This window comes from Sphingomonas phyllosphaerae, assembly GCA_036946405.1.
GTDB lineage: Bacteria > Pseudomonadota > Alphaproteobacteria > Sphingomonadales > Sphingomonadaceae > Sphingomonas > Sphingomonas phyllosphaerae_D.
The window spans coordinates 114,565-345,250 of sequence record JAQIJC010000001.1 but is presented as its reverse complement, the minus strand read 5'-3'; the positions used below and the strand labels follow the sequence as shown (position 1 = coordinate 345,250).

Annotated in this window: 197 protein-coding genes, 1 tRNA gene and 1 riboswitch (2 of these 199 running past the window's edge); of the genes, 120 read left to right on the top strand and 78 right to left on the bottom strand. The window is 68.1% G+C overall.

Annotated features, from left to right (window positions below; genetic code table 11):
• Positions 1 to 2,828 carry the 3' portion of a TonB-dependent receptor gene (locus PGN12_01540; GenBank protein MEH3102576.1) on the top strand. 424 nt of this gene lie to the left of the window's left edge, so the window shows 2,828 of its 3,252 coding nt (coding positions 425-3,252); its start codon lies off the left edge, out of view; the stop codon is at positions 2,826 to 2,828.
• Between the two features lie 75 nt (positions 2,829 to 2,903).
• Here the strand turns inward: PGN12_01540 and PGN12_01535 are convergent, their stop codons facing one another.
• Positions 2,904 to 4,106 carry an ROK family transcriptional regulator gene (locus tag PGN12_01535; GenBank protein MEH3102575.1) on the bottom strand — a complete coding sequence of 401 codons (1,203 nt, stop codon included), beginning with the start codon at positions 4,104 to 4,106 and terminating at the stop codon, positions 2,904 to 2,906.
• 332 nt (positions 4,107 to 4,438) lie between these two features.
• Here PGN12_01535 and PGN12_01530 point away from each other — a divergent pair, with 332 nt between their 5' ends.
• The 5 genes from PGN12_01530 (at position 4,439) to PGN12_01510 (ending at position 9,940) form a co-directional block, all read left to right on the top strand.
• Positions 4,439 to 4,564, top strand: a complete 126-nt coding sequence (locus PGN12_01530) for a hypothetical protein (GenBank protein MEH3102574.1) — start codon at positions 4,439 to 4,441, stop codon at positions 4,562 to 4,564.
• The gene (locus PGN12_01525) at positions 4,561 to 5,583 is read left to right on the top strand and encodes a glycosyl hydrolase (protein ID MEH3102573.1); all 1,023 of its coding nucleotides are present in this window, start codon (positions 4,561 to 4,563) and stop codon (positions 5,581 to 5,583) included. Before PGN12_01530 ends, PGN12_01525 begins: the two co-directional genes overlap by 4 nt.
• Positions 5,580 to 6,911, top strand: a complete 1,332-nt coding sequence (locus tag PGN12_01520; protein ID MEH3102572.1) for a cellulase family glycosylhydrolase — start codon at positions 5,580 to 5,582, stop codon at positions 6,909 to 6,911. The genes PGN12_01525 and PGN12_01520 overlap by 4 nt, the downstream gene beginning before the upstream one ends.
• 88 nt (positions 6,912 to 6,999) lie before the next feature.
• Positions 7,000 to 7,257, top strand: a complete 258-nt coding sequence (locus PGN12_01515; protein ID MEH3102571.1) for a hypothetical protein — start codon at positions 7,000 to 7,002, stop codon at positions 7,255 to 7,257.
• Between the two features lie 253 nt (positions 7,258 to 7,510).
• Positions 7,511 to 9,940: a GH92 family glycosyl hydrolase gene (locus PGN12_01510; protein MEH3102570.1), complete on the top strand. Its 2,430-nt coding sequence runs from the start codon at positions 7,511 to 7,513 to the stop codon at positions 9,938 to 9,940.
• 668 nt (positions 9,941 to 10,608) lie between these two features.
• On the opposite strand, the gene PGN12_01505 is transcribed toward PGN12_01510, so the two are convergent.
• Positions 10,609 to 10,683, bottom strand: a tRNA-Thr gene (locus PGN12_01505).
• Positions 10,684 to 10,771: 88 nt separating this feature from the next.
• Between PGN12_01505 and PGN12_01500 the strand changes: the two genes are divergently transcribed.
• The gene (locus PGN12_01500) at positions 10,772 to 10,906 is read left to right on the top strand and encodes a hypothetical protein (protein ID MEH3102569.1); all 135 of its coding nucleotides are present in this window, start codon (positions 10,772 to 10,774) and stop codon (positions 10,904 to 10,906) included.
• A gap of 10 nt (positions 10,907 to 10,916) precedes the next feature.
• On the opposite strand, the gene PGN12_01495 is transcribed toward PGN12_01500, so the two are convergent.
• Positions 10,917 to 12,716: an aminopeptidase P family protein gene (locus PGN12_01495; protein MEH3102568.1), complete on the bottom strand. Its 1,800-nt coding sequence runs from the start codon at positions 12,714 to 12,716 to the stop codon at positions 10,917 to 10,919.
• Positions 12,717 to 13,265: 549 nt separating this feature from the next.
• On the opposite strand from PGN12_01495, the gene PGN12_01490 reads away from it, so the two are divergent.
• From PGN12_01490 to PGN12_01455, 8 genes are all read left to right on the top strand, one after another.
• The gene (locus PGN12_01490) at positions 13,266 to 13,835 is read left to right on the top strand and encodes an HNH endonuclease (GenBank protein ID MEH3102567.1); all 570 of its coding nucleotides are present in this window, start codon (positions 13,266 to 13,268) and stop codon (positions 13,833 to 13,835) included.
• 16 nt (positions 13,836 to 13,851) lie between these two features.
• Positions 13,852 to 14,280 carry a hypothetical protein gene (locus PGN12_01485; GenBank protein ID MEH3102566.1) on the top strand — a complete coding sequence of 143 codons (429 nt, stop codon included), beginning with the start codon at positions 13,852 to 13,854 and terminating at the stop codon, positions 14,278 to 14,280.
• Between the two features lie 72 nt (positions 14,281 to 14,352).
• Positions 14,353 to 17,025: a phosphoenolpyruvate carboxylase gene (gene ppc, locus PGN12_01480; GenBank protein ID MEH3102565.1), complete on the top strand. Its 2,673-nt coding sequence runs from the start codon at positions 14,353 to 14,355 to the stop codon at positions 17,023 to 17,025.
• Between the two features lie 3 nt (positions 17,026 to 17,028).
• Positions 17,029 to 17,655, top strand: coding sequence for a LysE family translocator (locus PGN12_01475; GenBank protein MEH3102564.1), 627 nt, complete (start codon positions 17,029 to 17,031; stop codon positions 17,653 to 17,655).
• A gap of 65 nt (positions 17,656 to 17,720) precedes the next feature.
• The gene (locus PGN12_01470) at positions 17,721 to 18,683 is read left to right on the top strand and encodes a glycoside hydrolase family 43 protein (GenBank protein ID MEH3102563.1); all 963 of its coding nucleotides are present in this window, start codon (positions 17,721 to 17,723) and stop codon (positions 18,681 to 18,683) included.
• 117 nt (positions 18,684 to 18,800) lie between these two features.
• Complete coding sequence (locus tag PGN12_01465) at positions 18,801 to 18,971, top strand: hypothetical protein (protein ID MEH3102562.1); 171 nt, start codon at positions 18,801 to 18,803, stop codon at positions 18,969 to 18,971.
• On the top strand, positions 18,968 to 19,228 hold the full coding sequence (locus tag PGN12_01460) for a hypothetical protein (GenBank protein MEH3102561.1): 261 nt from the start codon (positions 18,968 to 18,970) through the stop codon (positions 19,226 to 19,228). Before PGN12_01465 ends, PGN12_01460 begins: the two co-directional genes overlap by 4 nt.
• Positions 19,221 to 19,823 (top strand): hypothetical protein, encoded by a 603-nt coding sequence (locus PGN12_01455; protein MEH3102560.1) that lies wholly within the window; start codon positions 19,221 to 19,223, stop codon positions 19,821 to 19,823. Before PGN12_01460 ends, PGN12_01455 begins: the two co-directional genes overlap by 8 nt.
• Positions 19,824 to 20,125: 302 nt before the next feature.
• Here the strand turns inward: PGN12_01455 and pepN are convergent, their stop codons facing one another.
• Entirely contained in the window at positions 20,126 to 22,723 is a 2,598-nt protein-coding gene (pepN, locus tag PGN12_01450; GenBank protein ID MEH3102559.1) for an aminopeptidase N, read from the bottom strand.
• A gap of 118 nt (positions 22,724 to 22,841) precedes the next feature.
• On the opposite strand from pepN, the gene PGN12_01445 reads away from it, so the two are divergent.
• Both PGN12_01445 and PGN12_01440 read left to right on the top strand, forming a co-directional pair.
• Positions 22,842 to 24,482, top strand: a complete 1,641-nt coding sequence (locus PGN12_01445; protein ID MEH3102558.1) for a M28 family peptidase — start codon at positions 22,842 to 22,844, stop codon at positions 24,480 to 24,482.
• Positions 24,479 to 25,111: a hypothetical protein gene (locus PGN12_01440; protein MEH3102557.1), complete on the top strand. Its 633-nt coding sequence runs from the start codon at positions 24,479 to 24,481 to the stop codon at positions 25,109 to 25,111. The genes PGN12_01445 and PGN12_01440 overlap by 4 nt, the downstream gene beginning before the upstream one ends.
• A gap of 208 nt (positions 25,112 to 25,319) precedes the next feature.
• Here the strand turns inward: PGN12_01440 and PGN12_01435 are convergent, their stop codons facing one another.
• Together PGN12_01435 and PGN12_01430 are read right to left on the bottom strand one after the other, a co-directional pair.
• Entirely contained in the window at positions 25,320 to 26,621 is a 1,302-nt protein-coding gene (locus PGN12_01435) for a UDP-glucose/GDP-mannose dehydrogenase family protein (protein MEH3102556.1), read from the bottom strand.
• 83 nt (positions 26,622 to 26,704) lie between these two features.
• A complete protein-coding gene (locus PGN12_01430; GenBank protein ID MEH3102555.1) occupies positions 26,705 to 27,091 on the bottom strand; it encodes a hypothetical protein in 387 nt (128 codons plus the stop codon).
• Positions 27,092 to 27,187: 96 nt separating this feature from the next.
• On the opposite strand from PGN12_01430, the gene PGN12_01425 reads away from it, so the two are divergent.
• Both PGN12_01425 and PGN12_01420 read left to right on the top strand, forming a co-directional pair.
• Positions 27,188 to 28,258, top strand: a complete 1,071-nt coding sequence (locus tag PGN12_01425) for a polysaccharide pyruvyl transferase family protein (GenBank protein MEH3102554.1) — start codon at positions 27,188 to 27,190, stop codon at positions 28,256 to 28,258.
• Positions 28,251 to 29,612 carry a Coenzyme F420 hydrogenase/dehydrogenase, beta subunit C-terminal domain gene (locus tag PGN12_01420; protein ID MEH3102553.1) on the top strand — a complete coding sequence of 454 codons (1,362 nt, stop codon included), beginning with the start codon at positions 28,251 to 28,253 and terminating at the stop codon, positions 29,610 to 29,612. Before PGN12_01425 ends, PGN12_01420 begins: the two co-directional genes overlap by 8 nt.
• A 111-nt stretch (positions 29,613 to 29,723) precedes the next feature.
• Here PGN12_01420 and PGN12_01415 read toward each other — a convergent pair whose 3' ends face one another.
• The 8 genes from PGN12_01415 to PGN12_01380 form a co-directional block, all read right to left on the bottom strand.
• Positions 29,724 to 31,199: an esterase-like activity of phytase family protein gene (locus tag PGN12_01415; GenBank protein ID MEH3102552.1), complete on the bottom strand. Its 1,476-nt coding sequence runs from the start codon at positions 31,197 to 31,199 to the stop codon at positions 29,724 to 29,726.
• A 112-nt stretch (positions 31,200 to 31,311) separates the two neighbouring features.
• On the bottom strand, positions 31,312 to 32,985 hold the full coding sequence (locus PGN12_01410; protein MEH3102551.1) for an FAD-dependent oxidoreductase: 1,674 nt from the start codon (positions 32,983 to 32,985) through the stop codon (positions 31,312 to 31,314).
• Positions 32,982 to 33,794, bottom strand: coding sequence for an aldo/keto reductase (locus tag PGN12_01405; protein MEH3102550.1), 813 nt, complete (start codon positions 33,792 to 33,794; stop codon positions 32,982 to 32,984). The genes PGN12_01410 and PGN12_01405 overlap by 4 nt, the downstream gene beginning before the upstream one ends.
• 61 nt (positions 33,795 to 33,855) lie before the next feature.
• Entirely contained in the window at positions 33,856 to 34,749 is an 894-nt protein-coding gene (locus tag PGN12_01400) for a glycosyltransferase (protein ID MEH3102549.1), read from the bottom strand.
• Positions 34,746 to 36,062 (bottom strand): hypothetical protein, encoded by a 1,317-nt coding sequence (locus tag PGN12_01395; protein ID MEH3102548.1) that lies wholly within the window; start codon positions 36,060 to 36,062, stop codon positions 34,746 to 34,748. The genes PGN12_01400 and PGN12_01395 overlap by 4 nt, the downstream gene beginning before the upstream one ends.
• Positions 36,059 to 38,176 carry a polysaccharide biosynthesis tyrosine autokinase gene (locus PGN12_01390; protein ID MEH3102547.1) on the bottom strand — a complete coding sequence of 706 codons (2,118 nt, stop codon included), beginning with the start codon at positions 38,174 to 38,176 and terminating at the stop codon, positions 36,059 to 36,061. The genes PGN12_01395 and PGN12_01390 overlap by 4 nt, the downstream gene beginning before the upstream one ends.
• A 32-nt stretch (positions 38,177 to 38,208) precedes the next feature.
• Positions 38,209 to 39,489, bottom strand: coding sequence for an outer membrane beta-barrel protein (locus tag PGN12_01385; GenBank protein ID MEH3102546.1), 1,281 nt, complete (start codon positions 39,487 to 39,489; stop codon positions 38,209 to 38,211).
• Positions 39,490 to 39,551: 62 nt separating this feature from the next.
• Positions 39,552 to 40,133 (bottom strand): polysaccharide export protein, encoded by a 582-nt coding sequence (locus tag PGN12_01380; protein ID MEH3102545.1) that lies wholly within the window; start codon positions 40,131 to 40,133, stop codon positions 39,552 to 39,554.
• 248 nt (positions 40,134 to 40,381) lie between these two features.
• Between PGN12_01380 and PGN12_01375 the strand changes: the two genes are divergently transcribed.
• Together PGN12_01375 and PGN12_01370 are read left to right on the top strand one after the other, a co-directional pair.
• Positions 40,382 to 41,494, top strand: a complete 1,113-nt coding sequence (locus PGN12_01375) for a glycosyltransferase (protein MEH3102544.1) — start codon at positions 40,382 to 40,384, stop codon at positions 41,492 to 41,494.
• A gap of 90 nt (positions 41,495 to 41,584) precedes the next feature.
• Positions 41,585 to 42,577 carry an NAD-dependent epimerase/dehydratase family protein gene (locus tag PGN12_01370; GenBank protein MEH3102543.1) on the top strand — a complete coding sequence of 331 codons (993 nt, stop codon included), beginning with the start codon at positions 41,585 to 41,587 and terminating at the stop codon, positions 42,575 to 42,577.
• A gap of 48 nt (positions 42,578 to 42,625) precedes the next feature.
• Here PGN12_01370 and PGN12_01365 read toward each other — a convergent pair whose 3' ends face one another.
• The 4 genes from PGN12_01365 to PGN12_01350 all read right to left on the bottom strand — a co-directional run bounded on the left by PGN12_01365 (position 42,626) and on the right by PGN12_01350 (position 48,493).
• Entirely contained in the window at positions 42,626 to 44,017 is a 1,392-nt protein-coding gene (locus PGN12_01365; protein ID MEH3102542.1) for an oligosaccharide flippase family protein, read from the bottom strand.
• A 98-nt stretch (positions 44,018 to 44,115) separates the two neighbouring features.
• Positions 44,116 to 45,357, bottom strand: a complete 1,242-nt coding sequence (locus PGN12_01360; GenBank protein ID MEH3102541.1) for a DUF1996 domain-containing protein — start codon at positions 45,355 to 45,357, stop codon at positions 44,116 to 44,118.
• Between the two features lie 71 nt (positions 45,358 to 45,428).
• Positions 45,429 to 46,793 (bottom strand): DUF1501 domain-containing protein, encoded by a 1,365-nt coding sequence (locus tag PGN12_01355; GenBank protein MEH3102540.1) that lies wholly within the window; start codon positions 46,791 to 46,793, stop codon positions 45,429 to 45,431.
• An 11-nt stretch (positions 46,794 to 46,804) separates the two neighbouring features.
• Complete coding sequence (locus PGN12_01350; GenBank protein ID MEH3102539.1) at positions 46,805 to 48,493, bottom strand: DUF1800 family protein; 1,689 nt, start codon at positions 48,491 to 48,493, stop codon at positions 46,805 to 46,807.
• 100 nt (positions 48,494 to 48,593) lie between these two features.
• Between PGN12_01350 and PGN12_01345 the strand changes: the two genes are divergently transcribed.
• Positions 48,594 to 48,965: a hypothetical protein gene (locus PGN12_01345; protein MEH3102538.1), complete on the top strand. Its 372-nt coding sequence runs from the start codon at positions 48,594 to 48,596 to the stop codon at positions 48,963 to 48,965.
• 154 nt (positions 48,966 to 49,119) lie between these two features.
• On the top strand, positions 49,120 to 49,770 hold the full coding sequence (locus PGN12_01340; GenBank protein MEH3102537.1) for a hypothetical protein: 651 nt from the start codon (positions 49,120 to 49,122) through the stop codon (positions 49,768 to 49,770).
• 36 nt (positions 49,771 to 49,806) lie between these two features.
• Here PGN12_01340 and PGN12_01335 read toward each other — a convergent pair whose 3' ends face one another.
• Positions 49,807 to 50,499 (bottom strand): sugar transferase, encoded by a 693-nt coding sequence (locus PGN12_01335; protein ID MEH3102536.1) that lies wholly within the window; start codon positions 50,497 to 50,499, stop codon positions 49,807 to 49,809.
• A 540-nt stretch (positions 50,500 to 51,039) separates the two neighbouring features.
• Positions 51,040 to 51,510, bottom strand: coding sequence for a PilZ domain-containing protein (locus PGN12_01330; GenBank protein ID MEH3102535.1), 471 nt, complete (start codon positions 51,508 to 51,510; stop codon positions 51,040 to 51,042).
• Between the two features lie 174 nt (positions 51,511 to 51,684).
• Between PGN12_01330 and PGN12_01325 the strand changes: the two genes are divergently transcribed.
• A complete protein-coding gene (locus tag PGN12_01325; GenBank protein ID MEH3102534.1) occupies positions 51,685 to 51,867 on the top strand; it encodes a hypothetical protein in 183 nt (60 codons plus the stop codon).
• 25 nt (positions 51,868 to 51,892) lie between these two features.
• Here PGN12_01325 and PGN12_01320 read toward each other — a convergent pair whose 3' ends face one another.
• The 4 genes from PGN12_01320 to PGN12_01305 form a co-directional block, all read right to left on the bottom strand.
• Positions 51,893 to 53,179 carry a DUF1996 domain-containing protein gene (locus PGN12_01320; GenBank protein MEH3102533.1) on the bottom strand — a complete coding sequence of 429 codons (1,287 nt, stop codon included), beginning with the start codon at positions 53,177 to 53,179 and terminating at the stop codon, positions 51,893 to 51,895.
• Between the two features lie 140 nt (positions 53,180 to 53,319).
• Positions 53,320 to 53,985: a hypothetical protein gene (locus PGN12_01315; protein MEH3102532.1), complete on the bottom strand. Its 666-nt coding sequence runs from the start codon at positions 53,983 to 53,985 to the stop codon at positions 53,320 to 53,322.
• Positions 53,986 to 53,989: 4 nt separating this feature from the next.
• Entirely contained in the window at positions 53,990 to 55,183 is a 1,194-nt protein-coding gene (locus PGN12_01310) for a glycosyltransferase family 4 protein (GenBank protein MEH3102531.1), read from the bottom strand.
• On the bottom strand, positions 55,180 to 56,160 hold the full coding sequence (locus PGN12_01305; GenBank protein ID MEH3102530.1) for a glycosyltransferase: 981 nt from the start codon (positions 56,158 to 56,160) through the stop codon (positions 55,180 to 55,182). Before PGN12_01305 ends, PGN12_01310 begins: the two co-directional genes overlap by 4 nt.
• Positions 56,161 to 56,289: 129 nt before the next feature.
• Here PGN12_01305 and PGN12_01300 point away from each other — a divergent pair, with 129 nt between their 5' ends.
• Entirely contained in the window at positions 56,290 to 57,396 is a 1,107-nt protein-coding gene (locus PGN12_01300) for a glycosyltransferase (protein ID MEH3102529.1), read from the top strand.
• A 66-nt stretch (positions 57,397 to 57,462) separates the two neighbouring features.
• On the opposite strand, the gene PGN12_01295 is transcribed toward PGN12_01300, so the two are convergent.
• The gene (locus tag PGN12_01295; protein ID MEH3102528.1) at positions 57,463 to 58,419 is read right to left on the bottom strand and encodes an SDR family oxidoreductase; all 957 of its coding nucleotides are present in this window, start codon (positions 58,417 to 58,419) and stop codon (positions 57,463 to 57,465) included.
• 123 nt (positions 58,420 to 58,542) lie between these two features.
• Between PGN12_01295 and PGN12_01290 the strand changes: the two genes are divergently transcribed.
• A complete protein-coding gene (locus tag PGN12_01290) occupies positions 58,543 to 59,517 on the top strand; it encodes an acyltransferase (GenBank protein MEH3102527.1) in 975 nt (324 codons plus the stop codon).
• Here the strand turns inward: PGN12_01290 and PGN12_01285 are convergent.
• On the bottom strand, positions 59,514 to 60,686 hold the full coding sequence (locus PGN12_01285) for a glycosyltransferase family 2 protein (protein MEH3102526.1): 1,173 nt from the start codon (positions 60,684 to 60,686) through the stop codon (positions 59,514 to 59,516). The genes PGN12_01290 and PGN12_01285 overlap by 4 nt on opposite strands.
• 258 nt (positions 60,687 to 60,944) lie before the next feature.
• On the opposite strand from PGN12_01285, the gene xrtV reads away from it, so the two are divergent.
• Complete coding sequence (gene xrtV / locus PGN12_01280; GenBank protein MEH3102525.1) at positions 60,945 to 61,871, top strand: exosortase V; 927 nt, start codon at positions 60,945 to 60,947, stop codon at positions 61,869 to 61,871.
• Entirely contained in the window at positions 61,858 to 62,559 is a 702-nt protein-coding gene (locus PGN12_01275) for an EpsI family protein (protein MEH3102524.1), read from the top strand. The genes xrtV and PGN12_01275 overlap by 14 nt, the downstream gene beginning before the upstream one ends.
• Before the next feature lie 18 nt (positions 62,560 to 62,577).
• Here PGN12_01275 and PGN12_01270 read toward each other — a convergent pair whose 3' ends face one another.
• Positions 62,578 to 62,826, bottom strand: coding sequence for a hypothetical protein (locus tag PGN12_01270; GenBank protein MEH3102523.1), 249 nt, complete (start codon positions 62,824 to 62,826; stop codon positions 62,578 to 62,580).
• Positions 62,827 to 62,919: 93 nt separating this feature from the next.
• On the opposite strand from PGN12_01270, the gene PGN12_01265 reads away from it, so the two are divergent.
• Both PGN12_01265 and PGN12_01260 read left to right on the top strand, forming a co-directional pair.
• On the top strand, positions 62,920 to 63,771 hold the full coding sequence (locus tag PGN12_01265) for a SurA N-terminal domain-containing protein (GenBank protein ID MEH3102522.1): 852 nt from the start codon (positions 62,920 to 62,922) through the stop codon (positions 63,769 to 63,771).
• A gap of 102 nt (positions 63,772 to 63,873) precedes the next feature.
• A complete protein-coding gene (locus tag PGN12_01260) occupies positions 63,874 to 64,959 on the top strand; it encodes a DUF5694 domain-containing protein (protein MEH3102521.1) in 1,086 nt (361 codons plus the stop codon).
• A gap of 36 nt (positions 64,960 to 64,995) precedes the next feature.
• Here PGN12_01260 and PGN12_01255 read toward each other — a convergent pair whose 3' ends face one another.
• From PGN12_01255 to PGN12_01240, 4 genes are read right to left on the bottom strand one after another with little or no spacing between them, the layout of a single operon-like run.
• Entirely contained in the window at positions 64,996 to 65,796 is an 801-nt protein-coding gene (locus PGN12_01255; protein MEH3102520.1) for a CpsD/CapB family tyrosine-protein kinase, read from the bottom strand.
• A complete protein-coding gene (locus PGN12_01250) occupies positions 65,796 to 67,271 on the bottom strand; it encodes a Wzz/FepE/Etk N-terminal domain-containing protein (protein MEH3102519.1) in 1,476 nt (491 codons plus the stop codon). The genes PGN12_01255 and PGN12_01250 overlap by 1 nt, the downstream gene beginning before the upstream one ends.
• Positions 67,268 to 68,494 carry a hypothetical protein gene (locus PGN12_01245; GenBank protein MEH3102518.1) on the bottom strand — a complete coding sequence of 409 codons (1,227 nt, stop codon included), beginning with the start codon at positions 68,492 to 68,494 and terminating at the stop codon, positions 67,268 to 67,270. The genes PGN12_01250 and PGN12_01245 overlap by 4 nt, the downstream gene beginning before the upstream one ends.
• The gene (locus PGN12_01240; protein ID MEH3102517.1) at positions 68,494 to 69,108 is read right to left on the bottom strand and encodes a polysaccharide biosynthesis/export family protein; all 615 of its coding nucleotides are present in this window, start codon (positions 69,106 to 69,108) and stop codon (positions 68,494 to 68,496) included. The genes PGN12_01245 and PGN12_01240 overlap by 1 nt, the downstream gene beginning before the upstream one ends.
• A gap of 240 nt (positions 69,109 to 69,348) precedes the next feature.
• Here PGN12_01240 and PGN12_01235 point away from each other — a divergent pair, with 240 nt between their 5' ends.
• From PGN12_01235 to PGN12_01180, 12 genes are all read left to right on the top strand, one after another.
• Positions 69,349 to 70,731 (top strand): BTAD domain-containing putative transcriptional regulator, encoded by a 1,383-nt coding sequence (locus PGN12_01235; GenBank protein MEH3102516.1) that lies wholly within the window; start codon positions 69,349 to 69,351, stop codon positions 70,729 to 70,731.
• Between the two features lie 41 nt (positions 70,732 to 70,772).
• Positions 70,773 to 72,212 (top strand): undecaprenyl-phosphate glucose phosphotransferase, encoded by a 1,440-nt coding sequence (locus PGN12_01230; protein MEH3102515.1) that lies wholly within the window; start codon positions 70,773 to 70,775, stop codon positions 72,210 to 72,212.
• Entirely contained in the window at positions 72,202 to 72,987 is a 786-nt protein-coding gene (locus PGN12_01225; GenBank protein MEH3102514.1) for a WecB/TagA/CpsF family glycosyltransferase, read from the top strand. Before PGN12_01230 ends, PGN12_01225 begins: the two co-directional genes overlap by 11 nt.
• Positions 72,988 to 73,034: 47 nt before the next feature.
• A complete protein-coding gene (locus PGN12_01220; GenBank protein MEH3102513.1) occupies positions 73,035 to 73,532 on the top strand; it encodes a hypothetical protein in 498 nt (165 codons plus the stop codon).
• A 349-nt stretch (positions 73,533 to 73,881) separates the two neighbouring features.
• The gene (locus PGN12_01215; GenBank protein ID MEH3102512.1) at positions 73,882 to 74,418 is read left to right on the top strand and encodes an FxDxF family PEP-CTERM protein; all 537 of its coding nucleotides are present in this window, start codon (positions 73,882 to 73,884) and stop codon (positions 74,416 to 74,418) included.
• A gap of 278 nt (positions 74,419 to 74,696) precedes the next feature.
• A complete protein-coding gene (locus PGN12_01210) occupies positions 74,697 to 75,623 on the top strand; it encodes a hypothetical protein (protein ID MEH3102511.1) in 927 nt (308 codons plus the stop codon).
• Between the two features lie 33 nt (positions 75,624 to 75,656).
• Complete coding sequence (locus tag PGN12_01205) at positions 75,657 to 76,409, top strand: metallophosphoesterase (protein ID MEH3102510.1); 753 nt, start codon at positions 75,657 to 75,659, stop codon at positions 76,407 to 76,409.
• A 43-nt stretch (positions 76,410 to 76,452) separates the two neighbouring features.
• Complete coding sequence (locus PGN12_01200; GenBank protein MEH3102509.1) at positions 76,453 to 76,920, top strand: dihydrofolate reductase; 468 nt, start codon at positions 76,453 to 76,455, stop codon at positions 76,918 to 76,920.
• 24 nt (positions 76,921 to 76,944) lie between these two features.
• Complete coding sequence (locus PGN12_01195; protein ID MEH3102508.1) at positions 76,945 to 77,871, top strand: bifunctional riboflavin kinase/FAD synthetase; 927 nt, start codon at positions 76,945 to 76,947, stop codon at positions 77,869 to 77,871.
• A 24-nt stretch (positions 77,872 to 77,895) separates the two neighbouring features.
• Positions 77,896 to 80,775, top strand: a complete 2,880-nt coding sequence (ileS, locus tag PGN12_01190) for an isoleucine--tRNA ligase (protein ID MEH3102507.1) — start codon at positions 77,896 to 77,898, stop codon at positions 80,773 to 80,775.
• Between the two features lie 29 nt (positions 80,776 to 80,804).
• Positions 80,805 to 81,275, top strand: coding sequence for a signal peptidase II (gene lspA, locus PGN12_01185; GenBank protein ID MEH3102506.1), 471 nt, complete (start codon positions 80,805 to 80,807; stop codon positions 81,273 to 81,275).
• On the top strand, positions 81,268 to 81,732 hold the full coding sequence (locus PGN12_01180) for a DUF3035 domain-containing protein (protein MEH3102505.1): 465 nt from the start codon (positions 81,268 to 81,270) through the stop codon (positions 81,730 to 81,732). Before lspA ends, PGN12_01180 begins: the two co-directional genes overlap by 8 nt.
• A 168-nt stretch (positions 81,733 to 81,900) precedes the next feature.
• Here PGN12_01180 and PGN12_01175 read toward each other — a convergent pair whose 3' ends face one another.
• The 3 genes from PGN12_01175 to PGN12_01165 are packed head-to-tail and all read right to left on the bottom strand — an operon-like array spanning position 81,901 to position 85,216.
• Entirely contained in the window at positions 81,901 to 83,199 is a 1,299-nt protein-coding gene (locus PGN12_01175; protein ID MEH3102504.1) for a mechanosensitive ion channel, read from the bottom strand.
• Positions 83,178 to 84,371 (bottom strand): cystathionine beta-lyase, encoded by a 1,194-nt coding sequence (gene metC, locus PGN12_01170; protein ID MEH3102503.1) that lies wholly within the window; start codon positions 84,369 to 84,371, stop codon positions 83,178 to 83,180. The genes PGN12_01175 and metC overlap by 22 nt, the downstream gene beginning before the upstream one ends.
• Complete coding sequence (locus PGN12_01165) at positions 84,368 to 85,216, bottom strand: sulfurtransferase (GenBank protein ID MEH3102502.1); 849 nt, start codon at positions 85,214 to 85,216, stop codon at positions 84,368 to 84,370. Before PGN12_01165 ends, metC begins: the two co-directional genes overlap by 4 nt.
• 75 nt (positions 85,217 to 85,291) lie before the next feature.
• Between PGN12_01165 and queF the strand changes: the two genes are divergently transcribed.
• The 3 genes from queF to PGN12_01150 all read left to right on the top strand — a co-directional run bounded on the left by queF (position 85,292) and on the right by PGN12_01150 (position 89,463).
• Positions 85,292 to 85,738 (top strand): preQ(1) synthase, encoded by a 447-nt coding sequence (gene queF / locus PGN12_01160; protein ID MEH3102501.1) that lies wholly within the window; start codon positions 85,292 to 85,294, stop codon positions 85,736 to 85,738.
• 124 nt (positions 85,739 to 85,862) lie between these two features.
• Positions 85,863 to 88,136, top strand: coding sequence for a glycosyltransferase family 4 protein (locus tag PGN12_01155; protein MEH3102500.1), 2,274 nt, complete (start codon positions 85,863 to 85,865; stop codon positions 88,134 to 88,136).
• Positions 88,137 to 88,182: 46 nt separating this feature from the next.
• Positions 88,183 to 89,463 carry a glycoside hydrolase family 130 protein gene (locus tag PGN12_01150; protein MEH3102499.1) on the top strand — a complete coding sequence of 427 codons (1,281 nt, stop codon included), beginning with the start codon at positions 88,183 to 88,185 and terminating at the stop codon, positions 89,461 to 89,463.
• Between the two features lie 253 nt (positions 89,464 to 89,716).
• On the opposite strand, the gene topA is transcribed toward PGN12_01150, so the two are convergent.
• From topA to plsY, 3 genes are all read right to left on the bottom strand, one after another.
• Positions 89,717 to 92,284 carry a type I DNA topoisomerase gene (gene topA, locus PGN12_01145; GenBank protein ID MEH3102498.1) on the bottom strand — a complete coding sequence of 856 codons (2,568 nt, stop codon included), beginning with the start codon at positions 92,282 to 92,284 and terminating at the stop codon, positions 89,717 to 89,719.
• Positions 92,285 to 92,567: 283 nt separating this feature from the next.
• Positions 92,568 to 93,644, bottom strand: coding sequence for a DNA-processing protein DprA (gene dprA / locus PGN12_01140; protein MEH3102497.1), 1,077 nt, complete (start codon positions 93,642 to 93,644; stop codon positions 92,568 to 92,570).
• The gene (plsY, locus tag PGN12_01135) at positions 93,637 to 94,320 is read right to left on the bottom strand and encodes a glycerol-3-phosphate 1-O-acyltransferase PlsY (protein ID MEH3102496.1); all 684 of its coding nucleotides are present in this window, start codon (positions 94,318 to 94,320) and stop codon (positions 93,637 to 93,639) included. Before plsY ends, dprA begins: the two co-directional genes overlap by 8 nt.
• A gap of 57 nt (positions 94,321 to 94,377) precedes the next feature.
• Between plsY and murI the strand changes: the two genes are divergently transcribed.
• Positions 94,378 to 95,163 carry a glutamate racemase gene (gene murI, locus PGN12_01130; protein ID MEH3102495.1) on the top strand — a complete coding sequence of 262 codons (786 nt, stop codon included), beginning with the start codon at positions 94,378 to 94,380 and terminating at the stop codon, positions 95,161 to 95,163.
• 103 nt (positions 95,164 to 95,266) lie between these two features.
• On the top strand, positions 95,267 to 96,511 hold the full coding sequence (gene hemA / locus PGN12_01125) for a 5-aminolevulinate synthase (GenBank protein MEH3102494.1): 1,245 nt from the start codon (positions 95,267 to 95,269) through the stop codon (positions 96,509 to 96,511).
• Between the two features lie 377 nt (positions 96,512 to 96,888).
• Here hemA and PGN12_01120 read toward each other — a convergent pair whose 3' ends face one another.
• The 3 genes from PGN12_01120 to PGN12_01110 are packed head-to-tail and all read right to left on the bottom strand — an operon-like array spanning position 96,889 to position 100,897.
• The gene (locus PGN12_01120) at positions 96,889 to 97,830 is read right to left on the bottom strand and encodes a M48 family metallopeptidase (GenBank protein MEH3102493.1); all 942 of its coding nucleotides are present in this window, start codon (positions 97,828 to 97,830) and stop codon (positions 96,889 to 96,891) included.
• A gap of 8 nt (positions 97,831 to 97,838) precedes the next feature.
• The gene (locus tag PGN12_01115; protein ID MEH3102492.1) at positions 97,839 to 99,170 is read right to left on the bottom strand and encodes a sigma-54 dependent transcriptional regulator; all 1,332 of its coding nucleotides are present in this window, start codon (positions 99,168 to 99,170) and stop codon (positions 97,839 to 97,841) included.
• Positions 99,167 to 100,897: a cache domain-containing protein gene (locus PGN12_01110; GenBank protein MEH3102491.1), complete on the bottom strand. Its 1,731-nt coding sequence runs from the start codon at positions 100,895 to 100,897 to the stop codon at positions 99,167 to 99,169. The genes PGN12_01115 and PGN12_01110 overlap by 4 nt, the downstream gene beginning before the upstream one ends.
• Before the next feature lie 192 nt (positions 100,898 to 101,089).
• Between PGN12_01110 and PGN12_01105 the strand changes: the two genes are divergently transcribed.
• From PGN12_01105 to pal, 11 genes are all read left to right on the top strand, one after another.
• A complete protein-coding gene (locus PGN12_01105) occupies positions 101,090 to 102,622 on the top strand; it encodes an alginate export family protein (GenBank protein MEH3102490.1) in 1,533 nt (510 codons plus the stop codon).
• Between the two features lie 19 nt (positions 102,623 to 102,641).
• On the top strand, positions 102,642 to 103,928 hold the full coding sequence (locus tag PGN12_01100; GenBank protein ID MEH3102489.1) for an MFS transporter: 1,287 nt from the start codon (positions 102,642 to 102,644) through the stop codon (positions 103,926 to 103,928).
• A 336-nt stretch (positions 103,929 to 104,264) separates the two neighbouring features.
• Complete coding sequence (locus PGN12_01095; GenBank protein ID MEH3102488.1) at positions 104,265 to 106,301, top strand: M3 family metallopeptidase; 2,037 nt, start codon at positions 104,265 to 104,267, stop codon at positions 106,299 to 106,301.
• On the top strand, positions 106,298 to 106,783 hold the full coding sequence (locus tag PGN12_01090; protein ID MEH3102487.1) for an asparaginase domain-containing protein: 486 nt from the start codon (positions 106,298 to 106,300) through the stop codon (positions 106,781 to 106,783). Before PGN12_01095 ends, PGN12_01090 begins: the two co-directional genes overlap by 4 nt.
• A complete protein-coding gene (locus tag PGN12_01085) occupies positions 106,780 to 107,829 on the top strand; it encodes a PLP-dependent cysteine synthase family protein (GenBank protein MEH3102486.1) in 1,050 nt (349 codons plus the stop codon). The genes PGN12_01090 and PGN12_01085 overlap by 4 nt, the downstream gene beginning before the upstream one ends.
• A gap of 170 nt (positions 107,830 to 107,999) precedes the next feature.
• Positions 108,000 to 108,461, top strand: a complete 462-nt coding sequence (locus PGN12_01080; protein ID MEH3102485.1) for a YbgC/FadM family acyl-CoA thioesterase — start codon at positions 108,000 to 108,002, stop codon at positions 108,459 to 108,461.
• Positions 108,458 to 109,150: a protein TolQ gene (gene tolQ / locus PGN12_01075; GenBank protein ID MEH3102484.1), complete on the top strand. Its 693-nt coding sequence runs from the start codon at positions 108,458 to 108,460 to the stop codon at positions 109,148 to 109,150. The genes PGN12_01080 and tolQ overlap by 4 nt, the downstream gene beginning before the upstream one ends.
• The gene (tolR, locus tag PGN12_01070; GenBank protein ID MEH3102483.1) at positions 109,150 to 109,581 is read left to right on the top strand and encodes a protein TolR; all 432 of its coding nucleotides are present in this window, start codon (positions 109,150 to 109,152) and stop codon (positions 109,579 to 109,581) included. The genes tolQ and tolR overlap by 1 nt, the downstream gene beginning before the upstream one ends.
• Before the next feature lies 1 nt (position 109,582).
• Positions 109,583 to 110,554, top strand: a complete 972-nt coding sequence (locus tag PGN12_01065; GenBank protein MEH3102482.1) for a cell envelope biogenesis protein TolA — start codon at positions 109,583 to 109,585, stop codon at positions 110,552 to 110,554.
• Positions 110,554 to 111,933 (top strand): Tol-Pal system beta propeller repeat protein TolB, encoded by a 1,380-nt coding sequence (gene tolB / locus PGN12_01060; protein MEH3102481.1) that lies wholly within the window; start codon positions 110,554 to 110,556, stop codon positions 111,931 to 111,933. Before PGN12_01065 ends, tolB begins: the two co-directional genes overlap by 1 nt.
• Positions 111,934 to 111,964: 31 nt before the next feature.
• A complete protein-coding gene (pal, locus tag PGN12_01055; GenBank protein ID MEH3102480.1) occupies positions 111,965 to 112,486 on the top strand; it encodes a peptidoglycan-associated lipoprotein Pal in 522 nt (173 codons plus the stop codon).
• 178 nt (positions 112,487 to 112,664) lie between these two features.
• On the opposite strand, the gene PGN12_01050 is transcribed toward pal, so the two are convergent.
• The 5 genes from PGN12_01050 to PGN12_01030 all read right to left on the bottom strand — a co-directional run bounded on the left by PGN12_01050 (position 112,665) and on the right by PGN12_01030 (position 119,239).
• Entirely contained in the window at positions 112,665 to 114,374 is a 1,710-nt protein-coding gene (locus tag PGN12_01050; GenBank protein ID MEH3102479.1) for an AMP-binding protein, read from the bottom strand.
• A 39-nt stretch (positions 114,375 to 114,413) separates the two neighbouring features.
• Complete coding sequence (locus tag PGN12_01045; GenBank protein ID MEH3102478.1) at positions 114,414 to 114,641, bottom strand: hypothetical protein; 228 nt, start codon at positions 114,639 to 114,641, stop codon at positions 114,414 to 114,416.
• Positions 114,642 to 114,706: 65 nt separating this feature from the next.
• Positions 114,707 to 116,368 carry a GGDEF domain-containing protein gene (locus tag PGN12_01040; protein ID MEH3102477.1) on the bottom strand — a complete coding sequence of 554 codons (1,662 nt, stop codon included), beginning with the start codon at positions 116,366 to 116,368 and terminating at the stop codon, positions 114,707 to 114,709.
• Between the two features lie 208 nt (positions 116,369 to 116,576).
• Positions 116,577 to 118,898: an ATP-dependent Clp protease ATP-binding subunit ClpA gene (clpA, locus tag PGN12_01035; protein ID MEH3102476.1), complete on the bottom strand. Its 2,322-nt coding sequence runs from the start codon at positions 118,896 to 118,898 to the stop codon at positions 116,577 to 116,579.
• A 143-nt stretch (positions 118,899 to 119,041) separates the two neighbouring features.
• Positions 119,042 to 119,239: a DUF1192 domain-containing protein gene (locus PGN12_01030; protein ID MEH3102475.1), complete on the bottom strand. Its 198-nt coding sequence runs from the start codon at positions 119,237 to 119,239 to the stop codon at positions 119,042 to 119,044.
• Positions 119,240 to 119,312: 73 nt separating this feature from the next.
• Here PGN12_01030 and PGN12_01025 point away from each other — a divergent pair, with 73 nt between their 5' ends.
• Positions 119,313 to 120,314 carry an NAD(P)H-quinone oxidoreductase gene (locus PGN12_01025; protein MEH3102474.1) on the top strand — a complete coding sequence of 334 codons (1,002 nt, stop codon included), beginning with the start codon at positions 119,313 to 119,315 and terminating at the stop codon, positions 120,312 to 120,314.
• Between the two features lie 326 nt (positions 120,315 to 120,640).
• Here PGN12_01025 and PGN12_01020 read toward each other — a convergent pair whose 3' ends face one another.
• Together PGN12_01020 and PGN12_01015 are read right to left on the bottom strand one after the other, a co-directional pair.
• Positions 120,641 to 121,936: an amidohydrolase family protein gene (locus PGN12_01020; protein MEH3102473.1), complete on the bottom strand. Its 1,296-nt coding sequence runs from the start codon at positions 121,934 to 121,936 to the stop codon at positions 120,641 to 120,643.
• Positions 121,933 to 123,354 carry an amidohydrolase gene (locus PGN12_01015; protein ID MEH3102472.1) on the bottom strand — a complete coding sequence of 474 codons (1,422 nt, stop codon included), beginning with the start codon at positions 123,352 to 123,354 and terminating at the stop codon, positions 121,933 to 121,935. The genes PGN12_01020 and PGN12_01015 overlap by 4 nt, the downstream gene beginning before the upstream one ends.
• Before the next feature lie 224 nt (positions 123,355 to 123,578).
• Between PGN12_01015 and PGN12_01010 the strand changes: the two genes are divergently transcribed.
• The 4 genes from PGN12_01010 to PGN12_00995 all read left to right on the top strand — a co-directional run bounded on the left by PGN12_01010 (position 123,579) and on the right by PGN12_00995 (position 127,067).
• The gene (locus tag PGN12_01010) at positions 123,579 to 124,085 is read left to right on the top strand and encodes a MucR family transcriptional regulator (protein ID MEH3102471.1); all 507 of its coding nucleotides are present in this window, start codon (positions 123,579 to 123,581) and stop codon (positions 124,083 to 124,085) included.
• 29 nt (positions 124,086 to 124,114) lie between these two features.
• Entirely contained in the window at positions 124,115 to 124,972 is an 858-nt protein-coding gene (locus PGN12_01005; GenBank protein MEH3102470.1) for an oxygenase MpaB family protein, read from the top strand.
• 46 nt (positions 124,973 to 125,018) lie between these two features.
• Positions 125,019 to 125,450, top strand: a complete 432-nt coding sequence (locus PGN12_01000) for a CoA-binding protein (protein MEH3102469.1) — start codon at positions 125,019 to 125,021, stop codon at positions 125,448 to 125,450.
• A gap of 225 nt (positions 125,451 to 125,675) precedes the next feature.
• Entirely contained in the window at positions 125,676 to 127,067 is a 1,392-nt protein-coding gene (locus tag PGN12_00995; GenBank protein ID MEH3102468.1) for an amino acid permease, read from the top strand.
• A 121-nt stretch (positions 127,068 to 127,188) separates the two neighbouring features.
• Here PGN12_00995 and PGN12_00990 read toward each other — a convergent pair whose 3' ends face one another.
• Together PGN12_00990 and acnA are read right to left on the bottom strand one after the other, a co-directional pair.
• Positions 127,189 to 127,485 (bottom strand): zinc ribbon domain-containing protein YjdM, encoded by a 297-nt coding sequence (locus PGN12_00990; GenBank protein ID MEH3102467.1) that lies wholly within the window; start codon positions 127,483 to 127,485, stop codon positions 127,189 to 127,191.
• A gap of 73 nt (positions 127,486 to 127,558) precedes the next feature.
• Positions 127,559 to 130,246, bottom strand: coding sequence for an aconitate hydratase AcnA (gene acnA, locus PGN12_00985; GenBank protein ID MEH3102466.1), 2,688 nt, complete (start codon positions 130,244 to 130,246; stop codon positions 127,559 to 127,561).
• 504 nt (positions 130,247 to 130,750) lie between these two features.
• On the opposite strand from acnA, the gene PGN12_00980 reads away from it, so the two are divergent.
• Positions 130,751 to 131,266, top strand: coding sequence for a hypothetical protein (locus tag PGN12_00980; GenBank protein ID MEH3102465.1), 516 nt, complete (start codon positions 130,751 to 130,753; stop codon positions 131,264 to 131,266).
• Positions 131,267 to 131,416: 150 nt separating this feature from the next.
• Here PGN12_00980 and PGN12_00975 read toward each other — a convergent pair whose 3' ends face one another.
• Together PGN12_00975 and PGN12_00970 are read right to left on the bottom strand one after the other, a co-directional pair.
• Positions 131,417 to 132,538 (bottom strand): M14-type cytosolic carboxypeptidase, encoded by a 1,122-nt coding sequence (locus PGN12_00975; GenBank protein ID MEH3102464.1) that lies wholly within the window; start codon positions 132,536 to 132,538, stop codon positions 131,417 to 131,419.
• Entirely contained in the window at positions 132,535 to 133,137 is a 603-nt protein-coding gene (locus PGN12_00970; GenBank protein MEH3102463.1) for a hypothetical protein, read from the bottom strand. The genes PGN12_00975 and PGN12_00970 overlap by 4 nt, the downstream gene beginning before the upstream one ends.
• A 126-nt stretch (positions 133,138 to 133,263) precedes the next feature.
• On the opposite strand from PGN12_00970, the gene ykgO reads away from it, so the two are divergent.
• From ykgO to PGN12_00955, 3 genes are all read left to right on the top strand, one after another.
• Positions 133,264 to 133,389: a type B 50S ribosomal protein L36 gene (gene ykgO, locus PGN12_00965; GenBank protein ID MEH3102462.1), complete on the top strand. Its 126-nt coding sequence runs from the start codon at positions 133,264 to 133,266 to the stop codon at positions 133,387 to 133,389.
• A 10-nt stretch (positions 133,390 to 133,399) separates the two neighbouring features.
• Complete coding sequence (locus PGN12_00960; protein ID MEH3102461.1) at positions 133,400 to 134,008, top strand: HAD family phosphatase; 609 nt, start codon at positions 133,400 to 133,402, stop codon at positions 134,006 to 134,008.
• A 62-nt stretch (positions 134,009 to 134,070) separates the two neighbouring features.
• Positions 134,071 to 134,445 (top strand): DUF4440 domain-containing protein, encoded by a 375-nt coding sequence (locus PGN12_00955; GenBank protein ID MEH3102460.1) that lies wholly within the window; start codon positions 134,071 to 134,073, stop codon positions 134,443 to 134,445.
• A gap of 39 nt (positions 134,446 to 134,484) precedes the next feature.
• Here the strand turns inward: PGN12_00955 and PGN12_00950 are convergent, their stop codons facing one another.
• Positions 134,485 to 134,685, bottom strand: coding sequence for a hypothetical protein (locus PGN12_00950; GenBank protein MEH3102459.1), 201 nt, complete (start codon positions 134,683 to 134,685; stop codon positions 134,485 to 134,487).
• A 239-nt stretch (positions 134,686 to 134,924) separates the two neighbouring features.
• Entirely contained in the window at positions 134,925 to 136,403 is a 1,479-nt protein-coding gene (gene pyk / locus PGN12_00945; GenBank protein ID MEH3102458.1) for a pyruvate kinase, read from the bottom strand.
• A gap of 66 nt (positions 136,404 to 136,469) precedes the next feature.
• Between pyk and PGN12_00940 the strand changes: the two genes are divergently transcribed.
• From PGN12_00940 to PGN12_00930, 3 genes are all read left to right on the top strand, one after another.
• Positions 136,470 to 136,760: a DUF1244 domain-containing protein gene (locus PGN12_00940; protein MEH3102457.1), complete on the top strand. Its 291-nt coding sequence runs from the start codon at positions 136,470 to 136,472 to the stop codon at positions 136,758 to 136,760.
• Between the two features lie 158 nt (positions 136,761 to 136,918).
• Positions 136,919 to 137,185: a DUF2312 domain-containing protein gene (locus PGN12_00935; GenBank protein MEH3102456.1), complete on the top strand. Its 267-nt coding sequence runs from the start codon at positions 136,919 to 136,921 to the stop codon at positions 137,183 to 137,185.
• Between the two features lie 171 nt (positions 137,186 to 137,356).
• Entirely contained in the window at positions 137,357 to 137,812 is a 456-nt protein-coding gene (locus PGN12_00930) for a PilZ domain-containing protein (protein ID MEH3102455.1), read from the top strand.
• 213 nt (positions 137,813 to 138,025) lie between these two features.
• Here PGN12_00930 and PGN12_00925 read toward each other — a convergent pair whose 3' ends face one another.
• Entirely contained in the window at positions 138,026 to 139,486 is a 1,461-nt protein-coding gene (locus tag PGN12_00925; protein ID MEH3102454.1) for an ATP-binding protein, read from the bottom strand.
• 98 nt (positions 139,487 to 139,584) lie between these two features.
• Here PGN12_00925 and PGN12_00920 point away from each other — a divergent pair, with 98 nt between their 5' ends.
• Genes PGN12_00920 through ruvC form a run of 4 tightly spaced genes read left to right on the top strand, consistent with a single transcriptional unit; the run spans position 139,585 to position 141,908 of the window.
• Positions 139,585 to 140,127, top strand: coding sequence for a DUF1003 domain-containing protein (locus PGN12_00920; GenBank protein ID MEH3102453.1), 543 nt, complete (start codon positions 139,585 to 139,587; stop codon positions 140,125 to 140,127).
• A 29-nt stretch (positions 140,128 to 140,156) separates the two neighbouring features.
• The gene (locus PGN12_00915; protein ID MEH3102452.1) at positions 140,157 to 140,900 is read left to right on the top strand and encodes a YebC/PmpR family DNA-binding transcriptional regulator; all 744 of its coding nucleotides are present in this window, start codon (positions 140,157 to 140,159) and stop codon (positions 140,898 to 140,900) included.
• A gap of 43 nt (positions 140,901 to 140,943) precedes the next feature.
• On the top strand, positions 140,944 to 141,405 hold the full coding sequence (locus tag PGN12_00910; GenBank protein ID MEH3102451.1) for an endonuclease domain-containing protein: 462 nt from the start codon (positions 140,944 to 140,946) through the stop codon (positions 141,403 to 141,405).
• Positions 141,402 to 141,908 (top strand): crossover junction endodeoxyribonuclease RuvC, encoded by a 507-nt coding sequence (ruvC, locus tag PGN12_00905; GenBank protein MEH3102450.1) that lies wholly within the window; start codon positions 141,402 to 141,404, stop codon positions 141,906 to 141,908. Before PGN12_00910 ends, ruvC begins: the two co-directional genes overlap by 4 nt.
• A 142-nt stretch (positions 141,909 to 142,050) precedes the next feature.
• Here ruvC and PGN12_00900 read toward each other — a convergent pair whose 3' ends face one another.
• From PGN12_00900 to PGN12_00890, 3 genes are all read right to left on the bottom strand, one after another.
• Positions 142,051 to 142,278 carry a hypothetical protein gene (locus tag PGN12_00900; protein MEH3102449.1) on the bottom strand — a complete coding sequence of 76 codons (228 nt, stop codon included), beginning with the start codon at positions 142,276 to 142,278 and terminating at the stop codon, positions 142,051 to 142,053.
• 81 nt (positions 142,279 to 142,359) lie between these two features.
• Entirely contained in the window at positions 142,360 to 144,633 is a 2,274-nt protein-coding gene (locus PGN12_00895; GenBank protein ID MEH3102448.1) for an NADP-dependent malic enzyme, read from the bottom strand.
• 43 nt (positions 144,634 to 144,676) lie between these two features.
• Positions 144,677 to 145,153, bottom strand: coding sequence for a methylated-DNA--[protein]-cysteine S-methyltransferase (locus tag PGN12_00890; protein MEH3102447.1), 477 nt, complete (start codon positions 145,151 to 145,153; stop codon positions 144,677 to 144,679).
• On the opposite strand from PGN12_00890, the gene PGN12_00885 reads away from it, so the two are divergent.
• Genes PGN12_00885 through mutS form a run of 3 tightly spaced genes read left to right on the top strand, consistent with a single transcriptional unit; the run spans position 145,145 to position 148,315 of the window.
• Entirely contained in the window at positions 145,145 to 145,447 is a 303-nt protein-coding gene (locus tag PGN12_00885; GenBank protein ID MEH3102446.1) for a hypothetical protein, read from the top strand. The two genes, PGN12_00890 and PGN12_00885, sit on opposite strands and share 9 nt — an antisense overlap.
• Positions 145,434 to 145,706, top strand: a complete 273-nt coding sequence (locus tag PGN12_00880; GenBank protein ID MEH3102445.1) for a type II toxin-antitoxin system RelE/ParE family toxin — start codon at positions 145,434 to 145,436, stop codon at positions 145,704 to 145,706. Before PGN12_00885 ends, PGN12_00880 begins: the two co-directional genes overlap by 14 nt.
• A 35-nt stretch (positions 145,707 to 145,741) precedes the next feature.
• Entirely contained in the window at positions 145,742 to 148,315 is a 2,574-nt protein-coding gene (gene mutS, locus PGN12_00875) for a DNA mismatch repair protein MutS (GenBank protein MEH3102444.1), read from the top strand.
• Between the two features lie 80 nt (positions 148,316 to 148,395).
• On the opposite strand, the gene PGN12_00870 is transcribed toward mutS, so the two are convergent.
• Positions 148,396 to 149,028, bottom strand: a complete 633-nt coding sequence (locus tag PGN12_00870) for a TetR/AcrR family transcriptional regulator (GenBank protein ID MEH3102443.1) — start codon at positions 149,026 to 149,028, stop codon at positions 148,396 to 148,398.
• A gap of 128 nt (positions 149,029 to 149,156) precedes the next feature.
• Between PGN12_00870 and PGN12_00865 the strand changes: the two genes are divergently transcribed.
• Positions 149,157 to 149,867: a GDSL-type esterase/lipase family protein gene (locus tag PGN12_00865; GenBank protein ID MEH3102442.1), complete on the top strand. Its 711-nt coding sequence runs from the start codon at positions 149,157 to 149,159 to the stop codon at positions 149,865 to 149,867.
• Positions 149,868 to 149,916: 49 nt separating this feature from the next.
• On the opposite strand, the gene PGN12_00860 is transcribed toward PGN12_00865, so the two are convergent.
• Positions 149,917 to 150,438 (bottom strand): DUF2867 domain-containing protein, encoded by a 522-nt coding sequence (locus tag PGN12_00860; GenBank protein MEH3102441.1) that lies wholly within the window; start codon positions 150,436 to 150,438, stop codon positions 149,917 to 149,919.
• A gap of 287 nt (positions 150,439 to 150,725) precedes the next feature.
• On the opposite strand from PGN12_00860, the gene PGN12_00855 reads away from it, so the two are divergent.
• Positions 150,726 to 153,467: a [protein-PII] uridylyltransferase gene (locus PGN12_00855; GenBank protein MEH3102440.1), complete on the top strand. Its 2,742-nt coding sequence runs from the start codon at positions 150,726 to 150,728 to the stop codon at positions 153,465 to 153,467.
• Positions 153,468 to 153,743: 276 nt separating this feature from the next.
• The gene (locus PGN12_00850) at positions 153,744 to 156,659 is read left to right on the top strand and encodes a TonB-dependent receptor (GenBank protein MEH3102439.1); all 2,916 of its coding nucleotides are present in this window, start codon (positions 153,744 to 153,746) and stop codon (positions 156,657 to 156,659) included.
• Between the two features lie 99 nt (positions 156,660 to 156,758).
• On the opposite strand, the gene PGN12_00845 is transcribed toward PGN12_00850, so the two are convergent.
• Positions 156,759 to 157,775: a LacI family DNA-binding transcriptional regulator gene (locus tag PGN12_00845; GenBank protein MEH3102438.1), complete on the bottom strand. Its 1,017-nt coding sequence runs from the start codon at positions 157,773 to 157,775 to the stop codon at positions 156,759 to 156,761.
• Between the two features lie 127 nt (positions 157,776 to 157,902).
• On the opposite strand from PGN12_00845, the gene PGN12_00840 reads away from it, so the two are divergent.
• The 3 genes from PGN12_00840 to PGN12_00830 all read left to right on the top strand — a co-directional run bounded on the left by PGN12_00840 (position 157,903) and on the right by PGN12_00830 (position 162,903).
• Entirely contained in the window at positions 157,903 to 159,702 is a 1,800-nt protein-coding gene (locus tag PGN12_00840) for an alpha-amylase family glycosyl hydrolase (GenBank protein ID MEH3102437.1), read from the top strand.
• Complete coding sequence (locus PGN12_00835; GenBank protein ID MEH3102436.1) at positions 159,699 to 161,273, top strand: alpha-glucosidase family protein; 1,575 nt, start codon at positions 159,699 to 159,701, stop codon at positions 161,271 to 161,273. The genes PGN12_00840 and PGN12_00835 overlap by 4 nt, the downstream gene beginning before the upstream one ends.
• Before the next feature lie 139 nt (positions 161,274 to 161,412).
• A complete protein-coding gene (locus PGN12_00830) occupies positions 161,413 to 162,903 on the top strand; it encodes an MFS transporter (protein ID MEH3102435.1) in 1,491 nt (496 codons plus the stop codon).
• Between the two features lie 159 nt (positions 162,904 to 163,062).
• Here PGN12_00830 and PGN12_00825 read toward each other — a convergent pair whose 3' ends face one another.
• Genes PGN12_00825 through PGN12_00810 form a run of 4 tightly spaced genes read right to left on the bottom strand, consistent with a single transcriptional unit; the run spans position 163,063 to position 166,506 of the window.
• Entirely contained in the window at positions 163,063 to 164,004 is a 942-nt protein-coding gene (locus PGN12_00825; protein MEH3102434.1) for a Gfo/Idh/MocA family oxidoreductase, read from the bottom strand.
• Entirely contained in the window at positions 164,001 to 164,996 is a 996-nt protein-coding gene (gguC, locus tag PGN12_00820; GenBank protein MEH3102433.1) for a GguC family protein, read from the bottom strand. The genes PGN12_00825 and gguC overlap by 4 nt, the downstream gene beginning before the upstream one ends.
• The gene (locus tag PGN12_00815; protein MEH3102432.1) at positions 164,993 to 165,631 is read right to left on the bottom strand and encodes a 2-dehydro-3-deoxy-6-phosphogalactonate aldolase; all 639 of its coding nucleotides are present in this window, start codon (positions 165,629 to 165,631) and stop codon (positions 164,993 to 164,995) included. Before PGN12_00815 ends, gguC begins: the two co-directional genes overlap by 4 nt.
• Complete coding sequence (locus PGN12_00810; GenBank protein MEH3102431.1) at positions 165,628 to 166,506, bottom strand: 2-dehydro-3-deoxygalactonokinase; 879 nt, start codon at positions 166,504 to 166,506, stop codon at positions 165,628 to 165,630. The genes PGN12_00815 and PGN12_00810 overlap by 4 nt, the downstream gene beginning before the upstream one ends.
• 109 nt (positions 166,507 to 166,615) lie before the next feature.
• Between PGN12_00810 and PGN12_00805 the strand changes: the two genes are divergently transcribed.
• Positions 166,616 to 167,488, top strand: coding sequence for an SMP-30/gluconolactonase/LRE family protein (locus PGN12_00805; GenBank protein ID MEH3102430.1), 873 nt, complete (start codon positions 166,616 to 166,618; stop codon positions 167,486 to 167,488).
• Between the two features lie 143 nt (positions 167,489 to 167,631).
• On the opposite strand, the gene PGN12_00800 is transcribed toward PGN12_00805, so the two are convergent.
• On the bottom strand, positions 167,632 to 168,897 hold the full coding sequence (locus PGN12_00800; protein ID MEH3102429.1) for a sugar MFS transporter: 1,266 nt from the start codon (positions 168,895 to 168,897) through the stop codon (positions 167,632 to 167,634).
• A gap of 226 nt (positions 168,898 to 169,123) precedes the next feature.
• Here PGN12_00800 and PGN12_00795 point away from each other — a divergent pair, with 226 nt between their 5' ends.
• Together PGN12_00795 and PGN12_00790 are read left to right on the top strand one after the other, a co-directional pair.
• A complete protein-coding gene (locus PGN12_00795; GenBank protein ID MEH3102428.1) occupies positions 169,124 to 170,236 on the top strand; it encodes a galactose mutarotase in 1,113 nt (370 codons plus the stop codon).
• Between the two features lie 18 nt (positions 170,237 to 170,254).
• A complete protein-coding gene (locus PGN12_00790) occupies positions 170,255 to 172,054 on the top strand; it encodes a dihydroxy-acid dehydratase family protein (protein MEH3102427.1) in 1,800 nt (599 codons plus the stop codon).
• A gap of 340 nt (positions 172,055 to 172,394) precedes the next feature.
• Here the strand turns inward: PGN12_00790 and PGN12_00785 are convergent, their stop codons facing one another.
• Both PGN12_00785 and PGN12_00780 read right to left on the bottom strand, forming a co-directional pair.
• Entirely contained in the window at positions 172,395 to 173,102 is a 708-nt protein-coding gene (locus PGN12_00785) for a FadR/GntR family transcriptional regulator (protein MEH3102426.1), read from the bottom strand.
• 60 nt (positions 173,103 to 173,162) lie between these two features.
• The gene (locus PGN12_00780) at positions 173,163 to 173,975 is read right to left on the bottom strand and encodes a DUF4336 domain-containing protein (GenBank protein MEH3102425.1); all 813 of its coding nucleotides are present in this window, start codon (positions 173,973 to 173,975) and stop codon (positions 173,163 to 173,165) included.
• Positions 173,976 to 174,083: 108 nt separating this feature from the next.
• Between PGN12_00780 and PGN12_00775 the strand changes: the two genes are divergently transcribed.
• Genes PGN12_00775 through maiA form a run of 5 tightly spaced genes read left to right on the top strand, consistent with a single transcriptional unit; the run spans position 174,084 to position 177,999 of the window.
• Positions 174,084 to 175,202, top strand: a complete 1,119-nt coding sequence (locus PGN12_00775; protein MEH3102424.1) for an 8-amino-7-oxononanoate synthase — start codon at positions 174,084 to 174,086, stop codon at positions 175,200 to 175,202.
• Positions 175,199 to 175,822, top strand: a complete 624-nt coding sequence (gene bioD, locus PGN12_00770) for a dethiobiotin synthase (protein MEH3102423.1) — start codon at positions 175,199 to 175,201, stop codon at positions 175,820 to 175,822. The genes PGN12_00775 and bioD overlap by 4 nt, the downstream gene beginning before the upstream one ends.
• Positions 175,819 to 177,054: an adenosylmethionine--8-amino-7-oxononanoate transaminase gene (locus PGN12_00765; protein MEH3102422.1), complete on the top strand. Its 1,236-nt coding sequence runs from the start codon at positions 175,819 to 175,821 to the stop codon at positions 177,052 to 177,054. Before bioD ends, PGN12_00765 begins: the two co-directional genes overlap by 4 nt.
• Before the next feature lie 22 nt (positions 177,055 to 177,076).
• Positions 177,077 to 177,313: a hypothetical protein gene (locus tag PGN12_00760; protein MEH3102421.1), complete on the top strand. Its 237-nt coding sequence runs from the start codon at positions 177,077 to 177,079 to the stop codon at positions 177,311 to 177,313.
• Positions 177,314 to 177,351: 38 nt separating this feature from the next.
• The gene (gene maiA, locus PGN12_00755) at positions 177,352 to 177,999 is read left to right on the top strand and encodes a maleylacetoacetate isomerase (protein MEH3102420.1); all 648 of its coding nucleotides are present in this window, start codon (positions 177,352 to 177,354) and stop codon (positions 177,997 to 177,999) included.
• Positions 178,000 to 178,075: 76 nt separating this feature from the next.
• Here maiA and PGN12_00750 read toward each other — a convergent pair whose 3' ends face one another.
• The 4 genes from PGN12_00750 to PGN12_00735 all read right to left on the bottom strand — a co-directional run bounded on the left by PGN12_00750 (position 178,076) and on the right by PGN12_00735 (position 183,110).
• A complete protein-coding gene (locus PGN12_00750) occupies positions 178,076 to 179,398 on the bottom strand; it encodes an MFS transporter (protein ID MEH3102419.1) in 1,323 nt (440 codons plus the stop codon).
• A 132-nt stretch (positions 179,399 to 179,530) separates the two neighbouring features.
• Positions 179,531 to 181,297, bottom strand: a complete 1,767-nt coding sequence (locus PGN12_00745; GenBank protein ID MEH3102418.1) for an alpha-amylase family glycosyl hydrolase — start codon at positions 181,295 to 181,297, stop codon at positions 179,531 to 179,533.
• Between the two features lie 92 nt (positions 181,298 to 181,389).
• On the bottom strand, positions 181,390 to 182,367 hold the full coding sequence (locus PGN12_00740) for a substrate-binding domain-containing protein (GenBank protein MEH3102417.1): 978 nt from the start codon (positions 182,365 to 182,367) through the stop codon (positions 181,390 to 181,392).
• A 95-nt stretch (positions 182,368 to 182,462) separates the two neighbouring features.
• Positions 182,463 to 183,110 carry a TetR/AcrR family transcriptional regulator gene (locus PGN12_00735; protein MEH3102416.1) on the bottom strand — a complete coding sequence of 216 codons (648 nt, stop codon included), beginning with the start codon at positions 183,108 to 183,110 and terminating at the stop codon, positions 182,463 to 182,465.
• A 103-nt stretch (positions 183,111 to 183,213) separates the two neighbouring features.
• On the opposite strand from PGN12_00735, the gene PGN12_00730 reads away from it, so the two are divergent.
• The 9 genes from PGN12_00730 (at position 183,214) to PGN12_00690 (ending at position 193,880) form a co-directional block, all read left to right on the top strand.
• A complete protein-coding gene (locus PGN12_00730) occupies positions 183,214 to 184,449 on the top strand; it encodes an efflux RND transporter periplasmic adaptor subunit (protein ID MEH3102415.1) in 1,236 nt (411 codons plus the stop codon).
• 6 nt (positions 184,450 to 184,455) lie between these two features.
• A complete protein-coding gene (locus tag PGN12_00725) occupies positions 184,456 to 187,659 on the top strand; it encodes an efflux RND transporter permease subunit (protein ID MEH3102414.1) in 3,204 nt (1,067 codons plus the stop codon).
• A gap of 61 nt (positions 187,660 to 187,720) precedes the next feature.
• Positions 187,721 to 189,211: an efflux transporter outer membrane subunit gene (locus PGN12_00720; GenBank protein MEH3102413.1), complete on the top strand. Its 1,491-nt coding sequence runs from the start codon at positions 187,721 to 187,723 to the stop codon at positions 189,209 to 189,211.
• A 66-nt stretch (positions 189,212 to 189,277) separates the two neighbouring features.
• Complete coding sequence (locus PGN12_00715; protein MEH3102412.1) at positions 189,278 to 189,535, top strand: hypothetical protein; 258 nt, start codon at positions 189,278 to 189,280, stop codon at positions 189,533 to 189,535.
• A 205-nt stretch (positions 189,536 to 189,740) separates the two neighbouring features.
• Complete coding sequence (locus PGN12_00710; protein MEH3102411.1) at positions 189,741 to 191,666, top strand: heme lyase CcmF/NrfE family subunit; 1,926 nt, start codon at positions 189,741 to 189,743, stop codon at positions 191,664 to 191,666.
• Positions 191,663 to 192,190, top strand: coding sequence for a DsbE family thiol:disulfide interchange protein (locus tag PGN12_00705; protein ID MEH3102410.1), 528 nt, complete (start codon positions 191,663 to 191,665; stop codon positions 192,188 to 192,190). The genes PGN12_00710 and PGN12_00705 overlap by 4 nt, the downstream gene beginning before the upstream one ends.
• Positions 192,187 to 192,579 carry a cytochrome c-type biogenesis protein CcmH gene (locus PGN12_00700; protein ID MEH3102409.1) on the top strand — a complete coding sequence of 131 codons (393 nt, stop codon included), beginning with the start codon at positions 192,187 to 192,189 and terminating at the stop codon, positions 192,577 to 192,579. Before PGN12_00705 ends, PGN12_00700 begins: the two co-directional genes overlap by 4 nt.
• A 197-nt stretch (positions 192,580 to 192,776) precedes the next feature.
• Positions 192,777 to 193,250 (top strand): DUF1440 domain-containing protein, encoded by a 474-nt coding sequence (locus tag PGN12_00695; GenBank protein ID MEH3102408.1) that lies wholly within the window; start codon positions 192,777 to 192,779, stop codon positions 193,248 to 193,250.
• A 45-nt stretch (positions 193,251 to 193,295) separates the two neighbouring features.
• Positions 193,296 to 193,880, top strand: a complete 585-nt coding sequence (locus tag PGN12_00690) for an STN domain-containing protein (GenBank protein ID MEH3102407.1) — start codon at positions 193,296 to 193,298, stop codon at positions 193,878 to 193,880.
• A gap of 96 nt (positions 193,881 to 193,976) precedes the next feature.
• Here the strand turns inward: PGN12_00690 and PGN12_00685 are convergent, their stop codons facing one another.
• Complete coding sequence (locus PGN12_00685; protein ID MEH3102406.1) at positions 193,977 to 194,150, bottom strand: hypothetical protein; 174 nt, start codon at positions 194,148 to 194,150, stop codon at positions 193,977 to 193,979.
• A gap of 133 nt (positions 194,151 to 194,283) precedes the next feature.
• On the opposite strand from PGN12_00685, the gene PGN12_00680 reads away from it, so the two are divergent.
• From PGN12_00680 to PGN12_00665, 4 genes are all read left to right on the top strand, one after another.
• Positions 194,284 to 196,248: a BamA/TamA family outer membrane protein gene (locus PGN12_00680; protein ID MEH3102405.1), complete on the top strand. Its 1,965-nt coding sequence runs from the start codon at positions 194,284 to 194,286 to the stop codon at positions 196,246 to 196,248.
• A complete protein-coding gene (locus PGN12_00675) occupies positions 196,248 to 200,363 on the top strand; it encodes a translocation/assembly module TamB (protein MEH3102404.1) in 4,116 nt (1,371 codons plus the stop codon). The genes PGN12_00680 and PGN12_00675 overlap by 1 nt, the downstream gene beginning before the upstream one ends.
• Before the next feature lie 285 nt (positions 200,364 to 200,648).
• The gene (locus PGN12_00670) at positions 200,649 to 202,424 is read left to right on the top strand and encodes an SLC13 family permease (protein ID MEH3102403.1); all 1,776 of its coding nucleotides are present in this window, start codon (positions 200,649 to 200,651) and stop codon (positions 202,422 to 202,424) included.
• Between the two features lie 97 nt (positions 202,425 to 202,521).
• Entirely contained in the window at positions 202,522 to 203,004 is a 483-nt protein-coding gene (locus tag PGN12_00665; protein ID MEH3102402.1) for a DUF4142 domain-containing protein, read from the top strand.
• 117 nt (positions 203,005 to 203,121) lie between these two features.
• Here PGN12_00665 and PGN12_00660 read toward each other — a convergent pair whose 3' ends face one another.
• Positions 203,122 to 204,777 carry an alkaline phosphatase family protein gene (locus PGN12_00660; GenBank protein ID MEH3102401.1) on the bottom strand — a complete coding sequence of 552 codons (1,656 nt, stop codon included), beginning with the start codon at positions 204,775 to 204,777 and terminating at the stop codon, positions 203,122 to 203,124.
• Between the two features lie 89 nt (positions 204,778 to 204,866).
• Between PGN12_00660 and PGN12_00655 the strand changes: the two genes are divergently transcribed.
• The 5 genes from PGN12_00655 (at position 204,867) to PGN12_00635 (ending at position 211,415) form a co-directional block, all read left to right on the top strand.
• Positions 204,867 to 206,849: a protein-disulfide reductase DsbD family protein gene (locus PGN12_00655; protein MEH3102400.1), complete on the top strand. Its 1,983-nt coding sequence runs from the start codon at positions 204,867 to 204,869 to the stop codon at positions 206,847 to 206,849.
• A gap of 90 nt (positions 206,850 to 206,939) precedes the next feature.
• Positions 206,940 to 208,442: a circularly permuted type 2 ATP-grasp protein gene (locus PGN12_00650; protein ID MEH3102399.1), complete on the top strand. Its 1,503-nt coding sequence runs from the start codon at positions 206,940 to 206,942 to the stop codon at positions 208,440 to 208,442.
• Positions 208,442 to 209,377: an alpha-E domain-containing protein gene (locus PGN12_00645; protein MEH3102398.1), complete on the top strand. Its 936-nt coding sequence runs from the start codon at positions 208,442 to 208,444 to the stop codon at positions 209,375 to 209,377. The genes PGN12_00650 and PGN12_00645 overlap by 1 nt, the downstream gene beginning before the upstream one ends.
• Positions 209,377 to 210,177 carry a transglutaminase family protein gene (locus PGN12_00640; GenBank protein MEH3102397.1) on the top strand — a complete coding sequence of 267 codons (801 nt, stop codon included), beginning with the start codon at positions 209,377 to 209,379 and terminating at the stop codon, positions 210,175 to 210,177. Before PGN12_00645 ends, PGN12_00640 begins: the two co-directional genes overlap by 1 nt.
• A 28-nt stretch (positions 210,178 to 210,205) precedes the next feature.
• Positions 210,206 to 210,311: riboswitch (SAM-I-IV-variant riboswitch) on the top strand.
• Positions 210,312 to 210,365: 54 nt separating this feature from the next.
• Positions 210,366 to 211,415: a low specificity L-threonine aldolase gene (locus PGN12_00635; protein MEH3102396.1), complete on the top strand. Its 1,050-nt coding sequence runs from the start codon at positions 210,366 to 210,368 to the stop codon at positions 211,413 to 211,415.
• 94 nt (positions 211,416 to 211,509) lie between these two features.
• On the opposite strand, the gene PGN12_00630 is transcribed toward PGN12_00635, so the two are convergent.
• The 3 genes from PGN12_00630 to PGN12_00620 form a co-directional block, all read right to left on the bottom strand.
• Positions 211,510 to 212,268, bottom strand: a complete 759-nt coding sequence (locus PGN12_00630) for an arginyltransferase (protein ID MEH3102395.1) — start codon at positions 212,266 to 212,268, stop codon at positions 211,510 to 211,512.
• A gap of 133 nt (positions 212,269 to 212,401) precedes the next feature.
• Positions 212,402 to 213,643: a threonine ammonia-lyase gene (locus tag PGN12_00625; GenBank protein MEH3102394.1), complete on the bottom strand. Its 1,242-nt coding sequence runs from the start codon at positions 213,641 to 213,643 to the stop codon at positions 212,402 to 212,404.
• 191 nt (positions 213,644 to 213,834) lie between these two features.
• Positions 213,835 to 214,545, bottom strand: coding sequence for a DUF4163 domain-containing protein (locus PGN12_00620; protein ID MEH3102393.1), 711 nt, complete (start codon positions 214,543 to 214,545; stop codon positions 213,835 to 213,837).
• A 44-nt stretch (positions 214,546 to 214,589) separates the two neighbouring features.
• On the opposite strand from PGN12_00620, the gene PGN12_00615 reads away from it, so the two are divergent.
• Positions 214,590 to 216,260 (top strand): amidohydrolase family protein, encoded by a 1,671-nt coding sequence (locus PGN12_00615; GenBank protein MEH3102392.1) that lies wholly within the window; start codon positions 214,590 to 214,592, stop codon positions 216,258 to 216,260.
• 134 nt (positions 216,261 to 216,394) lie between these two features.
• On the opposite strand, the gene PGN12_00610 is transcribed toward PGN12_00615, so the two are convergent.
• Both PGN12_00610 and PGN12_00605 read right to left on the bottom strand, forming a co-directional pair.
• Complete coding sequence (locus PGN12_00610) at positions 216,395 to 218,263, bottom strand: methyl-accepting chemotaxis protein (protein ID MEH3102391.1); 1,869 nt, start codon at positions 218,261 to 218,263, stop codon at positions 216,395 to 216,397.
• 67 nt (positions 218,264 to 218,330) lie between these two features.
• Positions 218,331 to 219,695: a short-chain fatty acyl-CoA regulator family protein gene (locus PGN12_00605; GenBank protein MEH3102390.1), complete on the bottom strand. Its 1,365-nt coding sequence runs from the start codon at positions 219,693 to 219,695 to the stop codon at positions 218,331 to 218,333.
• Between the two features lie 228 nt (positions 219,696 to 219,923).
• On the opposite strand from PGN12_00605, the gene PGN12_00600 reads away from it, so the two are divergent.
• The 10 genes from PGN12_00600 to PGN12_00555 all read left to right on the top strand — a co-directional run.
• A complete protein-coding gene (locus PGN12_00600; protein MEH3102389.1) occupies positions 219,924 to 221,450 on the top strand; it encodes an acyl-CoA carboxylase subunit beta in 1,527 nt (508 codons plus the stop codon).
• On the top strand, positions 221,431 to 221,724 hold the full coding sequence (locus tag PGN12_00595; GenBank protein ID MEH3102388.1) for a TfoX/Sxy family DNA transformation protein: 294 nt from the start codon (positions 221,431 to 221,433) through the stop codon (positions 221,722 to 221,724). The genes PGN12_00600 and PGN12_00595 overlap by 20 nt, the downstream gene beginning before the upstream one ends.
• Positions 221,721 to 222,143 (top strand): methylmalonyl-CoA epimerase, encoded by a 423-nt coding sequence (gene mce, locus PGN12_00590; GenBank protein MEH3102387.1) that lies wholly within the window; start codon positions 221,721 to 221,723, stop codon positions 222,141 to 222,143. The genes PGN12_00595 and mce overlap by 4 nt, the downstream gene beginning before the upstream one ends.
• The gene (locus PGN12_00585) at positions 222,140 to 222,922 is read left to right on the top strand and encodes an enoyl-CoA hydratase-related protein (GenBank protein ID MEH3102386.1); all 783 of its coding nucleotides are present in this window, start codon (positions 222,140 to 222,142) and stop codon (positions 222,920 to 222,922) included. The genes mce and PGN12_00585 overlap by 4 nt, the downstream gene beginning before the upstream one ends.
• A gap of 2 nt (positions 222,923 to 222,924) precedes the next feature.
• A complete protein-coding gene (scpA, locus tag PGN12_00580; protein MEH3102385.1) occupies positions 222,925 to 225,117 on the top strand; it encodes a methylmalonyl-CoA mutase in 2,193 nt (730 codons plus the stop codon).
• A 143-nt stretch (positions 225,118 to 225,260) separates the two neighbouring features.
• The gene (locus PGN12_00575) at positions 225,261 to 225,614 is read left to right on the top strand and encodes a lysozyme inhibitor LprI family protein (protein ID MEH3102384.1); all 354 of its coding nucleotides are present in this window, start codon (positions 225,261 to 225,263) and stop codon (positions 225,612 to 225,614) included.
• Positions 225,602 to 226,618, top strand: coding sequence for a biotin synthase BioB (gene bioB / locus PGN12_00570; GenBank protein MEH3102383.1), 1,017 nt, complete (start codon positions 225,602 to 225,604; stop codon positions 226,616 to 226,618). Before PGN12_00575 ends, bioB begins: the two co-directional genes overlap by 13 nt.
• A gap of 159 nt (positions 226,619 to 226,777) precedes the next feature.
• Entirely contained in the window at positions 226,778 to 228,859 is a 2,082-nt protein-coding gene (locus PGN12_00565) for an acetyl/propionyl/methylcrotonyl-CoA carboxylase subunit alpha (GenBank protein ID MEH3102382.1), read from the top strand.
• Positions 228,860 to 228,928: 69 nt separating this feature from the next.
• The gene (locus PGN12_00560; protein ID MEH3102381.1) at positions 228,929 to 230,440 is read left to right on the top strand and encodes an efflux transporter outer membrane subunit; all 1,512 of its coding nucleotides are present in this window, start codon (positions 228,929 to 228,931) and stop codon (positions 230,438 to 230,440) included.
• Positions 230,440 to 230,686, top strand: partial view of an efflux RND transporter periplasmic adaptor subunit gene (locus PGN12_00555; protein MEH3102380.1) — the 5' end (the start) only. 1,124 nt of this gene lie beyond the right edge of the window; the window shows 247 of its 1,371 coding nt (coding positions 1-247); it begins with the start codon at positions 230,440 to 230,442; the stop codon falls past the right edge of the window. Before PGN12_00560 ends, PGN12_00555 begins: the two co-directional genes overlap by 1 nt.

Sequence of the window (230,686 nt, the reverse complement as noted above, 5' to 3'; positions counted from 1 at the left end):
CCTCCGCCAGCGACACGCAGCATTTCTCGGTCGAGGGTTCGGGCGTCACGATCCGCGGGCTCAGCTACGTGCGCGGCGAGTTCAATGGCCGCGACAGCTTCGGCGTGTCGGGCGGGCGCGAGATCGGGTTCAACGACGTGCCGACCGAGCTGGTCGGATCGGTCGAGGTGTTCAAGAACCTGACCGCCGACCTGATCGAGGGCGGCATTTCGGGCACCGTCAACATCAACACCCGCAAGCCGTTCGATACTAAAGATACGCTGCTCTACGTCTCGGGCAGCGTGAACTACGGCGACTTCGCGCGGCGCAGCGCGCCCGCGGTGGTCGGCCTGTTCTCGAAGCAATGGGATCTGGGCGGTGCCGGGCGGATCGGCGTGCTCGCCAGCGCCACCTACAACCAGCAGTTCAGCCGGTCGGACTCGGTCTTCGTCTCGTCGATGCTGCCGCGCTACAACGACGACACCAACGGCAACGGCCGCTTCGATGCGGGCGAGGGGCGGACGCTCAACGCCGGTACGCCCTATTCGTCGACGCTGTGGGACAATTTCCCGGTGCCGGCCGGCAAGCCGTTCGTCTGGTCGCCGCTCGGCGCCGGTTCGCGGCTGCAGACGTTCGAGCGGGAGCGCGTCGGCTATGCCGGCGGCCTGCAGTACGAGAACGCCAAGGGCAACCTGCTCGTCACCGGGCAGTTCCTGCGCGCCGAATCGCGCCAGCAGTGGATCGATCGCACCAACGAGCCGAACGTCTATTACGGTGATATCAACGCGATCTTCCCGCAGGGCTACAATCCGTTCGCGCCGGCCGCGGGGCAGACGTTCACCAACAACAGCTACGACGGCAACAACATCTTCACGAACGGCACGATCGTGAAGCCGGCGGGGGGGCAGTATAATTATTTTACCAACCGTTTCTTCAAGACGAACGGCGCGACGCAGGACCAGTCGATCAACGTCAAGTGGGACGTCACCAGCCGTCTGCACCTGAACTTCGATACGCAATACGTCTTCTCGAAATCGCGCGACATCGACGACATCGTCGATTCGACGACGTTCGCGGGCGTGGCGCTCGATCTGCGCGACGGCCCGGCGCGGATCACGCCGATCACCCCGGCCGGTCAGGACGTGGCGAGCTATTTCGCGAACCCCGCCAACATTTTCATCCGCGACGCCTTCAACAACCGCGCGTACAGCGACGGCGACGAATGGGCGTTCCGCGGCGACGCGCAATATGACGTGTCGGACGATGCGTTTCTGCGCAAGGTGCGGGTCGGCGGCCGTTACGCGAAGCGCGACCAGACGGTGAAGTCCAACGACTACAACAACTGGGGCGCCGTGTCGGATACCTGGACGTCCGGTCTCGCCTCGTTCGACAAATATCCCAGCGCCGTCTCGCTGCTGAACTGGGGCGACTTCTATCGCGGGCAGGCCAACCAGCCGCCGTCGGCCCCGGTGCTGAGCGATGCGCTGATTTCCGACCATGACGCGCTGACCGCGTTTCTGCGCACCGCGACGAAGGCGGCCGGCGGCGGCTACACCCCGCTGGAGGATCGCGGCACCGACCTGATCGACGGCTACTTCCGCCCCGGCGAGGTGTACCGGACGAAGGAGGACACCTACAGCGCCTATATCCGTGCCGATTTCGGCGTGGACGATATCGGCGGCGGCGACAGCAATCTGTCGGGCAACATCGGGGTGCGCTACGTCCACACGCGCGACCAGTCGTTCGGCGGCTTCACCTTCCCGAACGTCCAGCAGCAGATCGGCAGCTTCGCGACGGTGGCGGAATTCTGCGCCTCGCCCAATCCGAACACCGACCTGCGCGCGCTCTGCCTGATCTCGCCGACGCAGCTGGCCGCCGTCACCGCCTTCTCGAACGGCGCCCAGACCGCCAATGTCGCGCAGCAGAGCTTCGACAAGTGGCTGCCCAGCCTGAACATCAAATATCAGCTGTCGTCGCAGCTGCTGTTCCGGCTGGCGGCGTCCAAGGCGATCTCGCGCCCGGCGTTCGGCGACCTGCGCAACTTCATTGGCGTCACGCCGTCGGCGGTGCAGACGGCGGGCAGCTACACCTTCGCCGCCAATGCGCGTAATCCTTATCTGAAGCCGATCGACGCCAAGCAGATCGATCTGACCGCCGAGTGGTATTTCGCCAAGGTCGGTTCGCTGACCGGCGCGGTGTTCTACAAACAGCTGTCGAACATCATCCTCGACAATTTCGGCTACGACCAGTCGTTCACGAACAACGGCCAGACGTTCGACGTGACGATCAACGGCCCGACGAACGCGCCGGGCAAGGCGAACATCAAGGGCGCGGAAATCTCGTACCAGCAGACCTACGACTTCCTGCCGGGCGCGTTGCGCGGTCTGGGGACGCAGGCGACCTTCACCTATATCGATCCGGGCAAGATCCCGAACTCGACCCCGGCGAACGCGCCCAACGACGGCAACCGCCCGCCGCTGGACATTACCGGCCTCTACGACAACCTGCCGCTGGCGCAGCTGTCCAAGTATAACTTCAACGTGTCGGCGTTCTACGACTTCGCGGGCATCTACGCGCGCATCGCGTACAGCTGGCGGTCGAAGTACCTGCTGACCAACCGCGATTGCTGCTTCCCGTTCTTGCCGGTCTACGCATCGGCGACCGGGCAGGCGGACGCATCCCTGTTCTACACCGTCAACAAGCAATTCAAGATCGGCGTGCAGGTGCAGAACCTGTTCGACACGACGACCGAGACGACCTTCGTGCTGAACAAGGACGGGCTGGAGGCACCGCGTTCGTGGTTCAAGAGCGACCGTCAGTTCCAGCTGAGCGTCCGCCTGACGCTCTGACCCCGATCGTCCGCAAGGGGGACAACGGGGGCCGCGACCAACGTCGCGGCCCCTAGTTCGTCCGGGGTGGCGGCGTCAGCGCCCCGCCTGGATCAGGATCGAATCGGACGGCAGCAACCGGTCGAGGAACGGCAGGATCGCCGCGCCGACCGCCGCGGCATCGCGTGCGATCACCGCGGGCATGATCGTCGCGCGCGCAGGCAGGTCCAGCGTCGTCAGCGCATCGGTCAACGCGCCGGCCAGCCGCTCGATCAACCGGATCGGCAGCCGCCCGCCGATCAGCACCGCGTCGGGATCGAGCAGGCAGGCGAGCGTGACGAGCGGCCCGGTCAGGGCGCGCACCGACGCCGCCAGCCACGCGTCGACGATCGCATCGGCGCCGTCGGGCAGGTCGTCCAGCGCATCGACGTCGTCGATGCGGTGCCCGGCGGCGGCCAGCCGATCGAGCAGCGCTGTGACCGACACGGTATCCTGCACGCGCGCGCCGGGCGTGCCCGCCCCAGGGTCCGGGATCAGGCCGATCTCGCCCGAGCGGTTCGATGCCCCGCGGTGATAGCTGCGGTCGATCACCAGCGCGCCGCCCAGCCCCGCGCTGACGAGCAGGTAGAAGAAGCAGGGGTTGTCGAAGGCGGTGCCATATTCGGCCTCGCCCAGCGCGGCGGCGGCGGCATCGTTGTCGCAGTGGATCGGCCACGGCAGCAGGTCGGCGAGCAGATGCGAAATGCTCGTTTCCGCCCAGATGCCGTATGCGGACGGGCGGCCGGGCATGGCGATGTTGCCGAGTTCGTCGGGCAGGGCGACGCCCACGCCGAGAATGCGGTCCCGATCGATGCCCCCGGCGGCGATCGCCTGGTCCAGTTCGGCGGCGACGAAGCGCAGCACGTCGTCCGGTAGCGCGAACGTCACCTCGCGGCACACCCGGCTGCGCACGACGCCGTTCAGGTCGAGCGTCACCAGCGTCAGGTGGTCGCGATCGATGTTGATGCCGATCCCGAACGCACCCTCCGGATCGACCGCGAGTTGCAGTGCGGGCTGGCCTCTGCCACCGATCTTACGCCCGGTCACATGCACGAGGCCCATGTCGACCAAACGTCCGCTTATATTCCCGATGGTCGCCGGTGTCAGACCCGTCTGTCTTGCGATATCGGCTCGGGTCGCTCCGGGCGAGAGGCGGATCGCCTGGAGCACGGTGCGAAGGTTGTAGTCGCCGGCCCGCGCCAGGTTGGTGCCCGACAACGACCGCGACAGGCGCGCATCGCGCCCGTCGCCGGCCACCATCGCTTCCGGACGTGTGAACAGCGTTTCCGTAAGCTTCCCCCCGGCCGCCCTCGGCCATGCGCCTGCCTTGGCCGCCGTCGTCGTACGTACGTTCGGCGACCAGCAACCATGCCATCAATCATTATCATCACTGGTATTTAGAAGTGCGGACCAAAACAATGCCTTCTCAATCGTTGATGTGTTTTCGCCGACCAGGCCAGCGACGCGCTCTTGGCCCAAGCTGAGCCCTCGCAATCCTTCGCGTGCGATATTTAAATTTGAAATATGATTGATTGACATCGTCCTGCGCTCGTCGCCAATTCCCGCAATGAAGGGGCCGGGAGGCGGAATCGATGACGACGATGGTGTTCCAGCTTGGCGTCTCCGTGCCTGCGGGTAGCTGGCAACGCTCGCTGCCGAAGCCGCGACGCCGCCGCGCCAGCCTGTCGCCGCGCGCCGCAGTGGGCGGCGCGCAATGAGCGATATGACGGGCACCGCACCTACCCTCTCGCGAAGGGCCGCGCTGGGCGTCACCGCGGCATGTGCGCTCGTGCCGCAAGGCTTAGCCGCCGCGCGCGCTGGGCGCCGTCTTTCAAACCCGGCGGCCAGCGCGACCGCGCAGGCGCTCTATGCGTGGCTATGGTCACTCTACGGGCGGCGGACGCTGACCGGGCAGCAGGAGAATCCGGGGACGCCGCGTGACGAGCTCGACTATATCGAGCGGACCACCGGGCAGCTGCCGGCGCTGCTCGGGCTGGACTACATACACCCCGCCGACTGGAGTGGCGTGCGTGAGCGCGCGCTGGCCTGGCACCTGCGTGGCGGGCTCGTCACTTTGTGTTGGCATTGGGGGGCCCCCGATGTCGGCACCGGCTACGATAATTCGAAACACAATTTCGACGTTGAGCGCGCGCTTCGTAGCGGCACGGCGCAACACCGGTTGCTGATCGAGCAGATGGATGCCGTCGCCAGCGAGCTTAGCTGGTTGCGGGATCGCGGTGTTCCCGTCCTGTGGCGCCCATTTCACGAATTCAGCGGCGACTGGTTCTGGTGGGGAAAGCACGGACCGAACGCGTTCCGGCGGCTGTGGGCGACGATGTACGATCGCTATGCCACGCTCCACCGGCTCGACAATCTCATCTGGGTGCTGGGCTGGGCGGGTCAGAACGTCGACGCGCGTTACTATCCCGGGCGATCGATGGTCGATATCGCGGGGGCCGACCTCTACGCCGCCGATCATGGCAATCTTGCGCCGATGTTCGCGGCGGTGAAGCGGATCGTCGGGGACGACGTGCCGATCTGCCTGCACGAAAACGGCCCGATCCCCGATCCGGCCACGCTCGGGCCCGCCGCCGACTGGCTGTGGTTCATGACGTGGCACACGCGCTGGCTGACCGGGGCGGACCAGAACGGCGTCGCGGAACTCCGCGCCGCCTATGACGCCGAACGATATCTGACGCTGGACGAGGTTGTCGCGCGTCGCAGGGGAAGACCATGACCATGCCGATCGATCGCCGCGCCCTGCTGGGTTCGGCCGCACTGCTGGCCGGCTGCGCGACGGTACCGTCGACGCGCGGAGACGGCGGCACGCGGCGCGATTTCGTGCGACGCGACGGACTGCGGCTGATGACCGGGGACCGGCGCTATCGCTTCGTCGGCGCGAACATGTGGTATGCGGCCTATCTCGGCGCCGACGCCGCCTACGGCAATCGCGCGCGGCTGATCCGCGAGTTGGACGCGCTGACGGCGATGGGCGTCACCAACCTGCGCATCCTCGCCTCGGCGGAGGAGGGGCCGCTGCGCAATGCGATCAAGCCCGGCTTTCGCACTAAAACGACCGTCAACGAGACGCTGCTCGGCGGGCTGGACTTTGCTCTCGCCGAAATGGCGAAGCGCGACATGCGCGCGGTGCTGTACCTGACTAATTTCTGGGAATGGTCCGGCGGCATGATGACGTATCTGTCCTACGTCAACGGCGGCCGCTACATCGACGCGAACGACCCCGCGCATCCATGGCCGGCTTATGCCAACGCCACCGCGCAGTTCTACGGCGACGACCGCGCAGTCGCGTTGTACCACGATTGGGTGCGCCGGCTGGTGACGCGCGTCAATGCCGCGACCGGCACCGCCTATGCCGACGATCCGACGATCATGGCGTGGCAGCTGGCCAACGAACCGCGACCGGCGGGCGACATGGCGCATGCGGTGCTGCCGCAATTCTACGGCTGGGTGGGGAAGACCGCGCGGCTCATCAAGTCGATCGACCGCCATCACCTCGTCTCGACGGGATCGGAGGGGCTGAAGGGCGCGCTGGAACAGCCCGAGATCGTGTTTGCGGAGCATGCGGTCCCCGAGATTGACTATCTCACCGCGCATATTTGGCCGAACAACTGGGATTGGGTGCGACAAGCCGATCTGGCTGGCACCTACGCTCGCGGTGAGACGCTTAGTCAGGAATACATCGACCAACATATCGCGTTCGCGCGACGTTTGGACAAGCCGCTAGTAATTGAGGAATTCGGCTATCCCCGCGATGGTGGCAGCAACGATCCCGCAGTGTCGACGCGGTACAAGGATCGCTTCTACCGGCTGATCTATGCCGCGGTCGAGCGCGACATGGCGCGCGGCGGCCCGATCGCCGGCACGAATTTTTGGGCGTGGAACGGCGAGGCACGGGCGCAACACGCCGACTTCCGCTTTCAGCCCGGGGACCTCCAGTACATGGGCGATCCCCCGCACGAGCCGCAGGGCTGGTACGGCATCTTCAACGGTGACACGACCGCTCGGATAGTCGCCCGACACGCGGCGACGGTCATGCGGAGTTGAACCACTTTAAGCACGTGTTTGCCGATCCGAATTGGTAGGGGCATTCCCGACGGGGTTTCTAGATTGAGCCGGAAACCTCGGGCAGCGGGTGCGTCCGACGATCTACCGCGAGCTGACACGCAATTATCGGCTCGACGAGGAACCGATGTTTGGCGGCTACTTTCCGGTGACAGCGCATCCAATGGCCGCCGGTCGTCGGCTGAGAGGTGCCAAGATCAGCCGATATCCCGAGCTCGCCAGGCACGTCGTCGTTCGGCTGGAACGTGCATGGTCGCCCGAGCAGATCGCTGGCTACCTTCGGCACCGCACTGCAGGTCCGCTGCGGGTGAGCCATGAGACGATCTAACAGTTTGTGTACGGACCCGACGGGCAAGCGGCCAAGCTGGCACGCCTGCTGCCGAACGGCAGGCAAAAGCGCCGACGTCGCTACGATAGCGCGGCTGATAGGGGCCGCCTTGGCCTGCTGTTATGACGAACACGGCTTCATTGCCGCTTGACTAGTGCCTTCGCACCTCCGTGCTTCCCCGTGGTATGTCTCGCTTCGCAGGCCCGTCGAACGATGACGGGAGCGGAAATTACCGCTTCACCTCCGGGCCGATGTGGTTCGCCGACGTCGGCTCCGTCATACTACTGACGCTCATGGAACCGGGCATCACCGGGACGCAGCTGCTATACTGAGAGGACAATCTTTGAACAGGAAGCTGACTCGTAAAAGGATAGCGGTGCTGTGCGCGGGGACGATGATCGCCACACCAGCGATGACCGTAGCGCAGGACACGTTTGTCGCGACGATCGATCTAGTCAATCCGCTGATGGGCACCGATTCCAGCTATGATTTGTCCTTCGGCAACACCTATCCGGCGATTGCGCTACCGTGGGGCATGAACGCCTGGACCCCCGTCACCGGCAAGATGGGCGACGGCTGGGCCTATACCTACAGCGCGCACAAGCTGAACGGCATAAAGCAGACACATCAGCCCAGCCCATGGATGAACGACTACGCCGCCTTCGCGCTGCTGCCGATGACGGGCGCATTGAAGGTCAAGGAAGCCGACCGCGCATCGTGGTTCAGCCACAAGGCGGAGGTCAGCACTGCTTATGGCTACAAGGTCTATCTCGCCGACTATGACGTCACCGCCGAGGTCGCACCCACCGAGCGTGCCGCCAGCTTCCGCTTCACCTTTCCGAAGACCGATCAGGCGCACGTGCTGCTCGACGGCTATGCCGGCGGGTCGATGGTGTCGATCGATGCCGGCAAGCGGCGGATCACCGGCTACGTCCGCAACAATCACGGCGGCGTGCCCGCCAACTTCCGCAACTGGTTCGTTGCCGAGTTCGACCATGACTTCACGGTCACGCGCACCTTCGACGGTGCCGGTACGGTCACGAACGGGCGTCGCGCCGAGGGCGATCACGTCGGCGCGGTGGTGAGCTTCGCGACGCGCGCGGGCGAACAGGTGGCGGTGCGCGTCGCTTCGTCGTTCATCAGCGCCGAGCAGGCGCAGCGCAACCTCGACCGCGAAGTCGGCCGCGACGATTTCGCCGCGACCCAGGCGAAGGCGAGGGCGGCATGGACGCGCGAGCTCGACCGGATCCAGATTGACGATCCCGACCTCGACAATCGCCGCACCTTCTATTCGGCCTTCTGGCGGATGCTCCAGTTCCCGCGCCAGTTTCACGAGATCGACGCGCGCGGGCAGCAGGTTCATTACAGCCCCTATGACGGGCAGGTCCATTCCGGGCCGCTCTATACCGACAACGGCTTCTGGGACACGTGGCGCGCGGTCTTCCCGTTCTTCGCGCTGATGTATCCGGAGCGGGACGGCGAGATCATGCAGGGGCTCGTCAACACCTACAGGGAATCGGGCTGGCTCCCGGAATGGGCGAGCCCCGGACATCGCAGCGTGATGATCGGCTCGAACTCGGCCAACCTGATCGCCGACGCCTATCTGAACGGCGTGCGCGGCTTCGACGCCAACACGCTGTACGAAGCGATGGTCAAGAACGCGACGACATCGCAGGGCCGTCCGCGCGACGCCAAGGGCAAGGTTCTGACTGCCGTCGGGCGTGAGGGCGTCGAGCTGTACAACCAGCTTGGCTACGTCCCCTATGACGTCGGCATCAACGAGAATGCGGCGCGAACACTCGAATATGCCACCGCCGATTTCTCGCTGTCGCGGCTCGCCGCGGCGCTCGGCAAGAACGATGACGCACGCAAATATGCGGCGCAGGCGCAGAATTACCGCAAACTGTTCGACCCGCAGAGCGGATGGATGCGCGGGCGCAACCGCGACGGATCGTGGTCGACCCCGTTCAATCCGTACAAATGGGGCGACGCCTTCACCGAAGGGAATTCGGTCCATTACAGCTGGTCGGTGATGCAGGACGTGGCGGGACTGATCGACCTGATGGGCGGACGCGACAAGTTCGTCGCGCGGCTGGACTCGGTCTTCTCGACCCCACCGATTTTCGACGACAGCTATTACGGGCAAGTCATCCACGAGATCCGCGAGATGCAGATCGTCGACATGGGCCAATATGCGCACGGCAACCAGCCGATCCAGCATATGATCTATCTGTACGACTGGGCCGGAGCGCCGTGGAAGGCGCAGTTCCACGCGCGCGAGGTGATGCGCAAACTCTATTCCGCCGCGCCGGACGGCTATCCGGGCGACGAAGACAATGGCCAGACCTCGGCGTGGTACGTCTTTTCGGCGCTCGGCTTCTACCCGGTGACACCGACGGTCGGGCAATATGCGATCGGCAGCCCGCTGTTCCGCTCCGTCCGCGTGACGATGCCGGGCGGCAAGCTGCTGACGATCAAGGCGCAGAACAACAGCCGCGACAACGTCTACATCCAGTCGGCGACGCTAAATGGCGTGTCGCACGACCGGCCCTGGCTGTCGCGCGAGGTGCTGCAGGCCGGCGGCACGCTCCGCTTCGTCATGGGGCCGACGCCGAACAAGGCGTGGGGCGCGCGGCGCGATGCGGCACCGTTCTCGATGAATGACGCGAAGCGGGCACAATGAATGACGATGACGATCGGGAGTGGTGCCTGGTAGATCAACCGCGCTAAACCTTCCAAGCGACAGACGGCGTGGAACGCGTCAAAGCGCAAAGCCGTAGGGGAAGCGGCATTCGCAGGCTGACGCGGCCTCACTGCAGGCGACGAGCAGGCTAAGAAGGGCGAGGTCCGAGCGGTCCTTCGCATGGGACATTGTCAAGGGCGAACGCCGTTCTAGATGGACGGGCGACCGCGTTTTAGCGCCTTCAAACCATGCGTTCACCTGAGCCAGGCGCAATCGCTCGCTGCGGCGGACATGGTCTTGTCGCAGTTGAGAGGCAGCTGCTTGAAGCCGATGCGGTAGAGATGCTGAGCAGCACCCAGGACGCGCACATGTCGTTGCCAGTGAGGGCAGGCGGCGCAAACCCTGAGGTCGATCGAAGAGGCTCGTTCATCCGCTGCGCACTTCGCAAAGGCGTTACGCCAAGGCCCACGATCGCAATCTGGCAAGCGCCTAGATCGCGGGCGCGTCAGTCTCGAGTCGCGCGGCACGCGATCAACGACTTTCGATCCGTCGCATCCCACCGTCGATCCATCGCGTTCGAGCCGAGCCCGCATTTTTTGCTGACGCTTGCCAGGCGCTTGCCAAGCGACACCCATACCCCTTCGGGGTATAGCTAACTTATTGAAAAATGGTGCTGCCGGTGAGGATTGAACTCACGACCTCAGCCTTACCAAGGATGCGCTCTACCACTGAGCTACGGCAGCACTTCCCACGTCGTCCGCGGGAGCGGGCCTAAGAGCCGAGACGGGCGGCGTTGTCAAGGTCGTTCGGTGCCGTTAGCGGATATTTCCGATGAGCGATCAGGACGAACGTGCCGCGCGGCTCGCCGCGCAACTCAGGGCCAACCTGCGGCGGCGCAAGGCGCAGGCGCGGGAGCAGGCCGCGCCGCTGCCGGACGCCAATGGCGGGCAAAAGGAACGCTCCTGAGCGCGTCGGGTCACGCCGGGAGCGGTGAACAGCGCGATTCGAGCCACTTGTGATCGGCTTCGTCGAGCAGCGGGGACAAGTCGCGCGCCAAAATAGCATGGTATTCGTCGACCCAGTGCCGCTCCGACGCCGATAATAGCCCCGTGTCGATCAGATCGGGATCGAGCGGTGCCAATGTCAGCGTTTCGAACGCCAGCATCTCCGCCTCGCCACCCGCGACGTCGCGCGGGACGACCAGTAGCAGGTTCTCGATGCGGATGCCGTAGGCGCCGGCCTTGTAATAGCCGGGCTCGTTGGAGAGGATCATGCCGGGGCGCAGCGGCTCGGACGGGCCGGCGCCGGGATAGCTCGGCTTGGCGATCCGCGCCGGGCCTTCGTGGACCGACAGGAAGCTGCCGACGCCGTGGCCGGTGCCGTGCGCATAGTCGAGCCCGGCCTGCCACAGCGCACCGCGCGCGAGTGCGTCGAGTTGCGCGCCGGTGGTGCCGTGCGGGAAGACCGCGGTGGCGAGCGCGATATGCCCCTTGAGCACGCGCGTGTAGCGGTCGCGCATCTCCGGGGTCGGCGCACCGATCGGTACGACGCGGGTCAGGTCGGTGGTGCCGTCGTCATACTGGCCGCCGGAATCGATGAGATAGAGCTGGCCGGGTTCGATCGCGCGGTTCGATTCCTCGGTCACGCGATAGTGCGGGAGCGCGCCGTTCGGGCCGGTGGCGCTGATCGTATCGAACGATAGGTCGCGCAGCACGCCGGTTTGCTCGCGGAAGCGCAGCAATTGCGCGGCGGCCGACAATTCGGTCTGCCCGCCGCGCGGACCGGCGTCGGCGATCCAGCGCAGGAAGCGCGTCACCGCCGCACCGTCGCGCAGCGAGGCGGCGCGGTGGCCGGCGATCTCGACCGGGTTCTTGCACGCGCGCGGCACGACGGTCGGGTCGCGGCGCGCCAGCGTCGTGCCGCCGCCCGCCTCGACCGCGTCGAAGATCGCCGCGACCGTCAGCGCCGGATCGATCGCGACCGTCTTGCCCGCGAAGTGGGAGAGGGCACCGGCGAAGGCGTCACGATCGTGGAGCCGCACCGCGTTGCCGAGATGCTCGCGCACGTCGGCACCGATCTTGTCGGGGGCGACGAACAGATCGGCGGTCCCATCGGCATGGACGATCGCATAGGAGAGCGCGACCGGCGTGTGCTCGACGTCGCTGCCGCGGACGTTGAACAGCCAGGCGATCGAGTCGAGCGCGGCGACGACGAACGCGTCGGCGCGCTCATCGCCCAGCCAGTCGGCGACGGCGGCGCGCTTCGTCGCGGAAGAGACGCCGGCCAGTGCCTCCGGCTGGACGATCAGTGGTGCGGGCGAGGGGGCGGGGCGATCGTGCCAGATCGCGTCGACCGGATTGGTATCGACCGCGAGCAGCGTCACGTCCTTCATCGCGAGGGCGGCGCGCCACTCGTCGAGCGCGCCGCGCGGATGGAGCCACGGGTCGTAGCCGATCCGCGCGCCGGCGGGGGCATGGTCGGCGAGCCACCCGGCGACGCTGCTCTCGGGGACGCCGACATAGTTCCAGTCGGCGGCGTCGACCTGTTCGCGGACCTGGATCGTGTAGCGACCGTCGGTGAAGATCGCGGCGCGCTCCGCCAGCACCACCGCGCAGCCCGCCGAGCCGGCGAAGCCGGTCAGCCAGGCGAGGCGCTGCGCATAGCTGCCGACATATTCGCTCATATGCTCGTCGGTCAGCGGGACGATGAAGCCGTCGAGGCGGTCGGCGGAAAGCTGCGCGCGCAGCGCGGCGAGGCGGTCGGCGTGGATGGTCATGCGGGACAGGTGGCATAGCTTTGGAGTGTAGTCACGCCTGCGGCCTCTTCGTCGTTCCCCCCTTCGGTCGTTCCCGCGATCCCCTCGTCATTCCCGCGAAGGCGGGAATCCAGAACCTCTGCCGTTTCGCCTCTTGCGAAGACCTGCGCGTCTGGATTCCCGCCTCCGCGGGGATGACGGAAGGGGGGAATGACGGAAGGGGGGAATGACGGAGGGGGACGGGTGGGGCGTCGCAGCGGTCTTGCGGGAAGGGAACATCCGTCGCCCCTGCGGAGGCAGGGGCCTATTTCTGTGTCGTGCGTCGGGCATTTCGACACAGGCGCGTTGGTCTTTGTGTCAGATCTTTCGCGACACTCTACAGACATGGGCCCCTGCCTCCGCAGGGGCGATGGCTCTTTCTTCGTCCGGGGTGACGAAGGGGAAAGGGAAACGCGAAGCCCTCTATCCGCCTGACTCTTGAAGCGGCGCGCGCGTGCTGTCATCATGGCGTCACGCCGGGGCGCGAAAGCACGCGGCACGACGAAGCTGAGGTAAGGGGGACGTTCTGACGTGTTCCATCCCGACCTGATGCGGCACCCGGACTCCTGTCCGACTTTGGTGCTGAATGCCGATTACACGCCGCTTTCTTATTATCCGCTCAGCATCTGGCCGTGGCAGACCGCGGTGAAGGCGGTGTTCCTCGAGCGTGTCGACATCGTCGCACATTACGAGCGCGAGGTGCGCAGCCCCAATCTGACGATGCAATTGCCGTCGGTGATCGCGTTGCGGCAATTCGTAAAGCCGTCGCAATTTCCGGCCTTCACGCGCTTCAACCTGTTCCTGCGCGATACCTTCGCCTGCCAATATTGCGGCAGCCACGTTCGCGACCTGACGTTCGATCACGTCGTGCCGCGCGCGCAGGGCGGGCGGACGACATGGGAAAACGTCGTTACCGCCTGCGCGCCGTGCAACCTGAAGAAGGGCGGACGGACCCCGAAACAGGCGGCGATGCCGCTGCCGATCGAGCCGATCCGCCCGACGAGCTGGCAGTTGCAGGAACATGGACGTCGCTTTCCGCCGAATTATCTGCATGAGACGTGGCACGACTGGCTCTATTGGGATGTTGAGCTGGACGCTTGAGGGAGTTTCGACGGACATGCGGGTGATGGTGGTGGTCGCAGGCGCGCTGGCGCTTGCCGCATGTTCGCAATCCAAGGAGCCCAGCCCCGAGGAACAGGCGGCGCTGTCCAATTACGTGCCGCCGTTCGTGATGTCGCGGCTCGACTTCGGCGGCGTGGTCGAGCGGCGATTCCGCCGGCTGGACGTCAACAACGACGACAGGCTGACGCGGAACGAAGTGTCCAAGCGACTGCTGCCGCGCTTCGACGAGATCGACCTGAACAAGGACGGCGCGATCTCGAACGAGGAATGGAGCGCGTGGATGATGAAGCGGTTCGACGCGCAGGACATCAACCACGACGGCACCGTCACCAGCGACGAGCGCGAGCGTGCGCGCGAGATGCAGGAACTCGACCTGCCGACGCCCGCCGAAGAGCCCGCGAACGCGGTCCCACCGCGCAACTAAATATCGTGTACGAAGGTGTCCAGGCAGCAATCAGACGTTGACCCGGCTCGTGCGGCAGCGCAGCAAGGCCGCATGAGCACGCTGCCCCCGATCACGAACAATCCCGATGTCCGCTATCTCGGCCGCGTGCTGGGCGATGTGATCCGCGCCTATGGCGGGGAGAAACTGTACGAGCGGACCGAGGCGATCCGCTCCGCCTCGGTCGAGCGGCATCGCGGCAACCATCAGGCGTCGGCTGACGCGGAGCTGGGGGCGCTCGATCTCGATGAGACGCTCGATTTCGTGCGCGGCTTCATGCTGTTCTCGATGCTCGCCAATCTCGCCGAGGACCGGCAGGGGATCGCGGCGGAAGAGGGCGCCGACGTCGCGGCGGCGCTTGCGCGATTGAAGGACGCCGGGGTCGGCGTGGATCGCGTTCGTGGGTTGCTCGAACAGGCGTTGGTCGCACCGGTGCTGACCGCGCACCCCACCGAGGTGCGGCGCAAGAGCATGATCGACCACCGTAATCGCATCGCGCAACTGATGGCGCTGCGCGATCGCGGCGTGGAGACGACGCCGGACGGCGATCTGGTCGACGAGGCGATCGTGCGGCAGGTGGCGCTGTTGTGGCAGACGCGCGTGCTGCGGCGCGAGCGGCTGTATGTGGTCGATGAGGTCGAGACGGCGCTGAGCTATTTGCGCGACGTGTTCCTGCCGGTGCTGCCGGCGCTCTACCAGCGCTGGGACCGCGCGCTGGGCGGGCGGGTGCCGTCGTTCCTGCGCCCGGGCAGCTGGATCGGCGGCGACCGCGACGGCAATCCGTTCGTTACCGCCGACTCGCTGCGCACCGCGCTCGCCAAGGCGGCGCAGGCGGTGCTGGGTTTCTACCTCGAACAGCTGCACGCGATGGGTGCGGAACTGTCGATCTCGGCGCATCATGCGACGGTCGATGCGGACGTGCAGGCGCTGGCCGATGCGAGCGGCGATACCTCCGAGACGCGCAGCGACGAGCCGTATCGGCGCGCGCTGTCGGGGATCTATGCGCGCACCGCCGCCACCTACACGAAGCTGACCGGACAGCCGGCACCGCGGCCGGGGCCGCTGAAGGGCGAGCCTTATCCCGACCCCAGGGCGCTGCGGGCCGATCTGATCGCGATCGCGCGGCCGCTGTCGGCGGGCGGCGACGGGCTGCTGGGGAGCGGCGGGGCGATCGGGCGGCTGATCCGCGCGGTCGACGTGTTCGGCTTCCACCTCGCGACGCTCGACCTGCGCCAGAACAGCGCGGTGCATGAGCGGGTGGTCGCGGAAATGCTCAAGGTCGCGGGCGTGTGCGAGGATTATGCCGCGCTCGACGAGGATGCGCGCGTCATGCTGCTGCGGCAGGAGCTGGCGACGCCGCGGCCGCTGACGACGCGCTTTGCGGATTATTCGGAAGAGACCGCGGGCGAGCTGGCGATCGTGCAGGCCGCCGCCGATGCGCACGCCACCTACGGCGCGGCGGCGATCCGGCAATATATCGTGTCGATGACCAAGTCGGTGTCCGATCTGCTCGAAGTGCATCTGCTGCTCAAGGAGGTCGGGCTGTATCGGCCGGGGCCGCCGGCCAGCGCGGCGATCATGGCGGTGCCGCTGTTCGAGACGATCGAGGATCTGGAGGCGGCGCCCGCGATCATGAGCGAATGGTTCGCGATCCCCGAGGTGCGCGCGATCGCGACGGGGCGCGGGCATCAGGAAGTGATGATCGGCTATTCCGACAGCAACAAGGACGGCGGCTATCTGACCTCGACCTGGCAATTGTCGAAGGCGTCGACCGCGTTGAAGCCGGTGTTCGATGCGGTCGGCGTCGGGATGCAGCTGTTCCACGGGCGCGGCGGCGCGGTCGGGCGTGGCGGCGGGAGCAGCTTCGCGGCGATCCGCGCGCAGCCGCCGGGGACGGTGCAGGGGCGGATCCGCATCACCGAACAGGGTGAAGTGATCGCGGGCAAATATGGCACGCGCGAGAGTGCGGCGACCAATCTGGAGGCGATGGCCTCGGCGACGCTGATCGCGAGCCTCGAGCCCGAGGCGCTGTCGAATGGCGACAATGAAACGTTCGCGGCGGCGATGGACCGGCTGTCGGGCGAGGCGTTCCGTGCCTATCGCGGGCTGGTCTATGAGACCGAGGGCTTCCGCACCTTCTTCCGCCAGATGACGCCGATCGCCGAGATCGCGGGCCTCAAGATCGGCAGCCGGCCGGCGAGCCGCAAGCAATCCGACGCGATCGAGGATCTGCGCGCGATCCCGTGGGTGTTCAGCTGGGCGCAGGCGCGGGTGATGCTGCCGGGCTGGTATGGCGTCGGGCAGGCGATCGCGGCGTTCGAGGATCGCGCGTTGCTGCGCGACATGGCGCAGGGCTGGCCGCTGTTCGCCGCGACGCTGGCGAATATGGAGATGGTGCTCGCCAAGTCCGACATGGGGCTCGCCGAGCGCTATGCCGGGCTGGTCGAGGACAAGGGGCTGCGCGATCATGTCTTCGGGCGGATCCGCGACGGCTGGCAGCAGACGCATGACGGGTTGCTCGACGTGACCGGGCAGGCGCATCTGCTGGAAAAGCATCCGGCGCTCGACGCGTCGATCCGGCTGCGGCTTCCCTATATCGAGCCACTCAACCTGTTGCAGATCGAGCTGATGAAGCGGCATCGTGCCGGCGAGGAAGACGAGCGCGTGCGGCAGGGCATCCTGCTGTCGATCAACGCGATCGCGACCGCGTTGCGCAACTCGGGGTAGGATATGGACTGGCACGCGTGGTGGATGTTCGCGGGTGCGTCGGTGGTGATGGCGATCATCCCGGGACCCGGCGTCGCGAGCATCATCGGCTTTGCGTTCAGTTCCGGGCGGCGCACCGCGCTGGCGTCGGTCGCCGGGATGGCGGTCGGCAACATGATCGCGATGACCGTTTCGCTTGCGGGCGCGGGGGCGGTGCTGGCGTCGTCGGCGCTGGCGTTCGCGATCCTCAAATGGATCGGCGCGGCGTATCTGATAGCGATCGGCGTGCTGGCGATCGTGCGCAGCGGCGCGGCGGTTGGCACTGACGACGTGCCGCGGCGCGCGGTCAGCCCGCGCGCGGCGTTCGCGACCAATGTCGCGGTCGGCACCTTTCATCCGAAGACGATCCTGTTCTTCGTCGCCTTCGCATCGCAATTCATCCGCGCCGATGCACCGTTCGTGCCGCAGGCGGCGGTGCTGATCGCGACCTTCACGCTGATCGCCGGGGTGAGCGACAGCCTGTATGCGCTGGCGGGCTCACGCGCGTCGGGATGGCTGCATCCGCGCGCGCGGGTGTGGACGCAGCGCGCGGGGGGCGGCGCCGTGCTGGGCGCCGGCCTCGCGATGGCGGCGATGCGCGCGCCGCGTTGAACAGTTGCGGTCACGCGTGATCTGTCGCATGGGTCAGCGCTAATAATAAGATTATAGGTACGCTGATGCTGTTCGATCGTCGCTTGATCCTCGGAGCGCTTGGCGCCGCGCCGTTCACCGGTCCTGCGCTGGCGGGGACAAGCGACGACCCGCTGCTGTTCGCCTATTTCGGCACCGGCAAGGACGAGGCGACGGGTCTGCGCTTCGCGGTCAGCGACGATGGGCTGGCGTTCCGCAATCTCGGCGGCGGGACGAGCTATCTGCGGCCAGAGGTCGGCGAGGCGAAGCTGATGCGCGACCCGTTCCTGTTCCGCGATGCGAGGCAGGACGGGCTGTGGCATCTGGTATGGACGACCGCCTGGGAGGGGGTGACGATCGGCCACGCCACCAGCCGCGACCTGCGCCACTGGTCGCCGCAGCGCGCGCTGCCGGTGATGGCGTCGGTGCCGGGGACGCGCAATTGCTGGGCGCCCGAGGCGATCTGGGACGCGACGGCGCGGCATTATGTCGTGTTCTGGTCGAGCACGGTGAAGGGGCGCTTCCCGGAGACCGAGGGCACGTCGGAAACCGGCGCCAACCACCGGCTGTGGTATGTGACGACGCGCGATTTCGCGACGTTCAGCGAACCGCAGGTGCTTTACGATCCCGGCTTCAGCGTGATCGACGGAACGTTCGCGCAGGCACCGGACGGCGCGCTGCACCTGATCGTCAAGGACGAGACGTTGCATCCGCCACGCAAGCACCTGCGCAGCGTTGCGGCGGCGTCGCCGACCGGACCGTTCGGGACGCTCTCCGCGCCGTTCACCACATCATGGGTCGAGGGGCCGATGACCGCGACGGTGCATGGGCAGACGCTGTGTTACTGGGACGTCTATCTGGAAGGCCGCTGGGGCGCGGCGGCGACGCGCGACTTCGTGACGTGGCGGGACGTGACGGCCGAACTGTCGATGCCGAAAGGCGCGCGGCACGGATCGCTGGTGCGCGTGCCGCGGCGATTGATCGACGGGCTGGCGAAAGGACCCGCCTGAGCGTCGATTAGGTGATGATCTCGATCCGTGTTAAGCTTCTTCATCGTCGGTAATTCGCCTTCAAGCGCCGACGGCTGAGAGACATCGCGCTCCCGCTTGTCACTCGGGAGCCAGCGCATGGACCTCAACTATCTTTTCCATCGGCAACAGGTGTCGATGATGATGGCGGCCGCCGCCCACAGCGTCGAGGCGCGGCTGGCGCATGCGCAGCTCGCCAGCCGCTACGCGACCCGGATCGCCGCGACGCAGGCGCGAATGGGCGCCGACCGGCCGTTCGTCGCCGCATGAGCGAGGAGCAGCCGCGCGCGACGCGCACCTTCCGCGCCGCGCGCGTCCGCTACGATCCCGACCGCGCCGAGCGGCAGAGCCGCGTCACGCGGCTGGCGATCGAGCGAATGGGCGCGGCGGCGGCGCTGCCGTTCCTCAACGCCGATCACGAGGGGCTGGGCGCGACGCCGCTCCACCTGGCCGGCGAGAGCGTCGAGGCGTGCGCGCGCGTCGAGGCGGTGATCCTCGCGCTCGATCACGGCGCGGCGCTTGCGTGACGCCGCGCCGGCCCCTGTCGCGACGCCGCCGGGCGCGCCGCGCGTGGCGGTGAGCACCGCGGCGCGCGATCAGGCCGCGGTGACGCTGGCGCGCGCGACCGCATTCCTGCGCACGCAGATCGATCGGCCCTGGCTCGACCAATGCTGGGACGAGGACGATCGGCTGGTGCGGTCACGCGTGATCGGCAACTGGATCGGCGAGCTGGACCGGTTGCTGCACGTGCTGCTCGATGCCGCCGCGGATCATGCCGGGCGGCCGGTGCGGTCGCGTCAGCGCAACACCGGGAGCAAGCTGGTGACGTTCTGCGCCGAGGCATCGTGGGGCGTCGAGCGTCTGGACGGCATGGCGCGCGCCCGAGCGACGTTCCGCTACACGCAGGGCGCGGCGCGGCGTGCCGACGTGCGCGGCGGCAGCCATATGACGGTCGGCTGGTCGGGGCCGGGCGGGACGCTGCGCCGCTTTACGCTGGGCGAGCGGATACACCTTGGCAGTGAGGCGTTACTGGAGATCTGCGACCTGTACGACGAACTGGCGGCGCAGGTCGTGCGCGTGCCGCCCGTGCAAGCCAAGGGGGCCGGTCATCAAGGAATATGAACGCTTCGAAGCGATCGCCGCGCAACACCGCCGCGATGCGCAGGAAACCACGCTGGACAACGTTCGCGAACGTTGCCGGCGATCAGAGGACGCCTGGATGAAGATGGCCGCGCAGTCGCGGCGCACCGAGCAACGCCGCGTGGAGCGCGAGGCGAAGGTGGCGTTGGTGGCGGTCGTTTGAGGTGGTTTAGCCCCTCCCCTTCAGGGGGAGGGGTTGGGGTGGGGACTGGCCTTTGCCGTGTAGGATCAGGTGGTTTGAGTCCCCCACCCCCAGCCCCTCCCCTGAAGGGGAGGGGAGATTGTTACCCCTCAAGACTTTTCGAGGCCTGTTCGAACAGGTCCTTGCTGATCCCCGGCGTCGCGACGATCCGTTCCAGTTCGGCGCGCATCGCGGCCGAGCGGACCGGATCGAAGCGGCGCCAACGGCCGAGCGGGGGGAGGAGTCGCGCCGAGGTCTGCGGGTTGAGCTTGTCGAGCGCCAGCAATTGCTCGGTCAGCCAGCGATAGCCTGCGCCACCCTCGGCATGGAAGGCGCGTTGATTGACCGCGAACGCCCCGACCAGTGCGCGGGCGCGATTGGGATTGGCGAGCGTGAAATCGGGATGCTGCGCGAGTTCGGCGACCAGCGCGGGCGTGTCGTCGCGCGACGACAACGCCTGTGTCTGGAACCATTTGTCGAGCACCAGCGGATTGTCGGCATAACGGGTGTAGAAATGGTCGAGCGCGCGTTCGCGCTCGGGTGACTGGCCGCTGACCAGTACCGCCAGCGCGCCCTGCCGGTCGGTCATATTGTCGGCCGCCTCGAATTGCGCCCATGCCAATGCCGGTGCGTCGTCGGTGCCGGCGGCGGCGAGATAGCCGAGCGCGACGCTGCGCAGCCGGCGGATGCCCTTGTCCTCGGGCGTATAGGCATAGGGGCGACGCAGCGCGGGGTCGCAGGCGGCGCGCCAGCGCGCCTCCAGCTCGCGGCCCAGCGTGGCGCGCAAATCCTCGCGCGCGTGGAAGATCGCCTCGGGATCGACGACGCTCAGCTGGTCGCCGATGAAGTTTTCCGACGGGAGCAGCACCGCCTCGGCGACGAACGCACGGTCGAGCGTCGGGTCGTCGAGCGTGTCGGCGACCGCGGCGACCACCGCGCGCGGATCGGCCGCGCCCTCGACCGCGGCGGCGATCAGCGTGTCGAGCATCAATTGTTGCATCGCCTCGTAGCGCGCGAAGGCATCGTCGTCGTGACGCGCGAGGAAGGCGAGATCCTCGGCGCTGCGGTCGCTTTCGACGATCACCGGCGCGGAGAAGCCGCGGTTGAGCGAGACGACCGGGCGTTCGGTGACGGTCTCGAAGGTGACGCTGGCGCTGGCATCGGAAAGGATCACGAGCTGCTCGTCGCCGAGCGGCTGGCCGGTGTCGCCGCCAAAGAGCCGGATGCGCAGCGGGAGCACCTGCGGGTGTTTGACCGGCTGGCCGGGGGTTTCGGGCACCTTCTGCGCGAGGTTGAGCGTCGCGCGGCCGCTGCCGGGTTCGTGGACCAGCGAGGCGGAGACTCGCGGGGTACCGGCCTGGCTGTACCAAAGGCGGAATTGCGTAAGGTCGATATTGCCGCCCTCTTCCATGCAGGCGACGAAATCCTCGCAGGTCGCGGCGGTGCCGTCGAAACGCTCGAAGTAAAGGTCGCAGGCGGCGCGGAAGCGCTGCGGCCCCAGCATCGTCGCCATCATGCGGATCAGCTCCGCACCCTTGTTGTAGATGGTCGCGGTGTAGAAGTTGCTGATCTCGATATAGCTTTCCGGGCGGACCGGGTGCGCGAGCGGCCCGGCGTCCTCGGGGAACTGTGCGGCGCGCAGGCCGCGGACGTCCTCGATCCTTTTGACCGCCGCCGAGCCCTGATCGGCGGAGAAGCCCTGATCGCGGTAGACGGTGAAGCCTTCCTTGAGGCTCAGCTGGAACCAGTCGCGGCAGGTGATGCGGTTGCCCGACCAATTATGAAAATATTCGTGCGCGACGACCGCGGCGATCGCGTCATAATCGTAATCGGTCGCGGTGTCGGGGTCGGCGAGGATGTAGCGGCTGTTGAAGATGTTCAGCCCCTTGTTCTCCATCGCGCCGAAGTTGAAATCGTCGACCGCGACGATGTTGAACACGTCGAGATCGTATTCGCGGCCATAGACGCGCTCGTCCCATGCCATCGACAATTTGAGTGCGTCGAGCGCGTGATGCGTCTTGGGCAGATCGGCGGTGCGGACCCAGATGCCGAGCTGCACCGCACGGCCCGAGCGGGTGGTGAACGTACCGCGGTTGACCGCGAGATCGCCCGCGACCAGCGCGAACAGGTAGGACGGCTTGGGCCACGGATCGTGCCATTCCGCCCAATGCGTGCCGTCGGCATTGTCGCCCTGCGCGACTGGGTCGCCATTGGCGAGCAGCACCGGGAAGCGCGCCTTGTCGGCGGTCATCGTCACCCGATAGGTCGCGAGCACGTCGGGACGGTCGGGGAACCAGGTGATGCGGCGGAAGCCCTCCGCCTCGCATTGCGTGCACAGATTGCCGCCCGAGGCGTAGAGCCCCATCAATTGCGTGTTGCGGTCGGGGGCGATCTCGACCTCGGTCTCGACGACATGCGCGTCGCCGGGGAGCGGGACGACGAGCTGCTCGCCCTCGATCCGCCAATCGTTGATCGCCTGGCCGTCGACCGTCACCGACAGCGGCACCTGCCCGGCGCCGTCGAGCCGCAGTGGGGTGTCGTGCGCGCCGTTGCGGGTGACGTCCAGCCGCGCGCGGACGCGGGTCGCGACGGGGTCGAGCGCGAAGTCGAGCGCGACCTGCGGCACCAGCCACGCGGGCGGGGTGTAATCGCCGCGGCGCGTGGCGGCGGGCGTAACGGGGGTGGTGCGGGCATCGGCCATGCGCCAACTATGACGAACTCGCGGCGATGGTTCCATCCGAAAGCCGCGCGATCGTCTCGACGGCAACCATCTTGCCCCGTAAGGTCAGCGATCCTTCCTCTTCCACCCGGGCGTGTCCATGTTTCGTTCGTTCGCTTTCCTGCCGTTGCTCGCGCTTTCCGCCACCGCGCTCGCCCAGACGACGCCCGCCGCGCGCAACGCCGCGCTGAATGCGCCGCTGCCCGCCGATCAGGCGGCGATGAAGGCGCATGTGATGTTCCTCGCGTCCGACGCGATGAAGGGGCGCGACGTCGGCTCGCCCGAGTTCGACATCGCCGCGCAATATGTCGCCGCGCAATTCTATGCCGCCGGGCTGAAGCCGATGGGCGACGAGGGCGGCTATCTGCAGAAGGTGCCGCTGACCGGGTACGCGATCGCGGACGAGGGGCGTGCGTCGTGGACCGCGGCGGGCGGGGCGGCGGTGCCGCTGGCGTTCGGCAAGGACTTCACCCCGGCGGCCAATCCGGCGGCGAAGGCGACCGCGGTTGCCGCCCCGGTGGTGTTCGTCGGCTACGGGCTGGAAGCGCCGCAATATGGGCTGGACGATTATGCGGGCGTCGACGTGCGCGGCAAGATCGTCGCCTATGTCGGGGGTTCACCGGCCGGGCTGCCGAGCGAGGTGGCGGCGACGTTCGGTAGCGCGGCGGCGCGGCAGAGTGCGGCGGCGAAGCATGGCGCGGTCGGGGTGATCGCGATCGCCGACCTGCGCAAGCCCGGGCGCGGCGCGCCGTCGTTCGCGGCGGTGACGAAGGGCTATGCGGCCGAGCGGATCACCTGGGCGCGGCCGGACGGCACCGGCAACGCCAGTGGTGCGCCGTTGCTGGCAACGCTGTCGCCGGCGGGCGCGGCGAAGGTGTTCGGACGGCAGTGGCGGGCGCTCGCCAAGGGGGCGGCGCGCAAGACGCTGAGGGTGCGGCCCGCCACGGCCGCGGGCACGCTGTCGATCGCCAGCGCGACCAAATTCCGCGCGATCCCGAGCAGCAATGTCGTCGGGATGATTCCGGGCAGTGACCCGGTGCTGGGCAAGGAGACGGTGGTGCTGTCCGCGCACCTCGATCATGTCGGGGTCGGCAAGGCGGTGAACGGTGACACGATCTATAACGGCGCGCTCGACGACGGGATCGGGATCGCGAGCCTGATCGAGGCCGCCAAGCGCTTCAAGACCGCGACCCCGCCGAAGCGCAGCATCCTCTTCCTCGCGGTGACCGCCGAGGAGAAGGGACTGGTCGGCAGCGATTATTTCGCGAACCATCCGACCGTGCCAATCGGCGATATCGTCGCCGACGTGAACCTCGACATGCCGATCCTGACCTACACGTTCGAGGATATGGTGGCGTTCGGCGGCGATCGCTCGACGCTTGGGCCGATCATCGCGCGCGCGGTGGCCGGGATCGGCGTCGGCCTGTCGCCCGACCCGATGCCCGAGCAAGCGATCTTCGTCCGAAGCGACCATTATCGCTTCGTGCAGAAGGGCGTGCCCTCGGTGTTCCTGTGGCCGGGCGAGAAGGGGCCGGGCAAGGCGGCGATCGCGACGTTCATGGACAATTGCTATCACAAGCCCTGCGACGATCTGACGCAGCCGATCCTGTGGGATCAGGGGGTGCGGTTTGTCGACGCCAATTACCGGATCGCGCGCGAGATCGCCGATGCGCCGCAGCGGCCGGTGTGGAACAAGGGCGATTATTTCGGGCTGCTCTTCGATGGACCGATGGCGGATTGACCGTGCTTGCCAAGCGGCGCGCGGCGGCCGATGAAGGTCGCTTGGCAGGAGAGCGGCAGGTGACAGGCGGGCGCGACATCATCCGACGCACGGTGATCGAATTGGGGCCGCTGCGGATCACGCGCGAGCGCCGTTTCGCGGGACCGGGGCTGCACTATCCGTTCTACGAGCCGGCGCGGTCGCGGTCGGGCGGCGGCTGGCGCGCCGCGGGGGTGCTGGGCGTGGTGCTGGCGCTGAGCGCGGGCGGGCTGTCGATGGCGGCGACCCATGCGCCGCCGGTGCGGCCGGTGAGATACGCGGTGAGCGTACCGGTGCCACAGCAGGTGATCGCCCCGCCTTCGCCGGTGGTGGCGGCGCGTCCGGTGGTGCCGGCGATGGCGGTCAAGAAGGCGGTGGTCAACGATCTGCCGCTCGACACCGGCAGCCGCGCGACGGCGATCGCGGCGGCGCTGCGCAGCGGCGAGGTGCAGGAATGGTATGAATCGGCCGGGCAGGTGCACGGCTTCGTCGTCGCGGGCGCGGCGGAGGCGGAGGGCGGGCGGACGTGCCGTGCGCTGTCGGTGCTGACGCGCGCGCCGGGCGGGGCGGATCGGGTCGATCAGCGGCGTGAGTGTCTGCCGGCGGGGTAGGCGGTTCGGGTTAACCGCCGTTCCGTCACTTCCGTCATCCCCGCGCAGGCGAATATCCAGAACCTCGGACGGCTGCGTCTCTGTCGACGGACCTGCGCGTCTGGATCCCCGCCTGCGCGGGGATGACGAACTTTGACTAAGAGGCGGGGTCCCTGATCGGGTCCGGGCGACGGAAGGTGTCTCGCCGCCCGGAACCCCACCGCTTCGATCAGCGGCCGATGCTGGTGTAGCGGAAGCCCGCCGCCTGTACTTCGGCGGGGGTGTAGATGTTGCGGAGGTCGATCAGGATCGGCTCCTTGAGCAGCGACTTGACGCGCGGCAGGTCGAGCGCGCGGAACTCGTCCCATTCGGTGACGATCGCCAGCGCGTCGGCGCCCTCGATCGCCTGATACGGGCCGTCGCAATAATCGACGTTGTCAAGCACGAGCTTGGCCTGCTCGGTGCCCTCGGGATCGAACGCCTTCACCTTCGCACCGGCATCCTGCAACGCCTGGATCACCGCGATGGCGGGCGAGTCGCGCATATCGTCGGTGTTCGGCTTGAAGGTCAGCCCGAGCACCGCGATCGTCTTGCCGCGGACGTCGTCGCCCATCGCATGGACGATCTTGCGGCCCATCGCGCGCTTGCGGTTGTCGTTGACCGCGACCACCGCCTCGACGATCCGCTGCGGGGCGTCATAGTCCTGGCTGGTCTTGAGCAGCGCGAGCGTGTCCTTGGGGAAGCACGACCCGCCATAGCCCGGGCCGGCGTGGAGGAACTTCGAGCCGATGCGGTTGTCGAGCCCGATCCCGCGGCTGACGTCCTTCACGTCGGCGCCGACCTTTTCGCACAGGTCCGCGATTTCGTTGATGAAGGTGATCTTGGTCGCGAGGAACGCATTGCCGGCGTATTTGATCAGCTCGGCGGTGCGGCGCGCGGTGACGAGGATCGGCGCGGCATTGAGGTACAGCGGACGATAGACCTGACGCATCACCTCGGTCGCGCGGTCGTCGCCCGAGCCGATCACGATCCGGTCCGGACGCTTGAAATCGTCGATCGCCGCGCCTTCGCGGAGGAATTCCGGGTTTGACACGACGCCGAATTCGGCGTTCGGCGCGGCCTCGCGAATGATCCGCTCCACCTCGTCGCCGGTGCCGACCGGCACGGTCGACTTGGTGACGATCACCGCATAGCCGGTCAGCGCCTCGCCGATTTCCTTGGCGGCGGCGTAGACGTAGGACAGATCGGCATGGCCGTCGCCGCGGCGCGTCGGCGTGCCGACGCCGATGAACACCGCATCCGCCCCCGCGACCGCTTCCTTGATGTCGGTCGTGAACTTCAGGCGGCCCGCCGCGACGTTGCGCGCGACCAGATCCTCGAGCCCCGGCTCGTAGATCGGCATCTTGCCGGCGAGCAGCCGGTCGATCTTGCCCTTGTCCTTGTCGACGCAGATCACGTCATGGCCGAAGTCGGCAAAGCACGTGCCTGAGACCAGGCCGACATAGCCCGAACCGATCATGGTAATGCGCAAGACGGTCGCTCCCTTGAATCAACCGCCCCCGGCGGTATCGCAAGCCTTGCCGCTAGCGACTCAACCGCCCGTCTGGCAAGCGTTCAGGTGCTTGCAATTGGGACATGTCCCTTTGCACGAAGCGAAATCGCGTCAGATCGCGCCATGGTCGCGCCCGACTTTCGCCAACGCCGACGCCGCCATGCGAGCACCGCGGTGATCGCGACCGGCCATAGCAATGTCAGCGCGACATCCGACGCGGTGTCGGACCAGGTCCAGTCCGGGCTGGCGTTGAGCCAGTCCATGACTTCGTTCCCCAGTTCGGCGGCGAGCACGACCTGCAACGCAACGCTGCCGGCGCGACGCTGACGCACCATGAGCAACACCGCCAGATAGATCGCCATTCCGACATGGACGTGCAGCAAGGCCGCCGAGCCGCCCCAGGCGACGACCGTGTCGATCAGCGATTTGTACAGGTGGACGATCCGCATCCCGGGAGGGGTGGCATGGAGGTGTTAACGAACCGCTTCCGCCCGCGGGATGCCCGGTGACCGGAACCGCGGCGCTTGCCGAAGATTGTCGCGGTAATGAACGAATTGCCCGCGCAGGTCGGCGTCCTGACCTTTCACCGCTGCATCAATTACGGCTCCTATTGGCAGGCGCGGTGCCTGGTCGAAGGACTGCGCGCCATGGGGCATGACGCGCTGCTGCTCGATCATCACAGTGAGGCGGTGGTGCGCGCCGAGTGGCGGTGCGCGTTGCAGCCGACGCTGCCGGAGCGGACGGCCGCGGGCGATCTGGCGGCGTACAAGGCCAAGGCGCGGCGGTTCGTTACCGCCATCGAGCAACTTCCGCGCTCGGCCGCGTTCGCGATCGACGATCCGGGTGCACTCGGCGCGCTGGACGCGGTGGTGATCGGCAGCGACGAAGTGTGGAATTTCCGCCATCCCTGGTATGCCTCGACCCCGTTGTTCTTCGGCGACGGGCTGACCACGCCGCGGCTGGTTTCCTATGCCGCCAGTTTCGGCAACCACGATGCGGCCGACGGCATCGGTGATGAGTGGGTGGACCGGCTGCGGCGCTTCACCGCGATCTCGGTGCGGGATGCCAATGCGCAGGTGCTGATCGGCGGTGCGCTGGGCGAGACGCCACCGCTGGTGCTCGATCCGGTGCTGCAATTCGGCGATCCCGTGCCACGGGGTGTGCCGGAGGGCGAGCGCTACGCGCTGGTCTATGGTCATGGCTTTCCCGACTGGCTCGCGCAGGCGATGCGGCAGTGGGCGAAGCGGCACGACGTGCGGCTGCACAGCATCGGATACCGCAACGACTGGGCCGACACTCAGGAGATCGACGCCGGACCCGAAGCGTTCGCCGAGCGGGTGGCAGGCGCGAGCGCGCTGGTCACGAATTTCTTCCACGGCTGCGTCTTCGCGCTGGTGCACGGGACGCCGTTCGTGACCGCTCCGTCGCCCTATCGGTTCAACAAGGTACGCGATCTGGCGGCGGCGCTGGAGGCGCAGCGGCATATCGTCGCGCCAGAGACGGCGAACGCGGACTACGACACGTTGCTCACCGCGCCGCACGATCCGCGGATCGGCGAGCGGATCGCGACATTGCGCGCGCAATCGACCGCGTTCCTCGGCGCCGCGCTTGGCTGAGGCGCGGCACCCGGACGATATCGTCGGCGCGGGGCTGTGCATCGGCTGCGGCGGCTGTGCGGCGGCGATGCGGATGGACCGCGACGGGCTGTGGAAGCCCGAACCGGGCACGCCGGGCGGCGCGGACTTCGCGGCGCGCTGCCCGTTTTCGCCCATCGCGGCGAACGAGAATGTGCTGGCCGCCGAGCGCTTCCCCGCCGCACCGGCGCAGAGCGATCTGCTCGGGCGGTTCGAATCGACGTGGGTCGGGCATGTCGCGGAGGGCGGGTTTCGCGATAACGGCAGTTCGGGCGGGATGGTCAGCTGGGTCGCGGCGGAGTTGCTGCGCACCGGCGCGGTCGATGCGGTCGCGCATGTCGCGCCGGTCGCCGATCCGCAGGCGGACGGGCGGTTCTTCTCCTATCGGCTTTCGCGCGACGCTGGCGAGATCGCGGGCGGGGCAAAGTCGCGTTACTATCCGGTCGAACTGTCGACGGTGATCGCGGCGATCCGCGCGACGCCGGGGCGCTATGCCGTGGTCGCGGTGCCGTGCTTCATCAAGGCACTCAACCTGTTGCGCCGCACCGATCCGGTGATCGGCGCGCGGGTGACGCAGCTGCTCGGGCTGTTCTGCGGCCATCAGAAGAGCGCGCGGCTAGTCGATAGCTTCGCGTGGCAGCTCGGCGCGCCGATCGCGCGGGTGCGCGGCGTCGATTACCGGATCAAGGACGCCAGCCGCCCGGCCAATTGGTATCGCGCGCACCTGACGCTCGACGACGGCAGCACGCGGGCCGAGGATTGGTGGCATCTGGCGGATGGCGACTGGGGCGCGGGGTTCTTCCAGAATCCGGCGTGCGACTGGTGCGACGATGTGGTGGCCGAAACCGCCGATGTCGCGTTCGGCGATGCATGGGTCGAGCCCTATGCGTCGGACGGGCGCGGGACCAATGTGGTGATCGCGCGCTCGCCCGCGATCCATGCGATGATCGCGGGCGCGGTGGCGGACGGGCGGCTAGCGCTGCGCGCGGTCGATGCGGCGTTCGTCGAGCAGACGCAGGCGGCGGGGTTCCGGCATCGCCGCGAGGGACTGGCGTATCGGCTGACGTGGCGACGCGGAGGCCGGTTGCGCCCGGTCAAGCGTGTCGCGCCGTCGGCGGCCGGGCTGCCGCTGCGGCGGCGGCTGGTCTATCGGATGCGCCATATGATCGCGCGCGACAGCCACCGGATCGCGCGGCTTGCGTTGTTCACTGGGCGGGCGGGGCTTTACACCGGCTGGGCGCGGCGGGTGCTGGCGGTGTATCGCGCGCTGGCCTGGTCGCACGGGCGGCTGGGCAAATGGGTCGATCGCGTGCTGCCGGACCGGCGGGCGCGATAGCAGGGCTCGCGTGCCGTTCGTTCCGGGCGTGTCCAGGCGTGCGCGCTTTGGACACGCCCGTCGACAAGCTCAGGGCGAGCGGTTCTATTTGTCCGATTGACCCGACGCGCGTCAGACGAGTGCGCGCCGCATCGGCTTGCGGCGGCGGCGCAGCGTGGCGCCGATCGCGCCGAAGCCGGCGAGCATCATCGCCCAGCTCTTCGGTTCGGGCACCGCGCCGGTCAGCTTCGCATATTCGTCGGCGCTGACCTTGAAGCTGTAGACCATGCTCGGGATCAGCGTCATGCCCTTGGGGCAGGCGGCGCCAAGCTTGACCTGCGCGCTGCTGCCCTTGCCGGTGCAGACATCGAACTGTTCGCCGCTGCCCGATTGCGTCACCGAATAATCGTTGTCGGTGATGATGATGAGCGAATAGCTGCCGTCCGCCAGCCGCGGGCCGAACGAGAAGCCCTCGATCTTTTCGGGGACGGTGTAGCCAGCCGCCTTGAGCGCGGCCGCGATGTCGAGGAACGGCGTCGCGCTCTTGGCGACGGGGACGACGCCGGCAGGCAGGTCGTTGGTGCCGGCGAGGCTGATGTCCTTGACGTCGGTGGCGTGGGTCAGGTCGATCTCGTAGATGCGCTTGTCCGCGATCTGCTTCTTGCCGGTGGGATCGTCGACGCCGATGCCGCGATTGTCGCGTTCCAGCACCAGCAGCTTGTTGTCGCCGACCGCCTGAAGCGAGGAGACGCCGATCGAACGACCCTGCTTGTCGGCGTCGAACTGGTTCTTGGTCAGCCCGGCGTTCAATTCATCGACCGAGGCGAGTTGGTAGACATATTGTTTGGTCTGCTTGCCCGAGGCGATATCGAATTCGACGATGCGGGTATTGCGGCTGTAGACGCCGTTCGCCGAACCGTCCGCGGCGCGGCCTTCGTTGATGAGCGGGTCCTGCAGGATCGCATAGGCGGTCTTGCCGTCCTTGCTGACCGTCAGCCCCTCGAACCCGCGATTGTCCTGCCGGCCGGTGACGATCGACTCCGCGCCGCCGACATAGTCGACGCCGCCCTTCGCATCATGGGGCACGAGGTTCGAGGGCGTCTCGAACGCGCGGACGAACTGGCCGTCGGCGCGGAACTCGAGCACCGACGGGCCATATTCGTCGGAGACGAGGAAGTTGCCGTTGGGCAGCCGCGCCAGCCCCTCGGGATCGAGCGAGCGGCCGAGATCGCTGACGCTGCCGTTCAGCAATTGCGGGTTGAGGCCGTTATAGTTGGTCGCGCCATCGTGGTAGAGGATCGTGCTGGTCAGCGTGAAGTCGTTGATCTTGCCGCCGGTGTCGATGTCGAGCGTGAAGCCTTGCAGCCGGGGGGCGTAGGACAGCACGCCGCCGCCCGGACCGCGGTCGGTGGTGCCCCAGAAGGTCCCGGTGCTCGCGTCGTAGCTAAGGTCTGACCCGAACCCGCCGAGGCGATTGTCGCCGGTGTTGGGCAGCCCGGACAGATCGGGTCCGTTGGCGATCGAAAAGGCCGAAATCAGCGTGACCGCACCCGCCGGAAGCGGGGACGCGGCGATCGCGGTGGCGGCAAGCAGGGCGAGAGGGCGCATTGGTTGATCTCCTGTCAACCATGCGCCTGCGGCAGCGTTGTTACGTTCTCGTGACGATCGCGCGATGGTCTGGCGACAGCGGCCGGCGTCGTCCCGGATCGAGGCAATCGGGCTATTTCGTCGAACGCAGGTGTTCGGCCAGCCGCAGCGTTTGCGCGAGCAAGGTCAGCGTCGGGTTGGCGAAGCTGGACGTTGGAAAGCTCGCGGCGCCCGCGATGAACACGCCGCGCGTGCCGAACAGCTCGGCGTTGGCGTCGCAGACCCCGCTGGCCGAACCGTCGGCCATGCGCGCGGTGCCGATATGGTGACCGCCGACCGGCACCGGATGATCGCTCCACGCCTGTGCCTCCGCGTCGGTCAGCGTGATCGTCGCGTGGCCGCTGCAATTCACCGCCGCCGCGATCACGCGCACGCCCGCCACCATGCGCGCGCGATCGGCGGCGGTGCAGCGCCAGTCGATGATCGCGCGGCGCATCCCGGCGCCGTCGCGCTCCTGCCCGAGCGTGATGCGGCTGTCGCGACAGGGTTCCTGCTCGCCGTTGAGGTCGAGCGGGTAGACGCCGTGCGGCGCGTCGAGCAGCACGCTGGGCAGCTTGCGGCGCGCGAGAATGCGGCGGCGCGTCCAGTCGAGCGCGAACCCCGCCAGCCGGGGCGATCCCAGCAACACGTTGCGGACATGCGCGGCATGGAACGCCATCGAGCGACCGCCCAGCCGCCTGCGCGCATCATGTTCCAGCGCGGTCATCTTGCGCGCATATTCGGGGACAATGCTGTTCTTGGCGAGGTACATCGCCGACAGCACCGGATGGCGGTGCGCGGGGTCGACGATGCCGGCGTGCGTCGGGCGCAGCACCATGTTCGCGAGCCGCTCGCGCCGCTGCGCCGCGGGCGACAGCCACAGATAGCGGCGGCAATAGACGCCGTCGTGCGCGCGGAAATAGTCGAAGCGGTCATGCCCTGCCGGCGGGTGGAAGGCGATCGTGCCGAGCGTGCCTTCCAGATGGCATTGATAATAGCGGCCGACCAGATCGTGTTCGTTGCCGAGCCCGCAGAGGCGCGCCTCGTCGCTGGCGAGCAGCAGCCGCGCGGTTTCGATCCCGCCCGCGGCGATGACGACGCGCGGTGCGGCGACCGTGACGTTCGCGCCATCGGGCAGGCGGAGGCGGACGCCGCTGGCGATTGCGCCCTCGCTCGCGGTGAGGATCTGGTCGACCGGGGCGTTGGTAAGGACGCGCACCCGCGGCGCGGCGGCCAGCCGCCCGCGATACCAGCCGCCGAAATCGATCGGGTGGCTGAAGCGTTCGATGCGCTCGGTGATCGCGTCCGCGCCGGTGCCGGGCAGCGCGGGATCGGCCTCGCGCGGATTGGCGGCAGCGGCGGTCATGTCGGGCGCGCCTGCCCCGGCGAGCGCCAGCGCCTGTGGGTAGAAGCGCGCGATGTCGTCATACGCGATCGGCCAGCGCGCGGCGGGCATCCAGTCGCGCGGCTCGAAGTCGATCGGATCGAACGGAATGCAGCGCCCGCCCCAGATCGCGCTGGTGCCGCCGAACTGGCGGCGGCGGTACAGCTCGCCAGGCGCGTGCGTCGGCGGTGCGACCGCTTGTGCGCGGAGGAAATCCTGCGCGGCCTTGTCGAACCGGTCGCCGCCCGCCTCGACCAGCACCACGTCCCAGCCGGAATCCGCCAGCGTCAGCGCGAGCGTGATCCCGGCGGGACCGGCGCCGACGATCACCAGATCGGCCTGAAGACGCGGCGGCAGCCCGGCGCGCCGCGCATCGAGGATCATCGCGCCGTGCCGCGCGCTATCGCGGCGAGCGCGCGCAAATGCTCGGGCTTGCCGGTGCCGACGATCGTGCAGTCGACGCTCGGATGCACGAGCGCGCGCGCCACCGCCTGTGTCGGGATCAACCCGGGTTGCCGCGTCACCACCTCGCGCGCGAGCACCAGATGCCCGCGCTTGCGAATGGTTTCGGCGCGCGCGCCAAGCGTGGTCAGCACCGTCCACGGCAGTTCGAGCACGTCATAGCCGGGCTGGTCGAGCGCGGCTTCGAGCGTCGCGAGATCGTCGCACGAGACGCCGATCCGCAACGCCTTGCCGGCGGCGCGCGCCGCGACCAGCGCCAGTGCCAGCTCGGCATCGGCGGCGACATGCGCGGGCGGGCTGTGGAGCAGGAACGCCTCGACGCGATCGGTGCGCAGCCGCCTGAGCGATGCCTCGAGGCTGGCGACGACGGCGCGCGGCCGCCAGTCGGCGTGCATCGCGCTGCTGCGATGCGCCGTGACCACGCTGCCGGTGCCGCCGCGCCGCGACAGGATCGCGCGGACCAGCGGCTTGGCCGTGCGCAGCAGGCGATATCGGGCGGCGAAGGTCTGCCCGCCCTTGGTGACGACGAACGCCGCGTCGCGTCGCCCGGCGATCGCGCGGCCGATGATCCGTTCGCTATCCCCCTGGCCATAGATGCTGGCGGTATCGAGGACGGTGACGCCGAGGTCGAGCGCGATGCGGACCAGCCGCTCGCTGTCGGCAGCGGGAGCGGGGTTGGCGAACGAACCGAACCTGCTGCCGCCGAGCCCGAGGCGCGAGACGGCGGTCATCGCAGCGCGATCCGGCTGGTGCGCTCCCGGCTGCGCCCGCCGGGCAGCGCCGTCGCGACGATCACTTCCAGACCGCTCCGCCGCATGCGCGGATATAGGCGGCGGTCCGGCGCGCAATCGGCGCGCGCCGCGGCCGGTCGGCGCGGCGGTGCCACGCAAGAAACGCGCGCACCGCGCCGATGACGCTGACATGGCCGCGCTGGCGCAGCAGCAGATAGGGCGTGAAAAGCGCGGCGTTCACCAACACCTCCGGGAAAGGCATCCGAAGGTAGCTGATGATATATTTGTTCGCCAGCCGTTGCGTCTGAACCCGCTTGCGCGCGTCGCGCCCGGCGGGATGTTCGAGTTCCTCGCACGCGATCGCCGGATCGTAGCGGATCCGCCAGCCGGCATCGATGATCCGGTACGACAGTTCGATCTCCTCCAGACCGTAGAAGAAGTCCGGCAGGAAGCCGCCGACCTCGCGCAGGCAGGCGGTGCGGAACGCGACGCATCCGCCGACGAAGCGGAAGGTGAGAAACGGCCGCGTCAGGTCGATGTCCTTGCGGGTGTGCGGGATCAGGTCGACGCGCCGCCGCGTCTCGCCACGGACGTGCTTGCGCACCGTGATCGCGCCGAGCCGCTGGTCGTCGGCGAAGCGCGCGGCGAACAGATCGAGCATGTCCGGCGTCTCGACCAGCACGTCGTCGTCGAGCAGCACGATGACGTCGCCGCGTGCGGCGTCGAACCCGAGGTTGCGTGCGGAAACGCCCTTGTTGCCGCCAGCGAAGAGATATTGCCGGTGCGGAAAGCGGTCGAGCAGCGCCGCGCGTCCGCTGCGTGTCTCGTTGTTGTCGACGAGGATCACTTCGTAATCGTCGCGCGGGCCGAGGCAGTCGTGGAGCCGCGCCAGCGTGTCGGCGAGGACCGGGTCGCGCGCGTAGGTGAGCACGACGATGGAGAAGCGGATCGTCATGATCGTGGCGAGGCGGCGGGGCAGCGACGCAGCGCGTGGCGCTCGGCGAGGGCGAGCAGCCCGATAGTGGCGAGCTGGCTGATCGCGATCGCGGCCGTCATGCCGGCGATGCCGTACGGGATGACCAGCACCAGCGCGGCGAGCGTCACCAGCGCGGTCGCGGCGCGTGTCGCGAACAGCAGGCGGCTGGCGCGCAACACGATCAGCAGCGTCTCCGACGGCTGGTTGAGGCAGAACAGGAAGAAGGCCGCGCAGAGCCATCGCACGTCGGTTTCGGCCCCGGCGTAGCGCCCGTCGAAGACGAGCGCGATCAGCGGCGGTGCGACGAGCGCGATCGTCGCCAGATAGCCGCCGGTCAGCACGATCAGCGTGCGGCGCGTCGTGCCGATCGCGTGGCGCAATCCCGTGCCGCCGTGTTCGGCAAGGGCGGCGGCGGCGCGCGGCTTGTCGGTCGAGTCGATCGCCGAAACGATGCTGACCGCCGGGTTGGTGAGCGTGCGCGCCGCGGTGAACACGGCGGCCGCTTCCGGTCCGAGCAAGGCACCGATCAGGATCACGACGGTGGCGGTGCTGTAGACGGCATAGGGGAAGATGTTGAGCGCGAGCCAGCCCGCGAACCGGCGGTGCGGTACGAAGCGCTGCCACGCGCGTGTCGCGGCGGGGGCGGCGGGGCGGAGCAGCAGGAGGGCGCAGAGCGTGGCCAGTGTCGCGGCGCCGCCCCAGGCCAGCGCGCCCGCGACCGCATCGGTGCGGGTGGTGGCTGCGACGGCGGTGCTGCCGATCAGCGCGACGAAGAAGGTCGCGGAGACGAGCGCCGCCAGCCACGCACGCTCCTGCTTGTAGAACCAGCGGCGTACGAAATCGGCGGCGAGCAGGGGCGGGGTGATCGCGGCGCCGAGCAACAGCGGTTCGGCCAGCCAGCGCTGCGCGGGCAGCGCGATGTGCAAGAGCCCCGCGATCACGGCCAGCGCGGCTGCGAGCAGCAGCGCGGCGGCGAGGCTCAGCCACCACCAGTCGGAATGATAGCGATGGTCGTCGTGCGGGCGATGTTCGGTGACGTACGGAAGGGTGATGAGCGAGCGGTGGAAGCCGGCGACGACGTAATAAGCGCCGATCGCAACCCCGACCGCGCCGAACGCGTCGGCGCGCAAATGACGGCCGAGGATGGCGCTCGCGATGATGCTGGCCAGCCCCTGCAAGCCCTGATCGGTCAGCGCGAACAGGCGGGCCAGCCGCCGATCGCGAAGCCGTGCCGTCAGGCGCCGGGAGCGGGAAGGGAGCATCGCGCCGGTGCGCCGTTCCGGTGCGGTCACGCCTTTGCGTAATAATCCTTCATGTAATCGGCGTAATAGGATGGATCGCCGAACCCCGCTTGCGCCTGTACCTTGAGGTCGACCATCGTCAGCGCGACGCCGGTGACACCCACGCCGACCGAGCTGATCTGATGCAGCGCGGCGCGCGCCGCCCGCGCCGGGGTGGCGCGCCAGCGGACCAGCAGCGCGAGCGCATCGAAATGCTGCGCGAGCACGCGGGTGTCGGCGACCGCGAGCACCGGGGCGGTGTCGACGACGATATGGTCGTAGCGGCGGCGCAATTCGGCGAGCAGGGCGGCGAATTCGGGGGTTTCGAACAGGTGCGGCGAGGTGCCGACGGTCGCGGCGAGCGGCAGCACGTCGAGTCCGGTCGCTTCCTCGCGCACGAGCACGTCATCGAGCGCCGCGGTGCCGGCCAGCGCTTCGCCGAGCCCGGCGCGGGCCTGCGGGGCGAGCGTGACCGACACCGAGCGGCGGCGCAGGTCGGTATCGAGCAGCAAGGTGCGCGAACCGCCGGTGGCGAGCACGCGCGCGACAGAGGTCGAGGTCGTCGTCTTGCCTTCCTTGGGCAGCGCCGAGGTGATGCCGAGGATCTTGCCGCCGTGCGCCGACGATGCGCTGAAGCTGAGGCTGGTCGCGATGTTGCGATACGCCTCGGTATAGGCGGACAGCGGGTGGAGCAACGTCGCCGCCGCCGCGTCGCCGGTGCGCGGCTTGTCGATCGCGCTGGCCGGGGTCGGCACGCTGTTGAAATAATCGACCCCGAGCATCGTCTCGATATCGTCGACGGTGTCGAGGCCCTGCACCCAGCGTTCGCGGACATAGGCGATCGCCAGCCCGATCGCGAGCCCGAGCACCGCGCCCAGGAACAGCAACACCGGGACGTTCGGCGAGCTGGGGGTCAGCGGCAGCGACGCGGGGGCCGCGATCCGGCTGTCCGGGCGGACGATCGCCTGCTGGGCATTCTGTTGCGTGCTGGTGTTGAGCAATTGCTGATAGGCGTCGCGCGCGTTCTGCGCGGCGCGTTGCAGATCGGCGAGTTCGACCGAGGCGCGGACATTGTTCGCCAGCCGTGCCTGCGCGGCGGCGAGGCTCGCCTCGAGCGAGGCGGTGGTCGATCCCGCCGCCTGCGAGGCGTTGCCGGCCGACCGCGACAGGTCGCGCATCTCGCGGCTCAGCTGTGCGTCGATCGCGTCTAGCTCCTTGCGGGCGTCGGCCAGCGCCGGATAGCGCTCCCCGTAGCGCGACTCGAGCGCGGCGACTTTCGCCGCCGCCTGCGCGCGCTGCTGGCGCAGCGACGCCAGCGCCACCGTGCTGTACGGGCTGTTGGTGCCGCCGCCGACGATCGTCGCACCGCTGGCGAGGCTGCGCGCGCGCGCCGCGGCTTCTTCGGCGCGCGCCGCCGCCAGCGCGTTGCGGATCGAGGCGATCTCCTGCTCGGCGGTGGCCGAATCGGGCAGGCCGAGCAGGTTGTTGCGCACGCGGAAGGCGGCGACCGCGGCGTCGGCCTGCTCTACCTTGCGGCGCAACGCGTCGAGCTGTCCGGCAAGGCGCGCGTCGACGTCCCTGAACTCGGACATCTTGGCTTCGAGGTTTTCGGCCATGAACGCCTGCGCAAAGGCGTTCGCGACCTGCATCGCCTTGAGCGGGTTCCGGTCGGTATAGCCGACTTCGAACAGCGAGGTGGTGCCGATGCGCGCGGCATTGAGATTGGTGAGCAACGCGCCTGCGATCGCCTGCTTGCCCGTGGCGGCATCGGTCACCAGCGACCTGGCGGCGGCCTGCAGTTCGGGGTCGCGGTCGAGCTTGAGCTGGTCGACGACGCGGGTGGCGACCGCCAGCGACTTCATCGTCTGCACCTCGGCGTCGATCTTCGCGTCGCGGGCCAGATCCGACAGTTGCGGCTGCGGTGCACCGGCGACCGCGCCCTGTGGCGTATATTCGAGCTGGGCGACGGCGGTGTAGCGGCGGGGCAGGATCTTGCCGATCCCGGCCGCGACCACCACCATCCCGACGATGCACGCGACCAGGACCGGCAGGTGACGCTTCAGGCGCGAGAAGAGCCCCGCCAGATCCTGGCGCTCGTCGATCCGCACGTTGGTCACATCCGCCATCATCTTCCCCTTTCGTGTGCCCTTGCCGCCGCCTAGCGCCGCAACGTCATGCTCAGCCCGGCGCGGACCTCGCGGAAGCGTTGCCCGATCTGCGCACCACGGCTGGCGCGATCGGAAATGTCGAGCGAGGGCGTCAGCACCACCGAGCGGTTGAGCGTGTACAGCGCGCTCGCGCCGGCATGGAGCAGCGTGTCGCCACGGTCGATGCGCGCGAAATCGTCGTGCTCGACATCGGCGCGCGCGATCAGGATCAGGTTGCGCAGCAGTTCGTGGTCGACCTCGGCCGCCAGTCGCAGCGCGACATAGCCCGGCGACCCGGTGACCACCGCATCACGGACGTCGCGGCGCGCCGCCAGGCTGATCGTGGTCAGCGCGGTGGCGAGATAGTCGACCTGCGCGTCGATCGCGAGCCCGGTGAGGTTGGTGGTCCCGGCGGTGCGGTAATGCCGCGTGAGCCAGCCGAGGCCCAGCCGCGTCCGGACCAGCGGCGTGAGATCGAACGCCGCGCCGCCGATCACGCGCAGCTCGTCTCCGCTGCGGTCGAAATCGACCCGCGCCACCTTGTAGTCGTGAAGCGTGTAGACGCCTTGCACGAACAGCGAGGTGACCTGCGACACCCCATAATCGGCGCGCGCGGTCAGCCGGGTCGCGGTGCGATCGAGATAATCCTGATCGATCCGCGTGCCGTCGCGCGCGCGCGTATCACTATAGTTCAGTCGCGTGACGTTGACGTCGCCGACCAGCTGTACGCGGTTGACCGCATAGCTGCCGCGCAGCGACGCGACCTGGCGGTCAAGCGGGACAGAGGCGGCGGCGAAGCGCGGGAAGTCGCCCGACAATTGGCTGATGTAGAGCCGATCGGCATTCACCGCCGCGCGCACGGTCGAAGAGCCGGCGATGTCGAGCCGGCTCTCGACACCGACATCGTAGCCGTCCTCGTCCTTGATCGGATAGGCGAGATAGCGCCGCAGCGTGCCGCGCACATGGCCGAGCAGTTGATGGCGGGACCAGTCGCTGCGCGCATCGAGCCGCGGCGCGAGCGTCGCAAAACCGTCGGACAGCGCTGAGTCGGTTGCACCGAAGACGTTGCTGGTGGCGTTCGCAGCCAGATCGACGGCCGGGAAGACGATGAACCCGCCGGCACGAACGCCCGCGACGTCGCGTTCCGGATGCGGGCGTTGCAGCACCGTGACCCGGTCGGTCAGCGGCAGGTCGAACGCGATGCCGGTGTCGAGCACCGAGCGGGCGGTCTGCGCCGGGGCGGCAGGCGCGAGCGTGACGAACGTCGAGGCCACGGCCAGCAGCCGTACCACGCCGGTGTGCGACCGGCGCCGGCGACGATCGGAAGCAGGCGACACGCAGGCCACCGCCGCTGTCAGAAGAAGCGCTCGGCGAAGCGGATCGTGTCACCCGGGCGCACGGCCAACCCGGGCGTCGCTTCCACCCTGACCTCGCCATCGCCGGTTTCCGCGCGGATGAAGACGTATCTCTTCTGCGCGCGATAGGTATGGCCGCCCGCCAGCGCGACCGCACCGTCGAGCGTCAGGCCGGTCTGATAAGGATATTGCCCGGGCTTGTTGACCTCGCCGAGGATATAGAAGGGGCGATAGGTGACGATCGCGCCGGTCACGCTGGGAGTGCGGAGGAACCCGTCGGCCAGCCGGTCGCGGATCAGCGCGCTGATCGCGCCGATCGTCATCCCCTGTGCCTTGATCGTGCCCGCCAGCGGCACCTCGATCGTGCCGTCGAGATTGATCGCATAGGTACGGGTGAGATCGGGCTCGCCAAAGACCGCGATCGCGATCTGGTCACCGACGCCCAGGCGATAGGTATCATCGACCGGCGCTGCCCGCTCGCGCCCCAATGCGGACGCGGATTGCAATGGCAGATCGCCGCCACGACCGGCGCAACTTGTCGAAAGCGCCAGCGCCGACAGCAAAATCGCCAGCCTCGTCATAGTGATAGTTCCCTGCGCCTTTGCTGCACCTGCGAAATTGCCGACTTCCTAAGTGATGACACTGCAAATGCAAGTGACGTTTGAGGGTCCATCCATCGGACGTGTGTCATTTTGCGGATAGGTCATGACGCAATTTGGCGATCGTCACGCAGAAAGTAGCAGCGTCAAACGAAAGCCTGCCGTTATGTGCCGCGCGGGGCCGGCAAGATGCGACAATGATCTGGGTGTATGCCACTGCTGCTGTTCTGATGCTGCTGCTCGCGGCGCATCCATTCATTATATACCCGATAACACTCCGCTTTTTTCGCCATCGCGCGGTCGCGCGTCCGCCTGATCGTGATGCCGTCCGGCCATCACTGGCGATCTGCATGTCGGCGTATAACGAATCGCGCTCGATCCGGCGGCGACTGGAGCAATTGATCGAGGCGGCGGATGCCTATGGCAACGCCACGATCCATGTCTACGCCGACGGGCCGGACGACGGCACGATCGACATCCTGCGTGAGTTCGCGGATCGGATCGACCTGGTGATCTCCTACGATCGCAACGGCAAGACATTCGGGATGAACCAGCTCGTGCGACGCTCGACGTCCGAGCTGTTGATGTTCACCGACGCCAACGTCCTGCACGGCCGCGACGTGATCGCGCCGCTGGTCGCGCCGTTCGCCGACCCGTCGGTCGGATGCAGCAGCGCGCGGCTGGTGTACAGCAACGCCGCGGACAGCCCGGCGGCGGCGACCGGGGCGGCCTATTGGCGCGCCGAGGAAGCCATCAAGGCGATCGAGAGCAGGACGATCGGCTTGATCGGGGTCGATGGCGCGATGTTCGTGGTGCGTCGCGACCTCCATCGCCCGCCACCGCCGCACCTGATCGACGATCTCTATGTGAGCCTGGGGGTGCTGACGCAGGGCAAGCGCGTCATCAGCGTGCCCGAGGTGCTTGTGTACGAACGCAGTGCGATCGCGGCGGAGGAAGAGCTGTTGCGCAAGCGGCGGATCGCCTGTCAGGCGATCAACGTCCACCGGGCGTTGTGGCCGCAATTGCGCCGGCTGCCATGGCCGGCGCTGTACGGCTATGTCTCGCACCGGGTCCTCAAATGGATGACGCCGTTCCTGTTGGCGAGCGCCGCGCTGTTCGCCTTGCCCGTGGCGGTGGCGATTCTGGGCGGCGGAACGGTCCTGTCGCTGCTCTTTGATGGCGTGATCGTGCTGGCGGTGGGCAACCGGTTGCGGATCGCGATCGCGTCGAAGATCGTGGCGGCGTTGCTGAGCCTGCTGGGCGTCGCACTGGGCGTGATCGATTCTTCCTGGCGCGCGCGGACCTATGTGGTGTGGCAACCCGCGGAATCGGTGCGCAATTAGAGCGCGACGCGTTGCCGTTTACCGTTCGCGGCTTTAGGAGGCGGTGCAGCATGACGGCGCCGACCCCGGCGCGAACCGAGGGATGACAGCATGAGCGGCCGCACCGATCCGATCCTGGTCACCGGCACCGCCGGCTTCATCGGCCATGCCGTCGCGCACCGGCTGCTCGACCGCGGCGAACGCGTGATCGGCGTCGACATCGTCAACGATTATTACGATCCCACGCTGAAGGAAGCGCGGCTCGCGACCTTCCAAGGGCGCAACACCTTTGCATTCCACCGCGCCGACATCGCCGATGCCGAGACGATGGCGACGATTGTCCGCGAGGAAGGCGTGCGCCGGGTCGTCCATCTCGCCGCGCAGGCAGGGGTGCGCTACAGCCTCGAAAATCCGTTCGCCTATGAGCGGTCGAACCTCGCCGGGCATTTGTCGATCATGGAGGCGTGCCGCCACGCCGAGGGGTTCGAGCATCTCGTCTATGCCAGCTCCAGCTCGGTCTATGGTGACAAGCCGATGGGTGGCGAGGGCTTCACCGAGGACGAGGCGGCGGTCGATCCGGTGTCGCTCTACGCCGCGACCAAGCGCGCGTGCGAGCTGATGAGCCAGTCCTATGCGAAGCTGTATGGCTTTCCGCAGACCGGCCTGCGCTTCTTCACCGTCTATGGCCCATGGGGGCGGCCGGACATGGCCTATTTCTCGTTCACGCAGAAGATCATGCGGGGCGAGGCCATCGAGGTTTACGGTGAAGGCAAGATGGCGCGCGACTTCACCTATATCGACGATATCGTCGATGGGATCGTCGGTGCGCTCGACCATCCCCCCGAAGCGGGCGGGCACCGCGTGCTCAACATCGGTGACAGCCATCCGGTCGGGCTGATGGAAATGATCGAGGCGCTGGAAGACGCGGTGGGGCAGAAGGCCGAGAAGGTAATGCGGCCGATGCAGCCCGGTGACGTGACGGCGACCTATGCCGACGTGTCGAAGCTGCACGCACTGACCGGCTATCAGCCCAAGGTGATGCTGCGCGAGGGGCTGCAGCGATTCGCGCAATGGTATCGCGGCTATTACGGCCCGAACGCCTGACGGCGTTGGTGTCGTCCCGGGGCGAGCCCGGGACGATGCGACCGCCGCTCAGCGGTACATCGTGATCCGGAACAGCTCGCCGGGCGCGCCGGTGAGGCCGATCTCGAACGCGACCCAGCGGATCGCGAAGGCGAGCGCGATCAGGGCGGCGGTGGCGAGCACGTCCTGACGGATGAACGTGACCTTCAGGCGCGCCTGCCCGATTGACAGGCAGGCATAGCGCATCATTTCCGCCAGCACGGTTGTCACCGCCGCGGCGGCGATGCCGTAGCGCATCAGACCGATCGGCAGCAGCACCGCAAGCCCGACCAGCTTCGCCGCGCTGCCGAAGGCGCTGTAATGCGGCTTGCGCAGGCCCAGCATCAGATTCTCGTTCAGCGTGCTGAGGATCATCAGCCACGCCGCCAGCGACACCCAGGGGATCAGCTGCGCGGCGCTGTGATACCGCACGTCGTAGATGCGGATGATCAGGTCGGACAAGGCGATCACCCCGGCGATCATGACCATCGTCGCGGCCTGGAACTGCATGCGGCGGTGCGCCAGCTTGCGTTGCAGCTCGACCCCGCGGGCGGTGGCGGCGGCCACGCTGGGAAAGATGATCTCCGCGCCCAGCTTGACGCTGAATTGCGCGAAAACGTCCGACAGGGTGCGCGCGATGCCGTAGATGCCGAGCGCGGCGAAGCTGACGTATTTGGCGAGGATCAGCCGGTCGAAGTTGAGCGCCAGGAAGAAGACGATCGACGAGATGAACACCCATTTGCCGAAGCCGAGGATCTCGCGCACATAGCCCCAGTCGATCAACAACCGATGCCTGATCTCCGGCTTGACGAAGTAGGACAGGACGATCTGGGTCAGCGACGCCAGCAGGCTGCCGATCAGCAGCCCCCAGATATCGGGGCGCGCCCATGACGCCCCGATCAACAACAGGTTCGCGATGAAGCAGATGGCGACCTCGAACATCGACGTGCGGTCGATCGCCAGTTCCTTGACCGCCAGCGGCTGACCGATCGAGACGAACCCGGTCATTAACAGGAAGAGCGCCATGAACGGCAGGATCTTGTGGAGCGTCGGATCGCCGTAGAAATGGCTGATGACCGGCTGTAGCAGCAAGGCGATCAGGGCGAGCGCGACGCCGCGGATCACCTGAATCGTCCAGGCGGTGTTGTAGAAGCGCGGATCGGTGGCGTTCGGGCTGCTGATGACGTTCTGCCCGATGCCGATATCGGTGAACAGCTCCAGCCCGACCCGCAGCGATGTCAGCAGGGTCATGATCCCGAACAGCTCGGGCGCGAGCAGCCGCGTGAGGACCAGATTGGTGCCGAAGCGCATCCCCTGCACGACGATATAGCCGGACGTCGCCCAGCCGAGCCGGGCCAGCAGCGCTTCGGGCACGTGAATCCGTGCCATCATCCGGGCGCGCAGCGTTGGGGAGTCGGCCATGAAGTCGTGGATATCCATCGATAATGAGGGTCGGCGCGGCTAATCACGCCGGGATGTGCGCCGCAACCGCAAACGCGCGGCCGGCGCAACGGGCAGCTCTAGCGCGCCGCCACTGCCTGCCCCGCGTGCGTCGGCGCACCCGGTCGCGGCGGGATCGGGACCAGCCGGCGCGGCGTCGTCCAGGCGAACGGTGCCGTCGGCTTCATCATGCGGCGTCCGCCCAGCACACCGCTGTTGCAGGATTTGAGCGCGTCGAGACAATCGGCGGTCCACATCGCCATGACGTCGTCGTCCCATGCACCGAACCAGTCGGCGTGGAAGGTCGAACCCGCCGGCATCCGCGCCATGCCGGGCATCTCGTCCGACGACAGATACCAGGTGTCGGCACGCTGCGCATCGACGGTGTACCACGAGCCGAGCGTGAAAGACGGCACCACATAGGGATGCGTCGACGGGCAGCGCAGATAGCCCCAGGAACCGTAGCTGGGGTTCGCCATGTGCTCGCGGTGGTTGGGACTGTCGAGCCGTGTGCCGTCCCAGCACCCCGGCGCATTGACGATCGCGCCCAAGCGGTTCCCGGCGGGGCAATTCGCCGCCGCCTCGGTGATCGTCTTGTAGCGGCCGGGCTTCGCGGTCGGGCCGGTGCAATCGAAATAGCTGCCGCCGGTCGGGGTCGTGCCGGTCACCATATCGTAGCCGAAGATGAAGCGCAGTCCGCGGGGCAGCGCGACGCATTCCTTGCCCTGACGGCGGCACTCGGCGCTGTCCTTCGGCAAGCGCTTGTAATAGACCGAGACATAATCCGGACGCACGACATGGCCGCGGCCGTCGAGCATCGCCGGCATCCAATAGGCCGAGCGATTCAGGATGTTGACGCAGGTGCTGTCGCCGGTCGTGCGCAGGCTGCGATACGTACTGTTCGCATTCGCTCCGGTGTTGCCGAAGAACTGGTGCAAGTGGCTCTTGCCCGGCTGGTTCGGATAGACGATCGGATCGTCGTAGCTGATCTGTCCCGGTTCGCACATGAAACGGAACGCGCCGACCGTGTCCGGCGCGGCGGTCCCGGGCGGTTCGTCGATCGGCTGGATCAACGTCGCCGGCCTGACGCTCGACGGGATCGAGGGCGGTACGTCGAGCACGTCGCCGCCCAGCTCGGGACGGACCAAATCGCCGTGCGGACTGCCGACGCCATGCGCGATGTGCTGCTTTCCGCCGGCCTTCGCCTGGTCGGGTCCGCGCAACTCATAGGCCGTCTCGTCGGCGCGCAGCAGCGTGCGCTGCGCCGGAGTCGCGGCGGCGCAGCCGAGCAGCGACACGGCGATGATCAGGCGGCGGTACACGATCGGTCTCCAGCAGGCCGGGGCCTTATAGGGGACACGCGGCACCGCGACAAATGCCAGGGCTCGCGGCCTCACCCGTACAGTCCGATCGGTCCGCGGCCGTTGGTCGACCATGTGGCCCAGTTCGGGACGACATAGGGCAGATCTGCCTCCGCCACGCCATGCCATTTGAGGATCGCGCCGAGATATTCCTCCTGCGCGGTCGTCGGAAGGAAGCGACCTTCGTTGCTGATGTCGTCGGCACCGCCCAGCGTCGGGTCGGGATAGCGGCCGAACACCCCGCCGGCGGTCACCCCGCCGCCGATCACCAGATGGTTGTTGCCCCATGCATGATCGCAGCCGAGCTGCGCATTGCCGCGATAGGTGCGTCCGAAGTCGCTCATCGTGAAGGCGGTGACGTTGTCCTGCAGCCCGAGCGCTTCCATCGCCTTGTAGAAGGCCGACAGCGCCAGCGCGAGATCGCCGAGCAGATTGGCGTGGGTGCCCGCGACGACATTGCCCCAGGCGACCTGCGCATCATGCGTGTCGTACCCGCCCTGCGAGACGAAGAACGACTGGCGCGTGTGCCCGAAGGTCGACCGCGCCTCGATCATCCGCGCGACGCGCTTCAACTGCTGCGACACGTCGGAGGTCAGCGCCGCGCCGGTGGCGGGATCGACGAAGAACGCCTCGACGCTGCCGGTCGTGCCCAGCACCGCGCCGGTCGCGGCGGTCATCGCATAGGCGTCCCTGATCGTTTCGGCGGTGGAGGCGGTGACGTCGTCGAGCCCGGTGCCGCCCGCGAAGCTGTTCACCGCGGCCTCGATCGCGGTGCTGTTGCTGCCGTACCGCGACAGTACGCCCCGCGACGGCAGCACCAAAGGCTGCGCCTGCTGCCCGATCAACGCGACATTGTTGCCGCCGAACGAGATCACCGGCGGGACCCCGCTGGCGCCCATGCGATCGTGGAGCCGCCCCATGAAGCCGTCGCGGTTGACCGATTGGGCGCGCAGCCCCTGCCAATGCTCCTGCTCGTCGGAATGGCTCATCAGGTTCGACGGACGCAGGTCGGGGCGGCTGAGATAGGTCGCCTTGGTCAGCGGGGTCGCCAGCGTGCCGGTGTTGAGCACCAGCGCCATCGCGCCCTTGTCCCAGATCGGCGCGAGGCTCGCCATCGCCTTGTGCAACCCGAGCCCGCTTCCGGCGAGCGGGACGATGCCGGCGGACGGCAGCGCGACGGTCTGCCGCGAGGCGGCATAGGCGGCATAGGCGGCGGTGTCGGTGGGGACGAGCATGTTCCATCCGTCGTTGCCGCCGAACAGGAACACGCCGACCATCGCGCGGAAGCCGCTGCCCGGCGCGCCATAGGCGACGCCACGGCCGAACATGCCGAGCGCGGCCGCCGCGCCAGCGCTGAGCGCCATGCGGTGGAAGTGACGGCGGGAGAGCTGGACCATCGGGATGCTCCTCAGCGATCGACGAGGAAATTGGGGCTGGACGCGGCGATGTAGAGCAGGGCCTGCGCGCGCTTGCGTGCCTGTAGCTGCGCGTTGGTATTGGTGATCGACAGCGCGGCGCTGCGCAGCGCCTGTTTCTGTGCCGCGGTGGCGGTGTTGTCGAGCATCAGCAGATCGACCACCGCGACCAGCCGGTCGGGGTCGGCGGCGATCGCCTCCCAGCCGGCCCACAGCGGGAGGGTGTTGGCCGAGCTGCTGGCGCCGTTGAGACTGTTGGCGGCATTCCAGTCCCAGCGGTTGGCCTCGCCCTTGATCGTCCAGTCGAAGACGAGGTTCTGAAGCGCGACGGTGCCGCCCGCCGAGTAGAGCTTCGACGCCGGGCTGACCAGCCCGCTGCTGCGCGGCAGCGGGTAGTCGGGCGGGTAGAAGTTGAACACCGACGGCGCCTGGAACACCGGCTGGCCGAGCGCGGCGTCGCGCAGCGTCATCGCCGCGCCATCGGTCTGGAGACCGAGCGCGCGGACCAGCCCGGCCATCGCCAGCACCGGTTCCTTGACCTTGCCGAACCCGCCTCCGCGCGGTTCCGCGCCGCGCGCCTCGGGATCGAGCAGGATCGCGCGGACGATCGCCTTCATGTCGCCGCGCACGCCTTTGCCGTTGTCGACGAACACCGCGCCGATGCGCGCGACATAGCCGGGCGAGGGGTTCGCCTTGACGAGATGCTGGATCAGCAACCGCGCGAGCCGCGGCGGGGTGCTGGGATGGTTGAACGCGGCATCGAGCGCGATGCGGACGCCATCGGCCGGTGCTGCGCCCGCCGGAACGGTGACGCCGAGAAATGCCTTCGCCTGCGTATCATAGGCCCAATTGACCGGGCGGACGACCATCGGCTGCGAGTAATCGTTGCCGGTCCAGTCGGTGCGCCCGCCGCTTTTCGTATAGGTCCAGCCGGTCAGCGCGCGCGACAGCGCCTTGATGTCGTCCGATCCGTAGTTCGGCACCGGTGCCCCATTGGCGGCGAGCACCGGGGTGCCATCGGCGGCGAGCTGCATCGGCCCCATCGTGAACAGCTGGAGCAGTTCGCGCGCATAATTCTCGGACGGCGCGCTACGGCTGCTGTCGGCCATCGACAGGTACAGGCCCATCGATCCGTGCAGCGTCACCTTGCCGAGCAGATCGCGATAGTTGCCGAAGGCACCGTCGAGCAGCACCTGCTGATAGGAGGCGATGCCCGCGGTGCTGTTCACCCCGCTGCCCGACACGACGAGGATCTGCGACAGCGCGAACGCCACGCGCTGGCGCAACTGATCGGGGGCGAGCGCCGCGTCGGCATAGAAGCGCGCGGCGACCGGCACGCGGGTGAAGTGATTCTGCCAGCAATTCGCGATCGTCTTGTCGGAGCAATAATCGTTGGGCACCCATTTGACGAGATCGCCATAGGTGCTGCCCCGCACGCGGAACTGCTCGTCGATCCAGCCGGGAATCCCCAGCTCGCCGATTCGCGACACCAATTGCGGGGTCGGCCCGAAGGACGCCTGTCGCGCCAGACGCAACACGTCGACGGGCACTGCCGCGGCACCGTCGATGGTTGTAACCGGCTGGTCGAACGCGGTGAGGCCTGCGCTCCACGGCGTGCTGCTGCCATTGGCGGTGAACAGCGCGAGGAACCGCCAGAAGGCATCGGCGATCGACGATGCCAATTCGCCGGCACGCGCAGCGAGATAGGCGAAGCCATCGGCAGGCGCGGTCTCGTCGGGGAGCGTCGCGGTGGGGGTTGGGGTCGGTGTGGGGACCGGCTGAATGACAGGGCTGACCGGCGTGCTCGACGAGGGGGACGGGACCGGGCTGGGCGAGGGTGTCGGGCTTGGTGACGGGCTGGGCGAGGGCGCCGGGGCCGGCGTCGGCGTGACGATGACGATCCCGCCACCGGTCGGCGACGGCGATGGCGATGGCGATGGTGTTGGCGATGGCGACAGAGCAGGGACGACGGTGACGGGGGCCGTCGACGTGCCACCGCTACTCCCGCCCTCGCTGCCGCCGCATCCGGCCAGTGCCCAAGGGGCGGTCGCGAGGAGGAGAAGTGTCCGAAGCCGCGTCATCACGCCCGTCCGCCCGAGTCAGAACTGCCGCCGCCGGTGCGACGGACACATGGCAGCTAGGCCGATCGCTTGAAGACGAGGTTAATGCGACGTCGATCGCGGCGGTTCGTGGTGGCGCGACGTTGGTCCCGGCGTCGCAGACCGATCGCGGTTCCGCAGCGGGGAACGTGGCTTACCTGTTGTTAACCGACACCGCTTAACATTCTCCACCGGCGCAACGAGCGAGGATGAGCGGCATCATGGAAGCGACGAGCAGGCGGGCGACGATCGAGGACGACGTGTCGGCGGCCCTGCGCCGCGCGGTCGGCTTCGCCGGGTTGTTCGGGCTGACCGCGGTCGCGGCGATCGCCTGCACCGCACGGACGCCGCAGCCCGTCGCCGGGATCGCCACCGACCGGCTGCTGGCGCAGGAAGCGTTGTGGCAGACGGAGTTGAGCGGTGCACCCGCCATTGCCTTCCCGCCGGCCCTGCTGGCGCGGCGCGGCGATCGCGCGGTGGCGTCGGCGCTGACCGCGGCGCAGCAGCAGCTTCATACGGATCGTGCGGCGGCGGCGGCGCGGCGTAACGTCGTGCTGGACCGGATCAACGAGCTTCGCGCCGACCGCGATCTCCACGAGTCGCAGCGCGCGGTGCTGTCGCTGAAGATCGATCAAGTCTACGCGCGGGCGCAACAGCGCGGCGCCGCGGGCGACATGCCGGCGCTCCAGCGTGAACTGATGCCGCTGAAGATCCAGATGGCGAAGGTCGACGGCGATGCCGCCCGCGCGAGCCGCGCATTGCAGGTCTTGAGCGATCGGATGATGACGCTGGCGACCGCCGAACATACCCGCGCCGAACGACATTTGACGGCGGTTCGCGATCAGCTTCGCGGCGGGTGAGCCGTCACCGCGGCCACCCGGCCGCAGGACGGAAGATCAATAAGAACCGCGCTGGAACAGCACGCTGGGTACGGTGAAGGCGATGATCTTGACGTTCATCGCGCACGACCGCGCGCGGCTGTAGGTCACGTCATAGGCCACACGCCGACGGTAGGACACGTCGTTGCGGCCGCCGACCTGCCACAGCCCGGTGATGCCCGGCCGTACCGCGCAATAATGCTCGAAATAGCGGCCGTAACGGCTGATCTCACCGACGACGATCGGGCGCGGGCCGACGAGGCTCATGTCGCCGCGGACGACGTTCCAGAGCTGCGGCAGCTCGTCGAGGCTGGTCTTGCGCAGGAAGCGCCCGATGCCGATCACGCGCGGATCGTCACGCAGCTTGTGATCGCGTTCCCATTCGGCGCGCGCTTCCGGGCTGGTTTCGAGCAGGTGGCGCAGACGCGCATCGGCATCCACCACCATGCTGCGGAACTTCAGGCACGGAAACGACCGCCCACCCCGCCCGATCCGCTGATGCGCGAAGATGATGGGGCCGGGATCGAGAATGTAGATCACCGCCGCGACGATCGCCATCAGCGGTGCGAGGATGATCAACGCGGTGACGGCAAGCGTCACGTCGAGCACGCGGCTCGCCATATCGTCCAGTCGCTGCCACTGTGCGGAATCGTTGATGTCGTTGATCACGCCGGCCCGGCCCGGCGCGACCATCACGGTCGCTTCATGCACGGCTTCGCTCCCTGACGTTACGCTGCAATGCAACAAGTAGATGAAAAAGAAGGAAATGAAAACAGGAAGAAAATCACACTTCCTTCATCTCACCCCGCCGGCCTGCCGATCCGTCGTGGCGATCGTTAAATTGATGTTTACCAAGCGAGTTCCGTTCCGGCGGCGAGTCGTGGCTGTGATGAGGCAGAGCGTTCGTTAACCATGGAACGGCAACCTGACAGCAGCGTGACATGACGACGCGGCGCGGCGATTCGGGCGAATTTTGCGCGTGGACGTGCGCGTGGATGCACAGGCGGAGGGGCTGCTGCGCGTGCGTTCAGGAAGCCCGCTTTGTCCCATTCCGGGGCAATGCAGTCGGCGGGGTTCGCCATCCGGGAAGCGATGGTGATTCCGTATGAAGATGCTTGGGAGCCGGGCCGGCGTCAATTCAGGCGGCGTGCCGGGATCGCAGGATCGATCGCGATCGAGTCGCGGGGTCGAATCGGAAGGATGGCCGGCTACGGCCTTTGCCTGACCCCGGCCTTCGACGTGCCCCGGTCGTCAGAACAGGCTGGCGAGTGCCTTGGCGATCGCTGCCCACAATAGCGCCGAGCCGCCGACGATCACGCCGAGCCGGACGGCACCCGGATACCGCGTGATCTGCGGTTCGGGGAGCGGATGGCTGATCGGCGCGCTGCTGGTCAGCTGGATGACGGTGCCGCCGCGGAACGTCTGCATGACCTCGGCGCGGCCGAGCGCCTCGACGAACTCGCACCCGTAACCGCCGGGCACCTGCCGCACGACCCGCGCGCTGGCGCGGCCGCGGCCGGGCAGGCCGATCGTCACGAGGCTGCCGATTTCGAGTCGCGAGTCGGTGGCGACGCTGAAGCCGGTTTCGGACAGGTCGCGCACATAGACGTCGGTCGCCTCTTCGCGCGCATCACGCAACGTCGAGGGTTGGTTGATCGGTTGCCGCTCTGCCGAGCGGCGATCGTCCGAATCGCTGGGTAGCAATATTGCCGGTATGAGCATCGCCGCGCCTTTCACTGAGCTTCAGGGTTAGTCGTCGCAGAGCTACCAGCAGGTTAATGCGCCACCGAATTTGCGCCTGCGGAAACAACTTTGATCGAACACGTTCATCATCATGCAAGATTTCTGTGCCGTTCCGGGACGGAGGCGCAGGGAACAGGCGGAATGGAGGGGAAGGTGCGTTTCGATCGACAGGAACAATTCGCCGCGAGCGGCGTGCCGCTGGTCTTCGATCGCTTTGGAATGATCGGCCCGTTCGTTGCCGATGTGCTTGATCCGCTGGCGACCGCGCGCGGCATATCGATCGGCATGGCGCTGGCGCTCATCATCTGGTCGCTGATCGCCGCGCTGTTGATCTGATCCCGGTCGCGGTCGCGCACGCACCTCAATTGCGGATCGCGACGACGTGCGGTTTGGCGGTCCAGGAGAAGCCCGCGAACATCTTGAGCTGCTTGCCATTGCCCAGGTCGCCGCCGTTGCAGCTCAGCAGCTTGTTGATGCAATTGTCGGTCCACATCCGCATCACCGAATCGTCCCACGCGCCGAACCAGTCGGCATGGAGCGTGCTGCCCGGGCGCATCAACGGCATCCCCGGCATCTCGTCCGACGCCAGATGCCACGACGACTTGCCACCGTCCCACTTGCCCGACGTGTCGAGGTCCGAGTCGACCGTGTACCAGGCGCCCAGCGTGAAGCCCGGAATGACATAGGGGTGCGTCGACGGACACCGCAGATAGCCCCAGTCACCGTAGCCGGCGTTCGCGACGTGCGAGCGATGGTCGGCGCTGTCGAGGTTCTTGCCATCCCAGCAATTGGGCGCGTTGACGATGGCACCGAGCTGATTGCCGACCGGGCAGTTCTTCGCCGCCTCGACGATGTCGTCGTAATGGCCCGATACGGCAGTGGGTCCCTGACAGTTGAAATAGCCTGCGCCGAATTTGGTCGACATGCTCGCCATGTCGAAGCCGAACAGGAAGCGCATCCCGCGCGGCAGGTCGACGCACGCCTTGCCCATGCGCTGACACTCCGGATCGTCCTTGGGCAGCCGCTTGTAATAGATGCTGATGAAGTCCGGTCGGACGACCCCGCCCTTGCCGTTGAGCATCGCCGGGATCCAATAGGCGCTGCGGTTCAGCGGGCTGTTGCAGGTGCTCTCACCGGTGGTGCGCAGGCTCTCGTAGGTCGAGTTGGCGTTGGCCAGCGTGTTGCCGAAGAACTGGTGGAGGTGCGAGCGGCCGGCCTGACCGGGGAAGACGATCGGGTCGTCGCGCAGCTCGTGACTGGGGGAGCAGATGAAGCGGAAGGCGCCGACCGTGTCGGGCTTGCCGGTCGCCGCGATCTCGCCGGTGCCCCACGATGGCACCAGTTCCGAATTGACGTCGAAGTTGCTCGGGATCTCGGGATAGCTTTCGGCAGCCGCCAGGCTGCCCGGCGTCACCGCGACCGGCGATGCGCTCGCCGAAGGCGTGGGTGACGGCGTTGGGGTCGGCGTCGGGGTAGCGGTCGGAACCACCGTGACCGGTGCCGCGGCGCTCGGCGCGGCCGTGCTGCCGCCGCCACCGCTGCCGCCGCCGCACGACGCAAGGGCAAGCGCGCCGGCGAGTTGCGCGAGGGATCGGCCGGTGCGACGCGTCAGCGTGCCCGTTGCCGCATGACGCAGCAGCGACTTCATTGGAAAGCTCCATGCCCGGGGTGGCCGGACGACGTCCGGTCGGGATGGCTCTTTCTACGCTGCGGTGGTTAGGGCGGGGTGAAGCGGTGTGGTTACGGGTCGGTAAACATTGCGTCTTTCCGGACGCACGCGCGGCGCGATCAGTTCGCTGCGTCGCCGTGGCGCCGGGCAAGCCGCCGCTTGAGGCGGCGCGCATATTGCGCAGCCTGACGCAGCACCGGCCAGCGATCGAAGAAGCGCAGCTCGGCGATATCGGTGCGGGACGGCCGCTGGTCGGCGATCGGCGGCACCGCGAAATGCGTGACGACCGCCGGATGCGCGCGACGATACCAGACATAGGCACCGTCGATCGGCGGGTGGTCGCTCGATGCCAGCAGCCCGCGCACATAGGTGGCGAGCGCGGGAACGATGTCGGCGCGGAACCCCATGCAATGCGCGCCGATGATGTCGCTGTTGTGCAGATCATCGGGCCGCGCGGCATAATGGCCGCCGTAGAAGATCTGCCAGTCGGCGGGCAGCACGGTATCGCGCGCGGCGGCGGTGAAATCGACGTCGTCCTCGAGGATCAGCACGCTCGCCCCCTGCGCAGCGGCTTCCTCAAGGATCGCGAGATGGCTGTGATAGACGCCGCGCGCGCCGATCGAGGTGAAGGTGCCCGCCTCGTCGAAGCGGCAGGCGTCGAAGAAGGCGACGCGCGGATCGCCGGCCGCGCCGATCCGCTGCAGTTCGCCGAGCATCTGCGCGCGCCGGTCGGTACGGTGCTTGAGGTTGATGACGCGGACGTGGTCGAATGGGTCGAACAGCATCGTCTCACTCCTTGCCGAAGCGGCGCGCGAGCGGGAGCACCGCGGTGGCGATGTCGAACTCGCGCTCGACCTTCGCGCGCGCGGCGGTCGCCAGTCGGTCGCCGAGATCGGGTTCGTCGCGAAGGCGCGCGATCGCCCGGCGCAGGTCGTCCCAGTCGCCGGGGCGGAACAACAGGCCCTCGACACCGTCCTCGATAAGCTCGGGAACGCCCGCGACACGGCTGCCGATCACCGGCACGCCGATCGCCATCGCTTCCATGAGCACGATCGGCAGCCCTTCCATGAAGCTGGGCAAGACGAGCAGGTCGGCGCGCGCGATGGCGGCCAGCGTCGCGGCTTCGTCGAGGCGGCCGGCGAAGCGGACGCGGTCGGCCAGCCCTTGCGCAGCGACCGCGGCCTCGATCCCGGCAAGCATCGGGCCGTCACCGACGAGTGTCAGCGTCACGTCGAGCGGCGCGATCGCCTCGAGCAGGCCGAGGTGGCCCTTCTCGGCCGACAGCCGCGCGACGCAGACGATCTCGCGGCGCGGGCCGGTGCGCGGCGCGGCGGCGGGCAGCCTCGGCAGGTCGAGCCCGCAGCGCACCGTCGCGAACTTGTGCCACTGCGCGGGCGCGGTGACGCGCATCGCCTGCGCGCGCCCGAACCACGAGACGCAGGCGGCGAAGTCCGCCGTCTCCAGCTTCGCGCCCAGCGTCAGCCCGGCGGGATAGTCGGTTTCGGAGATGCCGTGCAGCGTCAGGCTCCACGGCAGCCCGGCGAAGCGCGCCGCGAGCATCCCGACCGTCGCGCCGGCATTGGCGAAATGATTGTGGACATGAGCGATACCATCCTCGCGCAGCATCTCCGCGAGCACCACCGCCTCGGCGAAGTGGAACAGCGACCAGAGCATCGCCTTCGCGCCCGGCGCGCGGTGTTGCAGTGCAAGCCGCAGCAGCGCGAACCACGCAGCAGGGCGCGTCGTGACCGCGCGGAGGTGCGCGCCGAGCAGCGTCGCCATCCGCATCGGCAGCACGAAGCGCGTGGTGTCGAACGACGCTCTGTCTTCGGGCGCCTTCAGCTCGGCGGGCGAGGGGCGGCGGATGCTGTAGGTGCGGATGTCGACGCCGTGGCGACAGAGGCTGTCGACCTCGCGGCGGATGAAGGTGTGTGACGAGGCCGGATATTGGCTCACGACATAGGCGATGCGCGGGTCGGTCATTTGTAGGTGATCGCCGAGGTGAGGTGCCGCGCGCGTCGATAGCGGATCACGCCCTGCAGCTCCGGGAACTTGGCGAGCATCGTGAAGAAGGCGTGCGGCCACGCCATGCCGCGCGGCTGCCCGCCGCGCAGCGCGATGCGCGCCACCTGCGCGGCGAAGGCGGCGAAAGGGAGGAGGAGGAAGGCGGGGTGGACCAGCAGCGCCAGCGCGACGCCGACGAACGGGATGATCCCGGCCCACAGCTGCGCGCGCTTCACCTCGGCGCGATACAGCGGCTGCGGCAGCGCGGCGGTGGCGTCACCGGCCTGCGCATAGCCGAAGCCGGTGCGCACCGCGCGCCACCACCATTGTTTGAAGCGCAGCATCGCGGCGTCGTGGCGGGTCATCTCGGCGTCGATTCGCCATATCCGCCAGCCGGCGGCGCGCAGGCGCGCGCACAGCTCGGGCTCCTCGCCGGCGGTCAGCGTGTCGGTAAAGCCGCCGAGCGCGCGAACGGCGGCGGCGCGCATCAGCGAATCGCCGCCACAGGCGCTCGCCTCGCCGACCGGCGTGTCCCACTCCATGTCGCAGAGCCGGTTGTAGACCGAGGCGTCGGGAAAGCGCTCGCGGCGGCGTCCGCAGACCACCGCGACATCGGGGTGGGCGTCGAGGAACGCGGTGGCGGTCGCCAGCCATGCGGCGTCCAGCTCGCAATCCCCGTCGACGAACTGCACCAGCTCGACATCCGGAAGCGCCGCCAGCCCGGCGTTGCGCGCGCGTGCGGCGGTGAAGGGCAGGGTGAGATCGAGATCGACCACCGTCGCGCCCAGATCGCGCGCGCGGCCGGCGCTGCCGTCGGTCGACGCCGAGTCGACGTAGACGACCGCCGCGCCGCTGCCGTCGAGCGCGCGGAGGCAGCGGATCAGCCGTTCGCCTTCGTTACGGCCGATCGCGACGATGCCGATGCGCGTCGGTGTGGGGGGAGAGGGGAAGGTCATGCCGTCGCAGCGGTCGTCCAGTGAGCGTTGCGAATCAAGCCGGATTGATCCACCGCCGATGCCTCTAGCATCGCACCGGTTAAATTCGAGCGACCGCGGAGCCGGTGCGTGCGGGATAAGGACATGACGATGCGGATTCTCTTTGCCCTGCCCGGTTTTCACCGTTTCGAGCGCGGGGCGGAGATCGCGTTGCTGTCGCTCGCTGCCGAGCTGGCGCGGGCGGGCGAGGACGTGACGGTGATCGGCTCGGGCGAGCCGCGTGCCGGCACACCCTATCGTTTCCTCCATGCCGGATCGGTGCGCCGCGAGCGGCTGGAGAAATTGCCGCGCGTGCCGGCGCTGCGCAGCGACACCGGCTGGGAAGAGGCGACGTTTGCGCCCGGGTTGCTGCGCGCCTATCGTCCGGCGGACCATGATGTGACCGTCACCTGTTCGTTTCCGTTCACCAATTGGGTGCTGCGGCGACCGGCGATCGGCGGGCGCCGCCCGCCGCACGTCTTCGTGACGCAGAACGGCGACTGGCCGGCAATCTCAAACGATTCGGAGTTCCGCACCTTCGGCTGCGAGGGGCTGGTGTGCACCAACCCCGATTATCTCGAACGCAACCGGGACCGCTGGCGTTGCGCGCTGATCCCCAACGGCATCGACGCGACGCGCTTTACACCGGGCGCGGCGGAACGCGCGCGGCTGGGTTTGCCGGAACAGGGACCGATCGTGCTGATGGTCAGCGCACTGATCCCGTCGAAGCGGGTCGAGGATGGCGTGCGCGCGGTCAGCCACATGCCCGGCGCGCAGCTCGTCGTCGCGGGCGACGGGCCCGAGCGCGAGGCGGTCGACCGACTGGCGGGCGAGTTGTTGCCGGGACGGTTCCGGCGACTGACCGTGGCGGCGACCGAGATGCCCGCGCTCTATCGTTCGGCCGACGTGTTCCTGCACCTGTCCAAGGAGGAATCGTTCGGCAACGTCTATATCGAGGCGCTCGGATGCGGCGCGCCGGTGGTCGGGCATGATTCGGCGCGGTTGCGCTGGATCGTCGGCGACGATGCGGTGCTGCTCGACACCTCCGACCCGGTGGCCGTCGCGCGCGCGCTGGAACAGGCGATCGCCGCGTGCGAAACGCTGGTGCCGCGCGGCGTCGCGCGCGCAGGCAACTTCGCGTGGCCGCGGGTGGCGGCGCAATATCGCGATTTTCTGGCCGAGGTGATTGCGGCGCAGACGTCATCATTGCGAGCGTAGCGAAACAATCCAGGGCCTCCTGATCCGGCCCTGGATTGCTTCGCTACGCTCGCAATGATGTGGTGGTCAGCTAACGAAGTTGCGGAAATAGTCGATCGTGCGCTCCAGCCCCTCGCGCAGCTGCACCTTGGGCTCCCAGCCGAGCGTGTCGCGCGCGACGCTGATGTTGGGCTGGCGCTGCATCGGATCGTCCTGCGGCAGCGGGCGATAGGCGAGCGTCGAGCGCGAGCCGGTCAACTCGATCACCAGCTCGGCGAGTTCGCGGATCGTGAACTCATTGGGGTTGCCGATGTTGACCGGGCCGGTGACGTCCGGGGCCGTATCCATCAGGCGCAGGAAGCCCTCGACCAGATCGTCGCGGTAGCAGAAGCTGCGCGTCTGCGATCCGTCGCCGTACATCGTGATCGGCTCGTCCCTGAGCGCCTGCATGATGAAGTTCGAAACGACGCGGCCGTCCGCCGGGTGCATCCGCGGGCCGTAGGTGTTGAAGATGCGCGCGACCTTCACCTCGACGCCGAGCTGGCGGTGATAGTCGAAGAACAACGTCTCCGCGCAGCGCTTGCCCTCGTCATAGCAGGAGCGGATGCCGATCGGATTGACGTTGCCCCAATAATCCTCGGTCTGGGGATGGACGTGCGGATCGCCATAGACCTCGCTGGTCGAGGCCTGGAAGATCTTGCACTTCAGCCGCTTCGCCAGCCCGAGCATGTTGATCGCACCGATCACGCTGGTCTTGGTCGTCTGCACCGGATCGTGCTGGTAATGGATCGGCGAGGCCGGGCAGGCGAGATTGTAGATCTCGTCGACCTCGACGTAGAGCGAGAAGCAGACGTCGTGGCGCATGAATTCGAAGCGCGGGTTGCTGTGAAGATGCTCGATGTTGCGCTTGGCACCGGTGAACAGATTGTCGACGCACACCACCTCGTCGCCGCGTTCCAGCAGCCGGTCGATCAGATGCGATCCCAGGAAGCCGGCGCCCCCGGTGACCAGAATACGCTTACGTGACTGATAATTCCGCGCCATCCGGCACCAATCCCCTGCTTGTCGCCCGCTCGCGAGCGCCGGGCGGCGTCGCGCGCAAAGCGTTAGGGCATGGCTACTAAGGAGGCGTTACGCCTTTCGCAAACACTGATATGGAACACGGTTATGCAGCGGATTCCGATCCTCGACGGCTGGCGCGCGCTCAGCATCCTGATGGTGCTGGCCGGACACCTGCTGCCGCTCGGCCCGCATCGCTGGAGCATGAATGCGGCGGTGGCGGGGGCCGGCATGGCGCTGTTCTTCACGCTGTCGGGGTTCCTGATCACGCAATTCATGCTGCATCGGCCCGATGTCCGCGCCTTCCTGATCCGACGGCTGTTCCGCATCGTGCCGTTGGCGTGGCTGGCGATGCTGATCCTGACGATCGCGACGCGCGCCGACCTGCAGACGATGCTCGCCAATCTGCTGTTCGTCGCCAATCTGCCGCCGGTACGGCTGATGCACGGCGGGGAGCATCTGTGGAGCCTGTGCGTCGAGGTGCAATTCTACCTGACGGTCGCGGTGATCGTCGCGCTGGCGGGTTCGCGGGGGCTGTGGGTGCTCCCGGCGCTGTGCGTCGCGGTGACGCTGGGGCGCGTCGCGGACGGCGCGCTGATGAGCAACTACACGTGGCAGCGTATCGACGAAATCCTCGCCGGCGCGACGCTGGCGCTGCTCCATGCGCGGCTGGCGGCGACGCCGGTGCGGCGGGCGGTGCCGGCGTGGCTGCCGCTGGCGCTGTTCGTGCTGACGGTGGCGGCGGCTAACGAGCGAAGCGGGGCGCTCAACTACCTGCGGCCCTATCTCGCGGCGGCGGCCGTCGGGACGTCGATCGTCGCAGCGCCGCGCTGGATGCGCGCGCTCTTCGCCTCACGAACGGCGCGCTATATCGCCGAGGTTTCCTATGCGGTGTACGTATTCCACGGGATGCTGACGGCGACATGGCTGGGCAGTGGCGACACGCTGGTGAAATACGCCAAGCGCCCGTTGCTGTTCGCCGCGACCTTCGCCGCAGCGCATCTGTCGACCTTCCGCTTCGAGCATCCGATGATCGCGCTCGGCAAGCGGCTCGAAAGGCGGCGTGTGCCTGCCGCCATCTAGCGGCCGGCGCGCAGCCAGTCGGTCGGGCGCTTGCGCGCGAGCCCCAGGTAGAGCGGGATCTTCCACAGGATATAGAGCGGCAGCCGCACCGCCGCCGCACCGGTCAGGAACGGCCGTCCGACCCGCGCCCACGCTGCGATCAGGGCGGCGAGCGCGAGCAGCAGCAACGCGCCGAGCAGGAACGCCGGCCACGCCGCGCCGCCGAGCAGCGTCAGGACGCCGAGCGCGACCAGCCCGACGATGTCGAGCAGCAACAAGAGCGTGAGCGGCGGCACCGCGAGGCTCAGCCCGGCCCAGATCGCGCGGGGGTTGGCGGCGCGCAGCCCGGCAGCGATCGCAGGCAAGGCATGGCGGCGCGAGGTGGCGATGAAGCCGCCCTCCCAGCGCGTCCGCTGCTTGAGCGTGCCTTCCGCGCTGCTCGCGGCGCTCCATACCGTCGCCCCCGCGGCGAAGCGCGGCGGGGTGCCGCGCCGCGCCAGGTCGAGCCCGAGCGCGAGATCCTCGACGATATCGTCGGTGGCCAGCGGCGCATCGCGAAAGACCGGCCAGGGAAAGGCCATGCCGGTGCCGGTCAGGTTGACCCGGCCCGACAGCCGCTGCAGCCCGCGCTGCCGAACGAGATTCTTGATCGCGAAGGCGAAGTTCGACACCTGCACCATCGGCGCGGCGTCGCGCTCGGGCTGCATGAGGTAGCTGGCCTGTGCCGGCGCCGCCCGCGCGGCGGCGGCCAGCGCGGTCAGCGATCCGCGATCGATCGTGCAATCGGCATCGAGGACGACCGCGACCGCGCACGGGCTGTCCGACGTGGCGAGATGATCGCGTGCATGGGCGAGCGCAAAGCCCTTGCCGCGGTGTACGGCGTCGTCGCGGCGCAAGACCTCGGCACCGGCCTGCTCGGCAAGCGCGGCGGTATCGTCGGTGCAATTGTCGGCGACCACCAGCACGCGGAAGCCATCGGGCAGTTCGGCGGCGAGCAACGTCAGCGTGCGGGTGATGACCGCGGCCTCGTCGTTGGCGGGCATGACGATCACGACCGGCGCGCCGCCGCCGGTGACCTCGCCCGCACGCATCGCACGCAGCCCGGCGAGTACCTCGATCGCGAAGGTCGCGGTCAGCACCGCCAGCGGGGTGACGAGCGCCACCGCCACGATCGTCGCGATCACCTCCATAGCCGTATCCCCGCTGCCCGTGCCAAGCCTCTGGCGTCCGCGTGTAGGCGGTCGCGCCGCCGACCGCCATGCCACGGCAACAGTTTACCGGACCTTGAGGAAGATAGCGCCATAGCCCTGCGTCCCGCGACGGGAAGCGCGACCTCGGGTCGCGACGTCGCGTGTGTTGCGGCGGAGGGGTGGAGTGTCTAGAAGGTCCAAGCCGGATGGGGCGCCGGTGCCAGCCAGGATTGTGCCCGCGCGTCGGAAGCAGACAAGGTGAATAACGAAGCCGTCGGAACATGGGAAACCGCGGACCGCAAGCCGTCGCGACGCCGCGCCGTGACGTTGCGGTGGCCGAAGCTGTCGGCGGCGGCGTGGCTGCTGATCGCCGGGATCGTCGCGCTGGGGATCCCGACGATGCTCACCGTCGCGCGCGTCAGCTGGTCGACCGAACAGGGCGGGCACGGCCCGCTGGTGCTGGCGACCGGATTGTGGCTGATGTGGCGCGAGGTGCCGGGGGCATTGCGGTTGCGCACACCGGGCAATGCGTTGCTGGGCGGCGCGTTCGTCGCCTTGTGTCTGCTCGCCTATCTGCTCGCGCACATCACCGGCATCATCGAGGTCGAGGGTTTCGCCTTCTACGGCGCGCTGCTGGGCGCGGGTTACCTGATCTTCGGCGGCCGGGTGCTGCGCGAATTGTGGTTCCCGCTCTTCTACCTCGGGTTCGTCTTTCCGCCGCCGGATCAGGCGGTTGCGGTCATTACCCAGCCGATCAAGATCGCGATCTCCGAACAGGCCGTGAACCTGCTCTATGCGCTGGGCTATCCCATCGGCAGCTCGGGCGTGTCGATCCAGATCGCGCAATACGATCTGCTGGTCGCCGCCGCCTGTGCCGGGCTCAACTCGATCATCAGCCTGACCGCGATCTGTCTGTTCTACATCTACGTCCGGCATCACGCGAACTGGCGCTATAGCGCGCTGTTGATGCTGACGATCATCCCGATCGCGGTGTTCGCCAATTTTGTTCGCGTCATCCTGTTGATCCTCATCACCTATTATTTCGGTGACGCCGCAGCGCAGGGCTTTGCGCACGACTTCGCCGGACTGGTGATGTTCCTGATCTCGGTGCTGACGATCTTCGCGATAGACGGGCTGGCGGCGCCGTTGCGCCGTGCCCTGGGGAACGGCCATGACCACGACTGAGCACGCGCCGGACCGGCCTTCGATCAGCCGCCGTCAGGCGTTGCTGGGCGGGGCGTTCCTGCTGACGGCGGGCGCCGCGGTGGCCCGCGTGCCGCGGCACCACATCGATCTGCTCGGCGACCGCAAGATCGACAAGCTGATCCCGCACCGGATCGGCGCATGGGAATTCTATTCAAAGAGCGGATTGGTGGTGCCCCCCGCCGATCAGCTCAAGGACGCGCTGTATTCGCAGCTCATGACGCGCGTCTATGTCGCGCCGAACGCGTTGCCGATCATGCTGTTGATCGCGCAGAGCGGCGGGCAGACCGGGGTGTTGCAGGTTCACCGCCCGGAATATTGCTATCCGGCCGGCGGCTTCACGCTGTCGCATCGCAGCGTGCTGCCGGTTGCGCTGCCGGGGAGCCGGCTGGAGACGACCGCGATCACCGCGAACGCCGACGACCGCACCGAACAGCTGCTCTACTGGACCCGCGTCGGCGAGGACATGCCGCTGACCTGGGCGCGGCAACGCTGGTCGGTGGCGCGCGCCAATCTGAAGGGCGATGTGCCCGATGCGGTGCTGGTGCGCGTATCGGCGCTGACGCCGGATCGCGAGGCAGGGATCGCGGCGCTGACGAGCTTCGTGCAGGCGATGTTCGCCTCGGTGCCCGCCGACGTGCGCCGCTTCCTCGACATCGACGCGCGCTGATCCGCGCGCGTCGCGCCGTCAGGAACGGCGCGGCAGTTCGATCGGCTTGAGGACCAGCAGGATAAAGGCGAGATTGGCGACGATCAGCAGGCTGGCCAACAGGTCATGTCCTTCGTTGCCAAGGTAATTGGCGAGCGCGCACATGGCCGCGCCGGCGAGATAGGCGAGCATCGAATCCTGATGATCGTCGGCCATCGACCGCTGCAGAAACAGCACGACGAGGCCGGCGAAGATGGCCAGTGTGACCCAATCGTAGACCGTTTCCATGTAAGGTTCCCAATTACCGCCACGAGGCACTACAGGATTTGTTCAGCGGGTGCTAGTAACGCCGCAATGTCGAAGTCTCTTAGGGGGAATCCTATGTTTAAGCGTGGTGCATTGCTGGCCGTGACCGCCCTTTCGCTCGTGACCACCGCCTGCGATCGCAAGGCGACCGGGCAGAGCGTCGCGGTGGTGAACGGCGAGGAGATTTCGGCCGGCGAGTTGAACGGCGAGTTGCAGTTGGCGAACGTGCCGCCCAGCGCCGACCAGAAGCTGGCCCGCCAGCAATTACTGCAGGGCCTGATCGACCGCCGCCTGCTGGCGCAGGCCGCGCGCAAGAACGGCGTCGACAAGTCGCCGGAGTTCCTGAGCCGCCAGCGTCGCCTCAACGACGAACTGCTGATTTCGATGAACGCCGAGCGGCAGGCCGGCAGCCAGAAGCTGCCCGACCAGGCCGCGGTCGACGCGTTCATCGCGCAGAACCCGTATCAGTTCGGACAGCGCCAGATCCTGGCGTTGCAGCAGATCGCGATCGACGCGCCGTCCGACCCCAAGGCGCTGGCGCCGCTGGCGGATGCGCATTCGCTCGACGCGGTCGCGGCGACGCTGACGCGGCTGAAGATCCCGTTCACGCGCACCAGCGGTCGTCTGGACACCGCCAGCGTGCCGCCGGAGGCGCTGAAGCGTATCTTCGCGCTGCCCGCTACCGAGCCGTTCGTGTTGCCGGCCAACGGCAAGCTGTATGCCAACATCATCGTCGGGCGCGAGCCGGTGCAGATGTCGCAGGACGACATGCGCAAGGCGGCGATGGCGGCGCTGCGCCAGCAGAACGCCCGCACCGGCCTGTCGGAGCAGGTGAAGCAGCTTCGCTCGACCGCCAAGATCGAATATCAGCCGGGTTATGCGCCGGTGGCGAATGCGACGCCGGCAGCCGGCGCGGCCAAGAAGTAACCTCGACCACGGGGTCGGTCGTCAAGCCGGCCCCGTCGACATCAGCGACTTGCGACGAAGGGTATTATCTGCACAACACACCTCGGTAATATCCGGGGGTGGATGATGCGGATCGTGGGGCGATGGATGCGCGGCATGGCGGCGCTGGCGGTGGGCAGCCTGCCGTTCACCGCGGTCGCACAGGAATATGGGCCGAGCTTCCGCCCCGACCGGCTCAAGGGGCCACCGCCCGGCCCGCTCAATCAAGTCCTGGTGCTCGGTTCGGCGCATCTGTCTTCGTTCAAGACGCTGCGCCGCGAGGCACTCACCCCATTGCTCGACCGGCTCGCGACATGGCGGCCGGAGGTGATCGCGACCGAGGACCTGTCGGGACTGCAGTGCGATACGCTGCGGCGCTATCCATCGCGCTACGCCGACGCCGTCGCAACCTATTGCCCCGATCCGTCCGCGGCGGGAAAGGCGCTCGGGCTCGACGTGCCCGCGGCGAACGTGGCGGTGGAGCAGATGCTCGCGACATGGCCCGCCGACCCGACCGCGGCGCAACGACGCCGGTTGGCGGCATCGTTCCTCGCGGCGGGCGAGCCCGCGTCGGCGCTGGTGCAATGGCTGCGGCTGCCGGAGGGCGAGCGTCGTGTCGGCGACGGGCTGGATGCCGCGATGATGGCCGAACTCGCGCGCCGCTGGAGCCGGCCGGGCGAAACAGAATGGGTGGGGGTCGCGCTGGCGGTGCGGCTCGGGCTGGAGCGTGTCTACGGGGTCGACGACCACAGCGCCGATCCGCCGCCCGTCCCCGGCATGGAGGAAGCGATCGGCCGCGCCTGGGACAATCCTGTCGGGAAGGAGAGGCGGGCGTTCTCCGAGCCGCTGGAGGCGGGCGTGACGCAGCCGGGCGGCGTCATGGCGCTGTATCGCGCCTATAATTCGCCGCGCGCGCAGGACCTTGCCTATCGCAGCGATTTCGGGGCGACCTTCGTCGAGCCGTCGCCGCAGCGCTTCGGGCGCAGCTATCTGGGCTATTGGGAGACGCGCAACCTGCGGATGGTCGCCAATATCCGCGACGTGCTGGGGCTACATTCAGGCAAGCGCATGCTGGCGATCGTGGGCGCCTCGCACAAAGGCTATTACGAGGCCTATCTCAACCAGATGCACGACGTGCGGTTGGTCGATGCGGAGAAGGTGCTGCGGTGAACGGGGCGGGTGCCATATCGGCACCCGCCACCCGGGTTACTTGCTGTAATAGTCGCTGTAGCCAGCGCCATAGCCGTAGCCGTAATTGTCGGTCAGCAAACCGCCGTCGAAGCGGTTGAGCACGACGCCCGCGCAGGGTGCCTGATCGAGGACGTGCAGCGCGTCCTGGATCTGCTTGCGCGTGGTCCGCCCTTCCTCGACGATCAGGATGTAGGCGTCGAGCTTGGTCGTCACGATCGTCGCGTCGTCGTTGGCGAACACCGGCGGCAGATCGCACAGGAAGATGCTGTGCGTCGGGCGCGCGCGCATCGCCGCGACCATCGCGTCCATCCGCGGCGACGACAGCAACTCGGCCGAGCGCGCCGGGGCATTGTCGGTCGGCAGGATCACCAGCCGCTCGCCTTCCGGATGCAGCGCGAGGTCGCCAAGCGACGCCACCGTGCCTTCGAAGAAGTCGCGCATCCCGCGTTCGACGGTCAGCCCGAAATTGGTCGCGACCGAGCCACGACGCAGATCGAGGTCGACCAGGGTGGTGTCGATCCCCGGTGTCCGCGACAGCGCCGCCGACAGGTTGGTGGCGACGAACGACTTGCCGACCGCCGGAGTGGCCGAAACGATCCCGAACAGCCGCCAGCCCTTGTTCCGGTGCAGCTTGAGGAGCCGCGAGCGAAGCAGGTTGAACGGACGCGAGCGGACATCGCGGCTGTCGAAGCCATAGATGCCGCGCTGCTTCGCCTCCGCGACCGACCAGGCGAACTGGCGGGCCTCCTGAAGCGTCGGGAGCGGCGCTGCGGGACGCAAGTCGCTGGCGACCTTGTTCAATGCGGAGTCGGTCATCACAGCGCCCCCTGCGGCTCGGACGCCGTCTGACGTCGCCGGCGCAACGCCGGCAGGCGGAAGAAGCGGCGGCGCGGCTTGTCGCCGTGCGGCCGGTCGGGCACGAAAGTCGGCACCAGCGCGAGCGGCTCGAGCCCGAGGCTCTGGATCTGGCCCACGCCCCGGATCGGGCGCAGCAGGAACTCGAGCGCCAGCGCCAGCACGATGCCCAGCCCGAGCCCACCGGCGATCCCGCCGCCGATCAGCAACAGGCGGTTGGGCGAGACCGGCTTGTCGGGCGCGGAGGGCGGATCGACGACCGACAGGCGTTCACCCTTCTGCTCCTGTGCCATGCGCGCCGAATTCTGCGCGCGCAACACGTTGCCGGAGACGTCGCGCAGCTGGTCGCGCAGCGTCGCGGCGCGGGCCTCGAGCTGCGACACCTGTTCCTGCAACACGGGCGCCCGCGACTGCGCCGCCATCCCGGCTGCGGCACGCGATTCGTCGGAGGCGCGATATTGCTGGAGCTGGGCGATCTGGGCGTTGTTCGCCTGGATCTGGCTCTGGATCAATGAATTGTCCGAGCCATTGCCCTGCGAGGCGGCGATGTCCTTGGCCTGTTGCAGCCGGGACTTGGCGCGCACCACGTCCGGGTGCGTCTCGGCAAAGACCGCACGCGCCGCGACCAGCGCCGCTTCGGCCTGCTGGACCAGCGGGTCCTTGCCGCCGCTGCGCTGGACCTGCGCCATCAGCTGGCGGTTCTCGCTCTGCAACTGGGCGATCTGCGCGCTGTAGGTGCCGGTGTTGGCAGGCATTACCAGCCCGCCCGTCGCCAGCGCGGTGCCGTTGCGCGCCTTGATCGCCGTGATCTGGCTTTCGATCCCATTGATCTCCGCGGTCAGCTTGCCAGCCTGATCCTGGAGGAAGTCGACGGTGTTGTTGGCCTGCGCCGCCATGGTGGTGGCGTCGATCTCCAGAAAGCGGCTGACGAAGCTCTGCATCACCGCCTGCGCCTTGGCAGGATCGGCGTAATCGTAGCTCATCGTGAAGGCGATCGTGTTGGTGCCGCCCGGCTGGGCGCCGCCGCCGATGTCGCCGCTCACCGCGTCGAGCTTGGTCGCTTCCTGCATCTGCGTCACGATCGACGACAGCGGCTTGGAACGACGCTCCTTCTCGTACAGGTTGTTCTGCTCGATCAGCTGGATCAGATCGCCACGGCTGAGCACCTGCTCACGGATCTTGGCGATCCGCTGGTCGATGATCGTGTTGATCGGCGACGTCACGAGCGCCGACGGCAGCTCCTGTGATTCGACGAGCAGGGTCGCGCTCGACCGATAGATGCGCGGCAACACGAACGCGGTCACGATCCCGGCGACCGAGAGCAGCACGAACGGCACGATCACGAGCCATTTGCGCTCCCACAGAATCCGGGGGATGTAATTGATGAAGCCACCGCCAGCGGCGGCCTGATCTTCATTGTCGACGCTGTCACTCACCGGATGTCGCCCAGTCTGGTTCGCAGGAAAAGCCGGAAGGTCACGTCGGAGGGGCTACCGAAGCCGCGACCATTGGCCTGACGATAGCCCACCGATGCACCGGCGAAGATGCGGCGCGTGAAGCCCCGCTCGTAGCTGGCGAGCGCGCTCAGGAAATCGGTGCGCGGCGCTTGCAGGGTGGTGTTCGAGGTGCTGCTGAGCCGAGAATAGTCGACCGACGCGCGTACCACGTCGAATTCGCGCAACTGGTACGAATAGTCGAACGCTGCGCCGTAGCGGAGCGAGACGTCGCCCAGCCCGGTCGGCTGTGCGTCGCTATAGGCGCGCAGGCACTGGATCGAGCGACCGGCATTGCGGCAGCCGTTGAAACTGCCCGAGAACCCGGTGGTGTTGAAGGTGCCGGACGGAGTCGTCGAAGAGACGAATACGACACCGGCGCCGCCCGAGAGGTTGATGCGCGGATTGAGCTGATAGTTCAGCGTCAGCTGCGGCGAATAGGTGTGCCCCGAATAGCTCGGATTGTCATAGTCGATCCATGACCCCGATCCTTGCGCACCCAGGCTGAGCCGTTCCGACAGGGCACGGCTGTAGCCGATCGTCCCCGCGGTGGTGCGCGACGACAGCAGCGGACCGGCGCCGTTTCCGTCGCCATAGCTGACCCGGGTGATGCTCGCGCGACCGGTGAGCGTGTCGCGTGAACTGAGCCGATAGTCGCCGCCGGCCGACGCCGAGATCGCGGTCTGTCGCTGGTTCAGACCGATCAGCGTGATATCGGGGGTGCCGAGAACCGGGCCGGGCGTGAGGGTCGGATCGACGACGCCGATGACGCCGAGCCCGCTCTGGCCGATGATCGAACTGTCGTAGGACACGTCCGCGCGCAGGTTGAGGCGCGCGCTCATCGCGCGACGCGCCAGCGCGGTGAAGCCATAGGCCTCCGCCGAGCTGTAGCGGGTCAGATAGTCGCTGCGGCGGTAGCGTGCGACCACCGACGCCTCGCTGCGCTCATCGACGAAGCTCAGCTGCGGGGTCACGGCCAGTTCGGTCGACGCCGCACCGCCACCGCCACCGCGGACGAGGAATGGATTGGTCGAATAAGCGCCGCCCGCCGACACATCGACCGCGACGCGCGTTTCCTGCGCGACGACCGGGGTGAGCGGCAGGGTGACGGCCGTGGTGACGAGCAGCAGCGCGGCCGACCCGCGCGCGACGTTCCGGCGCGGCATCACGGGACGATCACCGTGTCGCCGCCGCGCACCAGCGGCAGCGTCTCGTTGCTGACGTCGCTGACCTGACCCTTCAGGACATCGCTCAGCCGGACGCGGATCGCCTGCACGCCCGTCGGCGTCTTGCGGAGGATCACGACATTGCTCAGCTGCGCGAATTCAGCCGGGCCACCGGCAAGGCTGAGCGCTTCCAGCACGTTGACGTACCGGCCGGGATTGAACGACCCGGGACTGCGCACCTTGCCGAGCACCGAGAATTGCAGGCCTGCCGGCGTCTTCACCGACACGGTCACCTGCGGCACCGCGGTGCGATACTGCGATTCCAGCCCCTTGGTGATCCGCGCCTCGATCTCGCTCGGCAACGCATTCAGCGCGTCGACCTTGCCGACCAGCGGGAAGGAGAAGGTGCCGTCGGGCAGGACGCGCTCGGTGCGCTGCAGTCGCTCCTCGCCCCAGACGAAGATCTCGAGTTCGTCGCCAGGATTGATGCGATACGGCACGACGGTGCCCGGCGCGGTCGCGCCACGCGCCGCCGCGGCGGCCGATTGCTGCGCCGTCGCCGGCACCGCCTGAAGCAGCAACAATGCGATGCCGCAGAAAAGCTTGCTCTTCATGTCATTCCCCCATGCCGATGTGCCGGCACCCGCGACGTTGCCCAGCACATGGCCGCTTCCATCGTTTGCCAGCCCGTCCCTTATCGGGTAAAGCGCCGACCGTCAGGTGCCTTACAGCATATTCCTTACGAAGTACGTATGAGATTGTTGAGGGCAAGCGGCATTCTTGTGCGGGGGGCATTTGTGAAGCGGACCCCGACGTGGCGGGTAATAAGGCGGCGTGTCGTCGTCGCTGCGACGATGTCGTTGGTGCTGTTGGCGGGTTGCCGTTCGCGCGAGGAGCGCGCGGCCAAGTTCGCCGCCGTCTACGAGGCCGCGATGGCCAACAACGATCCCGTTATGGCACGGTTGGCGATGCAGCAGGCGGTCGGCTTCGACGACTCGAACCCCGACTATTGGCAGCAGCTCGGTCAGGTCGAACTGGCGCTCGGCGACTATTCCGGCGGGTACAACGCCTATCTGCGCGCCAACGAGCTGGATCACAGCCGGCCGGCGGTGTTGCAGGCGCTGGCCGATCTGGCGGTGATCGGCGGCCATACCGAGGATGCGCAGCGCTATGCCAAGCAGGTGCTGCTTCTGCGCCCCGACGAGCTTGCGCCGCAAACGACCCTGGGCTTCGTCGCGTTGCGCAACCGTGACTATGAAGCGGCGCTCAAGCATGCCGACGTGGTGCTGGCGTCGCGGATCGATGATTCCAATGCGACGATCCTGAAGGCGCGCGCGCTGGCCGGGTTGAACAAGCCCGATGCCGCGCTGGCGCTGCTGGGCGATTTCGTGACCGGCCATCCCAGCGACGCCACCGCGCTCGATGCGCTCGGCGACATGTCCGGGCGGTTCGGCAATCTCGCCGGGCAGAAGGAAGCGCAGAGCCGCGAACTGGCGCTCCGGCCCAACGATGTGGCGTTGCGCGTCGCCTATGCGCGGACGCTCTATCGGCTGGGCGAACGCGCGGCGGCGCACGACCTCACCTATCAGCTCGCGAGCAGCGGCGAACATCAAGGGCGGTTGATCGACATCCTCGGCCTGTGGCTGGAATTCGAACCGCGCGACGCCGCGATCGCGCAGGTGCGCCAGCTCGCGGCGCAGGCGTCGACCGCCGACAAGATGCGCTATGCGTATTTTCTGATGCTGGCCGGGCAGGCGCGCGATGCGGAGGCGCTGGTCGCGCCATTGGTGTCGCTGCCCGTCACCGCCGCCAATGCCGCCCCGCTGGCATTGCTGGCGCAGACGCAGGGAATGCAAGGTCGCGATGCCGAGGCGCTGGAACTGCTCGATGCGGTGCTGACGTTCGACGAGGGCAACATCCTCGCTCTGCGCGCGCGCACCGATCTGTATCTGCGCACCGGGCGCGGACGGCAGGCGGTGTTCGATGCGCAGCGGCTGGTCGCCAGCAAGCCGCGGTCGGCGGATGATCGTGTACGGCTCGCCCGCGCCTATGCGCTGGCCGGGCAGAAGCAACTGGCCGAAAACACCTATCGCGCGGGTATTCAGGCGATCGGAGCCGATCCGTTGTTGTTCGCCGGTCTGCGTGATTTTCTCGTCAAGGCGGGGCGTTCGGACGAACTGGCCGACCTTCAGCAGCAATTTGTTGAGCAAAAGCGTGTAGCGCGTGCGCAATGGTAGCGCGGGGCGACAACGACCCGACGGAATCGGGACGGCAACAGGTGGCAGGTTCGCGAACGATCCAGGGACGACGCTTCACGTCGAACGTCATCCCGTCGATGGTGATGATCGTCGACCTGTTGTGCCTGATCGTCAGCGCGCCGGTGGCGGTGATCCTCTACACCTCGATCTTCCAGCAAAACGTCGTGCCGGGCGTGCATACGGCCGCCGCCTTCATCGCGGGGATCGCCTTCTTCCTGATCCGCCAGTCGCGTGGGGTCTATGGCCAGTCGATCGTTCTGCTCCAGTCCGGCGACACCGCGGTGGCGGTCGATTATCTGATGTCGGCGCTGCTCAGCAGCGCGATCGTCTGGCAGTTCGGGCTGGTCGACGAATTCTCGCGCGGGCTGACGCTGACCTATGTCGGTGCGGTGACCGGGTTGTTGTTCGTCAGTCGCTTCGTGTTGCGCGCGGCGCTGCGGCGACTGGCCGATAGCGGGCGCATCCGCCAGCGCGTCGTCCTCTACGGCGCCGACAAGGAGACGCTGACGCGAACCTGTCGGATGCTCGACCTGCAGGCGCTGCCACAATTGCTGCTGGTCGGGGTCGCGGACGATTATACCCGCGCGGCAACGCCGCAGGCCGTGGACGATCTGCCGTTCATCGGCGGCTTCCCCGAATTGCTCGCGATGGCCCGCGACGGCGAGGTCGATCAGGTGCTGATCGCGCTGTCCGACATGACCCGCGAGCGTGTCGAGGTCATCATCGAGAAGCTGAGCGAAGTGGCGGTCGACGTCTCGCTGATCCCGCGCGAGGCGGTCGCGCTGGCGCCCGACTATCGCGTCAACTTCGTCGGGCAGATCCCGGTCCTGACGCTCTGGCAGCGACAGATGCGCGACGGCAACACGATCGTGAAGGACCTCGAGGATTTCGTCGTGGCGACGGTGGCGCTCGTCCTGCTGGCCCCGCTGCTGCTGGTGACCGCGGCGGCGATCAAGCTGACCAGCCGCGGCCCGGTGATCTTCAAGCAGCCGCGGTTCGGCTTCAACAACCGCGAGATTCTCGTCTGGAAATTCCGGTCGATGTATGTGGAACGGCAGGACGTGAGCGGGGCGGCGCGCACCACCAGGGGCGATCCGCGCGTCACGGCGGTCGGACGGCTGATCCGCAAGCTGAGTATCGACGAATTACCGCAGCTTTGGAATGTGTTGCGCGGCGAGATGTCGATCGTCGGCCCGCGCCCGCACGCCACGCATATGAAGGTCGGCGACCATTATTACTTCGACGCGGTGCGCGGCTATGCGGCGCGGCACCGCGTGAAGCCGGGAATTACCGGGCTGGCGCAGGTCCGCGGGCTGCGCGGGGAGATCCAGACGATCGATCGTGCCAAGCGTCGTGTCGAGCTGGACCGCTATTATATCGACAATTGGTCCCTGATGCTCGACCTGCGCATCATGGTCGAGACGGTCGTGAACCTGGCGTTCGACAAAAATGCCTATTGATCCCGCCCCGGCCCCCGCCCAACGCCGCGCGTTCGTCGGCATCGACTTCGATCCGCTGGATACCGATGCGGCGGTGGCATGGTTGCGGCGGATCGCGCCCGACACGCCGTTCCGATATGTCGTCACCCCCAATGTCGACCATATCGTCCGGCTGGAGGCGCTCGGCGAGCAGGATCCGGTCGGTGGCGAGCTATGGCGCGCCTATCGCGCGGCGTCGCTGGTGCTGTGCGACAGCCGGGTGCTGGCGCGACTCGCGCGCCTCTACGGAGTCAGCCTGCCGCTGGCGCCGGGCAGCGACCTGACGGTCCGGCTGTTCGCGGACGTGGCGCAGGCCGGTGATCGGATCGCGATCATCGGCGGGGATGCGCCGTTGCTGACGGCGTTGCGCGCGCGCTTCCCGACGCTCGACATCGTTCAGCATATCCCGCCGATGGGAATGCTCGGCAACCCCGACGCGCTCGCGGCGGCGGTGGCGTTCGGTCGCGAGTCGGCGGCGCGCTTCGTGCTGATCGCGGTCGGATCGCCGCAACAGGAGCTGCTTGCGGCACGGATCGCGGGCGCTGGCGGAGCGCATGGGTGTGCGCTGTGCATCGGCGCATCGCTCGACTTCATCGTCGGGCGGCAGCGCCGCGCGCCGCGCGCCGTGCAGCGGCTCGGGCTGGAATGGGCGCATCGGCTGGCATCGCAACCGGGACGATTGTGGCGGCGCTATCTGGTCGACGGTCCACGTATCTTCCGGCTGGCGCATCGCTGGCAGCGCGGCCGGAGGCGTTGAGCGAACGGTGGACGCCGGGGATCGGCGATCCGGGGGCGATCGGCTGGTTGACGGTCGCGCTCTACCTGATCGCGGCGGGGGGCTGTGCCGTGGCGGCACGCCGCGCAACGCACGACTCGGCCGGCGGCACGCGCTTCTGGGCAACGGTCGCGGTGATGATGCTGGCGCTGGGCATCAACAAGCAGCTTGACCTGCAATCGCTGTTTACCCAGCTACTTCGCGACGATGCGCGACGGCACGGCTGGTTCGCGGAACGCCGCGCCCTTCAGCTTGCGTTCATCATCGGGATCACCGCGCTGGCGCCAATAATGGCGGGCTTCGCCGTGCGCCGATTGCCCATGCTGCGCCGCAATATGCGGGTCGCCGCTGTGGGAGTTTGCTTGATCTATACTTACGTCCTGATCCGCGCTGCTTCTTTTCATCATGTCGACAAGTTCATCAACTCGACGTTACTTGGCATGCGGTGGAACTGGGTGCTGGAGATCGGCGGGATCCTGATCGTCCTGATTTCCGCAATCCGTTCCCGGCTCGCCTCGCATCACTGACCCGCCTAAGAGGTTGTAACAGGCGTCAATCCTTGCCGTCGTTTTTGTCGACCGCCGATCCGCCGTGCGTCCCGATATTGGACTGTTTCGAGAATGTTGCGTCGCATCCAAAGTGGGTCGTGCCGCGTATATCACCTCGTATCGCTTGGTGCGGCCTCCTGTCAGTGCAAAATGAGCACAGCGCAAGGAAAGCGGCATGTCGTTAAAAAGAAGATGGTTTTCGAGTCGTTAAGGTGCGATACATCGAATCATCGGGTGGCCGGGTGGCAACGGTTCATCACCGCCGCAAGGGGCGGGTCGCGTGAGTGGTACGGACGGACGTCAACAGGGTGTAAGGGGAGTTTCCAGCATGAAGAAGATTTTCTCGGCCGCAGTCGTAGCGGCGACGGTCGCAGTTTCGGCGCCGGCGATGGCAGCAACGAACATCCCGCTGACCAACAACAACGGGTCCTACACGGGTGCGTTCGCGTCGGACGCGAAGTCGGGCGAGTTCACCGACGTCTACAAGTTCACGGTGCCGACCGCGGGCTTCGTGGGTGCGAGCCTCATCACGCTCGTCTTCAACTTGCCGGGCACCGATCCGGTCGTGAACTTCGTGCTGACCAAGGTGACGCTGAATGGTGTCGAGCTGACGCTGACCCCGACCAGCACGAACAACTATCAGGCCGAGTCGCTGGCGCCGATCCCGACGAAGAACAACCCGCAGTCGCTGATCGTCTCGGGCAACGTCACGGGTGGCAGCGCGACCTACAGCGGCAACGTCGCGTTCCGTGCGACGCCGGCGGTTCCCGAGCCGGGCACCTGGGCGCTGATGATCCTCGGCTTCGGCGTCGTCGGCTATGCGATGCGTCGTCGTCCGGCAGTCCGTTTCGCGCAGGCGATCTGATTGCGATCTCGTGACGGCGCGATCGCGTCGTCGCGGTGACGATCCGAAAGACGGCGGCGTACCTTAAGGGGTACGCCGCCGTTTTGCGTCAGGTGTCCGCCGGTGATGGGGAGCGCTGCGGCAGAGCCGGGCGGGAGCATATCGCCAGTCGACCGCGACGGTAGGGTGCGGTTAGGATGGCGGTGCTACCATCCTCTCGTGACCGGAACCTGTCCCCTGACGCCCCACCTGATTCGCCGCGCCGCGACGGGCCGCCCGATGCGTTCGGGCGCGCCACGATGACGATCGGCTTCGTCATCCTGTCGCATCGCGATCCGGGGCAGTTGCTGCGGCTCGTCGCTACGCTCAACCGGCTCTACGACGCGCCGCCGATCGCCTGTCACCACGATCGCGCGCAATCCCCGATCGACGAACGCCAGTTTCCCGGCAACGTGCGCTTCGTCGATCCGAGCATCCGCACCGGCTGGGCGAAATGGTCGGTGGTGCAGGGGTTCTTCGCGGCGCTGCGGCTGCTCTACGAGCGTGACGCGCCGGATTGGTTCGTGCTGATGAGCGCGTCGGACTATCCGATCCGCCGCGCCGATGCCGTCCGCGCCGAATTGGCCGCGTCGGGCGCGGATGCGCTGATCGATTACCGCCAGATCGGCGATACGGCCGAGAGCGCCGCTGCACGCTTCGGGCCGCGCAATCCCGAGCTGGATCAATTCGAGGCTGACGGGAACCGCCGGCTCAAGCGCAGCCACTATGAGGGCGCGGAGCTTTGGTTGCCAATGCTGCGCTTCAACGACGGCGGACGGCGCGTGCGAGCGGGGCGCTATACAGTGCACTTGCCGTTCCCGACGCCGTTCCGTCCGTTCTCGCGCGCGTTTCCCTGCTTCTACGGCGATCATTGGTTCACCGGCAATGCGCGCGTCGCGCGGTTGCTGCTGGCGCCGACCCCGCAGCATCTGAGGCTGCAGAGGCACCTGACCATGCGGACCAGCCCCGACGAATGCTATTTTCAGACGGTGCTGTGCAACGAGCCGGGGCTGACGCTGGTGCGCGACAATCGCCGCTACGCGCAATGGAACGGCGGCGGGGCGCATCCGCAATTGCTGACCGAAGCCGATCTCGACGGCATCTACGCGTCCGACGCGCATTTCGCGCGCAAGTTCGCGCATGACGCGCCGGTGCTCGATGCCATCGACGCGATGCTGTTCGGCTGAGCTGCCCGCATCGCGATGGGAAGATTGCGCCAATTGCTCGGATGGCCGCCGCCGCGCCGCGCCGCGATCCCGGCCGGGATGCGGGTCTATGCGATCGGAGACGTACATGGCCGGGCCGACTTGCTGGAGCCATTGCTCGGGTGGATCGTCGAGGACCATCACCGTCGCGGTGGGGAGGCGACGCTGCACATCGTGACGATCGGCGACGTGATCGATCGCGGGCCGGCGTCGGCGAAGGTCATCGAGTTGCTGACCGCGGAGGATCGCAGCGGCGCACATCGCTATTTCCTGTGCGGCAATCACGAGGAAATGCTGCTTGCGATCCTGGATGGCGAGAGCGAGGGCGTCGCACGCTGGCTGGATCATGGCGGGGCGGAAACGCTGGAGAGCTATGGCGTCGACCCGACACGCTTCTGGGACGATCCCGAAGCACTGCCGCGCGTCCTGCGCGCCGCGATCCCGTCGCGTCACATCGCCTTCCTGCGTGCGATGCTCGAGCAGGTGCGAATCGGCGACTACCTCTTCGTTCATGCCGGCATCCGCCCCGGCGTGCCGATCGAGGAGCAGACCGCGCGCGACCTGCGATGGATCCGCAAGGACTTTCTGAACAGCGCGGCCGATCATGGGCCGGTGGTGGTGCATGGGCACACGATCGTGCCGAGGGTCGACTATCGCCACAATAGGATCGCGATCGACACGGGAGCCTATCGCACCGGGCGACTGACCGCCCTCGGGCTGGAAGGCGAGGCGCGCTGGACGCTGACCAGTCGGCTCGATCAGGCGTGATGCGCGCTTTTCTCCCGGGCCATTCGCGCCTAGCCCCGCGCGAATGATCATCTTCGTTCTCGCACGCGCCGACAATGGCGTCATCGGTGTGGATGGCCGGCTGCCATGGCGGCTGCCGGCGGATCTCAAGCGCTTCAAGGCGCTGACCATGGGCACGCCGATGGTGATGGGGCGCAAGACCTTCGAGAGCTTTCCCGCGCCGCTGCCCGGGCGGCGGCACATCGTCCTGACGCGCGATCGGGGCTGGTCGGCGGTCGGCGCGGAGGTGGCGCATGATATCGGGTCGGCGCTGGCGCTCGCAGGGGGGGGCGACGTCACCGTCGTGGGCGGTGCGGAGATCTACGCGCTGCTGCTCGATCGTGCCGACCGGATCGAGTTGACCGAGGTGCATTGCGCGCCCGAGGGCGACGCGGTCGTGCCGGCGTTCACCGGCTGGCGCGAAGTGGCGCGGATCGCACATCCGGCGGACGGCGAGCGGCCGGGCTATGATTTCGTGACGCTGGTACGGTGACGGCGCAGGCGCTAAGGGCGGCCGATGCAGCGGCTTGACGGCGGCGCGGCGGTGCCTGACGCCCTGGCGGGCGCGATCGTCGCGCTGGGCAATTTCGACGGTTTTCACCTGGGGCATCAGGCGGTGGTGGCGCGGGCGGTCGATCGCGCGCGCGCCGAGGGGCGGCCGGCCTTGGTCGCGACCTTCGATCCGCATCCCGTCCGCCACTTCCGCCCCGATGCCGCGCCGTTTCGGCTGACCACGCTCGACCAGCGCGCGCGGTTGTTTGCCGACGCGGGGGCGGACGGTATGGTGGTGTTCCATTTCGACGCCGCGCTCGCCGCGTTGCCGGCCGATGTATTCATTGCCGAGCGGCTGATCGGGGCATTGCGGGTCGCGGGGGTGGTCACGGGGGAAGATTTCACCTTCGGTCACGCCAAGAGCGGGAATATCGCGACGTTGCGCGCGGCGGGCGAGCGTGCCGGCTTTTCGGTCGATACCGTCGGGGCGGTGCTGCTGGATGGCGAGCCGGTGTCGTCGACGCGAATCCGCGCGGCGCTTCGCGGCGGCGATCCGCGCGGCGCGGCGCGGCTGCTGACGCGGCCGTTCGCGATCGAGGGAATCGTCCAGCACGGCGACAAGCTGGGGCGGACGATCGGCTATCCGACCGCAAACCTCGATATGGGGCCGTATCTGCGCCCGGCGTACGGGATCTATGCGGTGCGCGGGCGGCTCGCGGATGGGCGAATGCTCAAGGGGGCGGCGAATCTGGGCGTGCGTCCGACGTTCGATCCGCCGAAAGAGCTGCTGGAGCCATTTTTCTTCAACTTCGCCGGCGACCTGTACGGTCAGCTGCTGGAGGTCGAGCTGATCGAGTGGCTGCGCGCCGAGGCGAAGTTCGACAGCCTCGACGCGCTGGTCGCGCAGATGGACCTGGACTGCGCCCGCGCGCGCGAGTTGCTGGCGGACTGACCCGCCGTTAAGGCTAAGAGACACATGGCCGACGCATCCGACACCACGCGCGACTGGCGCGACACCGTATTCCTGCCGCAGACCGGCTTTCCGATGAAGGCCGGGCTGGCGCAGAAGGAGCCTGCGATCCTCGACCGCTGGAAGCGGATCGGGCTGTACCAGCAGCTGCGCGCGCAGCGGCTGGGCCGCGAGCGGTTCATCCTCCACGACGGCCCGCCCTATGCCAATGGCGACATCCACATGGGCCATGCGATGAACAAGGTGCTGAAGGACGTGATCGTCCGCAGCCGTTCGCTGATGGGCTATGACGCGCCCTACGTGCCGGGCTGGGATTGCCACGGGCTGCCGATCGAGTGGAAGGTCGAGGAAGCGTATCGCGCGAAGAAGCTCGACAAGGATCAGGTGCCGGTCGCGCAATTCCGCGCCGAATGCCGCGCCTATGCCGAGAAGTGGGTGGCGGTGCAGCGCGACGAGTTCGAGCGGCTGGGCGTGATGGGCGATTGGGACGATCCCTATTTGACCATGAAGTTCGAGGCCGAGGCGACCATCGCGGGCGAGCTGCTGAAGTTCGCCGAGAGCGGCCAGCTGTATCGCGGGGCCAAGCCGGTGATGTGGAGCCCGGTCGAGAAGACCGCGCTGGCCGAGGCCGAGGTCGAATATGAGGATATCGTCTCGACGCAGATCGACGTCGGGTTCGAGGTGATCGACTGCCCCGAATATCCGGGGCTGGCGGGCACGCTGGCGGTGATCTGGACGACCACGCCGTGGACGATCCCGGTCAACCAGGCGCTCGCCTACGGGTCGGCCATCGACTACCTGCAGTTCGAGCATGACGGGCGGCGCTATCTGGTCGCCGAGCCGCTGATGCCGGCCTTCACCAAGCGCACCGGCATCCCGATGGGTAAGATCATCGCGCTCATCAAGGGCCCGGTGCTGGAGGGCGCGACCGCGCAGCATCCCATGCACGCGCTCGGCGGCTTCTTCGCGACGCCGCGGCCGTTTCTTGAGGGCGCGTTCGTCACCACCGATGCCGGTACGGGGCTGGTCCATATGGCGCCGGATCATGGCGAGGACGACTTCCTGCTGTGCAAGGCGCACGGGATCGAGCCGGTGTTCGCGGTCGATGGGGCTGGCATGTACCGCGCCGACTGGGCGTGGCTCGGCGGTCAGGGCAGCGTCATCAACAAGAAGTTCGTCAGCGCCGAGGGGCCGATCTGTTCGGACCTGCGCGCGGCGGGCGGGTTGCTGGCGGCGAGCGACGATTTCGCGCACAGTTATCCGCATTCGTGGCGGTCGAAGGCGAAGGTGATCTTCCGCGCGACCCCGCAATGGTTCATTCCGATGGACGACAAGCCCTCTCCCCTCCGGGGAGAGGGTAGGGGTGAGGGGCGGAGCCTCGCAGAGAGTGCCGGTCTCGGTGAGACCTCGGCCCCTCACCCAACCCTCTCCCCGGAGGGGAGAGGGCTTGAAGGCAACGCCGCCACGCTCCGCGAACTCGCGCTGGACGCGATCTCCCGCACGCAATGGGTGCCGACGCGCGCCGAGAATCGTATCCGCGCGATGGTCGAGGGGCGCCCGGACTGGGTCATCAGCCGCCAGCGCGCCTGGGGCGTGCCGATCGCGCTCTACGTGCATCGCCAGAGCGGGCAATATCTCTACGATCCGGCAGTCAACGCGCGGATCATCGCCGCCTTCCGCGAGAGCGGCGCGGATGCGTGGTTCACCGCCGACCATCAGGCGCTGCTAGGCGACCGCTACGAGGTCGCCGATTACGAGCCGGTCAACGACATTCTCGACGTATGGTTCGACTCGGGCTCGACCCACGCGTTCGTCGTCGAGGCGCGTTATGGCGAGGGCACGCGCGCGAACCTGTATGTCGAGGGCTCGGATCAGCATCGCGGCTGGTTCCAGTCGTCGCTGCTGGAAAGCTGTGGGACGCGCGGGCGTGCGCCGTACGACGCGGTGCTGACGCACGGCTTCGCGCTCGACGGGCAGGGGCGCAAGATGTCCAAGTCGCTCGGCAATGTCGTCGATCCGCTCAAGGTGATCGGCGAATCGGGTGCGGACATCCTGCGGTTGTGGGCGGTGTCGACCGACTATTTCGACGACGTGCGGATCGGCAAGGAAGTTCTGGCCACATCCTCCGATGCGTATCGCAAGCTGCGTAACACGTTCCGCTATCTGCTCGGTGCGCTCGATGGCTTCAGCGACGACGAGCGGGTGCCGGTCGCCGAGATGCCGGAGCTGGAGCGCTACATGCTCCACCTGCTCCATGCGCTCGACCGCGAGCTGAAGGACGCGGCGACGTCCTATGAGTTCAACCGCTACGTCCGACGGCTGACCGATTTCTGCAACGAGGATCTGTCGGCGTTCTTCTTCGACGTGCGCAAGGACTCGCTCTATTGCGATGCGCCGACCGACGTGAAGCGCCGGGCGTATCGCACGATGCTCGACGTGCTGTTCCATGCGCTGGTGCGCTATGCCGCGCCGGTGCTGGTCTTCACCGCCGAGGAAGTGTGGCAGACGCGCTTCCCGGCCGACGACAGTTCGGTGCACTTTCTCGAATGGCCGACGCTGCCCGACGAGGCAGGCGAGGATGTCGCGCAGCGCTGGCTTGAGGTGCGTCGCCTGCGCGAGCGGGTGACCGAGGCGATCGAGCCGCTGCGCCGCGAGAAGACGATCCGCTCGAGCCTGGAGGCGGAAGTGACCGTCTCCGAATCGCCGCTGTCGGCCGAGGCGCTGGCGGAGGTGTTCATCGTCGCCAAGGTGAGCGAGGCACCGACCATCGAGGTGGCGCGCACCGATTATCACAAATGCGGGCGCTGCTGGCGGCACCTGCCCGAGGTGACGAGCGATGGCGATCTCTGCGCGCGCTGCGCCGACGTGACGGGGACGGCAGCGTGATTCCGCGCGCCGGATTGCTGCTGGCCGGAATGGTGTTCGCGGTCGACCAGCTCGTCAAATGGCTGGTCACCGGGCCGCTGCAAATCGATTTCCTTGGCGCGTATCGCACTCTGCTGCCGATCTTCGACCTGCGTTTCACAAAAAACGAAGGCGTGTCGCTGGGGATGCTGCGCGCCGAGACCGACACGACGCGCTGGCTGCTGGTCGCCTTCACCGCCGCGATCGCGATCGCGGTGGCGGTATGGATGTTCCGCGAGCGCAAGCGCGCCGACCAGCTCGCGCTCGGGCTGGTGCTGGGCGGTGCGCTCGGCAACATCGTCGACCGCGTGCGGCTCGGCTATGTGGTCGATTTCGCCGATCTGCACTTCGGCGAGTGGCGGCCGTTCCTGGTCTTCAACGTCGCCGATGCCGCGATCACGATCGGCGTGCTGATTCTGCTGGTGCGCGCGCTCCTGATCCGCGAGAAGCGCGACGATGTTTCGGAGAATGTCCATGCGTAAGTCTGTGGTGGTGGTGGCCGGGATGGCGGCGCTGGGGCTGCTCGCCGGCTGCGGCAAGCGCGGCTACGACCGCGCCCGCCCCGACGAGTTCGCGGTGGCGCGGCAGGCGCCGCTGATCATCCCGCCCGATTTCGCGCTGGTGCCGCCGCAGCCGGGTGCCGCGCGGACGCAGGGCAACAACCCGCAGGCGCAGGCGATCGAGGCGCTGTTCGGCGGCCCGGCGGCGCGCAGCGCGGGTGAGGCGGGCGTGGTCGAGCAGGCCGGCGGCGCGAGCGCGTCGACGCCGGGCATCCGCTCGGGCGTCGGCGATCCGGCGACGAACGTGATCGACAAGGGGCAGACCACCAGCGACATCGTCGCCGCGCCGCAGGGCGACGGGCAGGACGCGCGCGCGTCGGTGGGTGGGGCGGCGGCTCCGGCGCAACCGGCGCCCGCACAGCCGACGCCGCAGCAGTAAGTCCAGCCGTCGCCCCTGCGAAGGCAGGGGCCTATGTCTGCTTCGTCAAATCGAGCCATCTGACATAGGCGCGTCGCGAACTGTGTCAGATCGCTCGGTTGCATTCGACAGACATGGGTCCCTGCCTGCGCAGGGACGACGGTAGGAGATCGCTTGGGTTATCCCGGATCAAGTCCGGGGCGATGGCGTCTCCGCGCCCGGCCAGCTCCGCACATAAATGTCGCGCTGCGCGAACGGCATCCCGATTCCGGCATCGCGGAACATGATCCACAGGCGGTTGAGCACGTCCGAGCGGACGTTGCCGACGCCGCTCTCCGGATCGCTGATCCACGCGAGGATCTCATGCTCCGCGCCGTCGGTGCCGAACGCGGTCAGCCACACATTGGGTTTTGGCGAATCGAGCACGCGCGGCGACTCGCGCGCGGCGCGCAGCATCAGCGCCTGCGCCGCCTGCAGGTCGCAGTCATAGGGCACGCGCACCGGGATGCGGACGCGGACGTTGCGATCGGTGTACGACCAGTTCTCGACCTCGCGAGTCATCAGATCCTCGTTCGGGATCAAATGCTCCTTGCCGTCGCGCGTGACGACCGACACCGCACGGACGCCGATCTTGTTGACCCAGCCGAAGCTGGTGCCGACCGCGATCACGTCGCCGGGCTTGATCGAGCGGTCGAGCAGCAGGATGATCCCGGCGATCAGATTGCCGATCGTCTTCTGCATCCCGAACCCGACCGCGAGTCCGAACGCGCCCGAGAAGACCGCGAAGGCGGTGAGGTCGATCCCGAGCAGGTCGATCCCGAACAGAAAGGCGAAGACCACCACAACGATCCCGGCGATCTTCTGCGCCAGCACCTTCTGCGTCGGGTCGAGCGCGCGGGCGTGGGCGATCGTATGCGCGGTCAGGCGGTTGGCGACGCGCACCGCCGCCATCAGCGCGACGATGATGACCAGCACCTCGATCAGCGAGAGCAGCGACAGGCGGCGGCTGCCGACCCGTACCCCGATCGCGTCCAGCGTGGTGGTGATCGGCTCCAGCCCGCCGACCGCATGGCTGAACAGCGCGGTGAACACGACCAGCTCGACGACATAGGCCGCCCAGCGCGGGATGCCGACGCCGCGCATCAGCTGGTGCGCGGTCAGCGTCCCCGCGGCGGCCATCGCGAAGCCGATCGCGGCGGCGGGCAGCGGCCCCCAAGGCCAGACGGCGTAGATCAGCGCGAGCAGCAGCGCGGCGCTGCCGTGACGGATGATCGTCGCGATGCGCGGGCTCAGCCCCTCGACATGCGCGCCGACCCGCGCGCGCCACCAGGCGGCGGTGCGCGCGCCGACGATCCGCTGCGCCATCACGCCCAGCGCCAGTGCCGCGAGCACCAGCGCGCCGGCCGCCGCCAGCTCGATCAGGTCGGCCTGTGCCGGCACCATCTCGAACAGCGGCGCGAGATCGGTCACGCCTGCGCCGCGCGCCATGCCGCCAGCCCGCGTTCGAGGTCGGCGATCAGGTCGTCGGGGTCTTCGAGCCCGATCTGCAACCGCACCAGCGGCCCGGCGAAGTCGGGGGTGGTGGCGGTGCGGTGGCGCTGCGGGTCGATCGGGACCGCAAGGCTCTCGAACCCGCCCCAGCTGTAGCCGATCCCGAACAGGTCGAGCGTGTCGATCAGTGCGCAGCGCGCCGTGTCGCCGCCACCCGCCAGCACGAACGCGAACAGCCCCGCCGCGCCCTTGAAGTCGCGCTGCCACCGGTCGTGGCCGGGGCAGGAGGGAAGCGCGGGGTGGAGCACGCGCGCGACCTCCGGGCGGGCCACCAGCCATTCGGCGATGCGCAGCGCGCTCGCTTCGTGGCGGTCGAGCCGGACGCCCATCGTGCGCAGGCCGCGGCTGGCGAGATAGGCGTCGTCGGCGCTCACCACCTGCCCGAGCTGGAAGCTGGTGTCGCGCAATGCGGCGAAGCGGCCCGGCCCGGCGGTGACCGATCCCATCATCACGTCGGAATGGCCGCCGATGTACTTGGTGCAGGCAAGGATCGAATAATCGACGCCCAGCTCGATGACCGGAAACAGCAGCGGCGTCGCCCAGGTGTTGTCGATGACGGTCGCGACCCCGCGCGCCTTCGCGGCGGCGACGATCGCGGGGACGTCCTGCACCTCGAAGGTCAGGCTGCCGGGGCTTTCCATGAAGATCACGCGCGTGCGCTCGCCGATCAGTTCGGCGATGCCCGCGCCGATCAGCGGATCGTAATAGCGCGTCGTCACCCCCATCCGCGCCAGCAGCTTGTCGGCAATCGCGCGGGTCGGGTCATAGGCGCTGTCGACCAGCAGCAACTCGTCACCCGGCGACAGCAGCGTCAGCAGGCACGCCGATACCGCCGCGACGCCGGAGGGATAGAGGAACGTGCCCTCCGCGCCCGGCTCCAGTTCGGTCAGCGCGTCGGCGAGGCTCCACTGCGTCGGCGTGCCGCGGCGGCCGTAGAACAGCCGGTGGTGGGTATCGCGCGCCCCGGTCGCCCGCAAATGCGCGACATCGTCGTAAAGGATCGTCGAGGCGCGCCAGACCGGCGTGTTGACCACGCCCGCGGTCCATTCCTTGCGCCGTCCGCCGGTGACCAGCCGCGTTGCCGGTCGGATGTCGTCGCGCGCGCTCATGCGTCCCCCGTCGCCTTGGGGGTGGCGGGATCGCCGCCCCATTCGGTCCAGCTGCCGTCATAGACCGCCGCCTCGCGTCCGAGCAGATGCGCGCCGAACGCCAGCACGCTGGCCGTGATCCCCGAGCCGCAGGTCATCGCCAGCGGGCGGTCGAGATCGACCCCGGCCGCGGTGAAGGCGGCGGCGAGCGCCTCGCCCTGCTTCCAGGTCCCGTCGGCGTCGAAGAGCTGTGGATAGGGCAGGTTGCGCGCGCCCGGAATATGGCCGGGCGCGACGCCGGGGCGCGGATCGGCCTCCGCGCCGGTGAAGCGCGCCGCCGAACGGGCGTCGACGATCTGCGCGCTGCCGTCCTGCTGGAGCGCGCGCATCGCGGCGAGATCGAGCAGGCCGATACCCGAAGCCGGCACCTCGACGATGGTCGGCGCGACCGGCGGGGCACCTTGCTCCAGCGGACGCCCTTCGGCCTTCCATTTCGCAAACCCGCCGTCGAGCAGAACGACATCGGTGAAGCCGAACGCGCGCAGCATCACCCAGGCGCGTGCGGCGGTGCGGTGCGGTGCGTCGTCGTAAAGCACGATCCGGTCATCGCTGCGCAGCCCGAGCCGCCCCCCCTGCGCCGCGAAATGCGCGGCGTCGGGCATGGTGGAGGGCAGTGGCGCATCCGGCGCGTTGAAGCCGGCGAGGTCCATGAAGGTCGCGCCCGGGATATGCCCGGCGGCGAAGTCGGCGGCGGCGTCACGCGGCGCTTCGCCGGGCAAGCCGACGTGGTAGCTGGCATCGAGGATGCGCAGCCCCGGCGTGCCCGCGTGCGCGGCGAGCCATTCGGTGGAGACGAGAGCGGTCATGCCCCTCTCCATAGCGCCACCGCGACCGCTGGGAACAGGTCGCAATTGCCCCCGCCACGCCTTATGTGCGCGCGCATGAACCCGATGCATCTTGGCCAGACCAGCACCCTGCCCGCCTCTCCCGAAGAAGCGGTGCTCGATTACGTCCCCAATCCGCGCCCGGCGCAGACCTATCTGGTGCGCTTCACCCAGCCCGAATTCACCTCGCTGTGCCCGGTGACCGGTCAGCCCGATTTCGCGCATCTGGTGATCGACTATGCGCCGGCGGCGACGATCGTCGAGTCCAAGTCGCTGAAACTGTTCCTCGGCTCGTTCCGCAACCATGCCGCCTTCCACGAGGATTGCACGGTGGGGATCGGCGAGCGGCTGTTCCGCGAGATGCAGCCGCAATGGCTGCGGATCGGCGGCTATTGGTATCCGCGGGGGGGAATGCCGATCGACGTCTTCTGGCAGTCGGGGGCAGCGCCCACCGATTTGTGGCTGCCCGATCAGGGGGTCGCGCCGTATTGCGGACGGGGGTGATTGATCGCGATCAACCGGTTCGGCTATGCTGCAATGCGGAAATATGGCAACCTTTCGTCAGAAAGAGGGTTCACTTTCCGAACACGCGCGCATCGGGCGCCGTATCCATCGCAAAGGCAAGGGGATGAAGCAGTCGACCGGGGCGGTGAACGTCGGGCATATCGCGCTGATCGGTAACTTCCTGCCGCGAAAGTGCGGGATCGCGACCTTTACCACGGACACCTACCAGGCACTGCGGGCGCGCTTCCCTGACATGCAGGTCGACGTCTACGCGATGGACGATCATCCCGGCCGCTACGATTATCCCGCGGCGGTGGTCGGCACGATCCCGCAGCACGACCGCGACGCCTATGTCGCCACCGCCCGCGCGATCGAGAACAGCGGCGCGCAGGTGCTCTGGCTCCAACACGAATATGGCATCTTCGGCGGCGAGGCGGGCGGACACATCCTTGCGTTGCTCGACCGCGTGTCGCTGCCGCTGATCGTCACGCTGCACACCGTGCTCGAAAAGCCGAGCGCTGCGGAGCGGACGGTGCTGGAGGGGCTGCTGCGCCGCGCCGCCAAGGTGATCGTGATGGCCGAGCGCGGACGCGAGATTCTCGAGCGCGTGTATGGCGCCAATCCGAAGCAGATCGCGACGATCCCGCATGGCGTCCCCGACCGGCCGTTCGCCGAGCCGGACGCGTTCAAGGCGCGCTTCGGCTGGGACGGTCGCCGCGTGATCCTGACCTTCGGGCTGCTCGCGCCGGGCAAGGGGATCGAGACGATCATCGAGGCGATGCCGTCGGTGGTCGAGCGGCACCCGGAGGCGATGTACGTCGTGCTGGGCGCGACGCATCCCAATCTGGTCGCGCACGAGGGCGAAAAGTATCGCGACTCGCTGAAGGCGCGTGCCGAGGAGCTGGGGGTCGGCGCGAACGTCGCGTTCATCGACGCCTTCGTGGATCATGACGACCTGATCGACTATCTCCAGGCGGCGGACATCTACGCCACGCCGTATCTGAACCCCGCGCAGATCACGAGCGGCACGCTCAGCTATGCGGTCGGCGTCGGCAAGGCGGTGGTGTCCACCCCCTATGTCCATGCCACCGAAATCCTTGCCGACGGACACGGCGTATTGGTCGATTTCCGTGACCCGGCCGCGTTCGCACGCGAGATCAACGACCTGCTCGGCAGCGCGCGCAATCTCGCGCGGCTGTCGGCCCGGGCTTATGCGCGGGGCCGGACGATGATCTGGCCGCGCGTGGTGGAGAAGGCAATGGACGAACTGATGGCCAGCCTGTCGACGCGCACGCAGCGGCTTCCACACCCCGGCAAGGCCGACAAACAGGTGTTGGCTCCTGACATCGCGGCGGTCGAGCGGATGAGCGATGCGACGGGGATGCTCCAGCATTCGATCTTCTCGGTGCCCGATCGCCGCCACGGCTATTGCATCGACGACAACGCCCGCGCGCTGATGCTGATGAGCGCGATCGACGATCTCGACGCCGAGACGCGCGACAAATGGATGACGATCTATGCGTCGTTCGTGCAGTTCGCGTGGAACCCCGACGCGCGGCGCTTCCGCAACTTCATGAACTTCGACCGGACGTGGTGCGAGGACGTCGGCTCCGAGGATTCGAACGGCCGCGCGCTGTGGGCGCTGGGCGTCACCGCGCGCGATGCGCACGAGCCCAAGCACCGCGACTGGGCGACCGCGATGTTCGACAACACCGCCAGCCTCGCGCTCGACCTCGGCAGCCCGCGCGCGCAGGCGTTCGCGATGCTCGGCGCGGCAGCGATGCTGGAGGCATCGCCGGGGCATGAGATGGCGTTGCAGATCCTGCGCCGCTTCCCCGACGAGCACCTCGCCTTGCTCGACGAAGCACGGCGCCCCGAATGGTGCTGGTTCGAGATCGTGCTCGCCTATGACAATGCGCGGCTCCCCGAGGCGATGCTGCGCGCCGGTCTGGCGCTCAACCGCGCCGATCTGATCGCGTGCGGGCTCGATACGCTCGACTGGATCGTCGCGCGCCAGACCGCGCCGGAGGGGCATTTTCGCGCGGTCGGGTCGGAGAGCTTCGGGCGGGTGTACGAGGACCCGTTGCCGTTCGACCAGCAACCGCTGGAGGCACAGGCGACGATCGACGCCTGCGCCGCGGCGTTCGATGCGACCGGTGACGCGCGCTGGTACGCCGAGGCGAAGCGCGCCTACGACTGGTATCTCGGGGTCAACGACCTCGACCTGCCGCTGGCGACGCAGCGCGACGGCGGCTGTTTCGACGGGCTGATGCCGACCGGCCTCAACCGCAATCAGGGCGCTGAGTCGATCCTTGCGTTACAAATGGCGTCCTGTGCGATTTCGGGGCTTTCAAAGCGCGTTGGAAAAGTGGCAGGGACGGTGCGCGTCTCCGCCTGACGGCAGCGACGTTCGCGTTCGACGTCCCTAAAGACGAGGCTGGTCCTTGGAGCTGTTCAACCACCGGCTGCGCCTGCACGCCGATCCGTCGCGTGTCGTGGTGCGCCCCTTTCACATCGGCTGGATCGCCAATGCCAACGGCGTCAGCCGGTCGCAGCGGCTGATCAGCGAGGTCATGGACATGTCGCCGCAGGAGGCGCGTGACCAGCTCGACCTGGTGCTGAAGGATTTCGAGGCGCGCCACTGGCAGACGCGGCGCGTGTTCATGACCCGCTACGATGAGATCGCGGCGGCGCACGATCTGGACGGCAGCCGCATCTCGGACGAGAAAAGGCAGCTGATCGGCGCCTATTTCTGCCACGAATACAGCTATGCCGCCGCCGCGCTGATGAATCCCAGCGCCGTCCCGCATCCCGATCAGTCGGGGATGGAGGACGGGGCGCAGCGCATCGTGATGTCGCTGCGCGCGGTGGGTGAGGGGCATATCTCCTCGGTCGCGTTCCGCGAGGGGATCATCACCAGCAACAACGAATTGAAGCTGGCGCCCGAACCACCGTTCGCGACCGCCACCGATGCGACGGGCACCGACGAGGAAGCGCCGCCGAGCGGGCCGGTGACGGTCTATCGCCATCGTGACAGCACGCTGTCGGGCACGGTGATCTTCCCGATCACGGATGCGCAATCCAAGGGTCTGGAAGACCTTCGGCTCGTGCATTTCACGCACGACGACGGGACGCAGGAGTGGCTGGGGACCTACACCGCCTATAATGGCGCGACGATCCAGTCCGAGCTGCTGCGGACGCGTGATTTCCGCGCCTTCGACCTGATCCCGATGACCGGCAGCGCGGCGCGCAACAAGGGCATCGCGTTGTTCCCGCGCAAGGTGGGCGGCGAATATCTGTCGATCGGACGGCAGGACGGCGAGAACCTCTACCTGCTGCGCACCGACGACCTGACGCATTGGGACGATGGCGAGTTGATCCTCAAGCCGGTGTTTCCATGGGAGTTCGTCCAGATCGGCAATTGCGGGCCGCCGATCGAGATCGACGAGGGCTGGTTGCTGCTGACGCACGGCGTCGGCGCGATGCGCAAATATTCGATCGGCGCGGCGTTGCTCGACAAGGACAATCCGGCGCGAATCATCGGACGGACGCGCTCGCCGATATTGGCGGCGGCGGATCAGGACCGCGAGGGCTATGTGCCGAACGTCGTCTATACGTGCGGCGCGATGAAGCATGGCGACAAGCTGTTCATGCCGTACGGCATCGCCGACAGCTCGGTCGGGTTCGCGTTCGTGTCGATCAAGGAATTGCTGGAAAAGATGTGACCGGTCGCCGCCGCGTCTGGCGAAGCCGACGGCGGCAATGCGCGGCCCACGGGCCGCGCAGCGACCGGTCCGGCCGGCGGGTCGGCTTGGCCGATCCCGTCCGACGTCAGGCCGGCGGCTTTGCCGTCGGCGGTTTTGATCCGATCATCAACGCCTTCGTCACCCCGGACTTGATCCGGGGTCCCGCTTTCTCGCTGATGGGAGATAAGAAGCGGGGCCCCGGATCAAGTCCGGGGCGACGGGTGAGGGTAGGTTACGCCTTTGCCGCGGTCTTCTTGGCGGGCGCCTTCTTGGCCGCGGGCGCTTTCTTCGCGGCTGGCTTCTTCGCCGCCGCTTTCTTTGCGGGCGCCTTCTTCTTCGCCTTCGATGGGCCCGCCGCGGCGCGGTCGTCGATCAGTTGCGCGGCTTCCTCCAGCGTCAACTGGTCGGGGGCGATCGTCTTCGGCAGCGTCGCATTGGTCGTGCCGTCCGTGACATAGGGGCCATAGCGGCCCTCCATCAGCTTGATCTCCGCCTCGGTACGCGGGTGAGCCCCGAGCACCTTGAGCGGTGCACGGGCGGCACCGCGCGCTGGGCGCCCGCCGCCCGCCGCCGCCTCGGCCAGCTTGACGACCGCGGCGTTCATGCCGGTCTCGAACACCTCCGATGTTGACGAAAGTCGCGCATATTTGCCGTCATGTACGAGGTACGGACCATAGCGGCCGATGCTGGCGTTGATGGGCAGACCCGTCTCCGGATGTTGTCCGATGGTACGCGGAAGGTTCAACAAACGCAGCGCCATCTCGAGATCGAGTTCGCCGATGTCCTTCGGGATCGACGCGCGCTTCGCCTCCTTGCCCTCGCCGAGCTGGATGTACGGGCCGAAACGCCCGCTCTTGCGCTCGACCGGCAACCCGGTCTCGGGATCCTGCCCGAGCGTCTCCGGCCCGCTGTCCTCCGCCGCCGCGTCGCCGCCCTGCGCGAAGCGGCGCGTGAACTTGCAGTCGGGATAGTTGCTGCACGCGATGAACGCCCCGAACTTGCCGCCGCGCAGCGCGAGCTGCCCGGCATGGCAGGCCGGGCACAGCCGCGGGTCGCTGCCATCGGCCTTTTCGGGAAACAGGTATGGCGCGAGGAACTGGTCGAGCGCGGCGGTGACCTCGCTCGGCTTCTGCTCCATCACCTCGGCGGTGCGCGGCTTGAAGTCGCGCCAGAACGCCTCGAGCACCGCCTGCCATTGCGCGCGGCCGCCGGACACGTCGTCCAGCTCTTCCTCCAGCTCGGCGGTGAAGTCGAAGCCGACATATTTCTCGAAGAAGCGCTCGAGAAAGGCCGTCACCAGCCGGCCCGATTCCTCGGCGAAGAAGCGGTTCTTCTCGACGCGGACATAGGCGCGATCCTTGAGCGTCTTGATGATCGAGGCATAGGTCGACGGGCGACCGATCCCCAATTCTTCCATCCGCTTGACCAGCGACGCTTCGGAGAAGCGGGGGGGCGGCTGGGTGAAATGCTGCTCGGCGACGACGTCCTTCTTCGCCGGGCTGTCGCCCTCGCGCATCCGCGGCAGGCGCTTGGCGTCCTCATCCTGACTGTCGTCTTGCCCTTCCTCATAGAGCGCGAGATAGCCGGGGAAGAGCACCACCTGCCCGGTCGCGCGCAGCACGTTGCGCCCGGTGCCGTCGGCCAGCTCGATCGTGGTGCGCTCCATCCGCGCCGAGGCCATCTGCGACGCGAGCGCGCGCTTCCACACCAGATCGTACAGCCGGGCGTGATCGCCCGAGCCGACGCGGTCCTTCGAAAAGTCGGTCGGGCGGATCGCCTCGTGCGCTTCCTGCGCGTTCTTGGCCTTGGTTTGATATTGCCGCGGCTTGTCGGGGACGTAGCCGCCATCATAACGGTCGGCGATCGCAGCGCGCGCGGCGGAGATGGCGCTGCCGTCCATCTGCACGCCGTCGGTCCGCATATAGGTGATCGCGCCATCCTCGTAGAGCTGCTGCGCGATCCGCATCGTGTGATCGGCGGAGAAGCCGAGCTTGCGCGCCGCCTCCTGCTGGAGCGTCGAGGTGGTGAAGGGCGGCGGCGGGTTGCGCGTCGCGGGCTTGGTCTCGACCGACTGGACCGAGAAATTGCCGGCCTCGACGTCGGCTTTCGCCTTGAGCGCATCGCCCTCGTTACCGATCGACAGGCGATCGAGCTTCTTGCCCTGCCATTGCACCAGCCGCGCGGCGAACGGCGTGCCGTCCTGCTCCATGCTGGCGATCACCGACCAATATTCCTGCGCGCGGAACGCCTCGATCTCGCGCTCGCGGTCGACGATCAGCCGAAGCGCGACCGACTGGACGCGGCCGGCCGACTTGGCGCCGGGCAGCTTGCGCCACAGCACCGGCGATAGCGTGAAGCCGACCAGATAATCGAGCGCGCGGCGCGCGCGATAGGCGTCGATCAGGTCGGTATCGAGATCGCGCGGCGCCTGCATCGCCTGCGTCACCGCCTGTTTGGTGATCGCGTTGAAGGTGACGCGCTGGACGTCCTTGGGCAGCGCCTTGCGCTTGGCGAGCACCTCCTGGACGTGCCACGAAATCGCCTCGCCCTCGCGATCGGGGTCAGTGGCGAGGATCAGGCGGTCGGCGGTCTTGGCGAGATCGGCGATCGCCTTCAGCTGCTTGGTCTTGTCGGCGTAGTTTTCCCACTCCATCGCGAACCCCGCGTCGGGGTTCACCGAACCGTCGCGCGGCGGCAGGTCGCGGACGTGGCCGTAGCTGGCGAGGACGCGATAGTCCGAGCCGAGATACTTCTCGATGGTTTTGGCCTTGGCGGGCGATTCGACGATGACGAGCTGCATTGTTGCCTAACTAGGGAGCCTCACACGTACGTGCGAGGGTGAAGGGGAGCGGCGGGGGGCGTCAAGTCCGGAGCGGTGGGGCAGGCGACGACCGGCCGGTCAGTCTTCAGGTGACTGACGACCAGTAATTTTGACGAAATACTCTCAGACGTCGCCCCGGACTTGATCCGGGGTCCCGCTTCTTCTTCGCGGCCGAGGGAAAAAGCGGGATCCCGGATCAAGTCCGGGATGACGGTGGCCGGATAATAATACCCACCGACCGCCCCCTGGCGGCGACGGTGGCTCAGCAAAGGCTCACCCGTCCACCGGCGTGGCGTTCCAGCCGTCCGGCGAGTTCGCGTTCCAGCAACACCATCTGCACCACCGCGGGCGCGCAGCCGGATTGGCGGACCAGTTCGTCGACTGCGACCGGCACCGGGCCGAGCAGCGCGGCGATCCGCGCGCGTTCGGTGTCGGTGGCGTCTTCGGGTGGGGGGGCACCCCAGCGCGGTGCCTGCGCGCGAACCGCAGCGCGGGCGTCGATCGGTCGGATTTGTTCGAGGACATCGGCGGCGTTCTGGATCAGCGTCGCACCGTCGCGGATCAGCGCGTTGCAGCCCTGCGCGCGCGGATCGGACGGGTGGCCGGGCACCGCCATCACCTCGCGGCCCTGCTCGCCGGCCAGCCGCGCGGTGATGAGCGAGCCCGATTTCGGCGCAGCCTCGACCACGACGGTGCCGAACGCGAGCCCGGCGATGATGCGGTTGCGGTGCGGGAAGTGGCGCGCGCGCGGTTCGGTGCCCGGCGGCATTTCGGCGATCAACAGCGCTTGCGTCGCGATCCGTTCCTGAAGCGCTTCGTTTTCGGGCGGATAGACGACATCGATCCCGCCTGCGATCACCGCGATCGTCGCGGCCCCCGCCCCGTCGTGCGCGGCGGTGTCGATCCCGCGCGCAAGGCCGGAGACGACGCTCGCCCCCTCCGCCGCGAGTTCCTGCGCCAGTCCGCGCGCGAAGCGGCACGCCGCCGCCGAGGCGTTGCGGGCGCCGACCAGGGCGACCGGCGTGCGCTCCAGCAGCGACAGGTCGCCGCGCACGGTGAGCACCGCAGGGGCGCCGTCGATCCCGGCAAGCAGCGCGGGATAGTCAGGATCACCGAGGAACAGCAGTCGCGCGCCGAGCCGGTCGACCAGCTGCCGCTCGCGTTCGACGGCCGCGACGGATGGCGGTGCGGGAATGCGTCCGCCGCCACGCCGGGCGAGATCGGGCAAGGCGTCGAGCGCCGCGGCGGCGGTGCCGAACCGCGCCAGCAATTGTCGGTAACTGACCGGCCCGATCGACGGCGTGCGGATCAGCCGCAGCCGCGCAATCGTGTCATCCACCGGTGTCTCCGGCCACCTCGCCGTCGGCCGGCGTGGTCTTCGAGCCGCCGACGCGCGGCTCGGTCCCGTCGACCAGCCGCGCGATATTGGCGCGGTGCTTCCACAGCACGATCGCCGCGAGCGCCATCAGCAACGGCACGAGATCGAAGTCGCCGAGAATCGCGGCGGTCACCGGGGTGCTGATCGCCGCCGCCATCCCCGCGAGCGACGAGATGCGCGTGATCGCCAGCAGCCCCAGCCACAGGATCGCGAACACCAGCCCCAGTGGCCAGCCGAGCCCGAGCGCGACGCCCATCAGCGTCGCGACGCCCTTGCCGCCGCGGAACCGCAGCCACACCGGATAGCAATGGCCGACCAGCGCGCCCGCCGCGGCCAGCGGTTGCTCGCCGGGCCACAACCAGGCGACCAGCAGCACCGCGCCGAGCCCCTTGGCAAGATCGAGTAGCAAGGTCGCCGCCGCCAACCCCTTGCGCCCGGTACGGAGCACGTTGGTGGCGCCGATATTGCCCGAGCCGATCTGGCGCAGGTCGCCCGCGCCCGTGATCCGCGTCAACACGACACCGAACGGGATCGAGCCGAGCAGATAGCCGATCAGTAAGGCCGCGGCGGGCGCTATCCAGATGATCTCGGTCGGCAGTGTTCGATCCCCCTCGACCGCGATCTTTAGCCGAAACATTTCGGGTACGCCACCGGCAGCGTTGCCCGAACCAATCGATCGGGACTAGGGGGCGGTGTGATCGAATCCGCACCGATCCTGTTCTTCGATTCTGGCGTCGGCGGGCTGTCGGTGGTCGCGCCGACGCGCCTGCTGCTGCCGCGCGCATCGATCGTCTATGCCGCCGATTCGGCCGGCTTCCCTTACGGTACGCGGAGCGAGGCGGAGATCGCCGCGCGGGTGCCGGCGCTGCTCGGGCGGCTGGTCGAGCGTTATCGGCCGCGGCTGGTGGTGATCGCGTGCAACACCGCGTCGACGATCGCGCTGGCGACGGTGCGCGCCGCGCTCGACGTCGCGGTGGTCGGGACGGTGCCGGCGATCAAGCCGGCAGCGGCGATGAGCCGGTCGCGGGTGATCGGCGTGCTCGGCACCGCCGCGACGGTCCGCCAGCCGTATGTCGACGATCTGGCGGCGCGGTTCGCAACCGACTGCACGGTGCTGCGCTACGGGTCGGCGGCGCTGGTCGAGATTGCGGAGGCGAAACTGGCGGGGATCGACCCCGATCCGGCGGCGCTGGCGCGCGAGCTGGAAGGGCTGTTCGCGCAGCCGCGGGGCGCGGAGATCGACGTGATCGTCAATGCCTGCACGCACTTCCCGTTGCTGGAGACGGAGATGGCGGCGGTCGCGCCGGCCGGGGTGCGGTTCGTCGACGGCGGGCCGGGGATCGCGCGGCGGATCGTGCATCTCACCGAGGGACAGGCGTGGCCGGCGCATGCGGAAGACGTGCTGGTGTTCACGCGCCTTGGCGAGGTCGAGCGGCGGCTGGCGGCGGGGCTGGGATTCGCGCGGGTCGAGGCGCTATAGGCGCGGCGCCAGGGGGGTGGGGCAATTTGTCCACCCTTTTCGATTAGTGAGAATGCGGTTCTGCGCTGGCCATCGCCGGTCGGAGGGAGTAATCGCGGGCACCATGAAGACGGAGAGCATCGAAGCGCGCGGCGTCGATTATTCGCGCGTATTCACCCAGGCGATCGACCGGCTTCATGCCGAAGGCCGGTATCGCGTGTTCATCGACATCCTGCGCAACAAGGGCATGTTCCCCAATGCGCGGTGCTTCGCGGGGCATAACGGGCCGAAGCCGATCACCGTCTGGTGCTCGAACGACTATCTGGCGATGGGCCAGCATCCCAAGGTAATCGCGGCGATGGAGGAAGCGCTCCACGACGTCGGCGCGGGCTCGGGCGGAACGCGTAACATCGGCGGCAACACCCACTATCACGTCGATCTCGAAACCGAGCTGGCCGATCTGCACGGCAAGCAGGCGGCGTTGCTGTTCACCTCGGGCTATGTCTCGAACGAAGCGACGCTGTCGACGCTCGCCAAGGTGCTGCCGGGCTGCATCATCTATTCCGACGAGCTGAACCACGCCTCGATGATCGCGGGGATCCGCAATTCGGGGTGCGAGAAGCGCGTGTTCCGGCACAACGATCTCGCGCATCTCGAGGAATTGCTCGCCGCTGACGACGCGGCGGTGCCGAAGCTGATCGCGTTCGAGAGCGTCTATTCGATGGAAGGCGATGTCGCGCCGATCGCGGCGATCTGCGACCTCGCGGACAAATATAACGCGCTGACCTATCTCGACGAGGTTCATGCGGTCGGGATGTACGGCCCGCGCGGCGGCGGCATTTCGGAGCGCGACGGGGTCGCGCACCGGCTGACGATCATCGAGGGGACGTTGGGCAAGGCGTTCGGGGTGATGGGCGGCTATATCGCGGCCGATCGTACGATCGTCGACGTGATCCGCTCCTATGCGCCCGGATTCATCTTCACGACCTCGCTGTCGCCGGTACTGGTCGCGGGCGTGCTGGCGAGCGTGCGGCACCTGAAGCAATCGAGCGCGGAGCGCGACGGGCAGCAGGCGGCGGCGGCGACGCTGAAGGCGATGCTGCGCGACGCCGGGCTTCCGGTGATGGCGGGCGAGACGCATATCGTGCCGGTGATGGTCGGCGACCCGGTGAAGGCCAAGAAGATCAGCGACATCCTTCTCGCCGAATATGGCGTGTACGTGCAGCCGATCAATTATCCGACCGTGCCGCGCGGTGCCGAACGGCTGCGCTTCACGCCGGGGCCAGCGCACAGCGAGGCGATGATGCGCGAGCTGACCGACGCTTTGGTCGAGATCTGGGACCGGCTGGCGTTGCGCGCGGCGGCTTGAGCGTTGCCGTCTGGCTGGTTCGTGAGCGTGTGAAGACCAAGGGGCTTTCGCACGGAGGCGAGGAGGTGTCGCGTTTGGCGCATCCGGCTTGCGATCCTCTCATCGCCTGAAATCATCTCTTCGAGTATGATCCACCCGGCTTGAACCGTTTCCTATCGTCACCCCGGCGAAGGCCGTGGCCCAGTTGGGAAGGCTTACGAGATAGGGCGCGACCTCTATCATCAGCGTCCCCCAACTGGGCCCGGGCTTTCGCCGGGGTGACGCTTCAGCTTGGGTGGATCAAACTCTTGAGCTGCCTCGGGCGATGCATCTCTGCGTGCTCCGCGCCTCCGCATGAAACACTCTTTTCGTCGCGCTCGCCACGATGTTCGAGACGTTTAGTTGAGGCTCTCGTCTCGCCTGCCCAACATCGGCGGAAAGTACGGCACGGGCGCATTCGCCGGCATCGTCGCCAGCTCGCGTTCGATCGCTGCCGCACGGTCCTTTGCCGAGGGATGGGTGCGGCTGTGGAACATGCCGCCGTCGATCTTGCTACCGTACTCGCGCCAGAAGCGCGCCGCGAGTTGCGGGTCCCAGCCGGCGTTGCGGAGCAGATACGCGCCGAGCAGGTCGGCCTCGGTTTCGGTCTGACGGAACAGCCGCGCGTTGCGGCCGAATTCGGCGAGCAGCCCCCATTTGACCCCCGCCGCCTCGAGCCGGACGCGGTGGCGGAGGATCGCATGCGCCAGTTCGTGCGCGACGACGACCGCGATCTGATCGTCGCCGAAGCGCTCGAACAGCGCGCCGCCGACCTGCACGACATGGCCGTCCGAGGACGCGCCGAGCTTGCCGCCGGTCAGCACCTCGAACTCGACGCGGCAGCCGGGGCGCGGCTGGACCGTCACCTCGCGCACCGCACCGTCGCGCCGCACGGTCAGCGCGATCGGCGTGGCGACCGGGAGCGCCGCGATCCGCGCCTGCGCGGCGTCGCGGGTCGCGCTGGTCATCGCCGTTCCCGTCGTCGCGGGCGCGAGCGGCTGCGCGTCGATCGCGGTGACGCCATCGTTGGCGAGCACCCCGGCCTGTGCGGCGGGTGCGCCGGGCACGACCAGCTCGACCGCGACCGGCGCGGCGAAGGCGCTGCGCAATTCGGTCGGATATTGGTCGGCGGCGTGGAGCGTCGCGCCGATCACCGGCTGTTGCTCGCGACACAGCGGCGCATTGGCGGTGGTCAGCCGCCACGCGATCGCCGCGAGTCGCTGATCGACCTCGAGCAGACTGGGCGCGGCGGCGGCGGGCAGCGCGACGAGCGCCAGCAGAACGGCCAGAAAACGGAACATCATACGCATTACTCGGACGGACGGGCGGTCGGGCGGAACGCCGCAGGCTCGATGCCGTGGCGCTGCATCCGGTCGTACAGGCTGCGGCGCGGCAACTGCAACTCCGCCGCCGCCGCGCCGACATCGCCGCGCACCCGCTCCAGCGTGGCGCGGATCGCCGCCGCCTCGAAGCGGTCGACGCGTTCCGACAGCGGGAGCTGGTCGGCGGGTTCGGTCGCGCCGCCATCGACGCCGAGCACGACGCGCGCGGCGAAGTTGCGCAACTCGCGGACGTTGCCCGCCCAGTCGTCGCTGACCAGCCGCGCCTCGACCGCGGCGTCGATCATCGGCCGCTCGCGTCCGAAGCGCTCGGCGGCTTCGCCGAGAAAATAGGCGAACAGCAGCGGCACGTCGGCGCGCCGCTCGCGCAGCGGCGGGATGCGCAGCCGCACCGTCTCCAGCCGGTAGAGCAGATCGGCACGGAAGCGGCCATCCGCCGCAGCGGTCGACAGATCGGTCTTGGCGGCGGCGACGACGCGCAGGTTGACGACGCGCGGTGCCGCGCCTGCTTGCGGCAGCTCGCGCTCCTCGACGACGCGCAGCAGCTTGCCCTGCAAGGCCGGGGACATGCTGTCGATCTCGTCGAGGAACAAGGTCCCGCGATCGGCGTCGGCGATCCGCCCTGCCTGCGTGCGGTTGCCGAACAATGCCTCGTCGGCGATCGCATCGGGCAGCGCCGCGCAATCGACCGCGACGAACTGCCGCATGCGACGGTGGCTCCAGCGGTGGAGCAGCAGCGCGACCAGCTCCTTGCCGGTGCCGGTCTCGCCCTCGATCAGCACATCGACGTCGACATCGGCCAGTTGCCGGATCGTCTCGCGCAGCCGCACCATCACCGGCGTCTCGCCGATCAGCGGATAGTGCGTCTCGGCCTCGGCGGCGGCGACGCGCAGCCGGCGGTTTTCGAGCACCAGTCGCCGCACGTCGAGCGCGCGGCGGACGCTGGCGATCAGATGGTCGGCGGCGAACGGCTTGGCGATGAAGTCCCACGCGCCTTTCTTGAGCGCGGCGACCGCGGTGGCGATGTCGCCGTGCCCGGTCATCAGGATCACCGGCAGCTCGGGATCGCGCGCGGCGACCGCCTCGGCGAGCGCATGGCCGTCCATGCGCGGCATACGAAGGTCGCTGACGACGACGCCGGGAAAATCGGTGCCGAGCTGCGCCAGCGCGGCGCGCGCATCGGCGAACGGCTCGACCGCGATCCCGGCGATCGCGAAACTGTCGGCCAATGCGGTACGCAGACCGTCGTCATCGTCGATCAGCAGGACGCGCAGCGCGTCGCTCGCGGGCGAGTCACTCATGCGCGCTTCACCGAGGCCATGAACGCCGCGCCGCCGAGCGGCGAGGGCACGATCCGCAGCGCACCGTCGAACTGCGCCATGATATCGCGCGCGATGCCCAGCCCGAGCCCGAGCCCGTCGGGCTTGCCGGTGACGAACGGGCTGAACACCTCTTCCCCCAGCGTCGGGTCGATCCCGCTGCCGTTATCGGCCACGATCAGGTCCACGCATGTCTCCCGCTCCTCCACCAGCATAGCGATGCGCGGATCGTCGCGCCCCGCCACCGCATCGACCGCATTGTTGAGCAGGTTGACGAGCACCTGCTCCAGCCGCACCCGTCCGGCGATCACCGTCGGCTGGCCGCGCCCCGGCCAGTCGACCGCGACATGCGCGCCGCGCAGCCGGTCGCCAACCAGCAGCAGCGTGCCGTCGAGCACCTCGTCGAGCGCGACCGGTTCGATCCGCCCGCTGCCGCGGCGTGCGAAGCGGCGCATCTCCTGCGTGATCGACCCGATCCGCGCGGTCAGCGCCACCGCGCTTTCCAGCGTCGCGCGAACGCGATCGTTCCGTCCGGCGGCAAGGTGGTGCTGCGCATTCTCGGCGAGCGTGCGGATCGTCGCGACCGGCTGGTTGATCTCATGCGCAAGACCGGCGGTGATCGAGCCCAGAGACGCAAGGCGATTGGCCTGTGCCAGTTCCTCGCGCGCGGCGCGGAAGCGCTGGTCGGCGTCGGTGCGGCGCTCCATCTCCGCGCTCAGTTCGGCGGTGCGTTCGCTGACCGCGGCCTGCAACTGCGCGCGCACCCGCGCCGCGCGCGCCAGCCGCGTCGTCCGCCACACCAGCAACGCGGTCAACAGCAACAGCACGAGCGCGAAGGTGGCGGTGGCGAGACGCGCCAGTGCCGCCGCCTCGCGCAGCGCGCGCGCGATCGGAACGACGCGGACCAGCTGCCAGCCGGGTACGTCGAGCGTGGTCGCGACGGTCAATTGCCCGGGATCGGCACCGGGGCGCACCTGCGTCGGGGGCAGCGGCTCCGCACCGAACTGCCCGCTGGCGCGGATCGCGGCGCGGGTGGCGGGCGGAAGCGGGCGAAGCGTGTGCAGCACCTCGCGCGGGTCGGTGGTCGCGAGCACGATGCCGTTGCCATCGACCAGCAACGTCGTGCCGGGATCGTTGCGCCAGACGCGCGTCACCGCGTCGAATTCGACCTTCACCACCACCGCGCCCGCCGCACGGCCCGCTGCGTCGATGCGACGGCTGAGGAACAGTCCCGGCCGGCCGCTGACATTGCCCAGGGCGAAATATTCGGCGGCGCCGTCGCGCATCGCCAGCCGAAAATAGGGGCGGAAGCGATAATCGTGGCCGACGAAACTGTCCGGCGAGGCGGCGTTCGAGGCCGCCACCGTCATCCCGCGCGCGTCGATCGCATAGATCACCGCCGCGCCGGTGCGCTGCGCGAGCGGGGCGAGCTTGCGATCGAGCCGCCGTGCCGCGCCCGCACCGGTTCCACCGGCGAGCGCGTCGCGCAAGTCGCTGTATTCGCTGAGGACGATCGGGAGCAGCCGATATTTGGCAAGCTCGCTGTCGAGCAGCCGCGCCTGTTGCCGCGCCGTGGCCAGCGCCGCGGCGTGCGCCTCGGCGCGGGCGCGGCCGACGCTCCACGACGAAGCGACGAAATGGAACAGCGTCGTCAACGCGATCAGCGCCACCGCCACGATCAGCCGCAAGGAAAGACGCGCGGGCGACATGCGTGCAGGATATTGCAACGATGGTGGTGAAGTCACGCGGGTTCTCGCGAGCCGCGTCCTGATCTGTCGCAAGGTTTCCAAAAAGTTACGAGTGTTTTCATGATTTTAGCATACGGCCCCGCTGATTTTTGTGATCGCGCCTGTGCACGTCATGCTGTGCACAAGCCGAGGAACACGGCGAGAGAGGACCGAATGTACAGCATTTTCAATGGCGCACAGGCGAAAGTGACGCGTGGGGCAGCCATTCGCGGCCTCGTGATCGGTGCGTCGGCGCTGGTCGCTACTCCCGCGCTCGCCGATCCTGCTGCCACCGCGCAGGTCACTGGCACCAAGGAGTCGCCCGCCACGCCGTCGGTGGTCGGCTATCCGGCGATCGGCAATGGCGAGGGCACCGTCTCGGGCAAGTACAACGTCTCGCGCTGGGCCGAGGACTGGCGGTCGATGCGCGACCCGGCGAAGCGCGACGATCCGCTCGACCGGCTCAAGTTCCTGCCGCTGACGCAGGCGGGCGACGTCTATCTGACGCTGTCGGGCGAGTTCCGCTTCCGCGTACAGGAAACCACCAATCCGGATCTGCGCGAGCGCGAAGCGCAGCGGCAGGACCGGACGCGCGTGTACGTCGGCGCCGATCTGCATCTGGGCGACCATGTCCGCTTCTATGGTGAGCTGGCGCACGCGGGGGTGAGCGGGGTCAATATCGGCACGCCCGCCGCGAACATCACCAACCAGCTGACGCTGCAACAGGGCTTCGGCGAGGTGAAGGGCCGGATCGGCGGCGCCGAGGTCGGCGTGCGCGGCGGGCGGCAGGAATTCTCGGACGGTCCGAACCTGTTGACCTCGGTCCGCGACGACCCGACGCTGCACTTCGTGCTGGACGGCGTGCGCGGCTATGTGCGCGGGAAGCGCGTGCGCGCCGATGTGTTCGACCTGCGCTACGTCAATTACGGGCGTGAGGGGCTGAGCGACGACCGTACCGACGGGTCGCGGCGGTTCAGCGGGGTGACGTTCGGCTATGCGTTCCCGAACGACTTCCTCGGCACGTCGAAGCTGTTCTTCGACCCGTTCGTTTGGCGGCTGCGCACCCGCGGTGCGGTGTGGGGTCGCCAGACCGGGCGCGAGGAGCGGATGTTCTACGGTCTGCACCTGTACGGTGACGTGGATCGCGCGACGATCGACTGGACGATCAATCATCAGGGCGGCGACTTCAACGACCGCAAGATCGACGCGTGGCAGGCGTTCCTCGCGCAGACGTGGCGGGTCGGCAAATCGGCGACCGCCCCGCGCGTCGGCGTCCATGTCGATTACGGCAGCGGCGGCGGCGGGGTGAGCGGGCAGGGCGACCTGCGCACCGCCAGCGGGCTGTACGGCAACAACATCTATTACAGCTACCAGCTGTTCCTGACCCCGACCAACCTGATCGCGATCTCGCCCAACGTGACGGTGCAGCCGGTCAAGAACCTGCGCGTCACCGGCGAATATACGATGGCCTATCGCCCGAACGAGAACGAGGCGGTGTATCGCGCCTCGGGCGCGGCGTTCGCCAATACGCAGAACGTCGACGGCAAGCATATCGCCGACCTGATCCGCCTGCAGGCGGTATGGGCGCTGACCCCGCGCATCTCGCTGACCGGGCGGTACGAGCACATGATGGTCAAGGATGCGCTGGCCAATGCCGGCTACAAGAATTCGGATTTCCTGGCCGGCTGGGTCAGTTTCCGGTTCTGATATAAAGAGGAGAGACGCGATGGCGGGGACGCCGACGACCGACAATCGACTGAAATCCATTATCGGAGGATCGACCGGCAATCTGGTCGAATGGTTCGATTGGTACGTCTATTCGGCGTTCACGCTGTATTTCGCGCCGCACTTCTTCCCGTCGGGCGACCAGACCGCGCAATTGCTGAGCGCCGCCGCGGTGTTCGCGGTCGGCTTCGTGATGCGACCGATCGGCGCGTGGATCATGGGCATCTATGCCGATCGCAAGGGGCGCAAGGCCGGGCTGACCTTGTCGGTGACGCTGATGTGCGCCGGCTCGCTGATCATCGCGTGTACGCCGGGCTATGAGACGATCGGGCTCGCCGCGCCCGCGCTGCTGGTGCTCGCGCGGCTCATGCAGGGGCTGTCGGTCGGCGGCGAATATGGCGCGAGCGCGACCTATCTGTCGGAGATGGCGGGCAAGGATCGGCGCGGGTTCTTTTCGGCATTCCAGTATGTCACGCTGATTTCCGGCCAGCTGCTGGCGATCATGGTGCTGCTGATCCTGCAATCGGTGATGCCCAGGGCCGAGCTGGAGGCATGGGGCTGGCGCATTCCGTTCGTGGTCGGCGCGTTTCTGGCGGTCGTGGTCTTCTACTTGCGGCGCGGGCTGGCCGAGACGCAGAGCTTCAAGAACGCGCATGCCAATGAAGCGCCCAAGTCCGGCTTTATCGCGCTGCTGAAGAACCATCCGCGCGAAACCGCCTTGGTGATGCTGCTGACCGCCGGGGGCACGCTCGCCTTCTACGCCTATTCGATCTACATGCAGAAGTTCCTGGTCAACACCTCGGGCTTCTCCAAGGAAGTCGCGACGCAGATCAACGCCGTCACCCTGTTCGTCTTCATGCTGCTCCAGCCGGTCGCGGGCGGGCTGTCGGACCGGATCGGGCGCAAGCCGCTGATGGTGGCGTTCGGGGTCGCGGGGGTGCTGTTCACTTATCCGATCTTCTCGGCGCTGGAGGCGACGCGTGACCCGGTCACCGCCGGGCTGCTGGTGATGGCGTCGCTCATCATCGTCACCGGCTATACGTCGATCAACGCGGTGGTGAAGGCGGAGCTGTTCCCCGCGCACATCCGCGCGCTGGGTGTCGCGCTGCCCTATGCCTTGGCCAACACGCTGTTCGGCGGGACCGCCGAATATGTCGCGCTCAGCTTCAAGAGCCATGGGTGGGAGCAGGGCTTCTACTGGTATGTCACGGTGATGATCGGCATTTCGCTGCTGGTGTACCTGCGGATGCGCGATACCGGGCGCAACAGCCTGATCCGCGAGGATTGAGGGCTGCTTTGCCCCTCCCCTTCGGGGAGGGGTTGGGGTGGGGCGTATCCGCGAGGGCCGCGCTTGCGGACAGGCCCCACCCCCGGCTCCTCTTCTGAAGGGGATCGTTGCGAAAGTCGCCTTCTTGTACCCCGGCGAAGGCCGGGGCCCAGTCGGGAGGCGATTGTAACTAGCGGAAAGACCTTTCCAATCGGACCCCGGCCTCCGCCGGGGTACGGCTTGAAAAGGGGCGCTGCGCCGACCTTTTGCAACGATCCCCTGAAGGGGAGGGGACTGCGTCAGCCCGCTTCCTTGGGGTGGTTCCCCTCCCGCCAGCGGATCGCTACATCGGCGCGCATGACCGATATGCTGCTCGATCCGCTCGTCCTCCCCGATTTCGCCGCGCTGACGCCGGAGACGATCGCCCCCGCGCTCGACGCCGCGATCGCGCGCCACGCCGAGGCGGTCGAAAACGTCACGCGTGCCCGGCCGACGACGTTCGAACAGGCATGGCTGCCGCTCGAACGTGCCGAGGCGGGGGTCGATGCCTTGTGGTCGGCGGTGTCGCACCTGCGCGGGGTCGCGGACACGCCCGGGTTGCGCGCCGCGCACGCCGCGGGGCAGGAGAAACTGGTCCAGCATTTCATGGCGGTGGCGCAGAACCGCGACCTGTACGACGTGCTGACCGCGCTGGAGGCGTCGCCCGGCTTCGCCGATCTGCCGCAGGCCGATCGCGTCGCGGTCGAACATGCGATCCGCGACTTCCGGCTGGCGGGGGTCGCGCTCGACGCCGCGGAGCGTGAGCGGTTCGCGGCGGTGTCGGTCGAGCTGTCGGCGCTGTCGACCGAGTTCGGGAGCGCGGTGCTCGACGCGACGGATGCGTGGACCTGCCACATCACCGACGAGGCGCGGCTGGCGGGCATCTCCGCCCCCGACAAGGCGATGTTCGCCGCCGCGGCGCAGGCGAAGGGGCTGGACGGCTGGCTGGTCACGCTCCAGCAGCCGAGCGTCAATGCGGTGCTGACCTTCGCCGAGGATCGCGACCTCCGCGCCGACGTGTACCGCGCCTATGGCACGCGCGCCTCCGATCAGGGGCCGAACGCCGGCGCGCACGACAACGGCCCGCGGATCGCGCGCATCCTCGAGCTGCGGCGCGAGGCGGCGACGTTGCTCGGCTTCACCGATCCGGTCGCGCTGTCGCTGGAAACCAAGATGGCGCCAAATGCGGGCGAGGTGCTGGCCTTCCTGCGTGACCTCGGCCAGCGCGCGAAGCCGGCGGCGCAGCGCGATCTCGATGCCTTGCGGGCGTTCGCGGCCGACGAGCTGGGGATCACCGACCTCCAGCCGTGGGACGCGGGGTTCGCCGCCAACCGGCTGCGGCAGGCGCGCTATGCGGTCGACGAGCAGGAGGTGCGCGGTTACTTCCCGGTCGAGCGCGTCACCGCCGGCTGGCAGACGTTGCTGGGGCAGTTGTTCGGGCTGCGGCTCACCCGGCGCGACGATGTGCCGCTCTATCACCCCGACGCGCATTATTACGACGTCGCCGACGACAGCGGCGAGGTGTTCGCGGGCCTGTATCTCGACCTTCACGCACGCCCCGGCAAGCGCGGCGGGGCGTGGATGGCGCAGGCGCGCCCACGGCTGCGCGACGGCAACAACGTGCGGGTGCCGGTCGCCTATCTGGTCTGCAATTTCGCGCCGAAGGGCGAGGGACAGCCGTCGTTGCTCAGCCACAGCGATGTCGTGACCTTGCTTCACGAAACCGGCCATTGCCTCCACCATCTGTTCACGCGCGTCGACCGCCCGTCGATCGCGGGGACGAGCGGGTTCGAATGGGACGCGGTCGAGCTGCCGAGCCAGCTGATGGAGGATTTCGCCTGGGACCGCGCGGTGCTGACCGCGATGTCGGGGCATTACGAAAGCGGCGCGCCGCTGCCGCCCGACCTGTTCGACCGGATGGTCGCGGCGCGGCGCTTCCAGTCGGGGATGTTCATCGTCCGCCAGCTCGAATTCGCGCTGTTCGACCTGCTGCTCCACCTCGGCACGATGGGCAGCGACCCGATGGAGGTGATCGAGGCGGTGCGCGACGAGGTGTCGGTGCTGCGCCCGCCCGCCTGGCATCGCTTCCCGCACGCGTTCAGCCACATCTTCGCGGGCGGCTATGCCTCGGGCTATTACAGCTATTTGTGGGCCGAGGTGCTCGCCGCCGACGGCTTCGGCCGGTTCGCGGAGAACGGGCTGGTCGATCGCGCCACCGGCACCCTGCTGCGCGAGGAAGTGTTGTCGCGCGGCGCGACGCGCCCGGCGGCGGAGAGCTTCCGCGCGTTCCGCGGGCGCGACGCCGATCCGGTCGCGATGCTGGTCCGCCACGGCCTGCTGGAGGACGCGCAGTGAGCGTGCTGATCCTCACCACCGGCGGGACGATCGACAAACTTTATTTCGACGCGCTCAGCGAATATCAGATCGGCGACAGCGTGGTCGACCGGCTGCTGAAGACTGCGCGCGTCGCTTTGCCGTTTCGGGTGCACGAACTGCTCCGCAAGGACAGTTTGGAGCTCACCGATGACGACCGGGCGCTCATCTTGGGGGCTATTTTGGACGCGGATGAGTCACGGATCGTCATTACACATGGCACCGACACGATGACCGACACCGCCCGGGTTCTGGCCGGCAAGACCGACAAGACGATCGTGCTGGTCGGCGCGCTGGCCCCGGCGCGGTTCGCGGAGAGCGACGCCAGCTTCAATCTCGGCATGGCCTTCGCCACCGCGCAGGTCGCCGCGCCGGGCGTGTGGATCGCGATGAACGGCACGATCTTCGACGGGACCCGGGTGAGAAAGGATCGCTCGATCAACAGCTTCGTCGCGGCCGAATGACGCGCGACTGGCTGGCGGAGGCGGTCCGGCGGATCGAGGCGGATTACAACCGCAGCGCCGACACGCACCTGATCCAGGTCGATCTGCCGCATCATGACGGCATCCAGCTGTACCTGAAGGACGAGAGCAGCCACCCGACCGGCAGCCTCAAGCATCGGCTGGCGCGCTCGCTGTTCCTCTATGCGCTGTGCAACGAGTGGATCGGCCCCGACACCTGCGTGATCGAGGCGTCGTCGGGGTCGACCGCGGTCAGCGAAGCCTATTTCGCCAAGATGCTGGGCTTGCGCTTCATCGCGGTCGTCCCCGCGGCGACCGCCGCGCCCAAGCTCGACGCGATCCGCTTCCATGGCGGCGAGATCCATGCGGTCGATGACCCGCGCACGGTCTACGACGTCGCGCAGCGGCTCGCGCGCGAAACCGGCGGGCATTATCTCGACCAATTCACCTATGCCGAGCGCGCGACCGACTGGCGTGGCAACAACAATATCGCCGAGAGCATCTTCGCGCAGATGGCCGAAGAGGAGCATCCAATCCCGGCGTGGATCGTGTGCGGCGCGGGGACCGGCGGCACGTCGGCGACGATCGGGCGCTTCATCCGCTATCGCCGGTACGCCACGCAATTGTGCGTCGCCGATCCGGTCCATTCGATCTTCCATCGCCATTATGCGGACCGGGCGGCAGTGGCGCTGCCCGAGGGCTGCGCGTCGCGGATCGAGGGGATCGGGCGACCGCGCGTCGAGCCGAGCTTCGTGCCGGGTGTGATCGACCGGATGATCGCGGTCGCGGACGGCGACAGTATCGGCGCGATGCGCGCGCTGGGGCAGGTGCTCGGGCGGCGTGTCGGCGGATCGACGGGGACGAACCTGTGGGCGTGCGCGCGGCTGATCGGCGAGATGGCGGCGCGCGGTGAGCGCGGGAGCATCGTGACGTTGCTGTGCGACGGCGGCGATCGTTATGGGTGCACGTACCACGATTCGGCGTGGCTGGCGGAGAGTGGGCTGGCTTGGGAGCGGGCGGAGGCGGAGATGGCGGCGCTTCTCACCTGACTTCGTCATTGCGAGCGGAGCGAAGCAATCCAGGGCAGCGCGCGGAACACTGGATTGGTTCGCTCCGCTCGCAATGACGATGGTTGCAAGGTGGCTGCCCCCCCCGACCCACATCAACCGCGGGCCATTACCGCTTCCCCGCGCCCGCCCCATCGGTTAACAGCCTTGCCATGACGGCGGTGGATCAACCCGCGCAGGGACGTTTCGAGGGTAACAGCCACCTCTTCGCACTGCGCGTCTATTTCGAGGATACCGACCTGTCGGGCGTGGTCTATCACGCCAATTACCTGCGTTATCTGGAGCGCGCGCGCTCGGACATGCTGCGCGTCGGCGGGATCGACCAGCGCGCGACCTTCGAGGGTGGCGGCGGCGCCTATGCGATCACCGATCTGACGATCAAGTATCGCGCGCCCGCGCGGCTCGACGACGCGCTGCTGATTCAAAGCCGGGTGACCGCGATCCGCGCGGCGAGCGTCGTCATTCATCAGACAGTCAGGCGCGGGGCGGAAATGCTGGCGGACGCCACGGTGACCGCGGCGCTGGTCGGCCCCGACGGGCGGCCGCGTCGTCAACCCGCCGCCTGGGTCGATACGTTCCGGCGCCTCGCGTCATTGGGGGAAGAGACACCGTGAATCCGATTTTGCAGACCGATGCGGCCACGCTGTCGCCGATCGCGCTGTTCATGGAAGCCGATTGGGTGGTCAAGGCGGTGATGCTGGGGCTGCTGCTCGCCAGCATCTGGACCTGGGCGATCATCATCGGCTTCTGGCTGAAGCTGGGCCGTACGCGCCAGCGCACCGAGGCGTTCGAGCGTGATTTCTGGAAGGCCGAGGATATCGACGCCTTCTACAAGTCGCAGACGCACACCGATCTTCCTTCCGCGCGCGTGCTGAACGCGGGCGTCACCGAGTGGCGGCGCTCGACGCACGGGCAGAAGATCGACCGCGAGGGCACGCGTGAGCGGCTGGCGACCGTCATGGGCTCGGCGGTGGCGCGCGAGATCGATCAGCTGTCGGACCGGCTCAACGTGCTGGCGACGGTCGGTTCGGTCGCGCCGTTCGTTGGGCTGTTCGGCACCGTCTGGGGGATCATGCGCAGCTTCACCGCGATTGCCAGCCAGCAGAACACCAGCCTGTCGGTCGTCGCCCCCGGCATCGCCGAGGCGCTGTTCGCGACCGCGATCGGGCTGTTCGCGGCGATCCCGGCGGTGATCGCGTACAACCGTTTCAGCCATGCGATCAACCGCATCGAGGCGCGGCTGAACCGCTTCGCCGACGGCTTCCACGCCACGCTGTCGCGGCAGCTCGACGGCGAACGCTGATGGCGATGAACCTGCCTTCCGCGCGAGGCAAGGGTCGGCGCGCGCCGATGGCGGACATCAACGTCACGCCGCTGGTCGACGTGATGCTGGTGCTGCTGATCATCTTCATGGTCACCGCGCCGCTGCTGACGCAGGGCGTGCCGGTGAACCTGCCCGACAGCCGCGCCAAGCCGCTGGATCAGGAGCAGCAGCCGACCGAAATCTCGCTCGACGAACAGGGCCGGATCTTCATCGCCAAGGAGGAGGTCGCCGCCGACGCGCTGCCCGCAAGGCTCGCCACGATCGCTGAGACTGCGAAAGGCAACGAGCCGCCGCAGGTGTTCCTGCGCGCCGATCGCGGGCTGGATTACGGCCGCGTGATGCGCGTGATGGGCGAGCTGAACCGCGCGGGCCTGAACCGCGTCGCACTGGTGACGGTCGGCGAGGAATAACGTGGAGCGTGGTGAGAAGATCGGGCTGGGGCTGGCCGTTGCGGGACACGTCCTGCTGTTCGGCGTGCTCTCGGTCGGCTTTCTCGCCACGCCCAATCCGGTCAAGCTGAAGCAGAACCCGGTCGAGGTCAGCCTCGTCAAGGACGTCGCGTTGGAGGCGGCCGCGCCGCAGCAGACCGAGGCGCCGTCGCAGGCGGTCGCGCCCGATGTCGGCGAGCCCGAGGAAGCGCCGCCGCCCGCCGAAGCCCCGCCGCAGCCCGTGCCCGCGCCGGTCCCCGAACCCGCGCCGCAGCCCGAGCCCAAGCCGGTCGCGAAGCCCGCGCCGCCCAAGCCGGCTCCGCCGAAACCCGCGCCCAAGCCAGCGCCCGCGCCGAAGCCGGTCCCCAAGCCGCAGCCCAAGCCCAAGCCGGCTCCGCCCGCGGCGGAAAAGGTCGCGGCCAAGCCCGCGCCCAAGAAGCAGGAGAGCGCCGCGGCGTCGAGCAAGTCGTCGGCCGCGCCCGCCGCCTCGAAGGGCAAGGGCAAGACCGAAACCGCCAAGGGCGAGCGCCCTCGCGGCAGTCGGCTGGGGAGCGACTTCCTCAAGGGGCTGACCGCCGAGAAGAGCGACGCCAAGCCCAATGACGCGCCGCCGTCCGCCGCGCGCGTCGACGGCAAGGCGCTGGCGGCGATCCAGCAGGCGATCGCGCGGCAGATCCAGCCATGCGCCGACCGGCAGGTGGATCCCGGCCCCGGCGCGAACCAGATCGTCACCACGCTCAACCTGCGGCTCAATCGCGACGGTACGCTGTCGGCGACGCCGACCGTGGTGCGACAGAACGGCGTCGACGACGACAACCGCCGCTACGCCCGGCGCGTCGTCGATCTGGGGATTGCGGCATTCAAGGGCTGTTCGCCGTTGAGACTGCCGGCAGAATATTATTCCACCGCCAATGGGGGGTGGAGCAACATCAACTATAATTGGAAACTGCGGTGATGCGACTCCGGCTGCTCCTCCTCGCCACGCTTGTCTCCACCCCTGCGCTCGCGCAGCAGGTGCCGCCGCCCGTGACACCGCCCGGCGCAGGTGCGGCACCGGCCGGCCAGACCCCGCCGCCGCTGGAGGTCGACGTCACCGGCGGCATTTCCGCGCCGATGCCGATCGCGATCCCGCCGATGCCGACGCAGGCGGTGGTGCAGACCGCGGCCGGCTCGACCGACCAGCTCGGACGGCAACTGGCGGAGATCGTGAGCAACGACCTGCGCAACTCCGGGCTGTTCACCCCGCTCGCCCCCGGCCGGACGCGGGCGATCGGCTTCCCGGAAGTGACCGCGCCGGCGTTCGATTACTGGGCGGGCTCGGGGGCGCAGGCGCTGGTGCAGGGTTATATCCGTGCCAATGGCGACGGGACGCTGACGGTCGGCTGCTACCTGTACGACGTGTCGGCGCAGACGCAGCTGACGCGACAGGGGTTCGTGGTGCCGCCGTCCGACTGGCGGCGCGCGGGGCATAAATGCGCCGACATGGTCTACACCCGGCTGACCGGCGAGGGCGCCTATTTCGACAGCCGCGTCGTCTATGTCAGCGAAACCGGGCCGAAAGCCAACCGCATCAAGCGGCTGGCGATCATGGACCAGGACGGCGCGAACAGCCGCTTCCTGACCACCGGCTCGTCGATCGTGCTGACCCCGCGCTTCGCGCCCAACCAGCAGTCGATCGTGTACATGAGCTATGTCGGCAAGACCCCGGCGATCTACGTCTACGATCTCGGTTCGGGGCGGCAGCGGCTGGTGGTGCAGAACGTCGCGACCACCTTCGCGCCGCGCTTCTCGCCCGATGGCCGCTACATCCTGTTCTCGATGGCGCAGGCCGGGAACACCGACCTGTATCGCGTCCCGGCGTCGGGCGGCACACCGCAGCGGCTGACCACCTCGCCGGGGATCGATACCGGCGGCAGCTATTCGCCCGATGGCTCGAAGATCGTGTTCGAGAGCGATCGGTCGGGTGGGCAGCAGCTGTACGTGATGAACGCCGATGGATCGAGCCAGCAGCGGATCAGCTTTGGCGGCGGGCGCTACGCCACGCCGGTGTGGAGCCCGCGCGGCGACCTGGTCGCCTTCACCAAGATCCAGGGCGCGTTCCGGATCGGCGTCATGAGCCCGAGCGGGCAGGGCGAGAAGCTGCTCACCAACAGCTGGCAGGACGAAGGTCCCTCTTGGAGCCCGAACGGTCGTGTGCTGATGTTCTTCCGCCAGGGGCGCGGCAACGCCGGCAAGGCCGATCTGTGGTCGGTCGACCTGACCGGGGTCAACGAACGCCGCGTGCCTACCCCGCTCGACGGATCGGACCCCGCCTGGGGGCCGCTTCGTCCGTAAGTTTCACGAACGACCATAGAGGAGACACCCGATGGCCCGTCTGACCACCACCCTGTTGATGGCGACCGCGCTGGTCGCGACCGCCGCCTGTTCCAAGAAGCGCCCCGAGGTGCTGCCGCCCGCGCCGGGCGCCGCGCCGACGCAGGGCACGCCGACCGGTCCGGTCGACCCCACCGGCGGCGTCACGCCTGGGTCGGCAGCCGATTTCAAGCGCTCGACGCAGGGCGACACCGTGCTGTTCGGGCTCGATCAGTACGACATCGACGCGACGGCGCGCGGGATCCTCGATTCGCAGGCCGAGTGGTTGCAGCGCTACAACAACGTGACGATCACGATCGAAGGCCATGCCGACGAGCGCGGGACGCGTGAGTACAATCTCGCGCTGGGCGATCGTCGCGCGAATGCGGCGAAGAACTATCTTGCCGCGCGGGGGATCGCGCCGTCGCGGATCAGCGTGATCAGCTATGGCAAGGAACGCCCGGTCGCACTGGGCTCGGACGAGCAGAGCTGGGCGCAAAACCGCCGCGCGGTGACGGTGGTCGTCGGGGGGTAAATACCGGGGTTCGAGAAAGGCCATAGGCGCCTTCGCGTGTGAGGACGCGCCTCTCCCTCTCCCCCTTGGGGAGAGGGTCGGGGTGAGGGGCCGGAGCCTCGCAGAGAGGTTTGTCTCGGTGAGACACCGGCCCCTCACCCAACCCTCTCCCCAGAGGGGAGAGGGCTATCTTGCATCGCTACGCCGGTGTGATCGGCGGGTTCTCCATCTCGGCCTTGATCTCGGCGATCAGGTCCTTGCGGCTGAGCTTGCCGATCATCGTCTTGGGCATCGTCGCGCGCACCACCACGCGATCGACGCGCTCGTGCTTGCCGAGTTGCGGGTTGAGCCATGCGGCCAGCGCCGCGCCGTCCGCCTCCATCCCCTCGTTGAGCGTGACATAGGCGCGCGGCACCTCGCCGCGGTACGGATCGGGCAGGCCGATCACCAGCGCCTCGCGCACCGCCGCGTGATGGTAGAGGATCGCCTCGATCTGGCTGGGGAAGACCTTGAACCCGCCGACCGAGATCATGTCCTTCAGCCGGTCGACGATCGCGATGAAGCCGTCCTCGTCGATCGTCCCGACATCGCCGGTGCGCAGCCATTTGCGCCCCTCCGCATCGACCGCGAAGGTCGTCTCGTCGGCATCGGGGCGGTTCCAATAACCGGCCATGATCTGCGGCCCAAGCGCGACGATCTCGCCGGGTTGGCCTTCGGGCGCGGGCCGCGCCGCGTCTTCCTTGTCGACCAGCCGCAGTCGCGTCGCCGGGAGCGGCTGTCCGATCGTCCCGGCCTTCTGCCCGCCCTCATAGGGGTTGGTGGTCAGCACGCCGGTGCTTTCCGACAGGCCATAGCCCTCGATCAGCGTCGAGTGGGTCGCCGCCTCCCAGCGTGTCTTCAGCTCGGCATTGAGCGGCGCACCGCCGGAAATGCACACGCGCAGCGAGGTGAAGTCGGTCGCCGCCAGCCTGGGATGGTCGAGCAGCGCCTGGTACATGGTCGGGACGCCGGGGAGCGAGGTCGGCTTGGTGCGGGTGATCGTCGCCAGCGCCTGCCCGGCATCGAAGCGCGGCAGCAGCACCATTTCGCCGCCGGTGACGATCGTGCGGTTCATCACGCAGGTGTTGGCGAAGACGTGGAACAGCGGCAGCACGCCGAGGATGCGGTCGCACGCCTCCGGGTGCGGATCGAGCTGCGCGACCTGCCGCGCGTTGGCGCTGACGTTGGCGTGGGTGAGCATCGCGCCCTTTGGCACGCCGGTGGTGCCGCCGGTGTACTGGATCAGCGCAACGTCGCGTTTCGGGTCGATCGCGGGCGGCGGGAGTGAGCCATCGTTGGCGATCAGTTTCGAAAAGGCGATCACGCGCGGATCGTCGGGGCGCTGCGTGGTTTCGGCGCGCTTGAACAGGCGATAGGCGATCGACTTGGCGGGCGGCAGAACGCCCGCGACCGATCCGACCACCAGCCGTTCGAGTCCGCTCTTCTCCAGTACCTTCAGCGCGGTCGGCAGCAGCGCGCTGGCCGAGATGGTGAACAGCACGCGCGTCCCCGAATCCTCGACCTGATGACACAATTCCTCGACCGAATAGAGCGGCGAAAAATTGACCACCGTCGCGCCGAGCCGCAGCGCGCCGTGATAGGCGGCGAGATAATGCGGGACGTTGGGGAGGAACAGGCCGACGCGGTCCCCCTTGCCATAGCCGAGCGCCGCGAGACCGGTGGCGACGCGGCGCACGCCGTCGGCAAGCTCGGCATAGCTATAATGGCGGCCGAGAAAGTCGATCGCGGGCCGGTCGGCATGGCGCGCCGCGGCGGCGTCGAACAACGCCGGCATCGACAGCGGCGGGTAATTGGAATCCCACGACACGGGATGGCGATAGGCGGTGCGCCAGGCATGCTCTCCAGTCATTGACACGACTGTAAGCAACAAACCGTGGCGCGCAAGCGGTCAGCGCTGCAGGAGCGTCCCGATCACGGCCGCGGCCTGTCCAACCCCGGCGATCGCCAGCGCGACCGGCGGCGTCCAGTCGGCATCGACCTGCGCGATAAGCCGGTCGTCGACCGTGATCGAAAGCGTCCCGATCATCGGAGTGCGGTCGCCCGCGCAGATCAGCATTAACGCACCCAGTGCGACGACCGCGGCGCGGCGGCGACGAAAGTCAGGCGGTTGCGGCATGATGATGTCCCTCCCAAGACTGCGGCGACCATAGCACGGTCCGAGAGGGAGCGACAGCTAACGCGCTATGCCGCTTCCGCCCAGCGGAGCCGGTCGCGGCCGGCGCGTTTGGCGGCGAACAGCGCATCGTCGGCGCGGCGATAGAGCGATTTCCAGTCCCCCTCGTCGGCGATCACGCCGCATTCGCTGCCCAGCGACGCAGTGACCGCCAGATCGAACGGCATCGTCGCGGCGCGGATCTGTGTCAGGATCGTCTCCGGCATCGTCGTCGCCGAAGCGGGGGCGAGCACCGCAAATTCCTCGCCGCCGATCCGCGCGAGCAACGCGTCGGCAGGCACCGAGTGGCGCAACGCATCGGCGAAGACGCGCAGCACCTGATCGCCCCCATCATGGCCGAGCGTTTCGTTGACGCGCTTGAAATGATCGATGTCGACCAGCACCAGGACGTGCGGGTCAGGGCGTCCGATCGCCTCGCGCAGGAAGCTGCGGCGGTTCATCAGGCCGGTCAGCGGATCGCTGTCGGCGAGCAGCCGCGCCAGCACCTCCTGCTCGCGCGCCTGATCGCAATCCTCGGTCAGTTGCTTGATCCGCCAAGCGATCGCCAGCGCACTGAAGCTCGCCTCCAGTACCATCGCGATGAGCGTCGAATTGTCGATCCAGAAGCTCCACTCGATCAATCCCAATGCCTGGAGCACGCGCGCGGTGGCGGTGAGCAGCGGTACGCCCCAGGCGATGGCGAAGGCGCGGGAATAGCGATCCTCGGCGTGCCAGCCCCGCCACAACAGCGGCAGGGTGAGCAGCAATGTCGCGAGGAACGTGAAGGTCATCGCCCGGTCGAGCACACGGGCGTAGAGCGGCATCAGCACCGTATAGGCCAGCGCCGCGGCGAGCAGCGTGCCGGTGGCGATGTCGATCGCCGGGCGCAACCAGCCGCGCGTCACGTGCGGCGCGAAGAATCGACGCGCGAACATCATCGCGCTCGACAAGGTCGTGGCGAGCAGCAGCATGTTGAGCCGCAAGCGCAGATTGTTGTCGAGCCCGGTGAGTTGCCCGAGCAGCCCCGAACTGCTGGCGGCATAGCCGATCAGCGACAGAACCATCACGCAATAGGGCACGTGGAAGCGTTGCCGCAGTGCTGCACCCAGCGCGATGTTGAAGATCAGCAGCGCGACCGCCAGCCCGACGAAGCCGGCGTAGAAGGCGGTCATCTGCAAGGTATAGCGCTGCGAGACGTCGGGGGAGATCAGCTGCGGTTGCAGCACCAGTCCGCGCAGATTCGCCGCACCGCGCACGTGCCAGAGGATCTGGATCGGGCGCGCCGCGGCGGGCGGGATCGGGGTTTCGAACGACGCGCCGAGCTGCAGGTGCCGCCACGCGCTCGCGCTGTCGAACCCGATCGAGCGGATCGTGCCGTCGGCGTAGAGGATGTGGAGCGTGGCGCTGTCCTGCCACAGGCTGCCGGAGCGGATCGCGACGCCGGGCTCGAGCGGCGGCAGCGGTTGGGAACGGACCCAATAGTCGCCGGAAGGCGCGCTGCGCTGCGACCCGGTACAGTCGAACCCGCCGCCAGCGCCGAACGGCAGCGCGGCACGATCGCCGCTCGACGCCATCCGGAAGCAGGTGCGCAGCGGCATCTCGGTGCTCGCCGACGCCGCCGATGGAAGCGCAAGCGACAGGAGGAGGGCGGTCCACGCCGCCATGATCCGCAAGATGTTCCCCCCCGACATGCGGCAAGGCTAAAAAAAAGTAGGTAACAGAAGGTTAACGTGAAGGGTGAACAGGTAAAAATCTTTCGCGGATGAGCCGGGCGCGGGAAACCGGAACCGCGGAGAAAACGGCGTGGACACCGTCACATCGGGGCGACGGTCGGGTGTGAAGCAGCGAACGGAAAAGTTAACGGGCCGGTGCCATGACAGCCCCGGCCCGTCGATGGGCTCAGCCAGCAGCTGCCGGCGCCGCCTTGCCCTTCTTGCCCGACTTCTTCGGCGCGGCGGGCTCGATCGCAAAGGTCAACGCATTGTCCTTGAGGTTGACGGTGACCTCGCCGCCATGGACCAATTTGCCGAAGAGCAGCTCCTCGGCGAGCGGCTGCTTGATCTTCTCCTGGATCAGCCGGCCCATCGGGCGTGCGCCGTAGAGCTTGTCATAACCCTTCTCGGTCAGCCACGCCTTCGCCTCATCGCTCAGCTTGATATGCACGTCGCGGTCGGCGAGCTGCAATTCGAGCTGGAGGATGAATTTGTCGACGACGCGCGCCACCACCTCGGTCGGCAGATAGCCGAACGGGACGATCGCATCGAGCCGGTTGCGGAACTCCGGCGTGAACATCTTCTGCACCGCCTGCTCGTCCTCGCCCTCGCGGGTGAGATTGCCGAAGCCGACCGTCTCGCGCGCCATGTCCGACGCGCCCGCGTTGGTCGTCATGATGAGGATGACGTTGCGAAAGTCGACGGTCTTGCCGTGCTGGTCGGTCAGGCGGCCGTTGTCCATCACCTGCAACAGGATGTTGAACAGGTCCGGATGCGCCTTCTCGATCTCGTCGAGCAACAGCACGCAATGCGGGTTCTGGTCGACCGCATCGGTGAGGAGCCCGCCCTGATCGAAGCCGACATAGCCCGGGGGCGCACCGATCAGTCGGCTGACCGAATGCCGCTCCATATATTCGCTCATGTCGAACCGCTGAAGCGGGATGCCGAGGATCGTCGACAGTTGCTTGGCGACCTCGGTCTTGCCGACGCCGGTCGGGCCGGTGAACAGATAATTACCGATCGGCTTCTCGGGCTCGCGCAGACCCGCGCGCGCCAGCTTGATCGCCGACGACAGTTTCTCGATCGCGACGTTCTGCCCGAAGACGACACGCTTCAGATCGGTTTCGAGCGTCTCGAGCTGTTTCTTGTCGTCGGTCGACACGCTCTTCGGCGGAATGCGCGCCATCGTCGCGATCACCGCCTCGATCTCCTTGGCGGTGATCGTCTTCTTGCGCTTGTTCGGCGCCACCAGCATCTGCATCGCACCGACCTCGTCGATCACGTCGATCGCCTTGTCGGGCAGCTTGCGGTCGTTGATGTAGCGCGCCGACAGCTCGACCGCCGACTTGATCGCCTCGGGCGTATACTTGACCGAGTGGTGCTCCTCGAAGGCGGAGCGCAGGCCAGCGAGGATCTTGATCGTATCCTCGATCGTCGGCTCGTTGACGTCGATCTTCTGGAAGCGCCGCAGCAGCGCGCGGTCCTTCTCGAAGTGGTTGCGGAACTCCTTGTAGGTGGTCGAGCCGATGCAGCGGATCGTGCCGCCCGACAGCGCCGGCTTGAGCAGGTTCGACGCATCCATCGCGCCGCCGCTGGTCGCGCCGGCACCGATCACGGTGTGAATCTCATCGATGAACAGCACCGCGTCGGGCAGCTTCTCCAGCTCGTTGACGACCGCCTTGAGCCGCTCCTCGAAATCGCCGCGGTAACGCGTGCCGGCGAGCAAGGCGCCCATGTCGAGCGAATAGATCACCGCCGGCTTGAGCACGTCGGGCACGTCGCCCTCGACGATCTTGCGCGCCAGACCCTCCGCGATCGCGGTCTTGCCGACGCCGGGATCACCGACATAGAGCGGGTTGTTCTTCGAGCGGCGGCACAGGATCTGCACGGTGCGGTCGACCTCGGCCGAACGCCCGATCAGCGGATCGACCTTGCCGATCTTGGCCTTTTCGTTGAGGTCGACCGTGAACTGCTTGAGCGCGCTTTCGCCCTTCTTGCCCGGTGCCTCGGCCTTTTCCTTCTTCTCTTCCTCGGGCGCACCCTTGGCGCTGGTCGCCTCGGGGGTCGCCGCGCCCTTGCCGACGCCGTGGCTGATATAGCTCACCGCATCCAGCCGGCTCATGTCCTGCTGCTGGAGGAAATAGACCGCATAGCTCTCGCGCTCGGAGAACAAGGCGACCAGCACGTTGGCGCCGGTCACTTCGTCGCGGCCCGACGACTGGACGTGGAGGATCGCGCGCTGCACGACGCGCTGGAACCCGCTGGTGGGGGAGGGATCGGTCGCGGCATCGACCTTGAGCGCGCCCAGCTCGGTATCGAGATAGTGCGCGACGGTGGTCTTCAACTCGCCCAGATCGACGCCGCACGCGGACATCACCTGTCCGGCATGTTCGTCGTCGATCAGCGCGAGCAACAGATGTTCGAGCGTCGCATATTCGTGGCGGCGCGACGACGCGGCCTCGAGTGCCTTGTGCAGCGTGGTCTCGAGGGCGCTGGCAAATGACGGCATCAGGTTACTCCTTGCAGGCCGCGTGAAGCCACGCGACCCCTTGCCACGAATGTCGTGACGAACAGGCCCCGCATCAAGCGGTTCCGATCGTCATCCTCCCAACCGCGCATCCGGCACCCTGTCGTCCGCCCGATACGCCGACGTTATCTTTTGAATATCGCGTCGGCACTTGCACGATGGTTAACAGCGCCTTCGATCTTTTTGCGCGTGCGGGTGATCTCGCCCTCCAGCGCCTTGACCCGCGCCTCCAGCTCCGCGACCGACAGCCGATCGAGATCCTCGCGCAGCAGCGCGGTCAGCGGATCGTCGGGGCGTGCGCCAAGGATGTCGTCGAGGTCCACGGGCAGCATCGTTGACGCTGGGGAACGCGGAGTCAATATGATCGCCGACCGCAAAGCAGGGCTCCCCGACACGATGACCGACGTCCCCGATACGATGCTGGCGATCGACCCGACTGAGGCCGGCGGCCCCGAGGTGCTGGTGCCTGTGGTACGCACCGTCCCGGTACCGCGCGACGGCGAGGTGCTGGTGCGAGTCGCCGCCGCGGGCGTGAACCGCCCTGATGTGATGCAGCGGCAAGGATTATATCCGCCCCCGCCCGGCGCGCCCTCGACGCTGGGCCTTGAAATCGCGGGCGAAGTGGCGGCGCTCGGCGAGGGGGTCGATCCCGACATGCTGGGGCAGCGCGTCTGTGCGCTGATCGCGGGTGGCGGCTATGCCGAATATGCGGTCGCCCCTGCCGCGCAATGCCTGCCCGTCCCCGACGCGCTGACGCTGGAAGAGGCGGCGGCGCTGCCCGAGACGTTGTTCACGGTCTGGACGAACCTGTTCGAGCGCGCCTTTGCGGTCGAGGGCGACACGGTGCTGGTCCATGGCGGAACCAGCGGGATCGGAACGATGGCGATCACGCTGGGCAATCTGTTCGGGCTGGAGGTGATCGTCACCGTCGGCTCGCCGGAGAAGAAGGCCGCGGCGCTGCGGCTCGGGGCGGATCATGCGATCGACTATAAGGCGGAGGATTTCGTCGCGCGGGTCAAGGAGATCACCGGCGGGCGCGGCTGCGCGGCGGTGCTCGACATGGTCGGGGGCGATTACGTGCCGCGCAACCTGCAATGCCTGGCCGAGGATGGCCGCCACGTCTCGATCGCGGTGCAGCGCGGCGCATCGGCGACGGTGCCGCTGTTCGAGATCATGAAGCGCCGGCTGACGCTGACCGGCTCGACGCTGCGCGCGCGCGACGCGGGGTTCAAGGCGCTGGTGACCGAGGAAATCGCGCGAACGGTGTGGCCGTTCGCGGCGGCGGGCAAGCTGAAGCCGGTGATGGACCGCAGCTTTCCGTTCGCGCAGGCGGCGGCGGCGCACCGGCGGATGGAAGAAGGGAGCCATGTGGGGAAGATCGTGCTGACGATGGGGTGAGCGGGAGGTTCTTCGCGCCGGCTCCCCTCGTCATGCCCGCGAACCCCTCGTCATTCCCGCGCAGGCGGGACTTCTGCGAGTGTCATCCGTCATGCCGGACTTGTTCCGGCATCCACCGTTCCGCGAACCGTTAAGCCGTTGATTCCGAGGAACAGTGGACCCCGGAACAAGTCCGGGGTGACGCAACATTGAGGACACCTTCCGGACGTGCGCAGAGGTTTCGCGACGGCGGGGATCAAGAACCTTTGAGGATTCGCCTCCATCGACGGACCTGCGCGTCTGGATCCCCGCCTGCGCGGGGATGACGACGGGAGCAACGACGTGTGTCAGCGCCGCTCGTAGGCTTTGGGCAACGCACCCTCCGTGGGAGTCAAATACCGGTCGCGCAGCTCGGTCTGGCGCGAGCGCATCGGTTGCGCGACGCCGTCGATCCATGTCGCGACCGGCACCGACGACAATTCCAGCGGATCGCCGTCCCAGATCACCACGTCCGCGCGCCGCCCGGCACGCAGCGAGCCGATCTCGCCGCCCATGCCGATCGCCTCGGCCGGACCGCTGGTGATCGACGCGAACGCCTGCCCCCAATCGAGCCCGGTCGCGCCGGGGATGCGCGCGATCGCGACGAGGTTGCCCGCGAACTGCCGCAGCACATGGTCGCCGCCCGACGCGCCGGTCGAGGCTAGCGCGACCGGCACTCCGGCGGCGCGCAGCCGGCCGACGTTCGACTCGGTCGCGGCCAGATTCTCGAACTGCGCGGGCAGGTCGGCGAGCGCCGCCGCGATCACCGGCACCTTCGCCGCCGCGATCTCGCGTGCGACGAGCCAGCCTTCGGTCACGCCGACCAGCACCAGCTTGAGCTTCGGATAGTCGCGCGGCAACGCCAGCACGTTGCGGATGTCCGCCGCACGCTCGACATGCACCAGCAGCGGCACCTGCCCATCGAGCACGCGCAGCAGCGCCTCGGCATCGGCGCGCGTCACCAGCGCGTCGCGCGAGCGGCCATCGAACGCGGCGGGGTTGCGGCGGAAGTCCTGTGCTTGCGCAAAGGCGTCGCGCAGCAACGCGAAGGCCGCCGGGCGACTGCCCCCCGCCAGCTTGCCGCCGCCTTCGCCCAGCTCGACGAACTGGAAGGCACGCGGGCGCGTCACCGCATCCGGATCGGCGCCAAGATCGATGACCGCGCCCTGCCCGGCGAAGATCGAGCTTTCAGCGCTCGGCGTCACGATCGCGCGGGTCACCCCGAACAGCCGCTCGTTGGCAACCTTTACCGCCGCCGGATTGACACCCAGCGACACGTCGATGGCGGCCTTGAACGGCGAATTGCGCGCGCCGGCGTCGTTGCTTTCCTGCACGCCATCGGCATCGACCAGCGACAGGTCGGTCAGTGCCGAGACGACGCCCGCCGACACCCATTTGCCCGCCGCGTCGATCACCTGCGCGCCCGAGGGCACCGCGACGCCGCGCCCGGCCGCGACGATTCGCCCGCTGGCGATCACCACCGTGCCGCCCTCGATCGGTGCGGAGCCGTCGCCGATCGCGACCGTGCCGCCGGTGATCGCCACCGTCTGTGCCATCGCAGGCGTCGCCAGCATCGTGGCGAGGAGAAGGAGCGCGCGCTTCACTTGACGTCTCCCGAGCCGGGCTGGCCGAGTTCGAAGTCGCTCACCGGGCGACGTTTCGGATCATTGGCATCGTAGAGCAACGCGCCGTCGACCCAGACCTTTTCGGGGCGCGTGTAGACGCTGAACGGATTGCCGTTCCACAGCACCACGTCCGCCATCTTGCCCGGCTTCAGGCTGCCGGTCTGCGCGTCGATGCCGAGCGCCTTGGCGGGGCCAAGCGACAGCCACTTCCATGCCGCGGCGTCGCTGATCTGGATGCCCGAGTGGCGCGCCGACGACAGCACCTTGGCGACTTCCTGATTGAGCCGCTGGATGCCGTTCTCGTCGTCGGAATGGATCATCGCGCAGGCGCCGGCATTTTCGAGGATCGCGAGATTTTCACCGATCCCGTCGTAGCTTTCCATTTTGAAGCCGTACCAGTCGGCCCACACCGCTGCGCAGGTGCCGCTCGCCTTGAGCAAATCGGCGATCTTGTACGCCTCAACTGCGTGGTGGAAGGCCGTGACGTGGTAACCGAACTCCTTGGCCATATCGAGGACGATCGCCATCTCGTCGGCGCGGTAGCAATGGTTCTGGACCATGATCTCGCCCGACAGCACGCCACGCAGCGTGTCCATCCCGATGTCGCGATCGGGAGCATCCCCGCCCTCGGCCTCGTATTTGTCCCATTTGCGCTTGTAGGCGACCGCCTTCGCCCAGGTCTGGCGATCGACTGCGACATTGCCCATCCGGGTCGAGGGCTCGCGGTTCTTGCTGCCGTAGACTCGCTTCGGGTTCTCGCCGCACGCCATCTTCAGGCCGTACGGCGCGCCCGGGAACTTCATCGCCTGCATCGTGCGCGCATAGACGTTCTTGAGCACCACGCTGCGTCCGCCCATCAGATTGGCCGATCCGGGCAGGATCTGCAGCGTCGTGACCCCGCCGTTCGCCAGCGCGCGGCCGAAGCCGGGGTCCTGCGGCCAGACACTGTGTTCGGCCCAGACATCCGCAGTGATCGGCGCGGTCGCCTCGTTGCCGTCCGAGTGCGCCTGTACCGACGGCGTCGGGTAATCGCCGAGGTGGCTGTGGATGTCGACGATCCCGGGGGTGACGTACTTGCCCTGCCCGTCGATCACCGTCGCGCCGGCGGGGGCGTCGAGCGTCTGACCGACGGCGACCACTTTGCCGCCCGCGAACAATAGTGAACCGCCGTCGATGCGGTTGCCTTCACCATCGAACACCGTGACGTTGCGTAAGAGCGTCGGGGCACCGGGATAGGCGCGATAGGTCGAAGGGTAAGGATCACGCGCGTAACGTACCGGCGGGGCTTTCTTCGTGGCCGTCGCGGGCTTTTCGGACGTGGTCGTGTCACAGGCCGACAACGGCAACGCCAGCAACGCGGCCGATAGCAGAGCGCGTCGTGCGCGGTTCGAATTCATCGCGAAGCCCCTTTTTATTCATTTATGATTGTCCCGATCATGGACGCGGTCTTGCGCTGCGGTCAAGCGACACCCCTGTCATTCGCGAGCGAAGCGCAGGGGATGAAAGGTTCCCGGTCGATATTTAACGTCGCAAATAGATACATGTTGATTTCATTTGCACGGCGCGTTGACCTGCCCGGAAACGCTGTCTAGGGCGAGCTATGTAAATAAGGGAGCACCCCATGTCCGAAGATACCATGACAGCCAACGCAGTTGAGCTTGCCACCGAACTGACCATTGCGTGGCTCGCCAATCCGAACACCCGCGCCTCGGGCGAGGATGTGCCGGCATTTCTGCGCACGATGCATGATGCGGTGACGAACCTGTCGTCGTCGACTGCGCCGGCGGCACCGGAAGAGCCCGCCGCAGAATATACGCCGGCGGTATCGGTGCGGAAGTCGCTCGCGTCCAAGGATCATCTGATCTCGCTGATCGACGGCAAGCCTTACAAGACGCTGCGTCGTCACCTGGCCGGTCATGGTCTTACCCCGGACGACTATCGTCAGCGTTACGGCCTGAAGCCCGACTATCCGATGGTCGCCGAAAGCTATTCGGAGGCACGTCGCGATATGGCCAAGAAGATCGGTCTCGGCCGCAAGCCCGGTGCGCGTCGCGGCGAGGCTGCCGCTGCTGCCGAGCCGACGACCGGTGGGCGTGGCCGCCGCAAGGCGGCTCAGGCGGACGGCTGATCGCTCGCACCGCACGGGGCGGCACGCCGATGTCGATCGTCGATCCGATGATCGCCCCGGCGGTCGGCCGCGCCCGTGCGTCGCTCGCGCAATCCCTGCGTGATATGGTGGGCAGCGGCGAGCTGGACCTCGCCCGCCCGCCCGAAGACCGCGGATTGATCGCCGATCGCTCGCCCGCATGGCGGGTGCATGGCGACTTCTCCGCGATGATGATCGGCGGCATCTCCGCCTTGCTGCTCCAGATGCTGCATCCCGGTGCGCTGGCGGGGGTGTGGGATCACAGCGATTTCCGGAATGACCGGCTCGGTCGCCTGCGGCGCACCGCGCAATTCATCGCCATCACCACTTACGGGTCGACCGATCTGGCCGAGCGCACGATCGCGCAGGTCCGCGCGATCCACGACCGTATTCACGGGCACTTGCCAGACGGCACCCGCTACGACGCCAACGATCCCGCGCTGCTGACCTGGGTGCATGTCGCCGAAACGGACAGCTTCCTGAGGGGCTACCTACGCTATCGCGATGCATCCCTGTCGCCCGACGATCAGGATCGATACGTCGCCGACGTCGCCGTCGTCGCCGAGCGGCTCGGCGCAAGCGACGTGCCGCGGTCGCGTGCCGACATCGCCGCTTACTACCGCGAAGTTCGCCCGCAATTGCGTGGCGACCACCGTGTGCGCGAGGTCGCCGATGCGCTGCTCGCGCCCGGCCCAGATCCCGCGCAGGCTGCCGGGCTGGCGGTGGCGGCGGCGGCCGCGCTCGACCTGCTTCCTGACTGGGCGGCCGCGCTTCACGACCGTCGCGCGCCGCCGCTCGTGCGACCGGCGATTCGGGCCGGTGCGGACGGAATGAGCCGCGTGCTGCGCTGGGCATTGCGCGCGCCCTGAACCGTTGGGCAAGATGGCTCGTTCTTCGAGGAAAGGAGCCGGGACGATGCCGCTGACCACCGATGCCGAGATCAGGACGTTGCTCGAAGAAGTGCGCACGATCGCGCTGGTCGGCGCATCCGATCGCCCGACGCGCCCATCGAACGGGGTGATGGCGACCTTGCAGGGGCATGGCTATCGCGTCATCCCGGTCAATCCGCAGATCACGGGCACGCATGTCCATGGCGAGTTCGTGTTCCGCGATCTCGACCAGCTCGGCGATCCAATCGACATGGTCGATATCTTTCGTCGCTCGTCGGAGGCGGGCACGGTGGTCGATCAGGCGATCGCGATCGGGGCGAAAGCGGTGTGGCTGCAACTCGGCGTCATCGACGAGGCGGCGGCGGCGCGCGCCGAGGCGGCGGGGCTGAAGGTGGTCATGGATCGCTGTCCGGCGATCGAGATCCCGCGGCTGGGGGTCGGGCCGGTGGGGGCCTGAGCCCTTGCTTTCACCCCATGCAATTTCGTCATTCCCACGCGCGCGAGGCTTTTGCGAACGTCCGGAAGTCGTCCTCACTGCCCCGTCATGCCGGAACAAGTCCGGCATGACGGATGACGTTCGCAGAGGTTTCGCCTTCGCGGGAATGACGGAAGGGGCTGCTCTACCCTCCACAATACTCGTCACAGCTGTTACATTTCCCCCGAGAGATAAGAAGGGGAGTGCATGTCCAGTCTGTTCCGGCGCAAGCCGATCGCGGTCGATCATGGTGACGGGCCCGTCCTTGCCCGCACCCTTTCGTGGCCGCACCTCGTCGCGCTTGGCGTGGGTGCGATCGTCGGGACCGGCATCCTGACGCTGATCGGCGTCGGCGCAGATCGCGCGGGGCCGGCGGTGATGCTCAGCTTCGTGATCGCGGGGGCGATCTGCGCTTGTGCCGCGCTCGCCTATGCCGAAATGTCGACGATGATCCCGGCCTCAGGGAGCGCCTATACCTACAGTTATGTCGTGCTGGGGGAGGTGATCGCCTGGGTGATCGGCTGGTCGCTGATCCTCGAATATTCGCTGGTCGTCTCGACGGTGGCGGTCGGCTGGTCGGGCTATGCCTCGGCGTTGCTGACCCCGCTCGGCTTTCCGGTCGCGCTGACCAACGGGCCGGAAATGGGCGGTCTCGTCAATTTGCCCGCGGTGTTCATCATCGCGGTCGTCGCCGGACTGCTGTGCTTCGGCACCAAGGAGAGCGCGACGCTCAATGCGGTGCTGGTGGGGGTAAAGCTGGTCGCGCTGACCGTCTTCGTGTTCGTCGCGCTGCCGCATTTCGACGCCGCCAACCTCCACCCGTTCATGCCGCACGGCTTCACCGCCTCGGTCGACGCCGACGGCAAGGAGCGCGGCGTGATGGCGGCGGCGGCGATCATCTTCTTCGCTTTCTATGGCTTCGATGCGATCTCGACCGCGGCGGAGGAGACCAAGAACCCCGGCCGCGACCTGTCGATCGGGATCATCGGGTCGATGTTCGGGTGCATCGTCATCTATGTCGGCGTCGCGATCGCGGCGGTCGGCGCGCTCAGCTATACGCGCTTCGCGGGCTCGCCCGAGCCGCTGGCGCTGATCCTGCGCGATATCGAACGGCCCGGGTTCGCGACCTTCCTCGCCGCCAGCGCGGTGATCGCGCTTCCCACGGTTTTGCTGGGGTTTCTGTTCGGACAGAGCCGGATTTTCTTCGTGATGGCGCGTGACGGGCTGCTGCCCGCGGGGCTCGCCAAGGTGTCGCAGCGCGGCGCGCCGGTGCGGATCACGCTGATGACCGCGGCGCTGGTCGCGGTGATCGCGGGGGTGATGCCGATCGACGCGATCGCCGCGCTCGCCAATGCCGGGACGCTGGCGGCGTTCGTCGCGGTGTGCGTGTGCATGATGGTGATGCGTCGCCGTGCGCCAGATGCCGAGCGAACGTTCCGCGCCCCGCTCGCACCGGTGGTCGGGACGTTGGGCGTGCTGGGATGCGTGTATCTGTTCTTCAGCCTGCCGCTGAAAACGCAGGAGTATTTCCTGCTGTGGAACGTCGTGGGGCTGGTGCTGTACTTCGTCTACGGGCGCAAGCGCGCGGCGGTGGGGTGACCTCGCCAAACCCATCATTCCCGCGGAGGCGGCAATCCAGAACCTCGGACCTCGCGCTTCTACCGAGGAACCTGTGCGTCTGGATGCCCGCCTGCGCGGGGATGACGGACAGGAGCGACGCTCAGCGCTTCTTCACGAACTCCGCGCGCAGGACCAAGCCCTTGATCCCGTCGAAGCGGCAGTCGATTTCCTGCGGGTCGCCGGTCAGCCGGATCGACTTGATGGCGGTGCCGCGCTTGAGCGTCTGACTGGTGCCCTTGACCTTCAGGTCCTTGATCAGCGTCACCGCATCGCCGTCCGCCAGCAGGTTGCCGACCGCGTCGCGGACCTCGACGCCGTCCGCCGGCGCCGTGGCGCTGACCTCACCGGCCGGCACCCATTCGCCTGTTGCCTCGTCATAGACGTACTCTTCGCTCAACCTTGTGTCCCCCAAAAGCAGAAAGGGAGGACCAGCGGCCCTCCCTTCCCGAAATCACCCTGATCGTCGTCGCTTACGCGGCGAGGTTCCGCAGCACATACTGCAGGATGCCGCCGTTCAGGAAATATTCCAGCTCGTTGACCGTATCGATCCGGCAGCGGGTCTGGAACTGCTCGGTCGACCCATCCTGGCGCTTGAGCGTGACAGTGACGTCCTGACGCGGGCGCAGGTCGGCGACATGGTGGATCGTGAAGGTTTCGTCGCCGGTCAGCTTGAGCGTCTCGCGGGTCACGCCTTCGGCGAACTGGAGCGGGAGGACGCCCATGCCGACGAGGTTCGAGCGGTGGATGCGCTCGAAGCTCTCGGTGATAACCGCCCGCACGCCCAACAGGTTAGTGCCCTTCGCCGCCCAGTCGCGCGACGAGCCGGTGCCATATTCCTTGCCGGCGATGATGACGAGCGGGGTGCCGTCGGCCTTGTGACGCATCGCGGCGTCGTAGATCGGCATCACCTGACCCTCGTAGCGGCTCATTCCGCCCTCAACCCCCGGCACCATCTCGTTTTTGATACGGATGTTGGCGAAGGTGCCGCGCATCATGACCTCGTGATGGCCGCGGCGCGCACCATAGCTGTTGAAGTCGGCGCGGCTGACCTGGTGCTCCTGCAACCACGTCCCCGCCGGGCTGTCGGCCTTGATCGAACCGGCCGGCGAAATGTGGTCGGTGGTGATCGAATCGCCGAGGATCGCCAGGGGCTTGGCCTCGATGATGTCGGTCACCGGCGCCGGGGTCATCTCCATGCCCTCGAAGTACGGCGGGTTGGCGACATAGGTCGAGCCGGCGCGCCAGGCGTAGGTGTCCGAGCCGGTCACGTCGATCGCCTGCCACTTCGAGTCGCCGGCATAGACGTTGCCGTAGCGGGCGCGGAACATGCCGTCGTCGATGTTGGCGGCCATGAGGTCCGAAACCTCCTGGTTGGTGGGCCAGATGTCGCGCAGGTACACATCCGCGCCATCGGTGCCCTGACCGATCGGCGTCTCGTTCATGTCGGTCGTCACGCTGCCCTTCAGCGCATAGGCGACGACCAGCGGCGGCGAGGCGAGGAAGTTGGCGCGCACGTCGGGCGAGACGCGGCCCTCGAAGTTGCGGTTGCCCGACAGCACCGAGGCGGCGACGAGATCGTTCTCGTTGATCGCCTTCGAGATCGGCGCGGCGAGCGGCCCCGAATTGCCGATGCAGGTGGTGCAGCCATAGCCGACGAGGTTGAAGCCGATCGCGTCGAGATCCGCCGACAGCCCGGCCTTGTCGAGATAGTCGGTGACGACCTGGCTCCCCGGCGCGAGCGAGGTCTTCACCCACGGCTTCGGCTTCAGCCCGAGCGCGTTCGCCTTGCGCGCGACCAGACCGGCGGCGACCAGCACCGACGGGTTCGAGGTGTTGGTGCAGCTGGTGATCGCGGCGATCACGACGTCGCCGTCGCCGATGTCATGCCCGCGATCGTCGACGTCGACGCGCGCCGGCTTTTCCTTGTGGTACAGCTTGAACAGGTCGCCGTTGAACACTTCGTCGACGGTGTCGAGGCTGACCTTGTCCTGCGGGCGCTTCGGGCCGGCGAGCGACGGGACGACCGTGCCCATGTCGAGTTCGAGCGTGTCGGTGAAGACCGGATCGACCGCATCGGCATAGCGCCACATGCCCTGCGCCTTGGCATAGGCCTCGGTCAGCGCGACGACCTCGTCGGGGCGGCCGGTGAGGCGCATGTAATCGAGCGTCTTGTCGTCGACGGGGAAGAAGCCGCAGGTCGCGCCGTATTCGGGCGCCATGTTGGCGATCGTCGCGCGATCGGCGAGCGTCATCTGGTCGAGGCCCGGGCCGTAGAACTCCACGAAGCGGCCGACCACGCCCTTGGCGCGCAGCATCTGCGTGACGGTGAGCACCAGATCGGTGGCGGTGATGCCCTCACGCAGCGCGCCGGTCAGCTTGAAGCCGACCACCTCGGGGATCAGCATCGAGACCGGCTGGCCGAGCATCGCCGCCTCGGCCTCGATCCCGCCGACGCCCCAGCCGAGCACGCCGAGACCGTTGATCATCGTCGTGTGGCTGTCGGTGCCGACCAAGGTATCCGGATAAGCGATCGTCGCGCCGCTTTTGGCGTGGTCGCCGGTTTCCTGCGACGACCAGACCGCATGGCCGATATATTCGAGGTTCACCTGGTGGCAGATGCCGGTGCCCGGCGGCACGACCTTGAAATTGTCGAGCGCCTTGCTGCCCCACTTGAGGAACTCGTAGCGCTCGGCATTGCGGGCATATTCGAGATCGACGTTATCCTCGAACGCCTTGGGCGTGCCGAATTCGTCGACCATGACCGAGTGATCGATGACGAGATGGACGGGAACCTGCGGATTGATCTTCGCCGCGTCGCCGCCCAGCTTGGTGATCGCGTCGCGCATCGCGGCGAGGTCGACCACGCACGGCACGCCGGTGAAGTCCTGCATCAGCACGCGCGCGGGGCGATACTGGATCTCGCGGTCCGAACGACGCTCCTGCTGCCAGTCGACGATCGCCTTGACGTCGGCCTCGGTGACGGTGACGCCGTCCTCGAAGCGCAGCATGTTCTCGAGCAGCACCTTCATCGAGAAGGGCAGGCGGCTGATGTCGCCGAACTTCTGCTCGGCGGTCTTCAGCGAGAAATAGTCATAGGACTTGCCCCCGGCCTGCAGCGTCTGGCGGGCGTTGAGCGTATCCTGGCCGATGGCCGTCATGGGCAAAGTCCTTTCGTCAAGGGCCGTCGCCGGGCGGCGGGCGCGCGCGGCGACGGGAGCGAATGTCTCGGTCGCCGCGGGCGATAGCAGTGGTGCCGCATGTGCGAAAGGGGGGTGGCGGGAGCGGATGTAAGCGATTGTGGCTGGGCGGTGCGCGGGTGGTGGCGCGCGCCGTTATCCCGTGCGGGTGAGGATCCGGAGCCGCAGACCTTCCGGCGCTATCGACGGACCTGCTCGTCTGAATTCCTGTCTGTGCGAGACCTCTGAGAACTCTCATCGTCATGCCGGACTTGTTCCGGCATCCACTGTTACGCGAGCGTCGAAGTCGCCGTTTCTGCGGAGCAGTGGACCCCGGAACAAGTCCGGGGTGACGAACGATGGAGGGGAACTGGCAGATTTTTGCAGAGCTTTCGCCTGTGCGGGAATGACGGGGGAGGTTCTGAACCACGCGCGCGCCGGGCGGTTGGAACGGGCGAACCCCGGCGGAGGCGAAAGGACAGGGCGATGCCGCGCAAGCTGAAGGTCTTTCGCACTCCCGCCGGCTTTCACGACGCCTATGTGGCCGCACCGAGTCGCAGGGCAGCGTTGGCGGCATGGGGTGCGACAGCCGATCTGTTCGCGCGCGGCGCGGCGGAGGAGGTGACCGATCCCGCGCTGATGGAAGCGCCGCTCGCCACGCCGGGCGAGGTCGTGAAGAGGTCGCGTGGGAGTGCGGAGGAGCAACTGGCCGCCGCGCCCGCATCGCGGCGAGCGGGTAAGGCGGCGGTGTCGAAGAAGGTGTCGGTCAAGCCGGTGCCACGGCCGAGCCGCAAGGCGCTGGATGATGCGGAGGCGGCGCTCGACACGGCTGCTGCTGCCGAGGAAGCGGAGTGCAAGGAACTGGCGAAGCGCCGCGCGGCGCTGGAACGCGAGGAGAAGGCCGCCGACCGGCGCTGGCGCATGGAGCGGCGTAAGCTGGAGGACGCACGCGATGCGGCGCGCGAGCGGTATGATGCGGCGCTGGCCAAGTGGCGGGGTTGATGACGGCGGTGGTGACGCGGGAGCGTGTCTCATGCCATGCTCCCGCGTCACCCAGGACTTGATCCGAGGGTCCCGCTTTTCCGTGGGTTGCAAAGAAGCGGGGCCCCGGATCACGTCCGGGGCGACGAACAGGGGGCGATCCGACCGCGCTTACAGCGTCGGGATCATCTCGGTCAGCACTTCGAGGCAGGCGACGCCGAGCGACTTCGACCGTTCGGCGCTCCATCCGAACGCCGGGTCGGGGTTGGCGTCATGATCCTTGAACGGCATCTCCAGCGTCACCGACACCGCGCCGAACCGCTCGGCGAGCTGGTTGGTCGACATCGACAGATTGGCGGTGCCGGGCGCGGACTTCTCATAGCCGAGCTGCGTCTGGAAATCGGGGGTGTGCGCCGCCAGCCGCCGGCCGAACTCGGTGAAGCGGTCGCCGCGCGCGCCGTTCCACGACGGAATGCCCTCGAAACCCGCGATGAAATTGGCGGCGATCGCCTCGTCGCCGTGGACGTCGATCGCGAAGGTGACGCCTGTCTTGTCCATCTCCTGCAGCACGCACAGCACTTCGGGGCTGCGCTCGGACGTGGGGGCGTGCCATTCGCGGTTGAGGTTCACCCCCGCCGCATTGGTGCGCAGATGGCCGCGGCGCGTGCCGTCGGGGTTCATGTTGGGGACGACATGGACGGTTGCCTCCCGCAGCAGCGGCGCGGCGACGGGGCTGGTCAGCCAGTCGAGCGCGCCGTCCATCCACCATTCGGCCATCGATTCGCCGGGATGCTGGCGCGCGTAGAGCCACACCTGCTTTTCGCCGGTGCCGAGGCGGAAATAGTCGATCGCCTGTCCGTCGAGCGTCTCGCCGAGCTGGCGGTGCGTCACGCCCGCGCGGCCGGCGATACGCGCGACCAGTCGGGCGTGCATCTCCATCGTATAGGGCGCGAAATAGGCGAACCACGCCACGTCGCCTTGCCCGGTCCAGTCGAAGCCGAGCACGCCGCCGTCGTAGCGGGTGTCGATCATCCGCCATTGCTCGAGGTCGGTCGAGACGCGGGTCTTGTAGCCCGGCCAGCCGAACGGATAGGCCGACTCGCCGGCGTTGAGGATGCGGAAGGCGACGCGCTTGCCGCGCAGCCCGGCGGCGCGGAAATAGAACCACTGGAAGAAGTCGGACTGGTGATCGCGGACGATCTCCAGATCGCAGCGCCAGTCGTCGCCCGCGCCCTCCAGGCTGACGAGCTTGATGTTGCCGCCGTCGAACGCGGCGTTGATGTCCAGCGTCATTTTACCTCGACCGTCCGCCCCGAATCGCCGGGGAAATTCTTGAAGAGCGCGCCCGCGAGTCGCCCGGCGACCGAGGCGGCGTCGGCGTCGGGGGCGCTGGTGTCGGTCAGCGATTGCGCCTGACCCTCCCAGATCGCGTCGGCGCCGTGACGGATGCGGACCGCCAGTTCGGTGACGAGCCCGAGCCGCCCGCCCGAGTCGCCGCCGACCGGGAAGCTGACCCCGCCGCCCAGCCCGCTGCCGCCGCGCCAGCCGCCCGAATAACCGCCGCCGCCGATCCCGATCTGGATCGGCGAACGCTTGGGCGGCAGCCCGCGCTCGGCGCGCGTGAAGCCGACGGTGGCGATGAAGTCGGGCTTGCTGCCTGGCGCGGCGCTGGTGAAGCCGTTGCGGAGCAGCTCGGCCTCGACCGCGGCGGCATAGGTCTTGTATTCGAGGCTGGCCGAGGACGGGCCGGGCAGCGGCTCGACCGCGATCGTCCCGCGCTCCGCCACCGCATCATAATGGAAGCGGGTCGCCTGGACCGGAAAGCGCTGCGGCCCGGTGGTGCAGGCGGCCAAAGGTGCCAGCGAAAGAGCCAGAAGAATCGCGCGACGCATGACACACCCCCGATACGATCGTTGCGACATAACAACGCACGCTCGTGGTGCAAGCTCCCGCTCGGTTGACTTTCGGGCGTGCGCTCTCTAGGCGGCGCGCTTCCCAGTTTTCGAAGAAGCGCAGCCATGAAGATCCGCAACAGCCTGAAGTCGCTCAAGGACCGTCACCGCGACAATCGCGTGATCCGCCGTCGCGGCCGGACCTATGTCATCAACAAGACGAATCGCCGGTTCAAGGCCCGCCAGGGCTGATTCCGGCGTGATGCCGACGTCGGTCATTTTCGACGTCGGGCACGTCCTGTACGACTGGAACCCGCGGGTTCTGTACGAGCGCCTGTTCGATGACGAACGGGCGCTCGACGTGTTCCTGAACGAGGTCGCCACGAAGGAGTGGCATTTCCAGCACGACGCCGGTCGCCCGTTCGCGGAGACCAGCGCGGAGCTTGGCGCGCGATTCCCGGAACATGCCGAGATGATCGCCCATTGGGGACCACGCTTCGGCGAGCAGATCCCGGGGCCGATCCCCGGCATGATCGCGATCGTCGAGGAACTGGACGCGGCGGACGTGCCGCTGTTTGCGATCACCAACTTCAGCCACGAATTCTTCCCGCCGTTCCGCGCGCGGGAGGCGGCGGTGTTCGACCGCTTCCGCGACATCGTCGTTTCGGGTGAAGAGCGGCTGGTGAAGCCCGATGCCGCGATCTACCGGCTCGCGCTCGATCGGTTCGGGCTGGCGGGGGGCGAGGCGTTCTTCATTGACGACAATGCCGCGAATATCGCCGGCGCGCAGGCGCTGGGCATTCACGCGCATCTGTTCACTGACGCGGCGACGCTGCGTCCTGCACTGGTCGCGGCCGGCCTGCTGCGCTGAGGCGCGGCGGAACGATCGGGCGTACCACGGCTTTCTGGCTTCGACCTCATTAGGAGAGAGCCATGGAAGACGATCGCGTTTGGGCGTTCGAGGAAAGCCTGTGGACCGGCGACGCCGATCATTACCGCGAGTCGATCGATGAATCGGCGCTGATGGTCGTGCCGCAGCCGCCGTACGTCCTCGAAAGCGAGGCGGCGGTCGATGCGGTGTCGCAGACGCCGCGCTGGGAGCGGGTCACCTTCAAGGACGGCCGGATCGTGCGGCCGCAGGAAGGGCTGATCGTGATCGCCTATGGCGTCGAGGCGACGAAGGGCGACGAACGCTATGTCGCGCATTGTACCTCGACCTACCGTCGCCTGGAGCATGAGGTCTGGAAGGTCGTTCAGCACCAGCAGACGCCCCCGCTGACCGCCGAGGTTCATGCGACGGAGGATTGACCGGACCGCGCCGCGGTTGCGCGCGCGATCGTCAGAAGGTTACCGCCTCGACGAGCTGGTCTGTGCAAACGACGACGCCACATGAACGAAGGTAGCGTCGCCGCGGTATAGTTGTTCTTCCAGCTCGGCAATGTAGTCGACCAGCACGCGCATCGACAACGGATCGGTAATCATCGTCGATGCGCGTCGGGCGGCGGCGAGCTCGACCCGTAACCTGTTGTTGCGAATTACCCGTTCCATCGCCGTCCATCCCGCCCCGCGCGTCGGCAGTGACCACTATCCGTCGGTCCGATCGTCGGCGTATCGCCGGCGCGACCGGAAATGCTGCTGTCGGTCATTGCGGCAAAGCAACTTTCCACTTTGCCAAAGTTTAACATTAAAATCGGTTTAAGCAGACGTGGACGCTTCGCTCAAGTGGTTCAGCTGGCGTATGTAAACACTTGTCCGTCGCTCTTTGCCGAGCGACGGACGCGCGCCGGTTACTGCGCGTCGGGGGCGCGATAGTCCTTCAGCTCGTCGCCGACGATCTGCACGACATGCAGTACGTTGGTCGAACCCGGCGTGCGGAACGGTACGCCAGCCATCACGATCACGCGATCGCCGGCCTTGGCGATCCCCTGGCGCAGTGCGATGCGCTTGGCCTTGGCGACCATTTCCTCGAACGACTCGACATCGCGCGTGTTGACGTTGTGCGTCCCCCACAGCAATCCGAGCCGCCGCGCGGTGTCCGTGCTGGGCGTCAGCACGAGGATCGGCACCGACGGGCGCTCACGCGCGATGCGGCGCGCGGTCGATCCCGACATGGTGAAGCAGATGATCGCCGAGGCCGAGACGGTGTCGGCGATGTTCTTCGCCGCCTCGGCGAGCGCGTCGGCGGTGGTCGGATCGGGGCGGGTGACGGTAAAGTGGATGCGGTCGCCATGCATCGGATCGCGCTCCACCGCGTCGCCGATCGCGTTCATCATCGCGACCGATTCGACCGGCCACTGGCCCGCAGCACTTTCGGCCGAGAGCATGATCGCATCGGCGCCGTCGTAGATCGCGGTCGCGACGTCGGACACCTCGGCGCGGGTCGGCGACGGGCTTTGTATCATCGATTCGAGCATCTGCGTCGCGACGACGACCGGGCGACCCATGCGGCGCGCGGTTTCGACGATGCGCTTCTGGAGCGGCGGCACCGACTGCGGCGGCAGCTCGACGCCGAGATCGCCACGCGCGACCATCACGCCGTCGCACGCCTCGACGATCTCCTCGAGCCGCTCGATCGCGGCGGGCTTCTCGATCTTGGCGAGCAACGCGGCCTTGCCGCCGATCAGCTTGCGCGCTTCCCACAGATCCTCGGGGCGCTGGACGAACGACAGCGCGATCCAGTCGACGCCCTGGTCGATCGCGAAAGCGAGGTCGGAGCGGTCCTTCTCGGTCAGTGCCGCCATCGGGATCACGACGTCGGGAACGTTGAGCCCCTTGTTGTCGGACAGCGGGCCGCCGACCTCGACCGTGGTGACGATGCGGTCGGCGTCATGGTCGGTAACGCGCAGCACCAGCTTGCCGTCGTCGAGCAGCAGGCGTGCGCCCGGCTCGATCGCGGCGAAAATCTCCTTGTGCGGCAGCCGAACGCGCGACGCGTTGCCCGGGGTCGGATCGTGATCGAGCACGAAGGTGCTGCCATGTTCGAGCGTGACGCGCCCGCCGTCGAACTTGCCGACGCGCAGCTTGGGCCCCTGAAGATCGGCAAGGATCGTCGTCGGACGCTTGAACCGCTCCTCCAGCGAGCGAATCGCCTGGATGACCGCGATCTTCGATTGCTGATCGCCGTGGCTCATGTTGACGCGGAACGCATCTGCGCCCGCCTGGAAAAGGGTGGTGATCATTTCCAGCGTATTGCTGGCCGGGCCGAGCGTCGCGAGCACGCGAACCTTGCGCGAGCGCGGAGCGATATGATTCGGGTTCAGGGTCATGCGCCTTCCTGCTTTGCCGGCACGGCCTTAACGAGTAACGCCGCAGGATCAAATCCGGGAGATCACATGGACCGCCTCGACACGCTGGACGATGCCGTAGCGGCGGCTGCTTTCCGCCGGCTCGTCCGACACTTGCGCCATCGCACCGACGCGCAGAATATCGATCTGATGGGACTGGCCGGTTTTTGCCGCAACTGCCTGTCCGACTGGGTGGGCGAGGCCGGCGGGCTCGACAAGGACGACGCGCGCGCGGCGATTTACGGCATGCCCTATGCACAATGGAAGGCCGCGCATCAGGGCGACGCGACGCCCGAGCAGCTTGCGCGCATGGCCGAGAGCGTCGCGAAGAACGCCTGATCGCAGGGCGCGGGCGATCGTCCGCGACACACTTGAGCATCGGCGCGCGCGGGCGTAGACGCGCCGCCGCACCCCTTACCGGGTATCCACCACGCCGTCCCCGCCCGCGCGATTCGCGCCGGTGTTGCGGGCGGCGTCGTTTTTTCTGGGGAAGTATGATGGCGGAAGAGCGTGGCGAAGGCATGGGCGGCGGTTCGGTGGCAGCCGACGAGCTGCGGCTGCTGATCGAGCGGGCCGAACGGCTGGAGGAAGAGAAGAAGGGCATCGCCGACGACATCAAGGACGTGATGGCCGAGGCGAAGAGCCGCGGCTACGACGCCAAGGCGATCCGCAAGATCTTGCAGATCCGCAAGAAGAAACGTGAAGAATATCAAGAAGAACAGTCTATCCTTGAAGTCTACATGCAAGCGCTTGGCATGATCTAGATCATGAATGGCCGTCGCGACGGCGGCCGTTAATCTTGTCTTCGCTTCTTCCACTGTATACCGTTCTCGTCGGGCGAACGTGGGGGTAAGCGACAGGTGCTGGCGGGTTTGCAGTCCGGATTCCGGCCGCGGGAGGAGCGGATCACCGTGCTCGTCCCGTCAAGGATGCGGGTGGAAGCACGCTGGCTGGATATCGTGATCCATAATATTTCCTCGCGCGGTCTGATGGCCGGGTGCGACCAGCCGCCGGCGGTCGGCAGTTACGTCGAGATCCGGCGCGGGACGCTGGTGATCGTCGGGCGCGTCCAGTGGAACAAGGGCCGGTTCTTCGGGCTGCGCTCGCAGGACCGGCTGTCGGTCAAGGCGCTGGTCGACGAGCCGCGGCTGGCCGGTCGTCCCGACCGCAGCGCCGCGCAACCCGAAAGCGACCGCCGCGCCGAACGCCGGCTGGCGCATGAAGCGCAGATGGCGCGCAAGGTGGAGCGATCACGCAGCTTCGCGTCGATGTTCCAGTTCCTCGTGCTGGTGGCGGTCGCGGTGACGATGGCGGGGATCGCCGCGCATACGGTGTTCACGATGCTCTCGGCGCCGGCGGCGCAGATCGAGGATGCGCTGAAGGTGAAGTGAGGGCTGGCGGCTAAGCCGGCGGGCGTGAACGGGTTTGTGTTTCAGGGTCGGTGTTCGTTGCTCGGAGGGGGGCGTCATTCCCGCGCAGGCGGGAATCCAGAACCTCTGACGTGTCGCTTCTATCGCCGGACCTGCGCTTCTGGATTCCCGCCTGCGCGGTAATGACGACTGGGCGGGGGCACGCGGCTCGGTCAGGTTCGGGGCGACAGTAAGCTACGCCGCCTCCGCCGGTGCGGTCGTCCAGCCGAGATGCGGGATCGTGATCGAGCGTTTGCCGCCCATGTCGGTGCGCGTCACGAACAGGTCGCGCCCTTCGATATAGCCGATCAGCCGCTTGACCCGCCCGATCGAGCTGGTGCCGTAGGTGTTCGCGATCGCAATGTCGGACGGGCACGGCGCACCGTCGCGCGCCGCCTTGGCGACCAGCAGGAACGCGCCGAGCATGTCGTCGGGCAGTCCGCCGGCCAGCGCGAGGACGCTCGCCCATTCATCGGCATGCGGATCGAAGATGCCGGCGCGCGCGCACGACAGACGGCGGCTGAACGCGGCGAGGTCGAGCGCGGGCTTGGCGATACCGGCCATCCGGCAGCGGACCTGAAAGTCCTGATAGAGCACCGCCGCCGGACGTCCGCTGCTTTCGTCGTCGGTGACGATCGCGCGCAGCACCTCGGCATAGACCGCCTCGACCTCTTCCTCGTTGCGGTCGGGGAGCGACGGGGCGGGGGTGGAGGGTGCGGGCGCCTCGATATCGGACAGCAATTCGTCGGCGGGCACGCGGCGCGGGCGCGGATCGAAGGTCATCGGCAGCGTCGGCGCGGCCTCGGGCGTCACATCGAGCAAAGATTGCAGGTCGACCGAATCGGCCTGCGGCAGCGGGACCAGCTTGGGGCTGCCGCTGCGCGCCTGCGTCTCGACCGTGCCAATCCGCACCGTGATCGGCCGCCGCGACACCGCCGGCCCCAGCGCCATGAAGGTGCCGCGCGCCAGATCGCGGATCGATTCGGCCTGCCGCCGCTCCATGCCGAGCAGATCGGCGGCACGCGCCATGTCGATGTCGAGGAAGGTGCGCCCCATCAGAAAGTTGCTCGCCTCGGCCGCGACATTCTTGGCGAGCTTCGCCAGCCGCTGCGTCGCGATCACGCCCGCCAGGCCGCGCTTGCGCCCGCGGCACATCAAATTGGTCATCGCCGACAGCGAGGCGCGGCGGACCTCCTCGGCGACCTCGCCACCGGTGGTCGGCGCGAACAATTGCGCCTCGTCGACCACCACCAGCGCCGGATACCAATGTTCGCGCGGCGCGTCGAACAGCGCATTGAGGAAGCCGGCGGCGCAGCGCATCTGCCCCTCCGCCTCCAGCCCTTCGAGACTCAGCACTACGCTGGCGCGGTGCTCGCGCAGCCGGGCGGCGATTCGCGCCAGCTCGCGTTCGGCATAATCCGCGCCCTCGATCACGACATGGCCGTAGCGTTCGGACAAGGTGACGAAATCGCCCTCGGGGTCGATCACCACCTGTTGTACCTGTCCCGCGCTGCGTTCGAGCAAGCGGCGCAGCAGATGCGACTTGCCGGACCCGGAATTGCCCTGGACGAGCAACCGGGTGGCGAGCAGTTCTTCGAGGTCCATGGTCACGGGCGCGCCGCGCTCGTCGTGCCCCATGTCTACGCTGACGGTCATGATCGCGCCCCGTTTGGCCGATCAGGCCCCGGTTGGGCAAGCGCTTTGCGCGACCGCGGCGTGCGGCTACGGGGGCGCGTCACGAAGGGGAAACGTCCATGGCGCACCGTCCACCGATCGCCGATCTCGCGCTGCGCATCATCGGCAAGCCGCGCCATTCGCTGGATGCCGAGGAACGCCGCGTCCTCGACAGTATCGATGCGGGGACGCTGGTCAGCCGCGACGCCGCCGACGAGGCCGATCTGCGCGCCAGCTTCGGCGACCGGTTGGCCGATCGGGTCGCGGCGGTCGGCGGATCGTGGGGGTTCATCATCGCCTTCACGGTGGTGCTGGTCGGGTGGATGCTGCTCAACACCGACGTGCTGAAATATTTCGGGCTGCAGTTCGACCCCTATCCGTACATCTTCCTCAACCTGATGCTGTCGACGCTGGCCGCGGTGCAGGCGCCCGTCATCATGATGAGCCAGAACCGGCAGGCGGCGAAGGACCGGCTGGCCGCCAGCCTCGACTATGAAACCAATTTGCGCGCCGAGCTGGAGATCCTGCGGCTACACGAAAAGATCGACGGGCTGGTGATCGAGCGGCTGGCGGCGCTGGAGGCGAAGATAGACGGGTTGGCGAATGGGGGCCCTCGCGCGTAAAGGCACGGGATTATCCGTCAGAGGCGACCATGGCAGGCCATTCCAAGTTCAAGAACATCATGCACCGCAAGGGCGCGCAGGATAAGAAGCGCTCCGGCATGTTCTCCAAGCTCAGCCGCGAAATCACCGTCGCGGCGAAGATGGGGCTGCCCGATCCCGACATGAACCCGCGGCTGCGCGCCGCGATCAACGCCGCCAAGGCGCAGTCGATGCCCAAGGACAATATCCAGCGCGCGATCGACAAGGCGAGCAAGGGCGACACCGAGAATTACGAGGAAATCCGCTACGAGGGTTTCGGCCCGGGCGGGGTGAGCCTGATCATCGAGGCGCTGTCCGACAATCGCAACCGCACCGCAACCAACGTGCGCACCGCGGTGTCGAAGAACGGCGGCAATCTGGGCGCGAGCGGCTCGGTGAGCCACGGCTTCGACCGGATGGGGCTCATAAACTATCCGGCGAGCGCGGGCGATGCCGAGAAGGTGTTCGAGGCGGCGCTGGAGGCCGGGGCCGAGGACGTCACCTCGACCGAGGAAGGCCATGAGATCTGGACCGAGCAGGGTTCGCTCCACGAGGTCGCCAAGGCGCTGGAGCCGGTGCTGGGCGAGGCCGAGGGCGCGAAGCTGGCGTGGCGCCCACAGACGATGGTCGAGGTGACCGAGGCGGATGCGGCGACGCTGTTCAAGCTGATCGATGCGCTGGACGACGACGACGACGTGCAGACGGTGTGGGGGAATTACGAAGTGTCCGACGAGGTGATGGCGAAGCTGGGGTGACCTGAAAGCCCCTCCCCTTCAGGGGAGGGGTTGGGGTGGGGGAATGACGAGCGAAATCGAATTGCTGACCCGTGCCGCGGACATGCGGCGCAATCCCACCGAGTGGGAGAAAAGGCTCTGGCGCGAATTGTCAGGAACCAAGCTCGGCCACAAGTTCCGTCGCCAGCACGTTATCGCGCCTTACATTGCCGATTTCTTTTGCCCGGCGAAGGGGCTGATCATCGAGGTCGATGGCGACACGCATGATCCGGTCGCGGACGCTACCCGGGACCGCTTCATCGCCATCAAAGGCTTTCACACCCTGCGCTTCTCCAACTTGGACGTCCGCGAGAATATGGAAGGCGTCCTGCTCACGATCGTAGCCGCCCTGCAAGCTCGCCCCGATCGCTGGTCCGGCGTGCCCCACCCCAACCCAGTTGCAGGTGAACGATGCGCTGCATCGTTCAGGTCATGCCGGGGGCATGACCGACCTGCAACTCCCGAGGGGGAGGGGCTTGAGCGATGATCATCCTCGGCCTCGATCCCGGGCTCGGCACGACCGGCTGGGGGGTGATCCGTGCCGAGGGCAACCGGCTGAGCCATGTCGGCAACGGGCAGATCCGCACCGATCCGTCGATGCCGCTGCCGCGCCGGCTTGCGAACCTCTATTCGGCGCTGATCGATGTCCTCCGCGCCGAGCGGCCCGACGAGGCGGCGGTCGAGGAGGTGCTCGGCAACACCAATGCGCAATCGACGCTCAAGCTGGGGCAGGCGCGCGGGGTGGTGCTGCTCGCCGCGAGCGGGGCGGGGCTGACGATCGGGGAATATCATCCCTCGACGGTCAAGAAGGCGGTGGTCGGCACCGGCGGCGCGGAGAAAAGACAGATCCAGGCGATGATGGCAGTGCTGCTGCCCGGCGCGAAGCTGGCCGGGCCGGATGCCGCAGACGCGCTGGCGGTCGCGATCTGCCACGCGCATCATGTCGCGAGTGCGCAGGGGATGATGCGGCGGGCGCGGGCGGGGGCGTGATATCGCCTCCTCGTCATTCCCGCGCAGGCGGGAATCCAGACGCGCAGGTCTTCCGATAGAGGCGAGACGTCAGAGGTTCTGGATTCCCGCCTTCGCGGGAATGACGGATCTTGGTGGTGAGCAGGCGTGACACAAAGTCTGTTCAGAAGGGCGGATGCTCACCTCGCCGCCACGCCGCAGCCCGTCTCAGGCAGTAAGGCCATACCGCCAGAGGGGAGAGAGCAATGAGGCAGAAGACTATGAGCCCAATCAAATTCTTGCCCAAATCTTCAAGCCCGAAGAAGCCGATCGTAAACAAGACGATGAAGGAGACTATGAGCGTGTAGGCGAACGCAACGGCGATCAGGATTGTGGAAACGAATTTGTCCAATGCGTCCTCAGTGTCAGCCTCTCATTTCGTGACAGGCCCAGTCCGATGTTCGCAATGGGGGGCAAATGCCCCTCATTCACCTCAGCGCGCGATCCCCCCCGCCGCGAGCACCGCCAGCGTCACCAGATCGCCCGCGGTCGACGTCATCGGCGCGATCTGCACCGGCTTTTCCATGCCGACCAGCATCGGGCCGATCATGTCGTCGCCGCCCAGCTCGCGCAGCAGCTTCGCCGAGATGTTCGCCGATTGCAGCCCCGGCATCACCAGCACATTCGCCGGTCCCGACAACCGCGCGAACGGGAAGTTCTTGAGCTGGCGCGGGTTGAGCGCGACGTCGGGGGCCATCTCGCCCTCGTATTCGAAGCTCACCTTGCGGTCGTCGAGCACCTGCACCGCGCCGCGGATGTTGTCGAGCCACTGGCCGTTGGGGTTGCCGAAGGTCGAATAGCTGAGGAAAGCCACGCGCGGTTCTTGGCCCAACCGGCGCGCGACCGCGGCGGTCTGTTCGGCGATGTCGGCGAGTTCCTCGGCGGTCGGGCGTTCGTTGACCGTGGTGTCGGCGATGAAGACGGTGTGAGACTGGCCGACCAGCACATGGATGCCGAAGGCGGTGCGGCCGGGCGCGGGATCGATCACGCGCTTGATCTCGCGCATCGACTGCGCGAACGGGCGCGTCACGCCGGTGATCATCGCATCCGCTTCGCCCAGCTGGAGCAGCACCGAGCCGAAGATGTTGCGGTCCTGGTTAATCATCCGCTCAACCTCGCGGCGCAGGAAGCCGCGGCGTTGCAGGCGCTGGTAGAGGAAGTCGACCATCTTGGGCACCAGCGGCGAGACACGGCTGTTGTGCAGCTCATATTCTTCCGGATTGGCGATGCCGAGCGCGCGCAAGCGATCGTAGACGTCCTCGCGCCCGACCAGCACCGGCGTGCCATAGCCGCCTTCCTTGAAGGCGATCGCCGCGCGCAGCACGACTTCCTCCTCGCCCTCCGCGAACAGCACGCGCTTCGGATTGGCCTTGGCGCCTTCATAGGCGAGGCTGAGCACCGAGGTGGTCGGGTTGAGCCGTGCACGCAGCGCCGCCGCATAGGCGGCCATGTCGAGGATCGGCTTGGTCGCGACGCCCGAGTCCATCGCCGCCTTAGCGACCGCGGCGGGGACGATCTCCATCAGCCGCGGATCGAACGGCGACGGGATGATATATTCGGGGCCGAAGCTGTGCTGAACGCCGTAAGCGATCGCGACCTCCTCGGGCACGCGCTGCCGCGCCAGTTCGGCGATCGCATTGGCGGCGGCGATCTTCATCGCGTCGTTGATGCCGGTCGCGCGCACATCGAGCGCGCCGCGGAAGATGAACGGGAAGCAGATCACGTTGTTGACCTGGTTCGGGTAATCCGAGCGCCCGGTCGCGACGATCGCGTCCGGGCGCGCCGCCTTGGCGAGTTCGGGGCGGATCTCCGGCTCGGGATTGGCCATCGCGAAGATGATCGGGGCCGGGGCCATGTCGACCACCATCTCCGGCTTGAGCGCGCCCGCCGCCGACAGGCCAAGGAACACGTCCGCGCCGTGCAGCGCCTCGGTCAGCGTGCGGCGATCGGTGTTGGCGGCGTGCGCCGACTGCCATTGATTCACGCCATCGCGACCCTGGTAGATCACGCCGGTGCGGTCGCAGATCAGCACGTTGTCGTGCCGCACGCCCATCGCCTTGATGAGTTCGGTGCAGGCGATCGCCGCCGCGCCCGCGCCGTTGACGACGACCTTGATCTCCGAGAGCTTGCGGCCGGTCAGCAGGCAGGCGTTGATGACGCCCGCGGCGCAGATGATCGCGGTGCCGTGCTGGTCGTCATGGAAGACCGGGATGTTCATCCGCTCGCGCAGTGTCTGCTCGATGATGAAACATTCCGGGGCCTTGATGTCCTCGAGGTTGATGCCGCCGAAGGTCGGCTCCATCAACTCGACCGCGTCGATGATCCGGTCGACGTCCTCGGTCTTCAGTTCGATATCGATCGAATCGACGTCGGCGAAGCGCTTGAACAGCACCGCCTTGCCTTCCATCACCGGCTTGCCGGCGAGCGCGCCGAGATTGCCCATGCCGAGGATTGCGGTGCCGTTCGAGATCACCGCGACCAGATTGCCCTTGGCGGTATAGTCATAGGCGGTGGCGGGATCGTCGGCGATCGCCTGCACCGGGATCGCGACGCCGGGCGAATAGGCGAGCGCGAGATCGCGCTGCGACGCCATCGGCTTGGAGGGCACGATCTCGATCTTGCCGGGGCGACCCTCCGAGTGAAACAACAATGCTTCGCGCTCGAACTGGACGTTGCGCTCGTCGGCCTGGGTGCGATCGTCGGTCATGGCGACAGCCCTTACGGAATGCGGGCGGCGATGGGAATATCTCCTAGCGTTGCTCGTGCGCGAGCAGATGTTGCTTCGCCGCCAGCCCGCCGGCGAAGCCGGTCAGCGCGCCCGAGCGGCCGATCACACGGTGGCAGGGGGTGACGATCGAGATCGGGTTGCGCCCGTTCGCCGCGCCGACCGCGCGGGTCGCGGTGGGGCGGCCGATCGCCTGCGCGATGTCGGCATAGCTGCGCGTCTCGCCATAAGGGATGGCATCCAGCGCGCGCCACACGTCGCGCTGGAAGGCGGTGCCGCGTGGGCTGAGCGGCAGGTCGAAGGTGGTGCGCGTGCCGGCGAAATATTCGCGGAGCTGCGTCGCGGCGGCGGCGAGAACCGGGTGGTCGAGGGTTTCGACGGTCGCCTCCAGCCGCACGCGTCCCGGTCTGTCATCGGGCCACAGGATTGCGATAAGCGCGGTGTCGTCGGCGACCAGCGTCAGGTCGCCGAGCGGGGAGGGAAGGGTGGTGCGGTGGAGCATGGCAATGTTTTTACCGGCTTCCGCTCGCTGTCGCATCCCGTTGTTTGCGGTCAAAGTGTCGGGTGGTTTTCGGCCAAGCACGCGGGTATGATCGCGGCCATGAAGCATGAGCCGGGCATTTTCGAGCAACGCGATCGTGAAGCCGAGGCGGCAGCGATCGCGCGAGCCCGGGCCGATGTCGCGGCGGGACGGGTTCACTCGCACGAGGTCGTCAAGGAGTGGCTGATGACATGGGGAAAGCCCGGTCGCTTGCCATTCCATGAATGGCTTGCCGCACGCAATGGCGAGAGTTGACTGGACCGACGAGGCGCTGCGCGAAATCGACGAGATCGTTTTCTACATCGAACGGGTCAACCCTGCCGCAGCGACCCGGATTTCGACACGACTGTTGGCGCTCGGCGATAGCCTGAGCGAGTTTCCACGTCGCGGTCGGCCCGTCGAAGATGGGCTACGTGAACTGACTACTGTTCCGCCGTATATCATGCTTTACGAAACTGACGGCGAGATCGTGTCGATCCTTTCCGTACGCCACGGCGCCCGCCGCCCGGACTGAACCCTTCCATGACCACCACCTCCGCACCGACGCCGATGATGGCGCAATATCTCGCGCTCAAGGCCGAGTCCGAGGATTGCCTGCTCTTCTACCGGATGGGCGACTTCTTCGAACTGTTCTTCGACGATGCACGCGTTGCGGCGCAGGTGCTCGACATCGCGCTGACGTCGCGCGGCGAACATGCCGGGGAGAAGATCCCGATGTGCGGCGTGCCGGTCCATGCCGCGACCGCCTATCTGCAACGGCTCATCAAGGCCGGGCACCGCGTCGCGATCGCCGAGCAGACCGAAAGCCCCGAGGCGGCGCGCAAGGCGCGCGGGTCGAAGGCGCTGGTCAACCGCGCGATCGTCCGCGTCGTCACCGCCGGCACGCTGACCGAGGAGACGCTGCTCGACGCGCGCGCCGCCAATTGGTGCGTCGCGATCGGCGAGGCCGGCAGCGAGGTCGCGGTGGCGGCGGCGGACGTGTCGACCGGCCGGTTCGAGGTGATCGCCTGTGACCGCGCCTCGCTGGGCGCCGAGCTGGCGCGGCTCGGCGCGGCGGAGGTGGTCGCGGCCGAGGGCGGCGACGCGCCCGCGACCGTGTGGCGCCCGCGCGCCGAGTTCGACAGCGCGCGCGCCGAGGAGCGGCTGAAGCGGCTGTTCGCGGTCGCGACGCTCGACGGCTTCGGGCAGTTCGGGCGCGCCGGGCTGGCGGCGGCGGGCGGGCTGGTCGCGTATCTCGACCATACCGCCAAGGGGCAATTGCCCTTCCTGCGCCCGCCGGTGCTCGCCGCCGCGCGCGACACGATGGCGATCGACGCCGCGACCCGCGAGAGTCTCGAGATCACCTGCACCGCGCAGGGGCAGCGCAAGGGCAGCCTGCTCGACGCGGTCGACCGGACGGTGACGGGGGCGGGCGCGCGGCTGCTCGCCGCCGATCTTGGTGCGCCGCTGATGGACCGCACGGAAATCGAGGCGCGGCTCGATCTGGTGCGGCTGTTTCACGACGATGCGGGGTTGCGGGACCGCATCCGCGCGGCGCTGCGCGCGCTGCCCGATATCGGTCGCGCGCTCGGGCGGCTCGCGGCGGGACGCGGGAGCCCGCGCGATTTGGGACAGTTGCGGGACGGGCTGGACGGCGCATGGGCGATCGGCGACCGGCTCGGCAAGCTCAGCGAGACGCCGGCGCTGCTTGCTCAGCTTGCGCCGCGATTGCGCGGGCATGGCGAGCTGATCGACCTGCTCAAGCGCGCGCTCGTGCCCTCGCCGCCGATCGAGGCGAGCGACGGCGGCTATATCGCGGCGGGCTACGACCCCGCGCTCGATGCATTGCGCGATACCGGCAGCGGCGGACGGCGCGCGATCGCCGCGCTGGAGGCGACGTTCCGCGCGAAGACCGGGATCGCCGCGCTCAAGATCCGCCACAATGGCGTGCTTGGCTATCATATCGAGGTGCCGGCGCGCGCCGCCGATCCGTTGATGGCGGCGGACTCGGGGTTCACGCATCGCCAGACGCTGGCCGGCGTGGTGCGCTTCAACGCGCCCGAGCTGCACGAGGTCGCCGCGAGCGTGACGCAGGCCGGCGCGCACGCGCTCGCCGCCGAGGCCGCGCATCTGGAGGACCTGACCGCGCAGGCGCTGGCCGGGCGGCTGGCGATCGCCGCGACCGCCGATGCGCTGGCACGGCTCGACGTCGCTGCCGCGCTGGCCGAGCGCGCGATCGAGGGCGGCTGGTCGCGCCCGGCCTTTGCCGACCACGCCTGTTTCGAGGTGACGGGCGGGCGGCATCCGGTGGTCGAGGCGGCGCTGGCGAAGAGCGGCGATCGCTTCGTCGCCAACGATTGCGTGCTCGGCGAGCGGTCGCGGCTGTGGCTGGTGACGGGTCCGAACATGGGCGGCAAGTCGACCTTCCTGCGCCAGAACGCGCTGATCGCGGTGCTGGCGCAGGCGGGTGCTTACGTGCCCGCGGGATCGGCGCGGCTGGGGCTGGTCGATCGGTTGTTCAGCCGCGTCGGCGCGTCGGACAATCTCGCGCGCGGGCGCTCGACGTTCATGGTCGAGATGGTCGAAACCGCCGCGATCCTCGCGCAAGCGACCGAGCGCAGCTTCGTGATCCTCGACGAGGTCGGGCGCGGCACGTCCACCTATGACGGGCTCGCGATCGCCTGGGCGGTGGTCGAGGCGATCCACGAGGACAATCGCTGCCGCTGCCTGTTCGCGACGCATTACCATGAGCTGACGCGGCTGGCGGAGCGCTGCGACGCGCTGTCGCTCCACCACGTCCGCGCGCGCGAGTGGAAGGGCGAACTGGTGCTGCTCCACGAACTCGCCGACGGCCCGGCGGATCGCAGCTACGGCCTTGCGGTCGCGCGGCTGGCGGGGATGCCGCCCGCGACGGTGTCACGCGCCAAGTCGGTGCTCGCGAAGCTGGAGGCGGGGCGCGCCAAGACCGGCGGGCTGGCGGCGGGGCTCGATGACCTCCCGCTGTTCGCCGCCGCCGCGCAGGCGGAGGAGGAGAAATGCGACGCGATCCGCGCCGAGGTCGAGGCGCTGGATGTCGACGCGCTGACGCCGCGCGAGGCGCTGGATACGCTGTACCGGCTAAAGGCGCTGGCGCGGGAGGGGTAGGGCTTCTCAATTAGGATCGAATATCGGGAAAGCCAAAGCGTTCTCAAAACCCGGTCGGGTGACGCGATCGATAAGCTCGCTCACCGCTGTGTACGACAACTATCCAACGGCATCAGTGCGATTCGTGCAATCTGCTCAAGCTGGTAGCGGGAAGCGCCATCGCGAGCTTGGACCGACATGCCTTGCAGCGTAGCGGCATAGAATGCTGACAGCGCATCAGTATCTGTGGTGGGCATCAACTCCCCAAAATCCTTCCCGCGATTTAGGCGAGCTTTGATCGCGTCGCGCGCAGCAATGCGTCGAGCCGTCATCCTGCCGGCGATCTCGCGATGTTCGACGCCGCAGCTCAGAACGCCCAGCGAAACGAAGCACCCGTTGGCCTGATCGTCCCCCGTGTAGTTGGCGGCTGCTCCCATCAGAAGGTCGCTGACCGCCCCGAACGCTGTTTTCGCACGATCCAGGGCCATCGCGGCGAACGCGCCCTCGGTGCGCTGGTAGAGTGCGACAGCTTCTTCGAACAGCGCCTCCTTGCTTGGAAAGACGCCGTAAAGGCTGGTGGCGGACACGCCGATCGCGGCAGTGAGATGCGCGATCGACGTGCCCTCATAGCCGCGCTCCTTGAACATCGTCAGCGCCGTCGCGATGGCTTGGTCACGGTCGAACTGGCGAGGACGGCCGCGACGGCGGCAATCGGGAGTGGAAGCCCCTTCCATAGCAGTTGCTACAATATTCGATTGACATGCGAGTGGCAAACAGTCTGATATTGTAACGATCACTGCAAAAAGGACTATCGATGCTACGCAGAGCCGTCATCGCCCTGTCAGGGCTTGCATGTGCCACGATGGGCGCGAGCATCGCTCACGCCGATCCACGTCGCATCCTGATCTATGGCGACAGTAATACCTGGGGCTATGAGGCGCGAAGCGACGGCGAGCCAACGCATCGCTTCCCTGCCGACCGACGATGGACTGGCATTCTCCAGCGCCAGCTTGGCTCTGGTTATGTTGTGGTCGAAGACGGCCTTAACCTTCGCACTACCGACCTCGACGGGGAAGACTGGCCGGATAGCATCATCCGGCCCGACACCTTCAATGGTGCGAAGCACCTACCTGCCTCGATCGCTGCGAACATGCCGATCGATCTGGTGGTCATCATGCTCGGCACCAACGATCTTCAAGCCCGATACCAGCGATCCCCTCGTCAGGTCGCCGATGCGGCTGTAGCTCTCGCCCGAATGGTCCAGGCATCGTCCGGTGGCATCGGCACCACCTATCCGGCACCGAAAGTTCTGATCGTGTCTCCGGTTCGGATCGGACGGATGCCCGTCGAAGAGTGGAAACGGCGCTATGCTGGCGGCCGTGACAAGTCGGCGGGGTTCGCAGTAGCGTTCAAGGAAGCCGCCGACGCCGCACGCATTCCCGTGTTTGACGCAGCTGCGGCGATCGGGGGTGCCGTGCATGGCGCTGATGGCCTCCATCTGTCGGAAGCCGATCATCGAAAGCTGGCAGAAGCCATTCTACCGGCGGTTCAGCACGCCTTTAACGCGCCATAGGCCACACAGCGTATTCTCATTCGGATCAAGAAATGGGAATGTCGGTGCTTTAGCGGACTACGAACCCGGTTTTGGCAGCGCGCTGGAGATTGGACCGGACCACCACCCGATGAAACGGCTTGATCGCAGCAAGGTAGATGCGCCCGAGGCGGTTGTTACATCGGACCACCGTGGTTGCAGAAACCAGACCGGAGCCGCTTGCGCCCCTTTGGAGTAACAGCGAAATTCGGAAATTCAGGTGCTGGTCGTCTTCGCCCAAAATCAATTCGTCATCATCGGCTGAGAGGATTGGGAAGAAGTCGATCCGATCTCCTTCGGCATTTGCGTCGCGAAGCTGGGCAGAGGTCTGCAACCCGAACAGGCGAACAACTCGGTCCCGGGTTGACAGCAGCACCTTAAACCACGGTGTCGGCTGACCAAGGATCGCCTGCGCGATCGACCTGATATTTGTCCCTGCGTCTTGAGGAATCTGCACGGCAAATGAGTCGACCAAATCCGCATGCCCGTACCAATCGGAAAGGCGGCTTTGCATGGGCGGACTCTGCTCGGTCACGATCGTGCTGGAAGTCATGCAATGGGGTTACACCCGGTCGATGAGAGCCGCAAAGAACCGCCTTCATCTGCGCGTCCATCGTTCCCGTTTGGGAAGGAATGACGGGAATCCCGCCGCGCCGATTGCGCTGACGGTCGCCTGTGGGCTCTGCTTTCCCGAAACCTGTTCCCGAATGCACTTTCCCGAAACGCACACCCTGAAATGAGGAAACGGGAAAGCTCACCATCAACGATGGCCAGTCGGAGTCATCAATCGGTTCCTCAAAACACGCGACGCGTTAACCTCGACCCGCTATCTCGCCCCACATGATCGGCCGTTTCGACCACCTCCCCAATCGCCGCGCGATCGTTGACCGGCGCCTGCTCGCCGAGCAGGTCGCCGCCGCGACCGGCAAGGACACTTCAGCGCTGCGCCATCAGGTCAGCCTGTTGCTCAAGAGCGCGCTTGAAGCCGGGCGCGCGGAGATCGCGCGGCGGCTGACCGCCAATCCGTCGCGCGGGATCGAGGCGGCGAATGCGCAGGCGTATCTGGTCGACCAGTTGCTGCGCGTGCTCGCCGACTTCACGACGCAGCGGCTGTACCCGCTCGCCAACCCGACCACCGGCGAGCGGCTGCTGCTGCTGGCGGTCGGCGGGTACGGGCGCGGCGAGATGGCGCCCTTTTCCGACGTCGACATCGGCTTCCTCACCCCCGGCAAGCAGACGCCCTGGGCCGAGCAGGCCATCGAATCGATGCTCTATGCGCTGTGGGATCTCGGGCTGAAGATCGGCCATTCGAGCCGCTCGCTCGACGAGATGGTGCGGCAGGCGAAGGCCGATGTGACGGTGCGCACCGCCTTGCTCGAAGGGCGCTACGTCTGGGGCGACGAGGATCTGTACGACGAGGCGTCGCGGCGCTTCCACGACGACGTGCGCCGCGGGACCGAGCGGCAGTTCGCCGCCGACAAGCTTGCCGAGCGGGACGCGCGCCATGTCCGAATGGGCGACACGCGTTACGTCGTCGAACCCAATATCAAGGAGGGCAAGGGCGGGCTGCGCGATCTCCACGCCTTGTTCTGGATCGGCAAATATACCTATCAGGTGCAGCGCTCGAACGAGCTGGTCGCGGTTGGGCTGTTCACCCGCGAGGAATATCGCCTCTTCCACCGCGCCGACAATTTCCTGTGGGCGGTACGCTGCCACCTGCATCTGATCGCGGGGCGCGCCGAGGATCGGCTGACCTTCGACTACCAGCGCGAGATCGCGCAGCGGATGCATTACGCCGACCGGCCCGGCAAGCCGGCGGTCGAGCGCTTCATGCAATTCTATTTCCTGCAGGCGCGCACGGTTGGATCGCTGACCGGGCTGTTCCTCGCGCATATGGACGAGCGTTTCTCGCGCCGCCGGCGATTGGGGCTCAAGATGGCGCGGACGCCGCGCAAGCTGGAGGGGTTCGCCAATGACGGTGGGCGGATCGCGCTGCCGTCCGACGATTTCTTCCAGCAGGACCCGCGGCGGCTGGTGGAGATCTTCGCGCTCGCCGCCGAACAGGGGATGGAGATCCACCCGCTCGCCTTGCGCTGCGCGACGCGCGACGCGCGGCTGGTCACCGCAGTGCGGCGTGACGCGCACGCCAACGCGCGCTTCCTCGACCTGCTCGCGGGCGCACATGATCCCGAATTGCCGCTGCGCTGGATGAACGAGACCGGCGTGCTTGGGCGGTTCGTGCCCGACTGGGCGCGGATCGTCGCGCAGATGCAATTCGACATGTACCACCATTACACCGTCGACGAGCATACGATCCGCGCGATCGGGCTGCTTGCGCGGATGGAGGCGGGGGCACTTGCCGACGATCACCCGCTGCCCAGCGAGATCATGGCGCAGATCGTGTCGCGGCGCGTGCTGTACGTCGCGGTGCTGCTCCACGATATTGCCAAGGGTCGCGGCGGCGATCATTCGATCCTCGGCGCGGAGGTCGCGGAGCGGCTGTGCCCGCGCTTCGGGCTGACCCCGGCGGAGACCGAGACGGTCGCATGGCTGGTGCGGCACCATCTTTTGATGAGTTCGACCGCGTTCCGCCGCGACCTGACCGATTTCAAGACGATCCTCGACTTCACCGAAGTGGTGCAGAGCCCCGAGCGGCTGCGGTTGCTGCTGGTGCTGACCGTCGTCGATATCCGCGCGGTCGGGCCGGGAACGTGGAACGGCTGGAAGGGGCAGTTGCTCGGCGACCTCTACGATCGTGCCGAGGAAGTGTTGCGGCTCGGGCACAAGCAGAAGGGGCGCGGCGAGCGTGTGGTCGCCAAGCAGGAGGCGCTGCGCACCGCGCTGCAATGGAATGCCGAGACGCTGGCGGGCTACGTGCGGCGCCTGCCGGAACCTTACTGGATCGCCGAGCCGGACGACGTGCTGGCGCACAATGCCGCGTTCGTGACGCAGACCGGCGACGTGCAACTGGCGATCGACGCACAGGTTTATCCCGAGCGCGGTGCGACGCTGGTGACGGTCTATGCCGCCGACCATCCGGGGCTGTTCAGCCGCATCGCCGGCGCCATTCACGTCGCGGGCGGCAACATCATCGACGCGCGCATCCACACCACGCGCGATGGCATGGCGCTCGACAATTTCCTCGTGCAGGACCCGCTCGGGCGGCCGTTCGACGAGGCGGGGCAGTTGACCCGGCTCAAGACCGCAATCGAGGATGCGCTGGCCGGGCGCGGCAAGCTGACCGATCGGCTGAAGGCCAAGCCGCTGCCGCGCGCGCGTGCCGATGCGTTCCGGATCGAGCCCAACGTACTGGTCGACAACAAGGCATCGAACCGCTTCACCGTGGTCGAGGTTGCGGCGCGCGACCGGCCGGCGCTGCTCAACCAGCTCGCCTATGCGCTGTTCCTGTCGAAAGTGACGATCCACTCGGCGCATGTCGCCACCTATGGCGAGCGCGCGGTCGACGTTTTCTATTTGACCGATCTGACCGGGGACAAGATCGCGTCGACCACGCGCGTGCGGACGCTGGAGAAGCGCCTGCTGGCCGCGGCGTCGGGGGCGCCGCAGGAGGAGGCGGCTTAGGCGTCGTCTTCCAGTCTCCCCCGTTCGTGCTGAGGAGGCATTGAGCGAAGTCGAAATGCCGTCTCGAAGCGCCCTTCGAGACGGGACTTCGACAAGCTCAGCCCCTCCTCAGGACGAACGGAGAAGTCGCAGCTAAAGCCACACAGCTCCAGCATAACGCTGAATACGTATGTGGCTTCCTTGTGACGCGCCCGCCGCGCCGCCTACTTCGCCGCCCATGACACCCGAGGATCGTCCGCAGGAACGCGGACGCCGGGAGCAGGGGAGGATTTCCACATGAACGGCCTGTCTCTTATGCCGATCGCGCGTCGCCGCTGGGCCGGTGCCAGCGCGCTGGCATTGCTGATCGCCACCCCGGCGCTGGCGCAGGAAGCGACGCCGCAGGCGGATGCGCCGACCGGCAACCCGACCGCCAAGGTCACCGCGACGCAGCCCGCGCCCGCCGCCGACCCGACCCCCGATGCCAACGCCAATCCCGATCCGACAGCGACCGGCGCGGACGAGATCGTCGTCACCGGCATCCGCGCCAGCCTCGCCAAGTCGGCAGACATCAAGCGCCGTTCGACGCTGATCGTCGACTCGGTGTCGGCCGAGGATGTCGGCAAGCTGCCCGACGTGTCGATCGCCGACTCGCTCGCGCGGCTGCCGGGCGTCACCGCGCAGCGCGTCGAGGGGCGCGACCAGAGCCTGTCGATCCGCGGGCTCGGCCCCGATTTCTCGACCACGCTGCTCAACGGTCGCGAGCAGGTGACGGTCGGCGACAACCGCGGCGTCGAGTTCGACCAGTATCCGTCGGAATTCTTCAGCAACGTCAACGTCTATAAGTCTGCCGACGCGTCGCTGATCGCCGCGGGCGTGTCGGGCACGGTCGATCTGCGGATGCTGCGTCCGCTCGACCAGAAGGACCGGCTGTTCATCGTCTCGGCGCGCGGCCAGCTCAACGGCATCGGCAAGCGCAACCCGGATGGCGAGCGCTGGGGCTATCGCGCCACCGCCACCTATGTCGACAAGTTCGCCAACGACACGCTCGGCATCGCGCTGGGCGTCGCGGCGCAGGAATCGCCGACCAATTACGACCGCTACGAGGCATGGGGCTATCCCAACCTCAACAACCTCTCGCAGAATTGCACCGGCGACGCGGCCGGGCCGTGCGTGCTGGGCGGTGCAAAGCCCTACGTCCAGTCGAATATGCTCAAGCGCTATGGCGGCGTCGGCACGATAGAATGGGCGCCCAGCGATGCGTTCCACTCGACCTTCGACGCGCTCTACACGCATTTCACCGAGACGCAGAAGCTGCGCGGGATCGAATTCCCGCTCGCGTATAACGTCGCGCCGACCGCGGGGACGGTGACGGTCACCGATGGCTTCGTCGACAAGGCGACCTTCTCGCCGCAGTACACGGTGCAGCGCAACGACCTGAACGACCGCACGTCGGACATGTTCTCGCTGGGCTGGAATAACAATGTCCGGCTGAACGACGCGATCCAGCTCAACGTCGACGCCGCCTGGTCGCGCGCAACGCGGCAGGACGAGCTGATCGAAACCTATTCAGGCACCGGCTATGGCGGCACCGGGCAGCGCGACACGATCACGATCACGCGCCAGAACAACGGCACCTACCAGATCGTCCCGACGCTGGATTACGCCGACACCAACGTCATCCGCATCACCGATCCGGGCGGCTGGGGCTATAACGGCACCAACGCGGTGGTGCAGGCCGGCTTCCAGAACCGGCCAAAGTTCAGCGACGACCTGAAGTCGCTGCGCGCGAACCTGAGCGGCGATTTTCAGGGTGCGCTGGGCGTCGTCAAGGGCTGGGAGATCGGCGGGAACTATACGCAGCGCGAGAAGAAGGCGCGCTTCACCTCCTACTTCTACTGCCCACCGGGCGGCGGCAGCAACTGCACCGTCGCCAGCGGCACGACGCAGTCGATCGCGGTGCCGAGCGACGTGGTGCTCGACGAGCAGGTCTCGCTCGCCTTCCTCGGCGTGCCGCGGATGCTGACGCTCGATCCGCGCGGCGTGCTGGGGCTGCTGACGCCGGTGTTCGACAACCGTCCGGAGTCGCTCGCCAAGGTGTGGGGCGTGAAGGAGAAGGTCACGACCGGTTACGCCAGGCTGCTGATCGACGGCGAGGCCGGCGGCAAGGCGGTGAAGGGCTCGATCGGCGTGCAGGTGGTGCATACCGACCAGAGTTCGGACGGCCGGATCGCGGGGCTGAACGGCGGCGTGGTCACGCTGTCCGACGTGTCGGGCGGCGACAAATATACCAACGTCCTGCCGAGCGCGACCTTCTCGGTCGAGCTGATCCCGAACGGCTTCATCAAGATGGGCGCGTCGCAGACGATGGTGCGGCCGCGGCTCGATCAGGAGCGCATCTCGCAGAACGTCGCGATCAATCCCGGCAACGTCGGCGCCGGCTCCGATCCGCTGCGCAGCCCGTTCTCGTCGGACGGCGGCAATGCCGAGCTGCGCCCGTACAAGTCGACCAACATCGACCTGTCGCTGGAAAAGTATTTCCGCGCCGGCGGTTACGTGGCGCTGTCGGGATACTTCAAGCATCTGACCGACTATGTCGATCCGAACAACAACGTGCTGTACGACTTCACGCCGTTGCTGTCATCGCTGACGCCCGCGCAGCAGGCGATCGTGCTGTCGCAGAACGCGCAATTCGGGCTGTTCAAGAACCCGGCCAATTCGGGTCGTGGCGAGATCATGGGCGCGGAGGCGACCGCGTCGTTGCCGCTGCGGATGATCACCACCGCGCTCGACGGCTTCGGGCTGTTCGGCAGCGGCAGCTATACGCATTCGGCGGTCCGCTATGACAGCGCGCCCGCGACGGTGCAGACGGTGCCGGGGCTGTCGAAGTGGGTGCTCAACGGCACGGCCTATTTCGAGAAGAACGGCTTCCAGGCGCGCGCGACCTATCGCTATCGCTCGAGCTTCCTCGCCGAGGTGCGCGGGCTGTCGGCGACGCCGGAGCTGAACACCGCCAAGGGCGAGACGATCCTCGACGCGCAGATCGGCTATGAATTCCAGAGCGGTGCGTTGCAGGGGTTGACGATCCTCGCGCAGGCCAAGAACCTGACCGATCAGGAGTTCTTCCAATACACCAACGGCGATCCGCGGCAGGTGCGGCGGTATCAGCGGTACGGCACGGACTATTATCTGGGGCTGACCTACCGGTTCTGATCTCCCCCCGTGGGCCCACACCTCCGTTCGCTTTGAGCTTGTCGAAGGGCGTGTTCCGGGACACGTGCTTCGACAAGCTCAGCACGAACGGGGGAGGGCCTACGCCGAGGCGCGCACCATCAGCGTCGCGGGGAGCATGACATTTTCGGTCGGCTCCCCCGCGATCCGGCGCACCAAGGTGTCGACCAGCAACGCACCGGCGCGCGCATAATCCTGCGCCACGGTCGTCAACGGCGGACGCGTCAGCCGCGCCGCGGGAATGTCGTCGAACCCCGCGACCGCGACATCCTCCGGCACGCGCCGCCCCGCCTCGTCGAGCGCGCGCAAGGCGCCCAAAGCGATCAGGTCCGACGCGGCGAACAAGGCGTCAAAGGGAATGTCGCGCGCGAGCAGCCGCCGTGTCGCCTCATAGCCGACCTGCTCCGACGACAAGGCATCGATGTGCAGCCCCGGATCGACTGCCAGCCCGGCACGGCGCAGCGCGTCGCACAGCCCGCGATAGCGGTCGCGGAATTCGGGATAATGATCGGTGGCGGTGCCGACGAACGCCACGCGCTGTCGTCCGCGCTGGATCAGGTGCCGCGCGACATCGCGTCCGCCGCCGAGATTGTCGCAGCCCAGCACCGTGCCGAGCCCGTTCGGCTCGACCGATCCCCAGCGGACGTAGCGCGTCGACTGGCCAACCAGTTGCTCCAACCGGACGCGGTACAATTCCCAGTCGCCGTAGCCGAGCAGGATCAGCCCGTCGGCCTTGCGGCTGTCGGCATAGTCCTTGTGCCAGTCGGCCGACAATTGCTGGAACGAGGTCAGCAGGTCGTAGCCGCGCAGCGCACAGGTCTTCAGGATCGAGCCGAGCATCGACAGGAAGAACGGGTTGATCGTCGAGGCGTCGGGCAGCGGATCCTCGAAGAACAATAGCGCCAGCGTCTTGGCCTCGCCGCGGCGCAGCGACGAGGCGGCGCGATCGACCTTGTAGCCGAGCTGCTCGGCGATCGCCGCGATCCGCAGCCGCGTCGCGGCGTTGACCGTGCGGTCGCCGCGCAGCGCGCGCGAGACGGTCGGTTGCGAGACGCCCGCGGCGGCGGCGATGTCGAAGGAGGTGACGCGATCGGACAGGAGTGAGGGCCCGTGATGACGGAAAGTCCCTATCCTACTGCGCGGGGCATGGGCTGTGAATACGTATGCTGCGCGCTTGGCAAAGCAGAGGCCGGCTGCGCATCACGCCGCGATCGGGAGAGAGAGCATGAAAAGCATCATCGCGGGCGCGCTGGCGGCGCTGTCGCTGGCCACCGGTGCGTCGGCACAGGATTATCGCGCGCGCCTGCCACAGGACGAGGTGATCTATTTCGCGCTGCCCGACCGCTTCGACAACGGCGATCCCGCCAACGATCGCGGCGGGCTGACCGGCGACCGGCTGCGCACCGGCTATGATCCGACGTCGAAGGGCTTTTATCACGGCGGCGACCTCAAGGGGCTGACGCGCCGTCTCGATTATATCGCGGCGCTGGGCGCAACCGCGATCTGGGTCGGGCCGATCTTCCGCAACAAGCCGGTGCAGGGCCCGAAAGGGCAGGAGAGCGCCGGTTATCACGGTTACTGGATCACCGACTTCGAGCATGTCGACCCGCATTTCGGCACCGACGCCGATTTCGCGGCGCTGGTGTCGGCGGCGCACGGGCGGGGGATGAAGGTCTATATGGACATCATCGTCAACCACACCGCCGACGTGATCCGCTATCGCGAGTGCGGCGACTGCGCCTACCGCTCTAGAGCCGATTATCCGTATCAGCGGCGCGGCGGGGTGGACGGTGCCGCGATCAACCCCGGCTTCGCGGGCGATCAGGTGCAGACCGCGGCCAATTTCGCGAAGCTGAGCGATCCGACCTATGCCTATACGCCGTACGTGCCCAAGGGCGAGGCGCGCGCCAAGTCGCCGGCATGGCTGAACGACGTCACGCTCTATCACAATCGCGGCAACACCACCTTCCGCAACGAAAATTCGACGATGGGCGATTTCGTCGGGCTCGACGATCTGATGACCGAGAACCCGCGCGTCGTGGCGGGGATGATCGACATTTTCGGCGGCTGGATCGACCGCTTCGGCGTCGACGGCTTTCGCATCGACACCGCGCGCCACGTCAATCCCGAGTTCTGGCAGGCGTTCGTGCCCGCGATGCAGACGCGCGCGACGGCGAAGGGCATCCCCAATTTCCACATCTTCGGCGAGGTCGCGGCCGACCAGCTCGACCCCGGCCCGCTCGCAGTCCACACGCGCGTCGACAGGCTGCCCGCGGTGCTCGACTTCGCCTTCCGCCGCGCGGTGCTCGACACCGTCGCGGGGACGCGCGGCACCGATGCGTTCGAGACGCTGATCGCGGGCGACGCGCTCTACGAGGGCGGCGCGGCGGCGGCGGAGCGGCTGCCGACCTTCGTCAGCAACCACGACAACGGCCGCTTCGCGTTCTTCGTGCGACAGGCGTTCCCCAACGCCGATGATGCCGAGGTGCTGAAGCGCACGATGCTCGCCAATGCGATGCTGCTGACATTGCGCGGCGTGCCGACGATCTATTCGGGCGACGAACAGGGCTTCACCGGCGACGGCGGCGATCAGGATGCGCGCGAGGACATGTTCGCCAGCCGCGTCGCCAGCTACAACGACAATCGCCTGCTCGGCACCGACACGACCAATGCCACCGCGCATTTCGGGCAGGACAATCCGCTGTTCCGGCAGATCGCGACGATCGCGCGCGTGCGACGCGCGCAACCGGCGTTGACCCGTGGCCGCACGCTGCTGCGCGCGCGTGAAGAAACGCCGGGGCTGCTTGCGGTGTCGCGCGTCGATCCGGCGACCGGGCGCGAGATCCTGCTCGCCTTCAACACCGCCACGACCCCGCTCGACCGCCTGGTCGAGGTGACCGGCGCGGGCAGCGCGACAACGCTGGCCGGGGAGGGCTGCGCCGCGCAGACCGCCGCGCCGGGATCGTTGCGCGTCCGCCTTCCTGCGCTAGGTTATGCCGTCTGCGCGATCGGAGAGCCCCAATGACGCATCCCTGGTGGCAAGGTGCCGCCGTCTACCAGATCTATCCGCGCAGCTTCGCCGATGCGAACGGCGACGGCGTCGGCGACCTGCGCGGGATCACCGCGCATCTCGATCATGTCGCGTCGCTGGGCGTCGACACGATCTGGATCTCGCCCTTCTACACCTCGCCGATGGCCGACTTCGGCTATGACGTCGCCGATTATTGCGACGTCGATCCGGTGTTCGGGACGCTCGCCGATTTCGATGCGCTGATCGCGCGCGCGCACGATCTGGGCCTGCGCGTCATCACCGATCAGGTGTGGTCGCACACCTCCGACCGGCATCCGTGGTTCGTGCAGAGCCGCGCCGCGCGCGACGGCGACAAGAGCGACTGGTACGTCTGGGCCGATGCGAAGTCGGACGGATCGCCGCCCAATAACTGGCAGTCGGTGTTCGGCGGTCCGGCGTGGACGTGGGACGCGCGCCGCCAGCAATATTATCTCCATACCTTCCTCAAGGAACAGCCGCAGCTCAACGTCCGCAATCCGGCGGTGCAGGACGCTCTGCTCGGCGTCGGGCGCTTCTGGCTGGAGCGGGGCGTCGACGGCTTCCGGCTCGATGCGATCAACCATGCGATGGGGGCGGCCGACCTGCGCGACAATCCGCCCGCCGCGCCCTCGAACAAGCCGCGCACGCGTTCGTTCGATTTCCAGCAGAAAACGCACAGCCAGGACCAGCCCGACATGCTGCCGTTCGTCGAGCGCATCCGCGCGCTGACCGACGAATATGACACGCGCTTCTCGGTCGCCGAGATCGGCGGCGACGAAAGCGACTGGGTGCGCAAGGCCTATACGCAGCCGGGGCGGCTGGAGACCGCTTATGGCTTCGATTTCCTCTATGCCGACCACCTGACCCCGGCGGCAGTGCGCGCGGCGCTGTCGCAATGGCCGGGGGCGGAGGGCGAGGGCTGGCCGAGCTGGGCGTTCGAGAATCACGACGCCCCGCGCGCGGTGTCGCGCTGGGCGCTGCCCGAGCATCGCGACTCCTTCGCGCGCGCCAAGATGGTGCTGTTGGCGGGGCTGCGGGGGAACATCTTCCTCTATCAGGGCGAGGAACTGGGGCTGACGCAGACCGCAGTGCCGTTCGAGAAATTGCGCGATCCCGAGGCGATCGCTAACTGGCCGCTGACGCTCAGCCGCGACGGTGCGCGCACGCCGATGCCGTGGTCGGCGGAGGGAACGGGGCATGGCTTCACCAGCGGCGAGCCGTGGCTGCCGTTCGGCAGCGATCACGCCGCGATGGCGGTCGATGTGCAGGAGGCGGACGCTGACTCGCTGCTGCACTGGACCAGGGCCGTGCTGGCCGTGCGGCGCGCGGTGCCGGCATTGCAGGTCGGGACGTTGCGGTTTGTCGACGCGCCGGCCGATGTGGTCGCGTTCGAGCGCGAGCATGACGGGGAGCGATTGCTGTGCGTGGTGAATCTGTCGCCGGCGCCGATCGAGGTGGCATTGCCGTATGGCGATGTGCTGCTGGCGTGTGGCGTGGAAGGCTCGCGTTTCGCAAGCTACGGCGCGCTGATTGCGAGGGCGGCGTGATGTCCGTCCCACGCACCACCCGCCACCCCGGCGGAGGGTGGGGCCCAGTTGGGGAACGTTTCCGCATCTCGCGCGCCGCCCTCACCTGGGCCCCGGCCTCCGCCGGGGTGACCGGTGGTTGTGGAGAGGGAGTGGCCGCATGACCGCCCCGCGCCGTCGTCATCAATCGCTCGCCGGGCTCGCGAACATCTCGTTCGGCTTCTTCGGCATCCAAATCGGCTTCGCGCTCCAGAACGCGAACATGAGCCGGATTTTCCAGTCGCTCGGCACCTCGCTCGACGATCTGCCCGCCTTGTGGGTCGCCGCGCCGCTCACCGGGCTGCTCGTCCAGCCGGTGATCGGGCATTTCAGCGATCGGACGTGGCTCGGCCGCTTCGGGCGGCGGCGGCCGTATTTCCTTGCCGGGGCGGTGCTCGCCGCGCTGTCGCTGTTCGTGATGCCGCTCAGCCCGGCGCTACTCGTCGCGGCGTTGATGCTGTGGGTGCTCGATGCGTCGCTCAACATTTCGATGGAGCCGTTCCGCGCGTTTGTCGGCGACATGCTCGACCGCGACCAGCATGCCGCCGGTTACGGCGTGCAGACCGCGTTCATCGGCGCGGGAGCTGTGTTCGGGTCGATCTTTCCGTGGCTGCTCGAACAGGCCGGCGTGTCGAACGTCGCCCCGCCGGGACAGATACCCGACTCGGTCAAATACGCCTTCTGGTTCGGCGGTGCGGCGCTGCTCGCCAGCGTGCTGTGGACGGTGGTGACGACGCGCGAATATTCGCCCGCCGAGATGGCCGCGTTCGACGGCGCGGCGCAGACCGACGACGGCGTAACCGCGCAGGTGCTCGCCGCACGGGGCGCGACCGCACCGTTGCTGTGGATCGCGGCGGGCGCGGCGGTGGTCGTGCTGGTCGCGCTCACCGGGCTCGAGAAGGAAATGTACCTGCTCGGCGCGCTGCTCGCCGGCTATGGCGCGGCGAGCCTCGTCGCGATCCGCGCGGCGCGGGCGGGGCGGTCGCCGGGGCTGCTCGGGCATATCGTCGGCGACTTTGCAGGGATGCCGCCGCTGATGAAGCGGTTGGCGGTCGTCCAGTTCTTCAGCTGGTCGGCGCTGTTCATCATGTGGATCAACACCACGCCGGTGGTCACGCAGGTGTTCTTCGCCGCGCCCGACGCCGCCAGCCCGGCGTATCAGCGCGGCGCGAACTGGGTCGACGTGCTGTTCGCGACCTATAACGGCGTCGCCGCAATATCGGCGCTGGTGCTGCTGCCGTGGCTGTCGGCGCGGATCGGCAAGGCGCGGACGCATGTCGTCGGGCTGCTGTGCGGGGCGGCGGGGTTCGCGAGCATCTTCGTGATGCCCGATGCGCAGTGGCTGCTGGTTAGCGAGATCGGGATCGGCATCGCCTGGTCGACGATCCTCGCCATGCCCTATGCGATCCTCGCCTCGGCGCTGCCGCAGCGCAAGCTCGGCATCTATATGGGATTGTTCAACGTCTTCGTCGTGACGCCGCAATTGCTGGTCGCGACGGTGATGGGGTCGATCACCCGCCACTTCTTCCCGACCGAGCCGATCTGGACGATGGCCTTCGCCGCGGTGACGATGGCCGGCGCGGCGGTCGCGATGCTGCGGGTGCGGGAATGAGGCTGACCGTGGGCTGAGGCGATTACTCCCCACCGTTTGCCCTGAGCTTGTCGAAGGGCGTGCCGCTGGGCACGTGCTTCGACAGGCTCAGCACGAACGGTGGAGATGTGCACCGAACCGCCAGTATCGTCGCCCGGATCAGGCCGGGGCGACGTAAGCTTACTCCACGAACGGCTCGACGCTGATGTGCCGCCCGCGCAGGAACACGTCGGCCACCGCGCGCAGCGGCGAGACGTCGACGTCCGACACGCCCGCGCGCACGATCGCGCCGAAGCGGTGGTAGAGCCCCGGATATTCGCCGTGCAGGTCGGCGTCGTGCGCCAGCGCTTCCTTGCCGTCGATCGTCAGCACCGAGCCGCCTTTCGACAGCAGCAAGGTGCCGTCGTCGGTCTCCACCTCGATATCCCAATGCTGCGGGCCTTCCTGGCGGAAGTCGAGGTCCATCGCGATCTCGGCCCCGGCGGTGTCGCGGAACGACACGCGCGCCGCGATCGGCGCCGCGCGGTTCGACGGCACGTCCAGCTCGGCGGTCTCGACGAAGAACGGGCGCGGCAGGATGCGTGTCGCGATCGACAGCGCGTTGATGCCGGGATCGAACACGCCGAAGCCGCCCGGCTCCCAGATCCAGTCCTGCCCCGGATGCCAGACGCGCACGTCCTCGCGCCAGGTGATCCGGGCGCGCTTCACCTCGCGCTCGGCAAGCCATGCGCGCGCCGGCTCGACCCCGTCGGCGTAGCGCGAGTGCCAGCTGGCGAACAGGCTGACGCCCTTCGCCGCGGCGGCGTCGCGCAGCGCGATCACCTCGGCCAGCGTCGCCCCCGGCGGCTTTTCGAGGAAGACGTGCCAGCCCTGCTCGATGCAATATTGCGCGATCGCGCGGCGCACCTGCGGCGGGGTGCACAGCGACACCGCGTCCACCTCAAGGCCGCTGGCGGCGAGTTCGTAGACGTCGCGGAAGAACGGCAGACCATTGACGCTCTCGCCGCTGCGGCTGACGGTGGCGACGAGGTCGAAGCTCTTGCCGGCGGCGATCGCGGGCAGATGCTGGTCGTGGGCGATCTTGCCCATACCGACCAGCGCGAGGCGGATCGGCGCGGTCACAGCGCGCGCACCACGACCGGCGCGGCGGCCGCATCGGTCAGCGTGTTGCGCAAGGGCAGCGCGAACGGTGCGGCGGCGATCTCGAACACGTCACCAGCCTGCGTCTTGACGCCATCGGCGACCGACAGCGTCGCAGTGCCGAAGAAATGGACGTGCACGTCGCCCGGCCGGCGGAACCCGGCATATTTGAAGTGATGATGCTCCAGATTGGCGAGGTGGTGCGACATATTGTCCTCGCCGGTCAGGAACGGCTTTTCCCACAAGGTCTGGCCATCGCGGACGATCTTGCTGGTGCCGCGAATGTCCGACGGCGGCGTGCCGAGCAGCAGCTCCGCGCCGAGCGACGCCTGCCGCAGCTTGCTGTGCGCGAGCCACAGGTAATTGTGCTTCTCGGTCACATGGTCGCTGAACTCGTTGGCGAGCGCGACGCCCAGACGATACGGCGTACCGTCGTCGCCGATCAGGTAGATGCCGGCCAGCTCGGGCTCTTCCCCGCCATCCTGCGCGAAGGCGGGCGACGCGAACGGCGCTTCCGGCGCGACCAGCGATTGGCCGTCGCCTTTGTAGAACCATTCCGGCTGCTGCCCGATCGCGCCTTCGGCCGGCTTGCCGCCCTCGACGCCTTCGAGGAACATCCGCATCGAATCGGTCTGGTGCTCGGCGGACGACGCCGCCTTGTGCATCGCGTCGCGCCCGGAAGCCGAACCGAGGTGCGTCAGCCCGGTGCCCGCCAGCATCAGCCGCGCGCTGTCGTCATGATCGATCGCGGGGAGCAGATGCCCGGCGTCGAGCGCGGCGGCGATGTCGACCGGCTCGTCGCTGCGGCGCTGTGCCGCGGCCTCGGCGAGCGTCGTGCCGGCGGCGATCGCCGCCAGCGCCAGTTCGCGGGTCGTCGCGACATCGGTCAGGAAGACCGCGCGGTCGCCCTCGGCGAGAATGACGCGGCGACGCCCGTCGTCACCGCGATGTTGAAGCAGACGGGTATCGGTCATGCGAGGTCCTTGAGCGCGGAAAGATAGCGGCGCGCCTCGGCGGCGACCGCATCGGCAGACTTGCCGGGACGATAGAGGTTGGAGCCGAGCCCGAAGCCGTCGGCTCCGGCGGCGCGCCATTCGGCGATATTCTCGGGCACGATCCCGCCGACCGCGAGCATCCGCAGCGTCTTCGGCAGCACCGCCCGCTGCGCCTTGAGGTAGCCGGGCGTGGTGCCATCGGCGGGGAACAGCTTGAGCGCGGTCGCGCCGGCGGCGAGTGCAGCGAACGCCTCGCTCGGCGTGAAATAGCCCGGCATCGAGATCATCCCGCGCGCCGCGGTGGCGGCGATCACGTCGGTGTTGGTGTTGGGCGAGACGATCAGCGTGCCGCCGATCTCGTGGACCCGCGCGACGTCCTCGACCGTCAGCACCGTGCCCGCGCCGATCAGCGCGCGATCGCCGACGCGCTCGACCAGCAGCCTGATGCTGTCGAACGGATCGGGCGAGTTGAGCGGCACTTCGATCAGCGTGAAGCCGGCGTCGACCAGGGCATCGCCGACCGCAGGCGCCTCGGCCGGGGTCAGCCCGCGCAGGATCGCGACGAGCGGGGCGACGGCGAAGGCCGCATCGAAGCGCGTATGTGTCTCGGTCATCGTGTCAATTCCCAGAGGCGGTGGATACCGGCGGCGAAGGCGCGCTCGCTGTCGAGCGCCACCGGCGTGCCGCCGCCATGCCGGATCGCGGCGGCATACAGATCGGCGAGCGCACCGCCCGCGAGCAACTGCACGGTGCGCCCGGCGAGATCGTCGCGCGCGCCGACATCCGCGCCGATCAGCACCCCGCTCGCGAACGACGCCGCCTCGTCGGGGGCGAGCCGGCCGAGCAGCACGCGCGCACGCACCTCGAACAGCGCCACCGTCAGATCACGCGCGCCCGCGCCGCGTGCGAGCCCGTCCTGAAACGCCGCGCCGTCGGCGACCGCGCCGTCGAGCATCCCGGCAAGGATCCCGTGCCCGCGCAGCAACGCGAACAGCTCGCCGGTCAGCGCGGTGGCGATGTCGGTCACGCGTCCGGCTTCGGTCGCGATCCATTTGTTGTGCGTGCCCGGCTGGCAGAACAAGGCGTCGGCTGGGGCGAGCCCGGCGACGATCGCACCGAGCACCTGTACCTCCTCGCCGCGCATCACATCGGCGCGCGCCGCGCCGCGCAGCGCGACCCCCGGCACCAAGGTCGCCACCGCGTCGTCGATCGTCACGCAGCCCGCTGCCAGCGTGTCCAGCCCGGCGGGCGCGTCGACATAGGGCACCTCCCGCCAGCCGCGGTTCGACCCGACCATCCCGGCGGCGATCACCGGCAGCTCGCCGAGTGCCGCGCGGATCGCGCTGATTTCTCCGGGATAATCCTCAGGTTTCAGAGACAGGATGCCGCGCGGATCCTTGACCGACGCCTCCGCCACACCCGCCGCGGACATCCGCCACGCGCGCCGGTTCGTCGTTCCCCAATCGATGGCGATGTAGCCGCCCGACACGTCATCCTCCCATTTATTTGTAGGACATAAAGCCTTCCGCGACGAGGTCAAGGCTGTGCGCCGCGTGCGTGATCCTGTAGGTCGACGCGATCGGACAAGGGAGAGACAGATGACCGAAGTGCGGACGTTGTGGCGCGGTGCGGCAACCCTTGGGGAGGGGCCGGCGTGGGACCCGATCCAGAAAGTATTGTGGTTCGTCGACATCAAGCAACAGCGCGTTCACCGCTACGATCCCGTCTCCGGCGAGGTCGCCGCCTGGGCGGCGCCGGCGCAGATCGGCTGGGTGCTGCCTGGCGCGGGTGGGATGCTGCTGGCCGGATTGCAGACAGGGCTTGCGCGCTTCGACCCCGACACCGGCGAGTTCTCGCATCTCGCCGAGGTGGAGCCGGAGCTGCCGGGCAATCGCCTCAACGACGCGACGGTCGCGCAGGACGGGTCGGTCTATTTCGGGTCGATGGATGATGGCGAAAGCGCGATCACCGGGCGCGTCCATCGCTGGGACGGGCAGCAGGTGACGACCACCGCGATCGACGCTGTCGCGATCACCAACGGCCCCGGCCTCTCGCCTGACGGCGCGACGCTCTATCATGTCGATACGCTGGGCGGGGTGATCCATGCCGTCGCGCTGTCGCCGGACGGGACGACCGGCGCGGCGCGGGTCTTTGCGACGATCGACCCGGCCGACGGCCACCCTGACGGGGTGACGGTCGACTCGGGCGGCAACGTCTGGGTCGGACTGTGGGGCGGGTGGTGCGCGCGCTGCTATGCGCCCGACGGCACGCTGCGGCGGGAAGTGAAGCTGCCCGCCGCCAATATCACCAAGATCGCGCTCGGCGGCCCGGACCTCAAGACCGCCTTCGCGACGAGCGCGCGCAAGGGACTCGACGACGCCGCGCTCGCCGACCAGCCCGATGCGGGCGGATTGTTCGCGTTCGAGGTCGAGATCGCCGGCCAGCCTCTCCCGCCCGCTCGGCTCGGCTGAAACGAAGTGGCCGGCGGCTCGCGGGAGCCGCCGGCCACTTCGTCATTCCCGCGAAGGCGGGAATCCAGACACGCTGACCTTGGTTGGTGAACCGGTACGTCGGAGGTTCCGGATCCCCGCTTCGCAGGGATGACGATCAGAATTTAGTGCACCGTCTCTTCAACCGGCACGTCGGGCAGCGCGTTGGTCGCCTTGGCGCCCCACAAAGCATAGAAGAGAATGTACAGCTCGCACGCCGCGGTCAGCAGGAACGACGGTTGCAAGCCATAAGCGTCGGCCAGCTTGCCCTGCACCACCACCAGCGCACCGCCGGCGATCGCCATGATGAGCAGCCCCGAACCTTCCTCGGTGAGCGGCCCCAGCCCCTTGATGCCGAGCGTGAAGATCGTCGGGAACATGATCGAGTGGAACAGCCCGACCGAGATCAGCGCCCACATCGCGACCGGCCCGGTCGTGAAGACGGTGATGAGCATGACCACGAACGCGCCGATCGAGAAAGCGGCGAGCACCGTCTCCGCCGGGATGCGCTGCATGATCGCCGAACCCGCGAAGCGCCCGACCATCATCCCGCCCCACAGCAGCGTCAGATAACGACCGGCCTGTTCGGCGGTGACGTTGGCGATCTGCGGCTGGCTGACGAAGTTCACGAACAAATTGGCGACGCCGATTTCGGCGATCAGGTAGATGAAGATCGCCGGAATGCCGAACACCAGATTGCGGTGCTTCCACAGCGAATGGTTCTTGCGGTCCTCCTTGGCGACGCGGCTCGTCGACGAACCCATCGCCGGCAGCGGGAAGCGCGCGATAACGACGGCGAGCACGACCAGCACGATCGCGACCAGCACATAGGGCAGGACGACCGACTGCGCGTCGGCGAGCCGTTCGGCCTCGGTCAGCACCGTTCCCGTCGCCGCGGTGCCGCCCTTCGAGCGACCCAGAATGAGATAGGCACCGAACAGCGGCGCGAGCATCGTTCCGGCTGAATTGAGCGCCTGCACCAGATTGAGCCGCGACGAGGCGGTTTCCGCCGGGCCGATCACCGCGACATAGGGGTTGGCGGCGACCTGCAGCAGCGTGATGCCGCTGGCGATCACGAACAGCATCACCAGCGTCACGCCATAGCTCGGCAGGCTGGCGGCGAGCACCATGCCCAAGGCACCGGCGGCCATGATGAGCAGCCCGACGACCAGCGACTTCTGATAGCCGATCCGCTCGATCAGCTTGGCGGCGGGGATCGAGGCGAAGAAATAGGCGATGAACCAGACGCTTTCGATCAGCGTCGTCTGCGTGTAGTTCAGGTCGAACACGCTGCGCAGGTGCGGCAGCAGCGTGTTGTTGATGACGGTGATGAACCCCCACATGAAGAACAGGCTGGCGAGCAGCGTCAGCGCGCGGCCATAGCCGGGCATGGCGCCCGTGCTGCCGCCCGCGCGCGTCGCGCCCGGTGAAATGGGGGGTCCGGCCATCATCCTCTCCTCAACCTGGTCATGTTCGCGCGGCGGGGTTGCGCCGCAGAGATATGTCTGACTATATTCGCCGCGAAGAAGCGGTCAATGCGGCAAACGCTGTTGGCTGGCAAGTGCGGGAGGGGTGTCGGTGAGCATTTCGGTGGCGCGTTGGAGTGTGGGCGCAGGCATGGCGCTGGCGGGTGTTTTGGCGAGCTCTTCGGCGCTGGCCGCAACGGCGGAGCGCGCCGCGTTCGGCACCTTGCCCGACGGGACCGCGATCGAGGCGGTGACGCTGAAGGGCAGCAACGGCGTCAGCGCGCGGATCATGACGCTCGGCGCGACGCTCCAGTCGTTCAACGCGCCGGACCGCAACGGCAAGGTCGCCGATATCACGCTCGGCTATGACGATGCCGCCAGCTACGTCACCAATCCCAATTTCTGGGGCCAGACCGTCGGCCGCTACGCCAACCGGATCGCGGGCGGCAAGTTCACGATCGACGGCAAGGCCTATCAGCTGCCGCTCAACGACAAGACCAACTCGCTGCACGGCGGCACCAAGGGCTTCGACAAATATATCTGGCGGATCACCTCGGTGAAGTCGGGCCCGCAGGCGAGCGTGACGATGGTCATCACCAGTCCGGCGGGCGATCAGGGCTATCCCGGCACGCTGCAGGTGTCGGCGACCTACAGCCTCGACGACAAGGGCGCGCTGACCATCGACCTCGACGCGAAGACCGATGCCGCGACGGTCGTCAACCTGACCAACCATGCGCTCTTTGATCTGGCGGGCGAGGGCTCGTCGGCGGGCATCTACCCGCAATTGCTGACGATCCCGGCGGCGCGCTACACCCCCGTCAACGCGGCGCTGATCCCGACCGGGGAGCTGGCGCCGGTGGCCGGCACGGTATTCGACTTCACCAAGCCGCGCGCGATCGGGCAGAGCGTGCGCGACGGCAGCGACGCGCAGATCGTGATCGGGCGCGGCTACGACCATAATTTCGCGCTCGACAAGGGCGCGACCAAGGAGCCCGGGCTGGCGGCGCGCGTCGAGGACCCCGCGTCGGGGCGCGTGCTCGAGGTGCTGACCACCGAGCCGGGCGTGCAATTCTATTCCGGCAACTTCATCGACGGCACGTTTGTCGGCAAGCAGCGCCACGTGTATCGCATGGGCGACGGCTTCGCGCTGGAGCCGCAGAAATTCCCGAATACCCCGAACCAGCCGTCGTTCGGTTCGGCGCGGGTCGATCCGGGTAAGCCCTATCATCACCGCATGGTGTACCGCGTCTCGGTGGCGCGCTGATCCCCGGAGTTTGCTGACATGACCGCCCCCCACGATCCGACGACGCTGCGCAGCCGTGCGTGGTTCGACAATCCGGCGAACATCGACATGACGGCGCTGTATCTGGAGCGCTACCTGAACTTCGGGCTGACGCTGGAGGAACTGCGCTCGGGCAAGCCGATCATCGGCATCGCGCAGACCGGCTCGGACCTGTCGCCCTGCAACCGCCACCATCTGGTGCTGGCGGAGCGGGTGCGCGAGGGCGTGCGCGAGATGGGCGGGATCGTGCTGGAATTCCCGGTGCATCCGATCCAGGAAACCGGCAAGCGTCCGACCGCCGGGCTCGACCGCAACCTGGCGTATCTCGGGCTGGTCGAGGTGCTGTACGGCTATCCGCTCGACGGCGTGGTGCTGACGATCGGCTGCGACAAGACGACCCCGGCGTGCCTGATGGCGGCGGCGACGGTCAACATTCCCGCGATCGCCTTGTCGGTCGGGCCGATGCTGAATGGCTGGCACAAGGGCGAGCGCACCGGCTCGGGCACGATCGTCTGGAAGGCGCGGCAGCTGCTCGCGGCCGGCGAAATCGACGATGCCGAGTTCATCCGGCTGGTGGCGTCGTCGGCGCCGTCGACCGGCTATTGCAACACGATGGGCACCGCGACGACGATGAACTCGCTCGCCGAAGCGCTCGGCATGTCGCTGCCCGGCTCGGCGGCGATCCCGGCGCCGTATCGCGACCGGCAGGAGGTCGCGTATCTCACCGGCAAGCGGATCGTCGAGATGGTCGCCGAGGATCTCAAGCCTTCGGACATTTTGACGAAGGACGCCTTCCACAACGCGATCAAGGTCAATTCCGCGATCGGCGGATCGACCAACGCGCCGATCCACCTCGCGGCGCTCGCGCGCCACGTCGGGGTCGAGCTGCCGATCAAGGACTGGGAAACCGAGGGGCACAAGGTGCCGCTGCTGGTCAATCTGCAGCCGGCCGGCGAGTATCTGGGCGAGGATTATTATCGCGCAGGCGGCGTGCCGGCGGTGGTCAACCAGCTGATCGAACAGGGGCTGATCGCCGAGGATGCGCTGACCGTCAACGGCAAGACCATGGGCGACAATTGCCGCGGCGTGGCGATCGAGGACGAGAAGGTGATCCGCCCGTATGACGCGCCGCTGAAGGAAGAGGCCGGGTTCATCGTGCTGTCGGGCAATCTCTTCGACGCCGCGGTGATGAAGACCAGCGTGATTTCGCCGGAGTTCCGCGACCGTTACCTGTCGAACCCCGACGACCCCGAGGCGTTCGAGGGGCCGGCGGTGGTGTTCGACGGGCCGGAGGATTACCACGCGCGGATCGACGATCCCGCGACCGGGATCACGCCCGAGACGTTGCTGTTCATGCGCGGCGCCGGCCCGATCGGCTATCCGGGCGCGGCCGAGGTCGTCAACATGCGCCCGCCGGCCTATCTGATCACCGAGGGCGTCCATGCGCTGCCGTGCATTGGCGACGGACGGCAATCGGGGACGAGCGGCTCGCCGTCGATCCTCAACGCCTCGCCGGAAGCGGCGGCGATGGGTGGGCTGGCGCTGCTCAAGACCGGCGACCGGGTGCGGGTCGATCTCGGCAAGGGCACGGCGAACGTGCTGATCCCGGAGGCGGAACTGGCGGAGCGGCGCGCGGCGCTGGAGGCGGCGGGCGGCTATGCCTATCCGGCCTCGCAGACGCCGTGGCAGGAGATCCAGCGCGCGGTCGTCGGGCAGATGAGCACCGGCGCGATCCTCGAGGGTGCCGAGAAGTACCAGCGCATCGCGCAGACCATGGGACTGCCGCGCGATAATCACTGACGTCTGATCACCAATGCGCGAACGTCACCCCGGCGAAGGCCGGGGCCCGGTTGGGGGACGCTGATGATGCAGGTCGCGCTTCGTTACATCTGCCTTCCCGATTGGGCCCCGGCCTTCGCCGGGGTGGTGGGCAGCGGGCTTTCGGCCGCCCCCCCCCCCCGCGCCGTTCGTGCTGAGCTTGTCGAAGCACGGGTCCCCGGACACGCCCTTCGACAAGCTCAGGGCGAACGGTGCGGGGGGCATCACGGCCAGAACGCCTGGTAGAGCGCAATGACGGCGTGACGTCGTGCTGCGCGGACCTGCGGCGCTGTGCGCGACATCTCCGCGGCTCCGCACTCCGTCACGCCGCTAGCGCCATCTCGGTGTCGCGCTGCGCCTGTCCGATCAGCCGTTCGGTCACCGCGCGCGCACCCGCGCCGTCGCCATTGGCGATCGCCTCGAACAAGGCGCGGTGAAGCGGCATCGGGTCCTGATAGTGCGCGGGCGTCCGGTATTTGAAGAACGTCGTCCAGCGCACCGCCGCGGCGATGCTGCTCGACAGGCTGACCAGCAGCTCGTTGCGGGTCGCGTGCAGGATCGTTGCGTGGAAACGCTGGTCGGCGCTCTGCCCCTCCTGCGTGCGCAGCCCGTGCGCCGCCATGATCTCCAGCGCATGACCCATTCGCGACAGCTCGGCGGCGCTGCGCTGAAGCGCGGCCAGCTCGGCGGCAGCGGGTTCGACGATCATCCGCAACTGGAAGAGGCTGCGCACGAAATCGAGCGACGGCGCGCCCTCGAACATCCACGCCAGCATGTCGGGGTCGAGCAAATTCCAGTGCGCGCGGTCGCGGACCCGCGTTCCCGCCTTCGGCCGGCTTTCGACCAGCCCCTTGGCGCTCAGCATCCGCAGCGATTCGCGGATCACGCTGCGCGAGACGCCGAATTGCTCGGCCAGCTCCAGCTCGCCGGGCAGCGTGACGCTGGCGGGATGTCGTCCGGTGACGATCGCGACGCCCAGATCGCGCGCGATCGTCACATGCGCCGGCCCACGCCGCTCGCTTCTCTCCACGCTGCCCCCCGCTATCATGCCTAAGCTTAGGCGGATGCGCTCGGCTGGAGCAAGGCGCGGTTACTCGGCCCAGGCGAGCGCGCGGCGCAATTGCCCGGCGGCGTCTTCGGTGAAGGGCCGGCCGTGCGCGAACACCACCCGCTCGGGCGCGAGCGCGACCAATGTCGCCACCGCCGCGCGCAGGTCGCGCCCGCCGAAGCGCAGCACCGGGCGCAGATAGCGCGGCGTCGTCCCCCATGCCCCGCCGCTCAGCCGCGCGATGAGGGCGGTGATCGGCGGCAGCCGCTCCGGCTCCATATGCTGGACGACGTCGGTAAGGACCAACGTGCGTGAGGCGCGATGGTGGAACCACACTTCGTTGAACCCGGCCGCGCCCGCGATCAGCCCCTGGTCGACCGCATCGGCCCATTCGGGCGGGGGGACCGCGCCCAGTTCGCGGTCGATCCGCAACCCGCTGCGCTCCACCTGCCCGCGCGCGCCGAGCCCCGGCGCGGCCCACAACAGCGCCTTGGGATAGGCGCGCTGCCACCCCGGCAGCCGCGTCCAGTGCGCGATATTGGGCGCGATCAGGTGCCGCACCACGCCCAGCTCGGCGAGCGCCGCCGCCAGCGCCGGGGTGAAGCGGGTCGGTGAGTGCAGCATCAGCGAGCGGTCGGGCAGCCGCAGCACCGTCATGCGGATCGGCAGCGACAGGCCGGAAGCGATCATCGGACCGCTGTCGACGATCCAAACATCCTTGCCGAACGGCTTTAGCACGTCGAGCGGCGGGTAGCTGGCGGGGGCGTCGCTGCGGCGTTCGCGCGCCGCCAGCCAGGCGACCGCCCCGGCGGCGACCGCTGCGCCGCCCAGCGCGATCTTGGTGTTGCGGTCCATCGGTCAGCTCCCTCTGCGTCCGTCGATCGAGCGCAGCCAACGCCCGAGCCGCGCGATCGGTGGCACGGATACTGGCCAAGCGGCACCCGCGACGGCATAGCCGCGCCGATGCAGCTTGTCGCCCAACGCGCCCATCTCTCCGCGCTCGCCGATGCCGGACGCCTGCGCACGCTGGCGCCGCGGCGTGGCGTCGACCTGTCCTCGAACGATTATCTCGCGCTGTCGACCGCGCCGCGGCTGGTCGCGGCGGCGCAGGCGGCACTGGCGCGCGGCGTCGCGCTCGGCTCGGGCGGGTCGCGGCTGTTGCGCGGCAACGACGCCGAGCATGAGGCGCTGGAGGCGGAGGCGGCGAGCTTCTTCGGCGCGGAGGCGGCGCTGTCGTTCGGCTCGGGCTATGCCGCGAACACCGCGTTGCTGTCGTCGGTGCCGCAGCCGGGCGACCTGATCGTTTACGACGCCTTGGTCCATGCGAGTATGCACGACGGGATGCGGCTTGGCCGCGCGCCCTGCGTCGCGGCGGCGCATGGCGACCCGCGGGCCGCCGATGACGCGATCGCGGCGTGGCGCGCGGGCGGCGGCACCGGCACGCCGTGGATCGCGGTCGAAAGCCTCTACAGCATGGACGGTGACCTGACCGACGTCGCCGCCTATCTGGCGGTGGCCGACCGGTACGACGCGATGCTGGTCGTCGACGAGGCGCACGCGACCGGTGTGTGGGGCGCGCGCGGGCGCGGCGTGGCGGAGCCGTGGCACGGGCGCGCTAATCTCGTCACGCTCAATACCTTCGGCAAGGCGCTGGGCTGCGAGGGCGCGGTGCTGTGCGGGCCGGCGCTGGTGCGCGACTTTCTCGTGGCGCGCGCGCGGCCGTTCATCTTCTCGACCGCGCCGTCGCCGCTCGGCGCGGCGGTGGCGCGCGAGAGCCTGCGCGTCGTCGTCGACGAACCCGACCGGCGCGCAAGGCTCCATGCGCTGATCGAGGCGGCGCGGCGGCATCTGTCGCCGCTCGGCGCGCGCGTCGAGTCGCAGATCGTGCCGCTGGTGATCGGCGACGATCGCGAGGCGATGCGCGTCGCGTCAGCGGTGCAGGCCGCTGGGTTCGACGTGCGCGGCATCCGTCCGCCGACCGTCCCTGCGGGGACCGCGCGGCTGCGGATCGCGCTGACGCTCCATGTCACCGAAGCGGAGATCGCCGCGCTGGCGGATGTGTTAAGGGAGCTATTGCCATGAGCGGGACGATCGTCGTCACCGGGACCGACACCGACGTCGGCAAGACGGTGTTCGCCGCCGCGCTGACCGTCGCGCTCGGCGCGCGTTACTGGAAGCCGGTGCAGGCCGGGCTGGCGGACGGCAGCGACGCGGGCAGCGTCGTGCAACTCGGCGTCGACGCGACGCGGGTGGTGCCAGAGGCGTATCGGCTCGCAACACCCTGCTCGCCGCACCGCGCCGCCGAGATCGATGGCGTGACGATCGACCCCGCGCGGCTCGCGCTGCCTGCGGGGGACGGGCCGCTGGTCGTCGAGGGCGCGGGCGGGGTGCTGGTGCCGCTGACCCGCGACTGGTCGTTCGCCGATCAGGCGGCGGCGTGGGGGCAGCCGGTCGTGCTGGTCGCGCGCACCGCGCTCGGCACGATCAACCACAGCCTGTTGTCGATCGAGGCGCTGCGCGCGCGCGGCGTGCCGCTGCTGGGCATCGCGTTCATCGGCGAACCGGTCGAGGACAGCGAGACGGTGATCGCCGAGATCGGCCAGGTTCGGCGGCTCGGGCGGCTGCCGCGCCTCGCCGACCTGAACGCTGCGACGCTCGCCGGTGCCTTCGCCGACAATTTTAATGTCGAGGATTTCCGGTGAGTTCGGTCTGGCATCCCTTCACCCAGCACGGGCTTCGCGAGCTGATCCCGTGCGTCGTCCGCGGCGAGGGCGCGGTGCTGCACACCGCCGACGGGCGGCGCGTGATCGATGCGATCTCGTCATGGTGGGTGACCACGCACGGCCATGCGCACCCACGGATCGCCGCCGCGATCCGCGCGCAGGCCGAGCGGCTCGACCAGATGATCTTCGCGGGCTGGACGCACGAGCCCGCCGAGGAGGTCGCCGCCGGGCTGCGCGCAATCATGCCGCCGTCGCTGACTCGGGTGTTTTTCTCCGATTCGGGATCGACCAGCGTCGAAGTCGCCTTGAAGATGGCGCTCGGCTACTGGCTGGCACGGGGCGACGCGCGCCACCGCATCCTCGTCATGGAACATGGCTATCACGGTGACACGATCGGCGCGATGTCGGTCGGGCAGCGCGGGGTGTTTAACCGCGCCTATGCGCCGCTGCTGTTCGACGTCGAGACGATCCCGTTCCCGGCGGCGGGCGCGGAACAGGCGACGCTCGACGCGCTCGATCGTGCGTGCGCGGCGGGTGCGGCGGCGTTCATCGTCGAGCCTTTGGTGCTCGGCGCGGGCGGGATGCTGTTTTACTCGCCCGACCTGCTGCGGCAGATGCGCGAGGTCTGCGCGCGGCACGGCGTGCTGTTCATCGCCGACGAGGTGATGACCGGCTGGGGCCGCACCGGCACGTTGCTGGCGTGCGAGCGGGCGGGGATCGAGCCCGACATCCTGTGTCTGTCCAAGGGGCTGACCGGCGGCGCGCTGCCGCTGGCGGTGACGATGGCGAGCGAGCCGATCTTCGACGCGCATTGGTCGACCGATCGCGCGAAGATGTTCTTCCACTCATCGAGCTACACCGCCAACCCGATCGCCTGCGCCGCCGCCGCCGCCAATCTCGCGATCTGGCGCGAGGAGCCGGTGCTGGAGCGCGTCGCGCGGCTGGGCAACGCGCAGGCGGCGCGGCTGGCGACGCTGGGCGACATCCGCAACCCGCGCCTGCTGGGGACGATCGCGGCGTTCGAGATCGGCGCGGGCGAGGGGTATCTCTCCGATCTCGCACCGCGGCTGATGGCGGCGTTCCGCGAACGCGACGTGCTGCTGCGCCCGCTCGGCGACACGCTCTACGTCATGCCGCCCTATTGCATCACCGACGACGAACTCGACCGCATCTATTTCGCCATTTCGGACGTAGTCGCGCGCCACCGATAACGCGGCGGCGCGTTTGGCGAGGATGACCTTTTCTTCGCGCAGCCGCTTTCTCGTATCGATCCTGTGGCGCCGCTGGCGTGGTTGGTGGGCGGATCACCGCGCGATCGCCCGCGAGCGGGCGGCGGCGCTGGAGGCCAGGGCACGTGAGGCGCTGTCGCTCGACGAGGCGCAGCGTCTGGCGATGGAGGCGGCGGCCTTGCGCGCGACCGCCGATGGCGCAGGTCGGCGCAAGGGGATCATTCCGTTGCTGCGCAACTGACGCGCCGCGCCTAGTCTGCCCCGAAACAGGGGAGAAGCATGACCGAGACGCCTGACGTGCCGCTGCTCCACGGCTATTTCCGCTCGACCGCCGCCTGGCGGGTGCGGATCGCGCTCAAGCTCAAGCAGGTGGCGTGGCGCGATTGTTTCCACCACCTTCGTCACGGGGGACAGCGCGCGCCCGATTACCTTCGCGTCAACCCGCAAGGATTGGTGCCGGCGCTCGAATGGGACGGCGCGGTGCTGACGCAGAGCCTCGCGATCTGCGAATATCTCGATGAGCGCATCCCAGATTTGCCGCTGCTCCCCGCCGATCCGGTCGCGCGCGCGCAGGTGCGGGCGTTCGCTGAGGTGATCGCGTGCGACACGCACCCGGTGCAGAATTTGCGCGTGCTGCAACGTTTGCGCGCCGCCGGGCTCGACGAGGCGGCGGTCAGCGGCTGGGCGCGCGACACGATCGCCGACGGGCTCGCCGCGTGCGACGCGCTGCTCGCGGACAAGCAGGGGCCGTGTTGCTTCGGTACGCAGGTGACGCTCGCCGATCTGTGTCTGGTCCCGCAATTGTTCAATGCGCGGCGGTTCGGAGTCGAGCTGGTCTGGCCGCGCTTGCTGGCGGTCGAGGCGAAGTGTCTCGCGCTGCCCGCGTTCGCCGATGCCGCGCCGGAGCGGCAGCCGGACGCAGAGTAGTTTTCAGCCATCATCCCGGACTTGATCCGGGATCCCGCTTCTTTGTTCGGTCGCCGAGAAGAAGCGGGGTCCCGGGTCAAGCCCGGGACGACGAAGGTGCTACTCCCGCCCCGCGTCCGACCATCACCGTCGCAACCGCGCCGACCAGCATCAGCACTCCACCCAGCACGATCACGCCACGCGCATCCCCGCCGAGCAGGCTCTTGTAGAATAGCGGGATCGACAGGCTCTCGATCATCATCGGGATGACGATGAACATGTTGAAGATGCCCATGTACACGCCATTACGCTCGGGCGGGATCATGCCGGTCAGCATGATGTACGGATTGCCCATCATCCCCGCCCAGCCGACCCCGATGCCGATCATGGCGACGAACAGCCAGCCTTCGGACGGCAGCGCCGGGATCGCCAGCATCGCCGCGCCCGAGGCGGCGAGGCAGCAGGCATGGACCGCCTTCGCGCCATACCGCTTTGCCAGCGGCATCAGCGCCAGCGCCGCGACGAACGCGACCGCATTGTAGAACGCGCCCAATTGCCCGACCGTCAGCACGGTGTCGCGGAACGCGCCGCTGCCGGTCTCGACGGTGCCGTGGAGGGACCGCGCCAGCGCGAAGGTGATGAACTGCCAGTAAGCGAACATCGCATACCATTGGCACAGCATCGCCAGCGCGAGCTGTCGCATCGGCTTCGGCATCTCGATCAGCGCCGACTTCAGATCGGCAAGCGTCGCGCGCAGCGTCAGCGGCTCGGCCGCCAGCCGCGCCTGTTCCTCGGGCGGCAGCGGCAGCTCGGGCACCCGCCAAACCGACCACAGGATCGTCGACAGCGACAGCAATGCGCCGATCAGGAAGGCGATCCGCGTGATGTCGGGGATGCCGTTGGCGTCGACCGCATCCTTGTCGAACCCGATCCACACCAGCAGCGACGGCGCGAGATACGACAGGGTCTGCGCCAGCCCGGTGAACGCCGATTGAGTCAGGAACCCGGTCGCGCGCTGGTCCTCCGCCAGCCGGTCGCCGACATAGGCGCGATACGGCTCCATCGTGACATTGTTGGCGGCGTCGAGGATCCACAACAGGCTGGCGGCGATCCACAACGCGCGGCTGTACGGCATCGCGAACAGGCACAGGCTGCACAGCACCGCGCCGATCAGAAAATAGGGGGTGCGCCGCCCGAGCCGCGTGTTGGTCCGGTCGCTCATCACGCCGATCAGCGGCTGGACGAGCAACCCGGTAACGGGGCCGGCGAGCCATAACAGCGGCAGACTGGCCTCGTCGGCGCCGAGATAGCCGTAAATCGGCGCCATATTGGCCTGTTGCAGCCCGAACGAGAATTGCAGGCCGAGGAAGCCGAGGTTCATCTCGACGATCCGGGCCAGCGACAGGCGCGGCTTGCTCATCTCACGGCTCCCGTCTCACTGCTTCGTCATTCCCGCGAAGGCGGGAATCCAGAACCTCCGACCGCACCGCAGGAAGCGTGACCGTCGCGCGTTTGGATTCCCGCTTGTGCGGGAATGACGGATCGCCGGGCATCATGCGCCACCCTCCAGCCACACCAACCCCCACGCCGGCACGGCATCGACGACAGCGCCGGTCAGCCGGTCGCGGCCGGTCTCCGGCACCGCAATCTCCTGGTCGGCGAAATTGAGGAACACCCGGTCGCGCCCGCACGCGATGCCGAGCAGCGCCGCATCCCCGGTCGCGATCAAAGCCGGCGCGCCCGCCCCCGCGCCCGCAATCCGGGCGTCGCGCAACGCAACGAGATCGCCGCTGATCCGCAATGCCGCCGGGGTCTCCAGCGCCCACCAGTCCATCGCGGGGCGGTGAACCCACCGGCCCTCGTGCGCCAGCCCGAGATCGTCGGCGTAATCGTAGTCGTTCAGCAGCCCGGCCTCATCGCCCATATAGGTCGTGGCCAGCCCGCCGGTCGCAATCGACAGCGCGTTGAGCAACGTGATCCGCCGCAACGCCGCCTCGCGTGCCTCGTCGTCGCGCGCGGCTTCCAGCCCGGCGAGCGAGGCGAGCGTGCCGTTGGTGCCGTGCAGGACCGCGCCATCCGTCTGGAACGGCACGCCGCGCGCCCAGCTGTCGCCCGCGCCGTGCAGGAAGGCGGCGGCGGCGCGCAGTCGCGCTTCGGGTACCGGGTCGATCGCGCGCAGGTCACCCAGCACCGCGCCCCAGCCGATGTCGTCGTGGCAGCGCGCATAGCTCAGCCAGTTCGCCCCCGACGGCAGGCCACCGCTCGCCGCGACGATCGCGGCGGGCAGCTGCGCGGATCGCTCGGCGAGCCCGACCCAGCCCGCGACCATCAGCGAGTTGTTGTAGACCAGATGGCATTCGGGCTCGAACCCGTCGCCCTCGTCCATCCCGAAATAGGGCGGGACGAACGCGGTCGGCACGATCGCCTCCGCCTTGAGCAAGGTCGCGGGCGCGACGATGTCGAGCGCGGCGCGCAAGGCCCGGACGATGTAGTGCGCCTGCGGCAGGTTGCGACACGTCGTACCCGGTTGCTTCCACAGGAAGGCGGTGCTGTCGAGCCGGAACGCCTCGAACCCGTGATTGGCGAGCCGCAGCGCGGCGTCGAGGATTGCGACGAACACCTGCGGGTTGCGCCAGTTGAGATCCCATTGAAACGGATAGAAGGTCGTCCAGACGTTCCCGCCCATTTCCGGCACATAAGTGAAATTGCCCGGCGCGGTGGTCGGGAAGACCTGCGGCAGCTCGGCATCGCGCGCCGCCGCCTCGGCATCGTCCACCACGATGTAGAAGTCGCGGTAGAACGGATCGCCCGCCCGCGCCGCCTTCGCCCATCGATGATCGTCGGCGGTGTGATTGAGCGCGAGGTCGACGCACAGGCTGATCTTCGCCGCGCGCAGCCGTTCGGTCAGCCGCTCGACATCCGCCATCGTCCCGAGCGACGGCTCGACGCTCAGGTAATCGGCGACCGCGAATCCACCGTCGCTGTCGCCCGCGCGCGCCTTGAGCAGCGCAAGGACGTGGAGGTAGCGCACGCCCAGCGCCTCGAGATGATCGACATGCGCGGCGAGCCCGTTCACCGTGCCGCCGAAGCGATCGACATAGGTCGAGTAGCCGAGCATGTCGGCGCGCACGAACCAGTCCGGATCGGTGACCCGCGCTTCGTCGAGCGCCTGCAACGCGGCGGGGCGTTCGGCGGCGCGGGCGTGGAGCGATGCGGTGACCGTCGCCCAAAGCGCATCGAGGTCGTAATCGGAATAGAGCCGCGCGAGCTGACGCCGCAGCCGCGGCCCGATCGCCGCGAAGCGCTGCTGCATGGTCATTGCCCGCCTCTCCTCCGTGTCAGCGCTTCTTCGAGCGTGATGACGGGCATAGCAGCCTTGCAATCGTTTGCAAGGCTGGTGTTGACGGGGGGTCAGGCGGAGCTGCGGACGATCAGTTCAGGCGCGACGATGGTGCTGTCCACGGGCTCGCCTGCGATACGGCGCACCAATGCCTCGACCATCAGCCGCGTCCCCGTGACCAGATCCTGACGAATCGTCGTCAGCGGCGGCGACGTGTGCGCGGCGAGCGTCACGTCGTCATAACCAATCACCGCGACATCGCCGGGCACGTCGAGTCCGGCCTCGGTCAGCGCGCGCAACGCGCTCATCGCCGCGACGTCCGAGGCGGCGAAGATCGCGTCGGGCGGGTCACCGTTTGCCAGCCGGGCGCGCACTGCGGCATGGACCGCATCCGGGTCCATGCCGCACGACAGCACCTCGACCGGCACCGGACCGGCGGCGTCCCGGAACCCCGCCAACCGATCCGCAAACTCCGGTGGCGCGGGATCGCCGAGAAATAGCAGACGGCCACGTCCAAGCCCGAGCAGGTGCGTCGCCGCGATACGTCCGCCCAGAATATTGTCCGATCCGATCGTCAGATGCCGCTGCCCCGGGCGATTGACCCCCCAGACCACCAGCGGCGCATAGCGGGCGGCCACGCGCTCGATCGTGTCATATTGGTCGGATTGTCCGACCAGCAGCACCCCATCCACGCGCCCGCTGTCGACCAGCCGGTCGAGCCATTCGTCATTCTCGGGCAGCACGCGCGACAACAGGATATCGTAGCCACGATCCACCAACAGATCGGCAAGAAACCCCAGCAGGCTCAGGAAGAATGGGTCGGTCAAATGCTGGGTGCGCGCATGGCCCAGCGGCATGGCGAGCGCGATCGCGCCGGTGCTGCGCAGCCGCAGATTGCGCGCGAGCTGGTTGGGGCGCACGCCATGTTCGCGGGCCAGCGCGCGGATACGCTCCTGCGTGGTCTTGCTGACCGAGGGATGCCCCGAAAGCGCGCGCGAGACGGTTGCCGTGGAAACCCCCGCCATCGCTGCCAGATCGGCCAGCTTCATCGCCGTCGCCACCGCGTCATGTCCCCGCTCTTTCCGATCGCTTCATAGTCGGTCGTCGCCGTGTCGCAATGCGGGTCATGGTCGCAGGTGGGCGCTCAGCCTTGCTCGCGCTCGATCGCGGCGATCTCGCCGTCGATGAAGTCCATCAAGAGCTTGAGCACCTCCGGATCGGTGCACCGGGCGTTCATCAGCCGCCGCTGGCACATGCCGCCCGCCATGATGAGGATCGACTCGCCGAGCCGCGCGATGCGGCCCTCGTCGGTCGCGCCGGGTGCGATGATCCGCAGCGCCCGGACCAGCTGCCCGCGCAGGCGATCGTCCATCGCATCGAAGATTTCGGCGATCCGCTGGTTGCGATTCGCCTCGGCCATGATCTCGGCGATCAACCGCGTGTCGTTGAGGTCGTTGCAGGCGATGAAGCGCGCGATCCAGTCGCGCACCATCGTCCGATCGGCAGTGCAGCGCGCCGCACACAGTTCGTCACCGGCCAGAAACTCGTCGAGGTCATGTTCGACCAAGGCGGCGACGATCGCCTCCTTGTTGGCGAAGTCGCGATAGATCTGGCCGACCAGCACCCCTGACCGTTCCGACAGTTTCGCCATGCTGGTGGCGTGGAAGCCGTGCTCCGCAAAAAGTTCCCGGGCTGCCTGAACAATTTTCGCCCGACGTGCGTTTGCTTTCCCGCTCCGGTCACGGGGGAAGACAGCGTCGGTTTCCGGACATCCTTGGTTACACCGCTGCATCAATTTACGCCGACCATCTTCTTCCCAGCTTGACGATGCCAGCTCTTCGCAGTAGCAGCATTCGTGAGTGAGCGATCACTCACACACTTCATAAGAGATGTCCATGCCGAAAATGGGGCCGAAAACGGGGTTCGCGGTCGCCGCGATGATGCTGGTGCCGCTCGCGGCGTGTGGCGGCGGGAACAACGCCGAACAGCAGCAACAACAGCAGGCGCAGGCCGGGCCGCCACAAGTGAGCGTGCTGGCCGTGCAGCCGCAGTCGGTGACGCTGACCACGACCTTGCCGGGGCGGACCACCGCCTTCGAAACGTCGGAGGTGCGACCGCAGGTCAACGGCCTCGTCACCGCGCGACTCTTCACCGAGGGCGATCTCGTCCGTGCCGGGCAGCCGCTCTACCGCATCGACTCGCAGCCGTATCAGGCGCAGGTCGCCAGCGCGCGCGCCGCCGTGGCGCGCGCGCGCGCCGCGATCGCGTCGAGTGCCGCGCTCCAGCGCCGCTATGGCGAACTGGTCAAGATCAACGCGATCGCACGGCAGGATTACGAGAACGCCGTGACCACCGCCGCGCAGGCGCAGGCGGATGTCGCCGCGCAGCAGGCGGCGCTGCGTTCGGCGCAGATCGATCTCGCGCGGACCACGATCCGCGCGCCGATCTCCGGCCGGATCGGCCGCTCGGTGACGACCACCGGTGCGCTGGTCAGCGCGGCGCAGACCAACCCGCTGACCACGATCCAGCGGCTCGACCCGATCTATGTCGACGTTTCGCAGTCGAGCGCCGATCTGCTCAAGCTGCGCCAGCAGATCGCCGCGGGCGATCTGGCGCGTGGCGGCACGGCGGCGCGCGTCCGGCTACGGCTGGAGGACGGCTCGGTCTATCCGATCGAGGGCAAGCTGCAATTCGCCGACGTCAGCGTCGATCCGAACACCGGCACCCAGACGATCCGCGCCTTGTTCCCGAACCCCAAGGGGCTGCTGCTGCCGGGCATGTACGTCCGCGCCGAGCTGGTCGAGGGCACGAAGAGCAACGCGATCCTGGTGCCGCAGCGCGCGGTGACGCGTGACGAGCGTGGCAATCCCAGCGTGCTGGTCGTCGGTGCCGACGGCAAGCTCCAGCCGCGCCAGCTGACCGCGCCGCGCACCATCGGCGACAACTGGCTGGTCACCGCCGGGCTCAATCCGGGCGACAAGGTGGTCATGGAAGGCGCGATGATGCTGCGTCCGGGAATGCCGGTGAAGGCCGTGCCCTACAATCCGAACGCCAAGCCCGCCCAGCCCAGTGCGCCGGGCGGCGCGGCGCAGGGCCAGCAGGGTCAGGGCCAGCCGGCCCAGGGAAAGTAACGCCGCATGTCGCGCTTTTTCATCGACCGGCCCATTTTCGCATGGGTCATCGCCGTGGGGCTTATGCTGGCGGGGATCATCGCGATCCGCAGCCTGCCGATCGCCCAGTTCCCCGAGATCGCGCCCCCGGCGGTCGCGATCGCCGCCACCTATCCGGGCGCCGACGCCGAAACACTCGAGCGCACCACCACGCAGATCATCGAGCAGCAGCTGCGCGGCATCGACAATCTGCGTTATTTCTCCTCTTCGTCCTCGTCGGCGGGCGTGGTCACGATCACGCTGACCTTCGAACAGGGTACCGATCCCGACATCGCGCAGGTGCAGGTCCAGAACAAGCTGCAGGCGGCGACCCCGCTGCTTCCGCAGGAAGTGCAGCGGCAGGGCATCCAGGTGACCAAGTCGGCGGCCAGCTTCCTCGCGGTCGTCGGTCTCGTCTCCACGGACGGCTCGCACAGCAACAACGATCTGGCCGACATGGTCGTGTCGAAGTTCCAGGACCCGGTCAGCCGCATCAACGGCGTCGGCGAGTTGCAGGTGTTCGGCTCGCAATATGCGATGCGCATCTGGCTCGATCCGCTCAAGCTCAACAATTACGCGCTGACCGTCGCCGACGTGACGTCGGCGGTGCAGGCGCAAAACGCGCAGGTTTCCGCCGGCCAGATCGGCGCGCAGCCCGCGCCCAAGGAGCAGATGCTCAACGCGACCGTCTCGGTTCAGTCGCGACTCCAGACCCCCGAGCAGTTCGGCAACATCCGGCTGAAGACGGGCACGGACGGGTCGGTGGTCCGGCTGCGCGACGTCGCACGCGTCGAGATCGGTGCCGAGAATTACGGCTTCGACGTGCAATATAACGGCAAGCCGGCGTCGGGCTTCGGCGTCCGGCTGGCCGCGGGCGCGAACGCGCTCGACACCGTCGACCTGCTCAAGGCGCGCGTCGCCGAGATCGGTAAGACGCTGCCCGCCGACGTGAAGGTCATCTACCCTTACGACATCACGCCGTTCGTGCGGCTGTCGGTGGAGCAGGTGATCCACACGCTGATCGAGGCGGTGGTGCTCGTCTTCCTCGTCATGTTCCTGTTCCTCCAGAACTGGCGTGCGACGCTGATCCCGACGATCGCGGTGCCGGTCGTGCTGCTCGGCACCTTCGCGGTGATGGCGCTGGCCGGCTACACGATCAACACGCTGACCCTGTTCGGCATGGTGCTGGCGATCGGCCTGCTCGTCGACGACGCGATCGTCGTCGTCGAAAACGTCGAGCGCCTGATCGTCACCGAGCATCTTTCGCCGAAGGAAGCCGCGCGCAAGTCGATGGACGAGATCAGCAGCGCGCTGGTCGGCATCGGCCTCGTGCTGTCGGCGGTGTTCCTGCCGATGGCGTTCTTCGGCGGGTCGACCGGCGTGATCTATCGCCAGTTCTCGATCACGATCGTCTCGGCGATGGTCCTGTCGGTGCTGGTGGCGTTGATCCTGACGCCGGCTTTGTGCGCGACGATCCTCAAGCCGCACGATCCGAACAAGCAGGAAGGCAGGGGGCCGCTGGCGCGCTTCTTCCGCTGGTTCAACGACAAGTTCGACCGCGCGCAGCATCGCTACGAAGGCGGGGTGAAGAGCACCGCGCGTCACTGGAAGCGCTCGCTGTTCGTCTATCTGCTGATCGTCGCGGGGATGGCGCTGATCTTCATCCGGCTGCCCTCGGGCTTCCTGCCGGACGAGGACCAGGGCTTCGTGATCGCGCTGGTGCAAGGCCCGGCGGGCGCGAGCAGCGCGCGCACCGACAAGGGGCTGGCGATCACCCGCGACCACTTCCTCAAGCAGGAAGGCAAGAACGTCCAGGGCGTCTTCACGATCAACGGCTTCAGCTTCGCGGGTCAGGGCCAGAACACCGGCCTCGTCTTCGTCAACCTGAAGCCGTGGGAAGAGCGTTCGGGTGGCGACAATCGCGCACAGGCGATCGTCGGCCGCGCGATGGGATCGCTGTCGCAGTATAAGGATGGCCTGATCTTTGCGCTGATCCCACCGGCGGTGCAGGAGCTGGGCAATGCCACCGGCTTCGACGTGCAGCTGGTCGATACCGGCGGCATCGGCCACGAGAAGCTGGTGCAGGCGCGCAACATGATGCTCGGCATGGCCGCGCAGGATCCGCGGCTGGCACAGGTCCGCCCCCTCAGCCTCGAGGACGCACCGCAGCTCAAGGTCAAGATCGACGAGGACAAGGCGCGCGCGCTCGGCCTCGATCTGTCGGCGGTCAATTCGACGATCGCGACCGCATGGGGCGGCGGCTACATCAACGACTTCATCGATCGCGGCCGCGTGAAGCGCGTCTATGTCCAGAACGACGCGCCGTATCGCATGTCGCCCGAGGATGTCGGTGAACTCTATGTCCGCGGCGCGAACGGCCAGATGGCGCCGTTCACCGCCTTCTCGACGCTCGAATGGGCCAACGCCCCCGTCTCGCTGACCCGCTACAACGGGCAGCCGGCGATGCAGCTGCAGGGCTCGCCGGGACCGGGGCAGAGCACCGGCGCCGCAATGGAAGCGTTGCAGGAGATCCATGCGAAGCTGCCCCCGGGCACGACGCTGGAATGGACCGGCCTGTCCTATGAGGAACGGCTGTCGGGCGGGCAGGCGCCGGCGCTTTACGGGCTGTCGCTGCTGATCGTCTTCCTCTGCCTCGCCGCGCTGTATGAAAGCTGGTCGGTGCCGATCTCGGTGCTGCTGGTCGTCCCGCTCGGCATCATCGGTGCGGTGCTGGCGGCGTGGCTCACCGGGCTGAACAAGGACATCTATTTGCAGGTCGGGCTCATCACCACGATCGGTGTGTCGGCCAAGAACGCGATCCTGATCGTCGAATTCGCCGAAGAGCGGATCGCCGAGGGGCTCAGCGCTTTCGACGCGGCGGTGGAGGCGGCCAAGCTGCGCTTGCGCCCGATCCTGATGACCAGCCTCGCCTTCGTATTCGGTGTGATGCCCTTGGCGATCTCGACCGGCGCGGGTGCGGGTGGCCAGAATGCGATCGGCCGCGCCGTGGTCGGCGGCATGTTGTCCGCGACGGTGCTGGCGATCTTCTTCGTGCCGATGTTCTTCGTCGTCGTGCTGCGCCTGTTCGGGCATGGCAAGGACGAGGGGGGCAAGGACGAGAAGAAGTCGCACGACGATGCGCCTGCGCATGACGATCATCCCACGGGCGACACCGCCCATCAGGGGGCCTGACGTGAAGACTAGTTCATTTCTCGCCGCGCTGGCGCTGACCAGCGCGCTCGCCGGGTGCAACATGGCACCCAAATACGAACGCCCGACCGGCGCGGTGCCGCTCGCCTTGCCGGAGGGTGGCGTCTACCCGCGCGCCGCCACCGACGCGCCCGACGTGACGCAGATCGGCTGGCGCGACTTCTTCCTCGACCCCCGGCTGCGGCAGGTGATCGAGACGTCGCTGGCCAACAACCGCGACCTGCGCGTCGCGGCGGCCAACGTGCTCCAGGCGCGCGCGCAGTACCGCGTCCAGCGCTCGGCGATCGTTCCGACCACCGGCGTCACCGGCTCGGCGACCTATACCAACAACCTGTTCGGCGCGATCGGCGCGGCCGGCGGCGGCGCTGCGGCCGGCGGCACCGGCACCGGCACCGGAACCGGCGCGGGCACCGGGACCGGCGGCACCGGTGGCGGCACGGGTGCCGCAGCGGGCGGCGCGGTCGGCGAAAGCTCGTCGAACATCCAGTTCTACTCGGCCAATGTCGGCTTCTCGGCGTTCGAGCTCGACCTGTTCGGGCGCGTCCGCAACCTGAACCGCGCCGCGCTCGAACAATATTTCGCGACCGAGGAAGCGCAGCGCAGCGCGCGGATCAGCCTGATCGCCGAAGTGGCGAGCGCATGGCTGCAACTCGCCGCCGATCAGGAGCAGCTTCGGCTCAGCCGCGAAACGCTCAAGACCTTCGAGGAGACGGTGCGGCTCACCAGCGCGCAGTTCCGGATCGGGGTCGCCTCCGAGCTGGAAGCACGGCAGGCCGAAACCAATTATCAGGCCGCCCGTAACGACATCGCGACGCTGACCGCGCAGGTCGCGCGCGACCAGAATGCGCTCAACCTGCTGGCGGGCACCACCGTCACCGCGGAGCAACTGCCAGACTCGCTCGGCACCGTCGCCTTCACGCGCGACTCGCTGCCGGGCGACGTGTCCTCGGCGGTGCTGCTGCGCCGGCCCGACGTGTTGCAGGCCGAGCATCAGCTGATCGCGCAGAACGCCAATATCGGGGCGGCGCGCGCGGCGTTCTTCCCGCGCATCTCGCTGACCGCGACGATCGGGACGATCTCCTCGGCGCTGTCGGGGCTCTTCGGCGGCGGCACGTTCAACTACAATGCCGCGCCATCGGTCCAGCTGCCGCTGTTCGACGGCGGGCGCAACGCCGGCAACCTCGACTATGCCAAGGCGTCGCGTGAGGCGGCGGTCGCCACTTATGAGAAGGCGATTCAGACCGCCTTCCGCGAGGTTGCCGACGCCTTGGCGCAGCGCGGCACGATCGGTGAGCAACTGTCGGCGCAAGGCGCGCGCGCCAATGCGGCGTCGGTGGCGGCGCGGCTGTCCGACGCGCGCTATCGCGCCGGGGTCGATTCGTTCCTGACCTCGCTCGATGCGCAGCGTACCGCCTATTCGGCGCAGCAGCAGCTGGTGACGACCCGGCTGACGCAGGCCAACAACCTCATCGAGCTGTACCGCGCGCTGGGCGGCGGTTTGGCGGGAGAGGTGCCCGAGACGGCCGATCGATAAGGCCCCTTGCGTCCGGTGGTGATCGGCGTACCCTCTCCTTGAAAAAACGACGGAGAGGATTGGGCGATGGTCACCCCGGACGTGCGCGCAGGCGAGGAAAGCCTGGTGATTCTTCAGAGCTTGCTGTGCGTGCTGCGCGAAAAGAACATCCTGTCGCGCGCCGATGTCGAAACCTTGTGTGAGCGTGTCGCGATGCGCGCCTCGGCCGCGGAGCGCGACCCGATGCCGTGCTGCGCCGAGGCAACCCGCGCCGCCGCGACCGAGATGGCGCGGATCAAGGACTATATCGGCCAGCATTACGGCGGGAAGCACCGGCGGATCTGAGGAAGGGATGTTGCCGTCCCGGTTCGTCGCCCCGGACTTGATCCGGGGCCCGCTTCTTTTTGACCGGCGCTGATGAAGAAGTGGGATCCCGGATCAAGTCCGGGATGACGAAAAGAAGCAACGGTCCTGCCAGCCCCTGCCAACCCTCGACGCGCGCCCGCGAACCGGCGTAAGGCGGGCAAGTGATTCAACGGCATTTTCCCGCATGACGGCCGAAACCGGGCTCGCCGCGTTATGGCTCGCCGCCGCGCTCGCCGCCTTGCAGGTGCTGCTCGGTGTCCTCGCGCTGCGGCGGGACATGCCGCAGGCGGTCGGCGCGATCCGCGCGGTGGCGATCGTGCAGGGCGCGCTCGCCGCGATCGCGATGGCCGCGCTCATCAACGCGTTTCTCGACACCGATCTTTCGGTCGCGCTGGTCGTCGCCAACAGCCACTCGATGAAACCGTGGCTCTACAAATTCGCGGGCGCGTGGGGCAATCACGAAGGCTCGATGCTGCTGTGGGTGACGATCCTCGGCGTCGCCGGTGCGGCGGTCGCGAAGTTCGAACATCGCCTCGCGCAGCCCACCCTCGTCGCGACACTCGCCGCGCAGGCCGCGATCGCGCTCGGCTTCTACGCCTTCCTGCTGTTCGCCTCCAACCCGTTCGCGCGGCTAAATCCCGCGCCCGCCGACGGCGCGGGGCTCAACCCGCTGCTGCAGGACCTCGGGCTCGCCTTCCACCCGCCGACGCTCTACGCCGGCTATGTCGGGCTGTCGGTCGCTTTCTCCTTCGCGGTAGGCGCGCTCGTCACCCGCGATGTCGGCCCGGCGTTCGCGCGCGCGATGCGGCCATGGGTGCTGGCTGCGTGGATATTCCTGACGCTCGGCATCACCGCCGGCAGCTATTGGGCCTATTACGAACTAGGCTGGGGCGGCTGGTGGTTCTGGGACCCGGTCGAGAATGCCAGCCTGATGCCGTGGCTCGCCGCGACCGCTTTGCTCCATTCGGTGACGGTGCTCGCCACCCGCGACGGCCTGCGCGCGTGGACGGTGATGCTCGCGGTGGTCGCCTTCTCGATGAGCATGATCGGCACCTTCCTCGTCCGTTCGGGCATCCTGACCAGCGTCCACGCCTTCGCGGTCGATCCGCGGCGCGGCGCGTTCATCCTCGTGCTGCTGCTGCTTTATATCGGCGGCGCGCTGGCGCTGTTCGGCGCGCGGGTCGGGACGGTCCGGCAGGGCAAATTGTTCGAGCCGTTCAGCCGCGAAGGCTCGCTGGTCGCCAACAACCTGCTGCTGACGGTGATCCTCGGCATCGTGCTGATCGGCACCTTCTATCCGATCATCGCGGGGGCGTTCGACATCCAGCTGTCGGTCGGCCCGCCGTTTTTCGATTCGACCGCCGGGCCGATCGCGCTGTTGCTGGTCGCGGTGATGGCGGTGGGGCCGCTGCTGCGCTGGCGACGTGACGAGGCCGAGGCGCTGATCCAGCGGTCCTTCCCCGCGATCGCCGCAGCGCTGTTCGCCGGGGTCGGCGTGTTCCTCCTCGGCGGCCCGATCGGCGTGCTGCCGCTGGCGGGCGTGGCGCTGGCCGCCGGGCTGGCGGTGGCGAGCGTTGCGCCGCTGGCGAAGCGCAACCTCGCGCGCGCGCCGCTGCACCTGTGGGGCATGGTGATCGCGCATCTGGGCATCGCGGTGTCGCTGGCGGGGATGGCGATCAGCACCGCCTACACGCAGGAGACGTTGCTCGCGGTCGGGGTCGGTGATCCGGCGCGCATCGCGGGCTATACCGTCCGGCTGGAGGGCGTGCGCCCGCTGGTCAGCGACAATTGGAGCGCGCTCGAGGGGCGGCTGGCGGTCACCGACGACGGCGGCGCGCGCTTCGTGCTGCGGCCGCAGGTCCGCTATTTCACGACGCCGGTGACGACCACCAACGAAAGCGCGATCGCGACGATGTGGAACGGGCAGCTCTACACGGTGCTCGGCGCGCTGGGCGACGACGGGCGCTGGCAGCTGCGTTTGTGGTGGAAGCCGTTCGTGACATTGATCTGGCTGGGCGGGGCGATGATCGCGATCGGCGGCGCGCTGTCGCTGGTCGGGCATCAATACCGGCTATGGCGGACGAAGCAGCGCGCAGAGGCGTTCGCGTGAAGCGCTGGCTGGTGTGGCTGCCGCTCTGCGCGTTCGGCATCATCGTCGCGGTGATCGCCTGGGGGCTGTGGCAGCCCGCCGACCGCACGGTGCGCTCGGCACTGGTCGGGCGACCGCTGCCCGACTTCGTCCTGCCCGCGATCGCCCCCGGCAAGCCCGGCCTGACCAGCGCCGACTTCAGACAGGGCAGCCCGCGGCTGCTCAACGTCTTCGCGAGCTGGTGCGTGCCGTGCGTTGCCGAGGCACCGCAATTGCTGACCCTCAAGGCCGCCGGTGTCCCGATCGACGCGATCGCGATCAAGGACACGCCCGGCGACGTCTCCGCCTTCCTGCGCCGCAACGGCGATCCCTATGCCCGCGTCGGCGCGGATGCGCACAGCCGCGTCCAGCTCGCGCTCGGCTCGTCGGGGGTGCCCGAGACGTTTGTCGTCGACGGCAAGGGCGTGATCCGCGCCCAGCATGTCGGCGACATCCGCGCCGAGGACGTGCCGCAACTCCTGCAAGCGCTGGCGGACGCGAAATGAGGGCGCTGGCGGTCGTCGCGCTACTGCTCGCCGCGCCACTCGCCGCGCAGACCGCGCTGCCACGGCTCGCCTATACCCAGTTGCGCGACCCCGATCAGGAGCGACAGGCGCGCGCGCTGATGGAGACGCTGCGCTGCGTCGTCTGTCAGGGGCAGTCGATCGCCGATTCGGATGCCGATATGGCGGGCGAGATGCGCGCCTTGGTCCGCCAGCGGATCGCAAAGGGCGAGGCGCCCGAAGCGGTGCGGTCGTGGCTGATCGCGCGCTATGGCGATTATGTCAGCTACGCCCCGCCGCTGCGCGCCGCGACCCTGCCGCTGTGGCTCGCGCCTTTGGTGCTGCTCGCGTTGGGCGCGTGGCTGGCGCGCGCGACCTTCCGCCGTCGGTAGTGTGGTGCCCGTGATCGTTCGAGGCGTCTGCGAAACTCCACCCGTCATGCCGGACTTGTTCCGGCATCCACCGTTCCGCGAGCGCGCAGGCCATAAATTTGCGGCGTAGTGAAGCCCCCGGAACAAGTCCGGGGTGAGGAACGGTTTGTAGCGGTCTGCGGACTTTCGCAGATGTCTCGATGGCTCGGGAGATCGTGATGCATTCGTTGTTCACCACTGCCCTGATCGGCGTCGGCGCCGGGTTGGTCGCCTCGTTCGTCATGGATCGCTTTCAGGACCTCGCCGCGCCCGCGTTCGGGATGGACGGCGGCGATGACGACCCGTCGACGGTCAAGGCCGCCGACACGCTCAGCAACGCGATCGAGGGCCGCCCGGTCACGCAGAAGCATCGCGAAGCGGCGGGCTCGGCGATGCATTACGCTCTGGGAGCGGCGATTGGCGGCGGCTATGCGCTGGCGGTGCGGCAATGGCCGGATCTGGCCAAGGGCTGGGGCGTTCCGACCGGCCTGACCACGATGCTGCTGCTCGACGACGTGCTGGTGCCCGCGGCGGGCTGGGGGCCGTGGCCGGAGGCGGAGGTGCCGGGGAACGCTTATGGCCTCGCCTCGCATCTCGTGTTCGGAGTCGCGCTTGAGGGTGCGCGCCGCGCGGGCGAGGCGTTGCCGGGCTGAGCGCCGCGCGCTAACCCATTGTCCTTGTCTCCGGGGGTACCGTCCATGTTCTCGCCGATCGTCCGTCCGCTCGCCCTGCTGGGCACGGCCTGCGCCCTGCTCGCCGCGCTGCCGGCCGCGGCGGAATGCACGCGCGAGAAGGTGCGCATCGATCTGCCCGAACAGCGGATGGACGAGCGCGTGCAGGCGCTCGCGCATCTGTCGGGCTGCTTCATGGAGGTCGACACGACGTTGCTCGCCGACAAGCAGGCGCGACGGCTGAAGGGGCGGATGGTCCCGCGCGACGCGCTCTATCGCTCGTTGCGCGGGAGCGGGCTGGAGGCGGCGCGCTACAAGGGGCACTGGCGGATCGACCGTCGCCAGCAGGAGCGGTTCGCGCGCCGTGTCGCGACGCTGCGCGCCACCACCGCCGAACAGCGCGAGCGCGAGGCGATCGGCAGGGTCCGCGCGGCCGATGTCGGCCATACGCTGCGCCATGTCGAGAAGGCGGTTGCGCGCGAGGTGAACGAGCAGGCGCATCTGAATGTCGCCGATCGTATCCGCTATAACGAGCAGCTCGATCGCGTCGCCCGCAAGATCGGCACACCGCCCGCGCCGCTGGCATTGGGCTGGGTCGCGCCGGTCAAGTAGCGAACCGTCATCCCGGACCTGATCCGGGATCCCGCTTCTTCTCGGCGAGCAGTGCCAAAAAGCGGGGCCCCGGATCAGGTTCGGGGCGGCGGCAGCTTATCGTTCCCGCTCCCGCCACCAGATCATTACCGCCAGCGTGACGCCCGCGGCGATCCCGGCGAGGAACCCGATCGAGGGCTGCCCGGCGTAGAGGCCGATTGCCGTGCCGCCCAATGCGCCGATCGCAATGGGAAAGCCGCCGGCGGAGGTGTTGCGCGAGGGAGGAGCCATGCTGGGCGCTGTGCCACGCCGGCGCGCCCGACGCTAGCCGCCGCGACGGGCCGGGGCCCGCGCGGGATACGGTTCTGCAATCGTTATGCATTGGCTCTTCTTCTTGGCGACTCGGTCAGGTAGACCGCGAGGCATGTGGCCGGACGTGGGGCGGCACCGCGTGCTGGGTCACGTCGTGTGCGGCGCGATGATTGTGACGGGGCCGGCGTTCGCGCAGACCGCGCCCGCGCCGCCGCTGGTCGTGCCGCCGACGCCGATGAGCGACGTCGATCCCAACGATCAGCTCGCGCCCCTGCCCGATATCGGAGTCGATTGGCCCGATCTCGCCACCGCCCCCGGCGAGCCGACCGCCGCGACGAGCAACGTCGCCGCCAGCTTCCGCTACGGCTGGCGGATCGACGGCGTCGACGCGGTCGGTGGATCGTTGCTGCAACAACGCTTCCGGGAATTGTCGGTACTGGCCGGCGCGGAGGGCAAGGAGGCCAATGCCGCGCAGCTCGATCGTCGCGCGCGGCAGGATGCCGACCTGCTGGTCACGTTGCTCAAGGGCAGCGGCTATTATGACGCTACCGTCACGACGCGGGTCGAGCGCGCGAAGAACCGCCCGGTCGTGGTGCTCGCCGCCACGCCGGGGCCGCTCTATCGCTTTACCGGGGTGACGCTCGCCGGGGTCGAGGCGGCGGGGGCGAAGGCGCCGGCGCTGCGCGATGCCTTCGGCGTGAAGGCCGATGATCCGGTCAATGCCGACGCGATCGCCGCCGCCGAGGCCAATCTGAAGACCCGCATCGGCGAAGAGGGTTTTCCGTTCGCGCAGGTCGGCGACCCGGAAGTGGTGGTCGATCGCGCGACGCAGACCGCGACGCTGGCGATGGAGGTCGCGCCGGGGACCGCGCGGCGCTTCGGCCGGATCACCGTCAACGCCGACAACAAGGTGTTCGACGCCGCGCACGTGCAGGACATCGCGCGGTTCAGGCCCGACCAGCCCTATGAAACCTCGCAAATTGACGATCTGCGTCGCGCGCTCGTGCAGACCGGGCTGGTCTCGACCGCCGAGGTGCGCGCCGTGCCGGGCGCCGACCCGGCGGTCGTCGATGTCGCGGTGCGGCTCGAACCCGCGCCGCCGCGTACCGTCGCGGTCGAACTCGGCTATGGCACCGGCGAGGGCGCGCGCTCCGAAATCAGCTGGACGCATCGCAACCTGTTCCCGCCCGAAGGGGCGGTGACGTTGCGCGGCGTGGCGGGCACGCGCGAGCAGCTCGGGCAGATCACCTTCCGCCGCAACAACTTCCACGCGCGCGACCGTGTGCTGACCGCGCAACTCTCCGCCGCGCACCTGCGCCGCGACGCCTTCGACGCGCAGACGATCTCGCTCTCGGCGGCGCTTGAGCGACAGACCAACATCTTCTTCCAAAAGACCTGGACATGGTCGCTGGGGGCGGAGCTGGTCGCGACCGACGAGCGCGACGTGATCGCCGCGACCGGCGTGCCCCGCCGCCGCACCTTCCTGATCGGTGCGCTGCCGACCAGCCTCGGCTATGACGGCTCGGACGATCTGCTCAACCCGACGCGCGGCTTCCGCCTGTCGGGGCGCGTCAGCCCGGAAGTGTCGTTGCAGGACAGTGTGTTCGGCTACACCCGCGTCCAGCTCGACGCGAGCAAGTATCAGCCGGTCACCGGCGCGGTGGTGCTGGCGGGGCGGTTGCGCGTCGGCACGATCCTCGGCGCGCCGCGTGACCAGATCGCGCCGTCGCGGCGCTTCTATGCCGGCGGCGGCGCGTCGGTGCGCGGCTACAGCTTCCAGTCGATCGGCCCGCGCGACGTCAACAACGATCCGATCGGCGGCCGCAGCCTCGCCGAATTCGCGATCGAGGCGCGGGTGAAGGCGTTCGGCAATTTCGGGGTGGTGCCGTTCCTCGACGGCGGCAACATCTACACCGGCGGGCTGCCCGACTTCAGCGGGCTGCGCTACGGTGCCGGGATCGGCGTACGCTATTACAGCAACTTCGGCCCGATCCGCGTCGATGTCGGCACCCCGATCAATCCGCAGCGCGGCGATTCGCGGATCGCGGTCTATGTCTCGCTGGGGCAGGCATTCTGATGCGCGCCTTGCGCATTTTCGGCTTCGTCCTTGCTGCGGTGCTGGCGCTGGTCGCGGTCGTCGCGGTGGTGATCGACACTGGCATCGGTCACCGGATCGTCGCCGACCGCGTCAACGCGCTCCAGCCCGACAATGGCCTGCGTTTCCGGCTCGGGCGGATCGAGGGATCGCTGTACGGCAAGGCCGAGCTGGTCGACTTCCGGCTCTACGATCCCAAGGGGCTGGTGCTGTCGGTGCCGCGCGCGCGGCTGGACTGGTCACCGTTCGCGTGGCTCGGCAACCGGCTCGACATCCATGCGCTCGATATTCCGGTCGCGACGCTCGCCAAGCTGCCCGAGCCGCGCGACACTGGCCGCTCCGGGCCGCTGCTCCCGAAGTTCGACATCGCGATCGGCCGCCTGTCGGTCGCGCGGCTGATCGTCGCGCCTGCGGTGACCGGGCGGGTGCGTGAGGGGCGGCTGCTCGCCCGCGCCGATATCCGCGATGGCCATGCGGTCGTCGCGCTCGATGCGCTGGTGGCGGGCAGCGACCGCGTGCGACTGCGGCTCGACTCGCGCCCCGACGCGGGCAAGTTCGACATCGCCGCGCAGGCGCAGGGCGCGGCGACCGGCGTGCTCGCGCAATTGACCGGGCTGCGCCGCACGATCGCGCTCGACATCAACGGTGCGGGCGACTGGCGGCAATGGCGCGGCCGGGCGGTGGCGGTTGCGGGCGACGCGCGGCTCGTCGACCTCGCGCTCGGCAACACTGCCGGCCGCTACACGCTGACCGGCACGGTCGCCCCGGCCAGCGTCACGCGCGGCAAGCTCCAGTCACTCACCGCGCCGCGCATGCTGGTCAACGGCGCGGGCACATTTGCCAGCCGCCGCCTCGACGGCATTCTGTCGCTGCGCTCGCCGTCGCTGGCGTTGCAGGCCGAGGGGATGGTCGACCTCGCCGACAGCGCGTTTCGCAACCTGCGCGTCACCGGCCGGCTGCTGCGGCCGCCCGCGCTGTTCCGCAACATGACCGCGCGTGAGCTGCGGCTGCGCGCGATTCTTGACGGCAATTTCCGCACCTTCGCGTTCGACTATCGCCTGACCGCCGATCGCTTCGCGTTCGACAACACCGGCTTCGAGCAGGCGCGTGCGGCCGGCCGCGGCCACTGGGGGCCGCGCCCGATCGCGCTGCCGGTCGCCTTCACCGCCGCGCGCGTCACCGGGGTCGGCGATGTCGCGGGCGGGATCCTGCGCAACCTGTCGGTGGCCGGCGTGCTGCGCGTCACCGCCGACACGATCACCGGCGACGGGCTCAAGCTGCGGTCCGACAAGCTCTCCGGCGACATCGGGCTGACGCTCGACCTCCACACCGGGCGCTACGATGTCGCGCTGTCGGGCGCGCTCGGGCGCTATCTGATCCCCGGGCTCGGCGTGGTCGACGTGCGGTCGCAATTGCGTGTCGTCCCCGGGGCCGACGGCCACGGAACGCGCGTGATCGGGCGCGGCACCGCGCGGATGCTGCGGCTCGACAACGGCTTCTTCCGCAGCCTCGCCGGCGGGCTGCCGCAGATCGAGACCTTGCTCGAGCGCACTCCCGACGGCGTGCTCCATTTCACCCGGCTCGTGCTCACCGCGCCGTCGTTGCGGCTGGCAGGCACCGGCTACCGCCGCCGCGACGGCACGTTCGTGTTCGAGGGTTCAGGGACGCAGAGCAGCTACGGCCCGGTGCAGCTCAAGCTCGACGGCAAGATCGAGAAGCCGACGATCGACCTCGTTTTCGCGCGCCCCAATGCGGCAATGGGGCTCAGCAACGTCGGCGCGCACCTCGACCCCACGCCGCAGGGCTTCGCCTTCGCCGCCGCGGGCGGGTCGCGGCTCGGCCCGTTCGAGGGCGCGGGCGCGATCCTGCTGCCGCCGGGCGGGCAGGCGCAGATCGCGATCGCGCGGCTCGACGTCAGCGGCACACGCGCCACCGGCACGCTCGACATCGTCGACGGCGGGTTCCGAGGACGGATGACCGTCGCGGGCGGCGGCTTCACCGGTGCGCTCGATTTCGCGCCGGTCGGCGAAGTGCAACGGATCAGCGGGCGAATCGACGCGCGCAACGCGCGGCTGGCCGGCGCGGCGACCGTCCGGCAGGCGCGGGTCGATTTCAACGTGCTGCTCGAACCCGATGGTGCACGCGTCAACGCCACCACCAGCGGCGCAGGGCTGCGGCGCGGCGCGCTGTCGGTGTCGCGCTTCTCCGGGCAGGCGGCGCTGACCGGCGACACCGGCGAGGTCCGCGCGTCGATCGCCGGCTCGCGCGGGGTCGGCTTCCGTGTCGACACGGTCACGCAGATCACCGCGGACGGCTATGCGGTCCGCGCTTCCGGGACGATCGGCGCGCAGCCGATCCGGCTGGAGACGCCCGCGGTCTTCCGCCGCGACGGCGATCTGTGGACGCTCGATCCGACCAAGCTTACGTTCGCGGGTGGGGCAGCTGAAGTGTCGGGTCGTCTCGGCAATGGCGAAACCGCGGTGCGCGCGTCGCTCACGCGCCTGCCGCTCGGCGTCCTCGACATCGGCTATAGCGGGCTCGGGCTCGGCGGCACCGCGACGGGGACGCTCGAACTCAATGCGCGCGACGGCGCGGCGCCGACCGGGCGCACCAATCTGACGATCCGCGGGCTGACCCGCTCGGGGCTGCTCAGTTCGTCCGCGCCGATCGACATCGGCGTCGCGGGGGTGCTCAGCCCCGACAAGCTCGGCGTGCGGATGGTGATGGCGTCGGGCGGCCGCACCGTCGGACGCGCGCAGGCGCTGCTCAAGCCGCTGGGCAGCGGCGATCTCGTCGAGCGGCTGACCAAGGCGGGCGTGTTTGCGCAGCTGCGCTATTCCGGCCCCGCCGACACGCTCTGGCGGCTCACCCGCATCGAGCTGTTCGACCTGTCCGGTCCGGTCGCGCTGTCGGCGGACGTGACCGGCACCGTCGCGACGCCACAGATCCGCGGGCTGGTCCGTGCCAGCAACGCGCGCATTCAGAGCGCGACCACCGGCACCGTCGTCACCAATATCCAGACCGCGGGGCGCTTCGACGGATCACGGCTGCGGATCGAGCGCTTCACTGGTGATGCCGGGCGTGGCGGGCGGGTGACCGGCACCGGCACGTTCGACTTCGCCGCCGCCAACGGCGTGGCGTTCGACCTGCGCATCGATGCCGATCATGCGGTGCTGATCGACCGCGAGGACATCGGCGCCACCGCGACCGGACCGCTCGCCTTCACCTCGGACGGGGTCGGCGGCGTCATCTCGGGCGACGTGCGGCTCGACAGCAGCCGCTACCGGCTGGGACAGGCGACCGTCGCCAGCGCGCTGCCGCAGATCAACGTCCGCGAGATCAACGTGCCGGGCGGCGATCAGGTCGACGACGATGCCGCTGCGCCGTGGCGGCTCGACGTTCATGCGCGCGCGCGCAACGGCCTGATGGTGTCGGGGCTCGGGCTGGCCAGCGAATGGACCACCGACGTGCAGATCGCCGGCTCGCCGACCAACCCCGCGATCACCGGACGCGCCGATCTGGTTCGCGGCGATTATGAGTTCGCGGGGCGCGAGTTCGAGCTGTCGCGCGGGATCATCCGCTTTGCCGGCGAAGTGCCCGCCAATCCCGCGCTCGATATCGAGGCGGCCGCGAACACGACGGGGCTCAACGCGACGATCCGCGTCACCGGTGTCGCGCAAAAACCGGAGATCAGCTTCGCGAGCACCCCGGCGTTGCCGCAGGACGAATTGCTCTCGCGGCTGCTGTTCGGCACCTCGATCACCAACCTGTCCGCGCCCGAGGCGCTCCAGCTCGCCGCCGCGGTGGCGGCGTTGCAGGACGGCGGCAACGGGCTCAACCCGATCAACGCGGTGCGCCGCGCCGCGGGGCTCGACCGGCTGCGCATCCTCCCCGCCGATCCGCAGACCGGGCAGGGCACGTCGATCGCGGCGGGGAAGTATGTGACGCGGCGGCTCTATGCGGAGATCATCACCGATGGCGCGGGCTATTCCGCGACGCGCGTCGAATTCCAGGTGACGCGCTGGCTGTCGCTGCTGTCCTCGATTTCGACGCTGGGGCGGCAGAGCGGCAACGTTCGTATTTCGCGGGATTACTGAACGGCGGCTCAAACTAACCGTGCTTCGAGACGCCATCTCGACTTCGCTCGATGGCTCCTCAGCACGAACGGACTGGTTGGCGGCAGGTTGATGCTTTGCCTCACCGACCCCCGTTCGACCTGAGGAGAGGCTGAGCCTGTCGAAGCCTGTCCTGAGCGACGCCGCAGGCGGCGTCGAAGGGCCTCGTCTCGAAGGACATGCGCACCGCCGCTGGCGGCCGATTCAGCCTATCCTGCGGCAACAGGCTGGAACCGCTCTAGGCCCGCCACGGTTGAGCGCCTGACGATGACCACGCCACAACTTCTCTCGATCGCCACCCTGATCGGGATGATGGCGCTCTTCATCTGGGGGCGCTTCCGCTACGACGTCGTCGCGATCATCGCGCTGCTCGCCAGCCTCGCGCTCGGCATCGTCGCGCCCGGCGATGCCTTCAAGGGCTTCTCCGACGACATCGTCATCATCGTCGCCTCCGCGCTCGTTCTGTCGGCGGCGGTACAGCGCTCCGGCGTGATCGAGCGCGTGCTGCGCAAGGTCGCGCGCCGTGTGAAACGCGTGCGGGGGCAACTGCTCGTGCTGACCGGCTCGGTGGGCGTCGCCAGCGCGCTCGTCAAGAACATCGGCGCTTTGGCGATGCTGATGCCCGCCGCGATCCAAATGGCGAAGAAGAACAACGCCTCACCGTCGGTGTTCCTGATGCCGATGTCGTTTGCCTCGCTTCTCGGCGGGCTGATGACGCTGGTCGGCACCTCGCCGAACATCATCGTCAGCCGCTCGCGCGAACAGATGCTCGGCGAGCCGTTCGGAATGTTCGACTATACGCCGGTCGGACTCGGGCTGCTGGTCGTCGGCCTGCTGTATCTCAGCATCGCCTATCGGCTGATCCCCGCCGACCGTCGCGCCGCGCCGAGCATGGCCGAGGCGCTCGACATCACCGGCTATGTCACCGAGATCGTGATCCCTGACGGCTCGCCCGCGGTCGGTGAGACGGTCGAAGCGTTCCTCGACCGCCACGAGCATGAGGTGACGATCACCCGCATGGTCCGCGCCGGGATGCGCAGCCATCCGATGGCCGATACCGAACTGCGCGCGGGCGATACGCTGATCCTCGGCGGCGATCCCGATGCGCTGGAACGTGCGATCGCGGGCGACCGGCTGACGCTCGAGAGCGAGGAGCGCGAGAAGCGCACCGACCGCGGCGAAAGCGAGATCGGCGTGATCGAGGCGGTCATCAACCTCGGTTCGCCGCTGGAAGGGCAGACCGCCGGGCGGCTCGACCTGCAGGCGCGCTACGGCGTCAACCTGATCGCGATCTCGCGGCGCGACGAGCGGCTGTCGCGACGGCTCGGCAATATCGCGCTGCGCACCGGCGACGTGGTGGTGCTGCAGGGCACGCTCGACACCTTGCCCGAAAAATTGCGCGAACTCGGCTGTCTGCCGCTCGCCGAGCGCGAACTGCGGCTCGGCACCAGCCGGCGCGGGTGGTTGCCGGTCGCGGTGCTCGGCGCGGCGATGTTCGCGACCGCGATGGGCTGGGTGCCGGTCGGCGTCGCCTTCTTCGCGGCGGCGGGGATCGTCGTCGCGACCGGGCTGCTGCCGGTGCGCGAGGCGTACAACCATATCGAATGGCCGATCCTCGTGATGCTCGGCGCGCTGATCCCGGTATCCGACTCGCTGCGCACTACCGGCGCGTCGGACGTCATCGCGACCTGGCTGGCGCAGACCGCGACCGTGCTTCCGCCATGGGGCGCGGTGGCGCTGATCCTCGCCGCGGCAATGGCGGTGACGCCGTTCCTCAACAATGCCGCGACCGTGCTGGTGATGGCGCCGATCGCCGCGCAATTCGCGGGCGATCTCGGCTATCGCCCGGAGGCGTTCCTGATGGCGACCGCGGTCGGCGCGGGCAGCGATTTCCTCACCCCGATCGGACATCAGTGCAATACATTGGTGCTGGGGCCGGGTGGCTATCGCTTCGGCGATTATGCGCGGCTCGGTGCGCCGCTGTCGGCGCTGGTGCTGCTGGTCGGCACGCCGCTGATCCTGTTCTTCTGGCCGCTCCATTGATCGGGATCACGTAGAAATTTCGGCGTCTTTCCGGGACGTTCGCGGCGCGCGACGCGTTTGCGACAGCATGTTGCCAAGCATGTTACGGAGAGAGAAGATGAAGCGTTTCCTGCCGGTCGCTACCCTTGCCATCGTGCTCGCCGCCCCGGCCGTCGCGCAGCAAACGACCCCTGACGGCTATGTCGCCGCCGCTGGTGCGGGCGATCTCTACGAGAAGACGTCGAGCCAGATCGTCCTGCAATCGACCAAGGACCCCAAGGTCCGCTCGTTCGCGCAAGGCATGATCCGCGACCACGAGAAGAGCACCGCGATGGTCAAGAGCGCGGCGACGCAAGCCGGGCTGAAGCCCAAGCCGCCGATGATGACGCCCGAGCAGAACGGCATGGTGGCGCAGCTCCGCAAGGAAAGCGGCACCGCGCGCGACCGCACCTACCTGACCCAGCAGCAGACCGCGCACCAGCAGGCGCTGGCGCTGCATCGGGGCTATGCGGCTAACGGCACCGCCGGTTCGTTGAAGACCGCCGCCAGCCAAATCGCCCCGGTCGTGCAGCACCACATCGACATGCTCGCGGGCATGTAATCCCTCTGCGTCACCCCGGACGTGATCCGGGGCCCCGCTTTTATCGCAGCGCGCTGAAGAAGCGGGGCCCCGGGTCGAGCCCGGGGCGACGACGTTATTGGAGTCCGGTAATCCCCCTCACTTCGGGCAAGTGTCCCCCGCGCTAGCGTCCAGATCGAGGCACCGCCCGTCGAGCCCCGACACCGGTAGCCCGATCGTCGCCGCCAGCGTCGGCGCGATGTCGACCGTTTCCACCGACAGCGGTTGCTCGAACGCGACCATCCCCTTGCGCCAGAACAGGATCGGCACGCGCCGGTCGTAATCCCACGGGCTGCCGTGCGTCTCGACATAGAAGGGAGCAGGCGTGACGATCGTCGTCACCCGCGGCTTGAGCAGCACCATCAGGTCGCCCGACCGCTCCGCATCATAAGAGGCGCGCGCGCGTTCCGCCAGCGTCCATGCCTCGGGCGGAGTCCTGGCGAACGGCGTCGCCGCGATCTCGTCGCGGGTGAAGGCGGCGGCGACCTGCGGCATCGCCAGATAGCGGCGCTTCGCCTCCGCCAGCACCTGCTTGCGACGGGCGGGGGGCACGGTGTCGGCGATATAGACATCGCTCTCCGGCCCGATCAGCACTCGTCCGGCGATGCCGAGGTCGCGCCCGATCGCCGCCCCGACCAACTCGGCAGCATTGCTGGCGGAAGCATGTTCCTCCATCGGCATCGCGCGCTGCTGCTGGCGCTCGGTCATGTCGTGCGCGCCGTGGTCGGCGGTCAGCATCACCTCGTAATCCAGCCCCCATTCGTCGAGCTGCGCGAGGAACGCGCCGATCGTCTGGTCGAGCTGCGCCATCTGGATGCACATCTCGGAGCCCTGCGTGCCCAGCGCGTGGCCGACATAGTCGGTCGCCGACGCACCGACCGCGATCAGGTCGGTACCCGCGCCATGGCCGAGCTTCATGTCCTGGATCAGCCCGGCGGCCAGCGCGAACACCGCGCCGTCGAGCGCGGGCGAGGCGCGAAACGACTTGGCGTCGCCGGCCGCGCGCTGGAATTGCCCGGTGCCGATCGTCTGCGCGCCGACCGTGATCGGCTGCGCCAGTCCCTTGCAATAGCCCGGCAGCGGCAGCGGCGCCTGCGCCCCCGCCAGCAGCTTGCCGACCGCGTCATTTGCACGGGTTACCACCGCCGGCACCGGCGCAGTGCTGCGCGACGGAAGGGTGATGAAATGGTCGGTCGCCCAGAACCACATCTGATCGGTGTGGTGCCCGCCCATCATGATCGCCGCGCGGTCTTTGCCCGCCACCGCGACGACGCGGGTGCGCGGATCGGCGCGCTTCATCATGTCGCCCAACGTATCGACGCGCAGGTGCAGGTCGGACGGCTGGTATTTGTCGTGATCCGACCCCGGCGCGCGCTCGTCCTCCGAGCAATAGACGGTCTTGTCGGGCCGCCCGGCGCGCTGGTCGATCCAGTGGTTGGCGATGATTCCGGTATGTGCGGGGCGCATGCCCGTCAGAATCGTCGAATGGCCGGGGCAGGTCTCGGTCGCGGCATGGCTCTGATAGCCGGAGGGAAACACCACGCCCTGCTGCAAGCGCGCGAGGCCGTCGGTGTAGCGGTTGCGATATTGCGCGAACAGGTCGGCGGAAAACTGGTCCACCGAGATCGCGACGATCAGCTTCGGCTTGCCCTGCGGCGTCGCGGCGATCGCGGGCGCGGCGGCCGGTGTCTGGGCGATGGCGGGAAGCACCAGCGCGGCGGTGGTCAGCAGAGCGGCGGCGAACAGCGATTTCATCGGGCAACCTTGATGCAACGGGGGAGCGAAGCGGCTATGATCCCGCTCCGATGATCAGGCAAGCAATGCGCGCGGCGCTTTTCACTCTGATGACAGCCGCCTCGCTGCTGCTCGCCCAAACGGCCGGCGCACAGACGCGGCATGTCGCGATGACGTTGATCGCCGAGAGCGACCGGCCCGCGGCGGGCAGCACGGTCGCGCTCGCGATCCATGCCGTCCCCGATGCCGGCTGGCACGGTTATTGGCTAAACCCCGGCGACGCAGGGGTGGCGACGCGCGCGACCTGGACGCTGCCGGCGGGCGCGACCGCCGGCACGCTCGCCTATCCCCCGCCGGGGCGGCTGGTGATCGCCGGGTTGATGAACCACGTCTACGAACGCCCGTGGACGATGCTGACGACGCTCACCCTGCCCAAGGGACTGGCCACCGGCACCCCGCTGCCGATCCGGGTCAAACTCGACTATCTCGTCTGTACCGAGACGATCTGCGTCCCCGAAACGCAGGAGCTGAGCACGCAACTGACGGTCGACGACGGTGCGGTGACGCCGGCACGTCGCGCGCAATTCGACGCATGGCGCCGCGCGCTTCCGCGCCCGCTCGGCAGCACCGCGACATGGCAGATCGACGCCGGGCGTTTCCGCCTGTCGGTGCCATATCCTGCCGACGCGCCGCTGGGGCAGGCATGGTTTTACCCCGCGCGCGGCGGTGCGACCGATTATCCCGCCCAGCAGACCGTCATCCGCGACGGCGAGCGGCTGGTGATCGAGACCAAGGCCGCCGCCACACCGGAGCGCGGCGCGCTGGAGGGCGTACTGACGCTCGGCGACGGCACCGCGCTGGCGCTGATCGCGCAGCCCGGCACCGTCGCGCCTGCAACGGCGTCGGCGGGGCTCGACTGGGGCGTCGCGCTGGCGGCGTTCGGGGGTGCATTGCTCGGTGGGTTGCTGCTCAACATCATGCCGTGCGTGTTCCCGATCCTCAGCCTCAAGGCGCTCGGGCTCGCGCGCTCGGGCGAGAGCGAGCGCCACGCGCGGACCGAGGCGCTCGCCTATACCGCCGGCGTGGTGTTGGTGTGCCTCGCGCTGGGTGCGACCCTGCTTGTACTGCGCGCGGGCGGGGCGAGCGCGGGCTGGGCGTTCCAGTTGCAGGACCCGCGCGTCGTCGGCGTGCTGCTGCTGCTGGTCGTCGCGATCGCGCTCAACCTCGCCGGACTGTTCGAGCTGCCGACTCCGCAATTCGCCGGGCGCAGCGGTGCGAGCGGCGCGTTCATGACCGGTGCGCTCGCCGCGTTCGTCGCGACGCCGTGCACCGGGCCGTTCATGGGCGCGGCGCTCGGTGCGGCGCTGGTGTTGCCGCCGGTCGCGGCGCTGCTGGTGTTCGCGGGGCTGGGGCTCGGCATCGCGCTGCCGTTCCTGTTGATCGGCTTCGTCCCCGCGCTGCGGCGGCGGCTGCCGAAGCCCGGCATGTGGATGGTGCGGCTGCGCCACATTCTGTCGGTACCCATGTTCGCGACCGCGCTCGCGCTCGCCTGGGTGCTCGGACGACAGGCGGGGGTCGACGGGATGACGGTCGCGCTCGCCGCCGCGCTGCTCGCCGGGCTGGGGCTGTGGTGGAGCGGGCGGCGGCAGGTGCAGGGCGGCCGGCTGATTTGGGCGCCGGCGCTGATCGCGCTGCTGCTAGGCGGCGCGGCAATCGCCACCGTCCGGGCGCAGCCGGCCGGCGTGGCGGTGGCCAGCGTCGCGGGTGCCGAACCGTTCACCGAGGCGCGGCTCGCCGCCTTGCGCGCCGAGGGGCGTCCGGTGTTCGCTTACTTCACAGCCGACTGGTGCCTGACGTGCAAGGTCAACGAGAAGGCCGCGATCGAGACGCAGGCGGTGGCCGACGCCTTCAAGCGCAACAAGGTCGCGGTGCTGGTCGGGGACTGGACCGATGGCGACCCGGTGCTCGGTCGTTTCATCGCGCAGCACAATCGCGCGGGGGTGCCGCTCTACCTCTTCTACCCGCCCACGGCTGCCGCGCCGCGCGTGCTCCCGCAGGTGCTGACGCCCGCAATGCTTTCATCGTTGCGTTGAGGGACTGCTGCACTGCAATGAAGTGTTGCGCGCGCGCTTGATCTCGCTCAGCATGCGACGAATCCGGTTGTCGGGCGTTGCAGGGGACAAATGGGGACAGCGGCGTTCGATGAAATCATGGGGGCAAGCGACGCCGACGGCGCGCGGCCCGAACTGCGCGAATTGTGTCGCTGGCTGGCCGACACGCCCGATGGCGAGTTGCGACGCCGCCAGCAATCGGCGGAGACGACCTTCCGGCAGCTCGGCATCACCTTCGCGGTCTATGGCGAGAGCGAGGCGGGCGAGCGGATCATCCCGTTCGATATTGTCCCGCGCGTCTTCCTCGCCGACGAATGGGCGCGGCTGTCCGAGGGGCTGGTCCAGCGTGTCGAGGCGATCAACGCGTTCCTCGTCGATATTTATGGCGACCAGAAGATCCTGCACGATGGCGTGCTGCCCGCCGATCTGATCCTCGGCAACGCGCAATTCCGTCCCGAGATCGCCGGCATCCGCCCGCCGCACGACGTCTGGGCGCATATTTGCGGGATCGACCTCGTCCGCACCGGTCCGGACGACTTCTTCGTGCTGGAGGATAACGCCCGCACGCCCTCCGGCGTCAGCTACATGCTGGAAAACCGCGAGGCGATGGTGCGGCTGTGCCCGGAGCTGTTCTCGAAATTCCGGGTCGCCGCGGTCGACAGCTATCCCGACCGGCTGCTGGAGACGATGCGCTCGGTCGCGCCGCGCGGGTGCGGCGGCAAACCGACCTGCGTGGTGCTGACGCCCGGCCATTACAATTCGGCCTATTACGAACACAGCTTCCTCGCCGACTCGATGGGCATCGAGCTGGTCGAGGCCGCCGACCTCGTCGTCGATGACGACATCGTCTACATGCGCACGATCGAGGGCCGGGTGCGCGTCGACGTCATCTACCGCCGCGTCGACGACGATTACCTCGATCCGCTCGTCTTCCGCCCCGATTCGATGCTCGGCGTGCCCGGGCTGATCGCGGCTTATGCGGCGGGCAATGTCGCGATCATCAACGCGCCGGGCAACGGCATCGCCGACGACAAGGCGATCTACAGCTACATGCCCGAGATCGTGAAATATTACTCGGGCGGTGCCGCACGCTTGCCCAATGTCGAAACCTATCGCTGCCGCGAGCCGCAGGCGCTGAAATATGTGCTCGACCATCTCGATGAGCTGGTGGTCAAACTGGTCGACGGCTCGGGCGGTTACGGGATGCTGGTCGGCCCCACTGCCTCGTCGGCCGAGATCGAACGCTTCCGTGCGGCGCTGGTCGCCGAGCCCGAGCGCTACATTGCGCAACCGACGCTGGCGCTGTCGACCGTCCCGACCTTGGTCGAACAGGGCGTCGCGCCGCGGCACGTCGACTTCCGCCCGTTCGTGCTGACCGGCGCGAAGGGCGTGCAGGTCGTCCCCGGCGGGCTGACCCGCGTGGCGCTGCGCGAGGGGTCGCTGGTCGTCAATTCGTCGCAGGGCGGCGGGACCAAGGACAGCTTCGTGCTCATGGACGAGCCGCGCGGCATGACCCAGACGATGTCGGGCGCGGGGGGCACCATGACGCAGACGCTGGGCGGGGGGCAGCGCTGATGCTCAGCCGCACCGCCGCGTCGCTCTACTGGCTCGGCCGCTATGTCGAGCGCGCCGATTTCGTCGCGCGGCTGATCGAGGCGACGCTGCGGCTCGACGTGCTTTCGCCACGCTCGGCGGGTGAGGATGCGTGGCGCACTGCGCTGGCGGTCAGCGAAACCGCTGACGCCTTCGCGGCCGGTGGCCATATGCTCAGCCGCGAGGAGGTCGCGCAATTCCTGCTCGCCGACAGCTCGCATCCGGGGTCGATCCTGCGCTGCCTCGCGATGGCGCGCGACAATGCCCGTGCGGTGCGCACCGCGCTCAGCCGCGAGGCGTGGCAGGCGATCAACGGCGCGTGGCTGATCTTCGACCAGCGGATCGGCCGGCTCGATCCCACCGCGGTGCTCGGGGTGGTCGATGCGGTCAAGGCCGAGACGCGCGGCTTCGAGGGGGCGGTGCACCGGATGCTCCGCAACCAGACGACCTCGTTCATCCGGCTTGGCCAGGCGGTCGAGCGCACCGACAACACCGCGCGGTTGCTCGACGTCAAATATCACATCCTGCTGCCGGAGGGGGAGCGCGTCGGCGGCACGGTCGATCGCGACCAATGGACGACGATCCTGCAGACCGTTTCGGCGGTCACCGCCTTCCGCTGGCTCTACAACGACGGGCTCAACCCGACCAACGTCATCGACCTGCTGCTCAGCCGTGGCGAGCTGCCGCGCAGCCTCGCCGCCTCGATCGAGGAAACCGTCGCCGCGCTCACCGCGCTGGCGCGCGCGAGCGGCACGCAGGGCGAGGCCGACCGGATGGCGCGGACGCGGCAAGCGCGGGTCGCGCGCACCCGCACCGGCGACGTGATCGCCGCCGGGCTCCACCAGCATCTTCAGGCCCTGATCGTCGAAAACGCGCAATTGCACGACGCGATCGGCCGACAATTCAAGTTCCACTGATGCGCCTGACCATCGATCATCGCACCACCTACCGCTTCACCGCGCCGCAGGGCCGGGTGGTGCAATTGCTGCGGATGACGCCGCGCAACACGCACGACCAGACGGTCGCGGCATGGGACATCAACATCGACTGCGACGCGCGGCTGCGCGAGCATCGTGACGGCTTCGGCAACATCACGACCATGCTCTATGCCGAAGGCCCGCTGTCTGGGATCGAGATCAGCGTTTCGGGCGAGGTGGTGACGAGTTCGTCGAGCGGAGTGCTGCACGGCACGTTCGAGCCGCTGCCCGCCGCGCTGTATCTGCGCAGCACCCCCGCGACCTATGCCGAGCCCGCGCTCGCTGCCTTCGCGCAGGCGGCAACCGAGGGGCGGGCACCGATCGCGGCGCTCCACGCGCTCAACGCCGCGGTGCATGAGCGTTTCGCATTGGTCGACGGGCGTCCCGAACCCGGGCTGACCGTCACCGCCGCTTTCGCGCGCGACACCGCCACCGCGCGCGATCTGGCGCAGATCTTCGTCGCCGCCGCGCGCGCCGCCGGTTTCCCGGCGCGTTACGTCACCGGCTATTGCGATGCGCTGCCCAACGGTCGCCCGACCCCGCACGGTTGGGCCGACGCATGGGTCGACGGGCTCGGCTGGGTCGGGTTCGACCCGACGCTCGGATCGTCGCCGGAGGCGCATCACGTCCGCGTCGCGGTCGCGCTCGACGCGGCCGGTTGCTCGCCGGTCGCGGGCTCACGGCTCGGCGAAGGGCGCGAATGTCTCGACGTCGAGGTGCAGGTCAGCGGGCAGGATTGACCTTAAGAGCCCGATCGTATACCGGCCTCCCCAACATCAAGAGTCGACCTAGTTCGACGCCAACCTGCTCCCGAGCAAGGTGGCGCCTCCGGTAGCGGAGGGATGTGGCCGGACCGGCAACCAACGGGCCCCCTCGCCACATGTCGTCCCGACTCCTGATGCCCGAACGAGCAACAGGATCAGCGACCGTGACGACCCAGCCCCAGCAATTCGCCAGCGACAATTATGCCGGAGCCTGCCCGGAGGCGCTGGAGGCGATGCTTGCCGCCAATGCCGGCTCGGCGGTCGCCTATGGCGATGACGACTGGACGCAGCGCGCGTCGGACAGTTTCCGGACGCTGTTCGAAACCGATGCGGAGGTGTTCTTCGTCTTCAACGGCACCGCCGCCAATTCGCTCGCGCTGGCCTCGCTCTGCCAGAGCTATCACAGCGTCATCTGCTCCTCGGCGGCGCACGTCGAAACCGATGAATGCGGCGCGCCCGAGTTCTTCTCGAACGGCTCGAAGCTGCTGCTCGCGCCGTCCACCGATGGCAAGCTGACCCCCGAGGCGATCCGCACCCTCGCGAACAGCCGTTCCGACATCCACTTCCCCAAGCCGCGCGTCGTCACGATCACCCAGCCGACCGAAACGGGCCAAGTCTATTCGGTCGCCGAGGTGCTGGCGATCTCGGCGGCGTGCCGCGAACTGGGGCTCAAGCTGCACATGGACGGCGCGCGCTTCGCCCATGCGTGCGCCGCGCTCGGCTGCACCCCCGCCGCGATCACCTGGGAGGCGGGGGTCGACGTCTTGTGCTTCGGCGGCACCAAGAACGGGCTGATGGTCGGCGAGGCGGTGATCTTCTTCGACCGCGTGCTCGCCGAGGATTTCGACTATCGCTGCAAGCAGGCCGGGCAGCTCGCGTCGAAGATGCGCTTCCTCTCCGCGCCATGGATCGGGCTGATCGAGAGCGGCGCATGGCTGCGCAATGCCGAACACGGCAACGCCTGCGCCGAGCGGCTGGCGGCGCGGGTCGCCGATCTCCCCGCGGTGCAATTGCTGTTCCCGGTACAGGCCAATTCGGTGTTCCTCGTCGCACCCGAGGCGGTGCTCGACGAGGTACGCGCACGCGGCTGGCGGTTCTACACCTTCATCGGCGGCGGCGCGCGCTTCATGTTCGCGTGGGACGCCGATCCGGCGCGCGTCGACGAACTCGCGGCCGACATCCGCGCGGCGTGCGAGGTGCGCGCGCTGGCCTAGCCTCCAATCGTCACCCCGGACGTGATCCGGGGTCCCGCTTCTTCTGCGCCGGTCGGGAAGAAGCGGGTCCCGGATCAAGTCCGGGACGACGGAATCAAACGACCACCGCTGCCGCTTCATCCTCCGGCATCAACACCCATCCATGCGCACCGAGCATCTCGATCGGCCGATAACGCGTCTTGTACGCCATCCGCTGCGACCCCTTCACCCAGTAACCGAGGTACACATAGGGCAGCCCCGCCGCCCGCGCGCGCGCGATATGGTCGAGGATGATGTAATTGCCGAGTGCAGGGCGCGCATCCTGATCGGTGTCGAAGAAGCTGTAGACCATCGACAGCCCGTCAGCCTGCCGGTCGGTGAGGCAACAGCCGATCAATTTGCCCGGCCGCGTGCCGTCCGACGGCTCACGATATTCGACCACCACCGAATTGACCGGCGAATGTTCGATCATGTCGGCGAAGTCGCCTTCGTCCATCGCGGCCATCCCGCCGCCGGGATGCCGCGCCGACAGATAGCGGCGCATCAGCGTATATTGCTCGTCGGTCGCCCACGGCCGGCACGCCGACACGTCGAGATCGGCGTGGCGCCGCATCAGCTTGCGCTGCGTCGCATTGGGCTCGAATTCGTGCGTCCGCACCCGCACTGAGACGCAGGCGGCGCAGCCCGCGCAGCTCGGACGATACGCGACCGACTGGCTGCGGCGAAAACCGATCCGGCCGAGCGCGTCGTTCAGCTCGCCGGCTTCGGGGCCGGACAATTCGGTGAACACCTTCCGCTCCTGCCGGCCGGGCAGGTACGGGCACGGCTGCGGGCTGGTGACGAAGAAGCGCGGGAAGCGGAACGGTGCCGTCATGCGTGCCGACCCTTTCCTGTGCTGTCCATCCGATCACCCATCTTCGTCGCGAAGCGGTTGTGCCTTAAACGCTTCATATGCGACGACGCCGATCCGGTGAAAAGCCGCTTTACCATCAAAGCGGCGCCCCGTTTCAGGCCAGCTCGACGGTGCTCACCTCGAACCCCGCCTCGCGCAGCCCAACCATCAGCCCGTCGAGATGCGCCCGGTCGCGCGCCTCGCATTCGATGTCGGTGATCAGGCCCTTGGCGGGCAGCGTCGTGAACACCCGCTGGTGATAGATCTCGATGATGTTCACCCGCTCGCGATCGAACACCCGCATCACATTGTAGAGCGCGCCGGGCTGATCCTGCAGCCGCAGCCGTAGCCGCGCCAGCCGCCCCGACCGCGCCAGATCGCGCAGCAGCACGTTGGCGAGCAGCCGCGTGTCGATATTGCCGCCACACAGCACCACGCCGATCGTCCGTCCGCGGAACCGCTCGGGATGCGCGAGCAGCGCGGCCAGCCCCGCCGCGCCCGCACCCTCGACGACGGTCTTCTCGATCTGGAGCAACAGGCTCAGCGCCTCTTCCAGATAGCGTTCGGAGACGAGCACGATGTCGTCGACCAGCTGCGCGACCATCTGCGCGGTGATCCCGCCCGGCTCCTTGACTGCGATCCCCTCGGCCAGCGTGTCGCCCGCGCACGGCAGGTCGGTGCCGTTGATGCGATTGTACATCGACGGATAGAGTTCGGCCTCGACGCCGACCACCTCGATCCGCCGATCCGCGGCACGCGCGACCGTCGCCATGCCGGAGATCAACCCACCGCCGCCGATCGGCACCACCAGCAGGTCGATCTCGGGATGCTCGTCCAGCATCTCCAGCGCGACGGTGCCCTGACCCGCGATGATCCGCGGATCGTCGAACGGGTGGACGAAGGTGAAGCCGCGTTCCGCCTCCAGCACGCGCGCATGGGCGTAAGCGGCGTCGAACGTGTCGCCCTCCAGGATCACGGTCGCGCCGTGCCCCTGCGTCTGCACCACCTTCACCACCGGCGTGTTGCGCGGCATCACGATCGTCACCGGCACGCCCAGCCGGTTGCCGTGATAGGCGAGGCCCTGCGCGTGATTGCCCGCCGAGGCGGCGATCACGCCCTTGGCGCGCGCTTCGTCGGAGAGTTGCAGCAACGTGTTGAGCGCGCCGCGCTCCTTGTAGGCGGCGGTGAATTGCAGGTTCTCGAACTTCAGATAGACGGTCGCGCCGGTCAGCTTCGACAGCGTCTGGCTAATGAGCGTCGGCGTCCGCACGACCGCGTCGCCGATGCGAATCTGCGCGGCACGCACGTCCTCGATCGAGACGGGAAGGGCCGGGGCGGACGCGAGCTGGGTTGCCATGGCGGGGACGTAGCGGAACACCGTTACGAAAGGAACACCCGCTCGACCCGGACTCCGTCGCCCCTGCGCAGCGTTCGTCATTCCCGCGAAGGCGGAAATCCAGGCACGCGAAGCTCTCGATGGCAGCAAAACGTCGGAGGTTCTGGATCCCCGCCTTCGCGGGGATGACGGTCGGGGTGTCGCTCGCGACGTCACTTCGCTGCGAACGCCTCGCGCCATTCCGGCCGTACGATCGCCAGCAGCGCCGGCGTCACCGGCACCGTCATCTCGTACATCCCCTCGGCATAGGAGCCTGCGACATATTGCCCCGCCACCAGCCCGATGCGGTCGATCGCGCGGCGGTCGGTCGATCCGAGCAGCACGGTCAGGTCCGATACCGGCGGGCACGGGAAGATGTCGTCGGTCCCCGGGTCGCTTCCCAGTCGCCGCCGCCGCTCGCCCTTCAGCCACGCGCACCAGCCCGTTCCCAGCACGCGCTGCATCGCGGCGGACGATTCGAACATCGTGCGCGGGTCGACCCGTCGCGCATTGGCCTTGTCCCATACCAGCGGTTCCAGCACGGTGTTGCCGTGCGCGCCGCCGGTGTAGCTGTAGCTCTCGCCCGACAGGCTCAGCAGCCGCGGTGTTTCGGTCACCACCTTCCATTCGCGACTGGCGTCATGCTGGTGGAAGGGAAAGCCGCTCTTCGCCGCCTCGCGCCGATCCTCCGCTGCCAACCCGGCGGCGCGGGTGCGCAGCCGCCCGCGATCGGCCTCCAGCCAGCGGCGCAGCGGTGCGATCCGCGCGGCGGCGGCGGGGTAAGCGTAGGAGAAATCGAGCGTCGCGGTCTTCGCCACCACCTTCGTCTGCGCCGCCGCCGGCACCGCCAATGCCAGCAAGATCAACCCCATCACCCGCCGCATGACATCCCTCGCCAAAACCGTGCCGCTTCCATATGGCAGCGGACATGAACCGACGCCATCTCACCGCCGCGCTGGCGACGCTTGCGGGCCTTGCGACGACGCTCCCCGCGGGTGCCGACGCGCTGATCGACAACGTCAACGGCCTGACGCTCAACCGCGACCGGCAGGTGGTACGCTTCAAGGCGATGGTGATCGACCCGCAAGGCAAGGTCATCCGCCTGATCGCCCCGGACGAGCAACCGCCCAAGCCGACCAAGAAGAACCCTGGCCCGCGCTATGACTGGCGCGCCGACATGAAGGGGCGCGTGCTGGTGCCCGGCATGATCGACGCGCACGGCCATGTCATCGAGCTGGGGCTGGCGGCGCTGACGCTCGACCTTTCCGACACCCGCTCGCTCGACGAGGCGAAGGCGAAGATCGCCGAATATGCGCGCGCCAACCCGGACCGGCAGTGGATCATCGGGCGTGGCTGGAATCAGGAAGTTTGGCAGCTCGGGCGCTTCCCGACCGCCGCCGATCTCGACGCGGTGGTCGGCGACCGCCCGGTGTGGCTGGCGCGCGCCGATGGCCATGCCGGCTGGGCGAACAGCGCCGCGCTCAAGCTGGCCGGCGTCACCGCCGCGACGCAGTCCCCCGCGGGCGGGCGCGTCGAAAAGCCGCTGGGCGTGCTGGTCGATCGCGCCAAGGAACTGGTCGAGCGCGTCGTGCCGAAGGTCAGCCCCAAGGACCGCACCGCCGCCTTCCTCAAGGCGCAGCAGATCCTGCTCGGCTACGGCGTCACCGCGATCGCCGACATGGGCACCAGCGTCGACGACTGGATGACCTATCGCCGCATGGGCGACATCAACGCACTGCGCGTCCGCATCATGTCCTACGGGCTCGGCATCGACACCGCGGTGACGATCGGCGGCACCGGCCCGACGCCGTGGCTGTATGACGACCGGCTGCGGCTGGAGGGCGTCAAGCTCTACGCCGATGGCGCGCTCGGGTCGCGCGGCGCGTGGCTGAAGGCCGATTACGCCGATGCGCCCGGGCAGCGCGGGCTCGGCTTCCTCGCCGACGACCAGCTGCAGAACATCATGAGCCGCGCCGCGATGGACGGCTATCAGGTCGCGGTCCATGCGATCGGCGACCGCGCCGATCGCCAAGTGCTCGATGCGATCGCCGAACTGTCGGAAACCTACAAGGGCGACCGCCGCTGGCGGATCGAACATGCGCAGATCGTCGATCCGGTCGATATGGCGGCGTTCGGCAAGTACCGCATCATCGCCTCGATGCAGCCCACGCACCAGACCAGCGACCGCCTGATGGCGGAGGCGCGGCTCGGGCCGGCGCGGCTGGCGGGTGCCTATGCGTGGAAGACGCTGCTCGACGACGGCGCGAGGCTCGCGTTCGGGTCGGATGCGCCGGTCGAGAAGCCCGATCCCTGGGCCGGCTGGGCGGCGGCATTCACGCGCACCGATGCCGACGGGCAGCCGGTCGGCGGCTGGCACCCCGAACAGGCGGTGTCGCGCGAACAGGCGTGGTGGGCCTACACCGGCGGCGCAAGCTATGCGGGGTTCGCCGATCAGAAGTTCGGCACGCTCGCACCGGGGCAGCGCGCCGACTTCCTGCTGCTCGATCGCGATCCGATGACCGCGACGCCGGCCGACCTGCGCCAGACCAAGGTGCTGGAGACGTGGATCGGCGGTACGAAGGCATGGGAGCGGAAATAGACGGTTTTCGCTGATCTCCCTTCACCCCTCCCCTTCAGGGGAGGGGCCGGGGGTGGGGCGGTCCCACAAGCGCGGCGTTCCCGGCGACGCCCCACCCCAACCCCTCCCCTGAAGGGGAGGGGCTTACCTCCCCCTCAGAACTCCGACCAGTCGTCCTGTACCGCCACCGCCGCCGCACCACGGCTGCGCGCACTGGCGGCGATCCGGGCGCCGGCGTGCGCCGCCCGCGCCTGCAACTGGTGGACCGGAGACGCCGCCGGTGCGGCATAGCCCGTCGCCCCCGCCGCCAGCCGGAAGCGCCCGACCTCGCGCGCCATCACGTCGGTTTCCTCGACCAGGCTGCGTGCCGCGGCGGTCGCTTCCTCGACCATCGCGGCATTCTGCTGCGTCACCCCATCCATCTCCGACACCGCGGTATTCACCTGCTGCAGGCCGGTCGCCTGCTGATCGGCGGCCGAGGCGATGTCGCCGACCAGGGTGCTGATCTCGCCGATCCGCGCCGTGATGCGCTGCAACGCTGCGCCGGCTTCGGCGACCAGCCCGACGCCCAGGTCGACCTGCTCGGTAGAGGCAGTGATCTTGCTCTTCACGTCCTTTGCCGCGTCGGCGGACCGTTGCGCCAGCGCACGCACTTCGCTGGCGACGACCGCAAAGCCCTTGCCCGCGTCACCCGCGCGTGCCGCCTCGACGCCGGCGTTCAGCGCCAGCAGGTTGGTCTGGAACGCGATGCCGTCGATCACCGCGATGATCTCGCTGATCTCGCTCGATGAGCGCTCGATCCCGTTCATCGCCTCCACCGCGCGGCGGACCACGTCGCCCGACGCCTCGGCATCGCGGCGCGTCTCCACCACCACCGCATCGGCGCGCGAGGCGGTTGCGGCGGTTTCCTTCACCGTCGTCGTGATCTCGTGCATCGCCGCCGCGGTTTCCTCCAGCGAGGCGGCCTGTTGCTCGGTGCGCTGCGACAGATCGTCGGACGCCTGACGGATGTCGTTGGCACCGTTCGTGATGCCGGTCGCGCTGGTCGTCACCGCCGCCATTGCCGCCGACACCGCGGTCATCGCGCCGTTGAAATCGCTCTTCAGCTTGGCGAACGGCCCGGTCAGCTCGGCATCGATCCGTGCGGTCAGGTCGCCCTGCGCCAGCGCGCTCAGCCCGCGGCCGATATTATCGACGATCAGCGCGGTCTGCTCCTCCTTGGCACGCTCGGCGGCGGCGAGCTGGTCGCGGAACTGCACCATCACCTTGGCGAGCTGCCCGACTTCGTCGGCGCGCTCGTCGACCGCGACCTGCGCATCGAGGTCGCCCGCCGCCAGCCGTCCGAGCGCGTCGGTCATCGCCTTGATCGGATTGGCGATCCCGCGGATCAATGCGGTCAGCAGGATCATGGCGAGCGCCAGTGCCGCGATCACGAGTCCGACCGACCACGCGCGCGAGGACGTGTAGAGCGCGCTCGCCGCATCCATCTCGCTTTCCATCAGCCTGACCTGCACGTCCTGCGACGTGGCGGCTTCGGCATTGGCGCGATCGAAGAGCGGCTGGCTGGCGCGAAATGCCAGCGTCGCTTCTTCGTTGCGGTTCGCTTCGCCCAGCTGACGCGTCAGCTCGGACCGGGCGACGAACGCGGTCCACGCCTGCCTGAACCGCGCCAGCGATGCACGTGCGGCCGGATTGACCAGCGCCTTGTCGAGAAAGACGACGTTCTTGTCGATGAGGGCCAGCTTCTCGGTCGCGGAGCGGTCGGCGTCGCGGATCTTGTCGGCTTCGACCGACAGGATCACCGTCGCTTCCGCGATGCGATAGTCGGACGTGGCGGTGTTGATGGTCGCGATCGCCACCAGCTTGTCGCGGCGATCCTTGCCGAGCACTTCGGTCGCATGGTTCAGCTGTCCCTGAGTCCACAGCGACATGCCCGCCATCCCGACCAGTGCGAGCGCGAGCAGGCCGAAGGCGAGCAGGAGTTTGCGGCCAATCGCCAGGTTCTTCATCAACACGGCCTTCACGAGAGCATCGATCCTGCCGTGTAGTACCCGACGACTCTTTGATTTCCCGTTAAGCGCCGCTTCGGTCCTAAACGACGCGGTACGGCACGACGCCGCGCACCTCCGCCTCGACCACGATCGTCCGGTCGGTCGGCGGGAAGGCGCGCTGGTCGCAATCCGATCTGGGGCACAGCCGGCAACTGATCCCGATCGGGGTCGCCATGCGCAGGTCGACCGCGTCGGCATAGACGAAGTCCGCCGCGTGCGCCGTCTCGCACCCCAAAGCCACCGCATAGCGCCGCGGCGCGCGCGCGAACCGACCCGATGGCTTCACCAGCCCCTTGGCCATCGAGACATAGCGAACCCCGTCGGGCGTCTCGGCATGTTGCACGAGGATGCGGTCCGGGATCGCGACCGCCTCGTGGACGTGCCACAACGGGCACGCGCCGCCGAAGCGCGCGAATTGCAGCCGCGTGGCGGAATGGCGCTTGGTGATGTTGCCCGCCATGTCGACACGGCAGAAATAGAAGGGGATGCCTTCCGCCCCGGGGCGTTGCAGCGTCGACAGCCGATGGCACGCCTGTTCGAAGCTGGTGCCGAACCGCCGCGACAGCCGGTCGATGTCGTGGCGGAGCGCGCGCGCCGCGTCGCGAAAGGCATGATAGGGCATCAGCATCGCCCCGGCGGCGTAATTGGCGAGTCCGATCGATAGCAGCCGCCGCGCCTCCGGCTGCGCGAGCCCCGATCCCGCCACGATCGCCGCGATCGGCGATGCGAAGGCCAGCGTCGCGATACGGTGCGCGATCAGGAAGCGGCGGCTTTCCGGCGGCAGCGCGGCGTTGAGGCGCAGCACCCTGCCATCGAACCGCGCGAGCGGTGCATCCTCGCGCGCCTCGTCGCGCAGCGTCACGCCCAGTGCCGCCAGCGCCGCATCGATCGACGTCGCCTGATGCGCCGCTGCCCAATCCTCGGCCGCGCGATCGAGCGGGTCGATGTAATTGCCTGCCTCGTGGAACCAGTCGCGCACCGCCTCCCATGGCAGCCGCGCACCGACCCCGGCGGTCAGCGCTTCCTCGGCGAGCGCGACGCGTTCCTCGGCGGCGCGCTTCGCGGCATGGAGCGCGATCAGGCGGTCGGCGAGCGCCGGGCGCTCCTCCGCCAGCCGCGCGACCTCTTCGGGCGGCAGCGGCGCCACCGCGGGGTCGGCGAGCGCCTCGCGCAACGCCACCAGCCGCCGCGCCGGCACCGCACCCTCGATGTCGGCCAGCGCGGCGGGGAAATGCTGCGCCAGCGCCGCGCTTACCGCCGCGGTCAGCGGGCGTTCGTCGCTCTCCAGTTGCGACAGGTAGCTGACCGACAGCCCCAGCCGCGCCGCCATCCCGCGCTGGTTGAGCTGCGCCGCCACCCGCAACGCGCGCAGCTGCGCCCCGGCATAGAGCCGCGCCTTCACCAGCCGTCGCCCCTGCGCAGGCAGGGGCCCATGTCTGTACCGTGCTCGCGGAGCGTCGACACACCAGCCTCGCTCACCGTGACAAAGGTATCGCCAAACGACACAGTCATAGGCTCCTGCCTACGCAGGAGCGACGGAAGTTGGCAACCACAGCCTTCGCAAGTTCGCAACTTCACATTTGCCCCGCCGCGCCGCGCCGGGCACAACGGCGGCCGCGTCCGGGAGAGAAGAATGTCATCGACGATCGCCGAACTCGAGAACCGCCGCGCCGCCGCCCGCGCCGGCGGCGGACAGAAGCGCGTCGATGCGCAGCACGCGAAGGGTAAACTGACCGCGCGCGAGCGGCTCGACGTGCTGCTCGACGAGGGCAGTTTCGAGGAGCTCGACATGTTCGTCGAGCACAATTGCACCGACTTCGGGATGCAGGAACAGGTCGTCCCCGGCGACGGCGTCGTCACCGGATCGGGGACGATCAACGGGCGGCTGGTGTTCGTCTTCTCGCAGGACTTCACCGTCTTCGGCGGCTCGCTCTCCGAACGCCATGCGCAGAAGATCTGCAAGATCATGGACATGGCGCTCAAGGTCGGCGCGCCCGTCATCGGCCTCAACGATTCGGGTGGCGCGCGCATCCAGGAGGGCGTCGCATCGCTCGGCGGCTATGCCGAGGTGTTCCAGCGTAACGTGCTGGCCAGCGGCGTCGTCCCGCAGCTCAGCCTCATCATGGGGCCGTGCGCGGGCGGGGCGGTCTATTCGCCGGCGATGACCGACTTCATCTTCATGGTGAAGGATTCGAGCTACATGTTCGTCACCGGTCCCGACGTGGTAAAGACCGTCACCAACGAGGTGGTCACGCAGGAGGCGCTGGGCGGCGCGGTGACGCACACCACGAAGACCAGCGTCGCCGATGTCGCGTTCGACAATGACATCGAGGCGCTGCTCGCGGCGCGCGACTTCATCGACTTCCTGCCGTCCTCGAACCGGGAAGGCGTGCCCGAGCGTCCGACCGACGATCCGTGGGACCGCGCCGAGCCCGGCCTCGACACGCTGATCCCCGCCAACGCCAACCAGCCCTATGACATGCACGAGCTGCTCGCGAAGGTCGTCGACGAGGGCGACTTCTTCGAGATCCAGCCCGCGCATGGCGCGAACATCATCTGCGGCTTCGGGCGGATCGAAGGACGCACCGTCGGCTTCGTGGCGAACCAACCGATGGTCCTGGCCGGCGTTCTGGACATCAATTCCAGTCGAAAAGCGGCACGGTTCGTGCGATTTTGCGATGCATTCGAGATCCCGATCGTCACGTTCGTGGATGTTCCCGGCTTCCTCCCCGGCACCGCGCAGGAGCATAACGGCATCATCAAGCACGGCGCGAAGCTGCTGTTCGCCTATGCCGAGGCGACCGTGCCCAAGATCACCGTCATCACCCGCAAGGCCTATGGCGGCGCCTATGACGTGATGGCTTCCAAGCACTTACGCGGTGACTTGAACTATGCATGGCCGACCGCCGAGATCGCGGTAATGGGCGCGAAGGGCGCGGTCGAGATCATCTTCCGCGGCCGCACGCCCGAGGAGATCGCCGAGCGCACCGCGGAATATGAGGCGCGCTTCGCCAACCCCTTCGTCGCGGCGAGCAAGGGCTTCATCGACGAGGTGATCCAGCCGCACTCCACCCGTCGCCGCATCGCGCTCGGCCTGCGCAAATTGCGCAACAAGGCGCTGGAGAACCCTTGGAAGAAGCATGACAATATCCCGCTCTGATGACGAAGCCGCGCTGATCGCCCGGCTGACCGCGCTGAAGAACGTCGGCGAGAAGAGCGCTGGCTGGATGATCGATGTCGGGGTGGATACGCCCGAGCGGCTCGCCGAGATCGGGGCAGTCGAAACCTATCGTCGCATGAAGGCCGCGCACCCGAGGGGGGTCAGCCTGTGCGCGGTATGGGCGTTGCAGGGTGCGATCGACGGCATCGCGTCGCATCATTTGCCGGCCGACGTCAAACAGGCGTTGAAGGACGCCGTGAAAGAGCGCCCATGATCCTCGGCCGCCTCAACCACGTCGGCATCGCCACGCCGTCGATCGCCAAGTCGATCGAGACTTACCGCACGCTGCTCGGCGCAGACGCCGTCGGCGAACCGTTCGATCTCCCTGCGCAAGGCGTCAAAGTGTGCTTCATCGACGCGCCCAACACGCAGATCGAGCTGATCGAGCCCTATGACGATACCTCCCCAATCGCCGGCTTCCTCAAGAAGAACCCGGCCGGCGGTCAGCACCACGTCTGTTTCGAGGTCCCCGACATCCACGCCGCCATCGCCGACCTCACCGCAAAAGGCGCGACGATCCTCGGCGAGCCGCGGATCGGGGCGCATGGCACGCCGATCGTCTTCGTTCACCCGCGCGACATGGGCGGGGTGCTGGTCGAACTGATGGAAACGCCGCAGGAGGGCGCGCATTGACCTACGAGACGATCACCTTCGACCTCACCGACCGCGTCGCGACGCTCGCGATCGACCGGCCCGAGCGGATGAACGCGCTCACCCCGCGCGTCTTCGCCGAGCTGACCGCCGAGATCGACGCCGCGCTCGAACAGGGCGCGCGCGCGATCGTGCTGACCGGCACCGGCGGCGCGTTCTGCTCGGGCGCCGACCTCGTCGGCGACGGCGGCACACCGATGCCGCGTGACCTCGGCGAGTCGCTCGACACCAGCTACAATCCGTTCGTCCGCAAGGTCGCCGCACTCGACGTGCCGTTCCTCACCGCGATCAACGGCCCGGCAGTCGGCGCGGGGCTCGGGCTGGCGTTGCTCGGCGATATCAGCGTCATGGCGCGCTCGGCCTATGTGCTGCTCGCCTTCGTCAACATCGGGCTGGTCCCCGACGCCGGGGCGACGTGGCTGGTCGCCAAGGCGGCGGGGCGCACCAAGGCGCTGGAAATGGCGCTGCTCGGCGAGCGCGTGTCCGCCGAGGACGCCCTCGCCACCGGACTGGTGACGCGCGTCGTCGACGATGCGCAGGTGCTCGCCGAAACGCAGAAGCTCGCCGCAAAGCTCGCCGCCGGTCCATCGGTGGCGATCGGGATGATCCGCAAGCAGGTCGCCGCGGCGCTGTCGCTCGATCTCGATCAGTCGCTGGCGGTCGAGCGCGCGAACCAGACCCGCGCCGGCCATACCCGCGACTTCGCCGAGGCGGTCCGCGCGTTCGGCGAGAAGCGCAAGCCGGTGTTCGAGGGCCGTTGAACATGGCCGACGAGCGCAACCTCGGCGAGGACAGCGGCGCGGCGGCGGCGATCGGCACGCCCGCGCCGACCGGCACCGAAAGCTGGGCCGCCGCCGCCGCGAAGGAGGTGAAGGGTCGCAACCTGACGTGGCACACGCCCGAAGGGATCGACGTCAAGCCGCTGTACACGCCCGCGGATGTCGAGGGCTGGGACCCCGGCCTGCCCGGCTTTGCGCCGTTCGCGCGCGGCGTGCGCGCGTCGATGTACGCCGGCCGCCCGTGGACGATCCGTCAATATGCCGGCTTCTCGACCGCCGAGGAATCGAACGCTTTCTACCACCGCAACCTCAAGGCGGGGCAGAAGGGGCTGTCGGTCGCGTTCGATCTCGCCACCCACCGCGGCTATGATAGCGACCATCCGCGCGTCACCGGCGACGTCGGCAAGGCCGGGGTGGCGATCGACACCGTCGAGGACATGAAGATCCTGTTCGACGGCATTCCGCTCGACCAGATGTCGGTCAGCATGACGATGAACGGCGCGGTGATCCCGATCCTCGCCTTCTTCATCGTCGCCGGCGAGGAACAGGGCGTCGAGCGCAAATTGCTCGACGGGACCATCCAGAACGACATCCTTAAGGAGTTCATGGTCCGCAACACCTATATCTACCCGCCCGAACCGTCGATGCGGATCATCTCCGACATCTTCGCCTATACCTCGGCGGAGATGCCGAAGTTCAACAGCATTTCGATCTCCGGCTATCACATGCAGGAGGCGGGCGCGACGCAGGTGCAGGAACTGGCCTTCACCATCGCCGACGGCATGGAATATGTGAAATACGGCGTCGCGTCCGGGCTGGACATCGACAAGTTTGCCGGGCGGCTGAGCTTCTTCTTCGCGATCGGCATGAACTTCTTCATGGAGATCGCCAAGCTGCGCGCCGCGCGCGTGCTGTGGCACCGGGTGATGACACAGCTCGGTGCGAAGGACGAACGCAGCAAGATGCTGCGCACGCACTGCCAGACCAGCGGCGTCTCGCTGACCGAGCAGGACCCGTATAACAACGTCATGCGCACCACGATCGAGGCGATGGCGGCGATGCTCGGCGGCACGCAGTCGCTCCACACCAATGCGCTCGACGAGGCGATCGCGCTGCCGACCGACTTCTCGGCGCGGATCGCGCGCAACACCCAGTTGGTGATCCAGGAAGAGACGGGCATGACCAATGTCGTCGATCCGCTCGGCGGCAGTTATTATGTCGAGGCGCTCACCAAGCGGCTGGTCGACGACGCCTGGACGATCATCGAACGCGTCGAACGCGAGGGCGGGATGGCCAAGGCGGTCGCGGCGGGCTGGCCCAAGGCGATGATCGAGGAAGCGAGCGCCGCCCGCGCCGCGCGCGTCGATCGCGGCGAGGACGTGATCGTCGGGGTCAACAAATACCGCAAGGACAATGAGGATCCGGTCGAGATCCTCGCGATCGACAATCACGCCGTCCGCGACGCGCAGGTCCGCCGCATCCGGCAGGTGAAGGCCAGGCGCGACGAGGCGGCGGCGCAGGCCGCGCTCGATGCACTGCGCGACGGCGCGCGCGGCGACGCCAATCTGCTCGCGCTCGCGGTCGAGTGCGCGCGCGCCCGCGCCACGCTCGGCGAGATTTCCACGGCGATGGAGGACGTCTTCGGCCGCTACGGCACGCAGCCGACGCCGGTGAAGGGCGTCTATGGCGGGGCTTATGTCGACGACGCGCGCTGGGCGCGGCTGGAGGACGGCGTCGCCGCGACCGAGCGCCGGCTCGGCCGCAAGCCGCGAATGCTGGTCGCCAAGATGGGGCAGGACGGGCACGACCGCGGCGCCAATCTGGTCAGCAGCATGTTCGGCGACCTCGGCTTCGAGATCGTGCCGGGGCCGCTGTTCCAGACCCCGGAGGAGGCCGCGGTCCTCGCGTTGGCCAGGGACGTCGACATCGTCGGCGCGTCGAGCCTAGCGGCCGGGCACAAGACGCTGATCCCCGAGCTGATCGGCCATCTGCGTGACGCCGGGCGGGCGGACATCAAGGTGATCGCGGGTGGCGTGATCCCCGCGCAGGATTATCAGGCGCTGTTCGACGCCGGCGTGCAGGCGATCTTCGGGCCGGGCACCAACCTCATCACCGCGGCGGAGGAAGTGCTGCGGCTGCTCGGCCACAACATGCCCCCGCAGGGAGAAGCGGCGTGATCGGTTATACGAACAGTCGTCACCCTTCCTTTCTTCGCCACCCCGGCGAACGCCGGGGCCCAGTTAAAGGCCGCTCGCGAGATGCGGGAACGCCTCCCAACTGGGCCCCGGCCTCCGCCGGGGTGACGGTAATGGTGGGGGTGATGGCAGTGGCAGCATCGCTGCTTTCCACCCCCGCCGCCGCGCAGACGCAGGCGGACATGAACGCGCAGGCCGCCGCCAGCTACACGAGCGCCGACGCCGCGATGAACGCGCAATGGCCGCGCACCTATGCCGCGATGAAGCGCCGCGACGCCACCGCGCGCGACGGCTTCGGCTATGCCGCGACGACGCTCGCCAGCCAGCGCGCGTGGCTGGCGTTCCGCGACAAACAGTGCACGATCGAAGGCGGCGAGTTCGCCGGCGGCTCGCTCCAGCCGATGGCGCGCTTGCAGTGTCTGGCGCGGCTCACCAAGGAGCGCACCACGCAATTGAAGGACCTGATGTGGCAACGCTGACCGAGACGACGACCCGCACCGACTGGACGCGCGACGAGATCGCCGACCTGTTCGACCTGCCGTTCGACGAATTGATGTACCGCGCGCAGACCGTCCACCGCGCGCACCACGCGCCGTCGGAGGTGCAGCTCTGCACCTTGCTGTCGATCAAGACCGGCGGCTGCCCGGAGGATTGCGGCTATTGTTCGCAATCGGTCGCGGCGGAGAGCGGGGTCAAGGCGACCAAGCTGATGGACGTGCAGGCGGTGTTGCAGCGCGCCGCCGAGGCGAAGGACGCCGGCTCGCAGCGCTTCTGCATGGGCGCGGCGTGGCGCAACCCCAAGGACCGCGACATGGACGCGATCATCCAGATGATCGCGGGCGTGCGCGGCATGGGGATGGAAACCTGCATGACGCTGGGGATGCTGACGCCGGAACAGGCGCAGCGGCTCGGCGAAGCGGGGCTGGACTATTACAACCACAACATCGACACCTCGCCCGAGCGCTATGGCGACGTCATCACCACGCGGACGTTCGGCGAGCGGCTCGACACGCTCGAGAACGTCCGTTCAGCGGGGATCAACGTCTGCTGCGGCGGGATCGTCGGGATGGGCGAGACGCGCGCCGATCGCGTCGGCTTCGTCCATGCGCTGGCGACGCTGCCGCGCCACCCGGAGAGCGTGCCGGTCAATGCGTTGGTGCCGGTCAAGGGCACGGTGCTCGGCGACATGCTCGCCGACACGCCGCTCGCCAAGATCGACGATATCGAATTCGTCCGCACCGTCGCGGTCGCGCGGATCACGATGCCGCTCAGCATGGTGCGGCTGTCGGCCGGGCGCGAGAGCATGGGCGAGGCGACGCAGGCCTTGTGCTTCATGGCGGGCGCGAACTCGATCTTCACCGGCGACAAACTGCTGACCGCCGGCAACCGCGGCGACAGCGCCGACGCGGCGCTGTTCGCAAAACTCGGCGTGCGCCCGATGGAAGCGCCCGAGCCGATGCGGGTGTGCGAGGCGGCGGAGTGAACTACCGTCGCCCCTGCGCAGGCAGGGGCCCATGTCTGTCGAATGAGGCGGGCGGTGTGACACGGCAGCGGCGTGCCTGTGTCACCCGGCACCGAACGACCAAACAGACATAGGCCCTGCCTGCGCAGGGGCGACGAAGAACGAAAACAGGAGAGGCCGTTGTTCAAGAAGATCCTGGTCGCCAACCGCGGCGAGATCGCGTGCCGGGTGTTCCGCACCGCCAAGAAGATGGGCATCGCCACCGTCGCGGTCTATTCGGACGCCGACGCGCGTAGCCCGCATGTCCTGATGGCGGACGAGGCGGTGCGGCTCGGGCCGGCACCGGCGGCGGACAGCTATCTCAAGGCCGACCTGATCCTGCTCGCCGCCAGGGAAACCGGCGCGGACTGCATCCATCCCGGCTATGGCTTCCTCTCCGAACGCGAGAGCTTCGCGCGCGCCTGCGCCGACGCCGGGATCGCCTTCGTCGGCCCGCCGCCCAACGCGATCGCCGCGATGGGTGACAAGATCGAATCGAAGAAGCTCGCCAAGGCGGCGGGAGTCAATGTCGTCCCCGGCTATCTCGGCGAGATCGCCGACACCGACGAGGCGGTGCGGATCGCCGCCGAGATCGGCTTCCCGGTGATGATGAAGGCCAGCGCTGGCGGCGGCGGCAAGGGGATGCGGCTGGCGTGGAGCGAGCAGGACGTCCGCGACGGCTTCGAGGCGACCAAGCGCGAGGGACTGGCGTCGTTCGGCGACGACCGCGTGTTCATCGAGAAGTTCATCGAAAGCCCGCGCCATATCGAGATCCAGCTGCTCGGCGACCAGCACGGCAACATCGTCTACCTCAACGAGCGCGAATGCTCGATCCAGCGCCGCCACCAGAAGGTCGTGGAGGAAGCGCCGTCACCGTTCGTTACGCCACAGATGCGCCGCGCGATGGGCGAGCAGGCCGTCGCGCTCGCGCGCGCGGTCGGCTATTACAGCGCGGGCACGGTCGAGCTGATCGTCTCGGGCGCTGACCCGACCGGCGAAAGCTTCTACTTCCTCGAGATGAATACCCGGCTGCAAGTCGAGCATCCGGTGACCGAGGAGATCACCGGGCTCGATCTGGTCGAACAGATGATCCGCGTCGCGGCCGGCGAAAAGCTGTCGTTCGGTCAGGACGATGTGCGGCTCGACGGCTGGTCGATCGAAAATCGCGTCTATGCCGAAGACCCGTACCGCGGCTTCCTCCCGAGCATCGGCCGGCTGGTGCGCTACGCGCCGCCGGCGCAATCCCCCTCCCCTTCAGGGGAGGGGCTAGGGGTGGGGGAAGTCTCACCGAGACCGGCGCTCGCGGACACGCCCCACCCCAACCCCTCCCCCAAGGGGGAGGGGCTTGTGAGGGTCCGCGTCGACGACGGTGTCGCCGAGGGTGGCGAGGTCAGCATGTTCTACGACCCGATGATCGCCAAGCTCGTCACCTGGGCGCCGACCCGAGAGGCCGCGATCGACGCGCAGGTCGCCGCGCTCGACGCGTTCACGATTCAAGGGCCGGGGACGAACCTGCATTTCCTGTCGGCGCTGATGCAGCACCCGCGCTTCCGCTCGGGCGAGATCACCACCGGCTTCATCGCCGAGGAATATCCCGACGGCTTCCACGGTGCGCCCGCCAGCCTGGCGCTCAAGACGACGCTCGCCGCGGTCGGCGCGGTCGCGGCGCATGCACAGGTGACGCGCGCACGGCTGGTTGACGGGCAGCTCGGCCATGTCCTGTCCGCACCCGCCGACTGGGTGGCGCGCGTCGATGGCCAGGATCATCACATCACGATCCGCGATGGCCGCGTGACCGTCGACGGCACCCCGCTCGACGCGACGATCGGATACGCCCCCGGCGCACGCACCGCGCAGGTCGACGGCGACAACCCGCTGACCGTCGCGATCGCCAAGGGTCGCGACGGCTTCACGCTCACCGCGCGCGGCGCACGCCACAAGGTCCGCGTGCTGCCCGCGCATGTCGCGCCTTATGCCGCGCATCTGATCGAGAAGGTCCCGCCCGACCTGTCGAAATTCCTGATCGCGCCGATGCCGGGGCTGCTCGTCCGCCTCGACGTGGCGAAGGGCGACCGGGTCGAGGCCGGGCAGCCGCTGGCGGTGGTCGAGGCGATGAAGATGGAGAACATTCTGCGCGCCGAGAAATCCGGCACCGTCGCCGCGGTGCAGGCGCAGGCCGGCGACAGTCTGGCGGTCGATCAGGTCATTCTCGAGCTGGAATGATGCCGCCGCGACATATCGCGACATATTAGCGCTGGACGCGCGCCTTATGCGTGCGTCATGCACGACGATATGAGGCGCGTTCTTCTCTGCACGACGATGGCGCTGGCGGCGGCCGGCTGCACCGTCGGCCCCGATTATCGTCCGCCCGCCGCCGCCGAGCTGGCGGTGCCCGCCGGCTATTCGGTGCGCGCCGCGCCGACGCCCGAGGATCTGACGCGCTGGTGGCAGCGGTTCGACGATCCGGTGCTCGGGCAGTTGGTCGAACAGGCATCGGCCGCGAACACCGATGTCGCACAGGCGGTCGCCCGGCTGCGGCAGGCGCGCGAGGCGCTGGTGCAGAGCCGCGCCGACCTGCTGCCGACGCTCAGCGGCAACACCGGCTACAGCCGCTCGGAGACGCTGCGCGGCGGCGGGCAGACGATCACGCTCCCCGACGGCACGGTCCAGAACATCGGCGGCGGCGGCGGCGCGAACAATTTCTCGGTCGGCGGCAGCGCCTCCTATCAGCTCGGCCTGTTCGGCGAGGTGCGCCGCACGATCGAGGCGAGCCGCGCGCAATATGAGGCGTCGGGCTTCGACTATGCCGCCGCGCTGCTGACCGTCCAGCAGGAAACCGCGCGCAACTATATCCTCGCGCGGCTCTACCAGCAGCAACTCGCCAATGCGCGCGCCAGCCTGGCGTTGCAGGAGGACAATCTCGAGATCGCCGGCTTCCGGTTGCAGGCCGGCCTCGTCTCGTCGCTCGATCAGGAGCAGGCGCGGCAGCAGCGCGCCCAGACCGCGGCGACGATCCCGACGCTCGAACAGCAATATAACGCCGCCGTCTCGCGGCTCGGCGTGCTGACCGCGCAGGCGCCCGGCGCGCTCAAGCCGTTGCTCGCCGCGGTGCGCGCAATCCCGACCGGAACGCCGCCTGCCGGGATCGGCATCCCCGCCGACGTGCTCCGCCAGCGCCCCGACGTGCGCGGCGCCGAGCGCGCGCTCGCCGCCGCCACCGCGCAGATCGGCGTCGCGCAGGCCGCGCTCTACCCGAACTTCACGTTCAGCGGGAACATCAACGCGCGCGCCAATACGGTCGGCTCGCTGCTCGACACCGTGACGGGCGGGCTGTTCGCGGGGCTGACGCAGGCGATCTTCAACGGCGGCCGGCTGCGCAGCCAGGTGCGCGGGCAGGAGGCGGCCGCCGATGCCGCGCTCGCCGCCTACAAGGGGACCGTCCTCACCGCGCTGGAGGATGTCGAGAACGCCGTCGTCGCGCTCGACACCGCCGACCGCCGCGAGCGCGAGCTGGCCGTCGCCTATGAAGCCGCCGGTAACGCCGCGCTGCTGTCGCGCGAACAGTATCGGAGCGGCTTGAGCGACTTCACGACGCTCAGCCAGCAGGAAGCGACGCTGCTCACCACCCGCAACAGCGCGGCACAGGCGCGCGCCGACGAGGCAACCGCGCTGGTCCAGCTCTTCGCCGCGCTCGGCGGCGGCTGGGACAGCACGACCGTGCCGACCGCCCCGCCGCGCGTCGCCGCCGCGCCGACGCTCGCCCAACCCGCCCCGACGCCAGCCCCTACGGACGGAAATCCCTGATGGCCGACCCCAATCTCGACGATTTCCTCGGTGTGAAGCCGCAGCCGGCGTGGCGGCGCTGGGGCAAGTGGCTGCTGGTGCTCGCCGCCGTCGTGCTGGTCGGGCTGCTGCTGTCGCGCTGCGTGTTCGGCGATCCCGACAAGGTCGATTATGCCACCACGCCGGTGACGCGCGGGCGGCTGACTGTCTCGGTATCGGCGACCGGCAAGCTGGCGCCCACCAATCAGGTCACGGTCGGCTCGCAGC

Excerpts from the sequence above, each read along its gene's own strand:
- PGN12_01535 (MEH3102575.1), bottom strand. The coding sequence starts at position 4,106 with ATGGTGGCCGGCGACGGGCGCGATGCGCGCCTGTCGCGGTCGTTGTCG.
- PGN12_01530 (MEH3102574.1), top strand. The coding sequence starts at position 4,439 with ATGACGACGATGGTGTTCCAGCTTGGCGTCTCCGTGCCTGCGGGTAGC.
- PGN12_01525 (MEH3102573.1), top strand. The coding sequence starts at position 4,561 with ATGAGCGATATGACGGGCACCGCACCTACCCTCTCGCGAAGGGCCGCG.
- PGN12_01520 (MEH3102572.1), top strand. The coding sequence starts at position 5,580 with ATGACCATGCCGATCGATCGCCGCGCCCTGCTGGGTTCGGCCGCACTG.
- PGN12_01500 (MEH3102569.1), top strand. The coding sequence starts at position 10,772 with ATGAGCGATCAGGACGAACGTGCCGCGCGGCTCGCCGCGCAACTCAGG.
- PGN12_01495 (MEH3102568.1), bottom strand. The coding sequence starts at position 12,716 with ATGACCATCCACGCCGACCGCCTCGCCGCGCTGCGCGCGCAGCTTTCC.
- PGN12_01485 (MEH3102566.1), top strand. The coding sequence starts at position 13,852 with ATGCGGGTGATGGTGGTGGTCGCAGGCGCGCTGGCGCTTGCCGCATGT.
- ppc (MEH3102565.1), top strand. The coding sequence starts at position 14,353 with ATGAGCACGCTGCCCCCGATCACGAACAATCCCGATGTCCGCTATCTC.
- PGN12_01475 (MEH3102564.1), top strand. The coding sequence starts at position 17,029 with ATGGACTGGCACGCGTGGTGGATGTTCGCGGGTGCGTCGGTGGTGATG.
- PGN12_01470 (MEH3102563.1), top strand. The coding sequence starts at position 17,721 with ATGCTGTTCGATCGTCGCTTGATCCTCGGAGCGCTTGGCGCCGCGCCG.
- PGN12_01465 (MEH3102562.1), top strand. The coding sequence starts at position 18,801 with ATGGACCTCAACTATCTTTTCCATCGGCAACAGGTGTCGATGATGATG.
- PGN12_01460 (MEH3102561.1), top strand. The coding sequence starts at position 18,968 with ATGAGCGAGGAGCAGCCGCGCGCGACGCGCACCTTCCGCGCCGCGCGC.
- pepN (MEH3102559.1), bottom strand. The coding sequence starts at position 22,723 with ATGGCCGATGCCCGCACCACCCCCGTTACGCCCGCCGCCACGCGCCGC.
- PGN12_01445 (MEH3102558.1), top strand. The coding sequence starts at position 22,842 with ATGTTTCGTTCGTTCGCTTTCCTGCCGTTGCTCGCGCTTTCCGCCACC.
- PGN12_01430 (MEH3102555.1), bottom strand. The coding sequence starts at position 27,091 with ATGCGGATCGTCCACCTGTACAAATCGCTGATCGACACGGTCGTCGCC.
- PGN12_01425 (MEH3102554.1), top strand. The coding sequence starts at position 27,188 with ATGAACGAATTGCCCGCGCAGGTCGGCGTCCTGACCTTTCACCGCTGC.
- PGN12_01415 (MEH3102552.1), bottom strand. The coding sequence starts at position 31,199 with ATGCGCCCTCTCGCCCTGCTTGCCGCCACCGCGATCGCCGCGTCCCCG.
- PGN12_01410 (MEH3102551.1), bottom strand. The coding sequence starts at position 32,985 with ATGATCCTCGATGCGCGGCGCGCCGGGCTGCCGCCGCGTCTTCAGGCC.
- PGN12_01405 (MEH3102550.1), bottom strand. The coding sequence starts at position 33,794 with ATGACCGCCGTCTCGCGCCTCGGGCTCGGCGGCAGCAGGTTCGGTTCG.
- PGN12_01400 (MEH3102549.1), bottom strand. The coding sequence starts at position 34,749 with ATGACGATCCGCTTCTCCATCGTCGTGCTCACCTACGCGCGCGACCCG.
- PGN12_01390 (MEH3102547.1), bottom strand. The coding sequence starts at position 38,176 with ATGGCGGATGTGACCAACGTGCGGATCGACGAGCGCCAGGATCTGGCG.
- PGN12_01380 (MEH3102545.1), bottom strand. The coding sequence starts at position 40,133 with ATGACGAGGCTGGCGATTTTGCTGTCGGCGCTGGCGCTTTCGACAAGT.
- PGN12_01375 (MEH3102544.1), top strand. The coding sequence starts at position 40,382 with ATGCTGCTGCTCGCGGCGCATCCATTCATTATATACCCGATAACACTC.
- PGN12_01370 (MEH3102543.1), top strand. The coding sequence starts at position 41,585 with ATGAGCGGCCGCACCGATCCGATCCTGGTCACCGGCACCGCCGGCTTC.
- PGN12_01365 (MEH3102542.1), bottom strand. The coding sequence starts at position 44,017 with ATGGCCGACTCCCCAACGCTGCGCGCCCGGATGATGGCACGGATTCAC.
- PGN12_01355 (MEH3102540.1), bottom strand. The coding sequence starts at position 46,793 with ATGGTCCAGCTCTCCCGCCGTCACTTCCACCGCATGGCGCTCAGCGCT.
- PGN12_01345 (MEH3102538.1), top strand. The coding sequence starts at position 48,594 with ATGACAGGGCTGACCGGCGTGCTCGACGAGGGGGACGGGACCGGGCTG.
- PGN12_01340 (MEH3102537.1), top strand. The coding sequence starts at position 49,120 with ATGAGCGGCATCATGGAAGCGACGAGCAGGCGGGCGACGATCGAGGAC.
- PGN12_01330 (MEH3102535.1), bottom strand. The coding sequence starts at position 51,510 with ATGCTCATACCGGCAATATTGCTACCCAGCGATTCGGACGATCGCCGC.
- PGN12_01320 (MEH3102533.1), bottom strand. The coding sequence starts at position 53,179 with ATGAAGTCGCTGCTGCGTCATGCGGCAACGGGCACGCTGACGCGTCGC.
- PGN12_01315 (MEH3102532.1), bottom strand. The coding sequence starts at position 53,985 with ATGCTGTTCGACCCATTCGACCACGTCCGCGTCATCAACCTCAAGCAC.
- PGN12_01310 (MEH3102531.1), bottom strand. The coding sequence starts at position 55,183 with ATGACCGACCCGCGCATCGCCTATGTCGTGAGCCAATATCCGGCCTCG.
- PGN12_01305 (MEH3102530.1), bottom strand. The coding sequence starts at position 56,160 with ATGACCTTCCCCTCTCCCCCCACACCGACGCGCATCGGCATCGTCGCG.
- PGN12_01300 (MEH3102529.1), top strand. The coding sequence starts at position 56,290 with ATGCGGATTCTCTTTGCCCTGCCCGGTTTTCACCGTTTCGAGCGCGGG.
- PGN12_01295 (MEH3102528.1), bottom strand. The coding sequence starts at position 58,419 with ATGGCGCGGAATTATCAGTCACGTAAGCGTATTCTGGTCACCGGGGGC.
- PGN12_01290 (MEH3102527.1), top strand. The coding sequence starts at position 58,543 with ATGCAGCGGATTCCGATCCTCGACGGCTGGCGCGCGCTCAGCATCCTG.
- PGN12_01285 (MEH3102526.1), bottom strand. The coding sequence starts at position 60,686 with ATGGAGGTGATCGCGACGATCGTGGCGGTGGCGCTCGTCACCCCGCTG.
- PGN12_01275 (MEH3102524.1), top strand. The coding sequence starts at position 61,858 with ATGACCACGACTGAGCACGCGCCGGACCGGCCTTCGATCAGCCGCCGT.
- PGN12_01270 (MEH3102523.1), bottom strand. The coding sequence starts at position 62,826 with ATGGAAACGGTCTACGATTGGGTCACACTGGCCATCTTCGCCGGCCTC.
- PGN12_01265 (MEH3102522.1), top strand. The coding sequence starts at position 62,920 with ATGTTTAAGCGTGGTGCATTGCTGGCCGTGACCGCCCTTTCGCTCGTG.
- PGN12_01260 (MEH3102521.1), top strand. The coding sequence starts at position 63,874 with ATGATGCGGATCGTGGGGCGATGGATGCGCGGCATGGCGGCGCTGGCG.
- PGN12_01255 (MEH3102520.1), bottom strand. The coding sequence starts at position 65,796 with ATGACCGACTCCGCATTGAACAAGGTCGCCAGCGACTTGCGTCCCGCA.
- PGN12_01245 (MEH3102518.1), bottom strand. The coding sequence starts at position 68,494 with ATGCCGCGCCGGAACGTCGCGCGCGGGTCGGCCGCGCTGCTGCTCGTC.
- PGN12_01240 (MEH3102517.1), bottom strand. The coding sequence starts at position 69,108 with ATGAAGAGCAAGCTTTTCTGCGGCATCGCATTGTTGCTGCTTCAGGCG.
- PGN12_01235 (MEH3102516.1), top strand. The coding sequence starts at position 69,349 with ATGTCGTTGGTGCTGTTGGCGGGTTGCCGTTCGCGCGAGGAGCGCGCG.
- PGN12_01225 (MEH3102514.1), top strand. The coding sequence starts at position 72,202 with ATGCCTATTGATCCCGCCCCGGCCCCCGCCCAACGCCGCGCGTTCGTC.
- PGN12_01215 (MEH3102512.1), top strand. The coding sequence starts at position 73,882 with ATGAAGAAGATTTTCTCGGCCGCAGTCGTAGCGGCGACGGTCGCAGTT.
- PGN12_01210 (MEH3102511.1), top strand. The coding sequence starts at position 74,697 with ATGACGATCGGCTTCGTCATCCTGTCGCATCGCGATCCGGGGCAGTTG.
- PGN12_01200 (MEH3102509.1), top strand. The coding sequence starts at position 76,453 with ATGATCATCTTCGTTCTCGCACGCGCCGACAATGGCGTCATCGGTGTG.
- PGN12_01195 (MEH3102508.1), top strand. The coding sequence starts at position 76,945 with ATGCAGCGGCTTGACGGCGGCGCGGCGGTGCCTGACGCCCTGGCGGGC.
- ileS (MEH3102507.1), top strand. The coding sequence starts at position 77,896 with ATGGCCGACGCATCCGACACCACGCGCGACTGGCGCGACACCGTATTC.
- lspA (MEH3102506.1), top strand. The coding sequence starts at position 80,805 with ATGGTGTTCGCGGTCGACCAGCTCGTCAAATGGCTGGTCACCGGGCCG.
- PGN12_01180 (MEH3102505.1), top strand. The coding sequence starts at position 81,268 with ATGCGTAAGTCTGTGGTGGTGGTGGCCGGGATGGCGGCGCTGGGGCTG.
- PGN12_01175 (MEH3102504.1), bottom strand. The coding sequence starts at position 83,199 with ATGGCGCGCGGCGCAGGCGTGACCGATCTCGCGCCGCTGTTCGAGATG.
- metC (MEH3102503.1), bottom strand. The coding sequence starts at position 84,371 with ATGAGCGCGCGCGACGACATCCGACCGGCAACGCGGCTGGTCACCGGC.
- PGN12_01165 (MEH3102502.1), bottom strand. The coding sequence starts at position 85,216 with ATGACCGCTCTCGTCTCCACCGAATGGCTCGCCGCGCACGCGGGCACG.
- queF (MEH3102501.1), top strand. The coding sequence starts at position 85,292 with ATGAACCCGATGCATCTTGGCCAGACCAGCACCCTGCCCGCCTCTCCC.
- PGN12_01155 (MEH3102500.1), top strand. The coding sequence starts at position 85,863 with ATGAAGCAGTCGACCGGGGCGGTGAACGTCGGGCATATCGCGCTGATC.
- topA (MEH3102498.1), bottom strand. The coding sequence starts at position 92,284 with ATGCAGCTCGTCATCGTCGAATCGCCCGCCAAGGCCAAAACCATCGAG.
- plsY (MEH3102496.1), bottom strand. The coding sequence starts at position 94,320 with ATGTTTCGGCTAAAGATCGCGGTCGAGGGGGATCGAACACTGCCGACC.
- hemA (MEH3102494.1), top strand. The coding sequence starts at position 95,267 with ATGAAGACGGAGAGCATCGAAGCGCGCGGCGTCGATTATTCGCGCGTA.
- PGN12_01120 (MEH3102493.1), bottom strand. The coding sequence starts at position 97,830 with ATGTTCCGTTTTCTGGCCGTTCTGCTGGCGCTCGTCGCGCTGCCCGCC.
- PGN12_01115 (MEH3102492.1), bottom strand. The coding sequence starts at position 99,170 with ATGAGTGACTCGCCCGCGAGCGACGCGCTGCGCGTCCTGCTGATCGAC.
- PGN12_01110 (MEH3102491.1), bottom strand. The coding sequence starts at position 100,897 with ATGTCGCCCGCGCGTCTTTCCTTGCGGCTGATCGTGGCGGTGGCGCTG.
- PGN12_01105 (MEH3102490.1), top strand. The coding sequence starts at position 101,090 with ATGTACAGCATTTTCAATGGCGCACAGGCGAAAGTGACGCGTGGGGCA.
- PGN12_01100 (MEH3102489.1), top strand. The coding sequence starts at position 102,642 with ATGGCGGGGACGCCGACGACCGACAATCGACTGAAATCCATTATCGGA.
- PGN12_01095 (MEH3102488.1), top strand. The coding sequence starts at position 104,265 with ATGACCGATATGCTGCTCGATCCGCTCGTCCTCCCCGATTTCGCCGCG.
- PGN12_01085 (MEH3102486.1), top strand. The coding sequence starts at position 106,780 with ATGACGCGCGACTGGCTGGCGGAGGCGGTCCGGCGGATCGAGGCGGAT.
- PGN12_01080 (MEH3102485.1), top strand. The coding sequence starts at position 108,000 with ATGACGGCGGTGGATCAACCCGCGCAGGGACGTTTCGAGGGTAACAGC.
- tolR (MEH3102483.1), top strand. The coding sequence starts at position 109,150 with ATGGCGATGAACCTGCCTTCCGCGCGAGGCAAGGGTCGGCGCGCGCCG.
- tolB (MEH3102481.1), top strand. The coding sequence starts at position 110,554 with ATGCGACTCCGGCTGCTCCTCCTCGCCACGCTTGTCTCCACCCCTGCG.
- pal (MEH3102480.1), top strand. The coding sequence starts at position 111,965 with ATGGCCCGTCTGACCACCACCCTGTTGATGGCGACCGCGCTGGTCGCG.
- PGN12_01050 (MEH3102479.1), bottom strand. The coding sequence starts at position 114,374 with ATGACTGGAGAGCATGCCTGGCGCACCGCCTATCGCCATCCCGTGTCG.
- PGN12_01045 (MEH3102478.1), bottom strand. The coding sequence starts at position 114,641 with ATGCCGCAACCGCCTGACTTTCGTCGCCGCCGCGCCGCGGTCGTCGCA.
- PGN12_01040 (MEH3102477.1), bottom strand. The coding sequence starts at position 116,368 with ATGTCGGGGGGGAACATCTTGCGGATCATGGCGGCGTGGACCGCCCTC.
- clpA (MEH3102476.1), bottom strand. The coding sequence starts at position 118,898 with ATGCCGTCATTTGCCAGCGCCCTCGAGACCACGCTGCACAAGGCACTC.
- PGN12_01025 (MEH3102474.1), top strand. The coding sequence starts at position 119,313 with ATGACCGACGTCCCCGATACGATGCTGGCGATCGACCCGACTGAGGCC.
- PGN12_01015 (MEH3102472.1), bottom strand. The coding sequence starts at position 123,354 with ATGAATTCGAACCGCGCACGACGCGCTCTGCTATCGGCCGCGTTGCTG.
- PGN12_01010 (MEH3102471.1), top strand. The coding sequence starts at position 123,579 with ATGTCCGAAGATACCATGACAGCCAACGCAGTTGAGCTTGCCACCGAA.
- PGN12_01005 (MEH3102470.1), top strand. The coding sequence starts at position 124,115 with ATGTCGATCGTCGATCCGATGATCGCCCCGGCGGTCGGCCGCGCCCGT.
- PGN12_01000 (MEH3102469.1), top strand. The coding sequence starts at position 125,019 with ATGCCGCTGACCACCGATGCCGAGATCAGGACGTTGCTCGAAGAAGTG.
- PGN12_00995 (MEH3102468.1), top strand. The coding sequence starts at position 125,676 with ATGTCCAGTCTGTTCCGGCGCAAGCCGATCGCGGTCGATCATGGTGAC.
- acnA (MEH3102466.1), bottom strand. The coding sequence starts at position 130,246 with ATGACGGCCATCGGCCAGGATACGCTCAACGCCCGCCAGACGCTGCAG.
- PGN12_00980 (MEH3102465.1), top strand. The coding sequence starts at position 130,751 with ATGCCGCGCAAGCTGAAGGTCTTTCGCACTCCCGCCGGCTTTCACGAC.
- PGN12_00975 (MEH3102464.1), bottom strand. The coding sequence starts at position 132,538 with ATGACGCTGGACATCAACGCCGCGTTCGACGGCGGCAACATCAAGCTC.
- PGN12_00970 (MEH3102463.1), bottom strand. The coding sequence starts at position 133,137 with ATGCGTCGCGCGATTCTTCTGGCTCTTTCGCTGGCACCTTTGGCCGCC.
- ykgO (MEH3102462.1), top strand. The coding sequence starts at position 133,264 with ATGAAGATCCGCAACAGCCTGAAGTCGCTCAAGGACCGTCACCGCGAC.
- PGN12_00960 (MEH3102461.1), top strand. The coding sequence starts at position 133,400 with ATGCCGACGTCGGTCATTTTCGACGTCGGGCACGTCCTGTACGACTGG.
- PGN12_00955 (MEH3102460.1), top strand. The coding sequence starts at position 134,071 with ATGGAAGACGATCGCGTTTGGGCGTTCGAGGAAAGCCTGTGGACCGGC.
- PGN12_00950 (MEH3102459.1), bottom strand. The coding sequence starts at position 134,685 with ATGGAACGGGTAATTCGCAACAACAGGTTACGGGTCGAGCTCGCCGCC.
- pyk (MEH3102458.1), bottom strand. The coding sequence starts at position 136,403 with ATGACCCTGAACCCGAATCATATCGCTCCGCGCTCGCGCAAGGTTCGC.
- PGN12_00940 (MEH3102457.1), top strand. The coding sequence starts at position 136,470 with ATGGACCGCCTCGACACGCTGGACGATGCCGTAGCGGCGGCTGCTTTC.
- PGN12_00935 (MEH3102456.1), top strand. The coding sequence starts at position 136,919 with ATGGCGGAAGAGCGTGGCGAAGGCATGGGCGGCGGTTCGGTGGCAGCC.
- PGN12_00925 (MEH3102454.1), bottom strand. The coding sequence starts at position 139,486 with ATGACCGTCAGCGTAGACATGGGGCACGACGAGCGCGGCGCGCCCGTG.
- PGN12_00920 (MEH3102453.1), top strand. The coding sequence starts at position 139,585 with ATGGCGCACCGTCCACCGATCGCCGATCTCGCGCTGCGCATCATCGGC.
- PGN12_00915 (MEH3102452.1), top strand. The coding sequence starts at position 140,157 with ATGGCAGGCCATTCCAAGTTCAAGAACATCATGCACCGCAAGGGCGCG.
- PGN12_00910 (MEH3102451.1), top strand. The coding sequence starts at position 140,944 with ATGACGAGCGAAATCGAATTGCTGACCCGTGCCGCGGACATGCGGCGC.
- ruvC (MEH3102450.1), top strand. The coding sequence starts at position 141,402 with ATGATCATCCTCGGCCTCGATCCCGGGCTCGGCACGACCGGCTGGGGG.
- PGN12_00895 (MEH3102448.1), bottom strand. The coding sequence starts at position 144,633 with ATGACCGACGATCGCACCCAGGCCGACGAGCGCAACGTCCAGTTCGAG.
- PGN12_00890 (MEH3102447.1), bottom strand. The coding sequence starts at position 145,153 with ATGCTCCACCGCACCACCCTTCCCTCCCCGCTCGGCGACCTGACGCTG.
- PGN12_00880 (MEH3102445.1), top strand. The coding sequence starts at position 145,434 with ATGGCGAGAGTTGACTGGACCGACGAGGCGCTGCGCGAAATCGACGAG.
- mutS (MEH3102444.1), top strand. The coding sequence starts at position 145,742 with ATGATGGCGCAATATCTCGCGCTCAAGGCCGAGTCCGAGGATTGCCTG.
- PGN12_00870 (MEH3102443.1), bottom strand. The coding sequence starts at position 149,028 with ATGGAAGGGGCTTCCACTCCCGATTGCCGCCGTCGCGGCCGTCCTCGC.
- PGN12_00865 (MEH3102442.1), top strand. The coding sequence starts at position 149,157 with ATGGGCGCGAGCATCGCTCACGCCGATCCACGTCGCATCCTGATCTAT.
- PGN12_00860 (MEH3102441.1), bottom strand. The coding sequence starts at position 150,438 with ATGACTTCCAGCACGATCGTGACCGAGCAGAGTCCGCCCATGCAAAGC.
- PGN12_00855 (MEH3102440.1), top strand. The coding sequence starts at position 150,726 with ATGATCGGCCGTTTCGACCACCTCCCCAATCGCCGCGCGATCGTTGAC.
- PGN12_00850 (MEH3102439.1), top strand. The coding sequence starts at position 153,744 with ATGAACGGCCTGTCTCTTATGCCGATCGCGCGTCGCCGCTGGGCCGGT.
- PGN12_00840 (MEH3102437.1), top strand. The coding sequence starts at position 157,903 with ATGAAAAGCATCATCGCGGGCGCGCTGGCGGCGCTGTCGCTGGCCACC.
- PGN12_00835 (MEH3102436.1), top strand. The coding sequence starts at position 159,699 with ATGACGCATCCCTGGTGGCAAGGTGCCGCCGTCTACCAGATCTATCCG.
- PGN12_00830 (MEH3102435.1), top strand. The coding sequence starts at position 161,413 with ATGACCGCCCCGCGCCGTCGTCATCAATCGCTCGCCGGGCTCGCGAAC.
- gguC (MEH3102433.1), bottom strand. The coding sequence starts at position 164,996 with ATGACCGATACCCGTCTGCTTCAACATCGCGGTGACGACGGGCGTCGC.
- PGN12_00815 (MEH3102432.1), bottom strand. The coding sequence starts at position 165,631 with ATGACCGAGACACATACGCGCTTCGATGCGGCCTTCGCCGTCGCCCCG.
- PGN12_00805 (MEH3102430.1), top strand. The coding sequence starts at position 166,616 with ATGACCGAAGTGCGGACGTTGTGGCGCGGTGCGGCAACCCTTGGGGAG.
- PGN12_00800 (MEH3102429.1), bottom strand. The coding sequence starts at position 168,897 with ATGCCCGGCTATGGCCGCGCGCTGACGCTGCTCGCCAGCCTGTTCTTC.
- PGN12_00795 (MEH3102428.1), top strand. The coding sequence starts at position 169,124 with ATGGCGCTGGCGGGTGTTTTGGCGAGCTCTTCGGCGCTGGCCGCAACG.
- PGN12_00790 (MEH3102427.1), top strand. The coding sequence starts at position 170,255 with ATGACCGCCCCCCACGATCCGACGACGCTGCGCAGCCGTGCGTGGTTC.
- PGN12_00780 (MEH3102425.1), bottom strand. The coding sequence starts at position 173,975 with ATGGACCGCAACACCAAGATCGCGCTGGGCGGCGCAGCGGTCGCCGCC.
- PGN12_00775 (MEH3102424.1), top strand. The coding sequence starts at position 174,084 with ATGCAGCTTGTCGCCCAACGCGCCCATCTCTCCGCGCTCGCCGATGCC.
- bioD (MEH3102423.1), top strand. The coding sequence starts at position 175,199 with ATGAGCGGGACGATCGTCGTCACCGGGACCGACACCGACGTCGGCAAG.
- PGN12_00760 (MEH3102421.1), top strand. The coding sequence starts at position 177,077 with ATGACCTTTTCTTCGCGCAGCCGCTTTCTCGTATCGATCCTGTGGCGC.
- maiA (MEH3102420.1), top strand. The coding sequence starts at position 177,352 with ATGACCGAGACGCCTGACGTGCCGCTGCTCCACGGCTATTTCCGCTCG.
- PGN12_00750 (MEH3102419.1), bottom strand. The coding sequence starts at position 179,398 with ATGAGCAAGCCGCGCCTGTCGCTGGCCCGGATCGTCGAGATGAACCTC.
- PGN12_00745 (MEH3102418.1), bottom strand. The coding sequence starts at position 181,297 with ATGACCATGCAGCAGCGCTTCGCGGCGATCGGGCCGCGGCTGCGGCGT.
- PGN12_00740 (MEH3102417.1), bottom strand. The coding sequence starts at position 182,367 with ATGAAGCTGGCCGATCTGGCAGCGATGGCGGGGGTTTCCACGGCAACC.
- PGN12_00735 (MEH3102416.1), bottom strand. The coding sequence starts at position 183,110 with ATGCAGCGGTGTAACCAAGGATGTCCGGAAACCGACGCTGTCTTCCCC.
- PGN12_00730 (MEH3102415.1), top strand. The coding sequence starts at position 183,214 with ATGCCGAAAATGGGGCCGAAAACGGGGTTCGCGGTCGCCGCGATGATG.
- PGN12_00725 (MEH3102414.1), top strand. The coding sequence starts at position 184,456 with ATGTCGCGCTTTTTCATCGACCGGCCCATTTTCGCATGGGTCATCGCC.
- PGN12_00720 (MEH3102413.1), top strand. The coding sequence starts at position 187,721 with ATGGCACCCAAATACGAACGCCCGACCGGCGCGGTGCCGCTCGCCTTG.
- PGN12_00715 (MEH3102412.1), top strand. The coding sequence starts at position 189,278 with ATGGTCACCCCGGACGTGCGCGCAGGCGAGGAAAGCCTGGTGATTCTT.
- PGN12_00710 (MEH3102411.1), top strand. The coding sequence starts at position 189,741 with ATGACGGCCGAAACCGGGCTCGCCGCGTTATGGCTCGCCGCCGCGCTC.
- PGN12_00700 (MEH3102409.1), top strand. The coding sequence starts at position 192,187 with ATGAGGGCGCTGGCGGTCGTCGCGCTACTGCTCGCCGCGCCACTCGCC.
- PGN12_00695 (MEH3102408.1), top strand. The coding sequence starts at position 192,777 with ATGCATTCGTTGTTCACCACTGCCCTGATCGGCGTCGGCGCCGGGTTG.
- PGN12_00690 (MEH3102407.1), top strand. The coding sequence starts at position 193,296 with ATGTTCTCGCCGATCGTCCGTCCGCTCGCCCTGCTGGGCACGGCCTGC.
- PGN12_00685 (MEH3102406.1), bottom strand. The coding sequence starts at position 194,150 with ATGGCTCCTCCCTCGCGCAACACCTCCGCCGGCGGCTTTCCCATTGCG.
- PGN12_00680 (MEH3102405.1), top strand. The coding sequence starts at position 194,284 with ATGTGGCCGGACGTGGGGCGGCACCGCGTGCTGGGTCACGTCGTGTGC.
- PGN12_00675 (MEH3102404.1), top strand. The coding sequence starts at position 196,248 with ATGCGCGCCTTGCGCATTTTCGGCTTCGTCCTTGCTGCGGTGCTGGCG.
- PGN12_00670 (MEH3102403.1), top strand. The coding sequence starts at position 200,649 with ATGACCACGCCACAACTTCTCTCGATCGCCACCCTGATCGGGATGATG.
- PGN12_00665 (MEH3102402.1), top strand. The coding sequence starts at position 202,522 with ATGAAGCGTTTCCTGCCGGTCGCTACCCTTGCCATCGTGCTCGCCGCC.
- PGN12_00660 (MEH3102401.1), bottom strand. The coding sequence starts at position 204,777 with ATGAAATCGCTGTTCGCCGCCGCTCTGCTGACCACCGCCGCGCTGGTG.
- PGN12_00655 (MEH3102400.1), top strand. The coding sequence starts at position 204,867 with ATGACAGCCGCCTCGCTGCTGCTCGCCCAAACGGCCGGCGCACAGACG.
- PGN12_00650 (MEH3102399.1), top strand. The coding sequence starts at position 206,940 with ATGGGGACAGCGGCGTTCGATGAAATCATGGGGGCAAGCGACGCCGAC.
- PGN12_00645 (MEH3102398.1), top strand. The coding sequence starts at position 208,442 with ATGCTCAGCCGCACCGCCGCGTCGCTCTACTGGCTCGGCCGCTATGTC.
- PGN12_00640 (MEH3102397.1), top strand. The coding sequence starts at position 209,377 with ATGCGCCTGACCATCGATCATCGCACCACCTACCGCTTCACCGCGCCG.
- PGN12_00630 (MEH3102395.1), bottom strand. The coding sequence starts at position 212,268 with ATGACGGCACCGTTCCGCTTCCCGCGCTTCTTCGTCACCAGCCCGCAG.
- PGN12_00625 (MEH3102394.1), bottom strand. The coding sequence starts at position 213,643 with ATGGCAACCCAGCTCGCGTCCGCCCCGGCCCTTCCCGTCTCGATCGAG.
- PGN12_00620 (MEH3102393.1), bottom strand. The coding sequence starts at position 214,545 with ATGCGGCGGGTGATGGGGTTGATCTTGCTGGCATTGGCGGTGCCGGCG.
- PGN12_00615 (MEH3102392.1), top strand. The coding sequence starts at position 214,590 with ATGAACCGACGCCATCTCACCGCCGCGCTGGCGACGCTTGCGGGCCTT.
- PGN12_00600 (MEH3102389.1), top strand. The coding sequence starts at position 219,924 with ATGTCATCGACGATCGCCGAACTCGAGAACCGCCGCGCCGCCGCCCGC.
- PGN12_00595 (MEH3102388.1), top strand. The coding sequence starts at position 221,431 with ATGACAATATCCCGCTCTGATGACGAAGCCGCGCTGATCGCCCGGCTG.
- mce (MEH3102387.1), top strand. The coding sequence starts at position 221,721 with ATGATCCTCGGCCGCCTCAACCACGTCGGCATCGCCACGCCGTCGATC.
- scpA (MEH3102385.1), top strand. The coding sequence starts at position 222,925 with ATGGCCGACGAGCGCAACCTCGGCGAGGACAGCGGCGCGGCGGCGGCG.
- PGN12_00575 (MEH3102384.1), top strand. The coding sequence starts at position 225,261 with ATGGCAGTGGCAGCATCGCTGCTTTCCACCCCCGCCGCCGCGCAGACG.
- PGN12_00560 (MEH3102381.1), top strand. The coding sequence starts at position 228,929 with ATGAGGCGCGTTCTTCTCTGCACGACGATGGCGCTGGCGGCGGCCGGC.